This is a genomic window from Nitrospirillum viridazoti CBAmc (genome assembly GCF_000730165.1).
Lineage (GTDB): Bacteria > Pseudomonadota > Alphaproteobacteria > Azospirillales > Azospirillaceae > Nitrospirillum > Nitrospirillum viridazoti.
Genome location: NZ_CP022110.1, coordinates 1,221,182 through 1,448,618, shown reverse-complemented (window position 1 = coordinate 1,448,618; position 227,437 = coordinate 1,221,182). Strand labels below are relative to the sequence as shown.

Here is a 227,437-nt window from a genome sequence, read left to right as displayed (position 1 = left end):
GGCCGAAGGTGGTCTGTCCCTGATCACCGGCGAAGGGCCGGGCGTCGCCCAGCGAGCGGTCGTAGCGCACCTCCGGCCGCAGGGCGAGGCCGTCGGGAAGGGCGTCCCAACCCAGGGTGGCCGCCGGCTTCCACGTCACACCCGCGGTCAGCGCCATATAGGTCGCCCCCTGCCCCGCCGACAACACCGGCGCGCGCGTGGGCTGCCCGGCCTCCGCCAGCACATAGTCCTGGTTGCCCTGGAAGGCAGCGACGTAGAAGCCCTGGACGTCGCGGAACAGCTCAGTCCGCAGGGTCAGCGAAACCGCGTCGCTATACTTCCAGGTGGCGTACTGAGCGGCGCCGAACGCCTCCGCCTTCACCAGATCGTCGCGGACATAGTTCAGCTCGGTGATCAGGGTCAGGGCGTCGCTGGCCTTCACCGTCAGCACGGCGTCGTTGATCCAGCGCGCCTCGTCATTGGCGTTCTTAAGTCCCAGGGGAGCCTTGGTGCTGGCGTTCTCCGGCCCGACATGGGTCAGGGCCACCAGGGTGACGGTGCTGTCGGCGTTGGCGTAACCGAAGCCGAAGATGCCGGACCAGGCGTCGTTGTTGTCGCCATCGCGCCCCAGGCTGGTGTTCACGCCGCTGTCGACGCCGCCGTAGAGATCGATGCCGCCCGACAGGTGCAGGGTGGCCAAGGCACCGGTGTGCTTGAACGGCAGGCCGAAGTTGAAGATGTAGCTGTGGCTGTACAGCGGGTTGCTGGACGCCACGATGGTCTCCGCGCCCAGGGGCGAGGCGTACTGCCCCACCTTCAGGTCCAGGCTGCCGCCGGCAACGTCGGGCACGTGAAAAGCCACGTTGGCCTCCACGATGTCCAGCTGCGTGCGCTCGCCGATGGTGCGGTCCAGTTCACCCAGGAAGTGGGTGTAGCGGGCATCGGTGCCGTACATGCCCTGCAGCTTGAAGCCCCAGCCGAAGTCGTCGCCCGAACCGGCATCCTTGGCGATGGTGCCAACGGCCTGGTTCAGCACCAGCTGGTCCGTACGGTCGGTGAACAGGTGGCCATAGTTGGGGCCGCGGTCGGCGCCATGGTCCGCCGCCGTGATGCCGGCCTCCACCAGGCCGCTGACGGTGATGCCGGCGGGCGCCGCAGCGGGCGCGGCAGCGTCCTCATCCGCGCGGGCGGCGGCGGCGCCCAGCATCAGGGCGCAGGCGGCCGTGGCCGAGGCGATGCGCAGCGCGGTGCGGCGGCGGCGGCGGGGAATGGTGGACTGGATGGAATGCGACATGGGAAGGCATCTCTTGATCTTCTTCGCCGGCGGGGTGCCGGCTTGGACGCCAAGAGACGTCAAGGCCGCCTTAAAGTTCGATGTGAAAGCCGGGGGGCGAAAATCAAAAAGCCTTTATTCAACCTGCCGTCCCGGGGCCGCCCTCCCCGGGCTAACCGTTAGCGCCGCCTACCCCCATTGTTGAACAATGTGACCGCGTCATCCGTCACCCTTGGCAAACGCCTACCGCTTGTGAAAGCATAGCGCCGACTAACCCCGCCTCGGCATGAAGGCGGGCGCATAATGGGAGGAGACCAGCGCATGACCATGCTGTGGGAAAAGTCCTATCCGCCGGGCATCGAGTGGAACAGCGAACCGCCCCTGCCCACCTTGGTGGAGGATTTGGACCACGCCGTCGCCACCTGGCCCACCAATCCTTTCCTGATCTGCATGGGCCAGACCATGGACTTCGCCACCTTCGGCGCGCTGTGCGCCCGCGTGGCGGCCAACCTGGCCAAGCTGGGCGTGGGCCCGGGCGTGCATGTCGGCCTGCACCTGCCCAACACCCCTCATTTCGTGCTGGCCTTCTATGCCGTGCTGAAGGCCGGCGGCGTGGTCGTTCCGCTGAGCCCGCTGGATGCGGAGCGGGAGCTGACGCACAAGCAGACCAAGGCCGACATCCGCCTGGTCATCAGCTTCGCCGGCCTGGCGGACAAGCTGCCCCTGGCCGATGGGGTGCGCCTGGTGGTGGCCGGCCCCACCGACTTCGCCGGCCAGGGCGTGCCGGCGGAGGCCCTGCCCAGCGGCGCCCTGCCCTACACCGCCCTGCTGGCGCCGGCGGAACCGCCGGCCGCCGGCTGGCCCAAGCGCGCGCTGGACGACCTGGCCACGCTGCAGTTCTCCGGCGGCACCACCGGCCTGCCCAAGCCCGCCATGCTGACCCACCAGAACCTCAGCGCCTCGGCCGGGGCCTATGACGTGTTCAGCCGCTTCATGGGCCTGACGCCGGGCCAGGAACGCATGATGGTGGTGCTGCCCCTATTCCACATCTACGCGCTGGATACGCTGATGGTGCGGGCCATGCGCAACGGTTACTGCCTGATCCTGCATCCCCGTTGGGACACCGATGCCGTGCTGGACAGCATCCGCGACCACCGGCCCACCCTGTTCGCCGGCGTGCCCACCATGCACCGGGCCATCGCCTCCAGCCCCCGGGTGAAGGACATCGACTTCAGCAGCCTGAAGTTCGTGGGCAGCGGCGGCGCGCCCCTGCCCGTGGAACTGGCCCATGAGTTCGAGGCCGCCACCGGCAAGCCGGTGCTGGAAGGCTGGGGCATGAGCGAGACCAGCCCCGCCGGCACCATCACCCCGCCGCACCGGCGCAAGGTCGGCTCCGCCGGCATCCCCATGCCCGGCATCACCATCGAGATCCGCGACCTGACCGACCCGCACAAGGCCCTGGGCGCGAACGAGAAGGGGGAGATCTGCATCAGGGGCCGGAACGTCACCCAGGGCTATTACAAGCAGCCGGAGGAGACGCGCGACGCCTTCATCGACGGCCTGTTCCGCACCGGCGACATCGGCTACCTGGACGATGACGGCTTCATGTTCATCGTCGACCGGCGCAAGGACATGATCCTGTCCGGCGGCTACAACGTCTATCCCCGCGTGGTGGAGGAGGCGATCTACGAACACCCCGCCGTGGCGGAGGTGATCGTCATCGGCATCCCCGACAGCTATCGCGGCGAAAGCGCCAAGGCCTTCGTCACCCTGCGCCCGGGCGCCGCCGCCTTCAGCCTGGAGGATCTGCGCGCCTTCCTGGCCGACAAGCTGGGCCGACATGAGCTGCCGGCGGCGCTGGAGTTCCGCGACATGCTGCCCAAGACCGCCGTGGGCAAGCTGTGGAAGCAGCCCCTGGTGGCCGAGGAACGCGCGAAAGCCGCCCAGGGGCCTGAAAGGGTGGCGACGTCGGCGGCGGAATAAACGCCAGCCAGCACCTTGAAACGGAACGGCGCCCCGGCAAAACCGATGGCGCCATCGCCGTCTTCGCGGGTATCTCCTAGCGGGCATCCGTCCCCATATTCCCAAGGAAGCCCGCGTCCCATGAGCACCCCGGCCACGAACATTCCGGAAAGCCGCGCCGACTACCGCCACTTCCAGCCCATCACCACCCGCTGGGCCGACAATGACGCCTATGGCCACGTCAACAACGTGGTCTACTACAGCTATTTCGACACGGCGGTGAACCAGCACATGATCGAGAAGGGCGTGCTGGCGCCGGATCGGGGTACCGCCATCGCCCTGGTGGTGGAGACGCAGTGCCGGTATTTCGCACCCATCACCTTCCCCGACCGGGTGACGGTGGGCGTGCGGGTGGCGCACATGGGGCGCAGCAGCGTGCGCTATGAACTGGCGCTGTTCCGCAATGACGAGGACGTGCCGGCCGCCGCCGGGCACTACGTCCATGTCTATGTCGACAACGCCACCCGCCGCCCCACCCCCATCCCGGAGGATGTGGCGGCCGTGCTGCGCACCATGGTGGCGGCGCCGGCGGAAAAGGCTTAAGGCGCGGGGTTGGCCTGGGCGGCCAGGGTCCGGGCGCGGTGGCCGACCAGACCGGTGCTGAAGACAAAGCCCGCGCCGGCCAGGGCCAGCACCAAATCCACCACCAACGCCGCCGCCGGCAAATCCGTGCCATGGCGGGCGGCGTGGGCACCGGCCAGCAGCACCAGGGCGGCCCCCAGAAGCAGGCGCAAGGTCCGCGACGCCCGCTCACCCGTGGGCGCCGCCAAGCTCAACAGCGGCAGGATCGCCACCAGGCCCCAGAAGCTCCAGAGATAGACCGCCTCCCGCGCCAGATCGGGCGCCAGGGTGAAGGCGGCCGAGACGGTCGCCGCCAGGGGCACGCCCCAGGTCACGCCGGCCCAGGCCCGTTCCAGCCGGGGCAGCGGCCGGCCCCGATCGCGCCGCCGGGCCAGGAAGATGGAAAACCCCGTGGCGGTAACGATGCTGAGCGCCAGGCCCAGCACGCCATAGACCAGGCGCACCGGCAGGCCGCCGTAGGTGGCGCAATGCAAGGCCAGCGAGGCGCCATAGACGCGCATGCCCACGGGCCCGTCCAGGAAGCCCAACGGCGCCAGCAGCTTGCCCTCGCCATCGAAATAGTTGCGGTCGCCCTGGGTCAGACCGTCGTGGCGGGTCATGTCCAGCAGGATGCGCTGCCCCTTCGTGCCCGGCCGCTCGACATAATAGAAGCGGGAGATGCGTGCCGCCCCTGGCGTGGGGTCCGCCACCTGGGCCTGCAGCAGGGCGATGGGCGGCAAGGGCCGCGGGCCGGCGTCGGCCGCGACCTGGGCGCCGCTCAAGGGGGCGTAGGCGCGGGCGAGGTCCCCTTTGTAGCCCACCTGGGCCACGGTCAGGATCATCAGGCTGGCCAGCGCGAACAGCGCGCCGGTGACGGTGATGGCGATGTGGAAGGGCAGCCCCCAGACGCTGAGCCGGTTGTGCAGGTCGGCCAGGCCCAGGCGCCGCGCCCCGGTCAGCCGCAGGGCGAAGGCGTCGCGGAAGATGCGCGGATGGGCCAGGATGCCGGAGAAGAGCAGCGACAGCAGCGCGATGCCGACCGTGCCCACGGCCAGGCCCGCCCACACTCCCGGCAGGCTCAGTTCCATGTGGACCTCGCCGATAAAGTCGGTCCAGGCGTCGGACGGCGTGTCGGCCAGCGCGCCGTCGGCGCCGGCCCGCCAGGTGACCGCGCCCGCTGGCGTGTAGGCGCGCACCGCCAGATGGGGCCAGTCCGGCCGGGGCAGCAGGCCGTAAAGGCCGGTCACCTTCTCCGCCCCGCCCGCCTGGGCGGATGCCCGCGCCAAGCCGGCGGCCAGGGCCTGGTCCACCACCTCCGGCGCCAGGGCGGCGGTCTCCGGGGTGCCGGCCCATTCCCAGCGGCTGAGGTCATCGGCGAAGACGGCGACGGCCCCGCTGAGGCAGACGATGTAGATCAGCGCCCCCAGCCCCAGCCCCAGGGCGGAATGCCCGGCCAGGGAGGACTGGACGAAGCCGCCCCGGGCGCGGGACGTGGCGGCGGCGGGGTCGGCCTTGCGGCGGGCCAGGACGCGGGCGGCGATGCGCTTCAGCATGTCTTCCCCCTCCTTCAGACGCGGGACAGCCAGGCGGCCGCCACGGCGGCGCCGGCGGTCAGCGGCAGCAGCAGGCCCACCCGGGCCAGGCGCGCGTCCACCAGCGCCCAGGTCATGGCGATGCCCCAGCCGATAGGGCCGATGAAGCCGGCGGCCACCAGGCGGTCGGTTTCCATCCCGCCGGCGCGCACCGCCACCAGGGCGGCCACCGACATACCGGTGGCGGCGGCCAGCGGGCCGGCCAACAGGGTGCGGGCCGCCCCGCGCAGGAAGACGATCCAGGCCCGCCGGCCCGGTTCCACCGGCATGGCCACCGGCGCCTTGGGGGCGCGATGCGGCCGGCGGCGCCGGTCCCGGCCCAGGATCACCACGCCATAGCCCACCAGGGAGAAGGCCAGGAAGCCGATGACGACGGCCTTGTCTGCGTCGGCCACGGCCACCCAGCCGGCGAAGCCCGCGGCGATCAGCGCCCAGCCCGGCAGGGCATGCCAGCGCGGGGCCGTGGCCGAGGCCCATACCCGCCGCAGCAGGACGATGCCCAGCACCGTCAGGGCCAAGCCCCCCAAAAAGCCCATCGTCGCCGTCATGCCGTCGCCCAAATCCCAAGGATGTCGCGGGCATCCGGCCGATCGTCCCCCGTCCGGCGCCCTCTAGCGTCCGGCACTATAAATAAGAATAATTCGCAATTGCAACTTCGAACATCATTCCCAGATGGCGAGGGCGCTGCCCAGTGGCCCGGCCGGCCGGTTCCAAGCCAGCGGCGCCCCGGCCACCATCACCGGCGGCGCCAGGCGGCGGGCGGGGCCCCAGCCGGTCTGTTCGAGGGCGGGATTGAAGTCGGCGTCGGTCTCCGGCGCCAGGGGTGTCGCGTCCGTCCCCCCCGCCCCGCCGTCCAGCAGCAGGCGGGCGGTGCTGGCCAGGGCGGTGCGGCCCACCGTGCCCTGGCCGGTGCGCGCCCGGTGCGCCAGGCCGCGCAGCGCCATGGCCGCCAGGATGTAGCCGGTGGCGTGATCCAGCGCCTGCACCGGCAGGGGCGTGGGCTTGTCGCGGCCCCGCAGGCGCATGCCGGCCTCGGCGATGCCGGCGCTCATCTGCACCAGGCTGTCAAAGCCGCGCCGCCCGGCCCAGGGCCCGTCCCAGCCATAGGCGTCCAGGCAAACGTCCACCAGGCCGGGATTGAGCGCGCGGCGGCCGTCCGCATCCAGGCCCAGGCGGGCCAAGGCGTCCGGGCGATAGCCATGGACCAGGACGTCGGCCTGGGCCAGCAGGCGCTTCAAGGCCGCCACATCGTCGGCCCGCCGCAGGTCCAGGCGGGCGCAGCGCTTGCCCAGGGTCATGTCCGGTTCCAGGTTGGGTTCCGCCCAGCCGGGCGGATCGATGCGCAGCACCTGGGCGCCGCAGCCGGCCAGGAAGCGCGTGGCCGTGGGCCCGGCCAGGATGCGGGTCAGGTCCAGCACGCGGATGCCGGTTAGGGGCCGGGCCGCATCGGGCCGCCAGTCCCGAGCGCCCTGCCCCGCCGTTTCCAAGGTCAACAGGGGGGAGGCCGCCACGGCCCGGCCCTGGGGGTGTTCGGCCCAGGCCTCGGCGCTGCGCATCTCCGCGGCGCAGCCGCCGGCCGCCACCACCGCCGCCTCAAGGTCGCCCGCCGTCCAGCCCGCCACGGCCCGGGCCACCGCCGCCCGCTCCGCCGGCACGCCCAGAACGGACAAGGCGGCGGCGCGGTGGTGTGGGGCGTTGGTGTGCAGGCGGATCCAGCCGTCGGCGGCGCGGTAGTCGCCCGCCACCGCGTCCCAGGCGGGCGGCAGGTCCCAGCCCTGGGGCCGCAGGGCATAGCCGAACCAGGCGGAGGACAGGCGGCGGTCGGCCACCACCCCGTCCGCGCCCGCCAGCTCGGCCAGGGCCAGGCCGGCGGCGGCCACCGAAGCCACGGCCAGGTCGCTGACGGCGAAGACGGACGGCAGGCTGCCGGCGCCGGTGAAGCGCACCCGGTCCAACGCGTCGGGCGCGCCGCCCAGGGCCTGCCAGATGGTCTTGAGGAAATGATGGCCGGGGGTGCTCATGGTCGGTGTCTCCCTTTAGGAACGGCCCGACGATGAACCGGTGACAATAATCGTCAATGTTGATTAACTGAATCAATATTGATTGAGACGATCAACGAGGGGGCGCCCGATGGCCGACCTGCTAACCGCCGCCCAGGCCGCCACCCGGCTGGGCGTCTCCCGCCAGACGCTGTACGCCTATGTCAGCCGGGGGCTGCTGCGCGCCCAGCCGGACGGGGACACGCGCGAGAGCCGCTACCTGGCGGCGGAGGTCGACCGGCTGGCCCTGACCCGCATCCGCGGCCGCCGGCCCAAGGACATCGCCAAGGCCACGCTGGACTGGGGCCTGCCCGTGCTGGAGTCGGCCATCACCCTGATTCAGGACGGCTACCTCTATTACCGGGGCAGCGACGCGGTGGACCTCGCCGCCCGCGCCAGCGTGGAGGAGGTGGCGGGCCTGCTGTGGCGGGTGGCGCCGGAGGAGGCGTTCGGCGGCCCCCTGCCCCAGCCGGCGCAGGCCTTCGCCGTGGCCCAGGCCGCCTTCCACGGCCGCCGGGCGGAGGAGGCGCTGCTGCCCCTGCTGGCCCTGGCCAGCGAGGACGCCGACACCGCCGCCTGGCAGCGGGCGCCCGGCCGGCTGGCGCAGGGGGCGGCGGCGCTGGTGCGGCTGCTGACGGCCTGCCTGCTGGGCACGGCACCCGGCGCGGCCCCCATCCACAAGCAATGCGCCCAGGCGTGGAAGCTGGACAAGGACGGCGCCGACCTGGTGCGCATGGCCCTGGTGCTGTGCGCCGACCATGAGCTGAACGCCTCCAACTTCACCGCCCGCTGCGTCGCCTCCACCGATGCCAGCCTGCGGGCGGCCGTCATCGGCGGGCTGGCGGCCCTGGGCGGCCCGCGCCATGGCGGCCTGACCGCGCGGGTGGAGGCCCTGTGGGACGAGGTGGGCGCGGATGGCGAGACCGCCGCCCGCCTGCGCCAGCGCCTGGCGCGGGGGGAGGACATCCCCGGCTACGGCCACCCGCTGTACCCCGCCGGCGACCCGCGCGCCGCCGCCCTGCTGGGCCGCATCCTGCCCCTGCGCCCCACCTGGGCCGTGGTGCAGGCGCAGACCCAGCGCCTGGTGGGCCAGCCGCCGGTGATCGACACCGCCCTGGTGGCGCTGCGCCGCCATCTGGACCTGCCCAGGGGTGCCGCCTTCGGCCTGTTCGCCCTGGGCCGCTCGCTGGGCTGGATCGCCCACGCGCTGGAGCAGCGCGCCGACGCCCAGCTCATCCGCCCCCGCGCCCTGTACACGGGCCCCCAGCCCACCGCCTGAGCCGAAGCGATGCACCCCGTGCCGGGTCTCACACCGGCTGGGCCGTGACCTCCAGCATCTTCTTCACCAGGCCGATGCGGTCCACGTCGTGGCGCCGCGCCATCTCCCATTCCCCCACCATGATGGAGCTGTCGACGATGAAGCGGCAGCGCTCATACCGCCGTTCCATATAGCGGGCCAGCAGATCGCCCAGCGGCGCGTCCTGGGGCAGCAGCTCGGCCAGCACCACGGCGTCCTCGATGGCCATGCCCGCACCCTGGCCCAGGTGCGGCGTGGTGGCGTGCACGGCGTCGCCCAGCAGGACCACCCGGCCCCGGTACCAGGGTGCCGGCATCATCAGCACCTCCATGGGCTTGTAGACCACCTGGGCCGGGTCGGTGATCCGGTCGCGCAAGGCCCCGATCAGGCCGCCGAAGCCCTTCATCCGGTCGCGCATCAGGGTGTGCAACTGGTCGGCCGGCATGCGGGGGTTGCCCGGCTCCTCCGACGTCACGAACAGGTACATCAGGTCGTGGGACAGGGGGCAGAGGCCGGCGTTGCCGTCCGGGCCGGTGAAGGCCGCCAGATGGTCGATCTCCGGCGGCCTCGGGAAGTTGTGGCGCCAGACCGACTGGCCGGTGAAACGCGGCCGGTACTCCCCATCCTCCCCTGGCCCGAACAGCAGGCCCCGCACCCTGGAATAGAGCCCGTCCGCCCCGACCACCACGTCATAGCGGCCAGTGGTGCCGTCGCTGAAGGTCACGTCCACGCCGGCGTCGTCCTGGTCCAGCCGCTCCACCGTCGTGCCCAGGCGCACGGCCGTGCCCTTCTCCAGCGCGGCACCGCTCAGCACCGTGTGCAGGGCCAGGCGGCTGATGCCCAGGTTAGCGGGGTACTGCGGCCCCGCCAGGCGCTGGCCCGGTATCTTGGCCAGCAGGCGGCCGTCGGGGGCGTACATGCCCACCGCCTCGAACGGGAAGCCGGCGTCGAGATAGCGGTCCACCAGGCCCAGATCGGCCATGGCGCGCACGACGTTGCATTGCTGGATGATGCCGACGCCGTAGACCGTCCATTCCTTCTGCAGTTCCACCAGGTCCACCGCCAGGCCCCGGTCGCGCAGGGCCGACGCCAGGGACAGGCCGCCGATGCCGCCCCCCACGATCAGCACGCGGCTCACACGCTGCGCCATCATCCTCCCTCCCGTTCGCTTGGTATGGGCGTTTGTTGTGGCGGCAACGGTACGGCGGGCGGCAGCATCGGTTGAGGCGTATTTTCCGATGCGCGTCCATCGGCGTGGCCGATATCAGCACCCGCCTTCGACGGGGCCTTGCGCTCAGCGAACGGCTGGTCCATCTATCGGTTCTGTCGTACCAAAGTGCGGCGAGGTATCACCTCGAACAATAAAATAGGGAGGATGGGCGCCCATGCGCTTCCGCCGTTTCGACCTGAACCTGCTGGTGGCCCTGGACGTGCTGCTGGAGGAGCGCAACGTCTCGCGCGCCGCCCACCGCCTGCACCTCAGCCAATCGGCCATGAGCGGGGCGCTGGCCCGCCTGCGCGATTATTTCGATGACGAAATCATGGTGATGGTGGGCCGCGCCATGGTGCCCACGCCCCTGGCGCTGGCCCTGGTGGAGCCGGTGCGCGACATCCTGATCCGGGTGCAGACCACCATCGAGGCGCGCCCCACCTTCGACCCCGCCACGGCCCAGCGCGTGTTCCGCGTGGTGGCGTCGGACTATGTGACCGAGGTGGTGCTGGCCCGCGCCATCCGCCGCCTGCGGCGCGAGGCGCCGGGCCTGCGGCTGGAGATCAGCGCCGTGGCCGACGGCATTCACGACCGCCTGAACCGGGCCGACGTGGACCTGGTGATCTCCCCCGACGCCTACCTCACCAGCGACCAGCCCAAGGAAGTCCTGTTCGAGGAGACGCACAGCTGCGTCGTCTGGCGCGACAACCCGGCCGTGGGCGACAGCCTGACGTTCGAGCAGTACCTGGACATGGCCCACGTGGTGGTGATCATCGGCGACAAGCGCACGCCGGCCTTCGAGCAATGGTTCCTGGACCGCTACGGCTACGCCCGCAAGGTCGGCGCCGTGGCCCCCGACTTCTCCTCCGTTGCCTCCATCCTGGTGGAGACGGACATGATCAGCACCATGCACACGCGCCTGGCCCGCCTCTACGCCCAGCACCTGCCCCTGCGCGTCCTCCCCGCCCCCATCGAGTTCCCCGTGCTGACCGAGATGATGCAGTGGCACTACCAGTTCGACCGCGATCCGGGGCTGATTTGGTTGCGTGGGTATTTGCGGGAGTGCGCTGGGGAGTGAGGGCGGAGGCACGCCGCTAGAACTGGCGGCGGCGTTTTCAACTGAGTGACAGGCGCGCGCCGGGATGAGCCCTTTGGTGGAGGGAAAAGCGGTCCGACGCTCTACCATTCAGGCAGGGCTTGAAACCGCAGGCCCACTTTTCATTTCCCTGACGTGTACGCGGCGGTACCCGAAGGACGGTACCGGACGCCCACTGGACATTCTTGGAATAAGATCCCCAGGGAAACGACCATGATACTCCCGGCATTGCGAGAGAGGATTAGGGACTTCCTGACCCAATGGGAAGGCGAGATATTATGGATGTATCTCGACAGCGAAGGCTTGGTGACGGTGGGTTGCGGCACCATGCTGCCGACAGCACAAGCCGCCAGCGCCATTCCCTTCTATCACGACAGCAGCAGACAAGCGGCCACCAGCAGCGAGGTCGAAGCCACCTGGCGGGCCCTGGCGGCGGGACGCGACGCCCAAAAGACCGCCGCGCCAAAATCAAAACACATTGCCAAGTACTATAAGGATCAAAGTGACCTGCGCATTACGAGGCCGACCTTAAATAACCTTCTGGACGCGCATTTGGATGCGGATGAGATCCATCTGAAGCTGATCTACCCGAAGTTCGAGGAATTTCCGGACGATGCCAAGGTCGCGCTGTTCGACATGATCTATAACCTGGGCCTCGGCCATGGAAAAGCCCGCCACCATCGCGCCACGGGATTGATGGGCTATCCCACCATGAACCGCGCCATCAACAGCGGGGATTGGGCCGCGGCCGCCAAGGATTGCACCCGGCACGGCATACAGGCTCAGCGCAACCTGGAAACCGCGAAGCTCTTTAAAAACTGCGCCACTGCCCAGAACGGGAGGATGCCTTGAAGCTTGTGATTTTGCGCGCCTTGACGGTCCTGTCCCTGCTATCGACGGGGGCGACCACGGCGTGGGCCGATGACCGCTTCCTAGGGAAGTGGACCGATTCCGCCCCCAAGAACGATCCGATGGGTCCGCTTGACATCACCAGCGACAAGATCAGCGTGGGGAAGGTCACTTATGAGGTGACGCAGGCCGGGCCCTTCGGCGAGGGCGTCCTGTACACGGTCAACGGCCTGAACCGGAAAACCGACCCCAACGGCTGCGGCCCCACCAAGAAGCTCAGCCACATCATCGTGCGGCCCAAGCCCACCATCTCCAACGCCACCTACAGCGCCATCGTGGTGACCTTCTATGCGGCACCGGACGCGCCCAAGCCGGACACCCTCAATGAGATGGCGGTTTGCGGCGAGCATCCCTTCGGTCGGAAAGAATAGGCATCGACGTGCCGCCGAGGCGTGATGGTGGCGCAGTTCAACAAGGCAAGTACAATGCGCCGCCATCCCTTGCCATTATTCTTGCCGGCCCTGTTTTTGCTCGGTGCAACCTCGGCCTACGCCGACGGCCAGGTTCTGGGCAGGTGGACGGACAATTCCCCCCAACGCGCCCCAATCGGCGCCTTGGAGGTGACAAAGGACAAGATCACCCTGGGGAAGGTTACCTATGACGTGGCGCCAGCCGGGGCCTTCGGTACGGGCACCCTCTACGCGGTCAAAGGCCTCAACCAGAAAGCCGATCCCTATGGCTGCGGCCCTACCCGCAAGCTGACCTACATGATCATAGAACCTCTGCCGCCGGATCCCTCCGTCAACCAGGAAGCCCTGTTGGTGATCTTCTACTCCGGCCCCACCGCCCCCAAGCCGGAGACGATCAAGACTGACTTCGGCGTTTGCGGTCAGCATCCCTTTGGGCGGAGCAAGTAACACCTGCGTCGGGTGCGACAACGCGACAGTGAGCGACAGCCTGACGTTCGAGCAGTACCTGGACATGGCCCATGTGGTGGTGATCATCGGCGACAAGCGCACGCCGGCCTTCGAGCAATGGTTCCTGGACCGCTACGGCTACGCCCGCAAGGTCGGCGCCGTCGCCCCCGACTTCTCCTCCGCCGCCTCTCCATCCTGGTGGAGACGGACATGATCAGCACCATGCACACCAGGCTTGCCCGCCTCTACGCCCAGCACCTGCCCCTGCGCGTCCTCCCCGCCCCCATCGAGTTCCCGGTGCTGACCGAGATGATGCAGTGGCACTATCAGTTCGACCGCGATCCCGGGCTGATCTGGCTGCGGGGGTATCTAAGGGAGTGCGCGGGGGAGTGAGGGGACGGTGCCCGTTAAGCATATTCGTACAGGGATCACTTTGCCTAAAAGGCAATATTGGATAGTATAGCGCTCGGCAATCAGTCAGCTCAATGATAGGCAAAATGAGCAATCAAGAATCTCAAGATATTGAAGGAATTGAAACCGAAATTCCAAGCACTAGCTGGGGAGAATACCCACTAGATAGCGTATTTGTGCGGCGCGAGGAACGAACAGTAAATGAAGTTGTTCAGAGAATAAACAAAGGCCGATATCAATTAGATCCAGACTTTCAAAGAACATTTGTTTGGGACCCACTGAAGCAGTCTAAATTAATTGAATCATGCCTAATGCGCATACCATTGCCAGTATTTTATGTTGCAGAAGCAAAAGATGGAAGAATTATTGTAGTTGATGGGTTGCAGCGCCTAACTACACTTCAACGCTATCTAGGCGATAAATTTGTTCTAGACTTTGGATCGGCGGGAGACAACGGCGCACATCCACTGAATGGCAAGCGTTTCACTAAATTGCCTGTCACGCTTCAGGAAAGAATACAGGATACATCTTTAATTTTCTATATTCTTGACTCTAAAGCCCCAGAACGGGCTCGTCTTGACATTTTTGATCGAGTTAATAGCGGAGTGCCTCTCAGCCGGCAACAAATGCGTAATAGCCTTTATAATGGAAAAGCAACGCAATGGCTTCGGGAAGCCTCCGAAAGCGCGGAGTTCGCGAGAGCAACGGGACTTTCACTTGACCGCAAAACCATGCGCGACCGTGAAATTATTAATCGATTTTGTGCGTTTAGAATCTTGGGCTACGAGCAATACACACGAGCAGATATGGATGGCTTCCTAGGTCAGTGTCTTGAAAATATGAACAATAGCTCAGACCAAGAGCTGGCATCTCTCATGTCTGATTTTAAAAAGTCTATGAATCTAAATTATTCCATATTTGGAGATCATGCTTTCCGCAAATCTCTAGCGGAGAATGATGTCAATCAACGACGATCACCCATAAATGTATCGCTATTTGATGTCTGCTCTGTTTTTTTTGCTGATATTTCTGTGAAGGCTGATGGGCGAGCTAGAAAGAAAATTGGAAATATTATTCGCACATTGATTCATGAGGATGAATTTAATTTCTCTATTACGTACTCAACCAATAGCACCAAACAAGTAGCCGATAGATTTGAATTAGCCCTCGAGGCCTTAAAGGAGGAAATCTATGTTTAACAGGATATATATCAAAAACTTCAAATGCTTTGATGACATTGTTCTACCGTTGTCTCCGCTAACCCTGTTGACAGGCGTTAATGCTGGTGGAAAATCGACCACCTTACAGGCCCCGCTATTGCTAGCTCAGAAGCTTAGATGGGCACATGAAAGTAAGCGTGTGGCATTAAATGGACCATTAACTCAATTGGGAACAGTTTCAGAAATATTTCACGGAGATTCTCGAACACTAGATATTGGGGTAGGATTAGATGATTATAGTTTGATTTGGAAACTTGGTGCAGGTCATCGCAATTCGTCGACGGCTCTCGAAGTTCTAGACATTACTCCGCAAGCAAAAGACCATAACCAGGAAAGATTGAATCATTTTTCCAATAAGGAAAATAAAATATTTAAAAATTTATTGAATTCAATTAAGAATATTATATTTATCGGTGCTGCTCGCGGTGCTCTGAAAAGTACTTTCCCATCGCCAGAAGACGTAGATCCAATACATGCGGATGTTGGGCCCATGGGTGAATATGCTCCTTGGTGGTTAGCTCAATTTTTAGATGAAGACGTTGATTTGGAGCGCAGACATCCACAGGAAGAAGGTACAACTCTACGGCGGCAAGTTGGAGCATGGGCCGGTGAGTTATTTCCTGGTGCAGAAGTCAATGCAGGCTTCCTAGACCAAACTGGACTAGTAAGATTGGAAATGCGCCGTTCAACGACAGAGCCTTGGAAGAGACCCGCAAATATCGGATATGGCTTAAGTTATGCGTTGCCGATAATTATAGCCGGCTTGCTTGCAAAGCCTGGACAAGTTCTGATAGTTGATAGTCCGGAAGCTCATTTGCACCCCAGAGCCCAATCAAATATAGCGAAATTCTTCGCTACAATCGCTTCCTCTGGTGTGCACGTAATCCTGGAGACCCATAGCGACCATGTTTTAAATGGCACGAGAATTTCCGTCAAAGGCGGAGAGAGATTAAAATCTAATCAAGTATCTATTCATTTTTTTACCGGATCAAAAGATGACTTTCCCCAAATTATTTCAACAGAAATAGATGAAGAGGGCGGAGTAAGCAACTGGCCTTCTGGTTTTTTTGACCAGTCCGAAAAAGATCTAGCCACCCTTGCAGGATTAATTTAATTATGACTACGTCAGTGATAAATGATATGTCGATTGACAGACAGTATGCTGATACTTCCCTGTTTTTAGAACACCTAAAGCGTATTCTATCTATAAGAATAAAGGCAATTAAATTTAACCACCATATTTCCTGCTCAAGAAATTTGAGATATCGATTCGCTCATCAGGATAGGACAGTCGTTGATATTATATATCAGATAAAAGATCAGCCGCTTCGCAATCTTGCTTTAGCGTGGATAACTAAAGGTCCTTATTGGGTAAGCCCCGCTGAAGGTGAAGGTATCACGTACTTTCACCTCGAAGATGTAACTGAGCAGGGTCTTGGTGAAGCTGCACGGAGACGATGGCTTGGCGAAGACGCTCGTGCTTTTAGCTTTGAGGGGATACAGAAATTTGAAGTTCCTATTCTGGAAGTTGAATGTATTCGTGATCACGTAGGCACTACTGAAATAACTACAGTTCCCAATGATTGGTCTTTTGATTCGCTAGAAAAAGCCTTACCACAGCCCATAGTTCGCCCCGGCTGGCATCAAATGTTGGACCGAGCGAATTCGGAATTAAACTCTCTCTATATTAACTATCAGCAAGCCATCTCGGAGATGGCACGATATCCCTATGACCAGGGGGCAAGTGACAGAATATTTGGAATTCTAAGGAGGTTGAATGATCTATCCATCGCTTTACGCAACCATGGAGAAAATTCTCCAGCTGTCATAGAGTGGCTTCGAGTAAACGTTATGGCCAAAGGGGCTGATTTTTCTAGCGAAGATCCGGAAAATAAGAAAATATTCTTATTTAGAGATCCGGGCTCTGGTTCCGATATTTATTGTCCGTGGCATGGAAAGGTCCACAACCCACTTCAATATAGAATACATTTTCAGTGGCCCGTCCCTGAGAACCAAGAAAAAATTAAGGTCTTATACATTGGACAAAAGTTAACTAAATCCTAGGATGCCATCACTTCCCCCGATACATCCCTATCCAGCCTATCGATTTGATGAATGCATAATTGCGTTCTACCTTTGCCTGTAGCGGCACAGCAGGCGCCCGGGAACCGGCGCCCCGGCCCTTAGTCCCTTGGAAGAGCACGGGGTTTCCCCCGTGGGGGCTATGGGCCGGTCAACAAGGCCGCGCAGGGAGTGAACACATATGCACCGGATCGTGCGTCCGGCGACGGCTGCCGTCGCCCTTATGCTGACGCCTGGCGTGGGCCTCGCCCTCCTCTCCTCAACCGCCGTGGCGCAGACCGCGGCACCCGCTGCCAAGGGGGCCGGCGCCGGCGTCGCCGCAGCGGCGGACACCGGCCAGCTTGAGGACATCGTCGTCACCGCCGAGCGGCGGGAGCAGAGCCTGCAGAACGCGCCCATCGCCGTGTCGGCCCTGGGCGGGGCGGCGTTGAAGGACGCGGGCGTGGCCGACGTGTCGGACCTGACGCGCAGCGTGCCCTCGGTGGTGATCGCCCCGGCGGCGGGCGGGGTGCCGCAGATCTATGTGCGCGGCATCGGCACCTTCGCCTCCAATCAATATGCCGAGCAGTCGGTGGCGGTGAACCTGGACGGCATCTACATCTCCCGCCCCGCCGGGGCCAACGGCTTCTTCTACGACATCCAGCGGGTGGAGGTGCTGAAGGGCCCGCAGGGCACGCTGTACGGCCGCAACGCCTCGGGTGGGGCGCTGAACGTGCTGCCGGAGACGCCGAAGCTGGACGCGCTGTCGGCCGCCGCCACGCTGGACATCGGCAATTACGACCTGCGCAAGGGCGACGCCTACGTCAACGTGCCGCTGAGCGACAAGGCGGCCTTGCGCGCCTCCGGCATGGTGATCGACCGCAAGGGCTACCTGACCGACGGCTACAACGACGACCAGGGCCAGGCCGGGCGCCTGCAACTGCTGCTGGAGCCGACGGAGGATTGGCGGGTGCGCCTGTCGGGCGACTATTACCACCGGGGCGGCAAGGGCTCCGGTCAGGTGCAGTACCCCTACGCCGACGCCGACAATCCCTGGATCGGCCCGTCCGACCCGCGCGAGGTCGCGGCCTATTACGCCGGCCTGCCGGCGGCCTCCGCCCACAACCCGCTGATCAGCAACGCCAAGGGCGACGGCTTCATCGACGACCAGTTCTGGGGCACGCACGCCGAGATCAACCACGATTTCAGCTTCGCCACCCTGACCGTCATCCCCGCCTATCGCGAGGTGCATGAGGACTACCTGTCCTACATCCCCTCCGCCTTCCGGGTGGAGAGCGACGCCCAGCAGAAATCGGTGGAGGCGCGGCTGGCGTCCCGGGACGGCGGGCCGCTGACCTGGCTGGCCGGCGTCTATTACTTCACCGAGGATGTGGCGGCCAACCAGGACTATGACCACTGGGTCCAGGAAACGGTGATCGACAGCAAGCTGACGGATGAGACGGTGGCCGCCTTCGGCCAGCTGACCTACGCGCTGACCGACAGCCTGCGCCTGACGGCCGGCGGCCGCTTCACCCATGAGGAGAAGACGCAGGACACCCAGTTCGGCACCGCCACGTTCAGCCCGGCCAAGCCCACGCTGGCCACCCGCGCCGACGACCGCATCTGGAACGCCGCCACCTGGAAGGTGGGCGTGGATTACGACCTGGCGCCACAGTCGCTGCTGTACGCTAACATCGGCACCGGCTTCAAGGCGGGCGGCTTCTTCGCCAGCGCCGGGCCCGACACCTTCAACCCCGAGCACCTGACGGCCTATAGCATCGGTGTGAAGAACCGCTTCTGGGACAACCAGGTGCAGCTGAACGTCGAGGCCTTCGACTATGAATACCGCGACCAGCAGATCAGCTATCTGGCGCCCTCGCTGACCGGGGTGTCCAGCTTCCCCTACGCGCCGGTGTTCGTGACGCAGAATGTGGGCCGGTCGCGCATCCGCGGGTTCGAGGTGGAGGGGCGGTGGAAGGCCACGGCGCAGGACCTGCTGACCGCCAACGTGCAGTATATCGCCAGCCGCTACACCAGCTTCACCTACAGTTATTTCTCCAACTTCGGCGCCCCGCCCTCCGTCGGCTGTCCGTCCACGCTGGCCACCGGCACCAACCCGGCGCCCGTCCCGCCCTCCGCCATCTACTCGGTGAACTGCAGCGGCAAGCCCGGCACCAACGCCCCGCGCTGGACCGCCAACCTGGGCTATGAGCATGAGTTCCGCTTCGCCGACGGGTCCGGCCTGACGGCGGCGGCGGACATGTACCTCTCCGCCTCCTACTACACCGCCTACGATTATTTGGCGAAGCAGGTGCAGGGCGGTTACCACATGACCAACCTGCGCCTGACCTACAATGCGGCGGACGACCTGTGGTCCGTCACCGGCTATGTCAACAACGTGGAAAACCAGGCGGTGGTCAGCACCAGCTTCCAGCCCAACCAGGCCTTCGGCAATGGCCTGAACTACGCCAACATCCGCCCGCCGCGCACCTACGGCGTGCGCGCCACGGTGCGGTATTAAGGGCCGGTATTGAACGGCCTGCGCATTAATAAAACCGTGTTTCACAAATACTGATTGAGGGAACGGCGCCGTTTCCGCCCACCAGGCAAGGTCAGGGGGCGGGGCGGCGCCGTTCACCCGTGTGTTCCCACCGCATCAGTGACAAATTCTTATAAAATCGTATTATTATTTCGTTGCGCGGAACGCTTCTTTTCTGTCTCCTGCCCCCCGTCTGCATAGGCACGAACGGCGTCCGCCCAAGCGGCGCCCCGGACCCCCGACCGGGCCCGGCCAACAGCGCCATGCGTTGGGGACACAGATGAACCGACTGTTCCGGCCGGCGACGGCCATGGCCACCCTTTTCCTGGCCGCTTCCCCCTTTGCCGCCGCAGGGGCCACCGCCGAAAGCGCCACTGGCGACGCCGCCCCGGCGGACGTCACGCTGAAGGACATCGTGGTCACGGCGGAACAGCGGATGGAGACGCTGCAGTCCGCCCCCATCGCCGTGCAGGCCGTGACCGGCGACAGCCTGGCGGCCGGCAGCCTGACCAACACCGCCGACCTGGCCCGCGCCCTGCCCGCCCTGGTGGTGGCGCCGGCCGCCGGCGGCACGCCGCAGCTCTACGTGCGCGGCATCGGCAGCTATATCATCAGCAGCTATGCTGAGCCGGCGGTGGCCTTCAACCTGGACGGCGTCTACGTCGCCCGCCCGGCCGGCGCCAGCCTGGCGTTCTATGATCTGCAGCGGCTGGAGCTGCTGCCCGGGCCGCAGGGCACGCTGTACGGCCGCAACGCCTCGGCCGGCGTGCTGAACGTCGTGCCGGAGGTGCCGGTGCTGGGCCAGACCTCGGGCCACGCCTCGCTGGAATTCGGCAACTACAATCTGCGCAAGGGCGAGGGCGCCCTGAACGTGCCGCTCTCGACCAAGGCGGCGCTGCGCGTGGCGGCCCAGGTGGTGGACCGCAAGGGCTATCTCTCCGACGGCTATGACGACGACCAGAGCCAGGCCGGCCGCGTGCAGGTGCTGCTGGAGCCGGCGGACGACCTGCATGTGCGCCTGGCCGCCGACTACGCCCACCGGGGCGGCAAGGGCGACGCCCAGGTGCAGTACCCCTTCGTGAACGGCGACAACCCCTGGGTCGGCCCGTCCGACCCGGCGGCGGTGAAGGCCTATTACGCCGCCCTGCCGCCGGTGGCCCGCCTGAACCCGCTGATCCGCAACGCCCGGAACGACGGCTTCATCGACGACAGGTCCTGGGGCCTGAAGGCCGACATCGTGAAGGAGTTCAGCTTCGCCACCCTGACCCTCACCCCCGCCTATCGCGGCATGGATGAGGATTACCTGGCCTATGTGCCCAGCGCCTTCAGCCTGACCGGCCGCTCCCGCGCCACCTCCGTCGACGCGCGCCTCACCTCTAACGACCGGGGGCCGCTGAGCTGGGTGGGCGGCGTCAGCTATTTCAATGAGCAGCTCTACGCCAACCAGTATTACGACAACTACATTCAGCACGCCGTGGGCAAGGGCGACCTGAACACCGAGTCCGAGGCCGTGTACGGCCAGGTGACCTACGCCGTGGCGCCGGGCCTGCGCCTGACGGCCGGCGGGCGCCTGTCGCATGAGGAAAAGGTGCAGTCCCTCCTGTTCGGCAGCAACACCTTCTCCGCCGCCTTCCCCACCCTGCTGCCGCGCCAGGACAGGCACGACTGGAACGGCGCCAGCTGGAAGGTGGGGGCGGATTACGACGTGGCCCCCGGTTCCCTGCTGTATGCCAGCGTCGCCACCGGCTTCAAGGCGGGGGGCTTCTTCTCCTCCCCCGTCAACCAGCGCGACTATTATGGGCCGGAGCATCTGACCGCCTACACCGTGGGCCTGAAGAACAGCCTTCTGGGCGGCAAGGCCCAGGTGAACCTGGAGGCGTTCGATTACGAATACCGCGACCAGCAGATCACCTACACCGCCCCGGTGCAGACCGGCGTGCCGCTGGCGCCCTACGCCGCCCTGCTGGTGACGCAGAACGCCGGCCGGGCGCACATGCGCGGCCTGGCCGTGGACGGCAAGTGGCAGGTGACGGCGGACGATCTGCTGACCGCCAGCGGCCAGTACCTGGACACCGCCTACGACGATTTCCACTACCGCTACTACAGCGGCCTGGGGGCCTCGCCCGCCGTGGGCTGCGCCTACACCAACGCCTCGGCCACGGCGGTGCCCAAACCCGTCGGCGCCGCCAAGATCTGGGCGGTGGATTGCGCGGGCAAGCCGGCCATCAACGCCCCGCGCTGGACCGCCATCGTCGGCTATCAGCATGACTTCCGCCTGGACGGCGGCGGCACCGTCACGGCGGCGGCGGACGTGCACCTCTCCTCCTCCTACCAGACCGCGTACGACTACGCGCCGCAGCAGCTGCAGGGCGGCTACCACATGACCAACCTGCGCCTGACCTACACCCCGGACCATGCGTGGTGGAGCCTGACGGGCTACATCAACAACGTGGAGAACCAGGCGGTAGTGACCAGCGGCTACCAGCCCGCCCAGGCCCTGGGCGGCGGCTACAACACCGCCAGCATCCGCCCGCCCCGCCTGTATGGCGTGCGGGTGCGGGTGGCATACTAAGGGGCTATACTGCGCCCCGGGGTAACGCTGGGGGGCCCATGATCCTGGTTTTCGTGCACGGCTGGAGCGCCACCAGCACCGCGACCTACGGCGGCCTGCCGGACGCCCTGGCGGTACAGGCGGCGCTGACGGCGCCCGGCCTGAACCTGACGGTGGTGCAAATCCACCTGGGCAGCTACGTCAGCTTTCAGGATGCCGTCACCATGGCCGACGTGGTGCGGGCCTTCGACCGGGCGCTGCGCGACGCGCTGCTGCCGCCCGGCGCCCCGGCAGGGACGCCCCTGCCCGACTTCTCCTGCGTCACCCATTCCACGGGTGGCCCGGTGGTGCGGGAATGGGTGAGCCGGCTGTATGACGGCGGGGCGGGGGGCGGCGCGGGGCTGCGGCGGCCGCCGCTGCGCCACCTGGTCATGCTGGCGCCCGCCAACCACGGCTCCCCCCTCGCCACCCTGGGCAAGGAGCGGGTGGGCCGCATCAAGGCCTTCTTCAACGGCGTGGAACCGGGGGAGCGCATCCTGGACTGGCTGGCCCTGGGCAGCGCCGACCAGTGGCGCCTGAACGGCCGCTGGCTGGACTATGACCCCGTGGCCGTGGACCTCTACCCCTTCGTGCTGACCGGGCAGACCATCGACGCCCACTTCTACGACTTCCTCAATTCCTACCTGGCGGAGGAAGGGTCGGACGGCGTGGTGCGCGTGGCGGGGGCCAACCTGAACTGCCTGTTCCTGAGGCTGGTGGAAACGGCGGCGGCGGTGGTCAACCCGCACCCGCACTTCGACGCGCAGCCGGCCGCCGTGCTCACCCCCGACGGCGGACCCCGGACGCCGCAGCTGCCCCTGGCCTTCGGCGTCATTCCCGACGCCAGCCATTCCGGCGACAGCCTGGGCATCATGGGCAGCGTCACGCCCCAGAACGCCGCCGCCAAGCCGGTGGTGGCGGAAATCCTGCGCTGCCTGCAGGTCGACAGCCCGGCGGCCTATGGTGCCCGCCTGGCAGCACTCTCGGCCCTGACCGACGCCACCCAGCAGGCCGTGGCCCTGGCCAAACCGGACGAAGGGCAACGCCACAGCCAGCTGGTCTTCCGCATCCGCGACGACCAGGGCGACGCGGTGGACGATTTCGACCTCTACCTGCTGGGCGGCCCGGACTACACCCCGGACAACCTGCCCAAGGGCTTCTTCGTCGACCGGCAGCGCAACAGCGTCTCACCCAACTGCCTGGTCTACTATCTGGATTACGACGTCATGGCGCAGCTGCCCGGCGCCCATTTCGGCCTGCGCGTCCAGGCGCGGCCCGCCGCCGGCGACGGCTTCGTCGGCTATGCCCCGGTGGAGTTCCGCACCGATGGCGCCGGCCTGGCCATGGCCCTGCGGCCCAATCAGACGACCTACGTCGACGTGGTGTTGCGGCGCCATGTCGACCGGGCGGTCTTCCGCCTGGGCGCCGTGACGCCCGCCCCGCTGGACTTCAAGGACCGTAAGCCCAGCGGGACGGACGTCGACACGCCCTGACGGATCAGCCGGCCTTGTAGCGGTCGGCGGCGTGGTTGCGCGACAGGTTGGGGCCCAGGGCGTAGCGGGCCTTGTTCACCGCGTCGAAATCCGCCGGGTTGGGCAGCGAGGGGATGGTGACCAGCTCGCCCTGGTCCAGGCCGGCCAGGGCCGCCTCCACCATCTCGCCCACCTCCATGACCATGTTCTGGTCCAGGTCGTCGAAGGACTTGCCGACACGGTCGAAAATCTCCGTCCGCGTCAGGCCGGGCAGCACGGCCTGGAACTTCACGGCCTTGCCGGCCTTGGCGGTCTCGGCCTGCAGCGACTGGGTCAGCGCCAGGACGAAGGCCTTGGTGGCGGCGTAGGTGCCGCTGAACATCTCCGGGATCAGGGCGACGACGGAGGCGACGTTGACCACGGTACCGGCACCCTTGGCGGCGAAGGCGTCGGTGGCGGCGATGGCCAGGCGGTTCACCGCCGTGACGTTCACCGCGATCATGGTGTCCTGGTAGGCGATGTCGCTGCCCAGCGAGCCCTCCTTGGGGCCCAGGCCGGCGTTGTTCACCAGCAGGGTGATGGCGGCGTCGGCGCGCAGGCGGCGTTCCACCGTCTCCACATCGGCCTGGACGGACAGGTCGGCCGGCAGGACCTCAACCTTGACGCCGGTCTCGGCCCGCAGTCGGGCGGCGGCCTCCTCCAGCCGGCCCTGGTTGCGCGCCACCAGGATCAGGTCATAGCCGCGGCGGGCCAGACGGTCGGCATAGGTGGCACCGATGCCGGAAGAGGCGCCGGTGACGAGGGCGGTACCTTTGGTGCTCATGGGAGTTTCCTTTTGGAAGAAGTGGTGGAAGCGGGGCGCCGTCGGCGTCATTGATCACGAAGCTGGTATATGCCACTATCATCATGCAAGTCAATTGGGCTTGTGAACCTCAAGCCCCGCGCCGGGGGCATTGCAGGGCGGGCGCCGTCGCCGGGCTGGCTGGCCCATATGACGACGCGCGGGGACGGGTGCCCCTGTGATGGTGGGAATGGCCCTCGCCGCCAGGGGCGCCTATTCTGGCGCGCTGGTCTTGGAAACGCCGGTTTTGAAAGGATCACGGAATTGGATGAGCCCGCCCCCACAGCCGCCGTCCCCATAGCCGCCGCTCCCATAGCATCTGCCCCGACGGCGACGGCGTCGAATGAAGGCCCATCGGACCGCTGGGGCTGGGACTATTGCACCAACACCGCCGTGCGCCGTGCCGCCCGCCGCTTGGGCCAGCTCTATGGCGACGTGACGGCGCCGGCCGGCCTGATGCCCACCCAGCACACCCTGCTGACCCACCTGAAGCTGGCCGCCGCCGCGTCCGACCCCGCCGCCGGCACGCTGCAGAACCTGGCCGCCGCCATGGTCATGGACCTGTCGGCCCTGGGCCACACCCTGAAGCCGCTGATCCGCGACGGCTATGTCGAGTTGGTGCCCGACGCCAAGGACCGCCGCGTCAAGCGCGCCCGCCTGACGGCGGCGGGCGAGGCCAAGCAGGCCGAGGGGCTGGCGCTGTGGCATGTGGCGCAAAGCCGCTTCGACGCCCTGTTCGGCGCCGAGGAATCCGCCGCCCTGCGCCGCGCCCTGGCCATCGTGGCGTCAGAGGAGTTCGCGGCGGCGTTCAAGAAGAAGGAATAAGCGCGCTATCCCCGCAGCCAGTTTTCCACCCGCAATCCTTCGATACGGGCGAATTCACGCTCGTTGTCAGTCACGAGAATGTAGTCGAGGGCCAGACATTGGGCGGCAATAAGCATGTCATTGGCCCCGATAGGCTGCCCCATCCCCTCCAAGCGCGCCCGTAACTGTGCATAGAATTCATCAGCAGGTGCTTCGAACGGCAAGATATCGAGCATCTCAAGGGCACTTTCGACCCTGGCCGTCAGGGCTGGGAGCCCTTTCTTGGCAACGCCAAAACGCAACTCCGCCGCCACGATGATGCTGGTGCAAAGGGCCGCAGGCTCTACCAAACGAGCCTGTTCCGTCGCCATCCCATCCGGATGGCGGATCATATGGGAAATGATGTTGGTATCCAGCAGGTAGCGCACTATAGCGACACATCTTCGGCTGGCAGATCGTCAATAGCGGGAAAATCCTCGTCCAAAGGTTCCCAGCTATCCAGCAATGCCACGAAGGATTTGAGCTTGACCGGTTCAATGATCAACCGGTTCCCCTCCTTGCGCATAACCGCATCCTCTCCCGGTAATTCGAATTCCCGGGGGATGCGAACGGCTTGATTACGGCCATTCTTGAATAATTTGACGTGACGCTCCGGAAACATGACGCCCTCACGATCTGGCATATGCCATAGCATAGGTCATTCGCTCGCTAATTTCCAGGGCAGCCCTGCCCTCACCTGAAGTTCCGCCCATCCGGAAAGGTCGCGTCCGCGCGGCGGGCGGGGGCCGCACCGGTGGGTTCGTCCAGGCGGGACAGCAGGTCGGAGTAATCGATCAGGCGCTCGGCGCGCACGTGAGTGACGGGGGTGGCGCTGGGCCCCTGGTCCTGGGTGGGGGCGATGACCTTCTCCACCCGCCCCAGGCACAGCAGCAGGCGGCTGCCCAGGATGTGGCGGCGAAAGGCGGTGAAGGTCTCGGGCATCAGCACCAGGTTGGCGATGCCGCTCTCATCCTCCAGCGTGATGAAGATGACGCCCTTGCTGCTGCCCGGCCGCTGGCGCACCAGCACCAGGCCGGCCAGGGCCACGCGGCTGCCATCGGCCAGGGTCTCCAGCGTCTCCATGCGCATCAGGGGATAGCGGCGGACCATCCTCTCCTTGGGCTCCGCCGCGAACCGCTCCAGCCGGGCCACCACGTCGTCGCGCACCAGGCTCATGGGGTGGCGCTTCAGCGACAGGGACAGGCGGGTGTAGTCCTCAACCAAGTGCTCGCCCAGGGTCATGGCCGGCAGGGTGGCGATGGACGGGTCCTCCGCCCAGGGGTCGCCCGTCCCCTCCTCCTCCGCATTCAGCGCCAGGTCCAGCAGGGGCGGCAGCCGTTCGCCCAGGGCGCTGACCGCCCACAGCGCCTGGCGCCGGTCCAGGCCCATGGACTGGAAGGCGTCGGCCTCCGCCAGCAGTTCCAGGGTGCGCGGCGCCAAGCGGGCGCGGCGCCACAGATCATGCGGGCTGGCGTAGGGCTCATGCCCCCGCGCCTCCAGCAGGGGCTGCACCGCCGCCTCGCTCAGGCCCTTGGCCAGGCGCAGGCCCAGGCGCAGGGTCTGGAAACGCTGCCCCCGCCCCGGCGGCTCCAGCCGGCTGTCCCAATCGGAATGGTTCACGTCCGGCGGCAGCACCACCACGTCATGGTCCCGGGCATCGCGCACGATCTGCGCCGGGGCGTAGAAGCCCATGGGCAGGCTGTTCAGCAGGGCGCAGGCGAAGACGTCGGGGTAGTGGCACTTGATCCAGGCGGAGACGTAAACCAGCTTGGCGAAGCTGGCGGCATGGCTTTCCGGAAAGCCGTAGGTGGAGAAACCCTTGATCTGGTTGAAGCAGCGTTCGGCGAATTCCGCCGTATAGCCGTTCTTCAGCATCCCGCTGCGGAACTTTTCCTCGAACGTGTCGATGTCGCCCAGCTTGCGGAAGCTGGCCATGGCCCGACGCAGGGCGTCGGCTTCCGCCCCGGTGAAGCCGGCGCCGACGATGGCGATCTGCATGGCCTGTTCCTGGAACAGGGGCACGCCCAGCGTCTTCTTCAGCACCTTCTTCAGCGCCTCGGACGGATAGTCCACCGGCTCCAGCCCCTGGCGGCGGCGCAGGTAGGGATGGACCATGCCGCCCTGGATGGGCCCGGGACGGACGATTGCCACCTGCACCACCAGGTCATAGAACTCACGGGGGCGCAGGCGGGGCAGCATGGACATCTGCGCCCTGCTCTCCACCTGGAACACCCCCAGGGTATCGGCGGCGCACAGCATGTCGTAAGTCGCAACGTCGTCCTGCGGAACCGTGGCCAGCGTCAAGTCGCGGCCGTAATGATCCCGCAGCAGGGTGAACGCCCGGCGCAGGCAGCTGAGCATCCCTAAGCCCAGGACATCGACCTTCATCAGGCCGGCGGCGTCCAGATCGTCCTTGTCCCATTCGATGTTCTGCCTGTCCTCCATGGCCGCGTTCATGATGGGGCAGAAGGTGGCCAGCGGCTTGGGCGTGATGACGAAGCCGCCGACATGCTGCGACAGGTGGCGGGGAAATTTCGAGATCTGGCCCGTCAGGTCCAGCACCTGGCGCAGCAGCGGATCGTCGGGGTCCAGCCCGGCCTCCCGCGCCCGCTCCTCCTCCGGTGTGCCGGTGCCCCAGCCGGAGATCATGGCCGACAGCTGGCCCACCGTGTCCTGGCTCATGCCCATGGCCTTGCCCACGTCGCGCACCGCCCCGCGCGAGCGGTAGCAGATGACGGTGGCGGCGATGGCGGCGTGATCGCGGCCGTACTTCTCGTAGATGTGCTGGATCACCTCCTCCCGCCGCTCATGCTCGAAATCCACGTCGATGTCCGGCGGCTCGTTGCGCGCGCTGGAGATGAAGCGCTCGAACAGCAGCCCGCTTTCCACCGGGTCGATGGAGGTGATTTCCAGGCAATAGCAGACGGCGGAGTTGGCGGCCGATCCCCGCCCCTGGCAGAGGATGCCCTGCTCGTTGGCGAACCTCACGATCTCATAGACCGTCAGGAAGTAGGAGGCGTAGCCCAGTTCCCCGATCAGGGCCAATTCCTTGTCGATCTGCTTTTCGACATCTTCCGGCACGCCCGCCGGGTACCGTTTGCGGGCCCCCTCCGCCGTCAGCTGGGCCAGGCGTCCTTGTGGGGTCTCACCCCCTTTCACCTCCGACGGGTAGAGGTAATCGGCCCGCAACTCGCCGATGGAGAAGGTGCAGGCCTCCACGATGTCGCGGATGCGCCCCAGGGCGCGGGGATGGCGGTGGAACAGGCGCGCCATCTCCTCCGGCGGTTTCAGGTGGCGCTCGGCATTGGCGGCCAGGCGCCAGCCCGCCGTCTGGATGGTGCAATGCTCGCGGATGCAGGTCATCACGTCCTGCAGCGCCCGCCGGCCGGGGTGGTGGTAATGCACGTCGTTGGTGGCCAGCGGCGACAGGCCGTGCGCCTCCGCCAGCGCCGCCAGCCGGTCCAGCCGCCGGGTGTCGTCGCCCTGGTAGCGATGGGTCAGGCACAGGCTGAGGGTGCGGCCGAAACGGCGGCGGTAATCGGCCAGGTCGGCGGTGAAGTCCGCGTCAAGAGTGTCCGGCGGCACCACCGCCATCATCTGGCCGGCGGCATGGGCCTCGACATCCGCGCGGGCCAGGAAGCATTGCCCCTTGGGCGCCCGGCGCATGCCCACCGTCAGCAGGGTGGACAGGCGGCCATAGGCCGCGCGGTCGGTGGGCCAGCACAGCAGCGAGGGACCATCCGTCAAATCCAGCCGCGCCCCCACCACCAGGCGGAAATCCAGGTCGCGCGCCGCCGCATGCGCCTGCACCACCCCGGCCAGGCTGTTGCGGTCGGTCAAAGCCATGGCGCGATGCCCCAGCGCCTTGGCCGCCGTCACCAGTTCAGCGGCCTTGGAGGCGCCGCGCAGGAAGCTGAAATTGCTGGCGACTTGAAGCTCGGAGTAGCTTTGCATGTTCCCTCAGACGCCGGGCGGGAGTTTGTGTTTCGTATTCTCAAGCGCCGGCGGGCCATCCGGCCCTTGGCTATCCTCCCTTTTCAGTCCGCTAACGCTCCCCGAAAAGGTCCGGCGGCCGCAGTCGCGGCCTAGTCGCTCCGCTCCGGAAGAAATTCTTACACGAGCGGACGTCACCCGAAAAAGCCGTGCAGGAACCAGCGGGGCGGCGGGCCGCCGGCGTGGTAGAGTCCCAGGCGATAGAGCCAGAAGCGCCGGCCCTCGGCATCCTCCACCCGGTAATAGTCGCGGGGCTCGGGGTTCGGGTTGGGGCGGCGCTCCCCCCCTTCCCACCATTCCGGCAGCAGGCGCTCCGGCCCCTCGGCCCGGCCCACGCGATAGGTCTGGTCGCGCCAGCGGAACAGCAGGGGCGGGTCGTCGGGGATGGGGGCCACCACCTCCACCGCCTCCGGCCGGGGCAGCAGGCGGATGGGGCGCGGCCGGTCGGCCGGCCAAGCGACCGGTGCGGCCGCCGGCGGGGCCGCTGGCGGGCTGTTGTCCTGCGCCTCGGCCGGCACCGCCCGCACCGCCTGTTCCGGTATCCAGCTTTGCCGGGGCAGCAGGCGCAGCACCCGGCCATGACCCAGGCGGGCGCCCAGCCGGTCCACCAGTTCCGCGATGGGCGGATCGGCCACCAGGGAGTTGCCGGCACCGGCTGCCGCTCCCGTCTGCGCCGCCGGCAGTCCCGCCAGGTCGGCCAGCCCGTCGCCGCTCAGCACCGCCTGGCCGCCATCGAAGGGGGCGGCGTGGGTGACGGAAATGGCCATGATCTCAAAGCCCGCCCCCGGCTCCAGCTGGTCCATGCGCGGTTCCAGCAGGCGCCAGAGATGGGCGGGGTCGCGGTTGGGGCGGCTGGCGCCCACGCTCAGCACCTGGGGCGGGACGTCGTGGCCGGCGTCGATGCGCCAGGCCTCCAGCTCCAGCGAGCGCGCGCCCTCCCCCGCCGCCGTCAGGCTGGCCGCCACCCGGCCAAGCAGGTGGCGCACCGCCTGGGCCAGGCCTTCGGGCGTGGAGATGGGGTCGACCACCGTCAGGCGGGCGGTGTGGCGGGTGCGCGCGCGGCGGGGCGACAGCGGCTCTTCCACCCAGCCCAGGGCCTGGTCCAGGCGCAGGGCCACCAGGGCGCCGTAGCGCGCCGCCAGCGCCGCCCGATTCTTGGATCCCGCCCCCCCTGCTGTTCCTTGGGCCATGCGCATCAGTTCGCCCACCCGGCGCAGGCCCACGCGGCGCAGGCTGGCCACCAAGTCGGGGCCCAGGCGCAGGGCCGGCAGCGGCAGGTCAGCCAGGGCCTCGGCGGCCCCGCCCGGCGGCACCACCAGCTGGGCGCCGAAGCGGGCCTGCGCCCAGGCGGCGCCGATGCTGTCGGCGATGGCGGCCCGCGCCTCGAACCCCGCCTTGGCCAGCCGGCGCTCCAGGTCCAGCAGCAACTCATGCTCCCCACCCAGCAGATGGGCGCAGCCGGTGATGTCCATGAGTAGACCGGGCCCCCCACCAAGGCCTTTGGGGCCGAAACCCGGCGGATCGCTGGGGTCCACCGCCGTCCAGGGCGTGTAGCGCCGGGCCCAGTCGGCCAGCCGCTCCAAGGCCGCGACATCGCCCTCGGGATCGGCGTCCACCACCCGCACCTGGGGTTCCAGCGCGCGGGCGTCGGCCAGGCCCATGCCCGGCACCAGGCGCTTGGCCCGCGCCGCCGCGTTCACCGCCGCCACGGTCAGGCGCCCCCGGTCCGACAGGCGGGTCACCAGGGCGTCGTCCGCAGGCAGCGGCGGCGTCAGTCCCCGGGCGACACGGTCGGTGGCGAAGGTGGGCAGCCAGAGAGAAAGGATGCGGCGCATGGCTCAGCCCACCGCGCGCCCAGTCGAGGGGAATTGGGTGGAGGTGAAGGGCACAACCGCCGAGGCGGGCGGCGGCATCTCCGGCGCCGGCACGGCCACCTGGCCCGCCGCCTCCAGCCTCAACCCCTCGCGTTCATACAGGGTCCAAGCCCCCGGCCGGCCGCCCCGGCAGCGCAGCAGTTCCACCCGCCAGGCGGGGCCGGTGAAGGCCGAAGCGGCGCTGTCATCAGCGTAGATGGGCGCCGTGCCCACCTGCCAGCGGGTGACGGCGGCGGTGGCCTGGGTGTCGCCCCGCCCGCTGCCCCGCCCGCCGCCCCGCCCAGCCCCCTTCAAGCCCTTCATGGCGCCCCCCTTACCCGCGTTCAGGCGCAGCAGCAGTCCCGGCACGCCGCCCGTTTCCGCCGCCAGGTGCAGGCGGCGGCTGGCCGTCAGGTCCAGCCCGCCAGCCTCCCCCACCACGGCGCCCACGCGCGGGCAGCGCAACGCCTCCTCCATGGCCCACAGCAGGTCGACCTCGCAGGCGGCATGCACCACCACCAGCCGGCCCGGCCCCACGCCCTGGGCGTCCAGGCCGGGGGCGTACAGGTCGGGTGCCCGGGTCATCCACAGGATGGGGCCGCGCACCTGTTCCGCCAGGCGGACGGCCAGCAGGGCGGTGAAGGCCGTGGCGGCACCGGCATCGAGATCGCCCGCCGCCACCACCTCATGCAGGGCGGCGCGCGGCAGGCCGTGGGCGCCACCTTCCCCCGGGCCGGCCGCCGGCAGATGGGCATCCACCGCCGGCACGCCCAGGGGCACGACGCCCCGGCCGGTGCCCGGCGCCTCCACCGCGCGCACCTGTTCCCGCAGCACCGCCAGCAGGCGCTGACGGTCCAGGGCACCCTCAGACTGTCCCTCTTCAGGATAAGTCCCTCTTGGGCAAGCCCCACTTGGACAAGCCGTTGGCCGAACTGCGGAAATGGGGGGAGGAATGGCGGGCATGGGGATGCTGCCTTGGTCTCTCGCGTGCGGGGGATGATGTTCTTGTTATGTTCTAATCCGGAGTCGGCCGCCTGGTCAAGATGAGTCGACACCCCAAAACCGGACTATCCGGAATCGACAGCGCCGGTTGACGTGACGTCACCCCCGATATATGGATCATATACGTTTCGTATATTGGAGAGCCCCATGGGCATCGTGAAGATCGACGACGACCTGCATGAGGAGGTGCGCAAGGCCAGCACCGTGCTGTGCCGGTCCATCAACGCCCAGGCCGAATATTGGATGAAGATCGGCATGCTGGCGGAGGCCAACCCTACCCTGTCGCTGAACGACATCCTGCGCATCCAGCTGAAGATGGCCTCCGTCCATCTGGAACCGGAACCCCGCCCGTTGGAACCCACCTCCTGATGGTCAAGCGCCCCGACGAGATCGAAAAGCTGGGGGAGGCCGGGCGCCTGCTGGCCAGCGTCTTCCAGATGCTGGACGACATGCCCCTGGCCGGCCTCAGCACGCTGGCGGTCAACGACCGGGTCGAGGACTACATCGTCAACCAGTTGCACGCCCGCCCCGCCAGCAAGGGGCAGTATGGCTATGGCTACGTCCTGAACTGTTCCCGCAATGAGGTCGTCTGCCACGGCGTGCCCTCCGCCACCGACATCCTGGCGGACGGCGACATCGTCAACTTCGACATCACGCTGGAGAAGAACGGCTACATCGCCGATTCCAGCAAGACCTACCTGATCGGCGCGGTGGCGCCGGCCGCGCGGCGCCTGGTGCAGACGACGTATGAGGCGCTGTGGCACGGCATCCGCCAGGTGCGCCCCGGCGCCCATTTGGGCGACGTCGGCCATGTCATCGAGCGCCACGCCAAGCGCAACGGCTATGCCGTGGTGCGGGAGTATTGCGGCCACGGCATCGGCCGGGAGATGCACGAGGAACCGCAGGTCCTGCATTTCGGCAAGCCGGGCACGGGCCTGCGCCTGAAGGAGGGCATGGTCTTCACCATCGAGCCCATGCTGAACCAGGGCGGCGCCAAGGTGGAGACCAAGGACGACGGCTGGTCGGTGGTGACGGTGGACGGCAAGCTGTCCGCCCAGTTCGAGCACACCGTGGCCGTCACCGCCACCGGCGTGCGCGTCCTGACCCTGCGGGCGGAAGAGCGCAAGCAGCGGGCCGAGACCCGATGATCTTACCGGGCATTGGCGTCGTGACGGTCGAATTTGAAATCCGCTGGCAGCCGCCCCCGGAAGGAACGCAGACGCATTAACAAATCCTCCCGTCCGGGCTTATGGGTGACAGTGACTTCCCGCCTGTCCGCGACATGGATTTCGACCTCGTCGCCTTCCTGCAACCCAGGGCCTTGACCATCGCCACAGGCAACCGAACGGCCAGGCTGTTCCCCCACATTGCGACCCGCATCGCCCCCTCCCGGCTACAGATCGCCAGCGTGCAGCTGGCCGCTGACGCTGATCAAGCATCTTGAAAGTCATAAGGCTTTTACGCGGCGCAAATTGGATATTATATATTATTTATAAATCGCCGCACCCTGGGGACGCTTGCCATGCCTGATTTGACCCGCCGCCGCCTGCTGGCCACCGCCGCCACGCTGCCCACCCTTGGGACCGCGCTGGGCGTGGCGCCGGCCGGTGTCCCGTCGGCGATGGCGGCGCCAGCACAGGTCGCGGCGGCATCCCCTGCCCCCGTACCCGCCGACCTGACCCCGCGGGAGCGGTTGCGCATGAATGACGGCTGGCGCTTCCACCTGGGTCATGCCGCCGACCCGCTGCAGGATTTCGGCTTCGGCGCCGACCGCAGCACCTACGCCAAGTCCGGCGACCTCAGCGCCCCGGTGGCCAAGGCCGATTTCGATGACAAGGACTGGGCCGCCGTCACCCTGCCGCACGACTGGGCGGTGGACCTGCCCTTCGCCCAGGCGCGGCTGCCGGGCAAGGAGGCGGCGGAAGCCATGGCCTACCAGGGCTTCAAACCCCTGGGCCGGCAGTTTCCCGAGACCAGCGTCGGCTGGTACCGCCGCAGCTTCACCCTGCCCGCCAGCGACGCCGGGCGCCGCCTGTCGCTGGAGTTCGACGGTGTCGCTCGCAACTGCCTGGTGGTGCTGAACGGCTTCATCGTCGCCACCAACGAAAGCGGCTACGCCCCCTTCCGCGTGGACATCACCGATTTCGTCCTCCTGGGCGGCGCCAACACCCTGGTCATCCGCGTGGACGCCACCCTGGGCGAGGCCTGGTCGTATGAGGGCGCCGGCCTCTACCGTCACGTCTGGCTGGTGAAGACCGCGCCCGCCCATGTGCCGCAGTGGGGCACCTTCGTGCGCAGCACGGTGACGCCCAGCGGCGCCGACCTCACCATCACCACCGAGCTGGCCAACGAGGGCCCGGCGGCGGATCTCACGGTCCGCAGCACCGTGCTGGGCCCCGACGGCACGGCCGTCCTGCAATTGGAGGCCCCGCCGGTGACGCTGGGCGCCTGGGACACCGGCGCCGTGACACAGACCGCCACCCTGCCCTCACCCGCCCTGTGGTCGCTGGAGGCGCCCAACCTCCACACCCTGGTGACGGAGGTCAGCGTGGGCGGGGCGGTGGTCGACCGCTATCACACCCCCTTCGGCATCCGCACCCTGCGCTTCGATGCCAACCAGGGCTTTTTCCTGAACGGGCGACCGGTGAAGGTGAAGGGCACCTGCAACCACCAGGACCATGCCGGCGTGGGCTTCGCCGTGCCGGACCGGCTGCATACCTATCGCGTCGAGCGGCTGAAGGAGATGGGCGCCAACGCCTGGCGCACCACCCATCACCCGCCGGCCCCCGCCTTGCTGGATGCCTGCGACCGGCTGGGCATCCTGGTGATGGAGGAAACCCGCCAGATGTCCAGCAACCCGGAGGGCATGAGCCAGCTGGAACGCATGGTGAGGCGCGACCGCAACCGCCCCAGCGTCTTCCTGTGGAGCATCGGCAATGAGGAAATCCACCGCGGCACGGAACAGGGGGCCCGCATCGCCGCCAGCATGAAGCGCGCCGTATACCGCCTGGACGGCACCCGCCCAGTCACGGAGGCGTTCAACGGCAAGTTCGGCCAGGGCGCCAGCCCGGTGCTGGACGTCATGGGCTTCAACTACTACCTGGATGAGATCGACGCCTTCCACGCCCGCTTCCCCAACCAGCCCATGATCGGCACGGAAACGGCCAGCACCGTCTGCACGCGCGGCGTCTATGCCCATGACGACCAGCGCCACTACGTCCCCGCCTATGACACCGAGTATCCCAAGTGGGCCAGCACGGCGGAACAGTGGTGGACCTTCTATGACAGCCGCCCCTTCCTGTCCGGCGGCTTCGCCTGGACGGGCTTCGACTATCGCGGGGAGCCGACGCCCTTCATCGACTGGCCCAACACCGTATCCAACTTCGGCATCCTGGACCTGTGCGGCTTTCCCAAGGACAACTACCACTACTACCGCGCTTGGTGGCGGCCGGATCAGCCGCACCTGCACCTGTTCCCGCACTGGACCTGGCCGGGGCGGGAGGGCCAGGACATCGCTGTCTGGTGCCACAGCAACCTGGACGCGGTGGAGCTGTTCGTGAACGGCCGCAGCCTGGGGCGCAAGGACGTCACGCGCAACCGCCACCTGGAATGGACCGTGCCCTACCAGCCGGGCGCCATCGAGGCCCACGGCTACAAGGACGGCCGCCGCGTCCTGACCCAACGTCAGGAAACCGCCGGCCCGGCCCACGCCCTGACCCTGGCCGCCGACCGCGTCAAACTGCTGGCCGACGGCGACGACGTGGCGGTGCTGTCGGCCAGCGTGGTCGACGCCAAGGGCCGCCTGGTGCCCGACGCGGACAACACCGTCACCTTCACCCTTGAGGGCGGCGCCCGTCTGCTGGGCGTAGGCAACGGCGACCCCACCAGTCTGGAACCCGACCACGCACCCGATCGCAAGGCCTTCAAGGGCCTGTGCGGCGCCATCGTGCAGACGGACAAGAATAAAGGCCGCGTGCGCGTGACCGCCACAGCCCCCGGGCTTAAATCAGCGACGGTGGAACTGGCGCTGGAGCAAGCGATGGCCATCCCCGAGGCGTGACGGGAAGCCCCGCCATTTGAACCCCTTTAAGTAGAAAAATAAATCTAGATATCGCGGTATTGGCGGGAGCACCCGCCAATATTCAAAAAAATCAGATGCATTCCCTTCCCAGCGGCTCGATGAGCTGGTCAATGTGCTTTGACGCGCGCCTCCGCCGCCAGACGCACCACGAGCAGTCCATGATTAACAGGTTCACGGAACGCTTTCCTTTCATTACCTATCTTCAGGCTAGGTAGTTGCTGGGGAGATATTTCTTTACGGTCTATTAACGTTAAATAATCATCCTGGTTTAAATCTATAATAGAATTTGCCCAGGGTTATTCCGTCGTAGGCGACAGGACGATCCTGGCAATCGATACGGGATTGCCAGAGGCGCAGAAATGACCGACCACCGCATCCATGACACGGGCCTTGCCGTCGGTCAGTTCAGCCAAATGATTCATAATATCCAGGAATACGCCATCTTCATGATGGATCCTGAGGGCCGTGTCCGCAGCTGGAACCAGGGGGCGGTCAGCATCAAAGGGTACCAGGAACAGGAAATCCTGGGGCGAAGTTTCGAAATCTTCTTCACCGAGGAAGACCTGGCGCGCGGCGAGCCGGCGCACGAACTGGCGATGGCCACCGCCAACGGCACGCATGAGGGCGAGGGTTGGCGCCGACGCAAGGATGGCTCGACGTTCTGGTCCAGCATCGACGTCACCGCCTTCCGCGACGCAGACGGCGGGCTGAAGGGGTTCATCAAAATCTGCAAGGACCTGACGGAACGGCGGCGGACGGAAGCGCGCTTCCGCCAGGTCGTCGAATCTGCCCCCAATGCCATGGTCATGATCAATGCCCGAGGGCGGATCGAGATGGTCAACACCCAAGCCGAGCGGCTATTCGGCTACACCCGCGACGAGATGCTGGGCCAGTCGGTGGAAATGCTGGTGCCCGATCGCTTCCGTCACGGCCATCCGGAAAAGCGGGCCCTGTTCTTCAGCGATCCGCGATCACGTCCCATGGGGGCGGGACGCGACCTGTTCGGCCGCCGCAAGGACGGAAGCGAATTCCCGGTGGAGATCGGCCTCAACCCCATCGAAACCGATGGCGAGACCATGGTCCTCTCCGCCATCGTCGATATCTCCGACCGCAAACGCATGCAGGAACGCTTCCGCCAGGTCGTCGAATCCGCCCCCAATGCCATGGTCATGATCAATGCCCGAGGGCGAATCGAGATGGTCAACACCCAGGCCGAACGGCTGTTCGGCTACGCCCGCGATGAGCTGCTGGGCCAGTCGGTGGAAATGCTGGTGCCCGACCGCTTCCGTCACGACCATCCGGAAAAGCGGGCCTCGTTCTTCAGCGACCCGCGATCACGTCCCATGGGGGCGGGACGCGACCTCTTCGGCCGCCGCAAGGACGGAAGCGAATTCCCGGTGGAGATCGGCCTCAACCCCATCGAAACCGATGGCGAGACCATGGTCCTCTCCGCCATCGTCGACATCTCCGACCGCAAGCAGAAGGAGGCGCGCATCCAGGCGGCCTTGCAGGAAAAGGACCTGCTGCTGGGTGAGATCCACCATCGCGTCAAAAACAACCTGCAGATTGTGCACAGCTTCATCGACCTGCAGCTCTACAGGATCCAGGACCAGGCCATCCGGGACATGTTGAGTGACACGAAAAATCGCGTCCAGTCGATGTCATTGATTCATCAGATATTATATGAATCCAAGAACTTCTCGGAAGTTGACCTTGGCCTTTTTCTCAAGGGGCTGGCCCCCACGCTGGTGGCGGCCTACGGGCTGGACGCCGGGCGCGTCAGTCTGAAGATCGACGTGGGCGAACTGTTCCTGCCCATAAACGCGGCCATCCCCTGCGGGTTGCTGGTCAACGAACTGATCACCAACGCCCTGAAACACGGTTTCCCCGGCGACCGCCACGGCGAGGTGTCGGTCACCTTCGCCCGCCTGGGCGAGGACCAAGCCATGCTGCGAGTCAGCGACGACGGCGTGGGTATAGGCGGCGATCTGGACATTCAGCTGGCCACCACCATGGGCCTGTCGCTGGTCAACCTGCTGTCGCAACAGCTGATGGGAATCTTGCAGGTCCACCGCCGCGACCCGACCTGCTTCACCCTTGTCTTCCCCATGACTCCCGCCATCGAGAAGGTTCCGGCATGATGAAACCCAAGATCATGGTCGTGGAGGACGAGGCCGTGGTGGCGCTGAACCTGCGCCTCATCCTGTCCCGGCTGGGATATGATGTGCCGTGCGTCGCGGCCTCTTATGACCAGGCATTGCAAGGCGCGCGCGTGACGGCGCCCGACCTTGTGCTGATGGACATCAACATCTCCGGCCACAAGGACGGCATCGACACCGCCGCCGCCATCAACGCCCCGGTGATCTACCTGACCGCCTACGCGGAACAGGGCACCCTGGACAGGGCCAAGGCGACAGGTCCCTACGGCTATCTTCTGAAACCATTTTCCGAGCGCGAACTGCACGCCACCCTGCAAATGGCGTTGGAGCGCCGTCGCATCGAGAAGGAACTGCACCAGAGCCGGGAAAGCCTGGCGGCGGCCTACGCGGAAATCCAAACGGCCAAGGATCAGTTGGAAACGCACGCCACCGAGTTGTTTCATCAGAAGGAACGCCTGCTGGTGACCCTCAACGCCATAGGCGACGGCGTAATCACCACGGACGACCGCGGCTTGGTCAACTTCATCAACCCGGCGGCGACCGAGATGACGGGATGGAGCCAGGCCGACGCCTGCGGACAACCCAGCACAACGGTCATGGACCTGCGCGACGCCGAAACCGGCGCCCACCTCGCCTCCCCCCTGGAGGCGGCCCTGATGACAGGCAAAAGCGTGGGCCTGTCCGCCAACTGCGCGCTGATGGACCGAAGCGGCGGCAACCGGCTGGTGGAGGATTCGGTCGCGCTGATCCGCGATCGCGACGCCAAGGTCATCGGCGCCGTGATGGTTTTCCACGATGTCAGCGTGGCACGCCAACTGGCCGCGGAGATGACCTACCAAGCCACCCATGATTCCCTGACCGGCCTGTTCAACCGGCTGGAGTTCGAACGGCGTCTGGGCAAGGCCATCGCCGCTGCGGAAACGGACCCGCGGCCCAGCGTCCTGGCCTATCTCGACCTCGACCAATTCAAGATCATCAACGACATCTGCGGCCACGCCGCCGGCGACGAGACCCTGCGGCAGGTCGCCAAGCTGCTGCGCGGGCCGTTACGCTCCAGCGACTGCCTCGCCCGCCTGGGCGGGGATGAGTTCGGCGTGCTGCTGGAGGGCTGCCCCCTGGATGCGGCCACCCGCGTGGTCGAGGCGATGAAGAAGCAGATCAACGACTTCCATTTCGTCTGGGGCGACCGGGTCTTCCCTATCGGGGTCAGCGTCGGCCTAGTCAGCTTCGGCGGTGGAGACGAGCGGCTGACCCTGGAGTTGAACGAGATCCTGCGGCTGGCTGACTCCGCCTGCTACACCGCGAAGGAGGCTGGGCGCAACGGCATCCACACCTATGAGCCCGACGACGCCTTGCTGACCAAGATCCATGACGAAATGGATTGGTACGGGCGCATCCATCGCGCGCTCCAGGACGACAGCTTCGTCCTCTACGCCCAGCCCATCGTTGCGCTGGGCCAAACGGAACCCTTTGGGCGCCATGTGGAAATCCTGCTGCGCCTGCGCGACACGGGTGGGAAGATCGTTCCGCCCATGGCCTTCCTTCCCGCCGCCGAGCGCTATGGCCTGATGCGGAACATCGACCGGTGGGTGATCCGAACGGCGTTCGCGGCCATCGCCGAAAGCGGGCAGTTGGAAGGGTCGCTGTTCGCCATCAATCTTTCGGGCTGTTCCCTGAACGACGAAAGCATCCTGCGCTTCATCGACCATCAATTGGACTTCTGGCAGATCCGCCCCGAGGCCATCTGTTTCGAGATCACCGAGACGTCGGCCATCTCCAACATGCTGACCGCCAGCGCCTTCATCGCCATGCTGCGCGCCCGGGGATGCCGTTTCGCGCTCGACGACTTCGGCAGCGGCATGGCGTCGTTCGCCTACCTCAAGCATTTCCAGGTCGACTACCTGAAGATCGACGGCAGCTTCGTCAAGGACATGGTGAACAACCCCGTGGACGCCGCCATGGTCCAGGCCATCAACGGCATCGGGCATGTCATGGGCATCCAGACCATCGCCGAATATGTGGAGAATGACGACATTTCCCGGCTTCTGGCGGCCGTCGGCATCGACTATGGCCAGGGTTACGGTCTGGGCCGCCCCGTGCCGCTGGAAGCGCTGCTGACCAGTCCGCCGGTCGCCACGCTGGCGCATATGTGACCGCACGCCCGGGCGCAGAGCTGTCCGCGCCCGGGCGGTGGTACTGGTCAGAACGGCGCGTCGATGTCGACCACGTCGATCAGCTTGTGGTTCACGAACTCCTTGATGCCCAGGCCCAGCAATTCGCGGCCGTAGCCGGAACGGCGAATGCCGCCGAAGGGCAGGTCGGCCTTCACCATGGTCGGGTGGTTGACGAAGACCATGCCGGTGGAGATGCGGGCCGCCACCGCCGCCCCGCGCTGGGTGTCGCGGGTGAAGACGGAACCGCCCAGGCCGAAGGGGGAGTCGTTGGCGATGCGCACCGCGTCGTCCTCGTCCTTGGCGCGGAACAGCATGGAGACGGGGCCGAAAAATTCCCAGTACCGGGCGGGGTTGTCCTCCCCCACCTCCATCAGGATGGTGGGCTGGACGAAGGCGCCCTGGTTGGGAACCTTGGGGCCCACCTCGATCGCCTTGGCCCCATGGGCGACCGCTTCGCGGATTTTCTGCTTCACCTCATCGGCGGCGCCTTGCGACGACAGGGGCGCCAGGGTGGTCGCGGCGTCGAAGGGATCGCCGGCCTTCAGCCCGGCGACGCCGTTGATGTAGCGGTCCAGGAACTGGTCATAGACCTCATCCACGATGATCATGCGCTTGGAGGAGACGCAGACCTGGCCGCCGTTCCAATGCCGGCCGAACACCGCCCACTTGACGGTCTTGTCCATGTCGGCGTCCGCCAGCACGACGAAGGCGTCGGCCCCGCCCAGTTCCATGGTGGATTTCTTCAGCGCCTTGCCCGCCTGGGCCGCGATCACCGCGCCCGCCGCCTCCGACCCCGTCAGGGCTACGCCGTGAACGCGCGGGTCGTTCAGGATGCGCTCGATCTGGTCCCGGGTGGCGTACAGGTTCCGGAAAGCGCCGTCGGGCAGGCCCGCCTGGCGCATCAGCCCCTCGAACGCGGCGGCGCACTGCGGCACGTTGGAGGCGTGCTTCAGCAGCATCGTGTTCCCGGCGGACAGCTGCGGGGCAATGATGCGGGCGATCTGGTAATAGGGGAAGTTCCACGGCTCGATGGCCAGCAGCACGCCCAGCGGCTCGCACACCAGCACGGCCTCGCCCTCCGCCGGGTCGGCCACCGGCAGTTTCTCCGGCGCCAGCAGCGCCTCCGCCTTCTCGGCGTAATATTCGAAGATGCGGGCGGACAGTTCCACCTCCGCCTTCGCCTCGGTGAACAGCTTGCCCATCTCCAGCGTCAGCAGCCGGGCATAGGCGTCGGCCTCGGCACGCAGGATGTCGGCCGCCTTCTGCATGACGCCGGCGCGATGGGCGAAGGGCGTTTCCCGCCAGGCCAGAAAGGCGGCGTGGGCGTCCGTCAGGGCGCGGTCGATTTCCGCGTCGGTGGCGTCGGGAAAGGTCTTCAGCAATTCGCCGGTATAGGGATTGGTGGTCGCGTACGGCATGGCGTCGTCCTCCGTTGGGGCCGGCGCAGCAGCCCGGCCAGCACCATCGGAGCACCAGCGTCGGCTTGGGGGCCATGAGGTGCATCAAAAGGGTACGCCGGGGCATGGCCACCCCATCCCTAGCGGTCGCCACGCCCCACATCCGCGCGGGGTAGCCCCCCACCCCCACGCCTTGCATTCGACCAGCGGCGCGGCTAGCTTCCGCCCCACAAGACGACGGGTGTTGCGCCGGCTTAGGATCGGTGGGCATCCCGCCTTCCCCGGCCTCCAACGATCGGATTTGCGGCCCCCATGAAGTCCGCCGTCATCGTCTTTCCCGGTTCCAACTGTGAACGGGACATCGCCGTGGCCCTGGAACAGGTTTCCGGCCACAAGACCTTCCACGCCTGGCACCGCGACACCGACCTGCCCGAGGTCGACGTCATCGCCGTTCCCGGCGGCTTTTCCTACGGCGACTATCTGCGCTGCGGCGCCATGGCCGCCAACTCCCCCGTCATGCGGGTGGTGAAGGAACGGGCCGCCCAGGGTGTGAAGGTTATCGGCGTCTGCAACGGCTTCCAGATCCTGACGGAGGCGGGGCTGCTGCCCGGCGCGCTGATCCGCAACCAGTCGCTGAAGTACATCTGCAAGACGGTGGATCTGAAGGTGGAGAACACCGACAGCGCCTTCACCCGCCACTACACCCCGGGCCAGCACATCGGCATTCCGGTGGGCCATGGCGAGGGCAACTACGTGGCGGATGAGGAGACGCTGAAGCGCCTGGAAGGCGAGGGCCGCGTGGCCTTCCGCTACACCGATGCCGCCGGCGTGGTGAACGCGGCCGGCAACCCCAACGGCGCCACCAACAACATCGCCGGCATCTTCAACGAGACGCGCACCGTCCTGGGCATGATGCCCCACCCCGAACGCGCCTTTGACCCGCAGCACGGCAACACCGATGGCCGCGCCCTGTTTACCAGCCTGCTGGAGAGCCTGTCGTGAGCGTCACCCACACCCCTGACCGCGAACCGAAGGTTACCGCCGAGCTGGCGGCCGAGCACGGCCTGAAGCCCGACGAATACGCCAGCATGCTGGAAAGCGTAGGCCGCACGCCCACCCTGACGGAACTGGGCATCTATTCCGTCATGTGGTCGGAGCACTGCTCCTACAAATCTTCGCGCGTGTGGCTGAAGAAGCTGCCGACGACGGCGCCCTGGGTCATCTGCGGCCCCGGTGAGAACGCCGGCGTCATCGACATCGGCGACGGCCAGGCCGCCATCTTCAAGATGGAAAGCCACAACCACCCCAGCTTCATCGAGCCCTACCAGGGTGCGGCGACGGGCGTGGGCGGCATCCTGCGCGACGTCTTCACCATGGGCGCCCGCCCCGTGGCCAACCTGAACGCCCTGCGCTTCGGGGAGCCCGCCAACCCCAAGACCCGTCACCTGGTGGCGGGCGTGGTGGCCGGCATCGGCGGCTACGGCAACTGCGTCGGCGTGCCCACCGTGGGCGGCGAGACCAACTTCCACAAGGCGTACAACGGCAACTGCCTGGTCAACGCCATGACCGTGGGCGTGGCCCAGACGGACAAGATCTTCTATTCCAAGGCCGCCGGCGTGGGTAAGCCCGTCGTCTATGTGGGGTCGAAGACCGGCCGCGACGGCATCCACGGCGCCACCATGTCCTCCGCCGAGTTCACCGAGGACAGCGAGGCCAAGCGCCCGACGGTGCAGGTGGGCGACCCCTTCACCGAGAAGCTGCTGATCGAGGCCTGCCTGGAGCTGATGGCCACCGACGCCATCGTCGCCATCCAGGACATGGGCGCCGCCGGCCTCACCTCCTCCTCCGTCGAGATGGCGGGCAAGGGCGGCCTGGGCATCGACCTGGATCTCGACGCCGTTCCCCAGCGCGAAGCCGGCATGACCCCGTATGAGATCATGCTGTCGGAAAGCCAGGAACGCATGCTCATGATCCTGGAGCCGGGCCGCGAGGAAGAGGCCAAGCGCATCTTCGACAAGTGGGAACTGGACTTCGCCGTCATCGGCAAGCTGACGGACAACGGCCGCATGGTCATCCGCATGCACGGCCACACTTGGTGCGACGTGGAGCTGGCGCCCCTGTTCGACAAGGCGCCGCTGTACAACCGCCCGACGGAGCCGACCCCGCCGCAGGCCGAGATCGCCGCGGCGGACGCCCCGCTGAAGGCATCGGCCCGCGACACCCTGCTGGCCCTGATGGGCACGCCGGACCTCGCCTCCCGCCGCTGGATCTGGGAGCAGTACGACAGCCAGGTGGGTGCCGACACCATGATCGGGCCTGGTGGTGACGCGGCATTGGTGCGGGTGCACGGCACGCCCAAGGCGCTGGCCATGACCACCGACTGCACCCCGCGCTACTGCTACGCCGACCCGGTGCGCGGCGGCGCCCAGGCAGTGGCCGAGGCCTACCGCAACATCATCACCGTGGGCGCCCTGCCCCTGGCCATCACCGACAACATGAACTTCGGCAACCCGGAGAAGCCCCGCATCATGGGGCAGTTCGCCGGCTGCATCGAAGGCATGGCGGAGGCTTGCCGCGTCCTGGACTTCCCCGTCGTGTCGGGCAACGTCAGCCTGTACAATGAGACCAATGGCGAAGGCATCCTGCCCACCCCCGCCATCGGCGGCGTGGGCCTGCTGAAGGACAGCACCCTGGCCATCGGCAGCGGCGTCAAGGCCGAGGGTGACGTGGTCCTGCTGTTCGGTGAGACGAAAGGCCATGTCGGGCAGTCGCTGTACCTGCGCGAGGTGCACGGCCGTGAGGAAGGCGCCCCGCCGCCGGTCGACCTGGCGGCCGAGCGCCGCGCCGGCGACCTGGTGCGCGGCCTGATCGAGGCCCGCACGCTGACCGCCTGCCACGACCTGGCCGACGGCGGCCTGGCCGTGGGCCTGGCGGAAATGGCCCTGCGCGGCAAGAAGGGCATCGCCCTGACTGGCCTGGAGGCGGCAGACGCCGGCCTGCTGTTCGGTGAGGACCAGGGCCGCTATCTGGTCACCGTGGCCGCCGGCGATGTGGCCGCCGTCACCGACGCCGCCAAGGCCGCCGGTGTACCGGTCACCACCCTGGGCACGGTGGGCGGCGACGCCATCACCGGCCTGGGCGGCGGCGCCCTGGCGCTGGCCGACCTGCGCGAGGTGCACGAAGGCTGGCTGCCCGGCTACATGGCCGGTGACGCCTAAGCAGACGGGAGCGCTGGCATGACTTATTCATGCCAGCGTAGCCCGCGACTGCGGGCGCCGGAGCGAGCACCGCAGGGCACAGCGAGGACAAGCCAAGGCCGCGGATGCGGCCGCCCGGCGCCTGAGGGAACATAGAAAGGAAATAACTTATGGCCATGGACGCCTCTGAAATCGAGCGCCTGATCCGGGAAGGCATTCCGGGCGCCGAGGTGCGTATCGAGGATCTGCGGGGCGACGGCGACCATTACGCCGCCTACGTCACCGCGGCGGCCTTCAAGGGCAAGAGCCGGGTGGCGCAGCACCAGATGGTCTACGCGGCCCTGGGCGGCCGCATGGGCAATGAACTGCACGCCCTGGCCCTGACCACGGCGGCCACGCAAGACTGATCCGCGAACATCGCGGGGCGATGCGCCGGCTATTCCCTCTGGACAGACGCCCGGCGCGCGCTCATTTATGACGGGTACACGTTGTTGGGTGAACCAAGCCGCCGCCAGCGGTATCATGGTCGCCAGCGACACCGGCCCCGTTTGGCCGGCTTGGTTAGACCGCCGACCGTCTTCCCCGCGTGAGGAAGGCGGCCCCGGCACCAGAGGATCGATCGTACATGGACAAGACCGTCGAAGAGCGCATCCGCCGCGACATCACCGAAAACGACGTCGTGCTCTACATGAAGGGCACCCCCGTTTTCCCGCAGTGCGGCTTCTCCGCCGCCGTCGTGCAGGTGCTGAGCCACCTGGGCGTGAAGTTCAAGGGCATCGACATCCTGGTCGACCCGGCCCTGCGCCAGGGCATCAAGGAATTCACCAACTGGCCCACCATCCCGCAGCTGTATGTGAAGGGTGAGTTCGTGGGCGGTTGCGACATCATCCGCGACATGTATGAGTCGGGTGAGCTGGTGCAGCTGCTGGCCGAGAAGGGCGTCGCCGCCCAGGCCGCCGCCTGATCACCCAGGGCTGAGAATTGACGAAGGGCCGCCCCGGGATGCCGGGCGCGGCCCTTTCGCTTTGTGCTTTCAGCTCGCTGGGATGCCGCCTGACGCGGTCGCGGCGCACCGTCCCTTCACCGTCCCTTAATGAAACATCAGATAGATGATGATCAGGACGGGTAACGGCACCCCCAGCAGCCATAACAGCCCATATCGCATCGCCGCGATCTCCTTGTTTCTCGGTTCTCGATCTCTCAATTCTTGAGAGCGGCCCCACGAGACTGGGCCAACGCCGACAAGAACCCCGAGGAACCGGATTTTGTTCCAGGTGACGGTAATGGGAGTGTCGGAACAAAGACGGGCCGCGCCCCGTTTAAGTCGGGCTTGCCCCCGATCGCGGAGACACCGATGGCGAAGAACGCCTGGATGCGCAATGGCTTCGACAGTTGGCTGCTGGGCATGGAAGCCTTGCAGGTCATCACCCTGCGCACCATGAAGCTGGCGGCCGGCGGAGCCGCCGCGCAGACGGAGGCGCAGCGGATGGTGAGCGAGAAGATCGCCGCCGGCTTGGACCTGCAGATGCGGGCGCTGACCGGCGGCCTGGGCACCAGCGCCGACGGCGCCGCCGCCAAGGTGCTGGCCCATTACCGCCGCAAGGTGCGCGCCAACCGCCGACGCCTGAGCAAGGCCGCCAGCTGACCCCCCTGCCGTCCTACCGGGGCCATCCTACCCGTGGCGGCGCCCCCGCAGCCGGCTCCAGCCCTTGCCCGCCTCGCGCAGCACGCTGTACCAGCGCTCCCGCAGGCGCCACAACAGCGTGGGCTGGCTAGGCGCCTCCAGATATCCCAGGGACAACAGCGTGGGCTCGATCAGGCGAACCACCTGGCGCCGCTGCCGGCGGTGGCGATGATGCTTGCCGATGGCGCCCTTGCGCACGGAAGCGGACCGCCTCATCAGCGCGGCCTCGTCTGCCACCTGCCCCATGAAGGCCAGGATACGGTGGGAGGTGGGGATGAAGTCCTGGCACAAATCCTCGTACCGCACCTCCAGGTAACGTTCCTGCAGCATGGCGCCGTAGGTACGCCCCACCTCCACCGAATTCATCCAGTGCAGGGCGTTGTAGACGTGCGGCCGGCGGACGTAGGCGCGGTTGGTCATGGACAGGCCGCGCCAGCCCTGGATGTCGCCATTATTGAAATAAACCTTGCGCCAGAAGCGGGCCTGGGGCGGCACATGGTCGCTGAAGGCCACATCCAGCCCGTCGCGCAGCAGGTGGATGAAACGCGCCTCGGGGAAGACGGCGGCGATGATGGGAACGATGTAGGTCGTCTCGCACAGCTTCCAGCCCCAGGGCGAATGCCCGTCATAGCCCGCCAGATGCTCCATCATCGCGGTGACGAACAGGGCCTCAAGGTCGGTGGGCCACTCCCGGTCCCAAAGCGCGTGGTAATCGGGGTAGTAGTCCTCCACCAGCCGTTCGACCAGGGGCAGGATGGCCATGGCGTCGTTGGACTCGTTCAGTTTGCCGCCGATGAACACGCCCTGGTCGTCCAGCATCTGGGCCAGCAGCCGGCTGCCGGAATGCGACTTGTTATAGACGATCACCGGTGCCGGCAAATCGGCGAAGCGCCGCCGCAGCCGTTCTATCGTGCCGCCCTGGCTATGGACGGTCCGCGCGGGGCGGGACGCCGGGGTACCGGCGCGACTTTGACTGTCCCAATTCTTGGCATAGGCGTTCGACAAGACCAAATCCCCATTACAGTGATTGGGCGAACGGCAACCTTCTCCGGATCAATCCAGGCTGGGATGCGTCCACAAGTCACAGGTTCTCTCCGTGACTTTCCTGTTACGCAGGGAGATTAAAAATCCTGCTTCATTTATGCTCTAGAAACGGATTCTTCCGTCTAGTAGACCCGTTACCGAGACATCCATTAGATATACCTGATACATGACCATCGTAATAGGTCGCGCTCAATAAAATCATTCATATTTGCAAAAATTATTTAATTCGGCCTAGGCCTTAGCCTGAACTCCGCCACATTCTCCACCCAGGCGTGCAAACATCCCCTGCGCCAAGCGGGCATGTTTCATTTTTTTGGATAGGATATTGGCAGGCAGGGAACTTCCGCCCAGGCATCCCGCAGACGCAGGGCCGGGCTGCCGACAGGCACACGAGGTCCGCCAGCGGGCAGACGGAGCGCGGAGTTAACGGAACGCAGGATTACTTGCCGGGGGGCGGTTCCCACAGCTCGACCCGGTTGCCTTCCGGATCCATGACCCAGCCGAAGCGGCCGAATTCACTCTGCTCCACCCGCTCGTCCACGGCGGCGCCGAAGGCCCGCAGTTGCGCCAGCATGGCATCCAGGTTGTCCACCCGGAAATTGATCATGAAGGGCGCCGTAGACGGGGCGAAGTAAGTGCTGTCCTCAGGGAACAGGCTCCACGCGGTGGTGCCCGGCCGGTCGGGGCGCTGTCCCTCAGGCCAGCTGAATTTGGCGCCGGCGAAATACGGGCTGAGCGGGACACCCAGGGCGTCACGGTACCAGGCGCTCAACGCCTTCACATCCCGCGCCTTCATGAAGACGCCGCCAATGCCCGTGACCCGTTCCATGCCGCTCCCCCGCTGGCCCTGCCGGCCTCTGCTGGTGTGATGGCGCAGCATCGCATTGCCACAACCAAAAGAAAAGGCCACGCCCCGGATGGCCACGCGGCAAAGAGGCGCGGGCATGGCCGCGGATGGCAAGCGTCGGGGGCGTGTCCCGGGCCGACGCCGGGAGATGTCGTCTGATCTGTATCAAAGCCGCCGCACCTACCCCGGGTACACTGCGTTCGCCTGAACACCGTATCCGCCCCCGGGTGCCATGATGCCGCGCGACCCAGTTCCGACCGCCGGATTGTCCGCCACGGAAGCGGCACGGCGGCTGGTGGCCGAGGGCTACAACGAACTGCCCCGGCCGGACAGGCGCCCCTTCCTCCGTATCCTGCTGGGTATCCTGGCCGAACCCATGTTCGGCCTGTTGGTGGCCAGCGCCCTTATCTATCTGGTGCTGGGCGACCTGCGCGAAGGCCTGATGCTGCTGGCCTTCGCCACCGCGTCGGTGGGCATCGCCGCCGCCCAGGAAAGCCGGAGCGAGCGGGTGCTGGACACGCTGCGCACCCTGACCAGCCCCCGGGCCCAGGTGCTGCGCGATGGCGCGCGCGTCCGCATTCCGGGACGGGAGGTGGTGCCCGGCGACATCGTGTTCCTGGAGGAAGGCGACCGGGTGCCGGCCGACATCCACCTCCTGTCCACCCAGGATCTGGAGGTGGACGAATCCCTGCTGACCGGGGAATCCGCGCCGGTGCGCAAACGCCCCGGCGGCCCGGACGACGGTGCCGCCGCCCCAGGGGGCGACGACCTGCCCCTGGCCTTTTCCGGCACCCTGGTGGTGCGCGGCCGCGGTTGCGGCGCCACCATCGCCACGGGCCGTCACAGTGAAATCGGCAAGATCGGGCTGGCCCTTGGGGGAATCCATCCGGAGCCCACCCGGCTGAACCAGCAGACGCGCCGCCTGGTCCGCGGCGTGGCCGTGGCCGGACTGGCCGTCAGCGTCCTGGTCATGGTGCTTTACGGCCTGGCGCGGGGAAGCTGGCTGCAAGGCGCGCTCGCCGGATTGGCCGTGACCATGTCGATGATCCCGGAGGAGTTCCCCCTGGTGCTGACCGTGTTCATGGTCATGGGGGCGTGGCGCCTGTCGCGGGCGCGGGTCCTGACCCGCCGCGCCGCGGCGATCGAGGCACTGGGCGCCGCCACGGTGCTGTGCACGGACAAGACCGGAACCCTGACGCAGAACCGCATGGCCATTGCCGAGATACGGGACGCCGGCGACCTGACGCGACGCCTGACGCCCGGTGATACAGAGGCCGCCGCCATTCGCACGCTGGTGTGGCATGGCATCCTGGCCAGCGCCCCCACCCCGTTCGACCCCATGGAGCGCGCCTTCCACGACCTGGGTCAGCGCCTGGGCCTGCATCCGCCGGAGCCCTCCTGGGTCCTGGCGCGGGAACATGGACTGGAGCCGGGCCTGCCGGCGGTGACCCAGGTCTGGCAGCCGCCGCAGGGCGGAGCCATCGTGGCGGCCAAGGGCGCGCCGGAGGCGGTGGCGGCGCTATGCCGGCTGGACCGGCAGGCGCATGCGGCGATGCTGCGCGCCGTGGACGGCCTGGCCGGCGACGGCATGCGCGTGCTGGCCGTCGCCGGCGGCGAGGCGCAGGGCCCGCTGCCCGCCGACCGCCGCGACTATCCTTGCCACCTGCTGGGCCTGGTGGGCTTCAGCGACCCGCTGCGGGCGGAGGTGCCGGCGGCGGTGCGGGATTGCCTGTCGGCGGGCGTCCGCGTGGTGATGATCACGGGGGATTACCCCATCACCGCCCGCGCCATCGCCGTCCAGGCCGGCCTACCCGACGGCCCCCTGGTCACCGGGGCGGAACTGGATGGCCTGCCGCCCCAGGAACAGGCGGCCCGCGTCCGGGGGGCCGCCCTGTTCGCCCGCACCCGTCCCGCGCACAAGCTGGCGATCGTGAAGGCGCTGCAGGCGGACGGCCAAATCGTGGCCATGACCGGGGACGGCGTGAACGACGCGCCGTCGCTGAAGGCGGCGGACATCGGCATCGCCATGGGCGGCCGTGGCACGGACGTCGCGCGCGAGGCGGCGTCCCTGGTGCTGTTGGACGACGACTTCGGGTCCATCGTCCACACCATCCGGCTGGGACGGCGCATCTATGACAATCTGCGCAAGGCCATGGGGTACATCCTGGCGGTCCATGTGCCCATTGCCGGCCTGGCGCTGCTGCCGCTGGCGCTGGACCTGCCGCTGCTGCTGACCCCCGTGCACATCGCCTTCCTGGAAATGGTGATCGACCCCGTCTGCTCCATCGTCTTCGAAGCGGAACGGTCGGAGGCGGACATCATGCGCCGGCCACCCCGCCCGCCGGGCAGCACCCTGTTTTCCCGCGCGCTGGTGTTGTGGAGCCTGGCCCAAGGCTTCGTCGCCTTCGCCGTCGTGGCGGTGCTGTTCATGGCCGCGTTGAACGGCGGCATGCCGGCCGACCAGGCCCGCGCGCTGGCCTTCGTCGCCCTCATGCTGGTCAATTTCGGTCTGGTGCTGGTCAACCGCTCCTTCGCGGCCTCACCCCTGACGGCGCTGCTGCGGCCCAACACCGCGCTATGGACGGTGCTGGCGGTCATGGGCGCGGTCATGGCGGCCACCCTCGCCTGGCCGCCCGCGGTCGCCCTGTTCGCCTTCGGGCCCCTGCATGCCGACGACCTGGCCGTGGCCTTCGCCGCCGCCGTCGTCATGGTGCTGACCCTGGAGGTGGTGAAGCCCCTTTGGGCCGATCACCTCCGCCGTTGACCTGGGCCATCGACCTGGGGCCGTTGATTTGGAAGGAGTAAACAAATGGATCGCTCACCCTTGGCCGAGTACGGCGGCGCCATGAAGGGGTTCCACTGGCTGGTGGTGGCCCTGCTGGTGGTGCAATACGCGTTGGGCTGGACCATGCCGGAGCTGCGCCGCGGCATGCCGCCGGAAGGCTTGGTCAACCTGCACCTGTCGTTCGGCGTGGCCATCGGCGCGATCATGGCCCTGCGCCTGGCCTGGCGGGTGCTGACGCCCCAGCCGCCGGCCGATCCCAGCCTGCCGGCCTGGCAGCACAAGGCGGCGGCGGCCGTGCACGGCCTGCTGTACCTGCTGGTCTTCGCCCTGGTGCTGACCGGATGGGCCGACGCGTCGCGGCGCGGCTGGCCCGTGACCCTGTTCGGCATCCTGGACCTGCCGGCGCTGGTGGCCACGGGCTCCACCGTCGGCCGGGCCTTGGGCGAAGTGCATGAAACCCTGGTGACCGTGCTGCTGATCGTGGTGGGGGCGCACTTGGCCGCCGTAGCCGTCCACGTCTTCCTGTGGCGCGACCGGATCATGGATCGCATGACGCCCCGCCTCCGCCACCGGAGCTGAAGGCCCGGGCCGCGCCACCCGGGCCGCGCCAAAAGAAAGGTTCATCGCGGATTAGCGGGTAGAGGCGGACAACGGCGCGTTCTGACAGACTGGTAGTCGCCAAACATCACAGACTGCCAGGGGGTGCGCCGTTGCCCGATAGAGAAGCTACGTCATGTCTCGTTGGGTGGGAAGGCTACCGGATTGAGACAGTGGAACGCCGCGCGGGTGAGCAGCCGGCGGTTTGGATATATCTTGGCCGACCGTCCTGTTCGCCGATGATCTGCGACGGTTGTGGCCAGGCGAGCGAGCGTGTTCACGACATTGAGATGCGAGTTGTCCGGGACCTTCCGATCCTGGATGCGGCGACGTGGATATCGGTGCCGCGCCGGCGTGTTCTGTGCGGGCAGTGCGGCCCTCGGCTGGAACGACTGGATTGGCTGGAGCGCCATGCCCGGGTGACACGGCGTTTGGCGGAGAGCGTGGTCCGCCTCTGCCGTGCCCTTCCGGTGAAGCAGGTGGCCGCGTTCTTCGGGCTGGACTGGCACACGGTCAAGGAGATCGACAAACGTGCGTTGCAACGATCCCTCGATCCGGTAGACCTCAGCGGGATCAGCGTGTTGGCGATGGATGAGTTCGCCATCCAGCGCGGCCACCGCTATGCCACGGTGGTAATCGAGCCCCACACCCGGCGGGTGTTATGGGTTGGCCGCGAGCGTTCGCGCGAAGGCATCCGTCCCTTCTTCGACCTGTTGGGGGAGGAAGGCTGCCGCCGCATCAAGGCCGTGGGGACTATCAGGAATTTCGTGCTCGGCGGGGTCATAGTGAGGAAGAAGGAGACCCACCATGGCCCGACGCAAAGAGCCAGTTATCCCTGACGCGATCCTAGACCAGTTGCTTGCCGGGGCGGATGCCAAGACGGCGTTTGACCAGAACGGCCTCCTTGATCAGTTGAAGAAGGCGCTGACGGAACGCGCCTTGAAAGCGGAACTGGATCATCATCTTGCGGATGATGATGGCGGCAACCGGCGCAACGGCTATGGCCGAAAGACGGTGCTGACGGATGGTGGCTCGGTTGAGCTGGCCATACCCCGGGACCGGACAGCGACATTCGATCCGCAATTGATCGGCAAGTACCAACGGCGCTTTCCGGGCTTTGACGAGAAGATCATCTCGATGTACGCGCGGGGCATGTCGACGCGGGAGATCGTGGGGCACCTGCGGGAACTCTACGGCATTGAGGTGTCGGCGGACCTGATCTCGACGGTGACGGACGCGGTGATCGAGGAAGTAACGGCCTGGCAGAACCGGCCGCTGGAGGCGATCTACCCGCTGGTGTTCCTGGATGCTATCCGGGTGAAGATCCGGGATGAGAGCTTGGTGCGCAACAAGGCCATCCACGTTGCCATCGGCGTGCGGGCCGACGGCACCAAGGAGGTCCTGGGCCTTTGGATCGAGCAGAACGAAGGCGCCAAGTTCTGGCTACGCGTCCTGAATGAACTGAAGAACCGGGGCGTTGAAGACATTCTGCTGGCCGTGGTCGATGGCCTGAAGGGCTTCCCCGAGGCGATCGCCGCAGCCTATCCCGAGACCATCGTGCAGACCTGCATTGTGCATCTGCTCCGCCACAGCATGGAGTTCGCCTCCTGGAAAGATCGCAAGGCCGTCGCCGGTGCCCTGAAGACAATTTACGACGCCGTCGATGACAAGGCGGCCGAGGCCGCGTTGACCGCCTTCGAGGTCGGGCCCTGGGGCGAGAAACACGCGGCCATCGGCAAGGCCTGGCGCCGGGCGTGGCAAGAGGTCATTCCGTTCTTCGCGTTCCCGCGCGAGGTCCGGCGGATCCTTTACACTACCAATGCCATCGAGGCACTGAATTCCAAGCTGCGCCGGGCGGTCCGCGCCAGAGGGCACTTCCCCAATGACGAGGCGGCCCTGAAGCTCCTGTTCCTGGTCTTGAACCGCGCGGAGAAAGATTGGAAAATGCCGCCGCGTGAATGGACGGCGGCGAAGGCCCAGATGGCCGTCATGTTCGGCGAGCGGTTCTCGAAGGCGATGAGCGCCTGATCGTGAAACCGACCCCGCCGAGCACGAAATTCCTGATAGTCCCAGGCCGTGGCCATGGACATGAACGCCGCCTACGCCAATGAGGTGCGTGCGCGTTGTCCACAAGCCGAGATCGTCTACGATCTGTTCCACGTCGTCGCCAAATACGGCCATGACGTCATCGACCGCGTCCGGGTCGACGAAGCCAACCGGCTGCGCGACGACAAGAAAGCCCGCAAGGTGATCAAGACTGCCCGGTGGCTGCTGCTGCGCAACCGGGAAAACCTGAAACGCGTCCAGGACGGCGTGCATCTGGATGAACTGCTCGCTGCCAATCAGGCGCTCATGACCGTCTATGTCATGAAAGATGAACTCAAGCAGCTATGGCGCCAGCCTTCTACCCAGGCCGCCCGCACCGCTTGGCAGGCCTGGTTCGACAAGGCCATTGCCAGTGGCATCGACCCGCTGGTCCGCTTCGCCGGAAAATTGGCCGTCTACCTCCAAGGCATCGTCGCCAGCGCCGCATGGCCACTCAACACCAGCATCCTCGAAGGCATCAACAATCGCATCAAGGTCATCAAGCGCATGGCCTACGGCTATCGCGATGACGCCTACTTCTTCCTCAAAATCAGAGCCGCATTCCCCGGGGTTCCGCGATGAACCAAAAGAAAAGGCCGCGTCCCGAGGGGCGCGGCCTGATCTTGTCGGTTCCCGGAGGACCCTGGATTAGCGCGAGTAGTACTCGACCACCAGGTTCGGTTCCATGGTCACCGGGTACGGCACGTCGGCCAGGTTCGGGGCGCGGACGAAGGTGCCCTTCAGCGCGCCGGTGTCGACCTGCACGTACTCGGGAATGTCGCGCTCACCCGAGGCGACGGCCTCCAGGATGATGGCGAACTGCTTGGCCTTCTGACGGACCTCGATGACGTCGCCGTCCTTCACGCGGTAGGAGGCGATGTTCAGGCGCTTGCCGTTCACCAGGATGTGGCCGTGGTTGATGATCTGGCGCGACGCGAACGGCGTCGGCGCGAACTTCATGCGGTAGACCACGGCGTCCAGGCGACGCTCCAGCAGCTGGATCAGGTTCTCGCCAGTGTCGCCACGGCGACGGACGGCTTCCTGGTAGATGCGGCGGAACTGGCGCTCGCCGATGTTGGCGTAGTAGCCCTTCAGCTTCTGCTTGGCCATCAGCTGCAGGCCGAAGTCGGACGGCTTCTTGCGGCGCTGGCCGTGCTGGCCGGGGCCGTATTCGCGGCGGTTGACCGGGCTCTTGGCACGGCCCCACAGGTTGACGCCAAGGCGGCGGTCAATCTTGTACTTGGACTCTAAACGCTTGCTCATCTCTAAGCTCCAGAGTGCCGCTGTCGCGGCTTGTTGTCCCGGTAGTTCCACGGCGCCCCTTTCCGGCAACAATCCGGATTGGAACCCATGGACGGGGACAGGGGGAGAGATCCCCCGGACCCACCTTCCCGGGAAGGGAAGGCCGGCACTATAAGCAGCGCGGAACCGAAGTCAACGGAAACCGCAGACCTCAAACCGCACACGCCCGCAGACGGCCCATGCGGGGACGGTTCAGGGATCGTGCGGGAAGATACCAAGAGGCGCTTGCACCGGACCTTGGGTCCGGTTCTACGCTGGCCTTATGGAACAGAGAAAGCCCCCCGCCACCGCCGGCCTCGGCCCCGGCGACGTCGCCGCCAAACTGGGCGTCACGCCCAAGGCGTTGCGCGTCTATGAACGCGCCGGCCTGCTGACGCCCGAGCGGCGCGCCGGCGGCTGGCGCCGCTATACCCGTGAGGACTTGGCACGGCTGCACCAAATCCTGGCGCTGAAGGGCTTGGGCCTGTCGCTACGCCAGATCGGCGAGGTGCTGGCCGGCGACGGCGCCGACCTGATCCAGACCCTGGGCCTGCAAAGCCGCCATCTGGAGAACCAGATCGCGGCCCTGCGCCAGCGCTTGGACGCCGTGACGCACGCCCGCCAGCGCCTGGCCGCAGGCGAGCCCCTGTCGGTGGATGAACTGATCAACCTGGCCCGCCAGGCCACCGCCCCCCAGACGCTGACCACCGACGACGTGCGCCGCCTGCTGATCGAGTTGGTGGAGAGCCGGGGCCTGGAGCCGGAGATCGCCCGCCTGCGCCTGTCGATGGCGGAACGGCTGAAGGGCACGGGCGTGGATCTGCCCACCTTGCGCCACCGCATCTCCCAGGCGCTGACCACCGCCGAGCGCCTGCGCCAGGCCAAGCACACCGCCGCGTCGCCGGCTGTGCGGGATCTGGTGCGGGAGTGGCGGGAGATCGTTGCGCTGGTGGGGGAAGCCAACGGCGAGGCGCTGTCCGCCACCTTCGGGACCGACATGCGGCAACTGGCCCAGGACTTCCAGACCGCCTCCCCCCTGTCGGCCGCCTTCACCTTCCTGACCGAAGCGTTGGCCACCACGCCACCCACGACCTTGCCGGGAGAGAAAGCATGACCCGACGCAGCCGCCTGGCCTTATCCGCCCTGCAATACCTGCTCGCCTATCTGCTGGCCAGCGGCGCCGACATCTGGACGACGGTGTTGGCATTGCGCGCCTATGGCGTGCATGAGGGCAACAGCTTCCTGGCAGCGCCGGACGGCTTGGCCCTGGCGCGCTCCTGGATCGCCACCGGCCTGGGCGCCGTCTTCCTGACCGCGCTCTATATCTTCGGCATCGCCCACGCCCACAACGTGGAACCGCACTGGTTGCGCCGGCCGCGACGCTCCTTCCTGCGGCTGTACGTCAACCCGTGGCGATGGTTGGACCGCGCCCCCCTGCATGCCATCGCCTATGCTCAGGCCTTCGTGGTGCTGCGTATGGTCGCCGCCGCTAACAACTGGAGCCTGGCGGAGAACGGCCCCGGCCCCCTGGGCGACCTGGTGGGCTGGTGCATGCGGCAGCTGGGCACCATGCCCGGCTACATCCTGGCCATCGGCGGCGTCTATGTGCTGCTGACCCTGGCCGTGACCCCGCTGACCGTCGCCACCGTACGCCTGGCGGTGGAAGATCTGCCGCGCCCGTCACCACGCGGCGACGGGGCGCGCCTGGCCCAAGGATGACGGAAAAGCTTCCTATTCGGCCGCGCGGCGGGCCGCCTCTTCCACCACGACAGCGCGCACGGCATCCAGCACCGGGCCCGGCTCGGTCCTGACCAGCCAGTCGGGACTGACATCGGCGTAGCGCACCACGCCGTCGCGGCCCAGCACCACCACCGTCGGCATGGGTAGGTCCCAGGTGCCGGTGCCCGTGACCTCCCCCAGCGAGGTGCCCTTGGCCAGTTGGCTGACCTGGGAGGCGGCGTTGGCGGTGAAGACGATGCCCAGACGGCGTCCTAGGGCGTTGTCGCGGTCGCTGGCCACGGTGAAGGTCAGGCCGTGGCGGCGCTTGATCTCCACCAGGCGCTCCGGCACCTGCGGGCTGACGGCCACCAGCTGGGCGCCCAGGGCGCGCAGGCCCGGTTCCAGATGGCGCTGGTAATAGGGCAGCGCGATGTTGCAGGCGGGACAGGTGGCGAAGCGGAAGAAGATCAGCACCACCGGCCCCCGCGCCAGCAGGGCGCCCAGGTGCAGCGTGCCGCCCTCCACATCCTGCAGCACCTCACCCACCAGCCGGTCACCCGGCCGGACGAAGGCGGCGCGGTCGGCCCCCTCCACCAGTTCACGCCGCTGGTCGATGTTGATCTGCAGCTGGGCCGGATCCATGGTCGCCACCCGGTGGGCGTGCAGGTCGGCGAACAGCTGGGTCAGGGTGGGTTCGGCGGAATGGGTCATGGACGGGCTCCCAGGTTTGACGGTTGCCGCCACTGTGCCAGCGACAGACTCTTGAGAAATCCGAGTAATCCTTGAGCGTCTTATTGGCCGGGATGAAGAGACCTGATCAGCGGCCTTGGGTCCGTTGGCGCTGAACCTCTTTCAGCTCCATCTCTGCCAGGGCATTGCCGGGCAGCACCTTGAGACAGCGCCGGTAGGTCGCCTCCGCCTCGTCCAGCCGGCCAAGGGCGACATAGGTGCTGCCCAGGCCATAGAAGGCGTCGATGGTCTCCCTCGCCTTGGTCTCCGATGGCGACAGGTCGATCGACTCCACCGCAGCCTGGTAGGCTTCCAGCGCCTGCGGTGTCTTGTTCTGCGCTTTGTATGCGGCCCCTAGTTGCACCAGCACGGCCGCGTTGGCGGGTGAGAGGACGCGCGCCCGCTCCAGCCCGGCCTGCGCCGCCACCGGATCATCCAGTATCATCAGTTCCCGGGCCCGGTAGACATAAGCCAGGACCAGTCCCGCCTCCACCACCCGTGCCGGTTGATGCGCCCGCAGGGCGTCCTTCATGTAGCGGGCAGCCTCTTCCATGCTGCGGGCACAGTACACCCGCCCCGGCACAGCCCGGTAGCGCGCTTCGTAGATGTTGATGACCGGATTGAAGTGGGCGTTCACCGCCCGGCGCGGGTCCCCCGCCCGGACCGCCAGCAGTCCCTCGCGCAGGGCCTTGCCCAAGGCCGGATCAGGGGTCAGGTCGGCGGTGGGCAAGGAAGAGGTGACCAACGGTACTTTGACTGGCGGGGCGGCCGTCTCACCCGCCGGCGGCCCGGCGCAGGCGGCACAAGCCAGCAAGACCAGGATCGGCAAGGGGTGGCTGTTACCGCCCCGCATCTTCAATGAACATGCGCCTGCTTGGCTTTCTGCTGCGTCACATAGTCCAGCTCATGCTGGGCGTAGGCGTCCTGTGGATTCATCGCCAGGCACTGTTTGTAGATGGCCTCGGCCTCATCCAGCTTGCCGGTCTCGGAATAGACGAACGCGATGCCGTGCTGGGCCTTCATTTCATTCGTGGCCTTGGCTTGGGGCAGAGAAAAGGCGGCCGAATGCTCTTTGGCGGCCTGATAGGTTTCCAGCGCCAGGGGCCAGTTCTTTTCGGACTTGTACAGGTTGGCCAGTTCGATCAGGAACTGCGGGTTGTAAGGCGACAGGTCGCGGGCCCGCTCCAGGCTTGCCTTGGCTCCCGGCAAGTCCTGCAGGTCAAACTGGGCAAAGCCCTTCAGGAAATAGGCGACGGCCCAGGTGGGGGCCACGGCGATGGCCGACTGCTTCTGGCTGGCGGCCAGGACCATGTAGGCCAGCGTCTCCGCAGGGGTGCTGCCGCAATAGACCTTTTCCTTGCGATTCTTGTAGCGGGCCTCGTAGGTCGCAATGATCTGGTCGTAGGATGCGATGGCCTGGCGCGGCTGACCGGTGCGCAGCGCCTGCGTCCCTTCCTGCAGCAAACGGAGCATGGCCTGGTCCTCGGCGTTTTCCGCCTCCTTCTTGGGATCGGCCGGCGCCGCCTGGCCTTGGGTCTGGGGCTGGGCCGCCGGCTGATCCTGGGCCCACGCGTGACCGGTCGAAAAAACCAGACCCGACGTCAACAGAACGGCAAGCATCCCAGCGCGCATCATCCCCCCAATCCCCATCGCCGCGATCATCGCAGTATGGCAAGCATACTATCAGGACGATTATGGCGCGCCAGGGGCGCAACCTCGTGGTCGGGCTGAAAATCCTACTTCCCGGCCTCGTACACCTTCCGGCCGTCCACCCAGGTCGACAGTGGCTTGATGTCGGCGATCTGGCGCGGGGGCACGGTCAGGGGGTCAGCGCTGAGGATGACGAAGTCGGCGCGCAGGCCCGGCTTCAGGGCGCCCACCTCCCCCTCCATGAAGCCCGCATAGGCGGCATCGCGGGTGAAGCCGGCCAGCGCCTCCTCCCGCGTCAGCTTCTGGTCGGGCAGCCAGCCGCCCGGGGGTTGGCCGGCCAGGTCCTGGCGGGTGACGGCGGCATAGAGGCCCAGCATGGGGTTCACCTTCTCCACCGGGAAGTCTGAGCCCAGGGCCAGGCGGGCACCCGCCCGGCGCAGGCTCTGCCAGGCATAGGCGCCGGCCAGGCGGTCATGGCCCAGGCGCTTTTCCGCCCACGGCATGTCCGAGGTGGCGTGGGTGGGCTGCATGGAAGCGATGACGCCCAGCTGGGCGAAGCGGGGAATGTCGTCCAGGGTCAGGATCTGCGCATGCTCCACCCGCCAGCGGTGGTCGCTTTTGGCGTCCGCGCCCAGCACCTTGGCGTAGGTGTCCAGCACCATGCGGTTGCCGCCATCGCCGATGGCGTGGGTCGCCACCTGCAGGTGGCAGCCCTTGGCCTTGGCCACGATGCGGGGATAGTCGGCGGGGTTGGTGACGTAGATGCCGCTGTTGCCGGGATCGTCGCTGTAGGGGCGCAGCAGCTTGGCGCCCCGGCTGCCCAGCGCGCCGTCCATGTACAGCTTCACCGCCCGCATGCGCACCCGGCCGCTGGGGTCGGTGTAGCCGCCGTTTTGGGTGCACAACCAGGCCAGCGCCTCATGGTCGCCATCCGCCATGGTGTAGAGGCGCACCGGCACCTCCCCCTTGGCGGCCATGTCCTGCAGCACGCGGAAGGACTGCAGGTCGATGCCCGGCTCATGCGCGCCGGTCAGGCCCAGCGACACCATCTCGGCGAAGGCCAGCTTATAGTTCTGGCGGATCTGGTCATCGGTGCGCGGCGGCAGGGCCTCGGTCAGCAGGTCCATCGCGTTGTCGATCAGCACGCCCGTGGCCTTCTTGCCCTTGCGCACGATACGGCCGCCTTGCGGTTGCCAGCTGCCGTCCAGGCTCTTGGCCTTGGGTTGCGCCGCCATGACACGCAGGGCGGCGCTATTGATCCAGACGGCGTGGCCGTCGATACGCTCCAGCCGCACCGGCCGGTCGGGAAAGGCGGCGTCCAGGTCGGCGGCGGTGGGGAAAGCCTTGTCCGCCCAGCGGTTCTGGTCCCATCCCCAACCCTGCAGCCAGTCGCCGGGCGGCACCTTGGCCGCCTGCGCCTGGAGGCGGGTGAGGATTTCGGCCTTGCTGGTGCTGCCCGACAGGTCGGCGGTCAGCAGCGCTGCCCCCTCCTCCTGCACATGGCCGTGGGCGTCGATCAGACCGGGCACCACGGGGGCGCCGCCGGCATCCACCGTGGCGGCGCCGGGATAGCGCTGCGTCAGGTCCGCCGTCTCCCCCACCGCCAGCAGGATGCCGTTCTCATCCCAGGCCAGCGCGCTGGCCGTGGGGTGGACGGCATCCTCGGTATGGATGAGGGCGTTGACCAGCAGTGTGGGCGCGGCCCAAGCCTGAGCCTCCATCTGGCCCGCCAGCAGCGCCAACGCGGACACCGCCGTCGCGACCCGCCCCATTCGCATCATGATCCCCATCCCCTTGGTTTCATTGCCGCCAAGGGTACAGGGGATTTTCTTGCGGTCAAACGCTGGTCGCATTTCTGCCATCACATGGCGCATCAGCTTTACTTATCTTGGTCTTCGGAAGAAGATAGTGATTATAAAATATAGAAACAACATATATTATATATATTGACAACAATATAGATATCGCGTGATTAATTATAAAATTAATGACCGATACCACGAATTCATTATTTGGCACCGGAGGTGGTGTAAATTGTGTAATGTGCCATTTCCCGCGCAATGCGGCTAAAATTTCCACCGGGAACTTAAAAGCGAACCAACATATAAAAACTGGCACTGACAAAGCAGTTAAGCGGACAGCCACCGCAAGAGGCATTGGGATTAAATTTTTTCTAGCTCCTATATTCAGAGCAGCTCCAAAAATAAGTATGAAGAATCCCACAATCTCCCAGCTTAGCGCAAAAGAGCAAGTCTCTGCCATACTATAAATATCTGTATATATATCTTTTTGAACGTGCCCACCATCAGAATCTATGGAAAATGCGGTCGGAGTAATCGACATTAGAAAACTAATCGTCCCGACAATTACACCAATATGTAGACCTTTCTGGGAATTATCGATTACTTCCCATAATTTCGAAATCATTATTAACAAATTACGACCGAAACTCGCCCACGCCGGATCTGGAGGATTCAAACAAGGAATTGATTTATTATTTATCATGATGCTTTCATCTTTAAGTTGCCATGAATTAACTTAACACAACCAGGTTCTGATAACTAGTGGCTAATGAAGGATTCCACCGCCGCCAGGAAGGCCTTGGGCGTCTCGATCATGGGGGCGTGGCCGCTGTCGGGAATGGTGACCAGCTTGGCCCCCGGAATGCCGTCGGCATAGAACTGGCCATCCGCCGGGGGCAGCAGCTTGTCTTCCGCCCCCCAAACCACCAGGGTGGGGATGGTGATGTCCTTCAGCTTGCCATCCACCGTCTCGTTCAGCAGCGCCGGGTTGCTGTAGACGGCATGGATGGTCCAGGCGTCGCCCTTGGACAGGCTCCAGGCGAAGCCGCGCTTCAGGGCCGCCGGCCCGTTGGACCAGCGCGGGTCATGGAAGATGGCGCCCAGCATGGCCTTCTGCCCCGCCAGCGAGGCGGCGGGGGGCGGGGCGTCGGCGCCCGCAGGCTTCGGGCCGAAGGCCTTGGCCATGGTGTCGTGCCGGCCGGCGGCGTCGCACAGCACCAGCTTGAACGGCTTGGGCAGGGCGAAGGCGGGATCGGCGGCGATGCCGTCCAGGGCCTGGATGGTGTATTGCGCCGAAATCCAGCCGCCCAGGGATTCGCCCATCAGGGTGAAGTCCGTCACCTTCTTCTGGCGCAGGAATTCGCCCAGGAAATCCACCCAGGTCTGGATGGCATAGTCGATCATGGGCTTGTCCGAGGCGCCGAATCCCAGTTGGTCCAGCGCCAGCACGTGGTGGGTCTTGGCGAGGTCGGCCATGACCTTGCCCCAATCGCCCTGCGCGCTGCTGCCCAGGCCATGGACCAGCACCAGCGTCGGGCCCTGCCCCGCCTCGTAATATTTGATGGACGCGCCGAACAGCTGGATGGTCTGGGCCTCGCTCTTCGCCGCCCGTCCGGCGGCGGCGGGTTGCGCAGCCGCGTGCCCGTCCCCCGGCGCCACAAGGGGCGCCATCGCCAAGGCGGCCGCCAGCATCGCCGCCCGTATCATCATCCTTGACCGCATTGGGTTCCCCGCATCGTTGGCCACCCCATCGGGGCCGGTAGGACAACAGGGTGCCTTTCTCTCCCCCAAAACAGCAAGACCGGTCAGGACGGAGATGTCGGCATTGGTCATAGTGCCGGCATGACCCTGCCCCGCCCCGACCGCCTCGCCGACCTCTTGTCCTGGATCGAGGACAATTTGGACCAGCCGCTGACGCTGGACGCCATCGCCGACCGCATGGCGCTATCGCCCTATCATTTCTCCCGCCTGTTCACGGCCCGCATGGGACGCAGCGTCATGGCGTATGTCCGGGGGCGGCGGCTGGTCAAGGCGGCGCGGCGCCTGACCTCCGAGCCGGAGGCGCGCCTGATCGACCTGGCGTTCGATTGCGGCTTCGACTCCCAGGAAGCATTCACCCGCGCCTTCGGGCGCCTGTTCGGTGTCTCGCCCGGCCGGTTCCGGCAAGGCTACTCCGCCACCCCCTTTGAAGGACAATATCCCATGAGCCTGCCCGAAAGCGCCGATGTCGACGTCATCCGACTACCCGACCTGGTCTCCCTGGACGCCTTCACCGTCGCCGGCCCGTCGCGGCGCTTCGACGGCGCCACCAAGGCTACCATCCCCCAGCTCTGGCCGGCGCTGATCGGCGCCCTGCCCTTCGCCGGGCAGGAGCCCAGCTGGGCCACCTACGGCGTGGTGTGGGCGGCGGACCGCTCGGAAGGCAGCTTCGATTACATGGCCGGCGTCCGCGTCGCCCCGGACGCCACACCGCCGGCGGGGTTCACCACCCTGCGCATCCCCGCCGCGACATACGCCGTGTTCCGCATCACGCTGAACGGCGGCCCCCTGCACCCCCAGGTCAAGGCGGCCATGGACCGCATCTGGGGCGAGCTGATGCCGGCATCGGGCCTGAGGGTGGCGGACAGCCCGGACTTCGAGCTTTACGACAGCGAATTCGCCCCCACCCGCCCCGGCGCGGTCATCGATTTCCACGTGCCCGTGGTGGCGTGACGGAAACACGCGGATCGGCCCTACCGGCACGCGTTACAGGGAATTCCGCATCTTGGCGACGGGTTCCAGCAGATAGCCAGTGATGAAGATGGCCAGGAAGAACGGGCGGGCGTGGAACTTGTCCCGTTCCCCCATGCGGACGATGCCCTTGCGCCCGCCCTCGGCATCGGTGGAGAACCACCACAGGGTCAGGCCGCTGACCGCCAGCACCAGCAGGCCCACAACCAGCAGGTAGGCCGAGATCATCTTCAGCCAATTCAGCCCAGGTCATGTCCGGCACAATCCCCTACCCCCGCCAACCATCCCAATCGGCACAAAAGCTTGCCGCAAACCTCCTGGCAGAGGAGCCCCTGAGGAGGGCACCACCCGAAAGAACACGCAAAAAGAGATATTTAACTTCACAACTAACGCTCATTAATATATTTTGGACATATATGCAAATTTATGGGGCAGTCTCATATGATTCGGCTAAACGTCTTTGAGAGTTTTCCCGCCCATCAATATTTTGAAATCATTCGCGATCCCTATTTAAAGATCATCTATGCGCAATTCGCGGAAGATGCCCTGGTTGCCGATATTCTTTTTTACGATATTCAGCGCCCGCATGGCGGTTTCTATGTGGATGTTGGCGCCTTCCATCCACGCCGGCAATCCAATACGCAACTTCTGCGGCATATGAGCTGGCGAGGCATGAACATCGACGCGAACGTCGATGTGATCAACCTCTTCAATCAGGACCGGCCGGACGACATCAACATCTGCACCGGCGTCGGCCCCACCGAGGGCGAACTCGTCTATCACATGTTCGACAGCACCGGCATGAACACCCTGAGCCCGGAAACGGCGGAAGAGTGGACGCGTATGGGGCGCAAGAAGACCGGAACCCGGGTCGTACCGGTCAAGACCATCAATCAGATCCTGGATGAGAACCTGCCTAGCGGCCAAAGCATCGACTATATGAACATCGATCTGGAAGGGTTCGACCGCGCCGTCGTCGCCAGCCTGGACCTGGACCGCTACCGCCCCTCGGTCATCAGCATCGAGATTCACGATATCGACATCCTGAACCTGGGCAACGACCCCACCGTCGCCCGGCTGACGCAGTATGGCTACAAGCTGGCGGCGATCGCACGGGTCACCTACATCTTCGCGCTTAAGAAGCAGGCGGCCTAAACACGAAGGGCGGCCGTGGGGTCGCCCTTTATCCAGAGTCCGGCGACGCGGCCTTACTTGCGCTTTTCCTTCAGGCCCACCAGCGCCTTGATGACGCCATGCAGGGTGCGCACCTCCTGCTCTGTCATGTGGGCGCGCTGCAGCATGTTGCGGATGTTGCGCACCATGCTGGGGCGCTTTTCCTCGCTGGTGTAGAAGCCGGTGGCGTCCAGCTCCAGCTCCAGGTGCTCGAACAGGTTGACCAGTTCTTCCTTGGTCGCGGGGCGGGAGTTGCCGGTGTAGAGCTGCCGCTCCGGCCCCTCATAGCCGGCCTGGAACCATTCGTGCGCCACCAGCAGCACGCACTGCGCCAGGTTCAGGGAGGAGAAGCCCGGGTTCAGTGGGATGGTGATGATGGTGTCGGCCAGCGCGATGTCGTCATTGACCAGGCCCGTGCGCTCCGGCCCGAACAGGATGCCGACGCCGCGGCCCACCTGGGCGTGCGCCCGCATCTCCGTCGCCGCCTCGCGCGCCGTCAGCACGGTCTTGACCATGTAGCGGGGGCGCGCCGTGGTGGCGTAGACCTTCTGCAGGTCGGCGATGGCGTCCTTGGTGCTCTCGTACACGCGGGCCTGGTCCAGCACCAGGGTGGCGCCGGCCGATGCCGACACCGCCTTCTCGTTGGGCCAGCCGTCGCGCGGATTCACTAGGCGCAGGTCGGTCAGGCCATGGTTCAGCATGGCCCGCGCCACGGTGCCGATGTTCTCCCCCAACTGGGGCTCCACCAGGATGACGGCCGGGCCCGCGCCCTCCTCCGTCCCTTCAGCCTGGGATTTGGCGAGCATACGGCGGTCGGTTCCACTCATGGCACTTGGGTCCTGAAACTGCTGGCGTCCCTCAGGCGGTGGGGACGGTGGCCCCCGCGCGGTAGAGACAATAGGTGATGCTGTCAAACAGCGCGTTGAACGACGCGTCGATGACGTTGGCCGATACCCCGACGGTAACCCAAGGGGCGCCGTCCGGCATCCGCGTTTCGATCATGACGCGGGTCACCGCCTTGGTGCCGTCCTGGGGGGTCAGGATGCGGACCTTGTAGTCGACCAGCCGCATCCCGTCCAGATGCGGGTAGGCGGGGATCAGGGCCTTGCGCAACGCCGTGTCCAGGGCGTTCACCGGGCCGTTGCCCTCCGCCACCGTCATCAGGGCATCGGCCACACCCGGCACCTCCAGCTTGGCGGTCGCCTCCGACAGGGTGACCAGCTGCCCCTGGGCGTTCCAGCGCCGCTCATCCAGCACGCGGAAGGAGATCAGGCGGAAATAGTCCGGCAGGGTGCCCAGCGTGCGCCGCGCCAGCAGCTCGAAACTGGCCTCGGCGCCGTCATAGGCGTAGCCCTCGAACTCCCGCCGCTTCACCGCCTCCACCAAGGCACCCACGCGCGGGTCGCCGGGCTCGATGCTGATGCCCACCTCGCGCAGGCGGGCCAGGACGTTGGAGCGGCCGGCCTGGTCCGACACCACGACGTGGCGCCGGTTGCCCACCGCCTCCGGCGGCACATGCTCATAGCTGGTGGGGTCCTTCTCCACCGCCGAGACGTGCAGGCCGCCCTTATGCGCGAAGGCGCTTTCGCCGACATAGGCGGCGTGGCGATTGGGGGCGCGGTTCAGCCGGTCGTCCAGCAGGCGGCTGACATGGACCAGGCGGCGCATCCCCTCCCCGTCCACGCCGGTCTCATACCCCATCTTCAGGGACAGCGTGGGAATAAGGGAGATGAGGTTGGCGTTGCCGCAGCGCTCGCCCAGGCCGTTCAGGGTGCCCTGGATCATGCGGGCACCGGCGCGCACCGCCGCCAGGCTGTTGGCCACGGCGTTCTCGGTGTCGTTGTGGCAATGGATGCCCAGCCGGTCGCCCGGGATGATCCGGGCCACGGCCGCCACGATGGCCTCCACCTCATGCGGCAGGCTGCCACCATTGGTGTCGCACAGCACCACCCAGCGGGCCCCGCCCTCATACGCCGCGCGCACACAGGCCAGGGCGTAGTCCGGGTTTGCCTTGTAGCCGTCGAAGAAATGCTCCGCATCAAACAGCGGCTCGCGCCCCCGGGCCGCCGTCTCCGCCACGCTGTCGCGGATCAGGTCCAGGTTCTCGCCGCGCGGGATGTTCAGGGCCACATCGACATGGAAATCCCAAGTCTTGCCCACCAGGCAAACGCCGGCGCCCGGCACCCCGTCCGTGGCGTTGAACAGGGCGTTCAGTCCCGGGTCGTTGCCGGCGCTGCGCCCCGGGCGGCGGGTCATGCCGAAGGCCGTCAGCCGCGCCCGCTTGAAGCGGGGCGGGTCGGCGAAAAAGGCGTCATCCGTGGGGTTGGCCCCCGGCCAGCCGCCCTCGATATAGTCGATGCCCAACGCATCCAATTCCCGCGCGATAGCCGCCTTGTCGGCCGCGGTGAAGTCCACACCCTGGGTCTGCGCGCCGTCGCGCAGCGTGGTGTCGTACAGGTAGATGCGGGGGCGATCGCTCATAACCAGGCCAGATAACGTAATGGAGTTGCGACAATGGCCCATCGCACGCAACGAAGCAACCTTGGAAGCCCTCAAGGACGGACATGGCGGCCCTGCCGGACGCGGTGCGCCTTGATCCGGCGCCACCGGGAAATGGATCGCGGGACATTGGTAAAAACCGCCAGGCGCTTCCGAATGTGATTGGCTGTGGCATCCGGCGGCGCCTGCCCAGCAGAATTAACCAATCAAATTAATGAAAACCTCCACACAGATGTTGCCTTCTTTTGTTCAGCACCTATACTTTTTGCATAGGGAAGTTCTTGGATCATTCTAGTTAATATCGAAAATTTTATCGAATTTTACTCCCAAGCAACCACACCTCCGCCGGCCTTGCTCTTTATTTTCCCTGTTCCAGCATCCGTTCCCCTTCTCAAGGAAACCGCCCATGACGCTTTGGCTGAACCTGTCGCTGCGCGCCAAGGTCCTCCTCTCCTTCCTGGCCGTCCTGGCCTTCATGGCGGCCCTGGGCGGCACCTCGCTCTGGACGCAGGCCAGCCTGGGGCGGACGACGGACACCCTGGCCGGCCAGGCGCTGCCCAACGCCGTGCGGCTGGGGGAGCTGATGGAAAGCCTGAATCGCTATCGCCGCCTGGAACTGCGCCTGGCGCTGGCCGCCGCCGTGCACGACGCCGGCGATGTCAAAGGAGCGGAGGATGATTTTCCCAAGACCCGGGCGGCGGTGGAAACGGCCATCCGCGATTATGCCGCCAACGTCAACGCCGGCAGCCCGGACGGACACTTCCTGCGCACCTTCACCGAGGCCTGGCAGCGCTACACCGCCGCCACGGCCAAGCTGGTGGGCCTGATCGATGCGCATGACGATGCCGGCATGCAGAGCTTCGCCTCCGGCCCGCTGAAGGACGCCTTCCGCGCCGTCATCAGCCCCCTGACGGACACGCTGGACTGGAACGCCCGCCATGGGCAGGAACTGGCGCGGACGGCGAACGCCACCCGCGAGGCGGCGCGCACCGCCGTGCTGGGGGCGCTGGCCGCCAGCCTGGCTTTGGGGCTGGTGGTCATCCTGGCCATGTCGCGCACCGTGGCCCGGCCCCTGACCGCCATGGCGGACGCGCTGGGCCGACTGGCGCGCGGTGACCTGGAGGGGGCCGTGCTGGCCCAGCAGGAGCGGCGGGACGAGGTCGGCCTATTGGGCCGGGCGCTGTCCGTCTTCCGCGACAATGCCCTGGCCGTGCGGCGGCTGGAACAAGAACAGACGGCCCTGCGCACCCAGGCGGAGCGGGAGCGCAAGGCGGCCCAGGCCGCGGTGGCGGACGCCTTCGAGGCCCAGGTGGCCAGCCTGATCGATGCCCTGGCCGCCGCCGCCCGCGAGATGAAGGACACGGCGGAGTCCATGGCGGAGGCGGCAGGCGTCACCCGCGACCGCTCCAGCGCCGTCGCCGGCACCGCCCTGCAGACCTCGGCCAACGTGCAGATGGTCGCCACCGCGTCGGAGGAACTGGCCGCCACGGTGCAGGAGATCGCGCGTCAGGTCGAACGCTCCCGCCTGCAGGCCCAGGACGCCATCGCCGACTGTGCCGCCTCCACCGAGGTGGTGGGCCAGTTGCGGGACAGCACCAGCCGTATCACCGAGGTGGTTGAGATCATCGCCGGCATCGCCGCGCAGACCAACCTGCTGGCCCTGAACGCCACCATCGAGGCGGCGCGGGCGGGTGAGGCCGGCAAGGGCTTCGCCGTCGTGGCCGGCGAGGTCAAGGCGCTGGCCACGCAGACCGCCAAGGCGACGGAGGACGTGACCGCCCAGGTGCAGCGCATCCAGGGCTTGAGCGAGCGCACGGCCGCCGCCATCGCCGGCATGCAGCGCGCCATCACCGGCATGGCCGACATCGCCATGGCCATCGCGTCGGCCGTGGAGGAACAGACCGCCGCCACCCGTGAGGTGGCCCGCGGCATCAACGAGGCCGCCACCGGCACCGAGGACATGTCGCGCGACATCACCCAAGTCAGCGCCGCGGCCACCACCACCGGCAGCGCCGCCACCCAGATCAAGGGAACGTCCGGCAAGCTGGCGGAACACGCCGACGTGCTGACCGGCGCAGTGGAACGGTTTCTGGGGACGGTGCGGGCGGCGTGAGGGGACGGGAAGATGGGAGGGCGGCATGGACCCGCAGGACCGACGCCGCCCGCCGGCGCTTATTCGACCTGGCAGCCCTGCTGCTCGTAGGCGAAGTCGCCGCCCTGCAGGGAGATCTTCATTTTGCAGGCCGAGGCCTGCACCGGGCGGATGGGGCCCAGGCAAACGGCGCCACTGGGCGTGAACGCCTCCAGATACCAGATGTGGCCGACATAGGTGACGAAGTCTGCCGTCTGCTTGGGCTGCAGGGTGGTGTAATGGGTCAGGACCCCATCGAAGCCCGCCCACAGCACATTGATCTGGCTGTTGGTGGTGTTCTGCAGGCTCAAGCCGGACTTCACGCGCGTCTGGGGCGACGGCTCCTGTTGATTGTCGCATTGCTGCGCACTGGCATACGAGGCGGACAGCAAGGGGAAAGCGAGGGCGCAGAAGAAAGCGAATTTACGCATGATCGATCTCCTCAATACCTGATATTTCATTAGGCGTAAGCAAATAGCGGCCACAGAAACTTTGCTGCCGATCTTTAATCTTTTTAATTACTGAATCCGTTTGAAGCATTGAGCATGCCGAGAAGTCGAGCGAGGTCCCATATAGAACTCACAACGGGGAGTTACTCATATTTCATCGATTTATACATCAGTTCGGGCAACTACGCAAAAACAGCACGCAATACGCCCTCGGCAAACCAGAGGGAGGGCAGGATTCAGCCGCGCCATCCGAGGTATCGGAAATTTTCCATCCAAACAGGTTCTTTATAATTCTAATTTCCGCCTAACGTTCCTTCGTCACATAGGAAACAGCCATGCCGAATCCGTCATTTTTGGGAATGACTCCTTCCAGTCAAAATAAACCGCGCGCTAACGGCTCCACTGGATCGGCACATCGACTTTTTCCTGCACCATCCTCCTAGCCGAATGTTGGCATGATTGGCGACGGATGATGCCGATCCATGCCCTATGCTGGATGGCTTCTTGTCATACCGGGAGGGAGCGGCCGGCGCCATCTCGGCAGCAATGGGAAGAGAGGACAGGGCACCGCGGCGGCGCCCCAGCCTGATCGAAAGGGAATGGACCGCGCGGCGGCTGCAACAACCCCTTGGTCTTTGGTGGGGTGGCGTATGGCGCGCGCCGTATCCCTTCCTCCATAGCCTTGATCCGCCGCCCCTGCCCAGAAGGCCCCCCGCCCCGGCCGCGCGTTGACAGCCCTGGAGGCAGTCCCCACCTTTGGCCGGCCCCCTTCGCAGGAAGCCCCCCTCGCATGCCGGCGCACACAGCAATTCCCTTCGCCGATCCAGCCTTCATGAATCCCGCCTTCCCGGACTCCCGCGGGTTCCATCGGCAGGGGCGCGGCCTGATCGACCAGGGCCGTCCCGAGGACGCGCTGCCCGTCTTCCAGCATGCGGCCCTGTTGGCCCGGCAAGGCGACGGCCAAGGGGTCGTGGATGCGGACCGCCTGGGCCGCATCCTCTATGACGTGGGTTATTGCCTATACGACCTCGGCCGCATCGACGAGGCGCTGGCGGAGTTCCAGGACGCCGTGGCGGCGGCGGAACAGGGCGACGCCCAAGGGCTGGTGCACGGCGACAACCTGGCCGCCTGCCAGCACCTGGTGGGGACCTGCCTGGCCCGCCTGGGCCGGGATACGGAGGCGCTGGCCTGGTTCCAACAGGCGGCGGAGGCTGCCGACCGGGGCGATGCCCAGGGCCGGGTGGACCGCGAGGCCGTAGGCCACAGCCTGCACCAGGCCGCCGCCTGCCTGGCGCGCCAGGGCCAGCCCGACCAGGCCCTGCCCTGGCTGCAGCAAGCCGTGGCCGCCAAGGAGCAAGGCGACGGCACCGCGCGCGTGGACCACGCCAGCCTGGGCGCCAGCCTGCACCTGATGGCGGACTGCCTCTACGCCTTGGGCCTGATCGAGGACGCGCTGGTCTGGTTCCAGCGCAGCGTCCAGGCGCTGGAGCGTGGCGCCCCCGATACCCCCGTCAACCACGACGACGTCGGCCGCGCCCGCCTGCGCGTCAGCCACTGCCTGATGGACCTGAAGCGCCCGGCCGACGCCCTGCCCTGGGCATTGGCCGCCGTCACGGCGGTGGAGGACGGCGATGCCGCCGGGCGGGTGAACCTGGAGGGCCTGTGTCACGCCCTGCAGGCGGTGGGCGACACCCTGGCCAGCATGGGCCGCTTCGACGAGGCCATGGACTGGTACCGCCACGCCGCCGAAACCGCCGAACACGGCGACCCCGCCGGCCTGGCCGCCACCCTCACCGCCGGCGCCGCCTGCCTGCGCAAGCTGGGCCGGACGGAGGAGGCCGCGGCGTGGGAGCTGAGGGCCAGGACGCCGGTGGGCTAGGCTACGCCCGCTTCCAGGTCGTGCCCTGGGGCCCGTCCTCCAGCACCACGCCCTGGTCCAGCAGATCCTTGCGGATGCGGTCGGCCTCGGCAAAGTTCTTCGCCGCGCGGGCGTCCTTGCGCGCCTGGATGGCGGCCTGGATGGCGGCCTCGTCCAGGCCCTCCGCCCCCTTGGGCGTCCAGCGGAACCAGGCCTCGGGGTCCTGGGTCAGCAGGCCCATCAGGTTGGCTGCGGCCTTGAAGCTGGCGGCCACGGCCCGGCGGGCGCCTTCATCCGTCTCCTTGTGGAAGCGGTTGGCCAGCTCGTGCAGCAGGCTGAAGGCCAGCGGCGTGTTCAGGTCGTCCTCCAGCGCCGCCAGAACCTCATCAGGCACTTTGGCCGCCGGCACAGTACCGGCGGCCCGCAGCACGCCGTACCAGCGGTCCAGCGTGGCCCTGGCCTGGCGCAGGCCTTCCTTGGAGAAGTCCAGCGGCTGGCGATAATGGGCCTGCAGCAGGGCCAGGCGCAGGGCCTCGCCCGGCACCTCGTCCAGCAGCTCGGCCACGGTGAAGATGTTGCCCAGCGACTTCGACATCTTGTCGCCGGACATGGTCAGGAAGCCGGCGTGGACCCAATAGTTGGCCATGACCGGGGTGCCGTGGGCGCAGCGGCTTTGCGCGATCTCGTTCTCATGGTGGGGGAAGATCAGGTCCAGCCCGCCGCCGTGCACGTCGAACACCGGGCCCAGGTGGGCGGCGGTCATGGCGCTGCACTCGATATGCCAGCCGGGGCGGCCTCGGCCCCAGGGGCTATCCCAGCCCGGCTGATCCTCGGCCGACGGCTTCCACAGGATGAAGTCGGCCGGGCTTTTCTTGTAGGGCGCCACCTCCACCCGCGCACCGGCGATCATCTCATCCTGGCTGCGCCGCGACAGGCGGCCGTAGTCGGGCATGGACGGCACGTTGAACAGCACGTGGCCCTCGGCGGCATAGGCGTGGCCGCCGGCGATCAGCCGCTCGATCATGGCTATCATGGCGTCGATGTGCCCGGTGGCGCGCGGCTCCACGTCCGGGCGCAGCAGGTTCAGGGCGTCCATGTCGGCATGGAACTGCGCTGTCGTCGTCTCCGTCACCGTCTCGATGGACTGCCCCAACGCCTTGGCCCGGTCCATGATCTTGTCATCGACGTCGGTGATGTTCCGGGCGTAGGTCACGGTCGGGTACAGATGCTTCATCACCCGCGCCAGCAGATCGAAGGCGGTGAAGGTGCGGCCGTTGCCGATATGGGCGTAGCTGTAGACGGTGGGGCCGCAGCAATAGATCCGCACATGGCTGGCGTCGACGGGCACGAAGACTTCCTTCGCGCGGGTGAGCGTATTGTAGAGCTGAAGCGCCATGTGGGGTTAACCTGGGTTGGAAGAAAACGACGATACCGGTTTGATAACATGAACGATTTAGGCGGTCTGGCCGGACAGCCGCGCCAGTGTCCGCTCCCGCCCGATGAGGGGCAGCAGGGTCTTCAGTTCCGGCCCATGCTCCAAGCCTGTCAGCGCCAGGCGCAGGGGCATGAACAGGGCCTTGCCCTTGGCGCCGGTGGCGGCCTTCACCGCGTCCACCCACTGGCCCCAGGTGTCGGGACCCCAGGGGGCGGCGGGCAGCAGGCCGGCAGCGGCCTCCAGGAAGGCGGCGTCGGTCACCACCGGTGCCAGCGGCGCGTGGGTGATGTCCCACCAGCCCTTGGCCTCCGCAACATGGGTGATGTTGGGGCGCACGGCCAGCCAGAAGGCTTCATCCGCCCCCGCCATGCCCAGGGCCGGCAGGCGGTCCGCCACCGCCGCGTAGGGCATGTGGTGCAGGATCTGGGCGTTCAGGCGGTGCAGATCCTCCGCATCGAACTTGGGGGTGCCGCGCCCGACCTTGGCCAGGTCGAAATCGGCCACCAGTTCCTCCAGCGTGCCCCGGGCCTCCACCGCGTCCGACGTGCCGATCTTGGCCAGCAGCGACAGGATGGACAGGGGCTCCAGCCCCGACTCCTCGCGCAGGCTTTTCAGGCTCAGGCTGCCCAGGCGCTTGGACAGGCCAGCCCCGCTGGCGTCGGTGATCAGGGGGAAATGGCCGAAGGCGGGCACGGGGCCGCCCAGCGCTTCACAGAGCTGAATCTGCACGGCGGTGTTGGCCACATGGTCCTCACCCCGGATGACATGGGTGATCCCCAGCTCAATATCGTCCACCACCGAGGCGAAGGTGTACAGCGGCTGGCCATCCTCGCGGATCAGCACCGGGTCGCTGAGGTCCTGGCCCTGGAAGCGCTGGGTGCCCCGCACCAGGTCGTCCCAGACGACGGGTGTGTGCTCCAGCTTCAGCCGCCAATGCGGGCGGCGGCCCTCCGCCTCCAGCCGCGCGCGGTCGGCGTCGGTCAGGCGCAGGGCGGCGCGGTCGTACAGCGGCGGGCGGTGCTGGGCCAGCTGGGCCTTGCGCTTCAGGCCCAGCTCATCCGGCGTCTCATAGCAGGGGTAGAGGCGGCCGGCGGCCTTCAGGCGCTCCGCCGCGGCGGTATAACGGTCCAGCCGGTCGGACTGGCGGGCGTAGCGGTCCCATTCCAGGCCCAGCCAGCGCAGGTCCTCCTCGATGCCGGCGGCATATTCGGCCGTCGACCGCTCCCGGTCCGTGTCGTCCATGCGCAGCATGAAGCTGCCGCCCTGCTTGCGGGCGAACAGCCAGTTCATCACCGCCGCGCGGGCGTTGCCGATGTGCAGGCGGCCGGTAGGGCTGGGCGCGAAACGGACGGCGACAGGGCTCATGGGAAAAGCGGACCTTCAGGAAACGAACGGAAACCAGGGGCGGCAGCGATAGCATAGAAGCGGCGACAAACAAAAGGCGGAGCCGCCGGCCCCGCCCTGTCTTCTGTGAGCCTCTCAAACGGCGGGCGCCGGCCTCTTCGACGCTGCTGGGTCTATGCAGGCCTGTTCAGAACTTCTTGCGGTGGAAGGCGGCGGCCAGCGCCTTGACGGAGGCCGCCTGCTTCACCGTGCCCTCGCTCTTGGGCGGCGGGGCGCCATTCAGGATGGGCGGCTGGTTGGCCAGGCGGGTACCGCCCATGCGGGCGACAATGGCGTCCAACTGGGCCTGGGTCAGGCGCTGAGGGGCCGGGGCACGGCGGCTGGTGGCGCCACTGGGCGCCACGGCGGGCGCCATGGCGGGCACGGCCGGGCCGCCCCGGTATGCGCGCTCGATGGCGGCGCCGGTGATGCCCTTCAGGAAGGGCTTGCACAGGCCGCGCATGAGTTGCTCGTCCGCCAGCGCCCAGGCCATCAGGATGCGCTGCGCCTGGGCGCGGCTGCCCTGGGCCTGGGCCATGGCCTCCCGGATTTTCATGGTGACGTAGGTTTCGCTCATGGAACGGGCCCCCACCGGGCGGCGGTCCACGCCGGACCAGCCTTTCTAAATCGCCGCGCACTCACCATCTGGCGCCATCGACCAAAGCCGGCGGCATGCCCATATATGGCAGAGATAAGAAAAGTTTAGCGCAGGAGGCCTTGAACCGGAATGGAAAAGAAACTGTCCGCATCCGCGGGCCGCCGCCGCGCTGTAACCATCCTTGGTGTATAAACCATCGGATGAGGCTCGGCAGGCCGGCACCACCGCCGTATAGTCCCTCCACGCTCGCGACCTGGCCCCCACCACGACACCCCCATGCTGATCGAGATCGTCGCCGACTTCGTCTGTCCGTGGTGCTACATCGGCAAGCGCCGGCTGGAGCGCGCACTGGCCCAGCGCCCGACACAACAGCCGGAGGTGCGCTGGCTGCCCTTCCAGCTGGACCCCGACACGCCGCCCAGCGGCGTCGACCGCACCATCGACCAACTGGCCAAGTTCGGCAGCGTTGAGCGCATCCGCCAGGTGAACGCCCTGCTGGAACAGACGGCGGCGGCCGAGGGCCTGACCCTGAACCTGGACCGCATCCGCCGGACGCCCAACACGCTGGACGCCCATCGCCTGCTGCGCCACGCCGACGGCCAAGGGGGCGCCCACACCCAGAAGCTGGCCGCCGCGCTGCAGGCCGCCTTCTTCCGCGACGGCCGCGACATCGGCGACCGCGCCGTGCTGGCTGCCATCGCCGGGGAGGCGGGGCTGGACGCCGATGCCGCCGCCGCCTTTCTGCACAGCGATGCCGACCGCGACGCCCTGCGCCAGTCGCTGGCCACCGTGCGCCAGCTGGGCATCCAGGCGGTGCCCTGCTTCATCTTCAACCGCCTCTATTCCCTATCCGGCGCCCAGGAACCGGGCGCCTTCCTGCCCCTGCTGGACCTGGCGGGGGCGGAGGGCGTGGTGGCCAGCGCCGCGGGCTGAACCGGAACCATCGGCAACGTTATTGCAGACTGACCATGTAGAATCCACCCAACAAGGGCGAGACGCAGAGCAACGGCCCGGGCGTCCAATCCGGCATGGCGTCACATCGGGAGCGCACGGTTCGTGCCTTGGCCGGATCATAGATCAGGGTCTTGTCTCTTTCTGGGCCGCCCACTACGCCGAAGGTGCCCCAATGAAATTCCATATGCCGGGGCTGGCCTGGCGGGATATCCGCAACCACCCAGACGTAGTAGGGAACGCACAGGGCGAAGTGCAGGTAGTCGCCTGCGGTCATGGCCAACGCCATCAGCGGCCAGACCACCACCATCATGATCAGCCCGCGCAGCGCATCTTGGAACAGGAACAGACAGAAAAGCCGGCCCAATCCCCACAGCACAATCGGGCCACCGATGAGAAAGGAGAGGCAGACGGGCCCTGGCGTCGGCATCAGGGATACGATGGTGCTGCCGACCAGCACCGCCCCCACCGGCTGAAGCAGGAGCCGCCACCGTCCCGCAGGCCTGCACGCGGCATTATCCCCAATCTTCATTGTTTCCCCATACCCATACGCCTCACCAGCCCCACCTTTATCCAAGGAAGGGCAGCGCCGGGCCGGCAACTTTTCAGCAATTTTCATGCACACGGAGATGCCTGCCCTGTTGGGAACAGGCCTGCGCGCTGCTAGGTTTAATAGCCATGTCGACTACCGAACCCGAGATCGCCCATATCGCCACCCCGCTGCTGGACGTGGCCTACATCACCGGCGGGCCGGCCGACGGGCCGCCGGTGATGCTGCTGCACGGCTGGCCGGACGACGCCCACACCTGGGACCGGGTGGCGCCGGCCCTGTGGGAAGCGGGGTACAAAACGGTGGCGCCCTGGCTGCGCGGCTTCGGCCCCACGCGCTTCCTGTCCAGCCAGACCACCCGCTCCGGCCAGATCGCCGCCCTGGCTCACGACGCTCTGGACCTCGCCAACGCCCTGGACTGGCAGCGCTTCAGCATCATTGGTCACGACTGGGGCGCCCGCATCGCCTATTTCCTGGCCGCCGTGGCGCCCGACCGCCTCTGCCGCATCGCCGCCTTGTCGGTGGGGTGGGAGCCGGGCAGCCTGCCCACTCCACCCCTGCCCCAGGCCCAGCGCTACTGGTACCAGTGGTTCCTGACGACGGAGCGCGGGGCGGAAACCATCTGCCACGACGGCAAGGCGTTCGCCCGCTATCAATGGGACAGCTGGAGCCCCGCCGGGTGGTATGAGGAGGCGGAGTTCGAACGGACGGCGGCGGCCTTCGAGAATCCCGACTGGGCCGCCATCACCCTGCATTCCTACCGCGTGCGCTGGGACGAGGCCAAACCCGACCCGCGCTATACCGAGATGGAAAAGCGCCAGCGCGCCGCCCGCACCCTGGCCGTGCCCACCCTGATGATCCAGGGCGGGGACGACCGCTGCACCCTGCCCGCTACGACGGAGGTCAATGAGGGCCATTTCACCGGCCCCTACCGCCGCGTGGTGCTGCCCGGCGTGGGCCACTTCCCGACGCGCGAGGCGCATGATGAGGTCAGTCGCCTGCTGCTGGATTTCTTGGGGACGGAGATGGCAGGGGCCTGATCCTGATTGCCATGTCCAGCCTCCTCTTCAGAGGCCTCGCACACCCATAAAGTTGTCAGACAGACTCTAAGAAGAAAGCCCGGCCCCTTCGGGAGCCGGGCTCGCTCTGTTGTCGATATCGATGCGCCGAGGATGTTCAATCCGGGCTGCCACCGACGAAGGTGAACGATCCCAGAAACAGTTCGGCCGCATCGCCATCCAGCAACGTCCGATGGTTGCGGGCCGCCAGGACAACGGCTTTGGCATGGTTCGGATTGTCGTCCTGCACCTGCCAGAAGGTGCGGATCTCGACGACAGCTTCCGGGGGCAGCCGTCCGTTGAGGCCCGGCACGTCCAGCGTCACTTCCAGCCTTCCGTCATATTTGGGATTGATTACACCCTCGGCGATGATCACGGCGCTGGCGCTGGAGATGTGGACGGGACCGCTGTTGATTTCCACCCCCCCGTGCTGTTTCTCCTCGGTCCGGAGCTGGACGACGGAGCCAAGGGGCAGGTTGGAGACATGCGCTTCGAAACGAAAGCGCTCCGGCGTATCGTCCCGGTTCGTGAAATACAGGAAGTTCTTGGACTGGGTCGGCTGCGCGACATTGTGCCAGGCTGACGCCAGATCGTTAAGCAACCAGGTGGCGATGCTGAAATTGGCGTCGTCGGGCAGGGGGTTGGTATAATAGGCCGTCTGGGCCAGCACGGAGATGCAATTATGCTCGCCCGGATCGGCGGCGAAGTTAAACAGGAACGGGTCGAAGGTCACGCCGATCTGGCCGGAAGGCAGGACGGGACTGATCGAACTGGCCTTGATCGCGGATGTCGAGCTGCCTGTCTCCGTGCTCAGTGGGTTCCACTTGGACGGCGGAGTCACTGACCCTTTGTAGTTGTATGCGACGAAATTACCTTCAAGACCACCCGGGTAGAGGTTCTTGGCCCGCAGATAGAGATAGTTCAGGCCACGCACCGGTTGTTCCCATGGATTGGTGCCATAGGATTGGGCGGTCAGGAAGGTGCCGGGGTCGTCCACGCGCTGGCGGCGGGCGATCACGTCCGGGGAGCTGTAATAGTCATTGGTAACGGCCGGATATTTCCCGACGTCTTGCAGGTTCTTGCGGACCAACAGGCCGTGCCAGCTGGCGTAGGTGACATTCGCCGCATTGGTGATCTCGATGTCGGACCAACCGGCGGTAGAGGCACGCAGCCAAGCCTTGATGGAGCCTGCACCGGAAACGCTGTCGGCCCAGACAGCGGCCAGTATTGTGGAAAAATCATCAATCTTTACCTGGGGAAAGCGCTTATAGATCTTAGGGGACGCAACGAACGCAGTGTTGTTCTCATGAAAAAGAGTTTGGGCATATTGCAGTGTGGGCGCCGAAACAGCTTGGGCGAAAGCATTAACCTGCCGGTAGGCGATCATATTCATGGCGTGTCTCCTCGTTTCTGGACAAGGTATCTTGTCCAGCCGCTGGCGGTTGGTCTGCCGTCGGGCTTGGCCCGATCTTTTTAGGTGTGCCACGAGAGACTGGACCCACACGCAATAGGAGTCAATCATAATACGGTTTCTATGAAAGATAGTCGCACTACGCGAAAAACGCGTACTGGGTGCGCGAATGTCATTAACATAAACTTGATATGCGCGATGGTGATGCGGAGATGCAGGACCCCGCCGTTGAACCGAGGTTCAGTTCCGGTTCTGACCCTAATCCTGGACCACCCTGGGCAAGCGCGTGATCGGCTCCAGCGTGATGCGGCGGAAATAGGTTTCCGCTCCTTCGGACTGCAGCTGGATGCGGCCGTGGGTCAGAGGCATCCAGCCCGCGCCCTCCCGCATCCGCAGGTCGCGCACCACCATCACCGGCACGCCGTTCACCACGTGCACCGCCTGGTCGCCCACGACATAGAGGTCCAGCACGTTCCACTCCCCCACCGGCTTTTCGGCGTTGCTGCCGGCCTCCACGTTCCAGGCCGGCTGCTGCACGGTGACCGCCCGGCCGCCCATCATGTAGCGGCGCTGGGGATCGATCAGCGCACGGTCGCGCCCCACCTCGGTCATCGCCGTCACGTTGGGGCCCACGGGCACCACCATGCCGACGGAGCCCAGCATGATCTCGAACTCTGCCGCCGCCATCCAGGTGCCGTAGACGGCGCCCGGCGCGCCATGGCTATGGTACAGCAGGCCGTTGTTCCAGGGCAGGTCCAGGCGCGGGGCGTAGCGGGTCTTGCCCCACTTGTATTCCAGGCGCAGATGATAGTTGGCGTAGTCGCCCCGGTTGACGATGCCGCCCCAGGTCTGCCCGGTGATGAAGATCGCCGGTTCCCCCTCCTCCGTCACCACATGGAAAATCTTGGCGATGGCGGCCTTGTCGGCGCCGATGGAGCTCTGGCCGGGCTGGGCCAGGTAGGTGCGCGCCGGATCGGGATAGCCCAGCCAGGCGTCCCAATCATTCAGGTCGCGGCCGTTGAACAGGCTGACCGCCGGACCGGCTGGGGCCGGCACGTCCACCAGGCGCAGGCTTTGCGGCTGGAACGGCGGATCCCCCGCCAGCACGGCCTCCAGCGCCGGATTGTCCGCCGCCTTGTCCGCCGCCCGGGCCGGGGCCGCGCCGCCCATCCCCATCCCCATCCCTACCGCCAGAACCAGTGCCCACGCCGCCCGCATCGCCATGTCGCCTCCCAAAACCTTGGTGATTGTCTAAATGTTATCGATTTCATAGCAGCGATGCGGGCGAAACGTCAGGGAATTCATTCCGCCGACGCGAAGTGGCCCCACCCCTCCATGCGCGGATGGCCGTTGTCCCCATCACCGGACTCGGCAAGGCTGCGCCCCTCAACCAAGGGGGAGTGGCGGTATGGACGGGGGATGGTGCAGCCGGCGGGCGGTGCTGGGTGGCTTGGCGGGGACGGCGTTCATGGGCGTCACGCCCGCAACAGCCGGCGCGGGGGAGGTTTCCTCGGCCAGGCTGACCGCCCTGCTGGACAGCCGGCGCGATGATCCCCATCCCGACCTCAAGGGCGTGGTGGTGCTGCGGCATGGCCGGGGCATCGCCGAGGCCTATTACAACGGCGATGACGCCACCACCCTGCACGACATCCGCTCCGCCACCAAAAGCCTTACCAGCCTGCTGATGGGCATCGCCATCGATCGCGGCCGGGTGGCAGGCGTGGACGCCCCCATCGCGCGCTACCTGCCAAGCCCCCTACCCTCAGGATGGGAGGCCATCACCATTCGCGACCTGCTGACCATGCGCTCCGGCCTGGCGGCCGACGACACCGACCCCGCCTCGCCCGGCAATGAGGACACGCTGGATGAGGCGGGGGAGAAGACCGGCGACTGGGCCGGCGCCGCCCTGGCCGTGCCGGTGCGCGAGCCGCCGGGCCGCACCTATCAGTACTGTTCCCTCAATGCCTTCCTGGTTGGGCTGATTGTGGAGTGCGCCACGGGCCAAAGCCTTGACAGGCTGGCGCAGGAGGCCCTGTTCGGCCCGCTGGGCATCGCGGCCCACAGCTGGCGCCAGCTTCCCGGCCGCCACGGCACCGGCCAGGGCAACCTGTCGATCACCGCCCGCGACGCCGCCACCATCGGCCAGATGGTCCTGAATCAGGGGACCCATAACGGCCGACGTGTCATCAGCCAACGGTGGCTGAGCGACAGTCTGGCCCGCATCCACCCCATTGCCGCCAGCGACCCCTACGCCGATTTCTATGGCTATATGTGGTACGCCAAGGATGAGCCCCTGGGCGATGGCCGCATCGTGCCCGTCCACTTCGCCTCGGGCAACGGCGGCAACAAGATCTACGTGGTGCCATCGCTGGACTTGGTGGTAGCCGTTACCTCCAGCGCCTACGGCAAGGGCTATGGCCAGCGCCGGTCGCAGGATATTCTGCTGTCCATCCTGAAGGCCATGCCATGAGCAGGCCGCCAACGCGCCGGTAGGCATGGGGGAAACGTTCCCTAAATTTTCCGGTTCATAGGATCGATTAAATCAACCCCTGACTGCGCCAAATCAAGGACAGGGGCTGGGTGGCGGAATAAGCATGCGGAACTCTCCAACAAGGGGGTACCGCCATGCCTCGGTTACTTAGCTTCGTCTTCTTCGGCATCGCCCTTATCACTTGGTCCCCGGCGCGGATGGCCCACGCGCAGGCAACGGCGACCACCACGTTCCAGGTGACGGCAACCGTCCGGGCGACCTGCCAGGTCAGCGCCACAGCCCTCGCCTTCGGCACCTATACCGGGGCCTCGGTGGACGCCACGTCCATCATTTCCGTCACCTGCACCAACACGACGGCCTATAACATCGGGCTGGACGCCGGCAGTGCCCCGGGCGCCACGGTCACCACCCGGCAGATGACGGGCCCGTCCGGCGACATGTTGAACTATGGGCTCTACCGCGATACCGGCCATAGCCAGAACTGGGGCATCACCGTCGGCACCGACACGGTCACCGGCATTGGCTCCGGTTCCCTGCAAACGGTGACTGTCTACGGCCGGCTGCCCGCATCGCAGTTCGTCACGCCGGGGGCCTACTCCGACACCATCACCGCGACCGTCAGCTACTGACCACGGCAGGGCGCAGCATCGCCCGCCACTCCCTATCGGCTCCATCTCTCGAAACGCGTGGGGGCAAAATGAAGGATTCCCGGAACCCGTCTCGACGACGCCCGCATGGCGTGCCCCGTTCCGCCCCCCTCTGGCGATCGCTGTTGGGCGGGGTAGCCCTGGTTGCGGTGGCGGCACTTTCGCCGGCCGCCGGGGCCCAAAGCCTCACGGTGCTGCCGGTGACCATGCAGCTGGCCCCGGGCCAGACGGCGGTGGCCTTCACCGTCATCAACCAGAGCGACACCGAGGCCTCGTACCAGATCCGCGGCTTCCGCTGGAGCCAGGTGGACGGCAACGATCAGTTGACGCCGACCGAGGAATTGCTGGCCAGCCCACCCATCGGTACCATTCCCGCCGCCACCAGCCAAGTGGTCCGCATCGCCGTGCGCCACCCGCCACAGGGCCGGGAAGCCAGCTACCGCATTCTGCTGGACCAGATCCCGCCGCCGGCCGACCCCGGCACCGTCCGCATCGCCCTGCGCCTGTCCATCCCCATCTTTGCCGAACCCAGCACCCGGATCGCATCCCATGTGCGCTGGCAGGTGGAGAATAACGGCGGCGAGGCCTACCTGGTGGCCACCAATGACGGCAACCGGCATGAGACCGTCCGCAATATCGTCCTGACAGCGCCCGACGGTCGCGCCGTGAAGGCGGAAGACAATGTATCGCCCTACATCCTGCCGGGGTCCACGCGCCGCTGGCGCATGCCCGGGCTGGCCGCCCCCGCCGCCGGCAGCACACTGCGCCTGACGGCGCGGGCCGACAGCGGCGCGCTGGATCAGCCGGTCACGGTGGCCGCCGCGCGATGAGCCCGCCCCGATGGCTGCGGCGGGCCTGCGCCGCTGCGGCCATCGCCCTGCTGCCTCAGGCCGTGCTGACGCTGCCTATGGCGATGGCCGATGAACTCCGCCTGCTGGAGATCGTGATCAACGGCTACCCCACGGGCAAGATCGGGGAGTTCGTGATGCGTGACGGTGCCCTTTTCGCCCGTCTGGACCAGCTGCGGGACCTGGGGCTGCGACTACCGCCCGAGACGCCGGCGGATGCCCAAGGACTGGTGCCGTTGGCGGGGACGCCTGGGCTGGATATCCGCATGGAAGCCAGCACCCAGACCCTGTACGTGACGGCGACGGATGAGCGGCTGGTGCCGGCCCTGCTGCTCCCCGCACACCAGCCGCAGCCGCCGGCCGGCACCGTGCAAAGCGCCACCGGCGCCACCTTGAACTATGACCTGGCCGGCAGCACCAGCGGCGGCCCCAGCGGCAGCCAAAGTCTGGCCACGGGCCTGTTCGACCTGCGTGGCTTCTCCCCCTGGGGCGTGATTTCCACCGGCCTGCTGGCGCGCGCTGGCGGCACCACGGGCAGCAACGGCGCCTTCCAGGCGCTGCGTCTGGACAGCGCCTACGTCTATTCCGACCCCGACAGCCTGCGCCGCTATCGCCTGGGCGACTTCGTCGGCGGCGGCACCGCCTGGACCCGGCCCGTGCGCCTTGGCGGCGTGCAGATCAATTCCGACTTCTCAATGCGGCCGGACCTGACCACCTTCCCCGTCCCCTCCGTTCTGGGCTCCGCCGCCGTTCCCTCGACCGTCGATGTCATGGTCAACAGCACGCGCCTGTTCTCCAGCCAGGTGACGGCGGGGCCCTTCCAGGTGCCCACCCTGCCGATGATCACCGGCGCGGGCACGGTGGCCATGACCCTGACCGATGCCCTGGGCCACCAGGTGACCAGTCGCCTGCCCTTTTACGCCAGCAGCAACCTGCTGTCCGCCGGGCTGCAGGCCTATTCGGCGGAGGTGGGGGCGGTGCGCCGCGACTGGGGCCTGCAGAGCAACAATTATGGACGGCTCACGGGGTCGGCCACCTACCGCCGCGGCCTGTCAAACGCGGTCACGGTGGAAGGCCATGTCGAGGGGGCCGGCGGCCTGGCCATGGGCGGCATCGGCGCAGCCGTGAACGTGGCCGACTTCGGCGTGCTGACGCTCAGTGCCGCCGGCAGTGCCGGCAATGGTGCCCAATTCTCCGCCGGGTTCCAGCGCATGGGCGAGGACATCAGCTTCAATGCCTCCATCACCCGCGCCAACCGGGGCTACCGCGACATCGCGGCACTGACCGGCGATGGCGTGGCCCACCAGCAGATCAACGCAGGCCTGAGTTTCGCGCTGGGGCCCTACGGCTCACTGGCGCTCAGCTATACCGGACTGGACCGCGACGCCAGCGCCACGCCGTTGACCTTCTATGCCCGCGACACCTTGCTGTCGGGCACCACCGTGTCGGTGTCGCCGGCCACCCACGCCCATGTGCTGTCGGGCAGCTATTCGGCGCAACTGGGATCACTGACCCTCGCGGCTACCGGCTTCCATGATTTCGCCACCGGACGCAGCACCGGCCTTCTGCTGACGCTGACCCTGCCGCTGGGCAGCCGCAGTTCGGCCAGCGCCAGCCTGGGCGGCGGCTCCAGCGGGCTCTACGGTCAGTTGCAGGCCAATCAATCGGCCAACGAGACAGGGGATTACGGCTATCAGGCCTACGCCGCCGGCGGACAGCAAACCCACGCCTTCGCCGACCTGCAGTACCGCGCGCCCTGGGCCCTGCTGTCGGGCGGCGTGGACCACAGCGGCGAGGAGACCGCCGGTCGGGCCGAGATCCAGGGCGCCCTGTCGCTGCTGGACGGTGCCCTGTTCGCCTCCACCCCCATCAACGACAGCTTCGCCGTGGTGGATGCCGATGGCACCGCCGGCCTGCACGTCCTGGGGGAAAACCGTCCGGTGGGCGTGACCGACGGCGGCGGCCGCCTGCTGGTTCCGGATCTGCGCTCCTTCGATGCCAACCAGCTGGCCATCGATCCCACGGACCTGCCCATCGACATGGATGCCGCCACCACGGCCCAGACGGTGCGGCCGCAGGACCGGTCGGGCGTGGTGGTGCGCTTCCCCCTGCGCCGCGCCCACGGCGCGCTGCTGCGCCTGGTGGATGAGGACGGCCAGCCCCTGCCCATGGGCAGCGAGGCCATACTGGACGCCACCGGGGCGCGGACGCCGGTGGGATATGACGGCCTGGCCTACGTATTGGACCTGTCGGCGCGCAACCGCCTGACGGTGACCCTGCCCAACCGCCGGCGCTGCATGGCCGAATTCGACTATCAGGACCGGCCGGACGACATCCCCACCCTCGGTCCCCTGCTCTGCCGGAAGGAGGTGCCATGACCCGCCGTCCCTTGCCCCAGCGCCGCCGGACGCGCGGCTGGCGCACATGGCTGCCCACCGCCCTGCTGCTGGCGCTGGCCCTTCTGCTGATACCCCACAGGGCCCAGGCCCAGTGCACGGTATCGGTCACCACCCTGAATTATGGCACCTATATCCCCTTCCGTGCCTTCCCCACGAACAGCACGGGCGGCGTTACGGTGGACTGCACGGCGGCCCTGCCGGCCGGCTATACCGTCACGTTGAGCAGCGGCAACAGCGGCAGCTACAGCAGCCGCCGCATGCTGTACGGCGGTTATAACCTGAACTACCAGCTCTTCACCGACTCCCTGCGGTCCAACATATGGGGTGACGGCAGCGGTTCCACCCGTACCGTCGTCGGCGACTGCCTGTCGCCCTGCCATACCGTCCACCCCATCTACGGCAGCATGCCGGCCGGCCAGATCGTCCAGCCGGGGGCCTATTCCGACACGATCACCGTGACCGTCATATACTGAGGATGGCCACCCCCAGGCCGGGGGGCAGCGCGACCATAGCGGACGCGGCGGATGGGCGGCCGGACGGATGGCGGGGGCGGGAGCATATTTGGACACCGTCACGGTCGCCGTGATATTTTGACGGGGTGAACTTTCCGCCGGCTACTCCCGAGCGCGGCGGTCGTACAGGAAGGCGGAACCCCCATGCCTGAACCGATGCAGCCGACGCGACGCGCCCACCGAAAGCTCCTGCCCCTCCTCCTCATGGTGCCGCTGGCCCTGGTCGCCGTTTCGCCCTTCGCCAAGGCCACAGGCATCATGGCGGCGCCCATGGCCGTGACCGTGACTGTGGTCGCGGCGTGCAACATCACCCCCGCCTCGCTGCTGGCGCAGATGCGCACCGGCCCGAGCGCTAACGTCTGCCTGAGCGATCCCGCCACATCCACGGTCGGCGCCCCCCATCCCACCATCACACCCATCCAGGAGGCAGGGCAGGGCATCACCACGCTGGTTATCGAATTCTGAACCGCCGGCGTCCGCCGAGGTCAGCCCGGAACGGCTGTCGGTGAGGAGCAGTCAACGCATGAAATCCTGCCTGCAACCCGGCCTGCGCCACAGCGAAAGCCTGACCGTTGACGCCAGCATGCTGGTGCCCGCCCTGCCCGCGCCGCCTTCGGTGGCTTCCACGACATGCCGCCGGTCTTTGCCACCGCGCAGATGGTGGCCTTCATCGAATGGACCTGCGTGCAGGCGCTGGCGCCCTATCTGGAACCGGGGGAGCGCACCGTCGGCACCCATGTCGACGTCAGCCACGTGGCCGCCACGCCCGTGGGCATGACCGTCACCGCCACCGTGGAATTGATCGCCTTCGACGGCCGCGCCCTGCGCTTCAAGGTCGCCGCCGTTGATGCCACCGGCCTGATCGGCGAAGGCTTCCACAGCCGGGGCGTGATCGACTACGCCCGCTTCATGGCCCGGGTGGAGAAGAAGGCGGCGTGCTGAAGAACCCGACATGGATGCCGGCCGCCCCCACCGAAAGAAAAATTTTCGGGGCCCTGTCGGTTCCGGATGGCCCGGCCCGTCCTTCGGGTACTGCTTCCTGAATGGAGAGGACAATGCCCAAGCAAATCTTCATCAACCTGCCGGTGCGCGACCTGCCCAAGGCGATGGCGTTCTATACCGCCATCGGCGCGGTGAACAATCCGCAGTTCACCGACGAGACCGCCGCCTGCATGGTGTTTTCCGACACCATTTTCGTGATGCTGCTGACCCACGATAAGTGGCGGGTTTTCACCCAGAAGCCCATCACCGACACCCACGCCAGCGGGGCGTTGATGCTGGCGCTGTCCTGCGACGACCGCGCCGCCGTGGACACCATGGCCGAGACCGCAAGCCGGCACGGCGGCAAGGCCGACGTGAACCCCAAGCAGGACCTCGGCTTCATGTACAGCCGCAGCTTCGAAGACCCGGACGGCCATGTCTGGGAGCCGCTTTTCATGGACACTGCCCAACTCCCGCCCCAGTCCTAGCCCCCGCACGGGCGCCCCCGTCTCGACAAGACGGGCGCGCAGAAGGCGCCGGGACCGGATATTGGAAACCGCTTCTCCACGTCCGGTCCCCTATTCCCACGCCCATTAACAAGACCAACCAACCGGCGTACACTTCCCGCGAAAACAGGAGCGGCGCTTAACCGCCCTGCGCGGCCGGACCCTGGCCATTGGGCCTCGGTCGCGGCAAAACATCCCTGCCTTGGGCCCCGCTGATCTCTGGGCCCCTGCCTGAAACCGCAATGCGTTCAGGAGGATCGGGCATGACACAAGAGACCATACGCAATCCCGTGGAATGGACATGGGAACGGCTGGGTGAAGCGGCGGCGGGCGTGGCGTCCGTGGGCCGGGCCATCGGGCATATGGAGGACCTACGGGCGCGGGAGGCGCCCCTGGTGCGGCGCATCGGCGTGGCCGACCTGGGCGAGGCCATCGCCGCCGGCTTCCGCGACTTCGGCGCCTTCCGCACCGACGTCTTCGCGCTGTGCATCATCTACCCCATCCTGGGCTGTGTGCTGGCCCGGGCGGCGGTGAACCTGAACATGCTGCCGATGTTGTTTCCGCTGGCCTCCGGCTTCGTGCTGGTGGGTCCGGTGGCGTCCATCGGCCTCTTGGAGATGAGCCGGCAGCGGGAACGCGGCGCTCAGCCCAGCTGGCGGGAGGCGTTCGGCCCCCTGCGCTCGCCGGCCATCGCCGCCATCGCGGCCCTGGGCTTCCTGCTGACGGTCATCTACTTCGCGTGGCTTTACGCCGCCCAGGGCATTTATGACGCCACGCTGGGCCCGCAGCCGCCGGCCTCGGTGGCGCAATTCGCGGCCGACGTGGCGGGCAGCAGCGCCGGCTGGACCATGATCGCGATGGGCTGCGCCGTGGGCGCCTGTTTCGCGGCAGTGGTGCTGGCCATCGCCGCCATCAGCTTCCCCCTGCTGCTGGACCGCGACGTGCCGCTGCACACCGCCGTCGCCACCTCCATGCGGGCGGTGTGGCGCAACCCGGGCGTCATGACGCTGTGGGGCCTGATCGTGGCCGGCAGCCTGCTGGCGGGCACCCTGCCCGCCTTCGTCGGCCTGATCGTGGTGATGCCGGTGCTGGGCCACAGCACCTGGCATCTCTACCGCCGGCTGGTGGTCTGACTTCCGCCGGGCGCCTGCGCCCGTTAGGCCTGGGCCAGCGCCTGGGTGAGGTCGGCCAGGATGTCGTCGATGTGCTCGATGCCGATGGACAGGCGGACATAGCCGGGGGTGACGCCGGTGGCCGCCTGGTCCTCGGCCGAGAGCTGGGAATGGGTGGTGCTGGCCGGATGGATGGCCAGGCTGCGGGCGTCGCCGATGTTGGCGACGTGGTAGAACAGCTTGAGCGCGTCGATGAAGCGGCGGCCGGCGTCGGCACCACCCTTCAGTTCGAAGCCCACCAGCGCGCCATGGCCGCCCTTCAGCACGGCGTCTGCCCGGCGGCGCAGTTCCCCCGTCTGCCGGCTGGGGTGGATGACGTCCGACACCTTGGGATGGTCCGCCAGGAAGGCGGCGACGGCGCTGGCGTTGCGGTTATGCTCCCGCATGCGCAGCGGCAGGGTCTCCAGCCCCTGGATGGCCTGGAAGGCGTTGAAGGGGCTGAGCGGGGCGCCCACGTCGCGCAACAGGGTAACGCGGGCGCGCAGGATGTAGGCGATGGGGCCCAGCGGCTTCACCGCCTGCGTCCACACCGCCCCGTGATAGCTGGGGTCCGGCTGGTTCAGCAGGGGGAAGCGATCGGCATGCGCCTCCCAATCGAAATTGCCGCCGTCGATGAGGGCGCCGCCGATGCTGGTGCCATGGCCGCCGATGTATTTGGTGGTGGAATAGACGACAACGGCCGCCCCATGGTCCAGCGGGCGGGCGATGATGGGCGTGGCCGTGTTGTCCATGATCAGCGGCACGCCCAAGTCGCGGCCGATGGCCGCCACCTCGGCGATGGGGAAGACGCGCAGCTTGGGATTGGGCAGCGTCTCGGCGTAATAGGCGCGGGTGCGGTCGTCGGTGGCGCGGCGGAAGTTCTCCGGATCCGACGGATCGACGAAGCGCGCCTCGATGCCCAACTGCTTGAAGGTGTTGGCGAACAGGTTCCAGGTGCCGCCGTACAGGTCGGTGGAGGTGACGAAGTTGTCGCCGGCGCTGGCCACGTTCAGGATGGCGAAGGTGCTGGCCGCCTGGCCCGACGCCACCGCCAGGGCCGCCACCCCGCCCTCCAGCGCCGCCAAGCGCTGTTCCAGCACGTCGGTGGTGGGGTTCATGATGCGGGTGTAGATGTTGCCCAGTTCCTTGAGCGCGAACAGGTTGGCGGCGTGCTCCGTGTCGCGGAACTGATAGGATGTCGTCTGGTAGATGGGCACGGCCACGGCGCCCGTGGCGGGATCGGCGCGGTACCCGGCGTGCAGGGCCAGGGTCTCGGGGTGCTTGCTGTCTACGGCCATGGCGGCGTTCTCCCATCTCTTATTGGACTGGCGCCGATTGTGCCGCAAGCTCCAAAAATTGCACCCACAGAGTGCAGCTTATTAAATTATTTCATTTATTTACCTGAATGGTTGGGCAGATGTCCCGCCTCGCTCGATTCCGGGTTGCCTCACGGCGACATGGCGCTCAGCCGGGCAAGGCGGGCCCGCGCCTCCGCGACGCCGGGGTTGTCCGGCAGGCCATAGTCGCGCTGGAACAGATTATCGAGCGCGGCGTAACGGTCGAGCGCCTCCTGCCATCGCACTTCGGCCTCACCCCGGTCCCCGCGCCCCTCCGCATTGCAGGCCAGGGCACGCACGGCGTTGGCCATCTCCAGCGGGGCGGTGTCCGCCGCCTGGTACAAGACCATCATCTCGGCATAGACCGGTGCCGCCTCCGCATGCGCGCCCTGGTCGTCGAGGATGCCACCCAGGTGCCGCAAGGCACTCGCCAGGAGCAGGCCATTATCCGCGCGGCGCAACAGGGCGGCCGCCTCTTCCTGCGCGCTTCGGGCGTCGCCGTAACGCCCCAGGTCGCGCCAGGCCTGCGCCAAGCGCGTCAAAGCGTGGGCCAAATCTCCCGCCGCCCCGGCGGCGCGCAGCAAGGCCACGGCCTGGCCGGCCGCGTCCAGGCTCTCCGGCAGCCTTCCCACCCGGCGGGCGGCGGCGGCTTGGTTCAGCAGTTCCTGCGGATCCGGCGCCTCGGCCATCAAGGCCTCCCTTCAAAAAGCGCTGAACGGAGCCTAACCCGGCCAGGGGGCGACGGGAAGGTCGGACTGGGCGGTACGCCTGCCGGCATAGCCGTATCGCGATACCGGCCACGCCCTTTTCCGGCCACACACCGCCCCTACCCTTCCTTGCAGCCGTAAGACAGTTCAGCTGCCGGAGCGTGAAAATGCCCAAGGTTTCCCTGTTCACCAAGGTCCCCCTGCTCAAGAGTTCCCTGGCCAAGATCGGCCTGTTGGCCACGCTGCTGGCCACGGCGGGCGGCGCCCATGCCGAAGAGATGATCGAACCGGTGTTCGGCCTGATCTATGACCCGCAGACCGTGGTGTTCGAGCAAGCGCCCGACACTCTGCCCGGCCGCTGCCCCGGCCTCGCCCAGGCCGACCTGGGGGATCGCATCCGCGTCTTCGGTCGCACGGACGTGGACGGCACCCAATACTGGGCGCTGGGCGGCGAGGTGGTGGTGCGGCGCAAGGACAAGCCCATCGTGGTGCCCAAGGGCGCGGTCGTGGCGCTGACGGCCGACGGCTGCACCCTGCTGGGCCCCATCCGTGCCTTCTTCCAGTTTCCCAACGGCGTTCCGGCCGACGCCGTGTCCCGCCTGGCGGACGAGGTGGTGGAGCGCTACCAGTCCGCCTACGGCGGCGCGCCCGCCTTCACCGCCGTGCTGAAGAAGCAGGACGCCGTGCCCCAGGCGCCCATGAAGGGCCTGTTGCGCGCGGCATTGGAACGGCATGGAGCCTTATAGCCCTATCGCCGCAGCCCTACCGCCGGCTGCGCGGCGGGGCGGAGAAGCCCGGGCGGTTCAGCTTGCTGGCCGGCAGCGGCGGCTTGTGCCCCCAGGCGGAGACGGGCTTGCCCTGCGGCTTGGGCGGCGGGGGTGGCGGCGGTGGCGGGGGCGGGTCGGTCTTCACCATCTCACCCGCCGCCATCTTGGCCAGGTCGCTCATCAGCTTGCGCACGCCGTCCATGCGCGTCTCCGCGCTGTCCCAGGGGCGCAGCAGCACCAGCTTGTGGTCCGGCCGGATCTTGGCGGTGCCGGCCTGTTGCTGGATGAACCCCACCAGGGCGGCGGGGTTCTTGAACTCGTTGTTGCGGAAGCCGATGACGGCACCCTTGGGGCCCGCGTCCAGGGTCTGCACCCCGGCGTCGCGGCACAGGCGCTTGATCTCCACCAGGCGCAGCAGGTTCTCCACCTCCCCCGGCAGGGTGCCAAAGCGGTCCACCATCTCGGCGGCGAAGGCGTCGATCTCCGCCCGGTCCACCAGGTCGGCCACGCGGCGGTAGAGCGACAGGCGGATGCCGAGATCGGCGACGTAGTCTTCCGGGATCAGCACCGGCATGCCCAGCTGGATCTGCGGCGTCCACTGCTCCTCCGCCGCCTGCGCCTCCGTCAGGCCGCCGCGCGCGGCGGCCACCGCCTCCTCCAGCATCTGCTGGTAGAGTTCCACGCCCACCTCACGGATCTGGCCGGACTGCTCCTCACCCAGCAAGTTGCCGGCACCACGGATGTCCATGTCATGGCTGGCCAGCTGGAAGCCCGCCCCCAGGCTGTCCAGCGTCTCGATGACGTGCAGGCGCTGCTGCGCCGTCTGCGACAGCACCGTCTTGGGCTGATAGGTCAGGTAGGCGTAGCCCCGCACCTTGGACCGGCCCACGCGGCCGCGCACCTGGTACAGCTGCGCCAGGCCGAACATGTCGGCGCGGTGGACGATCAGGGTGTTGGCGCTGGGGATGTCCAGACCGCTTTCGATGATGTTGGTGGCCAGCAGCAGGTCGTACTTGCCCTCATCGAAGGCGGTCATCACCTCCTCCAACTGCGCCGCCGGCATCTGGCCGTGGGCGGTGATCATCTTCACCTCCGGCACCAGCTCGGCCAGCCGTTCCTGCAGCTTGGGCAGATCCTCGATGCGCGGGCAGACGTAGAAGCTCTGCCCGCCGCGATAATGCTCGCGCAGGATGGCCTCGCGGATCACCACCGGGTCATAGGGCAGCACGAAGGTGCGCACGGCCAGGCGGTCCACCGGCGGGGTGGCGATCAGCGACAGCTCCCGCACGCCGCTCAGCGCCAATTGCAGGGTGCGGGGAATGGGCGTGGCGGTCAGGGTCAGGACGTGCACGTCGGTGCGCAGTTCCTTCAGCCGTTCCTTCTGCTTCACGCCGAAATGTTGTTCCTCGTCCACGATGACCAGGCCCAGCCGCTTGAACTGGATGCTCTTGGCCAGCAGGGCGTGGGTGCCGACCACGATGTCGATGGTGCCATCGGCCAGGCCGGCCTTGGTCTGGGCGGATTCCTTCGCCGTCACCAGGCGCGACAAGTGCCCCAGGCGCACGGGCAGGCCGGCGAAGCGCTTCTCGAAGGTGCGGGTGTGCTGGCGGGCCAGCAGGGTGGTGGGCACCACCACCGCCACCTGCAAGCCGCTCATGGCCGCGACGAAGGCGGCGCGCAAGGCCACCTCGGTCTTCCCAAACCCGACGTCGCCGCACACCAGGCGGTCCATGGGTTGGCCGGAATTCAAATCCTCCAGCACGTCCTCGATGGCCTTCAGCTGGTCATCCGTCTCGGCATAGGGGAAGCGGGCGGCGAATTCGTCATAGACGCCGTCCGGCACCTCGATGGGCGGGGCCTTGCGCAGGGCGCGCTCCGCGGCGATGCGCAGCAGCGCGTCGGCCATGTCCTTCAGCCGCTTCTTGACGCGGGCCTTGCGCGACTGCCAGCCGACCCCCCCCAGCTTGTCCAGCTGCGCGCCCGATTCCTCGGACCCGAAGCGGGACAGCACCTCGATATTCTCGACCGGCACGTACAGCTTGTCGCCGCCGTCGTAGAGGATGCGCAGGCAGTCGTGCGGGGCCCCGGTGACGGTCAGCGTCTCCAGACCGTCGTACCGGCCGATGCCGTGATCGACGTGCACCACCAGGTCGCCGGGCGACAGACTGGCGGCCTCCGCGATGAAGTTGGCGGCGCGGCGCTTCTTCTGTGACGGGCGGGCCAGGCGGTCGCCCAGGATGTCCTGTTCGGTGATGACCGCCAGGTCGCCGGTGGTGAAGCCGGTGTCGATGCCCAGCACGATGACGGCGGTGGCCCGCGATTCCTGCGCCCCCACCTCCGCCCAGGTGTCGGCGGTCAGGGCCGGGTCGATGCCGTGTTCCTTCAGCATCTTGGCCAGGCGGTCGCGGGCACCCTGGCTGTAGCCCGCCACCACCACGCGGCGGCCGTCGGCGTGCATCTGGTCGATGTGCTGGCCCAGCGCGCGGAAGACGTTCACGTCCGGGTTGGCGCGGGCGTCGGCGAAGTCCCGCCCCCGGCGGCCGCCGGCGTCGGTCAGGTTGGGGTTGGACCCGCCCTTTTCGTCTTCACGGGCGACAGCGGCGAAGGTCGACAGCTGCGCCACGCAGCGCAGGGCCAGGTGCCGGTCCCAGGCGTCACCATCCAGGAACATGGCGGAGGTCGGCACCGGCTTGTAGACCGGCGTGCCCGACTTCTTCTCCACCTCCTGGAAGGTGCGGCGGGCCTCGTAGAAGTCCGCCACCTGGGACAGGCGGGCGTCGCGCGCCTCCTCCGCCTGGGCGTCCAGGCTGACCACGGCGGCGGGGACATAGTCGAACAGCGTGTCCAGGCCGGCGTGGAACAGGGGCAGCCAATGTTCCATGCCCGGCATCTTGCGCCCGGCGCTGATGCCCTCATACAGCGGGTCGCTGTCGGTGACGGCGCCGAACAGCTCCCGGTACCCGGTGCGGAAACGCTGGACGGAGGGGTCGTCCAGGAACACCTCCGACATGGGTTTGAGGTCCACGCCCGACCGCTTCTCCGTGGTCATCTGGGTCATGGGGTCGAAGGCGCGCACGCCTTCCAGCTCATCCCCGAACAGGTCCAGGCGCAAGGGTTCCGGCGTCGCCGGGGGGAACAGGTCGATGATGCCGCCGCGCACGGCGTACTCGCCCGGCTCACGCACCGTCTGGGCGCGGGTGTAACCGTTGTTGGCCAGGAAGCGCTGCAGCTCATCGACGTTGAGGCGGCCGCCCACCTTGGCGCCGAAGGTGGCGTTGCGGAAGGCCAGGCGCGGCGGCACCTTCTGCAGGGCGGCGTTCAGGGTGGTGAGGACGATGAAGGGGCCTTTCGGCCGCGCGCCCAGCAGGGTCGTCAGCGTCTCGATGCGCCGGGCCACGATGTCGCCGTTGGGCGAGACGCGGTCATAGGGCAGGCAGTCCCACGCCGGGAAAGGCAGCACCGCCACGTCGGGCGCGAAGAAGGCCAAAGCCTCCTGCACCCGGGCCATGCGCGTGTCGTCCAGCGCCACGTGCAGCAGGCCGGAGGCCCCGGCCCGGCGCGCCAGGTCGGCCAGCACGCGCGCGTCATGCCCCTCCGGCGCGCCGGCGACCAGCAGGCGGCGCGGCGTGTCGGGGTTCAGGCCGGAAAGCAGGGCGGACGGCAGGACAGTGTCGGGCATGGGGCAACAGCCAGGCGTAAGCGGTGACGAAAAAAAATCAGGCGACGCGGTGGGCCTGCAGCAGGGCCATCAGGTCCGCATCCAGGTCATCCGGGAAGGGTGCGCGGCCCAGCAGCCAGTCGAAGACGTCCGGGTCGTTCAGATCCAGCAAATGCTCATAGCGGTCCAGCTGTTCCACCGTGAAGGCCGGCACATGCTTTTCGGCGAAGGTACCCATCAGCAGGTCCATCTCCTTCATCCCGCGATGCCAGCTGCGGAAGATCAGGCGCTTGCGCCGCACGGCTAGGGCATTCTGCGAGGCGTCGTCCTCGGTGATATCAGTGGTGATGGACATGGAACAGGGACCTTGAAGATGGTTCTGAAAACGGGGCCTCACCACACCCGCACTAACCTGGCGGGAGCCTCGGCCAACGTTGCCGGCCATGGAGTACCCGCAGAATGGCAATCGTGTCACCCCGTAACCGATAGGCGACCAGATATGGCGTTTTTTGGATGACAAGCTCACGCGTGTTGGCACGACGGCCATTTCGCCCAGCCTGCGGGAAACGCGCTAGCAGATCCGACACGGATGCAATCACGGCCTCGACCTGCTGGGCCGCCGCCAATGGGCTATCCTGGGTGATATAAGCTTGAATGGACGTCAAATCCCTTAAGGCGGGAATGGTCCAAACGATACGCATGCTGGTTTAGTCGGACTTAGGCGCAGGCATGGGCAACTCATGGGATGTGCCCCATGAGCGGACCCATGCCACGACGTCCTCATGGGCCACGACCTCACCGGCATCGGCGGCGCGAATTCCTTCGTCTATCGCCGCGAGCTGCCATTCCTGGAGGGCGACGAAATCCTTGACCGCTTGTTCGACAACCCATGCGGCAGGGCGGTCAAGGGCGGCAGCGACCGCAATGACCTGATCGCTCAGCTCCGGTTCGAGATTGACGGCGACAGGCATCGTTTTCGTCATGACAGTTCCACCGCTTGGAAGGGACGGCATCATACACCACCAGGAACACATCGTAAACATACCCCTCGACACGAGGGTAGCCCGTCGACAAGCCGGCCCGCTAACATATAGGCATATGCCCACGGTTTTGCGTCCTGGAGCCTGCCCCGTTGCGTCCGCCCGTCCTCTATCCCCTGTTCGCGCCCATCACCAGCCTGCCGGGCCTGGGGCCCCGCCTGGGCAAGCTGGCGGAGCGGCTGACCGGTCCGCACGTGGCGGACATCCTGTGGCACCTGCCCACCGGCATCCTGGACCGCGCCAACGCCCCCAGCATTGCCGAGGCGCCGGAGGGCCGCATCGTCACCCTGACGGTGCGGGTGGACGGCCACATGCCGCCGGTGCAGCGCCACCGCCCCTACCGCGTGCGCTGCACCGACCATACCGGGGAGATGGAGCTGGTGTTCTTCCATGTGAAGGGCGACTGGCTGGAGAAGAAGCTGCCCCAGGGGGCCATGGTGGTGGTCAGCGGCAAGGTGGAGCGCTTCAACGGCCTGCTGCAGATGCCCCACCCCGACCATTTCGCCCCGGTGGAGGAAGGCGCCCCACCGCAGGAGGTGGAGGCGGTCTATCCCCTGACCGGCGGCCTGAACCCCAAGCCGCTGCGCACCGCCATCCAGGCCGCCCTCGCCCGCGCGCCGGATCTGGAGGAATGGCAGGATCCGGCCTGGCTGGAGCGCCAGGGCTGGCCCACCTGGAAGGCGGCGTTGGCCGGCGCGCACGACCCCAAGGGGGAAAAGGACGTCAACCCGCTGAGCCCCCTGCGCCAGCGCCTGGCCTATGACGAGCTGCTGGCCAACCAGCTGGCCCTGGCCCTGGTGCGCTGGCACCAGCGGCGGCTGGCCGGCCGCGCCACGGTGGGTGACGGCACCTTGCGCACCCGCATCCAGGCGGCATTGCCCTATCAGCTGACCGGCGCGCAGGCGCAGGCGCTGGTTGAGATCGACGCCGACATGGCGCAGCCGGAGCGCATGCTGCGCCTGCTGCAGGGCGACGTGGGCAGCGGCAAGACCATCGTGGCGCTGATGGCCATGGCGACGGCGGTGGAGGCCGGCGCCCAGGCCGCCCTGATGGCGCCCACGGAAATCCTGGCACGCCAGCACGCCGAAAGCCTGGCCGACCTGGCCGAAACCGCCGGCATCCGCCTGGCCCTGCTGACCGGCCGCGACAAGGGCAAGGCGCGCCAGCAGGTGCTGGATCGCCTGGCGTCGGGGGAGATCGACATCCTGATCGGCACCCACGCCCTGTTCCAGGAGGACGTGGCCTTTCGCGACCTGGCGCTGGCCATCATCGATGAACAGCACAAGTTCGGCGTGCACCAGCGCCTGGCCCTGGCGACCAAGGGCCGCGGCGTCGATACCCTGGTCATGACCGCCACCCCCATCCCGCGTACCTTGACCCTGACCGCCTATGGCGACATGGACGTCAGCCGCCTGATGGAAAAGCCGCCGGGGCGCAAGCCGGTGGTGACCCGCGCCGCTGCCGCGGACCGCATCGAGGAAGTGGTGGAGCGCGTGGCCGCCGCCATCAAGACCGGCCAGCGGGTCTATTGGGTCTGCCCCCTGGTGGACGAGTCGGAAACGGTGGACCTCGCCAACGCCACCCTGCGGCATGCCACGCTGATGGAACGGCTGGGCGGGTGCGTCGGCCTGGTGCACGGCAAGATGAAGGGTGCGGAGAAGGACGCCGTCATGGCCCGCTTCGCCGCCGGCGAGCTGTCCGTGCTGGTGGCCACCACCGTCATCGAGGTGGGGGTGAACGTGCCGGAGGCCACCATCATGGTGGTGGAGCATGCCGAGCGCTTCGGCCTGGCCCAGCTGCACCAGCTGCGCGGCCGCGTGGGGCGCGGCGAGCGCGCGTCCGCCTGCCTGCTGCTGTACACCGCCCCGCTGGGCGAGACCGCCCGCGCCCGCCTGGACGTCATGACGTCAACGGAGGATGGCTTCATCATCGCCGAGAAGGATCTGGAGTTGCGCGGCGCGGGCGAGGTGCTGGGCACCCGCCAGTCCGGCCTGCCGGAGTTCCGCATGGCCGACATCACCGTGCACGCAGACCTGCTGGCCACCGCCCGCGACGACGCCAGCCTGATGGTGGCCCGCGACCCCGACCTGGAAACCCCGCGCGGCCAGGCCCTGCGCGTGCTGCTCTACCTGTTCCAGCGGGATGAGGCGGTCAAGACGCTGCGGTCCGGTTGATCCCTCACGCGGTGCGCACTTCCTGCAGGAAGCTGTCCACCTGCGCCTTCAGCGCGTCACCGCTGCGGCTGAGGTCGCCGGCCGAGGACAGCATCCGGGTGGCGGCGGCGCCGGTCTGACGGGCGGCATCGCTGACGCCGGCGATGTTGGCCGTCACCTCCGCCGTGCCCTGGGCCGCCTGCGCCACATTCTCCGCGATTTCCCGGGTGGCTTCCCCCTGGGCGCCGACGGCGGCCGCGATGGACTGCGTCGTCGCGTTCATCGTGGTGATGGTCTCGGTGATGTCCTGGATGGCGCGGACGGAGATGCCGGTGGCTTGCTGGATGGCCGTGACCTGGGCCTGGATCTCCTCGGTCGCGGCCGCCGTCTGGTTGGCCAGGGCCTTGACCTCCGACGCCACGACGGCGAAGCCCTTGCCGGCCTCCCCCGCCCGTGCGGCCTCGATGGTGGCGTTCAGGGCCAGCAGGTTGGTCTGGCTGGCGATGCCATTGATCAGTTGCACCACCTCGCCGATCTTCTGCGCCGTCATGGCCAGGCCCTGCACCTGGGTGTTCGCGCCGTCGGCCCGGACCACGGCCTGCCCCATCATCTGGGTGGCCTGATCGGTCTGCTGCGCGATCTCCCGCACCGAGGCGGACAGTTCCTCGATCGCGGCGGCGACGGTGGTAACGTTATTCGTGGCCGTTCCCGCCGCCGTGGCCACCGCCGTCGACTGCCGCGCGGTCTCGCTGGCGGTCCCGGCCATGGACTGCGCCGTGCCGTGCAGGTCGGTCGCCTGGGCGCTGACGCTGGTGACGATGGCGCTGATGGATGCCTCGAACCGGGCGGCCAGGGCCATCATCGCGGCCCGGCGATCCTGCTCCGCCTGCTTGACGGCATGGACATCGACCAGCGAGCCGCAAGCGCGCCGGGGCACGCCCCGCTCATCCAGGATCACGCCCCCGGTGGCGCGGAACCAGCGGTAGCTGCCGTCCTTGACCTTCAGGCGATAGGTGACGTCATAGGTGGACCCGCTCTTCAGGGCGGCAGCAAAGGCGGCGAAGGTCGGCCCGGCATCCTCGGGGTGCAGGCGGTCGGACCAGGAGTGCACGACGTTGGGGAATTCCCGCTCGCTGGAGAAGCCGCACAAGCGGCGGAATTCCGGGGACCAGGTCCAGCGCGCCTTTTCATGCATGGCGTCGCCGTTGTACAGAATCGCATCCCACAGCCCGACGCCGGAATGGCCGGCCAGGATGTCTAGCCACTCGACCTTTTCGGCCAGCTTCTTCACAGCGCTACGCAAAACAAACATCACGTCTCCGTTCCGGAACAGGACCACGCCGCCCCATCGCCACTGCCAGGCAGATATCAAGACCAAAAGTCGCCGTGCGGCATTAATATTGGATTAACGAAGCAGGCGCCATTACCTATCCGGAAGGTTAGATGCCGCCACCATTACTGGTGGCGATTCCATTTATACACTCCCCATCCGCGGACTGAGCTGCCTTGAGGGGCCTCAGCCAGTCCGGATGGTGGACTCGCGGCTTATTTCCTCCGTCCAGTTGCGGGGCCGCGGGGCCGCCGTATCTCCCATCGGGTCGCCAACCTTGTTCCGGAGCCATCCCATGGATACCGCGTCCGCCTTCCCCGCCGGCCCGTCGGCCGGCAAGGTCAGCCTGCGCACCCTGACGGTCGTCAAGCACGCCCTGCTCGGCTTGGGTCTTGGCCTCGTTCCCGTGGTCTTCACCGTGATGTCGCACCAGCACCAGCCGATGGGCAGCCGCAGCGCCCTGGTCGGCTCCATCATCGGCGGGGCCTTGGGCGGCATGGCGATCATGATCTTATTCGGCGTCTATCGCGCCCGCTCCATCCCGCCGGACCAGCCCAGCCCCATCGGCCGGCTACGCCTGACCCTGGGCTTGGCGCCGCTGGCCCTTATCCTTCTGGGGTTGATGGTCCTGGCGATGATTTGACCACCTCAGCCCGCAAGCCCAGCCAATAGCCCAGCCCCAGCACACAAGCCCGGGCCCACCCCCGGATGGGGGTGGCCGGCACGATGCCATGGCGGCTGAGCCGTTGGACCGAACGCCCCTCGCGGCGCAGATGCTCCATGGCCTGGCGGACCAGGGGATGGAACAGGTCGACCGCGCCCACAGGGCCGCGGGTACCGTCCAGGTTCTCCCAAGCCTTTAAGGTGGCGTCCGTTTCATCATCATAGCCCCGCACGATCAGGACACGCGGCCCCCCGTCGGAAAAGCGCCAGATGGTGTAGGCATAATAATAATCGTAATATCCGTCCGGTCCGATGTCGGAACAGTCGACATGGTGTGAGGCTTCCACGTTCACCAGCGGGCGTCCTTCGCAGGAATGACCCGCATCGATATAGCGCGGCCGGCCGTTCCGGCACGTCCTGACGAAGCGGCGCCTGGCTTTATTCCAACCGTTGCCGGACGGCCCACCCCGCCAAAGTGGCGGATGTTGGGGGCCCGCCTTCCCCTTAGCATGATGGCGTCCGGGGCATGCCCCGGCAACGCCACATGAACCATCGCCGGTCGGTGGCCTTATTGTAGACTGACACAAGGGGAAGGACACACATGACCATGGCCAGCGCCGCACCCACATCCAATACCCCGCTGCCCACCCCGCCGGCGCCCGCCCGTCTGCTGTCCATCGCCACCGCCCTGCCCCCCTACCGCCTGACGCAGGAGCAGGCGCTGGCCGGTGCCCGCCAGGTCTTCGCCCACCGGCTGCGCGATTTCGACCGGCTGGCGCCCGTCTTCACCCATGCCGGCATCGAGGGCCGCGCCTCCTGCGTGCCGCTGGAATGGTATCTGGAGCCGCACGGCTGGGCGGAGCGCAACAGGCTGTACCTGGAGCACGCGGTCGACGTGCTGGCCCGCGCCACCACCCAGGCGCTGGACCAGGCGGGCCTGAAACCCACAGACGTGGACGCCATCGTCGCCGTCTCCTCCACCGGCATCGCCACGCCCAGCCTGGACGCGCTGATCATGCAGCGCCTGGGCATGAGGGCGGATGTGGAGCGCATGCCCCTGTTCGGCCTGGGCTGCGCCGGCGGCGTGCTGGGCCTGGCGCGGGCCGCCACCTGGGCCACCGCCCGGCCCGGCGCCAATGTCCTGCTGCTGGTGGTGGAGCTGTGCGCCCTCAGCTTCCGCCGGGGCGATTTGTCCAAGGCCAACGTCATCGCAACCGCCCTGTTCGGCGACGGCGGTGCCGCGGCCATCCTGCGCGCGGATCCCAAAGGCCGCGACGCGAACCATGAGGGGGCCCCCGCCTTCCTGGCGTCGGCGGAGCACCGCTGGCCCGACAGCCTGGGCATCATGGGCTGGCAGGTGGAGGACGACGGCATGGGCGTCATCTTCGCCCAGAGCATCCCCACCCTGGTGCGGGAGAAACTGCCCGAGGTGGTGGCCGGCTTCCTGGATCGCCAGCGCATGACGCTGTCCGATCTGGCCGGAACCATCTGCCATCCCGGCGGCACCAAGGTGCTGGACGCGCTGGAGGAGGTTTTGGCCCCGGCCACCGATGGGCTGGCGGACGCCCGCGACGTGCTGCGCCAGCATGGCAATATGTCGGCCGCGACCGTGCTGTTCGTGCTGGAGCGCCGCGTGCGCCAGGGCGCGCGGGGCCTGCACCTCCTGTCCGCCCTGGGGCCCGGCTTCATCGCCGCCCTGGGCCTGATGCGGTTCTAAGCCATGGACGGACTCGCTTTCGGCCCCCCGCAAATCGTGGTCCTGCTGCTGGCCGTGCAGCGCCTGGCGGAGCTGCGGGTGGCCAATCGCAACACCCGCCGCCTGCTGGCCCAGGGCGGCCAGGAGGTGGGGCGGGCGCACTACCCGCTGTTCATCGTGTTGCACAGCGCCTGGCTGGCCGCACTGTTCCTGTTCGTCCCGGCCGACGCGCCCATCGTCTGGCCCCTGGTGGCCCTGCTGATCCCCCTGCAACTGGCGCGCTATTGGGTCATCCGCACCCTGGGCCCTTATTGGACAACCCGCATCATCACACTGCCTCAAGCCCCGCTGATCCAGGGCGGCCCCTTCCGCTGGGTGCGGCATCCCAATTACTGCGTGGTGGTGGCGGAGATCGCGACCGTGCCCCTGGCCTTCGGCGCCTGGCACCTGGCCCTGATCTTCTCTATCGCCAATGCCCTGCTGCTGGCCCACCGCATCCGGGTGGAGGAGACGGCGCTGGCCCCCCGGCGGGGGGCGACGGCGCACCCCTGAGCGCCGGCCCGGCTCCGAGGCCTCCCCCTCTTTGGTTAACAGCCGCCACCAAAAGGCGTGGGGCCGTTTACGGCGGGCGCGCGGATCGTTATTGTCCGGCCAGCCCTTGAGCAAGGCCCCCGGATCTGTGTGGGGGCCGGGCGCGGATGCCGGACCGGCAGCCACGCCGCAAACGCCCCTATCCGGAGCCCACCCCGTGATCGAAGCCGCGTCCCTCGACAGCATCGAACTGCTGGCCCCCCTGACGGCCGACCAGCGCGCCAGCCTGGCCAAGCAATGCAGCTGGCGCCATTTCCACCCGCAGGAACAGGTGATCGACCGCGCGTCGGACAGCCGAGACGTCTGCTTCATCGTCGAGGGCCGGGTGCGGGTGGTAAACTACTCCCTCTCCGGCCGCGAGGTCACCTTCGACGATGTGGAGGCCGGCGGCTATCTGGGTGAACTGTCCGCTATCGACGGCGAGGCGCGATCGGCCAGCATCGTGGCGCTGAGCGAGGTCATGGTCGCCTTCATGTCGCCGCGCCTGTTCCAGCAGGTGGTGACCCAAAACCCCACCATCGCCTGGGGCGTCATGACCCGCCTGGCCAGCATCGTTCGTTCCGCCACCGGACGGATCATGGATTTGTCGACCCTGGGCGCCAACAACCGGGTGCACGCGGAGTTGCTGCGCCTGGCCAAGCCCAACCTGAAGGGCGACAACACCGCCGCCATCTCCCCCATCCCGATTCACAGCGACATCGCCGCCCGGGTCAGCACCACCCGCGAAACGGTCGCCCGCGTGCTGGGCGACCTGTCGCGCGACAAGTTGGTCATCCGCCAGGACAACTCCCTTCTCGTCCGCGACTTCGCCCGATTGGAGGAGATGGTGGAGGAAGTGCGCGGCGACTGAGCCTTTGGGGTTAACCATGAGGTCAGTTTTTTGAAGTGTGACACGCTTGCCACGGTTTTTTAACTTTTCATCAATCAGCGTCGGAGCTATATAGGAGGGGCTTGACCGTGACGGATTTGACACTCTCAAGCCTTCAACCTCCTTATGAGGCTCCCTTCATCTTCGCCGGCTGTCTTCGAGACAGCCGGCGTTTTTTTTGGTCCGCCGGCGGCCGCGGCCGCCGACCATCCCATCCCTTTGCGCCTCTTGCGCGGCACTAAGCCGCCCCGTGCATTCGTGGATGCGAAGCACTACAAAAACGGATACATTCATCCCTTGAATGCAATCCTGTGATTGGCATCGCGTCGCCCGGTCATGGCGACCCCAAAGGGGCGCCGGGGTGATCCGTGTCTCAGTACCTTTTCCCGGGCATCCAGTAGGGGGCGGGGGAAAAGGCGGACGTCATCGCCACCGGTCCGTGGCGACACCCAGAAGGGGTGTGGGTTTACGCCGAATACGAAGCGTCTCAAAGAGATGCGGTCGGAGGTGGGTATGGTTTCGCAGATCGGTCTTCTGACGCCGGCGCAGTTCGCCGCCATCACGACCACGAACATCCAGCGGCTGACGACGCAGGACGTCCAGGCGCTGACGACCGCCCAAATCAAGGCGATGACGACGCAGCAGGCGGCGGCCTTCCAGGTCAGCCAAATGGTGTTCAGCGCGACTCAGCTGCAGGCGTTCAGCGAAGCCGACATCACGGCGTTGGGTACGGACGATTTCAAGGCCCTGAAATCCACCCAGGTCGCCGGCCTCACCTCCAACCAGATACAGGCGCTGACCACGGATCAGCTGTCCGCCCTCACTACTGCCGACATCCAGGAATTCAGCAAGGCGCAGATCGGCGCCCTGACCACCGACCAGTTGGCGGCCCTGTCCACCGCCGACATCCGCGCCCTGACCGTCACGCAGCTGAGCGGCTTGACAACGGCCCAGCTGGCGGGCCTGGGCTCTGACAACCTGTCAGCCCTGAACAGCACGCAGACGACCAGCCTGACCGCCGCCCAGGTCAAGGCCCTGACAACCGACCAGCTAGCGTCGCTGACCACCGCCGACATCCGGGAATTCAGCGCCACCCAGATCGCGTCCCTGAGCACCGGCCAGACCGCCGGCCTGACGACGGACGCCGTGGCCGCCCTCACCACCACGCAGGTGGCGGGCCTGACCACGGCGCAGATCCGCTCGCTCACCTCGGACCAGCTGTCGGCCCTGTCCACGGCCGACGCCAAGGCCCTGTCGGTGACACAGCTGTCGGCGCTAGGCACCGGCCAAGTTCCCTTCCTGACCAGCAATGTGCTGTCGACGCTCAGTTCCATCCAGGTCGCCGCCTTCTCCACCGCCCAGGTCAAGGCGCTGACCACCGATCAGCTGAACAGCCTGACCACGGCCGATGTCCGGGAATTCACCAGCCTGCAGGTGGCGGCCCTCACCACCGCGCAGATCTCGGGCCTCAGCACCGGGAATTTGGCCGCCCTGACTACCATCCAGACGTCGGCGTTGAGCACCGCCCAGGTGGCGGCCCTGGGCACCGACCAGGTCGCGGGACTGACGACGGCGCAGGTGGCGAACCTCTCGGCCAACCAGGTCAAGGCGTTGTCGACCGACCAGCTGGACGCGTTGGGCACGGCCGCGGTGCGAACGCTGTCCAGCATCCAGCTGACCGCCCTGACCACGGCACAGATCGCCGGCCTCAGCACCGGCAACCTGTCAGCCCTGACCAGCGCCCAGGTGCAGAAGCTGTCGACCGCCCAGGTCCGCGCCCTGACGACGGACCAGCTGAACGGCCTGACCACCGCCGATGTGCGGGAATTCGCCGCCACCCAGGTGACGGCGCTCAGCACAGCGCAGATCGCCACGCTGGATACCGACAATGTGGCGGCGCTGACCACAGCGCAGCTGACGGGCCTGACCTCGACCCAGGTGGCGGCGCTGACCACCGACCAGGTCGCGGCCCTGAACACTGCCCAGCTGGCCAGCCTGACGGCCGTGCAGCTGAAGGGCCTGGGTTCGGACCAGTTCAGCGCCCTAGGCACGGCATCGGTGCAGAAGCTGACGCCGGCCCAGGTGGCGGCGCTGACCACGGCGCAGATCGCCGGTCTGTCCACCGACAACCTGTCGGCGCTGAACAGCGCGCAGGTGGCCGTGCTGGGCAGCCTGCAAATCCGCGCCCTGACCACCGACCAGCTGAACGCGCTGAGTTCCGCCGACATCCGCGAATTCACCGCGACGCAGGTGAGCCAGCTGTCCACCAATCAGGTGGCGGGCCTGGGCAGCGACGCGCTGGCGGCGCTCAGCACCAACCAGGTCGCCAACCTGACCACGGCCCAGCTGCGCACCCTCACGTCGGACCAGCTGTCCGCCCTGACCACGGCGGACTTGCGCGCCCTCACCTCTCTCCAGATTCCCGGCCTGACCACGGGGCAGATCGCCACGCTGGGCACCGACGCCCTGTCCGCGCTCAACAGTGCGCAGGTGCAGAAGCTGACCAACGCGCAGGTCCAGTCGCTGACGACCGACCAGCTGAACGCGCTGGGGGCCGCCGACCTCAGGGAATTCGCGCCGGGCCAGATCGCGGCCCTGACCACCGCCCAGGTCGCCGGCCTGCGGACCGACACTCTGGCGGCGCTAAGCACCGCCCAGGTCGCGGCCCTGACCACCGCCCAGGTGCGGGCGCTGACCACGGACCAGCTGGGCACGCTGTCGACCGCCGACGCCCGCGCCCTGACGGCCACCCAGCTGGCGGCCGTGTCCACCGCGCAACTGTCCGCCCTGGGCAGCGACGCCCTTTCGGCGCTGAGCGCCACCCAGGTGACGGGCCTGACCAGCACCCAGGTCAAGGCCCTCACCACCGACCAGCTCAACAGCCTGACCTCCGCCGATATCCGCGAGTTTTCAGCCGCCCAGGTGGCGAGCTTGACGACGGACCAGGTGTCCGGCCTGGGCACCGCCAACCTGTCGGCGCTCAGCAGCACCCAGGTGCCCAGCCTGACCAGCGCCCAGATCCGATCGCTCACCACCGACCAACTGAACGCGCTGACCACCGCCGATGTGCGGGAGCTCAGCGCCACCCAGGTGGGGGCGCTCACCACCGCGCAGCTGTCCGCGCTGGGCACCAGCCAGCTGACGGCGCTGACCTCCCTGCAGCTGACCGGCCTCACCACCGCCCAGGTGGGGGCCCTGACCACCGACCAGGTGGCAGCCCTGAGCACGGCGCAGCTGGTCACCCTGTCGGCCACTCAGGTCAAGGCGCTGACGACCGACCAGCTGTCGGCCCTGCCCACCGCCAACCTGCAGAAGCTGACGGCCACCCAGGTGTCGGCCCTGACCACCACGCAGGTGGCGGGCCTGGCCACCGGCACGCTGACGGCACTGACCACGGCCCAGGTGGTCAGCCTGACGGCGGCCCAGGTGGGCGCCTTGACCACCGACCAGCTGAACACCCTGTCGACGGCGGAAGCACGGGCCCTGACGTCCCTGCAACTGACCAGCCTCAGCACCGCCCAGGTGGCGGCGCTGGGCACCAGCTTCCTGACGGCCTTGAGCAGCACCCAGGTGGCCAGCCTGTCGGCCACCCAGGTCAAGGCCCTGACCACCGATCAGCTGGGCACCCTGCCCACGGCCGACGCCCGCGCCCTGACCGCCACCCAGGTGACGGCCCTGACCACCAACCAGGTGGCGGCGCTCAGCAGCGACGCCCTGTCGGCGCTGAACGCCACGCAGGTGGCCGGCCTGACCTCCGCCCAGATCCGGTCACTGACCACCGACCAGCTGAACAGCCTGTCCACGGCGGATATCCGCGAGCTGTCGGGGACCCAGGTCGGCTTCCTATCGACGGCGCAGATCGCCGCCCTGGGCACCGCCAACCTGGCGGCCTTCAGCAGCGCCCAGGTGCCCAGCCTGAGCAGCGCCCAGATCCAGGCCCTGACCAGCACCCAGCTGAACAGCCTGAGTACCGCCGACATCGGTGAGTTCAGCGCCACCCAGGTGGGGCAGCTGACCACGGCCCAGCTGTCCGCCCTGGGCACGTCCCAGCTGACCGCCCTGTCGGCCACCCAGATCGGCGGCCTGACGACCGCCCAGCTGAACACCCTGACCACCGACCAAGTGGCCACCCTGACGACCGCCCAGGTCTCCAGCCTGACCGCCACCCAGGTCAAGGCCCTGACCACCGACCAGCTGGACGCGCTCAGCACCGACACGGTGCGGACGCTGACGGGCACGCAGGTGGCCGCCCTGTCCACGGCCCAGCTGGCGGGCCTCAGCACCACCAACCTGTCGGCGCTGACCACCGCCCAGGTAGGCAGCCTGACGGCGACGCAGGTGGCCTCGCTGACCACGGACCAGCTGAACACCCTCTCCTCGGCCGACGCCCGCGCCCTGACCGCCACGCAGATCCAGGCCCTGACCACCGCCCAGGTGTCCCAGCTCAGCACCAGCTTCCTGGCGACACTCAGCACCACGCAGATCAGCAACCTGTCGGCCGCGCAGATCAAGGTGCTGACGTCCGACCAGCTGAACACCCTGCCCACCGCCGACGCCCGCGCCCTGACCGCCACCCAGGTCCAGGCCTTGACCACCGCCCAGGTCGCCAGCCTGGGCAGCGACGCCCTGTCGGCGCTCAGCGCCACACAGGTGGGCACCCTGAACAGCGCCCAGGTGCAGGCCCTGACCACCGGCCAGCTGAACAGCCTGACCACCGCCGACGTGCGTGAGTTCTCCGCGGCCCAGGTGGGCCAACTGACCACGGCGCAGCTGTCCGTCCTGGGCACCGACCAGTTGGCCGCCCTGTCAACCAGCCAGGTGCCCAGCCTGACCACGGCCCAGGTCAGCGCCCTGACCACCGGCCAGGTGGGGGTGTTGACGACGGCGCAGGTCACCAGCCTGTCGGCCGCCCAGGTCAAGGTGCTGTCCACCGACCAGATCAACGCGCTGAGCTCCGACACGGTGCGGACGCTGACGGGCACCCAGGTCGCCGCCCTGACCACGGACCAGATCAGTGGCCTCGGCATCTCCTTCCTGTCCACCCTGACCACCAGCCAAGTGGCCAGCCTGACCACCCTGCAGCTGCACGCCCTGGGCACCGACCAGCTGAACGCCCTGCCCACGGCGGACACGCGGGCCCTGACGGCGACGCAACTGAGCAGCCTGGGCACCGATCAGGTAAGCGGCCTGGGCACCGACTTCCTGCAGGCCCTGAGCAGCACCCAGGTGTCCAACCTGACCGCCGCCCAGGTCAAGGTGCTGTCCACCGACCAGCTGGACGCGCTGTCCACCGCCGACGCCCGCGCCCTGACCGCCACCCAGCTGACCGCCCTGTCCACCGACCAGATCGCCGGCTTCAGCACCGACAACCTGTCGGCCTTGAGCGCCACGCAGGTCAACAGCCTGACCAGCGCCCAGCTGCAGTCGCTGGGCACCGGTCAGCTGAACGCCCTGACCACATCGGACGTCACCGAGTTCACGGCGGCCCAGGTCGCCCTGCTGACCACCAGCCAGCTGTCGGCCCTGGACACCACCCACGTCGCGGCCCTGACCACCACCCAGACCGCGGCGCTGACCACGGCGCAGGTCGGCGCCCTGACCACCGCCCAAATCGGCGGTCTGACGACGGCCCAGGTGGCCGGCCTGTCGGCCACCCAGGTCAAGACGCTCAACACCGACCAGTTGAACGCCCTGTCGACCGGCGACGCCCGCGCGCTGTCCGCCACGCAGCTGGCCGCCCTGACGACGGCGCAGCTCTCCGGCCTCAGCACCACGGTGCTGACGGCGCTGAGCAACACGCAGCTGAGCAGCCTGTCGGCCACCCAGATCCAGACGCTCAGCACCGACCAGTTGAACGCGTTGAGCACGTCGCAAATCAGGGGCCTGTCGCCCACCCTCATCGCCGCGCTGACCACGGCGCAAATATCGGGTCTGGATACCGACAACCTGTCGGCATTGAGCGGCCCGCAGGCCACCGTGCTGACCACGGCGCAGATCCAGGCGCTGACCACCAGCCAGTTGATCGCGCTGTCCACCGCCGATATCCGCGAATTGTCCGCCAGCCAGCTGGGCGCGCTGACCACCAGCCAGATATCCGCCCTGACCACGGACGACGTGTCGACCCTGACGGCGACGCAGGTGGCGGGCTTGAGCACGGCGCAGGTCGGGGCCCTCACCACCGCCCAGGCGGCGGCGCTGACCACCACCCAGGTCTCCGGCCTGTCGCTGGCCCAGGTGAAGGCGCTGGGCACGGCGCAGCTGGACGCCCTGGCCACCGACCGCATCGTGAACCTGACGCCGGCGCAGGTGACGGCCTTGACCACGGCGCAGTTGGCGGGCCTCAGCACCGGCAACCTGTCGGCGCTCACCGGCACCCAGGTCGCTCTGCTGAACAGCACCCAGATCGACGCCCTGAGCACGACGCAGATCAGCGCCCTGACCACGGACGACATCCGGGAGTTCACGGTCAGCCAGGTGCCGATGTTTACCACCGACCAAATCCCGGGCTTCAGCACCGATCAGATCGTGGCGATGTCGTCAGACCAGGCCAACGCCTTCAGCGGCGACCAGCTGGGCGTGTTCACCTCGGACCAGACCAACGCGTGGCAGACGGCCCGCACGTCCTGAGCCTGAGGACCGAAAGGGGACGAAGGGCGGCTCTCAGGCGCCGGCCAGGCTCCACAGGGCGGTGCCGGCCACCAGGGGACGGTCGCCGTCGTGGATGCGGACCTCGGTCACCAGCTGGGACCAGTTGCGGCGGATCAGCCGCGCCTCACCCTGCACCAGGGTGCCGCGCGGACCGCTGCCCAGGTGGTTCAGGGTCAGGTTCAGCAGCACCGCCTCCCCCTCCGGCACGCCTTCGTCGCTGATGGCGCGCAGACAGACCAGCTCGGCGAAGGATGAGAGGACGGAGGTGTGGATCTGGCCCGTGCCGGCCAAATGACGTTCATCCGCCACGAAGGCGCGGACCCAGCCGCCATCCCCGCCGCCGCGAGCCGGCCGGCCCTCCCAGAAGGGGCCGATATGGGCGATGAAGCCGGGGGTCACGGGGCACAGGGCCCAGCCCTCCGTACCTGTCTCCACCGCGCCGCCGTCCGCCATCATGTGCCCCGCCCCTCCCCTGGTTCTCAGGCCCTGGTTCTCAGGTGAACGACATCAGCCGTTCACCCGCGTGAACTCGCGGAAGGTCACGGCGATCTTGTCCTCGACGATGGTGACCTCGCCCCGGCCGACGGTGCGGCCGGAAACGATGATGTCGGACAGGTCGTCGATCTTGCGGTCCAGTTCCACGATGGCGCCGCGGCCCAGCTTCAGCAGGTCGCGCACGCGGATGGTGGAGGTGCCCAGCACCACCGATACCTCCACCACCGTGTCATAGATGGCCGACAGTTCGGGGGCCGATGACATGGTGGCGCCGCCACCGCCGAACATGGCGTCGATATCGTCCTGGTTGCTCATGTCGCCGGATCCCGTATTCGCAAGTCCCGCCCGTGGGATGCCGGATGACATTACCATGGCCCGGCAGCCAAGGGAGCAGCGATTTGGACGGATGCCCCGGCGAGAGCATCCGAGCGGCCGGGGCCTATATCCAGCAGGCCGCGGCCAGTCCGGGGGTTTCCGCGTCGGCGTCCCGTCCCGCCTCACCCCACAGGTGCGCCTCCACCCGGTTGCGGCCGCCGGCCTTGGCGCGGTAGAGCGCCTGGTCGGCGGCATGGACCAGGGCGGCCCAATCCACGCCGGGCGCGAGAGTGGCACGGCCGACACTGACCGTGCATCGCAGCGGCGTTTGCGGGTCCACGACCAGGTCGGCCACCGCCTGGCGGACACGCTCCGCCACGGCGGCTACCGTAGCGGCGTCGGCGTCAGGCAGGGCGACCGCGAATTCCTCGCCCCCGACGCGACCCAGGATGTCCGTCGCACGGATGACGCCGGCGATGGTTTGCGCGACACGGGTGATCACCATGTCCCCCACGCCATGGCCCCACCGGTCGTTGATAGCCTTGAAATGGTCGATGTCGACCATCAGCACCGCCAGCATGCCGCCCCGCTGCTGGGCCCGCGCCACCAAACGCTCCCCCTTTTCCCAAAGGACGCGGCGGTTGGCGATGCCGGTCAAGGGGTCTTGCTCCGCCAGGCGGATCAGGCGCGCCTGCAACCGCTGCCCCACCATCCACAAATAGCCGAGGGTCAGCGTGAAGGTGACGCCGGCCCGCAGCATCAGCCCTATGGAGGTGGTGGAATCACGCACATCACCGATCACCACCTGGCCGTGCGGCAGCACCATCAGCGCTTCCCAACCCATGCGAGTCAGCAGCACCGCCGCCCAAGCCAGGTTGAATCCCGCCATCGTCCAGGCGGCGATCCTCAGGTCGCGCTCCGCATGGCGGAGCAGCAGCCAGGCGCAGCCCGTCGCCAGCAGGAGGCGGCAGCCACAACCCAGGATGACGTTGATGGGCAAGTTCAGACCGACCCCCAGGAAAAGGCCGATCTTGGCGCACGACAGCGCCGCAGCCGGAAGCAACAGCCAGAGGGTCCGCCGGGGCCGGTCCAGGAACGACAGGATGCCGACGTAAGCCAGCATCGTTCCCCAATCCAGCAAGAGGTTGCCGATCAAACTGAACGCCGGTATGGGCCGGTTGGCGTGAGGCGTCAGGACGATCAGCAAGCCAGCGGCATTGAACAGGTTCGAGGAAACCCAGAACCAGACCGCCCTGCCCGCCTTCAGTGTACGACCGACGGGAAACAAGCAGAAGGCGGCGATGACATGCAGCAGAATATTCACGTCGAGAAGTGTCAGGACATGCATTTCACTTCCACCGCCGCGCAATACCGATAACGGCCGGATATTCCCCATGGCATCGACCGGGGCGCCCGCGACAGGACAGCAGGAATAAATCCGTCAACTGAACACCGGAACCCAGCGATGATACTAGCACACAACTGTTACCGGAGTGGACGATGCCCACGCGCTACCTGGAAATGCAGGTCTGCAAAATCAGGGGAGCCCGGCGGAAGCGGCGCGGCGGCCGGCCACAAAGGCCGCCGCCTCCCGCCAGGGGTCCAGCGTGAAGAAGCGCCGCGCCTGGCCGGAGGGGGACGGCAGGACGAACAGGGCGATGCCCTCGAAATCCTGGGCCTGGCGGCCATACACTGGGCTCCCGACCAGGCCGTAATGCCCTGTCAGGAAGACGGACGCCGCCGTCTTGCTGGTGAAGGCCACAGCGCCGGGGCGATGACGTCGCATCTTCTCCACGAAGGCCGCCACGTCATAGGCGGCGGGGTCCAGATCGACGTCGTTGCCGAACTGGGTCTTGTTCAGGTCGGTCAGGCCCAGGCCCAGGCCCGGCAGGCCGGGATATTCCTGGGGCGTCAGGCGCGTGGGCGTGAACCCGGCGGCATGCAGGCTGGGCCAGAAGGCATTGCCGGGCTTGGCGTAATAGGCCTTGGCCGCCATGGACGCGCGGCTGGGCGCCGTACCGCAGAACACCAGGTGAAGGCCGGGAACAAGAACGTCGGGGATCAGCATGGCGCAAAGATAGGGATGCCCCCCACCCCGCGCCAGTGATCATGTCTTTTTTCCCTCAGACGCCGGGAGGCCCCGGTCGGGGCCTATAGCGTCGTGGATCGCCGCTGGCCTCACTCCGCCGGCTGCTGTGCCAGCTCGTCCGTATGCCCGCCGACGGTGCGGGCGATGGTGAAGAAATTGACCAGCACGCCGAAGGCGACGAACAGCAGGCCGTCGATGTAGCCCGCCAAGTCGGTGGACCCAGCGGCGAAAAATAGGCCCAGCACGGCCACGATGATGCCCATGCCATGAACGAAGATCGCCGGCAGGGTGTTGGACGCTTTCATGACTCACTCCATCAGACTAAACGGATCAGGTGTGCCGCTTGGGCAGCGGCGTTTCATCCTCGTACAGGATGCGGGTGGCGGAGCCGTCGAGGTCTTCGAACTGGCCGTCGCGCACCGCCCAGAGGAAGGCGCAGAGCCCCAGCCCGCCCAGCAGCAGGGCGGCGGGGATGAGGAAAAGCAGGCTGTTCATCGGTAACCTCCATCGCGGGGCTTTTTGCTTCCCAGGCGCAGGGCATTGGCCATGACCGCCAGGGATGATCCCGACATGGCGGCGGCGGCCACGAACGGCGTGGCGAAGCCGGCGATGGCCACCGGCACGGCGCACAGGTTGTACAGCAGGGTGAAGGCCAGGTTCTGGCGCACCAGGGCGCGGGCCCGCCGGGCCACGGCCAGCGTCTCCGCCACCGCCGCCAGGCCGTCGCCCTGGAACACCACGTCGGCTGCGGTCTGGGTCACGTCCACGGCGCTGGCGGGGCTGAGCGAGACATCGGCGGCGGCCAGGGCCGCGGCGTCGTTCAGCCCGTCGCCCACCATCAGCACCTTCCGCCCTTCCGCCCGCAGCGCCGCCAGGTGCGCGCACTTTTCGGCCGGCCGGGCGTCGGCGCGCACGATATCGATGCCGACCTCCGCCGCCAGGGCCTGGGCGGTGACGGCGCGGTCGCCGGACAGCAGCTCCACCCGGTAGCCGGCGGCCTTCAGCTCCGCCACCACGGCGGCGGCGTCGCGGCGGGGCCGGTCGGTGAACAGGAAGCGCCGGGGCGGCTGGCCACAGCGGCTGAACCACAGCTCCGGCCCCGCCCGCCCCTCGTCGGTATCCCCATTGGCAAAGTCTGGCACGCCGCAGAAGGCGCGCGATCCCAGGCGGACGAAGCCCTGCGGCCCCAGCCAGCGCAGGCCGCCGCCCGGCACCTCCACCACGCCCTCGGCCACGGGACCGGGACCGGCGGCGCGGGCCAGCGCCCGCGACAGGGGGTGGCGCGAGGCGCGGGCCAGGCGGGCGGCCAGTTCCAGTTCCTCCACCGCCAGGGTGGGATCGGCCACCAGGTCGGGCCGGCCCAGGGTCAGGGTTCCGGTCTTGTCGAACACCACGGTGTCGATGGGGGCCAGACGCTCCAGGGCGGTGGCGGACTTCAGCAGGATGCCCTGCCGCATCAGCCGGCCGCTGGCCGCCACCTGCACCGCCGGCACCGCCAGCGCCAGGGCGCAGGGGCAGGTGATGATCAGGACGGACACGGCGATCAGCAGCGCCTGGTACCAGACGGCATGGCCCAGGAAAACCCAGGCCAGGAAGGTGGCCAGCGCCGTCAGGTGCACCACGGGCGTGTAGGCCCGGGCAACACGGTCCGCCAGCAGGACATGGCGCGCCCGCCCCTGCTCCGCCGCCTCCAGCAGGCGCACCATCTCGGCCAGCAGCGTGCCCTCGCCACTGGCCGTGGCGGTCAGGCGCAAGGGGGCGGTGCGGTTGATCATGCCGGCGAAGACCTGGGTGCCGGGCGCCACCGCCAGGGGCAGCGTCTCGCCCGTCACCAGGCTGGCGTCCAGGTCGGACACGCCCTCGGCCACCGTGCCGTCCACGCCGATGCGCTCCCCCGCTGCCACCAGCACCGTGCCGCCCAGGGGCACACGGGCGGGGGGCAGGACCTGGGGCAGGCCGTCGGCACCCAGCACCGACACGGGCGCTTGGTTCAGCGCCAGCAGGTGAGCGGCGGCGGACCGGGCTCGGCCGCGGGCCCGGCTGTCCAGGTAGCGGCCCACCAGCAGGAAGAACAGCAGCATAACGGCGCCGTCGAAATAGGCGTGCTCCCCATGCTGGGCCGTCATCACCACGCTCATGCCCGTGGTCAGCAGCACGCCCACGGAAATGGGCACGTCCATGTTGGTGCGGCCGGCGCGCAGCGCCGCCAGCGCCGACTGGAAGAAGGGCTGGCCGGCAATGGCCACCGTGGGCAGGGCGATCAGCGCCGACACCCAATGCAGCAGCGTGCGGGTGGCGTCGCCCATGGCATCGGCGCCGGACCAGACCGACACGGACAGCAGCATGACGTTGGCGGCGGCGAAACCCGCCAGCGCCAGACGGCGCAGCAGCGCCCGTTCCTGCGCCGCCGCCGGGTCGGCCCCCGCGCCGGCGCCGCCGAAGGGCGCCACGCGATACCCCAGGCCCGTCACCAGCCGGGCGTACTCCACAGCCTGGGCGGGCGTGCCCGTCCAGCGCAGGGTCAGGCAGCGCGTGGTCAGGTTGGCTCGGGCGGATTGCACCTCGGGATGGTGCTTGGTCACCGCCGCCTCGATCAGCCACAGGCAGGCACCGCAGTGCAAGCCGTCGACGCTGAGGCGCAGCAGGCAGCTGCCGTCCGGGGCCACCGCCACCGCGTCGGGCAGGCCCAGCAGGGGATCGGCGCCATCCCCGTCATCCGCCACGGCGGGAGCGGCGGCCTCCGCCGGCCGGCGGTCGTAATAGGCATCCAGCCCCAGGTCATGGATCAGGGTGTAGGCGCCGGCACAGCCCTGGCAGCAGAAAGCGCCCCGCTCCGTCGCCGCCCCCAGCAGGGGCTGGCCGCAATGCCGGCAGTGCGTCGTCAGGCTGTCCAAGGGCATGGGTCGCGTCCTATCCGCCTTACTTCACGAACAGCCGGCGGGTCAGGTGGTACCAGTGGGGGCCCTTCTCCGCCTTCAGCTTCAGGTCCCACTGCCCATGCTTGGGCAGGGCGACCGTGGCCGTGTAGCGGCCGTTGCCGCTGGCGGTGAAGGTCAGCGGCACGTCGGGCATGATGTCGATGGGCCGGACCAGGCGGCCGGTCAGGGCCATCCCGTCCAGGACGGCGCCGTCGCGGTCGGTGATGCGCACGGTCAGCACACCCGTCCCCTTCGCGCTGTCGGCGGCCGGCTCGATATCCGCGTCGAACACCCAGCCCAGGGCGTCCTGCTGGGCCTGCGCCTCCAGCACCTTGTTGTACTCGATGCCCCGCTCATAGGGCTTGGCGGTGACGATGCCGGTCCAGCTGTGCATGGCGTAGTAGATCAGGATGCTATTCACCACGATCACCACGCCCATGCCGCCCACGAAGATCCAGGGGATGAGGGAGCGCTTGGGCTTGAGCGGCTGGCGGCGGGGCATGTCGATGACGGTCATGACGGTCATTCCTCGGATTCGGGGCCTCAGATCAGGGCTTGGCGCCGGGGCCCATGAAGACGCCCTCGTAGAAGGTGGGGCGGGCGGGGGCCGGCCCCTGCTCCGTCAGGCTGAACACCAGGGGGATGGAACCTTGGGCGCCGCCGTCGCGCGTCATCGACTGGCGCGGCAGGCTGACGAAGACGCGGAAGGTGGCGACGGCGTCGCCGTGCACCGGCAGCGTCACGCCGTCGCTGCCATGGGCCTCGCCCACATCCTGTACGACCAGGGTCGCGCCCGGCTGGCCGACCACGCCCAATTGGAAGGCGCTTTCGCCCCGCCGCTTGTTGATGACCTTGATGGTGTAGCCGTTGCGCAAGGAGCCGTCCGACAGGGTGACATACAGCGGCGCCCGGTCGCGCAGCACGCTGATGCCCATGGTGGCGCGCGTTTCCAGGGCGGTCAGCATCACCCCCGCCACGATCGCCAGCACCAGGGTGTAGATCACCACGCGCGGCCGCAGCAGGCGATAGCGATTGGCCTGCCCGCCCGCCTTTGTCTCCTGGTTGGCCAGGGTGTCGAAGCGGATCAGGTTGGGCGGACGGCCCACTTTGGTCATGATCTCGTTGCAGCTGTCGATGCACAGGCCACAGCCGATGCACTCAAGTTGCTGGCCGTCGCGGATGTCGATGCCGGTGGGGCAGACGGCGATGCACTGGCCGCAATCGATGCAGTCGCCCCGGCCTTCCCAGCTGGTGCCGGCCTTGTGCGGCCCGCGCCGCTCGCCGCGCCAGGCCTCATAGGTCACCACCAGGGAATGCACGTCCAGCATCGAGCTCTGGAAACGGGGCCATGGGCACATATAGGTGCAGACCTGCTCGCGTGCCCAACCGGCCAGGACATAGGTTGTGGTGGTGAAAAGGCCGACGAAGAAATATTCACGCATGGTGGCGTGACCGGTCAGCAGCGCCTTCAGCGCCGTGGGCGCATCGTCGAAGTACAACACCCAGGCCCCACCGGTGGCCAGGGAGATGGCCAGCCAGGCGGCGTGCTTGGCCGTCTTGCGCAGCAGCTTTTCCCGGTTCAAAGGCTGGTTATCCAGACGGATGCGGGCGCCGCGGTCACCCTCGATCCAGCGCTCCACCGCCATGAACAGGTCGGTCCACACTGTCTGTGGGCAGGTGTAGCCGCACCAGACACGCCCGGCCAGCGAGGTCACCAGGAACAGGCCCACGGCCCCCAACACCAGCAGGCCGGTGATGTAGTAGACCTCCTGCGGCCAAATCTCGATGCCAAAGAAATAGGCGCGCGGGGCGGCGAGGTCGATGAGGATCGCTTGGTTGGGCGCCCCGGGCCCGCGGTCCCACCGCACCCAGGGAACGGTGTAATAGACCGCCAGGCACAAGACCAAAATCGCCCATTTCAGCGTGCGGAAGGGCCCGGAAACCGCCTTGGGGTACACCTTGACCCGCTCGGCATACAGGCCGCCTTCCTGGCTGTCACGGCTGGCCTTGATCGACTGCGGGCGGCCGTCACGCGGCGGCGCCTTGCGTTGTTCGACCGGGCGTTCCAGTAAGCCGCCGTCCTGGGGATTGGTTTCCATGGGATCCATCCTAGTAACCATACGCGGGCCAGCCCCAATGGTTGGGCCACCAACGCGGATATGGACGGACCCTATGCCCGCGCCGCGTCCCTCGCCTTGCGATAGATCAACCGCCCGCCGGCCGTTGCCGCGCCGCGACGGCAGGTCACAGGCGTGAAAACAACCGCTTGCAAAGCGCCGCAACTGTGATCCGGGCAAAGAAAAACCCCCGCCGGATGGGGACGCGGCGGGGGTTCTCTCGTGCGGACCCTGGGCGGGGTCCCTTGGAAGCGGGTCGTCGGGGAATGGGGGGAAGGATGGTCCCACCCCCCGCCGGCCTTACTTCCCACCACCCAGGGTGTGCACGTAGGCGGCCAGCAGCTTGACAGTGGCGGGATCCAGACGCTCGCTCCACGCCGGCATGCTGCCGCGCCGGGCGTAGGTGATGGTCTGGACGACCGTGGCCTTGTCCCCGCCATAGAGCCAGATGGCGTCGTTCAGGCGGGGGGCGCCCACGTCGGGGTTGCCGTCGCCCTTGTCACCATGGCAGGCGGCGCAGTTGTCCGCGAACACCTGGGCGCCGCGGCCGGCGGCCGCCTTGTCCGTACCGGTGTTCGACAGGCTCAGCACGTATTCCGCCACGTCGTTGATCTGCTCCTTGGTCAGCAGGCCGTCCGCGCCAAAGCGGGGCATGTCCGACACGCGGGAGTCCGGGTTGGAATTGCGCACGCCGTAGGTGACGGTCTGCAGGATTTGCTCCGGCGTGCCACCCCACAGCCAATCGTCGTCGGCCAGGTTGGGGAAGCCTTTGCCCCCGGCGCCGCCGGCGCCGTGGCAAGCGGCGCAGTTCTCGGCGAAGGCGATGTGGCCGGCGGCCTGCACGTAGCCGCGCAGTTCCGGATCCTTCTCGACGTCGCCGATGGGCGTGGCCAGCAGCTTGGCCTTCAAGGGCGCCAGCGCCTGCTGGCGGGTGTCCAGCTCGGACTTCACCGTGTCGCGCCGGGTCCAGCCCAGCACGCCCTTGGTGTGGGAGTGCAGGCTGGGCCAGGCGGGATAGAGCACGGTGTAGACCAGGGCGAAGGCGATGCAGGCGTAGAAGGTGTACAGCCACCACTTGGGCAGCGGCGTGTTCAACTCCTTGATGCCGTCCCATTCATGGCCGGTGGTCTCCCGGCCCGTGTGGGCGTCTCTTTCCGTGCCCGCATGGGCATGGTTGTCAGTGTTGGTCGACATGGGGGACCTCAGCCTTTCATAGTCGGCATTGTCCGCCGTAGGGGCCGCCGCCGCTCGGGCAGCGGGTGGTCGGCGTCATCCAGCAGCGGGATACGGGCGCACTCGTCCAGGCGGCGCCGGCGCGAGGGCCAATAGGCCCAGATGCCGATACCGCTGAACAAGGCCACGAACCACAGCAGCCAAACCTGCGAGATCAGGGCGTGGAACTCTTCCATGGCATCCCCCTCACTGGTGCAGGTCTTCGGGCTGCAGCTTGCTGAACTCGACCAGCGTGCCCAGCATCTGCAGGTAGGCCACCAGGGCGTCCATCTCCGTCAGCTCGGGGCTTTCGGTGTTGAACTTGCCCACCACCGCCTTCGGGTACCGCTTCAGCAAGCCGCTGGTGTCGGCGTCCGGGTCGGCCTGGGCCTTCAGGTCGGCGGCGGCATTGGCGATCATGTCGTCCGTGTAGGGAACGCCCACGGTGCGCAGGGTCTTCAGGTGATCCTGGATGTTGGGCACCGACAGCGGACGGCTGGCCAGGAAGGCGTAGGTCGGCATGATCGATTCCGGCACCACGGCGCGCGGGTCCTTCAGGTGGGCGACGTGCCAGTCGTTGGAATACTTGCCGCCGACGCGGGCCAGATCCGGACCGATACGCTTGGACCCCCACTGGAAGGGATGGTCGTACATGCTTTCCGCCGCCAGGCTGTAGGGACCATAGCGCTCCACCTCATCGCGGAAGGTGCGGATCTGCTGGCTGTGGCAGACGTAGCAGCCCTCGCGGATGTAGATGTTGCGGCCCATCTGCTCCAGCGGGGTGTAGGGGCGCACCCCGCCCACCCGCTCAATCGTGGTTTCGATGGAGAACAGGGGCACGATCTGCACCAGGCCACCGATGGACACGGTGATCAGGGTCAGCAGCGCCAGGATGACGACGTTCTTTTCGACGATGGCGTGAGAGAATTTCATTTTCGGTCCCTCCGCTCACTCGGCCGCGACCAGGCCCGCGGGCCGGTCTTCCGCCAGCGGCTGGCCATGCTTCACGGTGCGGATCAGGTTGAAGGCCATGATGATGGCGCCGGTCAGGAACAGGACGCCGCCCATGCCGCGGATGATGTAGTAGGGGTGCATGGCGGCCACCGTCTCGACGAACGAGTACTGCAGGAAGCCCATGTCGTCGTAGGCGCGCCACATCAGGCCCTGCATGATGCCCGACACCCACATGGAGGTAATGTAGAGCACGATGCCCAGGGTGGCGGTCCAGAAGTGCCATTCCACCAGCGTCTGGCTCCACAGCCCCTTACGCCGCCACAGCACCGGCACCAGGTAGTACATGGCGCCGAAGGTGACGAAGGCGACCCAGCCCAGGGCACCGGAGTGCACATGGCCGATGGTCCAGTCGGTGTAGTGGCTGAGCGCGTTCACCGGCTTCACCGACATGACGGGGCCTTCGAAGGTGCTCATGCCGTAGAAGGCGACGGCGGTGACCGTGAAGCGCAGCGACGGGTTGGTGCGCAGTTTGTCCCAGGCGCCCGACAGGGTCATGATGCCGTTGATCATGCCGCCCCAGCTGGGCATCCACAGCATGATGGAGAACACCATGCCCAGGGTCTGCGTCCAGTCCGGCAGCGCCGTGTAGTGCAGGTGGTGCGGGCCGGCCCAGATGTAGAGGAAGATCAGGGCCCAGAAGTGGATGATGGACAGGCGGTAGGAGTAAACCGGCCGCTCCGCCGCCTTGGGGATGAAGTAGTACATCATGCCCAGGAAGCCGGCGGTCAGGAAGAAGCCCACCGCGTTGTGGCCGTACCACCACTGGATCATCGCGTCCTGCACGCCGGCGAAGGCGCCGTAGCTCTTCGTGCCGGTGAAGCTGACGGGCACCGCCAGGTTGTTGACGATGTGCAGCATGGCGATGGTGATGATGAACGCCAGGTAGAACCAGTTGGCCACGTAGATGTGCGGCTCACGCCGCTTGATCAGCGTGCCGGCGAACACGATCAGGTAGGCGACCCAGACGATGGTCAGCCACAGGTCGGTGTACCACTCGGGCTCGGCATATTCCTTGCCCTGGGTGATGCCCATCAGGTAGCCCGTGCCGGCCAGCACGATGAACAGCTGATAGCCCCAGAAGATGAACCAGGCCGGCAGCGCGCCGCCGAACAGGGGGGCGCGGCAGGTGCGCTGGACCACGAAGAAGGAGGTGCCCAGCAGCGCGTTGCCGCCGAAGGCGAAGATGGCCGCGGACGTGTGCAGCGGCCGCACGCGGCCGAAGCTGGTCCATTCCAAACCGAAATTCAGCGCGGGAAACGCCAACTGAAAGGCAATGAGGACGCCGACCGTGAAGGCGGCGATGCCCCAGAACATGGTCGCGATGGTGAACGCGCGGACCACATCCTCCACATAGGCTTCCCGGCTGGCGGGACGGGCCGCCGTGATGGGCACCCCCCCGGAAACCGCTACACTCATGACACCCCCCGAATATGGGCTCAAGCGGCAGGGACCCGGGTTGAACCCCCGGATCTCGTCTCTTAAGACAACGATTGCGGGCATCGGCGGGCCTGGCTTCCCAGGCGGTGTCCGTCGGGCGACGGGGCCGATGCTCCTCAGCGTCGGCACTGTGATGGTGGGCACACCCTGCCGCATTGACCTGCGTCAAGCCGCCATCCATCAACCTGGCGTATGGTTGGGTGAGTGACGGAAGGCCCGGCAAGAAGGCCTCCGGGACGCGGTTGGCATTGCAACCCCTGGGCGGAGCGGCACAAGGCCATGACGGCGATGACGGACGGGACCCTGATCCCGGTTTTCACCCACCCCTCACCCGCGGTGCGGCGGGTGCCGATGGACCGGCCCTGGCACTGGCTGCGGCTGGGGTGGGCCGACATGGCGGCGACGCCCCCCATCAGCCTGGGCTACGGCCTGATACTGGCGGCGGTGGGCTTCTTCGCCACGGCGGTGGCCATCCTGGACGGCTGGCTGGCCCTGCTGCTGCCGCTGACCGGCGGTTTCATGCTGCTGGCGCCCTTGCTGTCCGTCACCTTCTACGAGGCGTCGCGCCGGCGCGAGCGGGGCCTGCCGCCCGACGCCGCCGCCTGCCTGAACGCCTGGCGCGGCAACCTGTCCGGCATCGGCGCCTTCGGCGTGGTGCTGCTGCTGATGCACCTGTTCTGGGTGCGGCTGGCCACCCTGCTCTATGCCCTGATGCTGGGCGATGTGCATGTGCCGCCGGACGGCCTGCCCGCCGTGCTGCTGACTCCGGCGGCCCTGCCCTTCCTGATCGTCGGCACCCTGCTGGGCGCCGCCCTGGCGCTGGCCACCTTCACCATCAGCGTGGTGACCCTGCCCCTGTTGCTGGACCGCAACGTCGGCGTCCTCACCGCCGTCGCCACCAGCATCACGGCGGTGCGCGCCAGCCCCCGCGCCATGCTGCTGTGGGCCGCCCTGATCGCGGGGGCCGTGGCACTGGGCATGGTCACGCTGTTCATCGGCCTGGTGCCGCTGCTGCCCCTGATCGGGCACGCCAGCTGGCACGCCTACCGCGACGTGGTGCGCTTACCCGCCGCAATCACGTCAATCCCATCGGAGGCCTGAGAAAGAACCGCATGCCTCCATAGGATGCGACCGCATCCGCCGGACCTTTTCGGGGAGCGGCAACGGACTGAAAAGGGCGGATAGCCAAGGCGGCGGATGCCGCCGCCCGGCGATTGAGGGAAAACTTAACTGAACTGCAGCATGGACGGCGCCTTGTCGATGATCTCTTCCAGGATCATCTCGGCCGTCTCCAGCTCGCTGCGGATGGATTCGTTCAGGCGGCTGGCGTATTCGGGCTTGCGCAGTTTTTCACTGGCCTCATAAAGGCTGCGCAACTCCGTCACGAAGATCTCGCGGGCGCCCAGGGGCAGCACGGTTTTGGCCGACAGCACAAAGAAAAAGCGCATGCTGGCCCGCACCAGCAGGCTCAGCATCAGGGTGTCCAGCTGGGCGTAGCGCTCGCGCACATCATCCACCGGGCCGTCCATGCTGCGCAGGCGGCCTTCCACCAAGATGCACAGGGCGCGGAACTCCCCCACCTTGTTGCGGAAGGCGTTGTAGGCCTCGAAGCTGTCGCGGGCGGCGGCGGCTTCGGCCTGCTTGGCCAGCTGGGTGGATTCGCGCGCCTGACGCTCCAACGCGTCCAGCAGGCCCACCACTTCCTTGCGGGAATAGACACGTCTGACCACCGGTATGCCATCCTGTCGCTAGGGCACCGCACCCCTCCTGTATACCCAGGCTACCCGGCGGATCAAAGCGCCGCCGATGGACGGGCGGCATGCGCCGAAGGGGGCAGAAGGGGGCAGAAGGGGATGGATCCGCCTGGACAGCACTCATCACGGCGCCGGCGACAAGGTCCCCTCGGTGAACAGCGTGAAGGACGGCTGCGGCCCCGGCGGCGCGATCTCGAACCGGACAGCCAGGCGGCCGCCCGCCAGCCCCTCATATGTCAGGCGGAAGGTGGGGGCCGCCGGCGCCGGATCGCTGGTGAACTGGACGCGCCGGCCCGGCGCCAATTCCGTCACATGATAGTGGATGACGTGCCCAGCCGTGTCGAAGAAATCGGCGCGCAGGTGCCCGCCTTCCACATACATGGTCATGACCATGTCCAGGTCGCCGCCCTCGGCCATGTGGGTGCGGTCGCGGCGCACCAGCAGGCTGCCGTTCAGGTCGGGCCTGATTTCCGACGTGCCCCCCTGATTGGGCCGCGCACCAGGAGCGGAGTCGGCGACGCGTTCGCCCACCAGGAATGAGAGGGCCGCCAGCGACTCCGCCGCCTTCGCGGGGGGCATCAACGCCGCCACCATCAGCGCGGCCGCAGCCAGGCCGCGCTCAAACCGCCTCATCGTACGCCTCCTTCAGCCAGCCCAGCACTTCGGCATCCACGTCGGCCACGGCCTCCAGCCTCACCCGGTGGGTGAACATGGCGTTGAAACTGCCCGACGCCTCCAGCCGGCCTTGCGGCGGACGGGCCTTCAACACCAGGCCGAGGTCGAGGCGGGTGCGCGTCGACGGCTGGATCAGGGCGAACTGCTTGCGCCGGCGGATGCTGACATTGGCCTTCTTGGGCGCCACCTCGACGTCGGGCCCGACAGCCGTCACCGCCGCTACCAGCGCGTCATAAAGGGGGCGCAGCCCCGCCTTGCCCTCGAACAAGTGCGCCACGGGATCGTCGGCCGAGCGCGGTGTCGCGTCAGCCAAGGCACGCTTGGCGACATGGTTGGCATAGCCGTGGCCGAAGCCATGTTCCGCTTTCAGCCAAGTCACCATTTCCCCGTGCTTGGTCAGGCCCTGCGCCCGGATGCGCGCCACCCACACGGCCACCGGCTGCCCCGACGCCGCCTCGATGTTCCGTTCCATAGTCGCGATCGCGTCTTCCACCGACGCCATGGCTGCCCCCATTCCTGTTCCCTGCTTCGGCACCCGCACCGTCTTCCCGAGAGCCAGCGCCGTCATGCATTCTATGGTCAGCCTGTTGACAGCATGGTGGCAAGATGGCGCGTCGCGCGGAAAGGTTGTTGATCCTGCTGGACCTGCTGCGAGGCCGCCCGGTGGTGACGGCGGCCACCCTGGCGGAGGCCCTGGAGGTTTCCGCCCGCACGGTCTATCGCGACATCGAGGCGCTGCTGGCCGCCGGCGTCCCCATCCGGGGAGAGGCCGGTGTCGGCTTCAGTCTGGGCCAGGGCTATTTCCTGCCGCCCCTGACCCTGACCGAGGACGAAGCGGAGATCCTGGCCTTCGGCGCCCGGGTGCTGAGCATCTGGAGCGACGGCGCCCTGGCGGCGCAGGCGGAGATGGCGCTGACCAAGATCCGGGCCGTGCTGCCCAAGGCTGCCCGCGACAGCGCGGCGCGGGAGATCCTGTGGGCGCCCCCTTGGGTGACCCGCCACCCGCCGGCGGTGGACCTGCTGCAGTTGAAGCGGGCTGCCCAGCGGCGGCAGTACCTGCGCATCACCTATGAAACCCTGAACGGCACCCTGAGCGAGCGATCGGTCCGCCCCCTGTCGCTCAGCTTCTTCGGGCCTGTGTGGCTGCTGATCGCCTGGTGCGAATTGAAGGCGGACTTCCGCTGCTTCCGCTTGGACCGCCTGCGGGCTTCGGAGGTGCTGGACCAGACCTTCCGGGATGAGCCGGGCAAGCGCCTGGTCGACTTCCGCCGCGCCAAAGGCGAGGCGGTGGCGCGGGAGATGGCCGGCAGCAGGGTTTAGTCCAGCGCCGCCAGCCGCACCGGCCGCTCCTGGCGCGACACCGGCAGTTGCGACAGGGTCAGCGCGATGCGCCGCCGCAGGAAGGGGGTGCCGATGACCAGGGGCAGAATGTGCCGGCGCAGCAGCCGGCCCCACCAACCGTCGGCCAGCAGGCCCACGCGGGAAATCAGGTCGGTGCCCCGCAGTACGCCCCGCGCCACGGGCAGGCGGTCCTGGGCGTAGCGGTCCAGCACGCCCTCGTCCTTCCGCCCTCTCCCACCCCGGCGCAGCGCCTCCGTCAGGCGGGCGCCCAGGTTCAGGGCATCCTGGATGCCGGTGTTCATGCCCTGGCCGCCGGCCGGGCTGTGGATATGGGCGGCGTCGCCGGCCAGGAACACCCGGCCGTGGCGCAGCCGCCGCACCATGCGGTGGTGGATGGTGAAGCGGGTCAGCCAGGTGGCCTCCCCCAGCACCAAGGGCAGGCCGGACACGGCGCGGGCAAGCGTGCTGAAGGCGGCCAGGTCGATCTCCGCCTCCGGCACCGGCGGGTCGCCCTTGGGAATCACCACCAGGCGGCACAGCGTGGGATGGTCCGCATCCTTCAGGGGGAAGAAGGCCATGGCGCCCACCTCCGTACTGAAGAAGCGCACGGAGTCGTGGCCCAGATCCGCGTGGACCGGGCCCCAGTCCAGCGTCACGTCGGCCAGCAGGAAGGTGCCGGGATAGGAGCCACCGGCGAAACCGGCGCCCACCTGGTGGCGCACCACGCTGTGGGCGCCGTCGCAACCGGCGACATAGGCGGCGCGCACCAGCTCTATGCCGCCATCGGGCCGGCGCACCTCGCACTGCACGCCGTCGCCGTCCTGCCGCAGGCCGGCCAACTCATGGTTCCAGTCGACAGCCACGTTGAAGGCCGCCGCTTGCTCCGCCAGCAGGCGCTCCGTCTCTCCCTGCGGCAGCACCAGGACGAAGTTGTAGGGGCTGGGCAGGCCACCCAGATCCACCGGGATGGGCCGTTGGTCGCCCAGGTGGAAATGCACGGTGCGCACCGGCTGGCCCGTGGCCACCATGCGGGCCGGCAGGCCCACGCCGAATACATCCGACAGGGCCTCCAGCGTGCCGGCATGCACGCCCAGCGCCTTCGATTTCTGGGAGCGGCCCACCGCCTTGTCGATCACCCGAACGGGCACGCCAGTGCGGCCCAGCATGGCCGCCAGCGCCAGGCCCGTGGGACCGGCCCCCACCACCAGGACCGCCACATCCATATCGCTGCTCAAGTCCGCGTCCTCCCACCCGGTTCCCAGGAACTGGCCGCTTACTTCTTGTTAGTTCTCTGCCGATATGCTCCCGCTTCACGCGCGCCGCAATGCGCACCTTGGCAATAGGGCGCCTTCATTAAGTTCACAAAGGCGCCCGGGATTAAGGTGGACGGCCAACGGCGCCTGAGGGTAAGCATGATGCCGGTTTGTTCTGCTGCCGAACCGGCGCTAAAAGCATTGAGAGGGCGTTCAGTCAATGGAACAGGCGATCGTCACCGTCCAGAACCTCGCCGGCTTGGCGCAAAGCGCCCAGGCGGGCCTGCCGCTGGGCAAGGACGCCCTGCTGTTCGGCGAGGATGGCACGGTTCGCCTCAACCGCGACCGTTCGCCCTCACGCCATCATTTCTGTCTGGACGGCCTGCTGTTCCACGTCTCGATCACGCCGCAGGATGAAAGCACCCTGTTCCAGATTTGGGCCGAGGTCGGCTTCCTGCCCTATACCATCGAGGCGCCGGAGAAGCGCGCCAAGCTGCAGTCCATCCTGCGTGCCACGGCCAGCCTGCGCACCGCCCGCTTCATCGTCGACGAACAACAGAAGGTGCTGGTGCTGAGCCAGCAGGATGTGCCGGGCCATGTCAGCCTGACCGACCTGATGTACGAGACGGTGCAGTTCATTCAGGAGGCGCGGCCCTACCTGCGCATCTTCGGCAGCTATTTGTAGCACCGGCTTGTGACACCGGCGCCCAGCGCCCGAGCAAAAACGCCTCGGAGATCGGTCCCCGGGGCGTTTTCTTTTGCGGCACGCTCAGTGATGCCCGCCGGCACCCGCCTGCCCGCCGTTCGCCTGGCCGCCCCCCGCTTGGCCGTTGGTCGGCAGGATGAAGATCTGGCCGGGGTAGATCAGGTTGGGGTCGCGGATCTGGTCCTGGTTGGCGTCGAAGATGGTGGTGTACTGGATGCCCTCGCCATAGAGGTGGCGGGCCAGGGTCCACAGGTTGTTGCCAGCCACCACCACCACGGCGCGGCTGTCGCTGTCGGCGATGGGCTGGCGTTCGAAGGTCACCTCGGCGCGGGCCGCCACCTTGCCGTCGGCCCCCACCTGATCGACGCGCAGGGTGTAGCGGCCGGGGTCGACCAGGCGTTCCGGGGTGATGGACCAGCGGCCCTGCAGGTCGGCCGTGGCGTGGCCCACCAGCGTGTTGTCCAGGTACAGCTGCACCTCCGCCTTGGCCGGCGCGTCGCCGCCCACGGTGACGGCGCCGGCGCGGTTGTAGTCGATGGTGTCAATGGCGACGGTCAGCGACTTGTCGGTCTTGACCGGGCTTTGCAGCACGCGGCTGCCGCCCCGGCGCGGGGTGACGACGGCCAGGGCGCCGCCGGTCTCGTTCTGCTTGCGGCCGGCGATGTCGCGCTTGGCGTCCGGCACCACCAGGGTCACCGTCTCATCCGCCGTGACCTCGGCGCCTTCCGCCGTCTTCATCTTCAGGGACAGGGTGCGGGAGCCTGGGGTCAGCGCCTGGGTGGGGGTCAGCACCCACTCGCCGCGCTTGTCGGCGGTGACGGTACCCAATTCCTTGTCGCCGTCGGAGATGGTGACGGCAGCGCCCGGCATGGCACGGCCGGCGATGACCGCCGTGCCGTCGGGGCTGACGCGTACCACATCGAAGGTGGGAACCGCGCTGGGGCCGGACGGGGCCTCGGCCACGGCCGGGGCGGCGGTTTGCGTCGTGCCGGCGGTGCGGTCGGCCTGCATGTGGGACAAGCCCCAGACCAGCAGCGCCAGCGCGCCCACGCCGACGACGGCGGCAATGACCTTGTTCTGCGTCACAGTCGGTTCCTTTGTCATTGTCCCGGCGGCTGACCCCCGGCCGCCGGTTCATGAGCCCCCCAGTTGACCCTGGGTGCCGTCCCGGAATAGCCCGGTGGCACCCGCGCGATCAAGCCTGGAAGATCGCCGCGTCAGGCGAAAACGACCAAACCCGCCACCAAACCCGCCGCCACCGCGGCCAATAGGCCCGCCCGCCACAGCGGAACCCAGCCGTGGCCCACGTCGCTCTCCCCCGCCCCATCGCCGGGCAGGAAGGTAAGGCGTTTCCACCCCGTGACCATGGGGCGCACCAGGTTCTCGCGCTTGACCAGCAGATAGAACAGCACCGCCGCCACGTGGACGGCGACCACAATCTGGATCAGGCTGAAGTTGGCGTGGTGCAGCCGCCGCGCCAGCTTGGTGGCCGACGCGCCGACGCGGTGGGCCAGCGGCCCCTCCTCCATCCCGTCGTCATCCACGGCGAACAGGCCGGTGCCCACCTGGGCCAGCAGCACCAGCAACAGGACTACCACGGCCCAGCCGCCCAGCGCGTTGTGCCCGCGCTGCGGTGGCAGCGGGCCGGGGCTGGCCACGTGCCGCACGTGGCTCAGCACCGCCGCCGGCCCCTTCAGGAAGCGGGCGAAGCGCGCCTGGTCGCTGCCCATCACCCCCCAGAGCAGGCGGAACAGCAGCAGGGCCAGGGCGGCGTAGCCCAGCTTGAAATGCAGGGCCAAATCGTCGTGGGTGGCCGTCCACCACAGCCCGGCCAAATCGGCGACCAACAGCCAGTGGAACAGCCGGATGGGCAGGTCCCAGATGGGGATGCGCTCCCCCAGGCCCCCACCCTGATCCTCGGGCGCCACGCCCGGCTTACTTCTTCTGCCGGTAGGTCTCGTGGCATTGCTTGCAGGTGCCGCCCACGGCCTGCACCACCTGGCCGATGGCGGCCTTATCGGCGGTGGCCGGCAGGGCCAGGATCTTGTCCAGCGCCTGGGCCAGGTCGGTGAAGCCCTGGCGGAACTTGGCGTTCTCCTGCCAGATCACGGGCAGGGCCTCGCTTTCGCCCACGCCCACGGCCGTACCCTCGGTGAACTGGTCGGGCAGGCCCTTGGTCACGGCCTGCATGGCGGCGGCGGCGGCGGCCACGTCCTGGGCGGTGCCCTTGTCGTCCTTCAGGTAGCCCATGAAGACCTTCATGCCGCCGCCCAGCTTCTTCATGTCCTGCTGGCGGGCCTTGACGATTTCCGCCGGGTCCAGCGCGGCGTGGGCGACGCTGCCGCCCAGAAGGGCGGCGGCCAGGGCCAGGCCGGCGGCGACACGCACGGCGGAACCGGCGCGAAAGGCTTGCGGGACATCACGAAAAGCACGCGGCATTCTTCTCTCCTGCCCTGATTGTAACCACTTATCTCTATGGCCTTGCCCGCCACCCGTCCGGGTCGCCTAATGCCATCCGCCGCCTTGCACGGCCTGCCGGATGGCTTGCAGTCGGCTCGCAAGGATGGTGTAACGGGCCGTCACCCGTCCGGCAAGCCCCGCTGGCGGTCATCGGGACGGCGGCCCCCGGGCGGGGATCAGGTGGGTAAAGCCCATCCCGCCCGTTCCATAAGGATGAGAGGAATGTCCAAGGTGCGTAGCGTCTGTGTCTATTGCGGGTCCTCGGGCCAGGTGTCGGAGGAATACAAGAAGGCCGCCCACGACCTGGGCACTCTGATCGGCAGCGCCGGCCTGCGGCTGGTCTATGGCGGCGGCCGCGTGGGCCTGATGGGCATCACCGCCGACGCCGCCCTGGCGGCCGGCGGCGAGGTGGTGGGCATCATCCCCGACCACATCCAGGTGCGCGAGGTCGACCACGGCGGCCTGACCGAGCTGCACGTCGTGGACAGCATGCACACGCGCAAGCGCATGATGGTGGAGAAGTCCGACGCCTTCATCGTCATGCCCGGCGGCCTGGGCACCCTGGACGAGGCGTTCGAGATCATCACCTGGCGCCAGCTGGGCCTGCACGACAAGCCGGTGGTCATCGCCAACATCGACGGCTACTGGGATCCGCTGCGCGACCTGCTGACTCACATCCGCGCCACCGGTTTCGGCCGGGGCGAGATCGAGAGCTATTTCACCTTCGTCGACAGCGTCCACGCCATATTGCCGGCCCTGCGCCGCGCGCCGGACGCCCTGCAGAAGATCGCGGTGGAACGGCTGTAGCCGGTTTCAAGGGCGGCCGGCCCCGGTTCCATCGGGGGGACACCGTTGCGGGGACCGCACGCCGGTTCCCCGCCCCGCTTGCTTGATCGCCGGGCCCGAATGGGCTCTTATACCGGCCGTCCGATATACTGGCCGCCAATCGCGGTCGTTTCTTACCCGGGAAACGGTTCTGGCATATCGAGGCGCGCTCAAACGCGGCGCCGGTTGTCATAAAAATTACCTATACGCAGAAGGCATTGAGAATGCAGAAGATCAAGGTTGCCAATCCCGTCGTCGAGCTTGATGGCGATGAGATGACCCGCATCATTTGGCAGTTCATCAAAGACAAGCTGATCCTGCCCTACCTCGACATCGACCTGAAGTACTTCGACCTCGGCATCGAGCATCGCGACGCCACCAACGACCAGGTGACCGTGGACGCGGCCGAGGCCATCAAGAAGTACGGCGTGGGCGTGAAGTGCGCGACCATCACCCCGGACGAGGCCCGCGTGGTCGAGTTCAGCCTGAAGAAGATGTGGAAGTCGCCCAACGGCACCATCCGCAACATCCTGGGCGGCACCGTCTTCCGTGAGCCCATCATCTGCAAGAACGTGCCGCGCCTGGTGCCGGGCTGGACCAAGCCCATCGTCATCGGCCGCCACGCCTTCGGCGACCAGTACCGCGCCACCGACTTCAAGGTGCCCGGCGCCGGCAAGCTGACCATGACCTTCACGCCCGACGACGGCGGCGAGGCCATCACCTACGACGTGTTCAAGTTCCCCGAGGCCGGCGTGGCCATGGGCATGTACAACCTGGACGAATCGATCGCCGGCTTCGCCCGCGCCTGCTTCAACTACGGCCTGCAGCGCGGCTATCCGGTGTACCTGTCCACGAAGAACACGATCCTCAAGGCCTATGACGGCCGCTTCAAGGACATCTTCCAGGAAATCTTCGACGCCGAGTTCGCCGAGCGCTTCAAGGCCAAGGGCATCGTCTACGAGCACCGCCTGATCGACGACATGGTCGCCTCCGCCCTGAAGTGGGACGGCGCCTTCGTCTGGGCCTGCAAGAACTACGACGGCGACGTGCAGTCCGACACCGTGGCCCAGGGTTTCGGCTCTCTGGGCCTGATGACCTCGGTACTGCTGACCCCCGATGGCAAGACCGTGGAGGCCGAGGCCGCCCACGGCACGGTGACCCGCCACTATCGTGAGCACCAGAAGGGCCGCCCCACCTCCACCAACCCCATCGCCTCGATCTTCGCGTGGACGCAGGGCCTGGCCTATCGCGGCCAGTTCGACGGCACGCCGGAGGTCACCAACTTCGCCAAGACGCTGGAGAAGGTGTGCGTGGAGACGGTCGAGTCCGGCTTCATGACCAAGGACCTGGCCATCCTGATCGGCCCTGACCAGCCGTGGCTGACTACCCAGGACTTCCTGGCCAAGCTGGACGAGAACCTGCGCAAGGCCATGGGCTTCGCCGCCTGAGGCTTGCCAACGGTTGCGATGTGACAGAGACGCCGGGCGGCACCCACCGCCCGGCGTTTTCTTTTGGCTGGCGCGTATTCGGATCTCGCGATGTTCCACCAGCGCCAAAAGCAAAACCCCCGCCGTCGCCGGCGGGGGTTCGCTTAATTCCGTGCGAGGACCAGTGCCTCAGGCCATGACCAACTTGCGTTCGTCATCCCGCTTCTTGGCGGGCTGGTAAGCCATCTGCGCGTGCTCACGGCAGTAGGGCATGCCAGGCAGCGAGGGGCAGCCGCAGAAATGGAAATCGGCGTGCTTGGGATCGCCCACCGGCCATTTGCACATGCGCTCGTTCAGCGACAGGATGGTGGCGCCGCGCGTGGGCTTCTTCTTGATGGGCGACGGCCGGCCCGAGAGGCCCAGCCGGTGCGCCTTGCCGATCACCGCGTTGCGGGTCACATTGCCCAGCAGGTCGGCGATCTCGCTGGCGCTCATGCCCTGGCCCCACAGCTGGCGCAGGCGCTCGATACGCTCGTCAGTCCAACTCATCGACGCTTTTTCTTCTTCCATCGAAGCCCTCGCTCCTTAGCCCCCGAGATCGGCGGGCGCGCAAAAACATGCCGTCACCGCCGAGCGTCCCGCTCCAGCAGTCGATACCGGGAAATTTCCCATCAACAAGATTTGGTATCGAGATGCGTGTGACACTACCAAACTTGCCAAAGCCTGAACAGGTGATTCCGACTCGTTTTTGGGCCGTGGATACAGAATCCACACCCAAGATCCGCAGGCAGCCTAGGGAAACCCACCGCCCCTCTCCTTAGTGGGTATATCCCAGGCACAGCCACTATTCCTAGCGGGGCCACTCTCGTTCATCCCCTATTAAAGGGGAGTTAAGAGGGAACGGGCGCCCCCTAAAATGGCGACGGGCATGGGATCACTCCCATGCCCGTGCCGTTTCACGCAACCTTACTGGCCGGCGGCGGCGGAGAAGCCGTTGGCGCCGTCGAAGGTGTAGAGGTTGGAGCTCTGGACGAAGTCCAGGCCCTCCTTGGCGACGCGGGCCAGCAGCTCGGCCACCTGGCCGTGCTTCAGCTCATCGGCGCCGTCGGCCATGACACGGCAGCGCCAATGGTCGGTGCAGAAGGTTTCCGGCGCGCCGTCCGGCCACACCTTCTGGCCGCGGTTGGACACCATCACCAGCTTCAGGCCGGCGGGGATCAAAGGCTGGAACAGCGCGGCCATATCGTCGCCGGTGCCGCCCTTGCGCTCCAGGAACACGTCCACGCCCACCAGCTTCTTGGTCTGGGCCGGGGCGCCCTTCAGGGCGATGCCGCTGAAGCTGCTGGCGACGCCGGCGGGATAGCTGGCGGGCACCAGGGTGGCCGGGCGCTCGCCCAGGCGATCGACCAGGTTGGCGGCGAAATCGCGGGTGCCGATGCGGGCCTTGCTGACGCCGCGCTTGAAGATGTCGACGGTGTGGATGCCGTCCTCGATCATCTTAAGCCAGGCGTTATGGATGCGCTCGGCCGCTTCCGACTGGCCGATGTGGACCAGCATCATGACCGAGGCCAGCAGCAGGCCCGACGGGTTGGCGATGCCCTTGCCGGCGATGGTGGGGGCGGAGCCGTGGATGGCCTCGAACATGGCGCACTGGTCACCGATGTTGGAGGAGCCGGCCAGGCCGACCGAGCCGGTGATCTGCGCGGCGATGTCGGAGATGATGTCGCCGTACAGGTTCAGGGTGACGATGACGTCGAAGTGCTCCGGCGTGTCCGCCAGGCGGGCGGCGCCGATGTCGACGATCATGCTCTCCGCCTCGATGTCCGGGTACTCGGCGGCGATCTCGTCGAAGACCCGATGGAACAGCCCATCGGAGATCTTCATGATGTTGTCCTTCACGAAGGCCGTCACCTTGCGGCGATGGTTGGCCCGCGCGTATTCGAAGGCGTAGCGGATGATCTTCTCCGACCCGGGGCGGGAGATCAGTTTCACGGCCTGGGTCACGTCCTGCGTCTGGCGGTATTCGATGCCGGCGTACAGGTCTTCCTCGTTCTCGCGCACGATGACCACGTCCATGGACGGGTGCTTGGTGGCGACGAAGGGGGAGTAGGAGACGCAGGGGCGGATGTTGGCGTACAGGCCCAGGGCGCCGCGGATGGTCACGTTCAGCGACTTGTAGCCGCCGCCCTGCGGGGTGGTGATGGGGGCCTTCAGGAACACCTTGGTGCGGCGCAGGCTGTCCCAGGCGCTGGGCTCCATGCCGTTCATGATGCCCCGGCGATAGACGCTCTCGCCGATCTGGATTTCCTCATACTCAAGGTTGGCGCCGCTGGCGGCCAACACCTCAAGGGTGGCGTCCATGATCTCGGGGCCGATACCGTCGCCGCGCGCGATGGTGATCTTGGTCGGAGAATTCATCTTCTCTTTCATCCTTGGCACTAGCACCTTTCCCCAACCATCGGGGGACATGGCGCGGTTTTGGGGGCGCGGTTTGGGGCACGGTCTGGGAAGGCCGCCCGCGTCCGGCTCAAAATTTTTGAGCCCGCGCGGACACTATGCCGGGATGCCCGGCGCGGCAACTGTGCTTTGGGCGTCCCTGCCCCCCTGCACTTGCGTGGGTGGGCGCCAAGAAACGTTAATAAATCAATGGCTAAGTTCCCGCATGCCCGCCTCCAGCCCCTGCAGGGTCAAGGGATACATGCGGCCTTCCATCAAATTTTTAATCAGGCCGATGCTGGCGGTGTAAGGCCAATAGCCTTCGCTGACCGGGTTCAGCCAGATGGCGCGGCGGTAGACGTCCAGCAGACGCCGCAGCCACACCTGCCCCGCCTCCTGGTTCCAATGCTCCACCGCCCCGCCGGCGTGGGTGATCTCATAGGGGCTCATGCTGGCGTCGCCCACGAAGATCAGCTTGTAGTCCGCCGGGTAGGTGTGCAGCACGTCGAAGGTCGACATCTGTTCCGTGCGGCGGCGGCGGTTGTCCTTCCACACGCCCTCATAGACGCAATTGTGGAAGTAGAAATACTCCAGGTGCTTGAACTCGCCCTTGGCGGCGGAGAACAGCTCCTCGCACAGGCGGATGTGGTCGTCCATGGAACCGCCCACATCCAGGAACAGCAGCACCTTGACCGCGTTGTGCCGTTCGGGGCGCAGCTTCAGGTCCAGGTGGCCGGCGTTGGCCGCCGTGGCGCGTATGGTGTCGGGTAGGTCCAGCACCTCGGCCGCACCCGTGCGGGCGAACTTGCGCAGGCGGCGCAGCGCCACCTTGATGTTGCGGGTGCCCAGCTCCACCGTGTCGTCCAGGTTGCGGAACTCGCGCCGGTCCCAGACCTTCACCGCGCGACGGTGGCGGCTACCCTCTTGCCCGATGCGCACGCCCTCCGGATTGTAGCCATAGGCGCCGAAGGGCGAGGTGCCGGCCGTGCCGATCCATTTGGACCCACCCTGGTGGCGGCCATGCTGTTCCTTTAGGCGCTGGGCCAATGTCTCCATCAGCTTTTCCCAGCCGCCCAGGGCCTGGATTTGCGCCTTCTCCTCCTCCGTCAGGTGCCGCTCGGCCAGCTTGCGCAGCCATTCCTCGGGCAGGTCGCGCGCGGCGACATCGCTGCCCTCTCCGCCCGCCGCCCCTTCCAGTCCCTTGAAGACTTGGCCGAAGACGACGTCGAAGCGGTCAAGGTTGCGCTCATCCTTCACCAGGATGGTGCGGGACAGGTGGTAGAAGTCCTCCACGCTGTAGCCTGCGACATGCGCGGACATGGCCTCCATCAGGGCCAGATACTCCCGCAGGGTCACGGGAATGCGGGCCTGGCGCAGCTGGAAGAAGAAGGTGCTGAACATGGGGGCCAGTCTACGCGACGCCGGGCCTGGGGGCCAGGGGCGCCGGGCGGCCTAATTCCACCCGGATTTCTATGTAGGATTGGCCGCACCCATACCGTATAGGTAGCATCCCTTCCCCGGCCTCGCGCTCCGGTCCCAGTTCGCGGCCAAAAAGTCCCCTGCCCAAAGTTCCCCTGTCCAAGGTTATCCAGCATGATATCGAAATGGCACAGGACAGGCGGGGCGGGGGCCGTTGGATGGTAGCGGTCACGCGCCGGCAGGGCCGGGGGCCGGACGGCGCCGCGGGCCTTCTTCTCTGTCTGGTCCTGGTCCTTTGCCTGGCTTGCCCGGCACGGGCCGGCCACCTGACCATCGACATGATGGTGGGCAGCCGGGACAAGCACACCGCCTGGGCCGCCCTGCTGGACCACTTCGCCGCCGCCAACCCGGACATCCAGATCACCCATCGCGAAGTGCCCATGGACCTCTATTGGCAGCGGGCCGGCGCCAAGGCCGGCGGGCCCGACGCGCCGGATGTCGCGTTCTGGGATTCGGGCAAGGCGCTGCGTGACGGCTATGCCCAGCGGGTGGTGGCGCCCCTGCCCCCGGATCTGGCCCGGCTGGTGCGCGACCGGTTCAGCCCGCCGGCGGTCGACGCCGTCACCGTGGGCGCCAAGGTCGTGGCCGTGCCCCTGTCGACCTACCCCTGGGGCTTCTTTTACCGCAAATCCCTGTTCCGGCGCCTGAACCTGGCGCCGCCCCGCACCTGGGAGGATCTGCTGGCCGTGGCAGCGCGCCTGAAGGCCGCGGGGGTCACCCCCTTCGCCTATGGCGCGCAGGAAAACTGGCCGCTGTTCGCCTGGTTCGACTACCTGGACCTGCGCCTGAACGGACTGGACTTCCATCGCCGCCTGCTGGCGGGCCACATCCCCTTCACCGACCCGGCCGCGCGCGCGGTGATGGCGCGGTGGCAGCTGCTGCTGAACCGGGGTTACTTCCACGCGCCCCAGCCCGGGGACAGTTGGCGTGAGACCCTGCCCTACTTCTATCACCAGCAGGTCGGCATGCTGTTGCTGGGCGGGTTCGCTGCCATGCACTTCTCCCCCCTGGTGCGCGACGATGTGGGCTTCTTTCCCTTCCCCACGCTGACCTCCGGCATGCCCCGCTACGAGGACGTGCCGCAGGACGTGCTGGTGGTGGCGCCCCGGGCGGCCGCGCGGCCCGAGGTTCAGCGCTTCGTGCGCTTCCTAGCGGAGACGGCGGAACTGGACCGCTTCAACACCGATCTCGCCATGGTGTCACCGCTGCGCGATGGGCAGGGGGAGACGGGGTCCGCATCGGCGGGCGCCGGCACCTTCTTCGAGAACGCGGGGCGCCAGGTGCTGGAGGAGGCGGCCGGGTTCGCCGCCTACTTCGACCGCGACGCCACAACGCCGCTGGCCGCGGCGGCCGGCGGCGTCTTCCGCCGCTTCATGGCCCCGCCACACGACATCGACGCGGCCCTGGCAGAGCTGGAACACGCGAGGACGGAGGAGACCGGGGTGGTGCTGTTGGGCGGGCACTGAGATCGCCAAGGGCGCGGTCCCCTCAAGGCCGCGCCGCCGGCATCCAGACTCCAAACCTGTCGTCAGCGCACGAGCACCTGGGCCGCCTCCTTGGTCTTGTCCACGGCGGCGGCGACCTGGCTGATGGCAGCGGAAATGGCCGTGACGTTGGTCGTCACCGTGGAGACGGCGCTGGAGGCGCTGTGCATGTTGGTGGACATGCTGCGGGTGACGGCGCTCTGCTCCTCCACGGCGGCGGCCGTCCCGGACACATGCTCACGCACGATGGAAACGGCGTCGCGAATGGCGTTCAGGGCTCCGGCCACCTCGGCGGAGGTGGACTGTATCCCCTCGATTTCACCCGAAATCTGCTCGGTGGCCTTGGCCGACTGGTTGGCCAGGTTCTTGACCTCGCTTGCCACGACGGCGAAGCCCTTGCCCGCCTCACCGGCGCGGGCCGCCTCGATGGTGGCGTTCAGGGCCAGCAGGTTGATCTGGCCGGCGATGTTGTTGATCAGCCCGACGATACCGTTCATGGCCTGGGCCGCCGCCGCCAGCCGGTCGGTGCTTTCGCCCACCTGGATGGTGCGGTCGAAGGCACTGTCGGTGGCGGTGCGGGCGCGCGACATGCTCTGCGAAATCTCGGCGATGGAGGCCGCCAACTCCTCGGCGCTGGCCGCCACCATCTGCACGCTGTTGGCCGTGGTGCCCGCCGCGGCCCCGGCCGACGAGGTCTCATGCGTCGACTTTTCCAGCGCGCGTTCAATCTCGCCGAAGTTCTGGTCGATCAGGACCTTCAGGTTGTTCAGGAGGTTGACCTGGGCCGTCACGTCCACGGCGAATTTCACGACCTTGGTCACCTGGCCCTTTTCATCGAAGATCGGGTTGTAGGCACCCTCGATCCAGACGGCCTTGCCGGACTTGGAGACGCGCTTGAACTGCGCGGCCTTGAACTCGCCGCGTTTCAGCGCTTCCCAGAACTGGCGGTACTCCGCCGTGGCGCCGTAGTCGCGGTCTACGAACATCTGATGGTGCTTGCCCACGACCTCGTCCAGTCGATAGCCCATGACCGTCAGGAAATTGTCGTTGGCCTTGGTGATGATGCCGTCGGTGGTGAATTCGATGACCGCCTGCGACCGCCGGATGGCGGCGATCTGCCCGGCGTAATCCAGGTTCTCCAGCCGCTCCTTGGCGTCCGCCCATTCGACCACGAAGCCGATGCGCCGGCCGCCGTCGTTCAGCGGCGTGACCAGCAGGTCGAACTGGTGGCTGGCCACCTTGATGGTGGCGGCGTGGGGCTTGGCCAACTTGGCCAGCATGCCCCGCTGGTGCGCCGGGTTCTTATGGAAGATGTCGATGTTGCTGCCGACCAGGCGGTCCACGTTGAGACGCGGCAATTCCTTGCGCAGGTCCTGCTCCACGTCCCGCAGCAAGGCGACCACGGATGGATTCACGTAGACGATATTGAGATCAACGTCCGCCACCATCACCTTGGCGCGCAGCGCGCTGAGCGCCGAAATCTGGCGGTTGATGGCATCATTGTTTTTAGAAAATCCGAACATCTCTATCCCCGCTTTCCTGTTATGCCGCCGTGTTCCCGCCCAAGAAGTCCGGCATCGTGGTAGTTCATGGCACCCGGGGCGGGCCGCGTTCATTCAGGAACGCCGCCCACCCCAGGCCCTGGTTCAAGTCATTCCCCGCCTTACGCGGCGCGGATCTCCCGCAGGAAGGTGTCGACCTGCTGTTTCAGCAGTTCGCCGTTCTTGCTGAGATCGTTGGCCGCCGTGTGCACCTCCCCGGCGGCGCCGCCGGTCTCTTGCGCCGCATCGCTGACGCGCGAGATGGTCTGGCTGACATCGTTGGTTCCCTGGGCCGCCTGCTGGACGTTGCGCGTGATCTCATTGGTGGTGGCGGCCTGTTCCTCCACTGCCGAGGCGATGGTGGTGGCGGCCTGGTCCACCTGGTTGATGATCTCGACGATACCTTGGATGGACTTGGCCGAGGTTTCGGTCGCCGCCTGCATGCCGGCGATCTGCGCCCGGATTTCCTCCGTGGCCTGGGCCGTCTGGGTGGCCAGGGACTTGACCTCGGACGCGACGATGGCGAAGCCCTTGCCGGCATCGCCCGCCCGGGCCGCCTCGATGGTGGCGTTCAGGGCCAGAAGATTGGTGCGGCTGGCGATGTCGTTGATCAGGGTCACGACTTCGCCGATGCGCTGGGCCGACTGCATCAGGCCCTGCACCTCCTCATTGGTCCGCCCCGCCTGGCCGACGGCGCTGGAGATCATCTGGCTGGACCGCGAGACCTGCAGGGTGATTTCCTGGATGGAGGCGGACAGTTCTTCCGTCGCCGCCGCCACCGTTTGCACATTCTGCGTCGCCTGCATGGAGGCGGCGGCAACGGTGCCCGCCTCACGCGCCACATGGCCGGATGAGGAATTCAAGGTCTGCGCCGTGGCCAGCAATTCCGTGGCCTGGGCCGTCACGCCGTTGACGATGCCACCCACCCGGCTTTCGAAGGCGCCGGCCAAGTCCAGCATCGCCTGCCGGCGTTCCTTCTCCGCGCGCTGCTTCAGCGCCTCCTGCTCCGTCCGCAGCCGGTCCGCCTCCTGCATGTTGTCCTTGAAGACAGCGACGGCCCGGGCCATGCCGCCGACCTCATCCTCGCGGTCCCGGGCCGGCACCTCCACCCGCGTGTCGCCATCCGCCAAGCGCTGCATCACGGCGGTCATGCCGACGATGGGTGCAGCCACCAACCGGGTCAGTCCCCAAGCCATGACGACGGCGAGAAGGATGGACAGGCCGCTGCTGACCAGCGCGACGGTCATGGCCGTCGTGAGCGCGTCGGCCTGGACCGTCGCCCGCTGTCCCAGCAGGTCGCGCTCCACCTTGTCGATCTCCGCCACCTTGGCGCGGATGGGGTCCATGTGCACCTTGCCGATGCCGCTGGCCGCCAGCTTGCGCGCCTGCTCGATGGTTTCCGGCTTGGCCATCAGCCCGATTTCCTGGTTGGCCACCTCCTGTAGCCAGGACTGCTCCAACCGGCGCAGGTCATCCAGGCGCGCCTGCTGCACGGGGTTGTCCGCGGTCAGGGACTTGACCTCCGCAAACGCTGCCTCGAACGCCACCTGGCCCTTCTGGTACGGCTCCAGGAACTTGGCGTCGGCGCCGATCAGATAGCCGCGCAGGCCCGATTCCCGATCGACCATGGCCGCCATGGCATGGCCAAGCCGTTCCAGCACCTTGTAGGTATGGTCGGTCCACTGCGTCGTGTCGCGAATGGTGGACAGCGCCCGGTAGTTGATGCCCGAAGCGATCAAGGTGATGGCGACGATGATCGTGAAAGCGGCCGCCAGCTTGCGCCCGACTTTCATGCTGGAAAGGAAGTTCATCATCTCTAGCCTGAGGAGTTAATATCTTAGGCCGGATGATCACCTAAGCCGCATTAACAAAGTGCTAACAGCCCGCTTCAATCCAAGTACATCCAGCATATACCAAAGCATAGCATGGGGTATCCGCACCGGCAACTCAGGAAAATTATTGAAATCATGAGCACAATATTCTGATCATATACTTGATAGCATACAATAGTAATTATACAACCGATTGCATCTCCTGAGTATTCAGCGGCCTGCGTTCGCAGTAAAAATTGCATATTGGATAAATTAGCCAGCGGGCATGCTACCGCATCGAAACGGGCACGACCCGCTCAAGCTCCCGCGCCGCGCTGGGGCCGGCTCGCCACCCAGCGCACAGCCCTATGCTTTGCTTTCAGGGGCTCTGCGTGTCCGCCTCGGGACGCAGCAGACGGGCCATGCGCGCGGGTGATGGTTCCGTGGGGTCGCGATAGGCGCGGTGCAGGGCTGCGACCGGGCGGTAAGCGCTTGCGGCCAGGCTCTGGCCGATGACGATCAGCCGGGCGACGGCGGCGGTCCGCATCCGATCCCCCCGCACCGCCAGGTCAGCCGGCAGCCCCGCCAGCAGGGCACCGGCATAGTGGGTGTAAAGCCCCAGATCGCGCGCCCCGGCCAGGCCATCGAAGGCCTGCGGCCTCCAGGCGGTATCGCGCGTGGGCCCAGCCGCGACCGGCGTTTCAGGGGCAGGCACCGACTTGCGCGTCCACAGCGCCTGGTACCCCGCCGCGCAGGCGGCCGTGGGCACCGGCGCGGGGTGCGCCGGCATCAGGCCCAGCATGCGGGCGAAGGGGGGAAGCCGGTCCACCACCGGGGCGGCGTTCACGGCGTCGGCGCACACCATCTCCAGTCCCAGACCGGCGCCGGCCTGGGCGACCCGCGGCACCGCCGCCAGCCCGCCCAACACCAAGGCCACCATCCACCGCCGCACGATACCGGCACCCATGACCGCAACCCTTCGCCCGCTGTTGAGACATCAACAGTGTTAGCGCAAACAGGCGGGATGCGCTGTGACGAATGTTGCAGCGCACACAAGCTTCGGCGCGGCATCTGGAAGCGCGCCATGTCAGTCACCTGATTTTTCTCGCCTCCGTCCCTTCAACCCACAGGCCGTGCTGGGAGGTCTGCTGCGAACGCAATGGCGGGCCGGTCAGTGGGCGGCTTTGTCCGGCGGCATCCGGGTATAGAAGCCGGAAAACCGGACGTTCATGCCACCACATCCACTGTTATCGGAAAGGATGATGTGGTCCCCATAGGTGATCAAACGGACACTGCAGTCATAAGTGTCCCGGTCCTTCACCCCATAGTCCACGGTATTGCCGACGGGCACGCCGGTGTCGTCCAATTCTCCGGTGTGGGGGACATCGTCGCCCTCCCAGACGGCTTGCCCCGTGATCCTCAGCGTATCCCCTTCCCAGCGGAGGGTGATCTCGGCATCGGCATCGCTCGTCCGCCAAGTTCCTTCCCAGAACTTCCTCGGCACCGGCATCGTTTGAGGTGGCACTACCTCCACCTGCTCCATCGGAAGCCACCCAATGATGAGCTGAAATTTGCGCGGCACGTAGAAGCCAGCGCACACGAAGCCCGGCTTCTGGTTGAAGAGAACGACGTGGTCGCCTGGAATGACGTAGGACTGACCTGGTAAACGGCAGGCCGGCGATGGGCCCGGACAGTGCCCTCCAGCGCCCACGTCATTTTGGAAAAATGCCTTGTCATGGCCAATGATTCGTCCGTTCGCCATAGCTGGCGCCGGTTGCTCCCTATCCGTTCCCTGCACCCCGAAACAGTAGTCCTTGTCTTCCCCGGCATAGGCCGGAACAATGGCGGCCAAGACGACCCACAGGCCAAGCGTCATGGCCAGCAGGAAAGCAAGCCGAGGAGCCGACGGCCACACTGCCGCCGTGACGCGGCTCAATCCCGTTCCCGCCGCGCCAGGAAGGCCAGGCGCTCGAACAGATGCACGTCCTGCTCATTCTTCAACAGGGCGCCGTGCAGCGGCGGGATGGCCTTCTTGGGGTCGCGCTGGCGCAGCACCGCCGGGTCGATATCCTCGATCATCAGCAGCTTGATCCAGTCCAGCAGTTCGGAGGTGGAGGGCTTTTTCTTCAGGCCCGGCACCTCGCGCACCTCATAGAACAGGGTCAGGGCGTCGCGCAGCAGGTCTTGCTTCAGATTGGGGAAGTGCACATCGACGATGCGGGCCATGGTTTCCGCATCGGGGAAGCGGATGTAATGGAAGAAACAACGGCGCAGGAAAGCGTCCGGCAGTTCCTTCTCGTTGTTGGAGGTGATGATGACCACCGGCCGCTGCCGCGCCGTGATGGTCTGCCCCGTCTCGTAGACGAAGAATTCCATGCGGTCGAGTTCCTGCAGCAGGTCGTTGGGGAACTCGATGTCCGCCTTGTCGATCTCATCGATCAGCAGCACGGGGGCCATTTCGGCCTCGAACGCCTCCCACAGCTTGCCCTTGCGGATGTAGTTGGCGATGTCGTTGACGCGGGCGTCGCCCAACTGGCCGTCGCGCAGGCGGCTGACGGCGTCGTACTCGTACAGGCCCTGCTGCGCCTTGGTGGTGGACTTCACATGCCATTGCAGCAGCGGCCGGCCCAGGGCGTTCGCCACCTCCTGCGCCAGCACGGTCTTGCCCGTGCCCGGCTCCCCCTTCACCAGCAGGGGGCGCTGCAAGGTGACGGCGGCGTTGACGGCGACCCGCAGGTCATCGGTCGCGACGTAGTTTTCCGTCCCCTGAAATTTCATATTCGTGTTCCCTCAGGCGCCGGGCGGGCGCATCCGCGCCCTTGGCTTATCCTCGATTTCCAGTCCACTGCGTTCCCCGGAAATCTCCGGCGGACGCGGTCGCGTCCTAGGGTAAAGAGCGCGAGAGGATAGAGCCAGGAACAAGATCGGCGTGAGGTCACCCCCACGCCGATGACTTGTTTCGAACCTAGCCGGCGATGGCGGCCTCGACCGCCGCCACGGCGGCGTCGGCCTTGTCGGGCTCGCTGCCGCCGGCCTGGGCCATGTCGGGGCGGCCGCCGCCGCCCTTGCCGCCCACGGCCGCTGCCGCGACCTTCACCAGGTCCACGGCGTTGAAGCGGCCCGTAAGGTCGGCGGTCACGCCGGCCACCAGGGTGACTTTACCTTCGCCCTTGGCCACCAGCAGGACGATGCCGCTACCGATCTGGCCCTTGATCTCGTCGGCCAGGGGCTTCAGGTCCTTGGCATCGATGCCGTCCAGCACGCGGGCCGACAGTTTCACGCCGTTGATCACCTTCTCCGGCGTGGCGGCGGCACCGCCGCCCCCGCCCAGGGCCAGCTGGCGCTTCAGGTCAGCCACTTCCTTTTCCAGGCGGCGGCGTTCCTCCACCAGGGTGGCGACGCGGGCCGGCACCTCGGCCGCGGAAACCTTCAGGGCGCCGGCGGCGGCCAGCAGGCGGCCCTCCTGCCCTTCCAGGTATTCGAACGCACCCCGGCCGGTCAGCGCCTCGATACGGCGCACGCCGGCGGAGACCGCACCCTCCGACACGATCTTGAACAGGCCGATGTCACCGGTACGGCGCACATGGGTGCCGCCGCACAGCTCAACGGAGTACTGGCGGTTCAGGCCTTCGTCCTGCCCGCCCATGCTGACGACGCGGACCTCGTCGCCGTACTTCTCGCCGAACAGCGCCATGGCGCCCTGCTCGATGGCCTCGGCCGGGGTCATCAGGCGGGTGACGACCTCGCTGTTGCCCAGGATGCGGGCGTTCACCGCCGCCTCAACCACGCGCACGTCGTCATCCGACAGCGGCGTCGGCTGGCTGATGTCGAAGCGCAGGCGCTCCGCCGACACCAGCGAGCCCTTCTGCGTGACATGCTCGCCCAGGCGCTGGCGCAGGGCCTCGTGCAGCAGGTGGGTGGCGGAGTGGTTGGCGCGGATGTCGCCGCGACGGCGGCCGTTCACGCGCAGTTCCACCAACTGTCCGGGCGAAAGCGTGCCGTGGGTGACGGTGCCGATGTGGGCGAAGACGGCGCCCAGCTTCTTCTGCGTGTCGCTGACGGCCACCTCGACGCCACCGGCGCCGAAGATCACGCCGCTGTCGCCCACCTGGCCGCCGGACTCGCCATAGAACGGCGTCTGGTTCACCAGCACGATGACATCCTGGCCGGCGGTCGCCTTGCTCAGCTTGTTGCCTTGGCGATCCAGCACGGCCGTGACCTTGCCCTCGGCGTTCTCGGTGTCGTAGCCCAGGAACTCGGTGGCGCCCAGCTCATCCTTCAGCTCGAACCACACGCGCTCGGTCGCCGCCTCGCCGCTGCCGGCCCAGGCCTTGCGCGCCTCGGCCCGCTGGCGCTCCATGGCAGCGGTGAAGCCATCGACCTCGACGGTGCGGTTGCGGCCGCGCAGCACGTCCTGCGTCAGATCCAGGGGGAAGCCGTAGGTGTCGTACAGCTTGAACGCCACCTCGCCGGCCAAGGGCTGACCGGCACCCAGCTTTTCCTCTTCCTCGTCCAGCAGCTTCAGGCCGCGGTCCAGCGTCTGCTTGAACCGGGTTTCCTCCAGCCGCAGGGTCTCGGTGATCAGGGCCTGGGCGCGCTGCAGCTCGGTGTAGTGGCCGCCCATCTCGCGCACCAGCGCCGGCACCAGCTTGTGCATCACCGGGTCACGGGCGCCGATCATGTGGGCGTGGCGCATGGCGCGGCGCATGATGCGGCGCAGGACATAGCCGCGCCCCTCGTTCGCCGGCAGCACGCCGTCGGCGATCAGGAAGGAGGAGGCGCGCAAATGGTCGGCGATCACGCGGTGCGACACGGCGTGCGCGCCCGACGGGTCGCTGTTGGTGGCATCGGCCGACGCCTCGATCAGCGCCCGCATCAGGTCGGTGTCGTAATTGTCGTGCACGCCCTGCAGCACCGCCGCCAGACGCTCCAGCCCCATGCCGGTGTCGATGGAGGGCCGGGGCAAGGACACCCGCTCCTCCTTCGTCACCTGCTCATACTGCATGAACACCAGGTTCCAGATTTCGATGAAGCGATCACCGTCCTGGTCCGGGCTGCCGGGGGGGCCGCCGGGGATGCCCTCGCCATGGTCGTAGAAAATCTCGGAGCACGGGCCGCAAGGGCCGGTGTCACCCATGGCCCAGAAATTGTCGGCCGTGGGGATGCGGATGATGCGGTCGTCCGACAGGCCGGCCACCTTCTTCCACAGGCCATGCGCCTCGTCATCGGTGTGGTAGACCGTGACCAGCAGCTTGTCCTTCGGCAGGGCGAAGGTCTTGGTGATCAGGTTCCAGGCCAGCTCGATCGCGTCGGCCTTGAAATAGTCGCCGAAGGAGAAGTTGCCCAGCATCTCGAAGAAGGTGTGGTGCCGGGCGGTGTAGCCCACATTCTCCAGGTCGTTATGCTTGCCGCCAGCGCGCACGCACTTCTGCGAGGTGGTGGCGCGGGTGTAGGGGCGCACCTCGTTGCCGGTGAAGACGTTCTTGAACTGCACCATGCCGGCGTTGGTGAACATCAACGTCGGGTCGTTGCGCGGCACCAGCGGGCTGGACTCCACCTCCGTGTGGCCGTTCTTCACGAAGTAGTCCAGGAAAGCGGAGCGGATCTCGTTGGCGGTCTTCATCGGGCAACAGCCTTAAGCATGCGAAGGAACATCCCCTGGCGCGAAACACCAGGACAGGGTTTGTAGCGTGCGGATGCGGGGGCTGTCCATGGGATGGGGGCGATGAAATGCCCTGGGCGCGCGGCTTTTCACCGCTTTCCATTCCAGATGAGCCCCGGCGCCCCTGTCGATTGAACGATCGACGGGCGGACTGACTGATCCTGACCGATCGATTGGCGCGACGGCCCCGTCAGACCAACAGCAGGGTGTTGTTGGGCGTGGCGATGACCGTGGGCGCCGTGGGCACGGTGGGGGTGGTGCCGGCGGCCAAGTCCTGGTCGGCGGCGTCCACCTGCTTGGCGGCGTCGGCGATGTCCTGGCCGCTGTGGTCGGGGTCCTGGGGATCGCCGGGCTTGCGCTCCAGGATGTGCTTGGCCTGGGCGTAGACGCTGCGCGCCTGGTCCATCAGGGTGCGGACGTTGCCCATGAAATCCATGCGTTCCTTGCGGGCCGCCGTGTCCTTCTCGCTGTCGGGCACCTGAATGATGCCGGCCTTGTCGGTCTTGCCCTCATTGGCCGCAGCCTGGGCGTCGCCCGTCTGCAAGGTGGCGTCGGCGCCGGCTGCGGTGGCGGCTTGCGCCGATGCGGCCTGGGTGGAAGTGGTCGGGGCCTGGCCGGTGCCGGCGGCGGTGGCCTGGATTTGGGCGGCGTCGCTGCCCACGCCGGCGATGTCGGTAGCGGCGCCACCGGTGCCGGCCCCGCTGGTGCCCGCGGCACCGGAGGCGACGGAAGAATCGCCGCCGCTGGCGCCGACCGTGGCGCCGTTCTTCACGGCGCCGGCATACTCCTGCGCGGCAGAGCCCAGGGACTTGGCCACGTCCGCCGCCTCGCGCGCGATGCGGGCGGCTGCCTGCTTGTCGCCCATGGCGGCGGCCAGCTGGGCGCGCATGCGCAGGGCCTTCAGTTGGCGCTTGGCGTTGTCGACCTTGTCCTGGGCGGCCTTCTTGTCGTTGTCGGCGGACTTCTGCTTGATCTGCTTATCCAACTGCGTGGCGTCGGCCTGCAGCTTGGTCAGCTTCTTCAGGGTCTTTTCATCGACGAAGGCGCCGATGGCGCCAGCGGTGTCGCCCTTTTGCAGGGCGGCGGCGACCTTTTCAGCGGTGGTCTTGGGGGCGTTGGCGGTGGACGCGCCACCGAACAGCGACGTCTGCTGCGTCACCGAGGAAGCCAGGCTTTGCGCCTGGGAATAGCCGTACGCGCCTGTGGTCGAAACCATCATCCGCCCCCCATTTTGGGTCCATGATCTTCGCATTCATGCGATCGGTGCGGATGATACGCTTTTGATCTCAGTTCTGCAATTAAGTGGCGTTACGCCTTTGGGGGTGGCGGGTCGGGATGGCGGGGATAAGATGCGCGCGGCCTGCGAGGGAGCCCGCCATGACCGTGCACGAAACCGCCTCCCGTGAAGTCGCCCCCCAGGAGGTCGCACCGGCCCCTGACACCTGGGCCCTGCTGCCCGGCGCCCAGTTCGCCGATGCCTTCCGCCTGACGCTGCCGCCCACCGGGACACCTGCCGATGTCCGCCCCCTGGACGCCCTGACCGCGGCACAGCGCATGATGGGCACCTCCCCCACCTGGGTGCGGCGGCTGATGGCCCTGCGCAACGCCATCGTAGCGCCCCTGGGCCTGAAGGCCCCCCGGCCACCGGCGGCAGAGGCCTCGCGCGCCGGCCATATCGGCATCTTCCCCATCCTCAGCTGCGGGCCGGACCGGGTGGTGCTGGGCATGGCGGACAAGCACCTGGATTTCCGCGCCGTGGTCGACGTGCGCCAGGAAACGGGTGGCTGCCAGGTCACCGCCACCACGGTGGTGCGCACCCACAACTGGCTGGGCCGCGCCTACCTTACCCTGATCATGCCCTTTCACCGCCAGGTGGTGCGCACCATGCTGAGCCAAGTGGTATCCCCATAAAAGGTCAGGGGGCAGTACCGTCCAGCACCAAGCCGTCCATCTCGCGGGCGATGAAGTGCGTCATGCGCCGCCAGGCCTCGTCATTGTCGCCGCGAAAGGACAGGAAGCGGTCCAGCAGCAGCCTGTTGGTCTGGAGGTCCAGGACCTGAACCTTGGTGCTGAGCAGCAGGGTGCTGGTCTTGTGCACATCCCCCAGCACCAGCACCCGGGCGCCGGCCCGGCGGGCAGCCTCCGCCAAGGCGGCGGGATCGGCGGCACGGCAGTCCACCCCGTTGCCCGCCCCGCCGCAGGCCAGAGGCAGCACCCGATAGCGGCCGCCGCTTCCCAGGTCGGCCCTCAGGCCCCGGGTCAGTTCCGCCAGCCGCGCCGCGTGCGCCGCCTGCTGGTCCCCCGCCTCACCCGAGGTGTCGACGAAGCCGAAGTCGGGGATGGCGATGGCCGTGGGCGCCGCCGCCCGGCCGATGGGGACCAGCGCCAATACGGCCAGCAGGACGATGAGTCCGACGCTTCCGAGAGGCCTTGCCATTCCATCCTCCGCCCTTTGGCCCCGTCCTTTGGCTGGGGTCAGGATAAGCCCGTGATCCTGGCGAATCGACAGCCCCTACCTCCCCCAGGCCTAAAGAATGAGAACAGGTATGAAAAAGGCGGACCGTCACCGGCCCGCCTTGCTCATTCTCATTGCTCAGACGCGGTCAGGGCATCCGCCCTTTGGCCACGACGAAGGCATCACTCGGGGCTGTCGGCGTCGCCGTCGGCCTCGGGGGAGCCCACCATCATGGCGCCGGCCACCAGGCCGGCGTTGGCGCGGACCTTTTCCTCGATGGCCTTGGCGATGGCCGGGTTGGTGCGCAGGAACTGCTTGGCGTTCTCGCGGCCCTGGCCCACGCGCTGACCGTCGTAGGAGAACCAGGCGCCCGACTTCTCGACCACGCCGGCCTGAATGCCCAGGTCGATCAGCTCGCCCACCTTGGACACACCCTCGCCGTACATGATGTCGAACTCGACCACGCGGAACGGCGGGGCCAGCTTGTTCTTCACCACCTTCACGCGGGTCTGGTTGCCGACGACGTTGTCGCGGTCCTTGATGGCGCCGATGCGGCGGATGTCCAGGCGGACGGAGGCGTAGAACTTCAGCGCGTTACCGCCGGTCGTCGTCTCCGGGTTGCCGAACATCACGCCGATCTTCAGGCGGATCTGGTTGATGAAGATGACCAGGCAGTTGGACTTGGAGATGGACGAGGTCAGCTTGCGCAGCGCCTGGCTCATCAGGCGGGCCTGCAGGCCGACGTGGCTGTCGCCCATCTCGCCTTCCAGTTCGGCGCGCGGCACCAGGGCCGCCACCGAGTCCACCACCAGCACGTCGATGGCGCCGGAACGCACCAGCGTGTCGGTGATCTCCAGGGCCTGTTCACCGGCGTCGGGCTGGGAGACCAGCAGGTCGTCCACATTCACACCCAGCTTGCGGGCGTAGGACGGGTCCAGCGCGTGCTCGGCATCGACGAAAGCGCAGGTGCCGCCGCTCTTCTGCGCCTCGGCGATGGCGTGCAGCGCCAGCGTGGTCTTGCCCGAGCTTTCCGGCCCGTAGATCTCGATGATGCGACCGCGCGGCAGGCCGCCGATGCCCAGCGCGATGTCCAGGCCCAGGGAGCCGGTGGAGATGGCATCCACCTCCATCGACGCCTCCTTGGCGCCGAGCTTCATGATAGAGCCCTTGCCGAACGCGCGTTCGATCTGGCCGAGAGCGGCGTCGAGGGCCTTTTGCTTATCCATGGGTGTTTCTACCAGACGAAGTGGTGCCGACATCTTGCTGTCCCCCTCTTGTCGCATACGGCCAACGGGCGTTCAACGGCTGCGGTAAAGGGGAATGTACCCTCTACGTTCTCATTCGCCAAGCTCGAAAGTTTGCCATTTGTTCTTTTTTGTTCTTGTTATGATGCCCTCAGGCGCCGGGTGCCGGCATCCGCCGGCTGGGCTTCCTCGCTTTCCAGTCCACTGCGTTCCCCGGAAAGCTGCGGCGGCCGCGGTCGCGGCCTAGTGGGCGTGTTCTGGATTCGCCTGCAGTCAACCGGGCCTTCACGCCCCCGTGCGCGGGGCGCCTTCCATCACTTCTTTCACCTTGGCCGCCAGCTGTTTCAGGCTGAAGGGCTTGGGCAGGAAGTCGACCACGGCGCCGTCCTTCAGCGAATGGCGGAAGCGGTCCTCGGCATAGCCGGAGATGAAGATGACCTTCACGTCGGGGCGGAAGCGGCGCACCTGTTCGATCATGGTGGGGCCGTCCATCTGGGGCATGACCACGTCGGTGACGATGAGGTCCACGTCGCCGCCCCGTTCCCCCTGCAGCAGGTCCAACGCCTCCTCGCCGCTGCGGGCCTCCAGCACGGTGTAGCCCTTGTTGCGCAGGGCGCGGGCGCCGAAGACGCGCACGGCATCCTCATCCTCCACCAGCAGCACGGTGCCCATGCCGGTGAGGTCGGCGGCAGCCTTGTCCTTGGACTCCTCCGCCGGGGCCGCCTGGGCCAGCGCCTTCTCGTCCAGGCGCGGCAGGTGGATGGAGAATTTGGCCCCCTCCCCCGGCTTGCTCTCCACGAAGACGAAGCCGCCGGTCTGGCGCACGATGCCATAGACGGTGGACAGGCCCAGCCCCGTGCCCGACCCCACCTCCTTGGTGGAGAAGAAGGGCTCGAAGATGCGCTGCAGGTTCTCCGGCGGGATGCCGATACCGGTATCGATCACCTCCACCACCACCCAGTCGCCGGGCGGCATCTCCTCCGTCTCATGGCGGATGGGCTCGGTCGTGTGCAGGTTGCCGGTGACGATGGTCAGCCGCCCGCCCTTGGGCATGGCGTCGCGGGCGTTCACCACCAGGTTGATGATGACCTGTTCCAGCTGGCCCTGGTCCACCCGCACCAGGCCGGTGTCGCGGCCGTGCAGCATGCGCAGCTCGATGTTCTCGCCGATCAGGCGCCGCAGCAGGTTGGACAGTTCCGCCAGCACGTCGGTGATGCTCAGCACCCGGGGCTGCAGCGTCTGCTGGCGGGAGAAGGCCAGCAGCTGGCGCACCAGGTTGGCGGCGCGGTTGGCGTTCTGCTTGATCTGCATGATGTCGCTGAACGACTGGTCGCCCGGCTTGTGCCGCAGCAGCAGCAGGTCGCAGAAGCCGATCATGGCCGTCAGCAGGTTGTTGAAGTCGTGCGCCACGCCGCCGGCCAGTTGCCCGATGGCCTGCATCTTCTGCGACTGGACGAACTGCGCCTCCAGGTTCTTCTGGGCGGTCATGTCCACCAGATGCAGGATCAGGCCGCGGTCGCCGTCGCCCTCGCCATCGAAGCGGCGGGAATAGACGTGCACCACGGCACCGGAGGTCCCACGCAGCCGCGCCTCCACCGGCGTGCCCATGCCCCCGCCCATCCCCCCGCCGGCACCCGCCGACGGCCGGCCCTCCAGCACCTCACCCAGGCGGGCCAGCAGGTTGGCGCGGTGTTCCGGCTGGAACAGGCTGGCGATGGGCTCGCCCTGCACGTCACCCAGCCGCAGGTCAGCCATGGTGAGGAAGGTGGGGTTGCACTCCGCCAGGCGGAATTCCCCATCCACGAAGGCGAAGCCGGTGGGCGCGAACTGGAAGAAGCGCTGGAAGCGCTGTTCCGCCCGGCGCAGCTCCTCCTCCCGCGCGGTTTCGCGGGTGAGGTCGCCCAGGAAGATCAGGCTGCCGCCGGACGACGACGCCACGTGCAGCACGCTGGCGCGCAAGGGGGCGGCGCGGGCCGCCGCCAGCTCCACCTCCGCCATGCCGGCCAGGCGCCCGGGAAACAGCTCTCCCAATGGCGGCGTGGCCAGCAGGTCGCGCAGGTGGCGGCTGCCATCCTCCAGCAGGTCGCGGGTATGGCCCAGCCAATCGGCCAGCGTGAGGTTCACGCGCAGCAAGGTGCCGGCGCCGTCGACCAGCATGACGCCCAGGGGCGCCAGATCCCACAGCTCGCGCCAGGGATGGCTGCCCGGCACGGGGATGGCGCCACCGCTGCGCACCCGCCATTCCGACAAGCTGGCCTGGCCCGCGGCGACCAGGGGCCGCGCCACCACCAAGCGCGGCGCCGGCCTGCCCACCCCGCCGGAGGGATGCCCCCCGCCAGCCTGGCCCGACGTGTCATCGACGAAGACGACGAAGGCCTCGCCCCCCTCGCCCCGGCGCACCGCCTCCTCCAGCTCGCGCAGGCGTTGGCTGTCGGCCCCCTCCCGGCAATGGTGGGCCAGGATATCGACCACCCGCCTGCCATCGACGGCATTGGCCAGCGCGGCGAAGGCGCCGTTGGCGGCCAGCAGGCGCCCATCCGCCCCCGCCACGGCCAGGGCGTCGGGCACCGCCTCCACCACCGCGCGCAGCACGGCGGTGCGCGCCGCCACCTGTCGTAGCCACAGGACGCCCAGCAAAGCCATCAGCAGAAAGGCGCCGGCGGCGGCGATGGCCGCCAAGCTGGCGGTGCGGTCCGGCAATCCCCACCAGGACAGGGACGCGGCCAGGAACAGCGCCGCCGCGAGCAGCGGCACCCCGGTCACCAGCGCCAAGCCCGCCCGCGCCACCCCGCCAGCCAGGTTTTCCGGCGGCGTCGCGGACGGGGCGGAGGACGGGCGGGAGGGGAAAACGGCCACCGGCAGGCACCTCGGGATCGGGGGCCCCGATCCTATCAGCACCGGCCGCGCGGGACGAGATGCCAAGAACGAAATAAAACGGAGGCGCCGGCACCCTTCCGGCAGAGCGCTTTAGGTCAGCGCTTGGGAAATGTCTTCTTCTTCAACTTGAAGACATAGGAAATGACCTGGGCCACGGCCTTGTAATGCTCCGCCGGGATTTCGTCGTCCACCTCGGCGGTGGCGTACAGGGCGCGGGCCAGCGGCGGGTTGGGCACCAGGGGGATGCCGTGCTCCTCCGCCAGCTCGCGGATGCGGGCGGCGATGAAGTCCACGCCCTTGGCCACCACCATGGGCGCGGTCATGCTCAGCGGGTCGTACTTCAGCGCGATGGCGTAGTGGGTGGGGTTGGTCACCACCACGTCGGCCTTGGGCACATTCTCCATCATGCGGCTGCGGGCACGCTGGATGCGCAGGGCGCGGATCTTGCCCTTGATCAGCGGGTCGCCTTCCGTCTGCTTATGCTCGTCCTTCACTTCCTGCTTGGTCATGCGCATGTCGCGCATGAACTTCCAGCGCTGATACCACCAGTCGGCGCCGGCCAGCAGGCCCAGGGCAATGAGCACGCGGAAGATCAGGCCCACCGCCTGGCTCTTGGTCTCATTCACCAGGCCCATTAGCGGCAGGCCGATGAAATGGTCCACCGCGTGGCCCAGGGGGATGAGGCCCGGCAGCACGATGACCGACACCACCGTCAGCTTGATGACGGACTTGGCGAACTCGATCAGGTTGCTGACCTTGAACTTGTTCGGCAGGTTGGTGACGGGGTTGAAGCGGTTGAGGTCGAAGCTCAACACCCGTTCGGCGCTGAAGACGAAACCCACCTGCAGGACGGAGCCGAGGAAGGCCGCGACCACCAGCAGGGCGAAGGGCACGGACATGGCGACGGCCACCTGGCCCAGCAACTCGGTCATCAGGTGGCCCAGCCCCCCCCTGTCCACCGGCATGGTCTCCGGCCGTTCTATGAAGGGGACCAGCACGCCGTGGATGCGCCCGAACGTCCAGGGCAGCACGGCCACCACCAGCACCAGGATGGCGCCCAGCATGAAGAGGTGCGGCACCTCCTGCGACTTGGGGATGTTGCCCTTGTCCCGGGCCTCGGACAGCCGTTTGCCTGAGGGATCTTCCGTTTTGGAATCTGGATCCTGGTCTTCCGACATGGCTCCCTTCCCCTTACGACGACAGGAAGGGCATCATCTGCCCCTGGAAGGCGCGCAACCAATAGACCATCAGGCCCGACAGGCTGCCCCCCAGCAGCACCAGGCCCAGGGCGATCTGCAGCGGCTGGGTCACGAAGAACACCTGGATGGACGGCACCAGCCGCGCCACCAGGCCCATGCCCAGGAAGAACAGCAGGCCGATGACGACGAAGGGCGCCGACATCTGCAGGCCGATCATGAAGCTTTCCGAGAAGATGCGCGTCAGATGCTCGGTGAAGTCGCCCAGCGGCATGGCCCCGCCGGGCGGGAACAGGCCATAGCTGCGCACGGCGGCCAGGATCAGCATGTGGTGCATGTCGGTGGCGAACAGCAGCAGGATGCCCAGGATGCCCAGGATGGAGTTCACCACCGTCGTCTGCTGCGACATGGCGGGGTTGAAGGCCTGGGCGGAACTGAGGCCGACATGGTTGGCGATCAGACTGCCCGCCGTTTCCAGCGCCCCCATCATGGTGCGGGCGATGGTGCCGATGAAGATACCGATCAAAGCCTCACCGATGATCAGCACGGCCATGTCGGCGGGCTGCGCCGGCTCCGGCGGCAGGGTGCCGCCCACGGCCGGCGTCACCGCCAGCGCGACCATGACGCCGAACAACAGGCGGATGCGGGTGGAGACGAAGGTTTCGCCCACGGTGGGCATGATCAGGAAGGCTGCGCCCAGCCGCACGAACACCATGAGATAGGCGTAGAACTGGCTGACGAGGAAGGTCTGCAACATCACTCGCTGCCCGTTCCGACCCCGACGATCTTGTCCATGATGCCTTCGGTGAAGGTCACCATGTGGTGCATCATGAAGGGGGCCAGGAACACCAGGGCCACGAACATGGCGATGATCTTGGGCACGAAGGTCAGCGTCTGTTCCTGGATCTGGGTCAGCGCCTGGAACAGCGAGACGGCCAGGCCCACCACCATGGACACGGCCATGATGGGCCCGCTGACGATAATGACCGTCAGCAGCGACTGGCGCACGATCTCGATGATTTCCTGTTCGTTCATGCGCGGGTCCACAGACGCGAAAGGGGCGGCGGACGCCCCGTCGGGGCCAGCTTGCCCCAGAACCATCCGTCCCACAAATGTGAAACAGGGCCAGCCCGGAGGGTGCCCCTCCGGAACCGGCGTCACATCGGCATGCGCATGATTTCCTGGTAGGCGGAGATGACCTTGTCGCGCACGGCTGTCACGGCCTGCAGCGTCACCTCGGCGTTGCTGACGGCGTTCACCACGTCGGTCAGGTCGGCCTTGCCCACCACACCGGCGGCGGTCATGCGCTCGCCCTGGTGCATGGTGTCGATGGCGTCCACCGCCGCCTGCTTCATCAGCTCGCCAAAGCTGGGGCCGCTGGCGGGGGCTGCCATGCCGGGGCCGGAGCCCTGGCGGGCGGTGTTGGCGTAGGCCGCGATCGCGTTCGGAATGGGAATGGCCATCTTGGTAACTCAGCTCCGGTTCGCGGCTCAGTTGCGCAGCAGGTCGATGGTCTTGGTCAGCATGGTCCGCGTGGCGTCGATGACGCCCAGGTTGGCCTCATACGACCGCTGGGCCTCGCGCATGTCCATCGATTCCACCAGGCCGTTGACATTGGGCATCAGCACATAGCCCTCGCTGTCGGCGCTGGGATGGCCGGGGTCGAACTTGCGCTGGAAGTCGCTGCGGTCGACGTCGACCTTCTTCACGTTGACGGTGTTGATGCCCAGCGCCTTGTCCAGGCTGTTGGCGAACAGCACCACCTTGCGGCGGTAGGGCAGGTCACCCGGGCTGGCGGCCGTGCTGTCGGTGTTGGCCAGGTTCTCGGCGATGACGCGCAGGCGGGTGCCCTGCGCCTTCATGCCGGCGGTGGACAAGTTCAGCGCGTTCATCAAATCCATCGGAACCCTCGCCCGCAACCCATTAAGAAGATACAGAACCAACCATCAAGAAGACGTTAACCAGAATCGGTCAGCCGGAGCCCTTGCCCAAGGCCATCTTCAGCATGCCGATCTGCTTGCGGTAGAGGTTGGTCAGCGCCTGGAAGTCGATGGCGTTCTGACCGATCTTGGTCATCTGATCCTCCAGCACCACGGCGTTACCGGTAGGCGAAGTTTCATAGGCCGTGCGTTCCTTGGCGGAGCGGAAGCCGCCCGCCCCCGTGCTGCTGGCCGACAGGTGGGCCGGATCGGTCGACACCAGGTCCAGATGGCCCGCCTCGCGCAGTTGGTGCTTGAAATCGAAAGGCACCAGGTCCTGCGCCTGGTAGTTCGGCGTGTCGGAATTGGAGACGTTCTGTGCCAGGACCTCCTGGCGCTGGTTATCCCAGGCCATCTTGTCCGACATCAGCTTGAAGATACCCAGCCTGTTCAGGTCCATGATCCGTACTCACCTACCCATAAGGGTCAAACCGGGGGTCGCCGTCCCCAAAAGCACCAAACGCCAGGCCCAGGCACCTCTATCGCCATAGATGGGTCATATGCAATCTGCAAGCCATTGCCTAGAGAATCGCTCTAAACCAAATGGGATTCCAGCATTTTTTGCCGGCTCCCCTGCCCCGGGTCCGGACACCGCTCCGGCACCCCCTGCATTTTCCAACGGCAGCGCCCCAATCGGCGGCACCCCCATCGCCGGCACCCTCGGGCGGCTGTCCATTTGCGTCCGGCGCCGGGGAGTTATACCCTGGCCCCGTCCCTGCATGTTCCGCCCCATGCGCCGCCCAGGGTCCCATATGGCCGGCCGGCGCCGGTTTTCAATTCAACGAAGGACTCATCCGCCTTTGGCCCCCCCGACCTCCGGCCCGACGCCCCCAGACCCCAGGGGTGACTCCGTGGGCGACCAAAGGGGTGAAAGCGACAAGCCCCGCCGCCAGGTGGCCGTGGCCTTGCAGCACATGGCCGAGGGCCTGCCCCGCATCGTCGCCACCGGCCAAGGTGCCGTGGCCGAGCAGATCCTGGAACTGGCCTTCGCCAACGGCGTGAAGGTTCGGCAGGATGCAGACTTGGCGGAAATCCTGTCGGTCATCGACATCGACAGCGAAATTCCCATCGAGGCGCTGGCGGCGGTGGCGGAAATCCTGGCCCACGTCTACCGTGCCAACGGCCGCCTCAGCAGCGGCGTCCCGCTGGATGCAACCTCCGCCGGGGCCGTCCAGCGCCCCAACCCTTATGGCCAGGCCCCCGGTCCGGGACCCGCCACCACGTCCGGAACACCGCCGCTCAGATGACCCCGCCCCTTTCCCCTCAAGCGGATGCCTTGGCCACGGCCATGGACGACCTGCTGGCCATCCTGAACCGCACCGCCGACCTTGTTGCAGCCGGCGACGCGGTGGAGTTCGCCGGCCTGGAGGATGAAGCCACTGCATTATGCAATGCAGTTGTCCAATTACCGCCGCAGGAAGCCCGATCCTTCCTGCCACGGCTGGAGGGCGTGCTGGCGGCCCTGGAGAGGCTGGAAGCGGTGGTGAGGAAGGCCAATGAGCTGACGCAGGGCAAGGCCACAGTGGGCCGGGCGGCCGCCGCCTACCGCCGGGCCGAAGACCCGGATGTCGGCTGACCTCATGGCCACCTCCGCTGCCTATTACATCTACGCCGCCCTGATGCTGGGCCTGGTGCTTGGCTTCATCCTGGTCACCGGCTGGCTGGTGCGCCGCTTCGGCGGCGGCGCCCTCATGCGCCTGCCCGGCCGGGCCCAGCGCCGCCTGGGCGTGGTGGAGGCCATGGCCCTGGACCCGCGCCGCCGCCTGGTGCTGATCCGGCGCGATGGGGTGGAGCATCTGCTGCTGCTGGGCGGCACCCAGGACCTGCACCTGGAGGGCCCCATCCCGCCGGCGGGCGCCGCCGCCCCCACCTTCGAGACCGTTCTGAACGAGGCCGCCGCCCCGACGGCGCACGCCCCGGGGCCTGTACCATGAGCACCACCCCCAGTCGCCCCTCCCGCCTGTTCCGCTGGGGCGTGCCCGTCCTGGCCGTCCTGCTGACGGTGGCAGCCTCGCTGCTGGCCGGCGCCGCCTACGCGCAAAGCCTGAACCTGGACCTGGGCTCGCAGGGGGGCAGTTCCACCAGCCGCATCATCCAACTGGTGGTGCTGATCAGCGTGCTGTCGGTGGCGCCCAGCATCCTGGTGATGATGACCAGCTTCGTGCGCATCATCATCGTGCTGGGCTTCCTGCGCTCCGCTTTGGGCACGCAGCAGGTGCCGCCCAACCAGGTGATGCTGAGCCTGGCCCTGTTCCTCACCTTCTTCATCATGGCGCCCACCTTCCAGGCGTCCTACGACGCGGGCATCAAGCCCATGATCGACGAACAGGTGGATGAACTGACAGGCCTGAAGTACGCCGTCGTGCCCTTCCAGGACTTCATGCTGAAGCACACGCGGGAACGCGACCTGCAACTGTTCACCGACATCGCGAAGATCGACAAGGTGACGACGGCCAAAGATCTGCCCATCCAGGTGGTCATCCCGGCCTTCATGCTGTCCGAGCTCAAGCGCTCGTTCGAGATCGGCTTCCTGGTATTCGTGCCCTTCCTGGTCATCGACATGGTGGTGTCGTCGGTGCTGCAGTCCATGGGCATGATGATGCTGCCGCCGGCCATGATCTCCCTGCCGTTCAAGATCATCTTCTTCGTGCTGGTGGACGGCTGGTACCTGATCGTGGGCAGCCTGGTGAAAAGCTTCGGGTAACGCGGTTATCGGTGCTGACGCAACGAAGTCTAGGGCGCTTTGCCGCTGTTCAGCAGGCTCTTCCCATCTAAATTCGTAGAAGGCGTTAGGATCAACGCCTTGCCCCACACGCCACACGACCTGAGTGAGGAAAATGAAGAAGGTTCTGACCAGCGGTCTGCTGTCCCTGTTCGCCGTCACCGCCGTCACCGGGTTGGGGGCCGGCCAGGCCGCCGCCCAGGCCGGCCCGCAGTGCCCCAAGACTCTGCCGGTGACCGAGACGGTCAAGGACGTGCCGGCCGGCTTCAAGGCCTATCAGGACGGCACCCCGCCCAAGGCGCCGGACGGAAGCGCCCTACCCCTGCCGCTGGCCGCCATCCTGTTCTGGAACGGCGAACCCGGCGGCCAGCCGCCCCTGCCCCCGGCCACCCAGTCGCGCACGGCGCTGACCTGGCAGTTCACGCCGGCCCAGGCCCAGAACCTGTGGATGGCCTGCGCCTATGATGCCACCGCCATCATGATCGCGTCCAAGATGCCGGCCAGCGTCCACACCTGCACCGTGACCCTGTCACCCGACGGCAACATGGCCGCCGGCCTGAACTGTCAGTAAGGGCCATCGCTCGATACACCCGGCCCTGGTGACGCCACCAGGGCCGGGACATACCCGTCAATCCGGCGGCCTCGAAAGGCTTAAACCCAACCACGCGGAGCCGTACTTAAGAAAAATGGCAAAAACCTGAGGCAGCGCTAATTCAGAAGCGAAATTGCACGCGCTGATTTAGGAAGGCGATTCATGCCATATGTCTACGATAACGTGCTGTCCATCTTGACCCAGCCACCGAAACCAAACGTGGGAACGGGACAGTGTGTCGCCCTGATCGAAGCCTACACGTCCGTTCCGAAACCAGCGTCCGTCTTCTGGAAGGAAGGGGCCGCCGTCCGGGGAAATACGTCGCTGAAAACAGGAACGGCCATCGCCACATTCGTGAATGGCAAATACCCCAGCCATAGCCATGGCAACCATGCCGCCTTCTACGTAAGCCAAGATTCAACGGGCATCTGGGTCGTGGATCAGTATTCCCACAGCGGCGGGATCTTCAAACGCCATCTTTCCTTCAAAGGAAAGAATGAAGACGGCACCTATAAGAACCCAAGCAACAACGGCGACGCCTTCTCGGTGATCGAGTGAGAAAAATGAAAACCCTTATCGTTCTCGGCACCCTCGCGTTTTCCGTTGGCAGGGCTCTGGCCGCAGAGACTGCGCCCCAATGCCCCAAGACATTCGCTGTGACCGAGGCACCCGCCTCAGTGCCGGCGGGCTTTACCGCCTACTCTGACGGCAATCCGCCGACAACGGTAAGCGCGACACCGATCGCTCACCCCCTGGCCACTGTCCGCTTCTCCGATGGGCCACCGACCGAACAGGCGATCCTGGCCCCAGACGCATCGACCAAGACCGGCGCCAGCTGGAAATTTGAGCCGGCACCGGGCAAGGATATCTGGATGTCATGCGCCTATGTCGCGACGGACGTCATCATCGCAACCAAACTGCCCGCCACCATCAAAAGTTGCCGCCTCACCTTCGATAAGGGTGGCAACCTGATGGAAAGCATGAGCTGCCACTGAGCTCGCGCTCAGCGCCGCTGACTGGCTGGCGCGGGCGGGGCCGCAGCGCCGTTGGAGGGCGCGTTGGACGCCGTCGGTGGCGACGCCGCCGGTGGCGCGGACGAAGTGGCCGGGGGTGCCGCGGCGCTGGGCGCCCCCTCGCCGGCGGGCGCGGCGGCGGCCGGTGTTTCACCCGGCACGGCCGCCCCCTGGGTCTGGCGGGTGCGGTAGCTGTCCAGGAAGCTCTTGAACAGGTCGATTTCCTTGACCTGGTTCTGGATGGTGGCGGCGTCCAGCAGGCCGTTGGCCTCGGTCGGGCGGGTCATCACCTGGAACATGTTGGAATCCGGCCCCTTGTCCATGGACGGGCCGAAGTCGGCGCGCAGCTTTTGCAGGCCCGGCAGGTCCTGGGCCAGCGACAGGGCAACGGCCCGGTTCACCACCAGGCGCGAAATGGTGGGGTCGATGGGCTGGCCGGCGGCCGGCGGCGGGCCGATGACGTCGGCCAGGGCCTGGGCCGCCAGCGGCCATTGCTTGGCATGCCAGGCGATATCGATGCGCATCAGGTTGGCGGGGCGGGAATTGTCCTGCTTCAGCAGGGCCACGGCCTCCGGCCCCTTGTCGGTGCGCGACAGGGCGCGGGCCCGCAGCAACCGGCGTTCCGCGGCCATGGTCTCGGAAATGCCCGGCACCTCCGACTGGTCCAGGGCCGCCAGCGCCTTGTCCGGCTGGTTGTTCAGCAGGCGGATGGCCGCCTCGCGCGTGCCCACCTGGGCCTTCTGCTCCCCTTGCAGGCGGTACTGCACCTGGCGGTCCAGCAGTTCGGCCGCACGGTCCAGCAGGTCCACGTCCACCAATCGTTCCGCCAGCACGCGGATGACGGTGTCGCCGTCGGGCCCCGGGGGCGTCAGTTCCTTGTACTGCTCATACAGCGACAGCGCTTCCAAGGGCGGCATCTTGTCGGCACCGTTGCGCACGAACAGGCCGGTGAAGGTGTCCGTCATCTGCTTGGTGATCAGCGGCGCCTCGGGGCTGTTGGGGAACAGGGTGATGGCGCGCTTCATGGTGTCGAAGGCCTGGGGGAAGTTGCCGGCCTTGATATGCAGGTCGGCCAGGCGGCGCAGGATGTGCAGTTCCAGGTCGTCGCCCGTCCAGGCGAAGCGCATCTTCTCCATCTGCTCCGCCGCCTTGGCGGGGGTCAGCTTGCCGGCGGCCAGTTCCTCGTCCACCAGGGCCATGCGGGCCTTGGTGCGGTACAGGCGATCCGTCCCCTCCGTCGCCGCGCGGTAGGACTCGATGGCCTTCTCGTGATCCCCGGCCAGGCGCGCCGCCTCGCCGCGCAGATAGTTGATGGCGGTCTCGGCCGGCCCCTTGTTGGCGCCGCGCTTCACCAGCCGGTCCAGCAGGGTGTTGGCCGTGTCCACGTCGCCCTTGGCCAGCGCCGCCTCCGTGGCGGCCAGGCTGAAGCGGGTGTTGAACGGCTCCGGATATGTCCGCAGCAGTTCCCGGCGGCTCTGGAACAGGCGATAGGCGGTGTCGTCGTCGCCGGTGGTGTGGGCGGCGTAGGCGCGCCACAGAGCCACGTCCGGCTCGTTCTGCAGGGCGGGGGCCGTCAGGTCGTCCAGGCCGCCCTTGGCATCGCCCGTCAGGATGCGGGCGGTGCCGCGCACGGCGGCGAATTCCGCCCGCTTCTCCAAATCCGGCTGGTCCTTGCGCGCCATCTCCAGCAGGCCCAGCGCCTCCTGCCCGAAGCCGTTGCCGGCGTAGAAGCGAGCCAGATCCAGGCGCAGCTTGGGCCGATCGTCCGGTGGGGCCTTGACGATCTCGTTCATCACGTGCTCGCGCCCGGCCACAAACCCGTTGGGGTCCACCTTGGCCCAGCGCTGGAAGTCGAAGAAGCGGTCGGGCTCCACCACCGGCGGCGGCGGGGCCGCGGTGGCGATGTCGGTGGAGGGGGAGAGGCGCAGACCGCCCGGCACCGTCAGTTCAACACCCTCCTTGGCCGGCTGCACCAGCAAGCGTTCATCGATGGGGCGGACCACCACCCCCTGGGCCGTGGGCAGGAACTGCGCCTCGGCATAACGCAGCGTCACCGGCATCAACTGCGGCGCCGGACTCATGGGGATGACCTTCAGCGTATCGCCCACCACCGGGTCGGAGAAGGTGAAGACCTTCACCGGCTTGGGCGTCTTCACCACCAGGCGCGGGCCCAAGGCGAAGTCGGGGTCGGTCACCACCGGCACGCCCGCCGGCGCGCCGTCCGCCGGCGCGGTCGGGGCGTGGTCGAAGGTGATGCGATAGCCGGTGGCGCCCTCGCCCGTCACCTTGGGCTCCAGCACGGCCGGCGCCGGCAGGCGGAAGCCGGTGCCGCCGGTGAAGGCCACCGGCTCCACCTGCCCCAGTACGGCCGGCTGGTTGGCGGGTTGCGTGGGTGCGGTCGTGGGCGGCACCGCGCGGTCGAACAGCACGTAGAGCCAGCCGGCGCGGGCGAACACCGCGACCGCCGAGGGCTGGCCGGGGTCGAACACCAGAGTGGGCGGTGGTGCCGGCGGGGCGTCGACGCCGGGCGAGGCGGCCACCTCGGAAGCCGGCGCCGCCTCGGGCGCCGAGGCGCCAGGCGGATGCGCCGCCACGGCGGGCGCGGGCTTGGCCTCGGGTGTCCTCGCTTCCGGTGCTTTGGCGGACGGGGCCACCTGCGCCGCGGCCTTGGCGGCAGCCTCTTTCGCGGCGGCATCCTTGGCAGCCTGCTGCTGCTGGATCAGGTACAGCGGCTGGCCTTCCTTGACCGCGCGCGGATCGGCCGGTGGTGCTGCCACCGAGGGCGGGGCGCCACTGGCGGCCGAGCCAGCCGGCGGCCCGCTGGTCGGGCCATTTGGCGGCAGGGCGGCAGCTTGGGTGGGCGCGGGAGCGGGTGCTACCACCGGCATCCTGGCGGCGGGGGTCGCCTTCTCCGCCGGGGGCGCCGAGGTGGTGGTGCTGGCTGGGGCCGGCGGGGCGCCGGGCTTGCCGTCGCCCACGTCGATGACGACCTTGTCGCCGGAGCGGGACTGTTCGACCGTCGCGTTGGCGGGGATGGTCAGGGCGATGGTCAGGCCGGGACCGCCCGCCACCGCCTCCACCCCCGAAATGCGGGGGGAGCCGGCCTTGCGGGCGGCACCCAGATCGGCCTTGGCCGGCTTGTCGAAATGGATCAGCAGCTTGGCGCCGTCGCGCTCCAGCGTCGACTTGACCGGTCCCGCCCAGTCGAACACCAGGCGGCTGCGGCCGGGATGTTCACCGGCGCGCACCGCCACCGTGGGCAGGGCGGCGCCTGCCTCCGCCGGTTGCGCGGCGGCGGGCTGTGAGGCGGGCTGGGGAGGCACCTGCGCCGGGCCGGCGGCGGGCGACGCCTCCTTGGTCTCCTGGCGAGCGGCCAGGGCGGGGGTCGCCGCCAGCGCCAGAGCGACGCCCATCAGCAGGGAGCGGAAAAGCGGGGCGTAAGCGGTCATGACGGGGGCTTGCCGTCCCGGGCGGCGTATTCACGGATGACGATGTCGATGCGGCGGTCGGCACTGGCCCGCTCGGCGTCGGTCGCGGCGCCCAGGGCGGCCGGACCGGCGCCGTCGGCCTGGCCACGCACGGTGATGGGCTCGGCATAGCCCGCGCGGGCCAGCGCCAGGGCGATGGTGCGGCCGCGCGCCAGCGACAGTTCCCATTTGGATGGATAGGCGGCGTTGGCGATGGTGCCGGGCGCGACGGGGCTAGGGCCAATCGGGCCGGGATCGGTATGGCCCACGACCTCCACCGCGTTGGCGACGTTGCTGACCACCCCGCCCAGCGCGAACAGGATGGCTGACCCGGCGGAGGACAGGGTGGTGCCCCCGGGGGCGAACAGCGCCTCCTCCGGCAGGGCGGCCACCAGACGGTCGCCCGCGTGGATGACGCGGACGGCCGCCAAGGCCGGGTCGCTGGAGAGCTGGCGTTCCATTACCCTGCCCAGATAGCCCAGGTCGGTGGCCTTGCCCCGGTCCAGGTTGCCGTTGCCGTGCTGCTCGGCAGGGGAGCCGCCGAAGATGGCCTGCAACACCTGGTCCCGCCGCGCGTCGGGGGCCGTCATGCCGTACAGCATCACGAAGAACGACAGCATCAGGCAGACGAAATCGGTGAAGGAGATCAGCCAGATGCGCTTGGGTGCCTGGACCTTGGGCGCCAGGGACGGCAGGAAGCCCGGGATGGGCGGCGGCAGGGCGTCCGGCTCGGTCATGGCCGCGTCTCCGCCGCCGGCGTCACCGGAACCGCCGGCAGGCCGGCACGCGGCAGCCGGGCGCGGAACAGGAAGCGCACCGTGTCCGCCCTGCCCTTCTCCACCCCCACGGTCATGGCGCGCAGGGGCACGCCGGCCGCGGCCAGGGTGCGGGCCATGGCGCCGGCCTGGAACACGGGCAGGCTGGCACCGGGGTTGCCTCCGTCGCCCACCAGGAACTCCAGGTCGATCTCCAGCCCCGTCTCCTCATCCGGGCGTACGGCCTCGACCATCTGGTGCCACACGCCCTCGCGGCCGGGCAGGATGGTGACGATGGTGCCGCCCCCCTCCGCCGCCGTCGTGGCGAACAGGCTGGATGTCGGCATGGTCGCGGCCAGGGTGCCGCCCTTGCCGCCCTGGTCGATGACGGCGTCGGGCATCACGGCCACCAGGCGGCGGCCCACGGCCCCCAGGCGCTCATCCGCGCGGGCCAGCGCGGCCTGCGCCGCCGGCCCCTGGGTGAGGGTGACGCCGAACGCGTCCTGCACGGCCTGCACGACGGCGTCGAACTTGCGGTTCTCGAAGGTGGACAGCGAGGTCAGCAGGATGAAGAACGCCAGCAGCAGAAAGAATACCGATAGGTAGAGGACGAAGACCCCGCCCTCTTCCTGGGCGATCTTCCGTCCCCCCGACATCAGCCCCGCCATGGGCCGGTTCCTGGACGCCCCAACCGTCATACCCGTCGCCTTTGGGCCCATCGCCTCTGGAGACTCAGTCGAAGCTCGCCAGCAGGCGGTCGATCTCATCCTGGTCGATGGCCCGGCCGGGCAACTGGGGCCCATGCAGCAGGAAGTCATCATCGGACGCGCCGCCGGCGGGCGTGTCGGCGGCGGGCGGGCCGTCGGGGTGACGGCGCTGCACGTCTTCGCCGAAGGCGACCAGCATGGCCTCCACCTTGGCCTCGATATGCTTCAGCGCCTTCACCACCTTGGTGATGCGCTGGCCGGTGATGTCCTGGAAGTTGCAAGCCTCATAGATGCCGGTGGTGATGTCCATCATCTTGGACGACACCTCCGGCGTCACATCGCCGGCCATGCCCATCAGCTGGTCGCAGGCGTCCATGATGCGGTTGGTGGCATCCTCCGTGGCGCCCACCACGGCGTCCAGCTCATCCGTGGCGCGGGGAATGTGCTCGGCATGGATGTCACTGGGCTGCAGCGCCGCGATTTCCTTCTTGGCGTTGTGGATGAAACGGGCCAGGCCCTCCAGCTCGCCATAAAGCTTGATGTCGTGCTGGCTCACGTCGCCGCCCATGGAGGCGACGACGGTGGAGACGATCTGGGCGACCTCTTCCCGCGACAGCGGCTGGCGGGCCAGGGAGCGGGCGGCATCCAGCCGGTCCTGAAGGATCGGGTCGGCGGCGGGGCGGATCATGGCGGCTCTCGTCTCGTCAAATGGGGCCGGTTATCGGGCCTGGTGGCAGCTGGGTTGGGGTTGAGTGCGGTTGGCGGGCGCGCTCATTGCGGCACGCTGGGCAGTCGTTTGCGATCAGCCAGCATGGTGGTCACCTGCTCCGCCCGCTTGGGCGTCATGGCGGCCAGCACCGGGGCCGCCTTGGCTTCCTTCATGCGGCTGATCACGTTCAGCAGCACCTTGTCATCCATGGCCTCGAAGATGCGGGCGGCCTCGGCCGGCTTCATCGTCTCGTAAATCTTCACCAGGCTGTCCAACTGCTGCGCCTGGTCGGCGTTGACCTGGTTGACCAGGCCGTCCAGCTGCTTTTTCAGCGCCTGCATCTCCGCCAGCTTCTGGTCCAGCCGCTGGGTTGCCACCTGCAGCATGGCCTCGCGCTGGTCCAGGTCGCGCTCGCGGCTGTCCAGGGCCTCGCGCCGTTCCGCCAGGCGCTGCAGCAGCTCCACATCCTTGGGCGTGAACGTCTGGCCGTCGGTGGGGCTGCCGGAAGGCTCGGGCTTGCCGCCCTCCGCCTTGGCCTCGCCTTTTGCGGCGCCCTCGGCAGGCTTGGCGGCCGGGGCTTCCGCCGGCTTCGCCGGGGCGGCGGCGGGCGTCTGGCCAGCGGGCGTTTGCGAGGCGGGCTTCTCCGGCGCTGGGCTCTGCGCCTTGGCGGCTGGCACGTCGGGCGGCGCGGCGCCCACGGTCAGCGTCCACCACATGTCCCCCGCCCGCGCCCCCAGCAGCAGCACGGCGGCGAAGATCGTGACCGGCAGCAGGCGCACGCGCAGGCGGCGCCACAGCGGAACCTTGGGGGCCTCGTCCTTCCTGGCCACGCGGCCACCCTTGCCCGCAGGCGCGCGCGTCCCCGCGGGGCGCGTCCCCGCCGGCGCCGGACGCTGGGTCCGGGGCGCTTGGGGGGCGACGGCCTTGGGGACGGCCCCGGTGAGGGTTGCTCCTGAGGCAGCCGTGGGCCGGCCTTGCCGGGGAGCCGAAGGTTCAGCCGTCATTGACGCATGTTCTCCAAGGCCTGGAGCAATTCACGCTCCGCGCGCGAGCGGGCCTCGGGCAGGGTGCCTCCCGCCTGGCTGCCGGCGGCCTCGCCCCCGGCGGCGGCGGCACCCGGTGCTGGCAGGCGCGCGGGCGCCGGGCGCGGCGCGGGGCGGTTGTCATCCAGGCCGGCATCGTTGTCATAGCGGTCGCCCGGCCGCTCGGGCCGAGGGGCGCGTTCGGGCATGCGCCCACCACTCAATGGGTCGCCGGCGGCCCGTTCCCCGGCCAGACGTTCGGCCATTTGCCGCTCGGCGATCTGGCGTTCCGCCGCCATGCGTTCGGCCAGCTGGCGTTCGGCGATGGAGCGTTCAGCGGGCCGTTCCGGACCGCCACGCTCCCCCCCAGCCGTGCCGGCAGCGGGCGCGGGTCGGGGCGGATGCCATCTGGGCGAATGCCGGCGGCGCGCGGCGCCTCGGACCGGTGGCCGTTCACGCCGCCCACCATGCCCCCACTGGCCATGCCCCCGCTGGCGACGCTGCCGCGCAGGGCTTCCGCCCGGGGCAGGTCGCGGGGTTCGGGCCGGCTGTCGCGCGCCGGCTCCGGTGGCGCGGCGTTGGCGCGGGCCCGTCCGGCGGCGCCCTCAAGGCGCGCAGCCAGGGCGTCGGCCGCCTGGGTCATCTGCTCCAGCTCTTCTCGCATCTTGTCGGCGCGGCCGATCAGGTATTGCAGCGCCTCGCCTGACTCGGCGGCGGCCTTGCGCATGCCCTTCACCCCGGCATCGGCCTGGGCCGTGGCCTCGCTGAACTCCCGCACCAGGGCCTCCATCTCGCCCCGGCTGTCGCGCAGCTGGGCGATCTGGCGGTTCAGGCGCAGGGCGTAAACGATGGTGGCGACCAACAGGCCGCCGACCACCACATCCAAGGCCAGGGAAAGCAGGATGGTCAGGCTCATGTCGGCGCGGTCTCCGGCTTGGGCGCCTCACGGTCGATGCGGACCGCGATGTTGCCGCCCTTGCGCCCCATGCGGCCCAGGAACATGGGCACGTCGCCGCACCGCAGCTCGATGGTGTCATCCGGCGCCACGTTCAGCAGCACGCGCGACCCCACCTTCCAGTTCAGCACGTCGTAGAGCGACAGCGTGATCTCATCCAGCACCGCCGACAGGTGCACGTCGGTCATCCACAGCTCGCTGGCCAAGTGGGTTTCCCAGATGCTGTCGCGACCGAACTTTTCACCCATGAACATCTGCAGCAGCAGTTCGCGCACGGGTTCCAGGGTGGCGTAGGGGATCAGCAGTTCCAGGCGGCCGCCGCGATCCTCCATGTCGATGCGCAGCTTCACCAGCACGGCGGCGTTGGCCTGGCGGGCGATGGTGGCGAAACGCGGGTTGGTTTCCAGCCGGTCGAAACGGAAGGTGACGGGCGACAGGGGGTCGAAGGCGGCCGACAGGTCGGACAGCACCACGTGCACCATGCGCTCCACCAGGTTGCGCTCGATGGTGGTGTAGGGGCGGCCCTCGATGCGCATGGCCGCCGTGCCGCGCCGGCCGCCCAACAGCACGTCGACAATGGAGTAGATCAGCGCCGAATCGATGACCATCAGGCCATAGTTGTCCCATTCCTCCGCCTTGCAGACGGCCAGCATGGCGGGCAGCGGAATGGAATTGAGATAGTCGCCGAAACGGACCGAGGAGATCTGGTCCAGGCTGACTTCCACGTTGTCGGAAGTGAAGTTGCGCAGGGAGGTCGACATCATGCGGACCAGGCGGTCGAACACCACCTCCAGCATGGGAAGGCGTTCGTAGTTGACCAGCGCCGAGTTGACCAGCGCCATGATGCCGGAATTGTCGCCGTCGCCGGCGCCATCCTTGTCGAAGCCCAGCAGGCTGTCGATTTCATCCTGGTTCAGGACGCGGGTGGCCCCGCCGCCCATGTCGCCAAAGCCACTGTCGCCGGCGCCCTCGTCCGCCAAGGCCGCCCATTCGGCGGCCATGCGTTCCTCTTCACTCAGCTCCTGCGGATCCGGCATCGGTCAGCGCTCCAGCGTCCAAAACGCGCATGCGGGGCCCCGGCCCCCCAAGAACCACCCATCAGGAAACCAGGCGGGGCGCCGAATGTTCAGAAACATGCACGTACCAGGCCATATTACGATCAGCGGGCGGCAACATCCATGCCAGGAAGCCGGCGCCCCAACCACTCAAACCCCAATCACCCAAACGGTGACACGGCCGTTTAAGGCCCCGTCTCATCTCACTGTGATTGTACCAGAATTTCCTCAAACAGCACGTCCCTCACCCGCACCGGGGCGGCCGACGCGTTTACCCGCTGCAGCAACTCCTCGCGCAGGCGGTAGATGCCGGCGGATCCCTTCAGATCGTCCAGCCGCAGCTCCCGCAGATAGGTCTGGAAGGTGTCGACGATGCGCGGCGTGGCCAGGGTCAGCTTGGGCCGGTCCTCTTCCTTATAGATCTCCAGTTGGATCTTCAGCTTCAGGAAGGCCGGACGGCGCTCATTGGTCTGCAGGTTGATCAGCAATTCGCCCAGCGGGAAGAACACCGGGGGCGCCTTGGGATCGAACGCCTCCTCCGCGGCGGCGGGCTTTTCCTCCGCCTCCTCCGCCTTCTTCTTGCCCAGCAGGCCGTCCAGCAGGCCGCTGAAGATCAGGCCGCCGGCAATGAGTGCTATGAGCAGCAGCGGCACCACCACGAACATGACGATCTTCTTGCCGCTGAATTTCTTTCGCGGCAGTTCCTGTTCGCCCCCACCATCCGTTTCGATGGCCGTCATGCTACCCCGCAACGCTCGTGCACCGGGCCCCGTTCGAACACCGTCCGGGTAGGGCCCACCGTCCCGCCCCAGTACGGGGCAGGTTCATATAATCATGAAGGCGTTAACCCTTCCTTTCAACAAAATCGGGGGAAGGCGCCCCGCCTCGCTCCCCCCTCAGCTGCGGGGACGGCCGAAAAACAGGGTGTAGCCGTCGGGATCCCTCAGCTCAAAGCCACGCAGGCCATCGTCCGTGTCTTGCAAGGGCACGGAAAAGACGACGCCGCGCGCCTGGAATTCAATGGCCAGGGCATCCGGTTCGTCGGTGTTGACGTACGAGTCCCACCGCGCGTCCGCGGCGCGGGCGGGATTGGGCAGCGGCGCCACCCCCACCGACTTCAGGAACAGCATGGCGCCGTCGCGCGCGACGATGGCGAAAAAGGGCGCCTCCTCCGGTGCCAGATGCGTGACCGTGAAGCCCAGCGCGTCGCGGTAAAAGGCGGCTGACGCCTCCACGCCGCGCACGATGAAGAACGGCGCCATCCCGTTCAGGACGGCCCGCCCGGTCATGACGGCAGGGCCAGCACGCGCTGGGCGGCGGCCACCCCCGTCTCATAGGCCCCCGGCAGCCAGCCGGGCCAGGTGAGCGAACAGGCCTCACCGGCGAAGCACAGCCGGTCGCCCACGGGTTCCGACAGGATGCGGCGCGCCTCAGCATGGCCCGGCTTGGCCGCGGTCATGGCGCCCAGGGAATAAGGGTCGGCGCCCCAGCGGCTGACGTGCCAGGCGGTGGCCTGCCGGCGGGTGAGCGATCCGAAGACGTCGGCCACCGCGTCGCGCACCAGATCCACCGCTTCCTGGTCCTTGGCCGCCTCCAGCTGTCGGGCCAGGTCGCCGCCCACCGTGGCGATGGCCAATTCCCGGCCGAAGGGCCGCAGGCACAAATCCAGCACACGGCCGTCGCCGCGCACCTGGTCCAGGGCGGTGAAGGGGTCGCAGTCCAGGCTGTCGGGCTTGTAGCCCAGGGCGATGCGGTTGACCAAGCCGGTGGTCAGCCCGTCGAAGGCGGTGCGCACCCCCTCCGGCAAGGGCGGGTCGAAGGTGACGCCGCCGGAGGCCAGCACCGAAATGGGCACGGTGATGATGGCGGCATCGGCGCTGACCACGCCTTTGGGCGTGGTGACCCGCACGCCGCTGCCCGACCAATCGATGCGGCTGACGGGGCTGGACAGGGTGATCTTGACGTCGCGTGCCATATCCTTGGCCAGGCTGGCGACGGCGGTGCCGATGCCCCGCGGAAACCACAGCGCCGCTTCCGCGTCCGGTCGGCGTGCCGCGTCGAGGCTGGACAGGTCCTTGAGCTCGACGCCGAAGTCCAGGGGCCCCACCAGGGCGGTGGCCAATTGGCCCAGGTTCCCCAGGTCAGGCACCAGTTCGGCGGCCGAGCGGTCGATCTGGGCGCGGCCGGCCTCCTTCACCGCCCGCTCCAGCCGGTCGATGGCGTCGGCGGCCGCCGCGTCGGTGTCGGCGTCGGCCTCCTTGGTGTCGAAGAACAGCAGGTCGTCGGCGCCGTCGTCCGGCACGGTTTCCATGCCCCGCTCATCCAGCAGGCGGCGCAGGGGGTTGTCGGCTGTGGCCTCCAGCGAGCCGCAGCCGATATCGTAGGGGAAACCGAAGGGCTTGGACTCCGTCCAGGCCCTGCCGCCCGCGCGGCCGCGGGCCTCCAGCACGGTGACCTCCGCCCCGGCCTGGCGCAGGACGCTGGCGGCGGCCAGCCCGGCCAGCCCGGCCCCGATGACCACCACCGTGCGGCCGGGACGGATGGGTGCTGGACGGCTGGCTACCGCTCCCGCCAAGCCGGGCAGGCCGCCCGTCAGCAAGGGCGCCAGCGCCAGGCCGCCAACCAGGCCGCGCCGCGACAGCCCGGCACCCGCCAAGAAACCCGATGATCGGGAAGAACCCGACATGTCACGCCTTCCGACTTACCATCTTCGGCAGGGATGATACCGCCCAGGACGCGGCCCTGTCATCGCGCCATCCGGCGGATGCGCCATTTCGTCCTTTTAGGATAAGGGCTTCGTCCTCAAGCGCAGGGCGCCACCATCACCCGAGGGCGGAGGTGGTGACGGCGCGGTTCTGCTCACGTGTCTTCTGGAAGCGGATCTTGGGATAATCTTCCTGCGCGCGGTTCAACTGCCAGCCGTTGCGCGCCAGGAAGACCAGGGCCCCGTCGTGATCCTCCGCCAGGGCGGAGCGGTTGCTGTCCAGGAAGGACTTCAGCACCACCGGGTCATCGCATTCGATCCAGCGGGCCGAATCATACCCACATGATTCGAACTTGGCCTTGATATCGTATTCGGCATCGATGCGGGCGGCCAGCACCTCGAACTGCAGCGGGCCGACCACGCCCACCACCCAGTCGGCACCGATCAGCGGCTTGAACACCTGGCTGGCGCCCTCCTCCGCGAAGTGTTCCAGCGCCTTGCGCAAGTGCTTCATCTTCATGGGGTCGTCCAGCTTCACGCGCTGCAGCAGTTCCGGCGCGAAGCTGGGCACGCCGGTGTAGCGCAGATCCTCGCCCTCGGTCAGCGTGTCGCCGATGCGCAGCGTGCCGTGGTTGGGAATGCCGATGATGTCGCCGGGATAGGCGTCCTCCGCCAGTTCCCGGTCGCGGGCCAGAAACAGCACGGCGTTGTTCACCGCCAGCAGCTTGCCCGAGCGCATGTGCTTCAGCTTCACACCCCGGCGGAAATGGCCGGAGCACAGGCGGAAGAAGGCGATGCGGTCACGGTGGTTAGGGTCCATGTTGGCCTGGACCTTGAACACGAAGCCGGTGACCTTGGGCTCCTCCGGCTGCACCGTGCGGCTGTCGGCCTGCTGCGGCCGAGGCGACGGCGCGTAGGCGGCCAGGCCCAGCAGCAGCTCGCGCACACCGAAGTTATTGATGGCGCTGCCGAAGAACACCGGGGTCTGGTGGCCTTCGCGATAGGTTTCCAGGTCGAAGGGCGGGCATAGCTCCCGCACCATGGCCACGTCCTCGCGCAGCTTGGCCACCTGGTCGGCGGGCAGCAGCTCATCCAGCTTGGGATCGTCCAGGCCGTCGCACTGGATGCCCTCGCTGGCGATGTCGCCCTGGCGGCGGTCCAGCAGGACCAGCCGGTCGCGGATCAGGTCATAGCAGCCGCGGAAGTCCGGGCCGGAACCGATGGGCCAGGAACCGGGCGTCACCTCCAGCTGCAGGTCGCGCTCCACCTCGTCCATCAGGTCGAAGGGGTCGCGGGCCTCGCGGTCCATCTTGTTGACGAAGGTGATGATGGGCACGTTGCGCAGGCGGCAGACCTCGAACAGCTTGCGGGTCTGCGCCTCAATGCCCTTGGCGGCGTCGATGACCATGACCGCGCTGTCGACGGCCGTCAGCGTGCGATAGGTGTCTTCGGAAAAGTCTTCGTGGCCCGGCGTGTCCACCAGGTTGAAGGTGCGGTCGGCATAGTCGAAGTTCATCACCGACGCGGTGACGGAGATGCCGCGTTCCCGCTCCACCTTCATCCAGTCCGACCGGGCGCGCCGCTGCTCGCCGCGCGCCTTCACCGCACCCGCCATCTGGATGGCGCCGCCGAACAGCAGCAGCTTTTCCGTCAGCGTGGTCTTGCCGGCGTCGGGGTGCGCGATGATGGCGAACGTCCGACGGTTATGGACTTCCTGGGGGAGCGCGCTCATGGGACCAAACGTAAGGCTGAAGTCTTAAAAGGCGAAAACGGGGCCGTCCGGTGCTGGACGGCCCCGTCATCAAACGCGGGACTTAATTGGCGGAAGAACGCGGGCGGCGCAAGCCCCCCGTCCCGCCCTCACCCTGCACCCGGGCCGGGCGCGGGCCGTTGCCGTGCTTGCGGGCCCCATCGCGGGCCGGCTTGGCGCCATCCAGCGGGTGGTACCCGCCGCCGTTGCCGCCGCCGTGGCCGGCGCCATGGGCGCGGGCCGGGCGGTCCTGGCGGTGCTGGCCTTCGGGACGGGGATGACCGTCCCGGGGGCCACCGAACTTCTTGAAGCCGCCTTCCGGACGGTCGCCGCGCTCACCGCGCGGGCCTTCGCCCCGCGGACCGTCGGCGCGGAAACCACCTTCCGGCTTCCGGTCTCCACCGAAGCCACCCTGCTTGAAGCCACCCTGCTTGAAACCGCCGCCATGGCCGCCGAACGACTTGCGCGGACGGCCGCCGGGGGCGCCGCCGGGACCACCGGCCGGGCGCTTGGGCATCTCACGCGGCTCCAGGCCCGGGATGACGTGTTCGATGGCGCGGGTCTGGGTGTAGCCCTCGATGCCGCGCACCAGGCCCCACTCATGGCGGGTGTACAGGCTGAAGGCGTTGCCGGTGTTGCCGGCGCGGCCGGTGCGGCCGATGCGGTGCACATAGTCCTCGGCCTGGCGCGGCAGATCGAAGTTGATGACATGGGTCACGTCCGGCACGTCGATGCCGCGGGCCGCCACGTCGGTGGCCACCAGCAGACGGACGCGGCCGTTGCGCAGGGCCTGGACGGTGCGGTTACGCTCCTGCTGGCGCATGTCGCCGTGCAGCGGGGCGGCGGCGTAGCCCATCTCCGACAGGCTGTCGGCCAGACGGTCCGCGTCGCGCTTGGTGGCAGCGAAGACGATGCCCTTGTTCATGGACGGGTCGGCCACCAGATGGGCCAGCAGCTTTTCCTTATGCTCCAGGCCATCGGCCCGCAGGAAGCGCTGCTCGATGGCGCTGACGTTGACGCTGCCGCCGGCGACGTCCACGCGCTCCGGGTTCTTCAGCAGGTTGCCGGCCAGGCGCACCATGGCCTTGTCCACCGTGGCGGTGAACAGCAGGGTCTGGCGGTTTTCCGGGCAGGCGTTGGCGATCATTTCCACGGGCTCCAGGAAGCCCATGTCCAGCATGCGGTCGGCCTCGTCCAGCACCAGCATCTCGACGGTGGAGAGATCCAGGCGGCCACGCTCCAGATGGTCGATCAGGCGGCCGGGAGTGGCGACCACCAGGTCGACCCGGCGGCGCAGCATCTCCAGCTGCTGGCGGTAGGGCATGCCGCCCAGGATGGCCAGGGTGTGGATGCGGCTGTACTTGGAATAGCCGCGGACGGCGTCCATCACCTGGGTCGCCAGCTCACGCGTGGGGGTCAGCACCAGCAGGCGGGGCCCGAAGGTCTGCAGGCCCTCGGCGCTCAGCGGCCGGGGCGTGGTGGCCATGCGGTGCAGCGCCGGCAGCACGAAGGCCGCGGTCTTGCCGGTGCCGGTGTTGGCGGACGCGATCAGGTCGCGGCCAGCCAGGGCGACGGGGATGGCCCGTTCCTGGATGGGGGTGGGGTACTGGTAGCCGACTTCTTCCAGCGCCTTGGTCAGGGCGGAGGCCAGGCCAAGGTCGGCAAAGGTGGTGCGGCCGTCGTCGACCGCGTCGACCTCGGCGGTTTCCAGGATTTCAGTCTCGATCACATCATTCTCAGCGGAAACGGGCAAATCCAAGGGACTTTCCTTCACATAGCAAAACAGCGCCGCGCCCCTCCCGCCCGGGAAAGGCACGCGAACAAACAAGCCGGCACCGCGCCCGCCGAACAAACGGCAGGCGGCACCAGCCAACGAAAGAGCGGCGCAACGTCGGAACGTGTGGAAAGCCGGACCACTCCGGCAGACACAACCCCGAAAGAAGCGGGGCTATGGAAGCGGCGCTGGCGTCGCCCCCTGGAAAGCGGAGACGACCTTAACCATGCGCCAGGGGCCCCTCGGCCACTCAGGCGAGGCGGACCATACGGGGGCGGTTGGCAAAAGCCAAGGATTCCGTGACATGCCGCAACGCAACGCAGCGTGGCGTCCCACGCACAGGGCCGCCCCTTATAAATCAGGCCCCTGCCGCAGCAAACGCGCCGCCACCTTTTTCACCGCCGCCTTCGCGGTATCGGTCGCGGTGGCGTTGGTCAGGATAGTGACACCCTGGCGGTGCTCGGGATCCAGGTAGGCGACGGTGAAGATGCCCTCCGCCCCGCCCCAATGCTCCCACCGGTCCGTGCCGTCCAGCGGCCCCAGCATCCAGCCCAGGCCCTGGCCGCTCAACCACGCGGGCAGCTTGGGCGCCGGTTGGCGCGTCAGCATCTGGCCCATCATGCCGCCGGGCAGGACGCGCACGCCTTCTGCCGCACCATCGTTGGCGCAGGCGGCAATGTAGCGGGTGAAATCGGCGACGGAGGATTGCAGCATGCCGGCCGACCAGTCGGGGAAGCCCATGGTGGCAACGGGCCTGCCGTCCTCATACGGTGTGGCGGCCAGGGCGGGCGGCACCTCGCCCAAGGTCCAATAGCTGTGGTGCAGGCCCAAGGGCGCCGTCAGGAACTGGCGTATGGCCATGCGGGCGTCGAAGCCGCCGACGCGGCCGGCGACATAGCCCAGCAGCGCGAAGCCGACATTGGAATAGTCCCAGGCCTCCCCCGGGGCGGCGGCGTAGCAGCCGTTCGCATCATAATAAGTGCCGCCCGGCACCAGATAGCCCACCAGCATGTCGCGCAGCGCCAGCGGCGTGTCGCCGCCCCGGTGCCGGAAATCCACCGCGTAATACTTCTCGTCCGAAATGCCGGAGGTGTGGGTCAGCAGGTGGCGCAGCGTGATGACGGCATCGGGGTGGTGCGGGTTCACGACGGGAAAGTCGAGATGGGCCGCCACCGGGTCATCGAGGGTCAGGCGCCCCTGCCCCGCCAGGCGCAGGATGGCCGCCGCCGTGATGGTCTTGGTGATGGAGGCGATGGCGAACACCGTGTCCGGCGTCACCGGCCGGCGGCGGGCCTCGTCGGCATAGCCGTAGCCGCGCACAAATCGTACCCGCCCCTCCCGGGCGTAGCCCACCGCGGCCCCAGGAATGCCGGCCTGAGCCAAGGTGATGCGGATGTCGTGGTCCAGGTGGGCAGGGGTTTGGGCCCCTGCCCCGCGTGCCATCAGGGCCCAGGCCCCAGCGGCGATCACATGACGGCGCGTCAGTTCCATATCTTCCCCTACCCTGATTCTGGACATCCCGGTCCCGCACCCCTATAATCAGTAGGTACCTACATATCTGTCAAGGGACCTGTCGCCGTGCCGCCATCCGATGAGATCACACCGCCGGAGGATTATTCCCGCCGCCTGGGCGGGGCGGCGCTGGGCGCCCGCTTGCGCCGCCTGTCGGAAACGATAGACGGCGACGCCACCCGTACCTACGACACCCTGGGCGTCACGTTCGAGCAGCGCTGGTTCGGCGTGCTGAACCAGCTGGTGCTGAATGGTCCCCTGACGGTGGGGGAGTTGGCCAGCCGCCTGCGCATCACCCACGTCTCCGTCAGTCAGACGCGCGCGTCACTGGAGAAGGCGGGCCTGGCGCAGACCACCGCCGATCCTGACGATGCGCGCCGCCGGCGCCTGGCCCTGACCCCGGCGGGGGTGGCGCTGGTGGAACGGCTGCGCCCCCTGTGGCGGGCGCTGGAGACGGCGGCGCTGGAACTGGATGCCGAGGCGCAGGCCGTGACCGCGGCCCTTGACCGGCTGGAGGACGCGCTGGCCCGCCGCAGCCTCTACCAAAGGGTTTTGGACCACCTGAGGGATGATCACCCGGGTGACGAGACGGCATGACGGGACGGCATAAGGTATAGACGGGCCGCTACACCCTTGCGCCGGCCGGGCCCTGTCGTCCATGGTCCGCCGCCATGAAACGCCGCGCCTCCACTCCCCGACGGCCCGCCCAGCCCGCGCTGCTGCTGGGGCCCTTGCTGCTGGCCCGGGGCGGCCAGGGCGACCGCTGGCGCATCAGCACCGTGATCGTCACGGACGGTGAGGATGAACCGCCAGACTTGACGGTCGGCGGCGTGGGCCTGCCCGTGCCGCCCCGCTGGCTGGGCACGCTGCCCGAGGGCAAGGGCGCCGCCTGGCGTTACGACTTCGCCGTGCCCCGGGGCGCGCAGGACGGGCGGGCGGACTATGGCTTCCTGGACTTCGGTTCCCCCTGGTCCTTCGCCGTGCCCGGCATGGCGGTGCCGCCGCGCGTGGCGCTGGCCGATGTTGGCGGCGACGCCCCATTTGGCCCTCCCCACTCTGGCCCATCCCCCTGGTCCGCCCTGTTGTCCCGCCACCGGGTGCAGCCCTTCCACCTGTTCGTGCTCAGTGGCCTGGTGCCGCGCGGCCTGGCGACGGACGGCACGCTGGCCGGCCCCGCCCAGGCGGAACGCCGCGCCCTGATGGCCAGCGTGCCCCACCTGGCGGCCTGGACCGGCCCGGGGACGCACCATGGCAAGGCGGCCGGGCCCCGCGCCCTGCACCGCCTGCTGGCCCAGGGGCTGGGGACGGAGGACAAGGCGGAGAACGCCTGGGCCGGTACCGACGATCTGGTGCAGGGCCTGACGCTGAACCGCCTGGGCGTGCTGGCGCTGGATGCCGCCGCCGACCCGGACATGCTGGCGGAGCGGCTGGACCGGTTGCGCGGCTGCCGCGCAGCCTTGGTGCTGACGCGCGGCCCCCGCGCCCCCATCACCGGCTGGCGCGCCCACCTGGCCCGCTTGCGTCCCGGCAGCAGCGCCAGGGACACCCTGACGCCGGCGCTGGACCGCTTCCGCGATGTCGCCGCCATGGAGATCGTGCATCTGCGTCCCGGCGCGCCGCCAACGGCGGAGGAAGCTTGCCGCCTGCTGCCCGCCCTGGCGACGGATGCCCGCTGGCTGGAGGCGCGGCTGGGTGCCCGAGGCCTGGAACTGACGACGCAGGAGGCGCGGCCGGCCGTCTTGCCGGCGGGCCTCACCGACGCCGCCCCCGACACCGGTCCCGACACCGGCGGCGGCCGGTAGAAATCGCGGGCCACGCCTGCGCCCATGCCGGTTGACCCCGGTGGCGCGCAGGGTCCAGCTTGGCGGCGCGATAATCCACATCCACCAAACCCACCGCGTCAGGCGTCCCAAGGCTTTCCGCCGCCGGGGACCGCCTCACATGACGGAGTTCGCCATGGTCGGCGCCCTTGCCATGCTGGTGGTCTGCCAGCTCATCGGGGAAATCGTGGTGCATGGCCTGCACCTGCCCGTCCCGGGACCCGTGCTGGGCCTGCTGCTGCTGGTTGCCTGGTTCGCCTGGCGCGGCGGCCCGACCCAGACCATGGGCACCACCGCCGACGTTATCCTCAGCAACCTGTCACTGCTGTTCGTGCCGGCGGCCGTAGGCATCGTGCAGCATGGCCAGCGCTTCCTGACCCAGGGGCCGGCCATCGTGATCGCCCTGTTCGCCAGCTCCATCCTGACAATCGCCGTCACGGCCTACGCCTTCCTGTGGGCGGACAGGCGCTTTGGTGGCGCGGGGGCGGCACCGGCGGACCCCGCCGTCCGCCATGACCCTTTCGACACCGATACGAATAGCGGCACCGGGGGTGCCCCATGATGAGCAAGAAGGGCCTGGGCGACATCTGGGTCTACCTGTCGGCCAGCCCGCTGCTGTGGCTGGCGGCGACGCTGGTGGCCTATCTGATTGGCGTGCAGATCTACACCCGCACCAACCGCAACCCCTTCGCCAACCCGGTGGCGCTGGCGGCCCTGTTCCTGGTCATCCTGCTGGTGGTCACGGACACGCCCTACACTACCTATTTCAATGGCGCGCAGTTCATCCATTTCCTGCTGGGCCCCGCGACGGTGGCCCTGGCCGTGCCGCTGTGGCGCCACCGTGCCGACGTGCGCCGGGGCGCCCTGCCGCTGACCATCGCCATGGTGGCCGGCTCCATCACCGCCGCCGCCTCGGCCGTCTTCGTCGCCCACGTGCTGGGGGCGGACAGGGAAACGGTGCTGTCGCTGGCGCCCAAGTCGGTCACCACGCCCATCGCCATGGGCATTTCAGAGAGCATCGGCGGCATCCCCTCGCTGACGGCCGCCATGGTCATGGTGACCGGCATCATTGGCGCGGTGTTCGGCCCGCTGCTGTTGCGCTGGCTGAAGATACGCGATGACCGGGCCAAGGGCCTGTCCATGGGCATGGCGGCCCACGGCGTGGGCACCGCCATCTCCTACACCATGAGCCCGCTGGCCGGCAGTTTCGCCGGCATCGCCATGGCCCTGAACGGCCTGATCACCGCCCTCGCGGTACCGCTGCTGCTGGCCTTGCTGCTCTGAGCCTCAGGCGCCCCCTCGGACGCTCTTGCGCAGGATGAACAGCAGGCCGTCCACCGGCCGCCCCTTCTCCCAGCGCGGCGCCACCGGCGCCAGGTGCTCCACATCCAAGCCCGCCCCCCTGGCGGCCGCCAGCACATGCTCCTGCGCGTGGGCATAGCGGCGGCTTTCCCGCAGGGCGTAGGGCCCCTCACCCGACCAGCGCTCCACCGTGGCGGCGAACAGGCCGCCGGGCTTGAGCGCCCCGGCCGCCGCCTGGAATACCGGCGCCAGGTCGCCGAGGTAGACCAGCACGTCGGCCGCCAGCACCAGGTCCCAGGCGTCCGGCGCCTCCGCCAGGGCGCCCATCAGGTCGGCGTCCCACAGCCGGTCGTACAGGCCGCGGGCGCGGGCGTGCTCCACCATGCGCGGCGACAGGTCGACACCGGCCAGGAACCGGGCCAGCGGCTTGACTTCCACACCCCCCAGGCCCGTGCCGCACCCGATGTCCAGGACGTCCAGCCCCGCTCCCACGTTCACCGTGTCCAGCGCCTGGCGCAGCAACTGTGGCGCCTGATAGCGCAGTTTCTGCGTCAGGTCGGTGTCGAAACGGTCGGCGTAGCGGTCGAACAGCGCCTTCACATAGGTGGGCGTCAGGCCGGCATCCCCGGTGGCCGTGGCGGCTTCCAGCGCCGCCAGCAGACGGGCGGCGCCACCGGCATCCTCGGGATCGGCCTCCAGCGCCTGGTGCCAGCAGCGCGCCGCCTTTTCCCCCTCCGCCAAGGCGGCCCAGGCCCGGCCCTGCAGCACCAGAGCGGCGGCGCGGGCGGGGTCGGCCGGATGGGCGTGGGCTAGCAGCGGCTCCAGCATCTCCGCCGCCGCCAGCGGGTCGCCGGCATCCACCAGCACCTGCCCCACCTCGGCGGCCCCGTCCAAATCGTGGGGCGCCAGGAAACGGGCCTCGCGCGCATGGGCCAGCGCGGCCTCCTTCGCCCCACGCGCCAACAGCAGTCGGGCGGCGAGGCGGTGACCGGCGGCATCATCGGCCCGGCGGGCCAGCGCGGCCGACACCAGGGCCCAGGCGGCGTCATGGTCACCGGCATCGGCCAGGCAGCCCGCCTGGTCCAATGCCCACGAGGTGCGCTCCGGCTCCGCGGCGGCAGCGGCGGCGAACTGGGTGCCGGCGTCCTGAAAGCGCCCCTGGCGACGCAGCAGTGCGCCCAGGGCACCGCGCGCCTCGGCCGCATTGGGCAGCAGGGCTACGGCCGCCATCAGTGCCGCCTCCGCCGCCGCCTCGTCCACCGCGTCCAGGGCTTCATAGGCCTGGACCATCCGCTGTTCATAATCGGGAAAGCTGTCGGCGGTCATAGTCGGACTCGGGTTCCAGGGAACGGGGTGTGAAAGCCCCTTATGGCCCCTCCATTCCTGGGGGGCAACCTATGGCGTGACGCTATTTGTAGAGGGTCCCGCAGTTCACACGGGGGCAACATGACGCACGCTAAGGGCTTGGAATCCTGAGCCGCATGGGGCATGGTGGCCCCGCTGACAGGGGCGCAGCGTGGCGCGGTTGCCACACTCCGGTCATATTTTTTATTGACCTGCTGCGTTTTGTCTGCAATTGCTATGCGGCCGTTGCATGGATATAGGCCTTACGGACAGACGGCAACGGCAGTTCGACCCATTCGGTTAGGGAGCGGTCACCGCACTGAGTATCGGTGATCTGATGGAATACCCCGCCCGCGAGCGGGGATGTGCTTTGGGGAACCAGCACAGACGCCAGATGGATGTCGCGACGCGAGGTCGTCGACGCCAGTGACGATAGATGGAGGACTCTCATGCAGATCGCGCGCCGCCGGAGCGACGCCCTTCTAGGCCGGGAGTCCGAATCCGAGTCCGCAGGCGCCCTCCGCTCCACCACCCGCCTCTTCAAGACCGCCATCGCCGGACTGTTCTTCAGCCTGGGCTTGGTTGCCGCCGTGCCCGCCGCCCACGCCGCCTGCCTGGATCACATCCTGCAGGCTGAAAAGGAAGCCGGTGTGCCGTCCGGCCTGCTCCTGGCCGTTGCCCTGGTGGAAAGCGGCCAGTCCATTTCGTCGGAGGCCTACGCCGTCAACGTGAAGGGCACCGCCCATTTCGTGTCGACGCCGACCGCCGCCGCCAAGTATCTGCGCGACCCCAAGGGCAACCTGCGCCAGGACGTGACCGCCGGCTGCATGCAGCTGTCGCTGTCCGACCACAAGGCGGCCTTCCACCCGGTGGAAAAGATCGTCGATCCCAAGGAGAACGTGCAGTACGCGGCCCGTATGCTGGCCCGTCTGCGCGCCACCGCCGGCAGCTGGGCCGCTGCGGTCGCCCGCTACAACGGCAGCAGCGGCAAGACCGCCCATGCCTACGCGTGCAAGGTCCGCAGCAACCTGGTCAGCCTGAACTCCGTCAACGCCTCGCTGATCGATGGCAACGGCTGCAGCGACGAGGAAAGCACGGCCGTGACCCCACGCACCCGCCGGGTCTACCAGAGCGCCACGACCGAGCCGGTGGGCTGATCCCTCTCCCGTTTGATCCCCCCCCCCATTTTGCCTCACCGCTGAACAGGCCGCCTCCAACCGGGCGGCCTTTCGCTTTCCTGGGTCGCGGCCACGGCGATTGCCGGTGCCGGCCCTTGCTGGCATGCTCCAGCCCCATGAACTACCGCCATGCTTTTCACGCCGGCAACGCGGCCGACGTCATGAAGCACGCCATTCTGGCGCTGCTGATGACCCGCCTGACTGCCAAGCCCGCCCCCTTCGCCGTGCTGGATACCCATGCCGGCATCGGACGCTATGACCTGACCGGGGACGAGGCCACGCGCACCGGTGAGGCCGCCCTGGGCATCCAGCGGCTGCTCCAGGCCGCCGAGATGGGAACCTTGGGCGCCACCCCGGCCGAAGCGCTGGACCCGTACCTGGATGCCGTGCGCGCTGCGGCCGGCCAGCCCACCGGCCCTGTCAGCAGCTATCCGGGTTCCCCTTGCCTGGCGCGCACCTTCCTGCGGGAGAACGACCGGCTGATCCTGGCTGAACTGCATCCGGAAGACGCGCAGACCTTGAAGGGTGTGTTCCGGGGCGACCGCCAGGTGGCGGTGCACCACATGGACGGCTGGACGGCGTTGAAAGCCCACCTGCCGCCCAAGGAAAAACGCGGCCTGGTGCTGATCGACCCGCCCTTCGAAGCGGCGGACGATTTCGACCGCCTGGTGGCCGGCCTGGCCTTGGCGCACAGCCGCTGGCCCACCGGCATCTACGCCCTGTGGTATCCCATCAAGGACCGCGCCGTAAGCTGGCGCCTGCACCAGCGGCTGGAAGACAGCGGCATACCGAAAATCCTGATCGCCGAATTGACCTGGAACGACGACGCCCGTATGGACCGCCTGAACGGCTCCGGCATGATTTTGGTTAATCCGCCTTGGCAATTGGATGAAACTTTGCGGCAAATGCTGCCGGCCCTGCACGAGGCCCTTGGCTTCACCAAAGGTATCGCCCATGTTGAATGGGTCGCCGGCGAACATATTGCCTAAGGGCATAACCTTTCGGTTAGGTTCGCTGTGAGTGACATCAGTGGATACGGCGGGGAAAGAGGATCCAGCGGATGGCGCAGAACGGTCAGCGGCCTTTCATGGCGGAGATTCAACGGCAGCGGCGGGCACAGGACCAACCCGGCACCGTTGACGCCTTGTCGCTGTCGGCCACCACGCTGAGCCCGGCCGCCTTGGCCCCGCTGACCCCGGCGCAGGAAATCCGCCTGGACACGTCGGAAGTGATGGAGGCCATCCAGCATCTAGGCCAGAAGCTGGACCGTTTCCTGAACACCGACCACACCCAGATCGAGGCGATCCATGTGGAGATCGCCGACATCGCCGGCCGCATCAAGGCGACCAAGTTGGAAATGGCGGCCCTGCGCCATCCGTTGGCCAAGGACGACACGTTCATGGAGGCCAGCCAGCAGCTGACCGCCGTTGTCGCCTCCACCGAAGCCGCCACCAACAGCATCATCCAGGCGGCTGAAGAGATCGACGACATCGCCAACGAGGTCCGCTCACAGCTGCCGGAAGGCTACCAGAACTCTCGCCTCAAGGACCTGAATGAGGTCACGCTGCGCATTTTCGAGGCCTGCAACTTCCAGGACCTCACGGGCCAGCGAATCACCAAGGTCGTCCAGGCCCTGAGCTTCATCGAAGAGCGGGTCGAGGCCATGATGTCGGTCTGGAACACCAAGGAGTTCGAGACCATGCCCCTACCCCCCTCCATCCACAAGCATGACGAGGGCCTGGAACTGCACGGGCCCGTCAAGGACGGCGGCCAGACCATCTCGCAGGCGGACATCGACGCGCTGTTTGATTGAGCGGCCCCTCGGACACCCTGCTCCGGTACCGGCTTGAGCCGACGCTCATGCCGGTCGGTGCTCATTTCCCGCATTCACGGCATAGACAAACGGTGAAGCACCAGCCCTGAAACGGCAACAGGGGCCCGAAGGCCCCTGCACCGTGCACAGGCCCCCTGGGGGCCGGAACATGTCGCCGATTTAATTGGTCAGGGTGCCGGCCATGAAGGCCATGCTGCCGAAGCCACTGCGCGCGGCGGCAACGGCCACCTGCGTGCGGTTCTTGGCGCCCAGCTTCTGCATCACCGCGCGGACATGAACCTTGACCGTGCCTTCCAGCACGCCGAGTTCGCGGGCGATTTCCTTGTTGGAGCAGCCGGCCAGGATCAGGCGGAAAATATCCTGCTGGCGTTCCGTCAGACGGTCCGCCAAAGCGGCCTCACGGTTGGCCGGGACCTGGCCCATGGCCGGGCCCGAAGCACCGCGTACGCCCGCCAAGGCGGCGGTGAGCGCCTGGCGCGGCATGGCCACGTAATTCTCACCCGACAGGATCAGGGTCAGCGTACGCTCCAGCACCTCGGTCGGGCCCGTCTTCAGCACATAAGCGCGGGCGCCGGCGCGGATGGAGGCGATGACCTCGTCCCCTTCCTGCACGGCGGACACCGCCACCACGGGCACAGAGCCCAGGGCGGAGGTCAGCTGCGCGATGGCCTCGACCCGGCTGCCGGACAGGCTGTCCAGGTCGAGCAGGACAAGATCAATCCCCGGCGCCGACATGGCCTGCGTCAGCGCTTCCTCCACGGTGCCGGCCTCAAGCGCCGACGCACCCGGAAACTGGGTGGTCAGCATCAGGGCGGCGCCGCGGCGCACCAGGGCCTGGCCATCCACGACGAGAAAAGTGCGGTGGCGGGGCGAAGCGCCCACACCGGCAATTCCGTTTTCCAAACCATCCTCGGCTAGACTGCTGACAGTCCCGGGAAAACGCGCGGTCATGCTCATCATCTGAAACCCCACGTTCGAGTCCGGCCACTTCCGGCCCAGGCCATCTAAAACGCTTCATCCGCATCGGGCCCCGCGTGGCAGGTCCCTGATGATCGCCCATCGGTTCCGGCACCTTTGGCCGCCGGACCGACACTTTCGATGAACGCGTGACCCTGACTGGTTAGCGACACCTTCACCATTATGACCATTCGATCACGGCCAAAATGGGGCAGGCTAACCTTTTTTCCCCAGGAACCCCATTTCCGCCGTGGTACCCCCTAGGCGGCTTCCGATTTTCCCGGGTGGCCAAACGATCCACCTCACGATGTGACAGACTGTGACCCGTTTTCAGACATGCCGCAACAGAAACATGGCGTTCGGGGCCACTTTCCCATAGGATTGTCGCAATAGAACTGGCGATCTATTACCTGGCCATGGGGCAAATAGGGCGTTAACAGGTTAGCGTCGACATTTCACGAGTATCCACGACAATGTTAGTAAAATTTTTAATAAACAGTCTCCGGTGGGGGAGACCGCAATCACAATGGGGGAATAGGCAATGACAGGCCGCAGCGTTCTTCTGATCGACCAGGATCAGTTGTTCGGGGCGGCACTGGGTACATTGCTGGGGGAAGATAGCTTTCAGCTGTTACCGCCCGTCCCTTCGGTTGAGGAAGCAATGAAGGTGCTGCGAGACATCGCGGCGCCCGATTTGATCATGGTCGACCCTTGGGGCATAGACCCGCCGCGCGTGGCCAGCGAGCTGCGGCGCCTGCGCGCGTCCGCCCCCCAGACCCGCATCGCGGTGCTGACCTCCGACACCAGCGATTCGGTGCTGAAGGCCAGCCTGTTCGCCGGCATGGACGGCCACCTGTCCAAATCATCCGGCGTCGCCACCCTGCGCGACGCGCTGGAACTGATCCTGGCCGGCGATGCCGTGTTTCCGCCGCGCGCCGCCGCCCTGGTGGCCCAGGCGCAGCAGCCCCAGGGGCCCACGCCGGCCGATCTGGTGGCGGCCACCGCCGACCTGTCGCGGCGCGAGATTCAAATCCTGGGCTGCCTGCTGGCGGGCCAGTCCAACAAATCCATCGCCCGCCGGCTGGAAATCACCGAGTCCACGGTGAAGATGCATTTCAAAAACGTCATGCGCAAAATCGGCGCGCAGAATCGCACCCAAGCCGCCGTCTGGGCCATCCAGCGCGGCATCGGTCCGCTTAGTTAATTAGTCCCTTAGCCTGCGGCGGTCGCGGGCGCGCCCACAGCGGCATGAACATGCCGCTGATATGGCCCCAAGCCGCCCGGGAAACCTTCGGCATAAAAGAAAAGGGGCGCCGCCCAGGCTGGGCGGCGCCCCTTTCTTATTTCCACCGTCCGGACCAGACCCTCCGGCGGGAGCCAAAGGTCGGATGCTCGGCAAGGCGTCGTCCTCATTTGGCCGGAAAGCCGGACCTGGGTTCGCCCAGGTCCGGCTACCGGTCCCCTGATTGGATCAGGGGAAAATGATGACGGCGCGACGGTTGGACGGCTCACGCACGCCGTCCGCGGTCGGGACCAGCGGATCGGACTCGCCCTTGCCGTCGGTGGCGATGGAGGCACCGACGCCCTTGGACGTCAGGTAAGCCTTCACGGCCTCGGCGCGGCGCATGGAGAGCTTCAGGTTGTAAGCGTCCGTACCGGAACGGTCGGTATAGCCCGTCACGTTGATCTTCGTGATGTGGCCGGTACCAGCGTCCTTGGCAGCGTTGTCCAGAACGGTCTTGGCGTCAGCCGACAGGTCCGTCTTGTCCCAGTCGAAGAACACCGTGAAGTTCCGCGAAATGGACGGAGCCGGCGGCGGGGGCGGCGGGGGCGGCGGCGGCGGGGGAGCCGGCGGAGCCACGGCCGGGGTCGGCTTGGGCGCCGGAGCCGGCGGGGCACCGAAGGTGTAGCGCAGACCAACCAGGACCGAGTGGTTCTGGTAGCCGGCCTTGAACTTCGGAGCGTTCGACGGCTCGTAGGTGGTGTCCGGCGTGCCCATGAAGCGGTAGCCGACCGTGAAGTCCAGGTTGTCGCTCAGCGCGTAGGCGACGCCGGCGGCCAGCTGGTAGGTGAAGGCGGTGGTGGAGGTCTCCACCGACAGGCCCGGCGTGTACAGGTCGCCCACGCCGTCGAACTTGTAGCGGCCGAAACCGATACCGGCGCCGACATAGGGACGCAGCGGGCTGTCGACGTTGAACTCGTAGTAGGTGACGGCCATGAAGGTCAGGGCGGTCAGGTCGCCAGCGCCACCGGCGCGGCCCGGGCCGCCGCCGGTGATGTCGCCGACGGTGCTGCCACCGTAACCGATTTCCGCACCGACGCGGACGCCGTTGCCGAACTTGTAGCCACCCTCGACCAGGCCGGTGGGCGAGGTCGTGAAGTCGGCCTTGTCGGTGTAGACCGGGCCCTTCAGGTCGGTCTTGTCAGCCCAGTTCACACCGGCCTGGGCACCGAGGTAGTAGCCCTCGTTGGTCTGGGCCAGCGCGGTGGCCGGCAGACCGAGCGCGAACACCGCGCACAGTAATGAATGACGGAGTTTCATTCGTCGTTTCTCCTCCTTCTGACCGAGGGGTACGTCTCCCCAAAGGAACCCTCGGTTGAATTAAGACTACCCTTCGCGCCAGGACGTGGCGCCTTTGATTGTCCCGCCAGACGGCAGGGTTAGACAACGTCCTGAGTTAATTCAATCCTTCAACACCGAACGGGGAGCAACCCAGCCTTGTGAGCTACGCCGTTCGGCCCGTCAGGACAAGCCGTTAATCGGATGGAAATGAGGTGAAACTGAGGCAGGGATTTTCAAGGGGCGCGGTTTGCATAAGTAGCGGGGCCCCCATCCGCCATTCGCATATTGCACGGTTCTAGGGCTTTAGTTAGCCCCAATGTCACTCACGACCGTAAAATGCCGATTCTGCCGCAGCGCGGGCCGCCGCCGCGTCGGCGAAGACTTGCCCGTCGAGGGCTTGGGCGCGCATGTGAACCGCGTGGAACGCCATGCCCTCGGGATGCACGGTCACCAGCCCCACCGCTTCCTCGTCGATTTCAATGACATATGCCATCGGATCAGGCAGCGCCGAGGCCGTTTGGCGGGCCGGGCGCGCGACGTTGGCCGCTTGGTTACGCATGGGCGAAAATTCAATAGGCTCACCACCGGCGGGCATAATATCCAGAGCCTCGTGGAGAGCTATTCTATTGGGCATAACCCATTCTCCTTTCATCAGGCGCACCTCACGGGAAGGGCGCCGACTTGCGGAGCGGATTAAACAATCCCCAGCATTACGATTTCCACCACGCTTATGGGCATAGCGTTACTTTGTCACCAGCCCTTTGTCATCCCCCGCCTGGGCTGGACCTTAGGCCCATACCCGGACATTCGGGCATGGGCCTTATGACCTGTGGCGCTGACGTTAGTGGGACGCGCCACTGGCGGCACCGCCGGTGTCCTTCATGGCGGCGGCGGTGGGAGTCGCGACCGCGGGGGTGGGGCCGGTGATACGGTCACCAGCCGTGGCGGCGGTCATGACCGGCGGCGGCAGGTCGCAGCGCGGCAGCTCCGACACGCGGACGACGGCATCGTTGGTGACGGTCTTCACCACGTCGGCGTCGCTCATCAGTTCAGCCTGGGCCAGCATGTCGGCATGCTGGGCGCAGTAGATGTCCGTGGAAACAGCCGCGATGTGCTGCGACATCTCGTTGGCCAAGTGGGTGCGCAAGGTGTCCAGCGCGCGGTTGGGGTTGCCCTTGGCCGTCTTGCGGTAGCGGGCGATCAGCGAGTCTTCCCAAGCGATGATCTGCGTCCTGTGCGCCAGCGTGAACTTCTTGTAGCGCACATAGAGGCCTTCGTAGTTCCCGCCCAGCTGCTGGCAGGTCAGGCCGATCACCATCAGGCGGGTGTGGTAGCGGATGGCCTGTTCGGCATCAAACTCCGCCGGGGAATAGCAGGGGCCGGAGACCTTGGCCGCCTTGGGGGGTGTCTTGGCGGCCTTTTCCGGTGCGGCCTTCTTGGATGCCGCGGCCTTCTTGGCCGGGGTCGTCTTGTCGGCGGCGAAAGCCGGCGCGCTTACGGCGGCGGCCAGCGCAAGGGACAGGAGGGGGGCGGCGAGCAAACGGGCACGCGTCATGGCGCGGGTATCCATATCAGTATAGGAACGATCGGCATCGTGGTGGCGGCGCGGCACATCCCCATGAAGACATCCCCCACGCCGGTCAAGGCCAGGGAGAACGCCCGCGATCAGGCCCCCGCATCCACCACATCTTGTACTTTTAGCCCCGCATGCCCACCATGAGCAAGAGTCGGGCGCGACCTAGCCCATAAGGGCGGGGTCCTGGCATCACCGTTCCATGAAAATGAGGAAACGCCATGGCCCGGATTGGCATCGACCTGGGTGGAACGAAGATCGAAGGGCTGGCCCTGAGTGACCAGGGAGAGGCGTTGGCCCGCCGCCGCATTTCCGCCCCCCGTGACGATTACGGCGCCACCCTGGCCGCGGTGGCCGGGCTTGTCGCCTGGCTGGATGCCGAGATCGGGGCACCGGCCCCCGCCAGCGTGGGCGTGGGCATACCCGGCGTTCTGTCCCCCCTCACCGGCCTGGTGAAGAACGCCAATTCCACCTGGCTGAACGGCCATGCGCTGGACCGTGACCTTACGGCAGCCATAGGCCGGCCTGTGCGGCTGCAAAACGACGCCAACTGCCTGGCCCTGTCGGAAGCCGCCGATGGGGCTGGTGCCGGCTGCCGCACCGTCTTCGCCGCCATCCTGGGTACCGGCTGTGGCGGGGGCGTGGTGGTGGACGGACGCATCATCACAGGCCGGCACGCCGCCGCGGGCGAATGGGGCCACAGTCCCCTGCCCTGGCCGCAGCTGTCGGAAGCGCCTGGTGAGGAGCCCGGAGTGGGGACTCGGATGGAGGACGAACGGCCGGGCCCTGCCTGCTACTGCGGCCGTCGGGGCTGCCTGGAAACCTGGATCTCCGGGCCCGGGCTGGCCGACGACTACACCCGCGCCACCGGCCGCGTCCTGACGGCGGTGGAGGTGGCCGCCCTGGCCGCGAGCGGCGACGGCCCGGCGCAAGCGGCCCTGGACCGCCATGTCGACCGGCTGGCGCGCGGGCTGGCCGGTGTGGTCAATTTGTTGGATCCGGACGTCATCATCCTGGGCGGCGGCCTGTCCAACATGCCCCATCTTTATGAGCGCCTGCCGCGGCGGCTGGCGGCTTGGTGTTTCTCCCCCGATGTCGCCACACCCATCCGCCCGGCGCGGCACGGTGACTCCAGCGGCGTTCGCGGCGCCGCCTGGCTCTGGCCCATCCAGCGCTGACCTTAACGGTGAGTGACCCGACCTGGGGCATCTTGGGGGCCCGTCCTGGAGAGGGTGGTCAAGCCTGGCGGCGGGCCCAGATCAGGGTGCCGGCCGCCGTCGCGAACAGCAGAAGGGCGACGATGGCCGCCCACAGCGCGGGCGAGGCCAAGATGAGTACCGCACCGGCGATCACCTGTGCCGCCGCCGCCATGTGCCAGCGGGCCCGGGGCGTGATGCGAACGGACACCGGCGGGGGCGCGGCCGGCACCTTGCGCGCTGAGCCTGCCGTGCGGCGGGTACTCTTGGGACGGCTGCCGCTTTGACGGGAGGATGCAGCTGAACGGGAGGGTGCGGATCGCTTGGCCATGGCCTATGGGCATAGCAGCGCCACCCCCGGACGGCAAGGTAAGCCGGAATAGGGATCCTGAGTCGCGGGGAGGATGGGCTTCAAGGAAGACGGTGGCGGCAATGCATAGGCCCCCGGCACCAGAATGCCCAGGGACTCTGGCCTTCCGGGGGAGCCGCCCTCCATTCCGCCTAGGCCGAGGGCCTGCCGACACGGCCGTCAGCACGGCCATCCGGGCGGCTGCGGGCGAGTCGGCGAATGAGGTTTTTAAAAAAGAGCGATGACGATGGAATCAGCGCTTGCAGTCCAAGGATTTTCTTTTAAATAAAGGTCAGGACTTGGGTGTCACCGGCCAGCCCTGGCGGACATTCGCAACGGCGACCCGGCACTTCAGTTCAATTGGATTTTCATAAACCTTGCGTCGTCGCCCTTCGGGCGTAGATCCGTGTGGCGCCGCGTCGGTATCCTGGTCTTTGCTTAAAAAGACGTCGGAATACTTAGGGGTTTTGAATATCGCTTTTAAAAGGTGTGGTCCGTCGTTGTAAAAACGGCGACGACATCAGGAGTGCCGCCACGGCGGGCTTTGGCCCGTGTCGACGGCGCGCCTTGCACACACCCGTCCGTGACCGCCGGGTCAGCCCCCATCGTTCGGCTGCCGGCCTTTTGAATGATGTGTGACAGACATGACCCAAGAGCCCCTGTGGCAGCCTAGCGATATCCAGAACCAGGAAGGCGTGGAGAAGGAAGCCGACGGCGACGCCCCCAAGCGGCGTGGCCGCATTCCGCAATCGGCTTGGCCGTCCATTCTGGAACGGTATCGCGCCGGCGCCACGCTGTCGGCCATCGCCCGCGAGTTCGACTGCACGCCCAGCGCCATTTCCTACATCGTGCGCAAGGCCGAGACGGCGCAGCCTGGTGAAGGTGGCGACGCCCCCGCGCCAGCCGTGGAGGCGGCCCCCGCGCCCAAGCCGGCCCGCGCGCCCAAAGCGGAGACGCCCGCCGCCCCTGCCCCTGCTCTGCCGCTGGAGCAGCCGGTGGTGACGGAGGCGCCGGCAGCCCCCCAGGCGGCCCCCGCCATCGTGGAAGCCGCCCCCGTGGCAGCCGCTCCCGTCGCCGAGCAGCCGCAGCGCGCTCCGCGCGCCACAGGTGAGCGCGGCCCCCGTGGCGAACGCCCCGTTCGTTCCCATGAGGGCCGTTCCCATGAGGGCCGTTCGCAAGAGGGCCGCTCCCAGGAAGGTCGTTCCCATGAGGGTCGCGAGGGCCGTCCGGAGCGTGAGCCGCGGGCCGACCGCGCCGAAGGGGAGCAGCCCCGGGGCGACCGGTTCGGTGATCGTCCGCAGCGGGGCGAGCGCCGCACCCTGACCGGCGCCGCCGTGGCCAATGCCGCCCAGGAACGCAGCCAGCCGCCGGCCGTCAGCCAGGGCCAGCGCCCCTATGGCGACCGCCAGGGCAACCGCGCCCCGGTCGACACCGACAGCATGGACCAGTTGCTGGACCGCCCCTACAACAGCGACCGTCCGGTGGGTTCGGAATATCCCTACCGCCAGCAGCAGCGCAACGCCGCCCGCCTGGAAGCGGCCGAGACGCCGACGGAACCGGCCGACCAGCGCATGATCGCGGCCGCGCAACGCAGCGCCGAGGCCTATACCGCCTGGAAGGCCAATCCCGAAGGCGGCATGCAGGGCCTGACCGACGCGCTGCACGAGCTGCGCAAGGTGATCGCCCGCATGGAGATCGAGATGTCGGCCAGCCGCAAGGAAGAGCATGCGGCCCGGCCCATCCCCATCCCCTACCACCGGGCTCAGCGCCGCTGAATTGCTGGGGCTTATGCCCCGGCTTTCAGCACTCGCTTGCACTGAATGCGAAAACACCCCGCCCGGGTCTCCTCGGGCGGGGTGTTTGCATTTGGACCGCCGCAAGGAGCAGCAGCCCGAAAGGGGTTGCAGCGTCAGCCGCCCATGGTGGCGCCCAGGATCAGCACGGCGCCGTAAAGGGTGGCGAACAGGCTGGCCAGCGCCAGGAAGTCCCGCACCAGGCGCCCGCCATTCGCACCGGCCCGGCCCAAGGCGCGGCGGCTCAGCAGCGTGGATTTCGGGGCAAAGCCGACACCGTGCATCGTGTCGTGGACCGCAATGTACGCCATTTACCCCTCCACCGTTTGTCTATCCGGAGCCGGCATACTCTCACGTCCGGCTGTTCATGGGCTTAGTGTTGCCAGAACGTTCCAGGAACTACAAGCGGAAATGTTCTCATCATGTTCCTTTTTTGGACTCGCCGTAAGAACATTCAATCCCTGGGGGCTGGATTATGTCCAAGCCCCCAGGAATGGGTTCAGCGCCCAACGCGGGCGAACGCCTCTTCATACCGCTCGGGTTTGAAACCGGCCATCAGCCCACCGTCCAGGTCCAGAATCGGGCGCTTGATCATGGACGGCTGGGCCGCCATCAGGGACACCGCCTTGGCGGCGTCGAGGTCTTGGCGGTCGGCGTCGGGCAGCGCCCGGAAGGTGGTGCCGGCACGGTTCAGCACCGTTTCCCAGCCCAGCGCGGCGCACCACGCCTGTAGCCGGTCCGGATCGATGCCCATGGCCTTGTAGTCATGGAAAGCGTAGTCGATGCCGCGCCGGGCCAGCCAGTCGCGGGCCTTCTTCATGGTGTCGCAGTTCTTGATGCCATAGAGGGTGACGGCCACGGCCCAGGTTTCCTTTATTGATGCAGTAATGCCAAATTCTTTTAGCTTAATACAGGCGTTCCCAAGGTGAACCAGGCGCGGCTGATGCGGCCACCCGTCACCTCATAGATGCCGATGACCTCCACCGTGCCGGGTCCTTCCGGAAACGTGCGGGTCACCACCTCATGGTCCACCACGGTGGCGCCCACCGCCACGCGGTGCAGCAGCCGGCCGTGCAGGTTCGGTTCCTGGAACCGGACGATGTGGCGTGCCCGTATCGCCTCCACACCGCTGGCCAGCAGGGTGTCGGGATGCTGGTAAATGCGCGCGTCCTCGGCCCAATAGGCCATGAAGGTGTCGATATCCTTGGCGTTGTAGGCGCGCAACTGGCCCTCCACCACCTGCTCGGGCGTCAGGGGCGAAGATGGAACGATCGGGGGCATGGCGGCACTCCTCAAGGCAAAGGACGGATGCCCCTTATCGGATATGATGCCGCCCGGTCGTCCCTCGTATTTGGCATGCCCGCCTATTCCCCGCCGCCTCTGGGCGCGCGCCAACCTGCTGGAGGAGCCCGCACGGAAGGAATTGCGCGAGATGCTGGGGCGGTACGGGCCTGGTCATGCTGGCTGTGCCGCCGGCAGCCTGCTGCTGCAGGGGAAACGCTAGCCGGCGCGCCGGCGAGAGGTGGCGCGGGGCTTAAGGGCGTCCAGCGCGTCGGCGTTGCGGCGGCCCCAGTCGTACAGCATCTCCACCGGTTCCACGAAGCGGCGGCCCAGCGCTGTCAAACCGTAGTCCACGCTGGGCGGCAGGGTGTCGTGCACCCGCCGCTCCAGCAGCCCGCTTTCCTCCATCTCGCGCAGGGTCTGCGTCAACATCTTCTTGGAAATGCCGGGCAGGCTGCGGTGCAGCACGCCGGCGCGGGCACGACCGTCGTGCAGGGCGTACAGCGTGTGCAGGACCATGCTCGTCCATTTGGTGGCGAAGATTTCGATCACGCGGCGGGGCGCGCAATCTTCCCGCCAGTCATCCTCTGAAGTCCCACTCATCATCTCTGGATACCTTCTGGTGCCTATGTCCCCATTTGGTGCCGTCTGGACGCCCTGGGCGCATCGGCCTAGCCTGCCTTCCGTTAACAGGAAACGCGCCAACAGGAAACGGAGCTTGGGATATGACACAGTCGGCATTGGTGGTCGGCGTCACCGGCATCGTGGGTAGGGCGCTGGCGTCCCTGCTGGTAAAGGAAGGGTGGCAGGTGGCCGGCCTGTCACGCCATGCGACAACCCAGCTCGGCGTGACGCCGGTGACGGCGGACCTGCGGGATGTAGACGGCCTGGCCCGGACACTCGCCCCCGTCCGCCCTTCCCACGTCTTCCTCTGCACCTGGAGCCGACAGGCGACGGAAGCGGAGAATATCCGCGTCAACGGCACCATGGTGCGCGCCGTGCTGGACGCCGTGCGTCCCGCCGGGACGGTGCGGCACGTAGGCCTGGTGACGGGGCTGAAGCACTACCTGGGGCCGTTCGAGGCCTACGGCAAGGGCACCCTGCCCCAGACGCCCTTCCGGGAAGATCAGGGCCGGCTGGACGTGGACAACTTCTATTACGCCCAGGAGGATGCGGTGTTCGCTGCCGCCGCGCGCGACGGCTTCCGCTGGAGCGTGCATCGCCCGCACACCATCATCGGCCAGGCGGTGGGGAACGCCATGAATATGGGCACCACCCTGGCGGCCTATGCCACCCTGTGTCGCGAGACGGGACGGCCCTTCCACTTCCCCGGGTCGCCCGTGCAGTGGCACGGCCTGACCGATATGACGGATGCCCGCCTTCTGGCCCGCCACCTGCTGTGGGCGGCCACCACGCCGGGAGCCTTCGACCAAGCCTTCAACGTTGTCAACGGCGACATTTTCCGCTGGAAATGGATGTGGGCCCGCATTGCCCAATGGTTTGGGCTGGAACCCGCGCCCTTTACGGCGGAGGACGCGGGCGGCATCCTACCCCTGGAACGGCAGATGGCGGACGACGCGCCCCTGTGGGCCGCGCTGGCCCGGCGCCTCGGCTTGGTGGAGCCCGACCTCGCCCGCCTGGCAAGTCCCTGGCACACGGACGCCGACCTGGGCCGTCCCATCGAGGTGGTGACCGACATGTCCAAAAGCCGCCGCCTGGGCTTCACCGCCTATCAGGCCACGGACGACGCCTTTTTCGATCTGTTCGGCGAGCTGCGGGCCCACCGGCTGATCCCCTGATCAGGGCCCTTGTGACGCGCCCGCCGCGGCCGCGCCGCCTCCCATAGTCACCCGGCCCACCACGCGCGTGCCATCCTCGCCCGGCTTCAGCTCGATCTGCATCACCCGCACCTCCTCCGCCGCCCGCTGGTAGTTGCGGTAGAGATGGGCGCGCACGGTGATGGGCCCGTTCGGGTTCAGGCGGTCGGTGCGATAGATGTTGGCGCTGATGGTGTATTCGCCATTCGGCGCCCGGCGCAGCAGATACTCCTCCGGCCCATAGCCCTGGGTCATGTCATGCGACAGCCGTCCACCGATGGCGGTGCGGGGATGGCTGTAGATGGCGCGCTCGCCCGAGGGCTCATCCACCCACAAGTCCATGTCCGTGGCGTCCACGTTCCATTCCAGGACCACGCGCAGATCCACGTCCAGCTTGTCCCGCAGGCGCGGGTCCAGCGGGATGTCGCGCACGCCCAGCTTTTCCAGGCGCGGCAGGATGCGGTTGGCCTCCATCAGGGCCACCATCTCGATGCCGGTGTAGGCCGGCGACCAGGTGCGGGTGATGACCTCGTTCAGCAGCCGCATGGCCCGTTCGTAATCCGCCCGCACCGACGCCGCCGGGGCGCCACGCTTGGCCGCCCGTTCCGCGCGCTCGATAAGCGCCAGGGCCAGGCTGCGCCGGGGCTGCGGCCGGTCGCCATCCAGGTACAGCACCTTCTCATACAGCCAGATGGCGCGGTCCTCTTGCCCGAAGCGCATCAGGTCGTCGGCCACGATGATCAGGGTGCCGGTGTCGGCACTGGGCAGTTCCAGGGCGCTCAGCGCCATGGACGCCGCCTCGGCCGCCTTGCCGTTGCGGAACAGCAGCTCCGCCACGTCCAGGTAAAATGCCGGCAGGCTGCCGTAACGGGCGGCCTGGGCAGTGACCGCCGCCCGGAACTCCTCGGCATCGGCCAGATGCTCCTTGATCTCGCGAATATACGGACGGTTGGGGTCCCACGGCGCGACCTCGATGACGCCGGCGCTGTCGCCACCGGATTGGCCATTCGCGCGGCTGCCGGTAACGACCACCTGGTCCGCCGCGCGGCCGGCAATGGGTGCCCTGGGCGCGGGCCCAGCCGACGAGGAGGACGCCACCACCGGCGGCGGCGGGGTTTCGATGTTGACCTCCACCGGCGGTGCGAAAGCCGGTGGTCGCACCGCCTGTGGTGGTGGGGCAGGTGGCGCCACGATGGGGGCCGGCGGCGGCGCCACAATCGGAGGCTTGGCCGTGGTTATCGAGTTCGCCACGGGCGGCGGCGGAGTGTCTCGGCGGGATGGCGCCGGCGCCGGCGGAGGGGCGGGCGGCGGCGCGGGCTTGCGGCCGGCCCACCAGTCCTTCTGCTCCTGCCAGGCGGTGACCACCTGCCCTAGCCGGTTGGCGGCGGCGATGTCCTTGATCTGCTGGGCGCGGGCCTGTGCCGCGGCGAACTGGTTCTGCAGATCCTTGCCCAGGCTGTCGGGCGGGGCGATGTCGGCGTCGACATAGTCCTGCAGCCGCTCCAGCACCAGGAAGACGGCACCGCCGCCGGCGACGCCGTAGCGCCGGGCGAAGCCCACGGCCGCCTTCTGGTCCGGCCGGTCGGACGCCGTCATCTCCGCCACGCGGTCGGCGGCCCACAGCGCGCCCAGGGCGTCATCCGCCGCCGTTGGCAAATCGTCCAGGTCGAAGGACAGGCCGCGCCCATCGGCCAGCGTCACCTTGACGGCGCCCAGCGACGGCGGGGCACGGCCGACGACGCGCACCCAATCGGGTGCCGCCGGCAGCACCGTGAAGTCCAGCGCCGTGCCGTCCGCCGCCTTCACGTCGATGGCGCGGCTGGCCGGGCTGCTCAGGCGGGCCAGCACGGCGTCCGCCCCCCGCGCCCGCAAATCGAGATGCTCCCCGCCCGACTTGCGGGCCAGCGCCGCCAGGAAGCCATGGTCGGCATCGGCACCGCTGGACAGGGTGAATAGTGGGCAGTTCACCCGCTCCGCCTGATAGGTATCCAGGGTCACCCGCCCATCGGAGAAGAACAGACAGGCGTCGGCCGGCGCGGGCGCGGCCTTCAGCACCCCTTGCAGGGAGGTGGCGCCGCCGTAGCTCACGGCCCGCAGGGCGCCCACCGCCTCGTCCGCCGCCGTGGCGCTGCCAAAGGACAGCACGCGCGGCGTGTCGTCGGCGAACAGCACCACATCCACCACCTTGGGGCCCACCGCCGCCAGATAGCGCTGCAACAGCTCCAGTTCCGCCGGCGCCGCCTCCTGCCGCGACAGCGACCGATCCCAATAGACGCGTACACGCCCGGTGGGCTTGGCGCCGCCGGTGCCGCCGGGCACGGCTGCGTTCACCTCGAAGAAGGTGTCGCCGGCGTGATGGCGGGTCAGCACCACCGGGGCCGCTGGCGGCATGCCCCCTATGGTCAGGGCACCGCCTAGGGTGACGCCGCTGGCGTTGGCCCGCGCCTCCACCCCACCCGTGCCGGGGACCCAGCGCAGGTCCAGCCCGTCCGGCCCCGCCAGGGCCGGCGCGGCTGCGGCATCGACATCGATGACCAGCAGGTTGACCTTGGCCACCGGGTCCAAGGTCACCAGCGGCAGGGTATAGGGCTGGTCCGTGCCGATGGGGGTGGCGAACTCAACCCGCACGGTGCGGCCCCGGTTGGGGAAGATGGGAAAGACATGGGTGCGGAAGGCGTTGTCGCGCGTCACCTCCGCCAAGCCGGGATCGACGCCGCGCCGTACCTGCTTCTGATAGGCCAGCGTGGCGGCGCGCTTGGCCACCAGCACGCCGTCGGCCATCTGGCCGTTCACGTCCAGCGCATAACCGGTGACGACGGAGCCCGCCGGCAGGTCCAGGGTGAAATCGCCCTCCACGGCCGCCGTGGTGGGGTTGGCGAAAGTGGCCGACAGCGTGGTGTGCGCCACCCCGCCGATGATCTTCACCGTGATGTCCAGGTTGCCGATGGTCAGCGCATGGGTGGGCTGGGCGCCCCCGGGCGCCATATAATTGCGGGCGACCAATTCGGGACTATAGGACCGGGCCGGCGCTGGTGTTGCCCCACCTGTGCGCGCCCAGAACAGCAGGCCCAGGAAGACCGCCAGCGTCAGCAGCACCCAGACCGCACGACCCATGCCCCAGCGCCCGATCAGCCTGTCGCGCATTTCATCCCCCATTTATGCAATACTGTAACGGTCCCGCGCCCCACCGCGCAAGGCCGCCACCCCGGGGCTTGGCACCCGGAATCGTGGAACAGGATTGCCAGGATCATGCGCGCCGGAATGTGGCGGACATAAGGCCCCTTCGCCCCTTCGTTGAAAAAGGCTAAGCCCTCTACCCTACCCCGCCCGCAGTGCCAGGCGGCACAGCGCCCGCAGGTCCGTCACGGCCCCGATGCCGGCCACCTGGTCGGCCAGGCGCTGCGCGTACCCGTCCGGTAGCGTGCCCGCCAGATGCAGGAACTTGGCGCGCAGGCGGTCGTCATCGGCGCCGATCAAGCTGGTGTCGCAGCGCGCCTCGCGGCGCGATCCGTCGGCCAGCGTGACATCCACCGCCGTCAGGTCGGCCGGCCAGTCCCGGGGCCCGAACACTACCGTCACCCGGTCCCGCAGGGCGACCAGGTCCGGCCGGGCCGTCACGGCATCGGTGAACAGCCCGGGCCTGCTGGTGTCCGCCCCCAACAGGGCCAGGGCCGCGACGAAACGCAGGCTGAACTTCGCCTCCGTCCCCGTCATGGGGGCGGCGAGGTTGCACATGCGGTCGGCGCCGGCATCCACGGTCAGGCACACCTGCCGCACATCCGTTGGCTCCAGACCCTGGGCGCGCAGCGCCGCGATCGCCTCGATGGCGCCATGGGTGCCGAAGCAGGAGGCGTGGTACTTGAAGGAATTGCGGTCCAGCTCATGGCCGTCCCAGGTGATGGGGCCGGTGGGGATGGCGGATTGGGTGGCGGCGTAGCCCTGAGGCGCCTCCAGGATGTCGGTGCGGCTGGAAATGCCTGCCTCAGCCCACAAAGCGGCGCACAGCCCGGCCTCGGCTGCCCGGCCGGCGTGGATGGGCTTGGCCATGGTGCCGAATTGCGCCTTCAGCCCCGCCGCTTGCGACGCCGCCAGCCCGTAGGCGCGGGCAGTCGCCTCCTCATCCAGGCCCAGCAGGTGCGCGCAGGCGGCGGCGGCTCCCAGGGCGCCCAGGGTGCCGGTCATATGGAACCCACGATCGTAGGGACCCGCCCCCAGCCAGCGCCCGATCATGCCCGCCGCCTCATATCCGGCGACAAAGGCCGCCATCACCGCCCTACCCCCCAGCCCACGCTCCTCCGCCAGCGCCAGCAGCGGCGGCAGGATGACGGTGGTGGGGTGGACATGCATGGCCAGCGAGACGTCGTCATAATCCAGCGCATGCCCCGCCACGGCGTTGAGGAAGGCCGCCTGGCGGACGCTCACCTCCTCGCCCCCGCCGATGGCGGTGGCGGCAGGCCGCCCGCCTTCCGCGAGGGCGATGGCCCGCAACGTGCGGGAGACAGGTTCGTTCGCCCCCGCGATCGCCAGGCCGAACCAGTCCAGGATGCAGCGGCAGACCATCGCCGCCGTCGCGGTCGACACCGACGCGGCGGCGGCCCGGCTGAGGCGGATGACCTGGAGGGTGGCGCCGGTCATAAGGCCGAAGGTTCCCAATCCAGCCCCGCCGCCAGGGTGTCGAACAGCGCCGGCCACTGGACGCGCCAGGCGGACCGCTGCCCGGCATCGGCCCAGCTGCCGGCGATGCCGGCGGTCATCATGTTCCGCAGGTCGGGAATGCCGAAGCCCAGGTGGCTGTACATCAGCTCCCACGCCCCGGCCGGGCTCACCCGGTGCAGGGTCGGGTCGTCGGTGTTGGGGTGGATGGCCAGGCCGGCGGCGGCCATGCGGCGGATGGGATGCTCGGCCGCCCACCGCTCCCGCGGCAGGGTGCGCAGGTAGTAGGAGTTGGTCGGCACCACCGTGAAGACCATGCGGCGGTCGGCGTACCGGCGCATCAGGTCGGGATTGTCGATGATGCTGTAGCCGTGGTCGACCCGGTCCACGCCCAGGCGGTCGACCACGGTTTCCACGTTGTGCCAGGGCGTGCCGAACTCCCCCGCGTGGGCGGTCAGGCGCAAGCCCTGGCGGCGGGCCAAGGCATAGGCCTCGGCGAACAGCTCAGGCGGCCGGTCCGTCTCGCGATAATCGATGCCGATGCCGGGTACCAGCGGATGGCGGGCAGCCGCCATCAGTTCCACCATCTCCAGCGCCGCGGCCGGATCGGCCTCACGGTCGATGGATGGGATCAGCAGGCCGCTGATGCCGTGGTCGGCCGCCGCCTCGGCGATACCGGCGACCAAGGCCGCCTGCACCTCACCATAGACCAGGCCGGTGTCGCGCAGGGTGGCGGTGGGGTTCCAGAAGAACTCGGCATGGCGCACGTTCTCCGCCGCCGCATCCTCAAGATATTCATAGGCGATGCGGCGGAAGTCGTCCGGCTCCAGCAGCAGGTGGCGTTCCAGGGCGCGCAGCACGTGCAGCACGCCCACCGGCTTAGCCCCGCGCCGGTAGAACGCCTCGATCTCCGCCCCGTTCATGGGCGCGCCGTGCTTGGCGGCCAGGTCAGCGAAGGTTTGGGGCCGCACCGCCCCCAACAGGTGGCAATGCAGCTCCACCTTGGGCATGGCGCGGAAGAAGGCACGCTGCGCCTCGGTGACCGTGCGGCCGGTCTGCGCCGGCGGCACGGTGGCAAGCGTGTCGGTGATGGGAATGGTCATGAAAGGCCCATGATAAGCGCCGCGGCGGCTTAATGCCGGGTCGCAGCGACATAGAAGTAATAGCCGAGCGGAACGGACAGGATCAGCAGCCCGACGGGCACGCGGGCCACCCGCCCGGCAAGGATCTGCACCAGGACGTAAGCCAGGATGCCGGCGGCGATGCCGGTGCCGAAATTGTTGGCAACCAGGGTGACCAGCACCATGACCAGGGCCGGCAGCAGGTCGGCGATCTCATCGGCCACCAGGTGGCGGATGGTGCCGAACATGGACAGGCCGGTCAGGATCAGGGCCGGCGCCGTCGCCTGCCGGGGCACCGCCATCACCAGGGGGGTCACCAGCAGGGTGGCGAGGAAGCACAGCGCCGCCCAGGCCGAGGTCAGGCCGGTGCGCCCGCCCGCCTCCACCCCGGCGGCGGACTCGACCAAGGCCGTGCCCGACGGGATGCCGATCAGCGGCCCCAGCGTCGCCATCACGGAATCCACCAGGAAGGGCCGCTCGATGCCCGGCAGGTTGCCGTGCTCATCGGTCAGCGACGCCTTGGCGCCCACGGCCAGCGTGGTGCCCAGGGTGGAGAAGAACTCCCCCGCGAAGAAGGCGAACAGGTAGGGCAAGGCCGCCAGGGAAAAGGCGCTGCCGATATCGATATGGAACGAAATCGGCTGGAAGGACCGGGGCAAGGCCACGAGGGAGGACGGCAGCACCGTCAGCCCCAGCGGGATGCCCGCCAGCGTCGCCGCCACGATGCCCGCCAGCATGGCGCCCGGCAGCCGGCGCGCCTGCAGGGCCACGGCGACACCCAGGCCGATCAGGGCCACGATGGGCCCGGGCTGGCTGAAATCCCCCAGCGAGAGCGCCACGCTCTTGGTGTTCAGCGCCACCATGCCGGCGTCGCGGCAGCCCAGCAGGGCGATAAACAGGCCCAGCGACGCCCCCAAGCCCAGCTTGATGGGGGCCGGCACCAGCCGCATCACCAGGGTGCGCGCACCCGTCAGGGTCATCACCAGGAACAGGACACCCGACAGCAGGGCGATGCCCAGGCCCGCCGGCCAGGGAATGTGCTCGGTCTGCGCCAGGGTGATGCCCAGAATGGCCGACCCGCCCAGGCCCGGCCCGACGATGAAGGGCAGGTTGCCGTAAAACCCCATGAACAGGCTGCCCACCGCCATGACGACGATGGCGGCGGTGGTGGCGGCCCCGCGATCCATGCCGCCGCTGGCCAGCAGCGACGGGATCACCACGATCAGGTAGGCCGCCGCCATGAAGGCGGTGAGGCCGGCGACGCCCTCGCGCCCCACGCTGGTGCCGCGCTCCGCCAGGTGGAAGCGGCGGTCGAGCAGCACCCTCATCGCCGGGGTCCTCATTGCCGAGCCTGGGCCGTGAACGTGGACAGGAAACGTGCGGTGTCCACCTTCTGCACGATGTGCACCGTCTGCTCGCCCTGGTGCGGGGCGAATTCGTCCTTCCAGATCTGCGCGGTGCCATAGGCCGGCCCCGGCAGCAGGTCGATGTCCATACGGGCCACCAACTCCTCCGTGACCAGGGAGCGGTCGATGGCGACGGCGGCGGTCAGCTCATCCCACAGCGGCTGGCCGACCTTGGCGTAGTCATGGAAATAGCGGGCCAGCGGCGTGCCGGCGGATGCCACCTGCCCCACCAACTCCGGCGTCACCTTCACACTGCCGGTGACGTTGCCCATGACGGTGATCTTCTTCCACGGCGCGGTCAGCACGATGTGCGCCGCCTCGGGATCGAACAGGAAGTTGAAGTCGGTGGCGTAGTCGGTGTTGCCGGTGACCCGGGCCACGGCCAGGTCCAGCCCACCGCCCTCGACCACGATCTCCTTGGCCAGGGCCGGCAGGTCGGGCGCCAGGCGCAGCGCCAGGGCGATGTTGGTCAGCGGCCCGGCGGTGATGACGGTGACCTCGCCCGGGTGGGCCCGCACCAGGCTGATCAGCAGGTGCGCCGCGTCTTCCGGCACCGCCGCGACCTGGGGTTCGCCCTCGCGCATGGCCGGCACCAGCGCCGGGTCGTCGGGATGATAGCTCCGGCCCGGGCGCGGCGCGTTCCACGCCCCCTTCCAGGGGATGGCGCCGTAGCGCTGTTCCCAGGCCCGCATCTCGCCCTGGGTGCGCAGCAGGGGCATCTCCGCCCCCTTGGCCACCGGAACGTCCGGCCGGCCGGCGATCTCCAGGAAACGCAGCAGGTGCCGCGTCTCCTCTTGCAGCCAGGCGTCGCCAGTGACGACGCCCACCCCCAGCAGCTCGACCTTGGGGTCCCGCAGCAGCGGGATCATGGCCTGGATGTTGCTCTGGCCAGGCCCCAGGAAATCATTGTCGAAATAGACCAGGGTCTTGTCGGACGCGGCGGCGGGAACCGCCGCGCCCCCAGAGGCCGCGCCCAGGAAGAGGACCAGCGCGGCGGCGCGCGCGGCATGAACGAGCTTCATCACCGTTCCCCCTTGGCCCATCAGAACCGCGCGCTGACGTTCGTGAAGACATAGCGCCCCAGGGCATCGTAGATGCCGCTGTAGAAAGCGCCATTGGAAACCTGGCCGCCGGTGCTGGCGGTCACGGGCGGGTCCTTATCGAACACGTTATTGACGCCCACCCGCAGGCTGATGTCGTCGGTCAGGGCCAGCGACACGCCCAGGTCCAGGTAGCTGACGCTGGGCAGCGTGGCGTCATAGGGCTGGTAGGCGCCCGCCAGGTAGACGGCGCTGCTGGACTTGTCGTTGCGGGTGCCGCCGATGTAGCGCCAGGTCGCCATCAGGTCCACGCCGTCCGGCAGGATCCAGTCGACCACCATGCGGTGGCGCCATTTGGGGATGGGCATGCCGCAGGTGACGCCGAAGTAGCCCTCGCACCGGTAGGACGGCGTGTTGGGCAGCACCTGGATTTCATACTTGTCGGTGAAGGTGCCAGAGAAGTTCAGCCCCACCCGGCCCAGGCCGTTCACCCCGATCAGGTCGGCCACGTCGTACTTGGCCGAGAGCGAGAAATCGACGCCCGAGGTGTCGAGGTAGCCGGCGTTGATGTAGGTGGTGACGACATAGCCGCTGGTAACCAGCGAGCCGGTGGTGGGGTTGCGGACCACCAGGTTGCAGAAGGTACCGGTGGCGATGCACTGGCTGAGTTCGATCGTGGCCGGTACGGTCGAGATCAGCTTTTTCACATCGATATCGAAATAATCGGCGGTAAGCGTCACGCCCGGCAGGAAGGACGGGGTGATCTGGGTCCCGAACGACACCGTGTTGGACTCTTCCGGCTTCAGGCCCGGGTTGCCGCCGATCATGGCGCCGGACTTCTGCCCCGCCGCGGGGGCGATGTTGCCATACTGCGTGACCGTCACGCCGGAGGCCTGGCAGGCCGCCAGGCTGGCGGTGGGATGGGCGCCTTCGCAGGGATCGGTCAGGTTGGCGGTGGTGATCTGCTGCGGCCCGTACAGTTCCACCAGGTTGGGGGCGCGCACCGCGCGCTGGAAGCTGCCACGGAAACGGATGTCGGTGTCCGGCGCCCACTCGCCACCGGCCTTGTAGGCGGTGGTGTCGCCGGCGGTGCTGTAGTCGGAATAGCGGGCGCCGGCGTTCAGGGACAGGCTGTGGAAGAAAGGCCGGTCCTGGACCAGCGGCGCGGTCACCTCGGCGAACAGCTCCTTCACGTCGAAGGCGCCGGAGATGGGGAACTCACCGCCCGAATTTCCCGCCACGTCCTTGGAGGAATAGTGGCTGTCCGGCGTCAGGCCAATCGACTCCCGGCGGTATTCCGTGCCGAAGGCCATGCCGAGGGGGCTGTGGGCCAGGGGGCTGGTGAGGGCCGACAGCTGGCCGGTGACGGCGCCGCTGGCCACCACTTCCTGAGTGAAGCCGGTGCGGTAGAAATCCTGCTGCACATAGCCCAACGCCGCCGGCGTGATGCCGCCGATGGCGAAGATGTTGATGGGCACGCAGCCGGCAGCGCCGGTCTTGCACACGATCTGGCCGCTGGAATTGGTCACGGCCTGCAGCGCGTTGGCGAAGTTGGACAGCGAAATGTCGCCGGTCAGCCGCGAGTCATAATTGGTGCGACCGTACTGGGCGTAGACGTCGTACTGCCAGTCGTCACTGATGTCGCCCTTGGCCCCCAGCACGCCGCGATAGGCGGTGTGGGTGGTGTAGTCGTGGCGCGAGCCGGCCTGCACGTCGCGTTCCGACACCACCACGTTGGCGGTCTGGGCGGCGGTCAGCCCCGCCGTAGTGCAGAAGACGCTGACCTCCTGCGCCGACAGGTAGGGATTGTTGCAGTTGACCTTCTCCGCCACGCTGAACACGGCGGTGGGCGACAGGCGGATGTCCGCCTCGTCCCGCATGAACATGAACTCGCCATAGACCTGGTGGCCGGGCGCGTATTCATAGTGGCCGAACAGGTCCAGGTTATAGCGCTGGTCCGGCGACTGCAGATCGTAGGTGGGACCGTTGTTGAAGCCGTCCGACGTCTTGTAGGTGCGCAGGGTGTTGCCGGTGGTGCCGTCCAGCGTGTAGGTGCCGCGCGCCGCCCCCGTGGTCGGGTTCAGCGGCTGGAACTGGGCCGGGTATGTGGCGCTGGAAAGCGAGCAGGAATAGCCGCTGGCGCCGGCCGACAGGCCGCAGATGGAGAAGTCGCGGTCCGACGTCCCCACCCCTTCGGCATGGCGGTAGCTGAAGAAGCCCGTGATGTTGCCGCGCCCGCCGGCGAAATTCTTGCCCGCGGTGATGGAGATGTCGTTCTGCGGGCCGTCGAAGGTGGCACCACCAGGATAGGCCTGCTTGGCCGCCGCCGAAACGGCGCGGATAGGGTTGTTATTGGTATGGCTGTAGAAGCCGTTGGTGGTGTCGACCTGGACGCCGTCGAAGTCCTTCTTGAGGACGAAGTTGACGACGCCGGCCAGGGCGTCCGAGCCGTAGACGGCGGAGGCGCCGCCGGTGACCACGTCGATGCGCTCGATCAGCGCCGCCGGAACGTTGTTGATATCCGGCGCCTGCGCCGCCGTGCGGTCCGGGTCGCCCTGCATCAGGCGGCGGCCGTCGATCAGCACCAGGGTGCGCTGGTTGCCCAGGTTGCGCAGGTTGATGGTGGCGGTGCCGCTGGCGCCCACCGTGCCGCCGCGATTGCCGGCGCCCTGGTCGGCGTAGGCCTGCGGCAGGGTGTTGATCAGGTCCTCGACCCGGGTCACGCCGCGCTGCTGCAACTCCTCGCCATTGATCGTACTGATGGGGCTGACGCTGGTGGCGTCGGGGCTGCGGATGCGCGAGCCGGTGACGATGATCTCGGTCAGCGCCGTGTCGCTGGACGCGGTTTGCGCCGCTGCCTGGCCGACGGCCAGCGGCCCGGCGGTGATGGCGACGATGGTCGCGGTGAAACGCCCGGCGCGCGCACGCGCCTTCCTGCTGATTGACATGGAGCCCCCGTCTGATTTTTTCGCGCCCGACACTTGCCCGGTCGGCGGCTCCTCCCCCGAGGTGGCGCGCGGCTTGCTGCCCGTCGCCCGTCCAGTTCGCGCAGCCCCCGGTGGCTGCCCGCCACCCTACTTGCCCTGCTTGGGCCCGCCCGCATCTGGACTATGCCTGTAGTATGACGCGGCCAGGTTCAGAGGGGAAAGTTTTTACATTTATGTTTTTATAAGTTTGCCTTATTACAAAACCGCCATGTCCCGGACCATCGACGCGCCCCCCGCCTGGAAGAATCCCGTCTCGCTACGCCAGCTCCGCTTCTTCGTGGAACTGGCGCGCACGGGGAACTTCTGCCGCGCGGCGGAGGAGATGTCGGTGTCCCAGCCGGCGATCAGCGCCGGCATCCGCCAGATCGAGGCGCATCTGGGCGTACGCCTGTTCGACCGGACGACGCACAAGGTGACGCTGACCGATGCCGGCATCTCGCTGCTGCCGCACGCCCAACGCCTGCTGACGACGGCGGCCAACGCCTTCAGCGACATGCATGAGGTCGCGGGGCGGGAAATCGCCACGGTGCGCATCGGCGCCATCCCCACGGCGATGGAGGCGGTGGCCGCCTCGCTGGCGGAGTTGGCGGGCGACATGCCGGGCGTCGTTCCCCACCTGCATGACGGGCGCGCCGACCAGCTGATCCGCGGCCTGCGCGGCGGCACCTATGACCTGGTGGTGACGGTGCAGGCCCTGCCCGACGACGATCTGGAAGGCGTGCCGCTGTTCGAGGATGAGATGCTGCTGGTGGCCCGCGCCGACCATCCCCTGGCCGCTCACGACCGCCTGCCGTGGCGCGCCCTGGCCGGCCAGGAGATCGTGCATTTCGCCGGCGGCAGCATCGGCGAGCTGACGTCGGCCGCTCTGCAGCAGAACGATCTGGCGCCATCCACCCGCTACCGCGTGGACCAGGTCAACTCCCTCTACGGCTTGGTGCTGAGCGGCCTGGCCATCGGGGTCATGCCCTGGCTGTACACCCTGGGCTTCCCCGAGGACCGCCTGCGGCGCATCCGCCTGGACGGCCCCACCGTGCGCCGCCAGTTGCGCCTGCTGCACCGCCCGCAACTGCGGGAGGAGCATCCGCGCGGCGTGGAATTCGCGCAGAGGCTGACCGCCAAGCTGCGCGACAAACTGTCGGCCAACCGCCTGCCCTGAGCCGGGCCCGCCTTCGCGTCAGTCGCTCTCGGCGATGGAATCCACCCGGTCCGGATAGAAGGCGAGATGGTCCTTGATCGCCCCGACGGCGGCGTGCGGCGCCTCATAGGTCCAGATCGCGTTCACCGCCCGCGCGCCGCCGGCGGGGATGCTGAAGTAGGAGGCATCGCCCTTGTAGGGGCAGTGGGTAGTGTGGTCGGTGCGCTCCAGCGCCGCCATGTCCACGTCCTTGCGCGGGATGTACTGGACGGCGGGATAACGCGCCTCCCGCAGGCTGAGTGCCTCACGCGTGTCGGCGATCACCTTGCCACCCAGCGTCACGACCACCCGCCTGGGGTTGCGCTCAATGGTGATGGGATGATCGGGGCCTGGAATCTTGATCGTCTTCTCGGTCATGGCGCTGCCTCCTGCGATCGCTGCCAGGGATATGGGGTCGAGGGGCCCAGGCGTCGAGAGCCGCTTGACAGCCCCTACCATCGCGACCAATCATCAGATGTCAGACCAATTTAGGGGCGGCGTCGGGACAACGCTGAAGCCCCGAGCGACATCGAGGTGCCGTGGTTCCGCCCGCCGCCCCCCTTCCCGCCAGCACGGCCCTGCAGCCGCTGCCCAGCGCCGACCGCATCGCGGCGGTCAGCGCCGCCCTGGCGGCCTTCATCGCCGAGGGCGCCTTGCAGCCGGGCGACCGTCTGCCGACGGAGCGGGAGCTGATGGCCCGCCTGGCCGTGGGCCGGTCCACGGTGCGGGAGGTCATCCGCCAATTCCAGGCGCGGGGCCTGGTGGAGACGCGCAAGGGCAGCGGCACCTATCTGCTGCGGGCCATCACGCCCGGCGCCATTCATGTCTCGCTGACAATAGATGCCGGGCTGCTGCGCGACCGGCTGTTGCAGACCCTGGAGATCCGCCGGGGGCTGGAGGTCGCGGCCAGCGAGGCCGCCGCCCGCCGCGCCACCCCGGCCGACCTAGTTGTCCTGGAGGAAAAGCTGGTGGCCATGGAACGCGTGCACCTGGACCAGGGCACCGCCGGGCCGGAGGATTTGCAGTTCCACCTGGCGATCTACGACGCCACCCATAACCCGCTGTTCCGCCAGTTGCTGGAGCAGTTCCGCGAGACGTTCGAGCATTTCTTCGAAAAGCCGTTCGACCGCCCCGACTTCGCCCGCCGATCCTTCGCCCTACACCGCGAGCTGTTCGACGCCATCCGCGCCGGCGATCCGGAAGCCGCACGGCTGAAAACCCTGGGCATCCTCGCCATCGTCGAAGAAGACATCCAGGCCATGTCCCCCACAACCGGTTCCCCGCAATGACCGACCGTACCGAAGACCCCGTGGCCCTCGCCCAGCGCCTGGTGGCGCATGACGAGATGACCCACGCCTATGAGGCGGTGGTGCCCGGCATCATCCAGACCTCGCTGTTCACCTTCCCCAATTTCCAGGAGATGGCGGACACCTATGCCGGCAAGCGCGCGCGCAACGTCTATTCCCGTACCACCAACCCCACGGTGACGGAGTTCGAGCGCAAGATGGCGGCGCTGGAGGGGACGGAGGACGCCATCGGCTTCCCCAGTGGCATGGCCGCCATCTCCGGCGCTGTGCTGGCGCTGGTGCAGCCGGGCGACCGCATCGTCTGCGTCCGTCATGTCTATCCGGACGCCTACCGCCTGTTCGAGACGCTGCTGAAGAAATGGGGCGTCACCACCACCTACGTCGATGGCGCCGACCTGGCCGCCGTGGACGCCGCCTTGCCCGGCGCCCGCCTGCTGTACCTGGAAAGCCCCAACAGCTGGATGATGGAGGCGCATGACGTGGCCGCCCTGGCCGCCCTGGCCAGGAAGCACGGCGCCATCAGCCTGATCGACAATTCCTGGGCGACACCCGTCTTCCAGCGGCCGGCGACGCTGGGTGTGGATCTCGTCTTGCACTCCGCCTCCAAATACATCGGCGGGCACAGCGACACGGTGGCGGGCGTGGTGGCCGGGCGGCTGGAGCTGACCGGCCTCATCCGCCGTACCATCTGCCCCTATATCGGCGCCAAGCTGGGGCCGTTCGAAGCCTGGCTGCTGCTGCGCGGTTTGCGCACCCTGCCCATCCGCATGAAAGCGCATGAGGCGTCGGCCCTGACCCTGGCGCGGCGGCTGGCCGAGCATCCCAACGTCACCAAGGTGCACCATCCGGCGCTGATGGGCGCCCTGCCGCCGGGCCTGACCGGCACCTCGGGCCTGTTCTCCTTCACCGTGGACGACGGCATCGACATCCCCGCCCTGTGCGACGCGCTGGCGTTCTTCCATTTGGGCGTCAGCTGGGGCGGACATGAAAGCCTGGTGGTGCCGGCGCTGGTCACCCACGTCCAGGCCGCCGGCCCCAACTCCGCCCTTGATTTCGGCGTGCCCGCCACGATGATCCGTCTGCATGTCGGGTTGGAGGGGACGGAGGCGCTGTGGGCCGACCTGGACCAAGCCTTGACGGCAGCCAAACGCTGATGATGCTGAAGCGGCTGCTCCTCACCCTGGCTCTCGCGCTGTCCGCGCTGCCGGCCCGCGCCGATGAACTGCGGCTGGTGGAGGTGTTGAGCAGCCCGGAGCGGACGGAGACGCTGAAGCGGCTGGTCGCGGGGTTCGAGGCCCGCCACCCCGGCACCCATGTGGAGATCACCTCCCTGGCATGGGGATCGGCGTTTGAGAAGCTGGCCACCATGGTGGCGGCGGGCGACATCCCCGACGTGGTGGAGATGCCGGACCGCTGGCTGTCCCTCTACGCCGGCAACGGCCAGCTGGAGAGCCTGGAGCCTTATCTCGCGCGCTGGCCGGAGACCCAGGGCCTGAACGAGCGGGCCCTGACCGTGGCGCGCTCGGTGGCCGACACCGCCTACATGCTGCCCTACGGCTTTTATCTGCGGGCGCTCTACTACAACAAGGCGGTGTTCCGGCAGGCGGACATCGCCGAACCGCCGAAGACGCTGGAAGAGTTGCGGACCGACGCCGCCAGGATCGCCCAGTTGCCGGGCAAGTCCGGCTATTGCCTGCGCGGCGGGCCGGGCGGCCTGAACGGCTGGGTCATGTTCGGGGCCAGCATCGCTGGCGGCAACGCCTTCTTCCATGAGGATGGCACCAGCACCCTGAACGATCCCGGCTGGGTGGCCGGCACCAGCTGGCTGATCGACCTGTACCAGAAGGGCCTGGCGCCTAAGGACAGCGTCAACTGGGGCTTCAACGAGGTGGTGGCCGGCTTCTACACCGGCACCTGCGCCATGGTCGACCAGGACCCCGACGCCCTGATCGCGCTGAAGGCCCGCATGAAGGCGGAGGACTTCGGCGTGGCGCCCTGGCCCAAGGGCCCCAACGGCAAGGCCTATCCCACCCTGGGCTTCGCCGGCTGGTCCATCTTCAAGCGGTCCGAGCGCAAGGATCTGGCCTGGGATCTGGTGGTGGCCCTGAACGACCCGGCCGGCAACCTGGCCTGGAACCAGCAGACGGGCGCCCTGCCCGTCTACACCGCCGCCGCGCACGACCCGCTATATGCCGGCGCCATCTACCAGGGCTGGTTCGCCGAACTGGCGGACCCGGACGTGGTGCCCACCCTCATGCCCACCTACCTGCCGGGCTTCGCCTATTTCGCCGACAGCCTGGTGGTGCGCAGCAGCCAGCAGGCCCTGCTGGGCCAGATCAGCCCCGCCACCATGAACAAGCAATGGGCCGCCTACCTGACCAAGGCCCGGCGCAAGCAGGCCTCTTCAAGTCAGTTGGGGGGCGTGAAGCCATGAGCCGCGCCCTGGCCCTGAGGCTGGAACCCTATCTCTACGCGGCACCGTCGCTGCTACTGATCGCCGCCATCATGCTGGTGCCGCTGGTCACCGGCCTATCCTACGCCTTCCATGACCTGATCCTGCTGGACCCCCTGAGCGGCGACTTCGTCGGCCTGGATCATTTCCGGGAGATGCTGGACGATGACGGCTTCTGGACGGCGCTGCGCAACACGGTGGTGTGGACGGCGGTATCGGTGGCCCTGCAGTTCGGCTTTGGCCTCATCCTGGCGCTGCTGCTGGACCGGCCGTTCCCCGGGCGCGGCCTGGTGCAGGCCCTGGTCTTCCTGCCCTGGGCGGTGCCGGGCTTCCTGTCCGGCCTCACCTGGGCCTGGCTGTTCAACCCGGTGATCGGCCCGCTGCCCCATTGGCTGCACGGGCTGGGCCTGCTGGCCACGCCGGAGAACATCCTGTCCGACCCGCACCTGGCGTTGTGGGGGCCCATCGCCGCCAACGTCTGGTGGGGCATCCCCTTCTTCGCCATCACGCTGCTGGCGGCCCTGCAGTCCATTCCCAAGGACATCTATGAGGCGGCGGCCATGGACGGCGCCGGGCCGCTGCTGCGCTTCCGCCGCGTCACCCTGCCCCTGCTGGCGCCCACCATCGCCATAACCGTCATGTTGCGCACCGTGTGGGTGGCCAATTTCGCCGAATTGATCGTGGTCATGACCAAGGGCGGGCCGGCCGACGCCACACAGATCCTGTCCAGCTATATCTTCACCCTGGCCTTCCAGCGCCTGGACTTCGGCTACGCCTCCGCCGTGGCCGCCGTGCTGCTGGTGTTGCTGCTGGCCTATGCCGCCGCCGTCATGGTGCTGCGCCACGCAATGACGGAGCGGGCATGAACAAGACCGCCACCCACATTATTGGGGCCCGCCTGCTGCATGCCCTGGCGCTGGCGGCGTTCGTCGCCTTCGCCCTGTTTCCCCTGTTCTGGCTGCTGAAGGTGTCGCTGACGCCCGACGATCTGATGTATGGCGAGGGCGTGCGGCTGTGGCCCTCCCGCGTGACGCTGGACCATTACGGATCCGTCCTGCGCCACAGCCAGTTCCCGCTGTTCTTCCGCAACAGCCTGATCGTTTCCGCCGCGACCGGCCTGCTGGCCACCGCCGCCGCATCGGCCGCCGGCTACGCCTTCTCGCGCTTCCGCTTCCGGGGCAAGGCCTGGGTGATGGGGGTGATGCTGGTCAGCCAGATGTTCCCCCTGGTCATCATCGTGGCGCCCATCTTCCGCTTGCTGTCCCCGTTGGGCCTGACCAACAGCCTGAGCGGCCTGGTGGTGGTCTATACCGCCTTCAACACCCCCTTCGCCGCCTTCCTCATGCAATCCTTCTTCGAGGCCATCCCGAAGGATTTGGAGGAGGCGGCGATGATGGACGGCGCCACCCGTTTCCAGGCCCTGCGGCGGGTCATCCTGCCCCTGACCCTGCCGGGTCTGGCGGCCACCGGCGGCTTCGTCTTCACCGCGGCGTGGAGCGAGCTGCTGTTCAGCCTGATGCTGAACTCCTCCGCCGCCGTCAGCACCTTCCCCGCTGGGCTGCTGGGCTTCGTCTCCAAATTCTCGGTCGATTTCGGGCAGATGATGGCGGCCGGCGTGCTGGCCCTGCTGCCGGTCGGCGCCTTCTTCCTGCTGATCCAACGCTATCTGGTGCAGGGCCTCACGGCCGGCGCCGTGAAAGGCTGACCCAACCCCATGGCCACCATCACGCTTTCCAACCTCAGCAAGGATTACGGCGGCGGCCCGGTGCTGCGCGGCATTGACCTGGAGATCCGCGAGGGGGAGTTCGTAGCCCTGATGGGGCCGTCGGGCTGCGGCAAGTCCACCCTGCTGCGCCTGATCGCCGGGCTGGAGGAGCCCAGTGGCGGCGAGATTCGCATCGACGGCCGGCGGGTGAACGAGGTGGCGCCCAAGGACCGGGACCTGGCCATGGTGTTCCAGTCCTACGCCCTCTACCCGCACATGACGGTGCGGGAAAACATGAGCTTCGCCCTGAAGCAACGCCGCCTGCCGCAGGCTGAAATCACTCGGGCGGTGGAGGGTGCTGCCGCCAAGCTGGGCTTGACCAATCTGCTGGAGCGCAAGCCCAAAGCCCTGTCGGGCGGCCAGCGCCAGCGCGTGGCCATGGGCCGCGCCATCGTACGCAACCCCAAGGCCTTCCTGTTCGATGAGCCCCTATCCAACCTGGACGCCCGCCTGCGCGAGCAGATGCGCTATGAGATCCGCAAGCTGCACCGCGAGCTGGGCGCCACCAGCGTCTATGTCACCCACGACCAGGTGGAGGCCATGACCATGGCCGACCGCATCGTGGCCCTGAACGACGGCGCCATCCAGCAGGTGGGCGCTCCGCAAGAGCTGTACGACCAGCCCGCCAATCTGTTCGTGGCGGGCTTCCTGGGCTCTCCGCCCATGAACTTCGTGGACGCGACGCTGGCGCCCGATGGCGCCCTGGTGGCGGAGGGCCAGACGCTGGCCCGCGTCTCCCCGCCCGCCGGCCTGGCGGCCGGGACCACCCTCACCCTGGGCCTGCGACCGGAGCGCCTGGCCCTGACCGATCCAACCAAGGGCTCGGCTGTTCGCGTTGACGTGGTAGAGACCACGGGCACCGGCCGGGTGGTGCACCTGGCCCTTGGCCCGCAACGCCTGAAGCTGTTCACCATGGACCCGCGCCCACTGGCGCCAGGTGACGTTGTGGGCCTGGTCGTGCCGCCGGGCGCGCCGCTGCTGTTCGATCCGGTGAGCGGCGCCCGCCTGTCTTAGTGATACGGCCCGCTTTCGACACTCATGGCCAGGAGTCGGCTCAGTGCCGTCAGATCGCGGCCGGTCTCCGCCGACCACGTGTTGAACGCCTGCTGCACCTTGGCCATGTCGCCCTTGCCGCCCGGCGCCTTGGTCAGCACGCCTTCGCGGATCAGGGCCGTCACCACGTCCTGGGTGAGAATGAAGGCGGGCTTGCCCAGGGTGCGCAGGAAGCGCATGCCGGTCTCGCCGCCCAGGCGGCTGGCGCGTTTCTTCAGCACCTCCAGCAAACCCACAAAGTCGGCGTCGGGCCAGCCGGCGAAGAAGCGGGCCGCACTGCCGTGTTCAGCCGCCAGGTCCAGCAGGAACTGGGCGTTCACCTGCACCGCCCGCACCTTGGCGGCGTTGCGGATGATGCGCGTGTCCTTCAACAGCGCGTCGAACCACTCTTCCGACATGGCAGCGCAGCGGTGGACGTCGAAGCCTTCGAACGCCTCTTCGAAGCCGGGCCATTTGGCGTTGATGACCTTCCAGGAGAAGCCGCCCTGGAACAGGTGGCGCGTCATCTCCGCCAGGATGCGGGCGTCGGGGATGGCGGCGATGGCATCAGCAGTGCGCGACCGGTGCTCGGCCAGCTTGGCCTCCAGCGCCTCGGGCCCACCATGGCGAGCCGCCGCCAGCGCCACGACCGCATCGAAATCCGACATGCGCATCTCCCCAAATGAAAAGCCGGCCGGGAGCGTGTCCCGGCCGGCGATCACTTTACCTCAGGTTCAATCTCACTTGGCGTCGTACATCGCCATCACGTCCTTGCGGAAGGCGGCGCCGCTGTCGGGGCGGGCGTAGAACATGTGGCCGCCGGGGTACATGCGCAGCTTCACCCGCTCCGCGACGCCGTAGGTCGGCATCTGGTCGATCAGCATGCGCGAGCCGAAGTAGGGGCAGGACAGGTCGTTCCAGCCGTGGACGATGGTCACCGCCATCTTGGGGTCGTTGGCGATGGCCTTGCGCAGGTCGGTGACGGGGTTGTCGGTGTCGTCCCGGTCCCACAGCTTGTTGACCTCATACGACAGGGCGTTGTAGCGCGCCTCCACCTTCCAGCCGACCTGGTTGGTGACGAAGTCCGCCATAGCCGACGTGGTGGGGGCGATCAGGCCGTCCAGCAGCGGGTCGTTGTACCGGGCCTCGGCGCTGGAGGGGAACGGGTCGAAGGCGGTGACGTTGCTGTCGTAGACCGAGCCCACCTTGCCGTCGGCGCGGTGGATTTCACGCAGGTAGGTGCCGATGTCCACCCGGCCGTTCATGCGGCGCACCAGCTTGGGGTCCAGGCCGGTCAGCTCCGCCACCTTGGCGGACAGGCGGTCGGTGGCGGCCTTGTCGCGCGGGCCGGCCATCAGGTCCTGCATGAACTCGGTGCGGTCATACTTCTCGACCGGGCCCATGGTGGTCTCGTTCAGGGGCTTGCCCTGGCGCTCGAAATTGCCGGCGGCCATGGCCGTCAGGTTGATCATCCACGGCAGGGGCGACAGGGCGTCGGCCTCACCGATGGCCGGCGGGTCCAGGTAGGGCGACACCAGGGTCATGCCCGACACGCCCACGCCGATGCGGCTCTGCAGGTAATAGGCCAGGCGCGGCAGGCGATAGCCGCCGTAGCTCTCGCCCACCAGGTACTTCTTGCTGGTCAGGCGGTTGTTGGTCAGCAGCCAGTCATAGATGATGCGGCTGAGGTAATGGATGTCGGAATCGGCCGTGTAGAAGGCCTTCTTCGTCTGTTCCTCATCCACCTTGGTGCGGGAGAAGCCGGTGCCGATGGGGTCGATGAAGACCAGGTCGGTGAAGTCCAGCCAGCTGTTGGCGTTGTCCTTCAGGATGGCCGGGTCGGACGGGCTGTCGCCGGCCTTGCCGAAGGCCACCTGCTTCGGCCCAATGGCGCCCAGGTTCAGATAGACGGAGGAGGCGCCAGGGCCGCCGTTGAAGGCGAAGGTCACCGGGCGCGCGGCGGCGCCGGAACCGGCGACGGTGTAGGCGGTGTACACCACCTCGCCAATGGTCTTGCCCTTCTCATCCTTCACCGGCAGGGAGCCGACGGTGGCCGTGTACTCGACGCGCTTGCCGGCGATGGTGGCCGTCTGCTTGACCGACTTCGGGGCCGGGAACGGCGCCAGCTCGCCATCATCTTTCGGCGCTTCCTTGCCCGGCTTGTCGGCGGGCTTGTCAGCGGCATAGGTGGGCGCGCCCATGGCCATCAACAGGGCGAAGCACGAGACGAAAGTGGTGATGCGCATGAAGGATGGTCCCCCTGATCGGTCGGCATCTTTGTGCCTGATGGCGACTTTTAGACCATGGTCGCCACCGCCCCGCAAGCCCGTGGCACCCCCTGCGGCATCGGGGTGCCATTTGGGCCGGACCTTGGGTTGATGAATGGCCCCATGACGGCCCTGAGCGCAACCGGTGGGGCCCCGACCCGCCGGCATGCAGGATATCGTATCCGAAAATAGCTCGTGTGAGTCGCGGCCGCCCGGTCTCAGAAGCCACGCGGATAGGGCACGGTGCGCAGCCAGTCGCGGATGGTCGCCAGTTCATCGGCGGTGGCATGGCGCCGCGCCGTGGCGGGGCTCAGCACCGGCATGCGGGCCGGCGTCTTGCCATCGGCACTGGGCGACAGCATGCGCACCAGCGCGCACTTCTGGGTGATGTCGGCGTCGCTCATGGTGGCATAGGGCAGATCGGGGATCAGCGGCGTGTCGCTGCTGGCCTGCCCGCCGCCATAGGGGTTGGCGATGGAGGTCAGCAGTTCCCGCTCCGTCTCCCAGCTGTAGCGGCCCTGGGCGTCGTGGCGGCCGTAAATCTCATAGCGCGCCTGGACGTCGTCCTGCGAGGCGGTGATGGTGAACAGGATAGTCTGCACATCGGTGAAGGTCGGTGGATTGGCCATGGGGACTTTCCTTGGGGCAAGGACCGGACGGCGGGGCATGCGGGCCACGACGCCGTCCGGCGGACGGAGTGAACGGGGTCAGCCGGCCGCCAGCGTCAGCATGCGCCGCGCCGTCTTCAGCGCCGCCTGCTCCGCCGGCGAGGCCGCCGACAGGGTGTCCAGCAGGTGGGCCAGGCGGGCGCGCTGGTCCGGCGGCAGGTCGCGGCCATGGTCCTGGACATAGGCGCCGACGGCGGCGATGGCCTGGGCCTTCAGTTCCGCCGGGGCCGTCCGGTCCCGGTCCAGGCCACCCACCACGCCCTCGAAGGCCGCCTCGTTCATATGGCGCAGGCTGTTGACGGCCGCCGCACGGGACTCCACCGTGGCCTTGGCGTCCGCCGCCAGGCCCTTGACCAGGCTGATGGTGGCCGCGTCGCCGTTGTGGGACAGCACGGTGGCGGCCAGCGCCTTGGTCTTCCACCAATCGACGCCCACGCTGGTGGGCGTGGTGGCACTCGCCTTCAGAAGGCGGCGCATGGTGTCCAGCGTCACGGCCCTGTTGAACGGGGTGGCGCAGCTGGCGATGGCCCGGCCATGCACATGGCGGCTGTTGGCCGCCGGCACCGCCTCGAACAGGTTGGTGGAGGCGACGAAGGCCGCGGCATCCTGCGGGAAGATGCGCACCGCGTCGGTCGGCTTCGCCAGGAAGCGCTGCAGCTCCACCGTCAGGCCGCCCACGACGCAGGGGTCGTTTTCAGGCACGCCGTTGCGGGCGGCGGTGTACAGGCCCTTGTCCAACACAGACATCGTCTTGGGCACGGGCATCGGCTGTGGCGCTGCCTCCGCCGGCATGTCTACCGGGCGGTTGGCGAACATCTCCATGGCCCGCACCCGTTCCACCGCGTGGGCCAGCGTGGGATGCTTGGCGTCGCCCTCTACCTTGTAGGCCGTCTCCACCGCCGTGGCGGTATCGACGCGGGCCAGAATGTCCAGGGCGGCCGCGCGCACCTCCGGATCCTCGGCGGTCGCCAGGGCCACGCCCTGGAGGGCGCTCTTGGCACCGGTGTCGGACGCCGCCGCCAGATCCACCTGTGCCGCCTGCTCCACCCGGTCGGCCGCCGGGCGATCCTTGGCCAGGAAGGCGGCCAGGGCCGTGGCGGTGGAGGGCGCGTCGCCCTGGAAGGGCAGGCTCTGCTGCCTGGGCGACCACGGCAGGTTGTCATAGCCGACGCCGGCGTCGGTGTCGGGCGTGACATAGCCGGCATAGTCGATCAGCTCACCCGGCGTGGGCCTGGCCGGCGCCTGCGGCCACAGGCCCGGCACGCCGGAGGGTGCGAAGGGGCCGCCCACGGTCTGCGGCGGCCGGCGGGCGCTGAAGGTTTCCACCGGCTTGGGCTGGATCTCCTCATTCCACGGCCACATGGTATCGCGCAGGTGATGGCCCAGCGGGTTGGTCTTGTTGCTGGGCTTGCCGTCGGCATAGGCGTCGTTGGGCCAGTACTGCGCGGGATCGGCGCCGTCGGAGCGGAAGCGGTCGTAATGCTGCTGCCAAGCCGCCCACAGCCAGTCGAAATAGGTGTGGAAGGGCCAGAACATCGGATCGCTGGGCGAGATCATGCAGTTGGACATCCACACGCCGGACCAGCCGTGGCCGATGTTGTGGGGATTGGCCTCCACCGAGCCGGCCATGAAGGAATAGTTGGACTTCAGCCCCGCCTTGGATGTGTCCAGCAGCATGCCCGGCGTGTTGAACAGCTTGATGTTGTTGCGATCCTGCCGCCAGCGCATCAGCGGCCCGCGGCCCGGCATGTTCCAGCCGTACAGCGGGTTGCCGGCGTCGAAACGGATCAGTTCCGTCGCCATGAAGTCCGGGTCGCCGGCCACCGTGTTGGCGCCGGTGAAGTCGGCATGGAACACCGTCGCCCCATCCTTGCCCGGCGAATAGTACATGGGCCAGTAGGGCAACGTGACCGAAGGGTCCACCTTCTGCAGCGCCCGCTCCAGCTCCAGCAGGAAGGCGCGGTGCCAGGCGACGAAGGCTGCGGCCTTGTGTTCCTGGTCCGGATAGCCGATGTCCGCCGGTTCCGCGAAGCCACGGGCGCCGATGTCGTGCATGTCCACCAGGAAGGTGTAGGTGTCGCGCCAGCGGGGATCCGGCGACTTCTGGAAGCGCAGCGCCGCCAACGCCCAGAGGAAGCGGCTGCGCTCCTCGGCGCTCAGCGTCTCCTCATTGCGGCGCACGCGCACCATGACCTGGGCGCCGCCGACCACCGGCCCAGTGGCGCTGCCCTGGTGGGCAACGATGGCCGTGTCCTTGTCGTCGCGGCTGAAGTGCGGGAAGTCGCCGGCCACGACGATGGGCTGGGGCGTGCCGTCGGCCTTCAGCGTCAGGGTGATCTGGTCCTTGGCGCCGCCACCCTCCACCGCCTTCCTGTAGTCGTCCGCCGTCAGGGCGAAATTGACATGGCCCTTGCCCTCGGCCGGGGCGGCGCCGTTGGTCAGCACCACGGTGACGGTGGCCCCCGGCGGCAGGGCGGAGCCGGGACGGACCCGCACCAGCGTCGGGCTGGGCGCCCAGGTGACATAGTCGAAGTGCGTACCCGTCTGGGCATCGCCATGGACCAGGATTTCCACCTGCGCGCCGGCGGCGGCGGCCGGGGCTTGGGCGGCCGCCCCCGCCGCCAGCCCCACGCCCAGCGCCACGGCGGCGCATAGGCCGCCCCACCAGGCCCTTGCCGTCACCGGCCGCCGCATTCCATCCCCCATCCGTTCATCCCCCGCAAGGCGCCTTGGCGACTTGCTCGCCATGAACGCATTAATTAAAAGATCAACAACCTGGAGTATGAGCGTATCGGGGTAAGGGCGCCAAGGGCCTATTCGTATGCGGGTGGTGATTAAATTGTTTTACAACTTAAGTTGCCACCCATCACGCCGCCGCCCGTCCCCGCAGGAACTGCGCCGTGACCTCGGCCACCCGCCGGCCCAGATGGCGGGCGGTGGCCAAGTCCGAGGGTGGTGGTGCCAGGTCGGGCCCCTGGTCGGCGTTGGACTGGGCGGCGGCGCCCAGGAAAAAGCCCAGGCGGTTCAGGTCTTCCGCCGAGCCGGTGGAGGTGTTGTTGCCCGGCGGCAGGCCCAGGTTGACCCAGTGCATGCCGTGCTGGGCAGCGAACAGGGCCATCTGCATCAGTGTCGACAGCTTGTCCCCCGATTGCCCGCCGGAATTGGTGAAGCCCGCCGCGATCTTGTCCCGCCAGACGAAACCTTTGGTCATGACCAAGCGGGACGTGGCGTCCTGGAAGGCTTTGAAGGCGGCGGAGGCCGAGGCCATGTAGGTGGGCGCACCAAAGATCAGCGCGTCGGCCACCAGCAGGTCGTTCCAGCGGCCATCCACCTCTTCCACCCCCAGCAGCAGGACCTCGGTCCCCGCCACTTGGCCGGCGCCCTCCGCCACCGCCGCCGCCTGGCGGGCGGTGTGGCCATAGCCGCTGTGGTACACCACGGCGATGCGTGCGTGCGTCATGTCGTTCTCCGTCGCTTTAAGGATGGTCAGGGGCTGGTCGCCAAGTGGCGCAGCTTGTCGGGGTTGCGCGTCACGTAGACGGCGCGGATGCGGCCGTCCCGGATGTCCAGCGCCGTGGTCTGCAGGGTGCCGCCTTGTTCCACCGTGACGAATCCGGGCAGGCCGCTGATGAGGGCGTAGCGCAGCAGGCGCGACGGCGTGCGCGTGAACAGCCGGGCCAGCCCCGCCAGCAGCTTCATGGCCGCGTCGATGCCCAGCACGGGCTCCAGCGTTGCCCGCACCCGGCCGCCACCGTCGGCATAGGCCGCCACATCCTCCGCCAGCAGGGTGCGCAGCCGCGCCAGGTCCCCCTCGCGCGACGCGGTAAAGAAGGCGGCTGCCAGACGCATTCCCTCCTCCCGCGCCACTGGAAAACGGGGCCGGGCGGCCTGGATATGGACCCGGGCACGGCTGGCCAGTTGGCGGCAGGTGGCGACCTCCCGCCCGATGGCCGGGGCCACCTCGGCGAAAGGCAGGCCAAAGACGTCGTGCAGCAGGAAGGCCGCGCGTTCCGGCGGCGACAGCCGCTCCAAGGCCAGCATCAGCGGCAGGGTCAGGGCGTCGGCGGCATCCTCGCCCAAATCGTCCGGCGCCTGCACCACCGGATCGGGCAGCCAGGGGCCGATATAGGACTCACGGGAGTGTCGGGCGGACTTCAGTTGGTCCAGGCACAGCCGGGTCACCACCCGCAGCAGGAAGCCGGCCGCGTCCCGCACGCCCGCCCGGTCGGTCATCACCCAGCGCAGGAAAGCCTCCTGCGCCACATCCTCCGCATCCGCGACCGAGCCCAGCATGCGATAGGCCAGGCGGGTCAGGCGCGGGCGCAGCGGTTCGAAGGTGGCGGCGGCGTCCTCAAGGACATCCGGTGGCATGTCGTTGGCAGGCATGGCCCTGATTCCCGGCGAGGCCAGCATCATGATCGTCTTTCCCATCGCGGTCATTCCTGACGACAGGACGAGCGGATGGACCGAAACGTGACAGCCGGCGCCGTAAAACATATGTTTTTATTGAAACATGTGTTTATAACGTCGAAAGACGTCCCAGCGGATACCCCATGACCGACCTCAGCGACCAGGAACGCGCGGTATTAGCCGCCATCGAGGCCAACCCCTTCGTCAGCCAGCAGGACATGGCCGACGCCCTGGGCCTGGCCCGCTCCACCGTCGCCGCCCACGTGGTCAGTCTGACGCGGAAGGGCCGGCTGCTGGGCCGGGGCTATATCCTGCCGGCCGGGCGCCGCGTGGTCTGCCTGGGCGGGGCGGTGCTGGACCGCAAGTACCAGGCGCTGGCCCCCCTGGTCCCGGCCACCTCCAACCCGGTGACCGGCGTGCGCAGCCCCGGCGGCGTCGCCCGCAATGTGGCGGAGAACCTGGCCCGCCTGGCGGTGCCCACCGCCCTGGTCTCCCTGGTGGGGGAGGATGAGGCCGGCCGCGAAATCCTGAACCATCTGCGCGCCCTCGGCGTCGACGTCAGCCAGGCGGCGGCGACGGCGGAAGCGCCCACTGCAGAATACGCCGCCATCCTGGGCCCGGACGGCGACCTGGCGGTGGCAGCCGCCGACATGCGCATCTTCGACCTGTTCACCCCCGCCTTGCTGGATCGCGCCTGGCCACACTTGGCGGCGGCCAGCTGGGTCTTCGCCGACTGCAACTTGCCGGCGGAAACCGTGGCGGCCCTGGTCACGCGGCGGCGGGGCGCCGGCTTCCACCTGGCCGTCGACGCCGTCTCCATCCCCAAGCTGGCGCGCCTGCCCCGGGACCTGACCGGCATCGACCTGCTGTTCATGAATCTGGATGAGGCCAACGCCCTGCTAGGCACCCGCCATGCGGGGCTGGAGGGCGCCCAGGCGGCCGCCCACGGATTGCGCGCCCACGGTGCGGCCGGCGCCGTCGTCACCCTGGGCGCCCAGGGCACAGCCGTCGCCGGCGACGACACAACCGCCACCTTCGCGGCCGTACCCGCCCAGGCCCTCGACACCACCGGCGCCGGCGACGCCATGATCGCCGGCACCCTGCACCGCCTGGTGGCCGGCGATAGCCTGCTGGCCGCCGCCAGGATGGGCGCCCTGGTGGGGGCCCTGACCACCGAAAGCAAAGCCAGCGTCCATCCCGGCCTGTCGCCGCAATTGCTGGCCGCCAACCTGCACCGCCTGACGATTTGAGGTTCCCGATGTCCCTCCTGAAGCCCGTCCTCAACCCCGAGGTCGCCGACGCGCTGGCCGCCGGCCGCCCGGTGGTGGCGCTGGAATCCACCATCATTACCCACGGCATGCCCTACCCTGCCAACCTGGAAACGGCGCTGGCGGTGGAGGATGTGGTGCGGGCCAACGGCGCCGTGCCCGCCACCATCGCCGTGGTGCGGGGCGTGGCTCGCGCCGGCCTGACGGCGGCGGAGCTTGAGGATTTGGCCCAGGCCAAGGGTGTCGTGAAGGCGTCCAGCCGGGATCTCGCCGCCGTCATGGTGCGGCGAGGCAGCGCCGGCACCACCGTGTCCGCCACCATGCGCCTCGCCGACCTGGCCGGCATCCCCCTGTTCGCCACCGGCGGCGTGGGCGGCGTGCACCGGGGGGCGGAGGCCACCTTCGACATCTCCGCCGACCTGACGGAGCTGGGCCGCACGCCCACCACCGTGGTCTGCGCCGGGGTGAAGTCCATCCTGGACATCCCCAAGACGCTGGAGTTCCTGGAGACCCAGCGCGTGCCCGTCATCGCCTATGGCAGCGATGACTTCCCCGCCTTCTTCACCCGCAGCAGCGGCCACAAGGCCGACCATCGCCTGGACAGCGCTGAGGAGATCGCCGCCGCCATGCGCCTGCACCGCGATCTGGGCTGCGGCACCGGCATCCTGATCGCCAACCCCATCCCCGAGGCCGACGCCCTGGACCCGGCCTTCATCGACGGCACCATCACGGACGCGGTGGCGGAGGCCGAAGCCCGGGGCATCAGCCGCAAGGACCTGACGCCCTTCCTGCTGGCCCGCATCAACGAATTGTCGGGCGGCCGCAGCCTGACGGCCAACATCGCCCTGGTGAAGAACAACGCCGCCCTGGCCGCCCGCATCGCCGTGGCCTACGCCGCCAGCTGACAGCGGGCCAACTTGACAGCGGGGGTGGCCCCGGCGGACCTTCATGGCGACTGGTCCGATCAGCCTGAAGGAAAGCCATGCGCCGTCGCCTGTTGCCGCAGCGAATGCGGGCGGCGCTCCAGCGCCGGGCGGACTGGCTGCCGGCCGCGCGGCGCGTGGTGCTCTACGGCCTGGCGCTGGCCGCGGGCACGGCGGTCCTGCAGTGGCTGGATTACCAGCGCCTGGCCCGCGCCCATTCCGACGACATCTATATCCTCCTGATCGCGGCGGCCTTCCTGGCCCTGGGCGTGATGGTGGGCATGCGGCTCATGCGCCCCGCCCCGCCGCTGCCGGCCGAGGGCAACGTCCAGGCCCAGGCCGGCCTGGGCATCAGCGCGCGCGAGATGGCCGTATTGCGTGAGCTGGCGGCCGGGCGCTCCAACAAGGAGATCGCGCTGGTGCTGGACATCTCGCCCAACACGGTGAAGACGCACCTGGCCCGCCTGTTCGAGAAGCTGGGCGCCCAACGCCGCACCGACGCCGTCAACCGCGCCCGCGAGTTGGGTCTAGTGCCCTGAATAAAGGGTGATTCCGGCCAAATCACCCGTTCGGGCGATTGCCCGCAGCCGGGTTTGCGGGCCAGTGAGGGGCACGGATCACACGGAACCAAAGGGGCGTTCGCATGCTGCGCAAAATCCTCACCTACGGCCTGGCCGCGGGCCTCATCTCCGGCCTGGCTATGGGGGTCCTGACCACGGTCCCACACGGGCACCTGCCCATGGCCGTGGAGATGGCCCTGGGCTACGCCACCATGCTGGTGGCGCTCAGCACCATCTTCCTGGCGGTGAAGCGCCACCGCGACACCGCCCTGGGCGGCGTCATCCGTTTCTGGCCCGCCCTGTTCCTGGGCCTGGGTATCAGCGTCGTCGGCGGGGTGATCTACGCCCTGGCGTGGGAGGTGACGCAGGCCCTGAACCACATGGACTATGTCAACGACTACGCCCAGGCCATGATCAGCCAGGAAAAGGCCAAGGGCGCCTCGGACGAGGCCCTGGCCGCCCTGACGGCGGAAATGGACAAGATGAGGGCGAAGTACGCCAACCCCTTCTACCGCCTGTCCTTGACCTTCAATGAGATCTTCCCCGTGGGCGTGCTGGTGTCGCTGGCTTCCGCCGGCCTGCTGCGCAACAGCCGCTTCTGGCCCGCCCGGCGCACGCCGGTCTTGGCCTGATCAGAAGGCGCAGACATCCGGGTGCAGCAGCGGCCCGGCCTTCAGCCAGACGCGGGCGCCCTGCCCGCCGGTATGGACCATCAGGTCCTGGCCGGCGGGCAGGCGCAGCCAGGACTGGGGGTGGAACGTCTCTTCCCTTTCGATAAAGCCGCCGGCCAGGACCAGCAGTTCCAGGCCCTGCGGATTGGCCACACGCACCTCGGCGTCCGGCCGCCAGTCCTCCAGCCGCACGTCCTCATGCCCGTCGGCGAACAGGCGCAGGGCCCGTTCAACGCCGGGGCGGACCGGCAGCGCCTCCCCCTCGCCAGGGAGCAGGACGACGCGGGCCTGGTCATCGGCCCGGAACTGCCACAGCTTCACGAAGATGACGCAGCCGGGGACGGAACCGGGGGCATGGGCCGTGCCGGGCGGGTTGCGGACATAGGTGCCGGCGGGGAAATCGCCCGTTTCATCCTGGAACATGCCGTCCAGCACCAGGAACTCCTCCCCGCCCGGATGGCCATGGGTGGGGAAGCGGCTGCCGGCGGCATAGCGGACGATGGAGGTGGCGCGCGCCTTCTCATCCCCGATGCGCGACAGCATGCGGCGGTCCACGCCCGGCGACGGGCTGGGCACCCAATCCATGCCACCGGCATGCACCGCCGTACGCACGGTCAGATCGTCGTTCAGCCGCATCATCGCCCCTCTTCCTTCATCTCAGGGGCGCCTCAACCCACGGGCCCAATCACGGGCCGTCCACCTCCGGCGCCACGTCGCCCACGGCCGCCGCCAGCGGCCGGGCGTCCTGCACCAGATGGACTAGCACCCGGCCCGGTTCCTCGCCATACATCATATGGGCGGAGTTCTCGAACCAGACGAAGCGCTTGGACGGGGCTGACAGCTTGCGGAACCAGGCCTGCACCGGTTCCGACGGCGTGGTGTAGTCATGCCGGCCGGCGAAGATGATGACGGGGCAGTCCAGCTTCGTCAGTCCGGTGAAGTTGGCCCCAGCCAGGTCGGGCAGCAGCTTGGGCAGGGAAAAGCCGCTGCCCTGGTCGATGGCCTTGAAGTCGGCATCGGAATAGTCCGGCGAAATCTTTTCGGCGTTTTCCCAATAGTCGTAATTGTCGCGGCCAAAGGTCAGGCCGCCGAACTTCACGGACCACTTGCGCTCCGTCCCCAGCTTGTCGATGGGCAGGCTGCCGTCCTTTTCCGGGTAGGGAGCGATGCTCTGCAGCTCGCGCACCGCCTGGGCGTCACCCCGCCGCTTCGCCTGATCCAGCACCCAGGCGTAGTTGACCTTCTCCGCCGCCACCGTGTCGATGATCTGGCCGGCGCCGATATAGGCGTACAGCCAGTCGGGCCGCCGGGCGGCCAGGTTCAGGCCGATGATGGTGCCCCAGGAGTGGCCGATGGCGAAAACCTTCTGCTTGCCATAGGTGGCGCGCAGATAGCCCACCAGTTCCTCCGCGTCGCGCACGATGCGGTCGGCGCTCAAGGTGGGCGCGATCTTGGCCGGGTCGTTCAGCAGATAGGTCTTGCCCGACCCGCGCTGGTCCCACTCCACCACGGTGAAATAGTCGGTCCACGGCGCCTCGAACAGATAGCGGGTGGGCAGCTCGGGCGCCGCCGGGCCACCGTGGATCACCAGCAGGATGGGGTTGCGCCTGTCCTTGCCGCGCACGGTGACCCATTGCTGGATGCCGCCGATCTCCACCGCCTTGGCCTCGTCGATGC

207 protein-coding genes and 1 pseudogene (2 of these 208 cut by a window edge) are annotated in these 227,437 nt (G+C 67.7%); 91 read left to right on the top strand and 117 right to left on the bottom strand.

Annotated features, from left to right (window positions below; all coding sequences use genetic code 11):
• Positions 1 to 1,273 carry the 5' portion of an outer membrane beta-barrel protein gene (locus Y958_RS06730; RefSeq protein WP_088871392.1) on the bottom strand. It extends 29 nt beyond the left edge of the window, so 1,273 of the gene's 1,302 nt are visible here — the first part of the coding sequence; the start codon lies at positions 1,271 to 1,273; the stop codon falls past the left edge of the window.
• Positions 1,274 to 1,573: 300 nt separating this feature from the next.
• On the opposite strand from Y958_RS06730, the gene Y958_RS06725 reads away from it, so the two are divergent.
• Positions 1,574 to 3,235 carry a long-chain-fatty-acid--CoA ligase gene (locus tag Y958_RS06725; protein WP_211098558.1) on the top strand — a complete coding sequence of 554 codons (1,662 nt, stop codon included), beginning with the start codon at positions 1,574 to 1,576 and terminating at the stop codon, positions 3,233 to 3,235.
• Between the two features lie 120 nt (positions 3,236 to 3,355).
• Entirely contained in the window at positions 3,356 to 3,817 is a 462-nt protein-coding gene (locus tag Y958_RS06720; protein WP_088871390.1) for an acyl-CoA thioesterase, read from the top strand.
• Here the strand turns inward: Y958_RS06720 and Y958_RS06715 are convergent.
• From Y958_RS06715 to Y958_RS06710, 3 genes are all read right to left on the bottom strand, one after another.
• Positions 3,814 to 5,388: a PepSY-associated TM helix domain-containing protein gene (locus tag Y958_RS06715; RefSeq protein WP_186291294.1), complete on the bottom strand. Its 1,575-nt coding sequence runs from the start codon at positions 5,386 to 5,388 to the stop codon at positions 3,814 to 3,816. The genes Y958_RS06720 and Y958_RS06715 overlap by 4 nt on opposite strands.
• Positions 5,389 to 5,402: 14 nt before the next feature.
• Positions 5,403 to 5,975, bottom strand: a complete 573-nt coding sequence (locus Y958_RS31875) for a hypothetical protein (protein WP_186291293.1) — start codon at positions 5,973 to 5,975, stop codon at positions 5,403 to 5,405.
• 114 nt (positions 5,976 to 6,089) lie between these two features.
• Positions 6,090 to 7,448, bottom strand: coding sequence for a CoA transferase (locus tag Y958_RS06710; protein ID WP_088871388.1), 1,359 nt, complete (start codon positions 7,446 to 7,448; stop codon positions 6,090 to 6,092).
• Between the two features lie 109 nt (positions 7,449 to 7,557).
• On the opposite strand from Y958_RS06710, the gene Y958_RS06705 reads away from it, so the two are divergent.
• On the top strand, positions 7,558 to 8,745 hold the full coding sequence (locus Y958_RS06705) for a citrate synthase family protein (RefSeq protein WP_088871387.1): 1,188 nt from the start codon (positions 7,558 to 7,560) through the stop codon (positions 8,743 to 8,745).
• A gap of 28 nt (positions 8,746 to 8,773) precedes the next feature.
• Here the strand turns inward: Y958_RS06705 and Y958_RS06700 are convergent, their stop codons facing one another.
• Positions 8,774 to 9,916 carry an FAD-dependent oxidoreductase gene (locus Y958_RS06700; RefSeq protein WP_244909404.1) on the bottom strand — a complete coding sequence of 381 codons (1,143 nt, stop codon included), beginning with the start codon at positions 9,914 to 9,916 and terminating at the stop codon, positions 8,774 to 8,776.
• A 232-nt stretch (positions 9,917 to 10,148) separates the two neighbouring features.
• Here Y958_RS06700 and Y958_RS06695 point away from each other — a divergent pair, with 232 nt between their 5' ends.
• The 12 genes from Y958_RS06695 to Y958_RS06645 all read left to right on the top strand — a co-directional run bounded on the left by Y958_RS06695 (position 10,149) and on the right by Y958_RS06645 (position 23,149).
• On the top strand, positions 10,149 to 11,051 hold the full coding sequence (locus Y958_RS06695) for a LysR family transcriptional regulator (protein WP_088871386.1): 903 nt from the start codon (positions 10,149 to 10,151) through the stop codon (positions 11,049 to 11,051).
• Positions 11,052 to 11,351: 300 nt separating this feature from the next.
• Positions 11,352 to 11,921, top strand: a complete 570-nt coding sequence (locus tag Y958_RS06690) for a lysozyme family protein (protein ID WP_088871385.1) — start codon at positions 11,352 to 11,354, stop codon at positions 11,919 to 11,921.
• On the top strand, positions 11,918 to 12,349 hold the full coding sequence (locus Y958_RS06685; protein WP_145727819.1) for a hypothetical protein: 432 nt from the start codon (positions 11,918 to 11,920) through the stop codon (positions 12,347 to 12,349). Before Y958_RS06690 ends, Y958_RS06685 begins: the two co-directional genes overlap by 4 nt.
• Positions 12,350 to 12,373: 24 nt before the next feature.
• Positions 12,374 to 12,835, top strand: coding sequence for a hypothetical protein (locus Y958_RS06680; RefSeq protein WP_145727818.1), 462 nt, complete (start codon positions 12,374 to 12,376; stop codon positions 12,833 to 12,835).
• A gap of 28 nt (positions 12,836 to 12,863) precedes the next feature.
• On the top strand, positions 12,864 to 13,049 hold the full coding sequence (locus Y958_RS06675) for a type 2 periplasmic-binding domain-containing protein (RefSeq protein ID WP_088871382.1): 186 nt from the start codon (positions 12,864 to 12,866) through the stop codon (positions 13,047 to 13,049).
• A complete protein-coding gene (locus Y958_RS06670) occupies positions 13,046 to 13,228 on the top strand; it encodes a type 2 periplasmic-binding domain-containing protein (protein ID WP_088871381.1) in 183 nt (60 codons plus the stop codon). Before Y958_RS06675 ends, Y958_RS06670 begins: the two co-directional genes overlap by 4 nt.
• A 104-nt stretch (positions 13,229 to 13,332) precedes the next feature.
• Positions 13,333 to 14,445, top strand: a complete 1,113-nt coding sequence (locus Y958_RS06665) for a DUF262 domain-containing protein (RefSeq protein WP_088871380.1) — start codon at positions 13,333 to 13,335, stop codon at positions 14,443 to 14,445.
• Positions 14,438 to 15,580, top strand: a complete 1,143-nt coding sequence (locus tag Y958_RS06660) for an AAA family ATPase (protein WP_088871379.1) — start codon at positions 14,438 to 14,440, stop codon at positions 15,578 to 15,580. The genes Y958_RS06665 and Y958_RS06660 overlap by 8 nt, the downstream gene beginning before the upstream one ends.
• Before the next feature lie 2 nt (positions 15,581 to 15,582).
• Positions 15,583 to 16,530, top strand: coding sequence for a hypothetical protein (locus Y958_RS31255; protein WP_145727817.1), 948 nt, complete (start codon positions 15,583 to 15,585; stop codon positions 16,528 to 16,530).
• A 199-nt stretch (positions 16,531 to 16,729) separates the two neighbouring features.
• A complete protein-coding gene (locus tag Y958_RS06655; protein WP_088871378.1) occupies positions 16,730 to 19,048 on the top strand; it encodes a TonB-dependent receptor in 2,319 nt (772 codons plus the stop codon).
• Positions 19,049 to 19,346: 298 nt separating this feature from the next.
• On the top strand, positions 19,347 to 21,638 hold the full coding sequence (locus Y958_RS06650) for a TonB-dependent receptor (protein ID WP_244909403.1): 2,292 nt from the start codon (positions 19,347 to 19,349) through the stop codon (positions 21,636 to 21,638).
• A 38-nt stretch (positions 21,639 to 21,676) separates the two neighbouring features.
• Complete coding sequence (locus Y958_RS06645; RefSeq protein WP_088871377.1) at positions 21,677 to 23,149, top strand: esterase/lipase family protein; 1,473 nt, start codon at positions 21,677 to 21,679, stop codon at positions 23,147 to 23,149.
• A gap of 4 nt (positions 23,150 to 23,153) precedes the next feature.
• On the opposite strand, the gene Y958_RS06640 is transcribed toward Y958_RS06645, so the two are convergent.
• The gene (locus Y958_RS06640; RefSeq protein WP_088871376.1) at positions 23,154 to 23,951 is read right to left on the bottom strand and encodes an SDR family NAD(P)-dependent oxidoreductase; all 798 of its coding nucleotides are present in this window, start codon (positions 23,949 to 23,951) and stop codon (positions 23,154 to 23,156) included.
• 282 nt (positions 23,952 to 24,233) lie between these two features.
• Here Y958_RS06640 and Y958_RS06635 point away from each other — a divergent pair, with 282 nt between their 5' ends.
• Positions 24,234 to 24,794 (top strand): MarR family winged helix-turn-helix transcriptional regulator, encoded by a 561-nt coding sequence (locus Y958_RS06635; RefSeq protein WP_211098557.1) that lies wholly within the window; start codon positions 24,234 to 24,236, stop codon positions 24,792 to 24,794.
• Positions 24,795 to 24,799: 5 nt separating this feature from the next.
• Here the strand turns inward: Y958_RS06635 and Y958_RS06630 are convergent, their stop codons facing one another.
• The 5 genes from Y958_RS06630 to Y958_RS06610 all read right to left on the bottom strand — a co-directional run bounded on the left by Y958_RS06630 (position 24,800) and on the right by Y958_RS06610 (position 31,492).
• Positions 24,800 to 25,201, bottom strand: coding sequence for a type II toxin-antitoxin system VapC family toxin (locus tag Y958_RS06630; protein ID WP_088871374.1), 402 nt, complete (start codon positions 25,199 to 25,201; stop codon positions 24,800 to 24,802).
• Entirely contained in the window at positions 25,201 to 25,455 is a 255-nt protein-coding gene (locus Y958_RS06625; protein WP_244909402.1) for an antitoxin, read from the bottom strand. The genes Y958_RS06630 and Y958_RS06625 overlap by 1 nt, the downstream gene beginning before the upstream one ends.
• A 50-nt stretch (positions 25,456 to 25,505) precedes the next feature.
• Positions 25,506 to 28,766: an error-prone DNA polymerase gene (locus tag Y958_RS06620; protein ID WP_088871373.1), complete on the bottom strand. Its 3,261-nt coding sequence runs from the start codon at positions 28,764 to 28,766 to the stop codon at positions 25,506 to 25,508.
• Between the two features lie 173 nt (positions 28,767 to 28,939).
• A complete protein-coding gene (locus Y958_RS32750; protein WP_186291292.1) occupies positions 28,940 to 30,640 on the bottom strand; it encodes a Y-family DNA polymerase in 1,701 nt (566 codons plus the stop codon).
• A gap of 3 nt (positions 30,641 to 30,643) precedes the next feature.
• On the bottom strand, positions 30,644 to 31,492 hold the full coding sequence (locus tag Y958_RS06610; protein ID WP_088871372.1) for an ImuA family protein: 849 nt from the start codon (positions 31,490 to 31,492) through the stop codon (positions 30,644 to 30,646).
• 315 nt (positions 31,493 to 31,807) lie between these two features.
• Between Y958_RS06610 and Y958_RS06605 the strand changes: the two genes are divergently transcribed.
• From Y958_RS06605 to Y958_RS06580, 5 genes are all read left to right on the top strand, one after another.
• Positions 31,808 to 32,029 carry a ParD-like family protein gene (locus tag Y958_RS06605; RefSeq protein WP_088871371.1) on the top strand — a complete coding sequence of 74 codons (222 nt, stop codon included), beginning with the start codon at positions 31,808 to 31,810 and terminating at the stop codon, positions 32,027 to 32,029.
• Entirely contained in the window at positions 32,029 to 32,808 is a 780-nt protein-coding gene (map, locus tag Y958_RS06600) for a type I methionyl aminopeptidase (protein ID WP_088871370.1), read from the top strand. The genes Y958_RS06605 and map overlap by 1 nt, the downstream gene beginning before the upstream one ends.
• Positions 32,809 to 33,182: 374 nt before the next feature.
• The gene (gene galA / locus Y958_RS06590) at positions 33,183 to 35,720 is read left to right on the top strand and encodes a beta-galactosidase GalA (protein WP_186291291.1); all 2,538 of its coding nucleotides are present in this window, start codon (positions 33,183 to 33,185) and stop codon (positions 35,718 to 35,720) included.
• Between the two features lie 380 nt (positions 35,721 to 36,100).
• The gene (locus Y958_RS06585; protein WP_211098555.1) at positions 36,101 to 37,882 is read left to right on the top strand and encodes a PAS domain S-box protein; all 1,782 of its coding nucleotides are present in this window, start codon (positions 36,101 to 36,103) and stop codon (positions 37,880 to 37,882) included.
• On the top strand, positions 37,879 to 40,053 hold the full coding sequence (locus Y958_RS06580) for an EAL domain-containing protein (RefSeq protein ID WP_088871369.1): 2,175 nt from the start codon (positions 37,879 to 37,881) through the stop codon (positions 40,051 to 40,053). Before Y958_RS06585 ends, Y958_RS06580 begins: the two co-directional genes overlap by 4 nt.
• Before the next feature lie 47 nt (positions 40,054 to 40,100).
• On the opposite strand, the gene Y958_RS06575 is transcribed toward Y958_RS06580, so the two are convergent.
• Positions 40,101 to 41,492: an NAD-dependent succinate-semialdehyde dehydrogenase gene (locus Y958_RS06575; RefSeq protein ID WP_088871368.1), complete on the bottom strand. Its 1,392-nt coding sequence runs from the start codon at positions 41,490 to 41,492 to the stop codon at positions 40,101 to 40,103.
• 291 nt (positions 41,493 to 41,783) lie between these two features.
• Here Y958_RS06575 and purQ point away from each other — a divergent pair, with 291 nt between their 5' ends.
• From purQ to Y958_RS06550, 5 genes are all read left to right on the top strand, one after another.
• Complete coding sequence (gene purQ, locus Y958_RS06570; RefSeq protein ID WP_088871367.1) at positions 41,784 to 42,473, top strand: phosphoribosylformylglycinamidine synthase subunit PurQ; 690 nt, start codon at positions 41,784 to 41,786, stop codon at positions 42,471 to 42,473.
• An 86-nt stretch (positions 42,474 to 42,559) separates the two neighbouring features.
• Positions 42,560 to 44,689, top strand: a complete 2,130-nt coding sequence (gene purL, locus Y958_RS06565; RefSeq protein ID WP_411861187.1) for a phosphoribosylformylglycinamidine synthase subunit PurL — start codon at positions 42,560 to 42,562, stop codon at positions 44,687 to 44,689.
• Positions 44,690 to 44,838: 149 nt separating this feature from the next.
• Positions 44,839 to 45,075 (top strand): BolA family protein, encoded by a 237-nt coding sequence (locus tag Y958_RS06560; RefSeq protein WP_040846404.1) that lies wholly within the window; start codon positions 44,839 to 44,841, stop codon positions 45,073 to 45,075.
• Positions 45,076 to 45,293: 218 nt separating this feature from the next.
• The gene (gene grxD / locus Y958_RS06555; protein WP_004272927.1) at positions 45,294 to 45,632 is read left to right on the top strand and encodes a Grx4 family monothiol glutaredoxin; all 339 of its coding nucleotides are present in this window, start codon (positions 45,294 to 45,296) and stop codon (positions 45,630 to 45,632) included.
• A gap of 390 nt (positions 45,633 to 46,022) precedes the next feature.
• Positions 46,023 to 46,313, top strand: coding sequence for a hypothetical protein (locus Y958_RS06550; protein ID WP_088871365.1), 291 nt, complete (start codon positions 46,023 to 46,025; stop codon positions 46,311 to 46,313).
• Positions 46,314 to 46,340: 27 nt separating this feature from the next.
• On the opposite strand, the gene Y958_RS06545 is transcribed toward Y958_RS06550, so the two are convergent.
• Together Y958_RS06545 and Y958_RS06540 are read right to left on the bottom strand one after the other, a co-directional pair.
• Positions 46,341 to 47,357 (bottom strand): sulfotransferase family protein, encoded by a 1,017-nt coding sequence (locus Y958_RS06545; RefSeq protein ID WP_088871364.1) that lies wholly within the window; start codon positions 47,355 to 47,357, stop codon positions 46,341 to 46,343.
• 478 nt (positions 47,358 to 47,835) lie between these two features.
• The gene (locus Y958_RS06540; RefSeq protein ID WP_004272924.1) at positions 47,836 to 48,225 is read right to left on the bottom strand and encodes a VOC family protein; all 390 of its coding nucleotides are present in this window, start codon (positions 48,223 to 48,225) and stop codon (positions 47,836 to 47,838) included.
• A 283-nt stretch (positions 48,226 to 48,508) separates the two neighbouring features.
• On the opposite strand from Y958_RS06540, the gene Y958_RS06535 reads away from it, so the two are divergent.
• The 5 genes and pseudogenes from Y958_RS06535 to Y958_RS06515 all read left to right on the top strand — a co-directional run.
• Positions 48,509 to 51,007: a cation-translocating P-type ATPase gene (locus tag Y958_RS06535; RefSeq protein WP_244909401.1), complete on the top strand. Its 2,499-nt coding sequence runs from the start codon at positions 48,509 to 48,511 to the stop codon at positions 51,005 to 51,007.
• Positions 51,008 to 51,052: 45 nt separating this feature from the next.
• Entirely contained in the window at positions 51,053 to 51,607 is a 555-nt protein-coding gene (locus Y958_RS06530; RefSeq protein ID WP_211098554.1) for a cytochrome b, read from the top strand.
• Positions 51,608 to 51,798: 191 nt separating this feature from the next.
• The gene (locus Y958_RS06525; RefSeq protein WP_145960791.1) at positions 51,799 to 52,464 is read left to right on the top strand and encodes a helix-turn-helix domain-containing protein; all 666 of its coding nucleotides are present in this window, start codon (positions 51,799 to 51,801) and stop codon (positions 52,462 to 52,464) included.
• Positions 52,433 to 53,653 carry an IS256 family transposase gene (locus Y958_RS06520; RefSeq protein ID WP_088871361.1) on the top strand — a complete coding sequence of 407 codons (1,221 nt, stop codon included), beginning with the start codon at positions 52,433 to 52,435 and terminating at the stop codon, positions 53,651 to 53,653. The genes Y958_RS06525 and Y958_RS06520 overlap by 32 nt, the downstream gene beginning before the upstream one ends.
• Before the next feature lie 42 nt (positions 53,654 to 53,695).
• Positions 53,696 to 54,292, top strand: a pseudogene (locus Y958_RS06515) (ISL3 family transposase); the annotation flags it as partial.
• 66 nt (positions 54,293 to 54,358) lie between these two features.
• Here Y958_RS06515 and rpsD read toward each other — a convergent pair.
• Positions 54,359 to 54,973, bottom strand: a complete 615-nt coding sequence (gene rpsD, locus Y958_RS06510; RefSeq protein ID WP_040845943.1) for a 30S ribosomal protein S4 — start codon at positions 54,971 to 54,973, stop codon at positions 54,359 to 54,361.
• Between the two features lie 301 nt (positions 54,974 to 55,274).
• Here rpsD and Y958_RS06505 point away from each other — a divergent pair, with 301 nt between their 5' ends.
• Both Y958_RS06505 and Y958_RS06500 read left to right on the top strand, forming a co-directional pair.
• A complete protein-coding gene (locus Y958_RS06505) occupies positions 55,275 to 56,105 on the top strand; it encodes a MerR family transcriptional regulator (protein ID WP_088871359.1) in 831 nt (276 codons plus the stop codon).
• The gene (locus Y958_RS06500; RefSeq protein ID WP_088871358.1) at positions 56,102 to 56,710 is read left to right on the top strand and encodes a hypothetical protein; all 609 of its coding nucleotides are present in this window, start codon (positions 56,102 to 56,104) and stop codon (positions 56,708 to 56,710) included. Before Y958_RS06505 ends, Y958_RS06500 begins: the two co-directional genes overlap by 4 nt.
• A gap of 12 nt (positions 56,711 to 56,722) precedes the next feature.
• On the opposite strand, the gene Y958_RS06495 is transcribed toward Y958_RS06500, so the two are convergent.
• The 6 genes from Y958_RS06495 to Y958_RS06475 all read right to left on the bottom strand — a co-directional run bounded on the left by Y958_RS06495 (position 56,723) and on the right by Y958_RS06475 (position 62,601).
• The gene (locus Y958_RS06495; RefSeq protein WP_088871357.1) at positions 56,723 to 57,421 is read right to left on the bottom strand and encodes a peroxiredoxin-like family protein; all 699 of its coding nucleotides are present in this window, start codon (positions 57,419 to 57,421) and stop codon (positions 56,723 to 56,725) included.
• Positions 57,422 to 57,527: 106 nt separating this feature from the next.
• On the bottom strand, positions 57,528 to 58,268 hold the full coding sequence (locus Y958_RS06490; RefSeq protein WP_186291290.1) for a tetratricopeptide repeat protein: 741 nt from the start codon (positions 58,266 to 58,268) through the stop codon (positions 57,528 to 57,530).
• A gap of 26 nt (positions 58,269 to 58,294) precedes the next feature.
• Positions 58,295 to 59,059 (bottom strand): tetratricopeptide repeat protein, encoded by a 765-nt coding sequence (locus tag Y958_RS06485; protein ID WP_186291289.1) that lies wholly within the window; start codon positions 59,057 to 59,059, stop codon positions 58,295 to 58,297.
• A 116-nt stretch (positions 59,060 to 59,175) separates the two neighbouring features.
• Complete coding sequence (locus Y958_RS06480; RefSeq protein ID WP_244909400.1) at positions 59,176 to 60,870, bottom strand: amidohydrolase; 1,695 nt, start codon at positions 60,868 to 60,870, stop codon at positions 59,176 to 59,178.
• Positions 60,871 to 60,925: 55 nt separating this feature from the next.
• Positions 60,926 to 61,594, bottom strand: a complete 669-nt coding sequence (locus Y958_RS31250; RefSeq protein ID WP_145727814.1) for a hypothetical protein — start codon at positions 61,592 to 61,594, stop codon at positions 60,926 to 60,928.
• Positions 61,595 to 61,650: 56 nt separating this feature from the next.
• Entirely contained in the window at positions 61,651 to 62,601 is a 951-nt protein-coding gene (locus tag Y958_RS06475; protein ID WP_244909399.1) for an alpha/beta fold hydrolase, read from the bottom strand.
• 132 nt (positions 62,602 to 62,733) lie between these two features.
• Between Y958_RS06475 and Y958_RS06470 the strand changes: the two genes are divergently transcribed.
• On the top strand, positions 62,734 to 63,603 hold the full coding sequence (locus Y958_RS06470) for an AraC family transcriptional regulator (RefSeq protein WP_088871352.1): 870 nt from the start codon (positions 62,734 to 62,736) through the stop codon (positions 63,601 to 63,603).
• A 33-nt stretch (positions 63,604 to 63,636) separates the two neighbouring features.
• Here Y958_RS06470 and Y958_RS06465 read toward each other — a convergent pair whose 3' ends face one another.
• Entirely contained in the window at positions 63,637 to 63,849 is a 213-nt protein-coding gene (locus tag Y958_RS06465; protein ID WP_088871351.1) for a hypothetical protein, read from the bottom strand.
• Between the two features lie 213 nt (positions 63,850 to 64,062).
• Between Y958_RS06465 and Y958_RS06460 the strand changes: the two genes are divergently transcribed.
• Positions 64,063 to 64,776, top strand: a complete 714-nt coding sequence (locus tag Y958_RS06460) for an FkbM family methyltransferase (protein WP_186291288.1) — start codon at positions 64,063 to 64,065, stop codon at positions 64,774 to 64,776.
• Positions 64,777 to 64,829: 53 nt separating this feature from the next.
• On the opposite strand, the gene Y958_RS06455 is transcribed toward Y958_RS06460, so the two are convergent.
• Both Y958_RS06455 and cimA read right to left on the bottom strand, forming a co-directional pair.
• Positions 64,830 to 65,621, bottom strand: a complete 792-nt coding sequence (locus Y958_RS06455; protein ID WP_088871349.1) for an RNA methyltransferase — start codon at positions 65,619 to 65,621, stop codon at positions 64,830 to 64,832.
• A 31-nt stretch (positions 65,622 to 65,652) separates the two neighbouring features.
• Positions 65,653 to 67,275 (bottom strand): citramalate synthase, encoded by a 1,623-nt coding sequence (gene cimA, locus Y958_RS06450; protein ID WP_088871348.1) that lies wholly within the window; start codon positions 67,273 to 67,275, stop codon positions 65,653 to 65,655.
• Positions 67,276 to 67,699: 424 nt separating this feature from the next.
• Here cimA and Y958_RS06445 point away from each other — a divergent pair, with 424 nt between their 5' ends.
• Positions 67,700 to 69,406, top strand: coding sequence for a methyl-accepting chemotaxis protein (locus Y958_RS06445; protein ID WP_088871347.1), 1,707 nt, complete (start codon positions 67,700 to 67,702; stop codon positions 69,404 to 69,406).
• Positions 69,407 to 69,465: 59 nt separating this feature from the next.
• On the opposite strand, the gene Y958_RS06440 is transcribed toward Y958_RS06445, so the two are convergent.
• Positions 69,466 to 69,855 (bottom strand): VHL beta domain-containing protein, encoded by a 390-nt coding sequence (locus tag Y958_RS06440; RefSeq protein ID WP_186291287.1) that lies wholly within the window; start codon positions 69,853 to 69,855, stop codon positions 69,466 to 69,468.
• An 808-nt stretch (positions 69,856 to 70,663) separates the two neighbouring features.
• Between Y958_RS06440 and Y958_RS06435 the strand changes: the two genes are divergently transcribed.
• Positions 70,664 to 71,752 (top strand): tetratricopeptide repeat protein, encoded by a 1,089-nt coding sequence (locus tag Y958_RS06435; RefSeq protein ID WP_088871345.1) that lies wholly within the window; start codon positions 70,664 to 70,666, stop codon positions 71,750 to 71,752.
• A 1-nt stretch (position 71,753) separates the two neighbouring features.
• Here Y958_RS06435 and cysS read toward each other — a convergent pair whose 3' ends face one another.
• The 3 genes from cysS to Y958_RS06420 form a co-directional block, all read right to left on the bottom strand.
• Positions 71,754 to 73,127 (bottom strand): cysteine--tRNA ligase, encoded by a 1,374-nt coding sequence (cysS, locus tag Y958_RS06430; RefSeq protein WP_088871344.1) that lies wholly within the window; start codon positions 73,125 to 73,127, stop codon positions 71,754 to 71,756.
• A gap of 57 nt (positions 73,128 to 73,184) precedes the next feature.
• Positions 73,185 to 74,531, bottom strand: a complete 1,347-nt coding sequence (gene gltX, locus Y958_RS06425; protein ID WP_088871343.1) for a glutamate--tRNA ligase — start codon at positions 74,529 to 74,531, stop codon at positions 73,185 to 73,187.
• A gap of 166 nt (positions 74,532 to 74,697) precedes the next feature.
• Positions 74,698 to 75,126, bottom strand: a complete 429-nt coding sequence (locus Y958_RS06420; RefSeq protein WP_145727813.1) for a hypothetical protein — start codon at positions 75,124 to 75,126, stop codon at positions 74,698 to 74,700.
• A gap of 297 nt (positions 75,127 to 75,423) precedes the next feature.
• Here Y958_RS06420 and Y958_RS06415 point away from each other — a divergent pair, with 297 nt between their 5' ends.
• Positions 75,424 to 76,080 (top strand): DsbA family oxidoreductase, encoded by a 657-nt coding sequence (locus Y958_RS06415; RefSeq protein ID WP_088871341.1) that lies wholly within the window; start codon positions 75,424 to 75,426, stop codon positions 76,078 to 76,080.
• A gap of 19 nt (positions 76,081 to 76,099) precedes the next feature.
• On the opposite strand, the gene Y958_RS06410 is transcribed toward Y958_RS06415, so the two are convergent.
• A complete protein-coding gene (locus tag Y958_RS06410) occupies positions 76,100 to 76,717 on the bottom strand; it encodes a hypothetical protein (protein ID WP_145727812.1) in 618 nt (205 codons plus the stop codon).
• Between the two features lie 59 nt (positions 76,718 to 76,776).
• On the opposite strand from Y958_RS06410, the gene Y958_RS06405 reads away from it, so the two are divergent.
• A complete protein-coding gene (locus Y958_RS06405) occupies positions 76,777 to 77,688 on the top strand; it encodes an alpha/beta fold hydrolase (protein WP_088871339.1) in 912 nt (303 codons plus the stop codon).
• A 136-nt stretch (positions 77,689 to 77,824) separates the two neighbouring features.
• Here Y958_RS06405 and Y958_RS06400 read toward each other — a convergent pair whose 3' ends face one another.
• Both Y958_RS06400 and Y958_RS06395 read right to left on the bottom strand, forming a co-directional pair.
• Positions 77,825 to 79,099, bottom strand: coding sequence for a hypothetical protein (locus Y958_RS06400; protein ID WP_088871338.1), 1,275 nt, complete (start codon positions 79,097 to 79,099; stop codon positions 77,825 to 77,827).
• Positions 79,100 to 79,375: 276 nt separating this feature from the next.
• Positions 79,376 to 80,287 (bottom strand): 3-keto-disaccharide hydrolase, encoded by a 912-nt coding sequence (locus Y958_RS06395; RefSeq protein ID WP_244909398.1) that lies wholly within the window; start codon positions 80,285 to 80,287, stop codon positions 79,376 to 79,378.
• Between the two features lie 238 nt (positions 80,288 to 80,525).
• On the opposite strand from Y958_RS06395, the gene Y958_RS06390 reads away from it, so the two are divergent.
• The 9 genes from Y958_RS06390 to Y958_RS06350 all read left to right on the top strand — a co-directional run bounded on the left by Y958_RS06390 (position 80,526) and on the right by Y958_RS06350 (position 88,634).
• Positions 80,526 to 81,587: a serine hydrolase domain-containing protein gene (locus Y958_RS06390; protein WP_088871336.1), complete on the top strand. Its 1,062-nt coding sequence runs from the start codon at positions 80,526 to 80,528 to the stop codon at positions 81,585 to 81,587.
• Between the two features lie 155 nt (positions 81,588 to 81,742).
• Positions 81,743 to 82,237: a Csu type fimbrial protein gene (locus tag Y958_RS06385; RefSeq protein WP_040850017.1), complete on the top strand. Its 495-nt coding sequence runs from the start codon at positions 81,743 to 81,745 to the stop codon at positions 82,235 to 82,237.
• Between the two features lie 143 nt (positions 82,238 to 82,380).
• Entirely contained in the window at positions 82,381 to 83,085 is a 705-nt protein-coding gene (locus Y958_RS06380) for a fimbrial biogenesis chaperone (protein ID WP_186291286.1), read from the top strand.
• Entirely contained in the window at positions 83,082 to 85,481 is a 2,400-nt protein-coding gene (locus Y958_RS06375) for a fimbria/pilus outer membrane usher protein (protein ID WP_244909397.1), read from the top strand. Before Y958_RS06380 ends, Y958_RS06375 begins: the two co-directional genes overlap by 4 nt.
• Positions 85,478 to 85,975 carry a Csu type fimbrial protein gene (locus Y958_RS06370; RefSeq protein ID WP_088871334.1) on the top strand — a complete coding sequence of 166 codons (498 nt, stop codon included), beginning with the start codon at positions 85,478 to 85,480 and terminating at the stop codon, positions 85,973 to 85,975. The genes Y958_RS06375 and Y958_RS06370 overlap by 4 nt, the downstream gene beginning before the upstream one ends.
• A gap of 183 nt (positions 85,976 to 86,158) precedes the next feature.
• Positions 86,159 to 86,479: a hypothetical protein gene (locus Y958_RS06365; protein ID WP_145615568.1), complete on the top strand. Its 321-nt coding sequence runs from the start codon at positions 86,159 to 86,161 to the stop codon at positions 86,477 to 86,479.
• 165 nt (positions 86,480 to 86,644) lie between these two features.
• Positions 86,645 to 86,956, top strand: a complete 312-nt coding sequence (locus Y958_RS06360) for a thioesterase family protein (protein ID WP_211098553.1) — start codon at positions 86,645 to 86,647, stop codon at positions 86,954 to 86,956.
• A gap of 113 nt (positions 86,957 to 87,069) precedes the next feature.
• The gene (locus Y958_RS06355; protein WP_088871332.1) at positions 87,070 to 87,483 is read left to right on the top strand and encodes a VOC family protein; all 414 of its coding nucleotides are present in this window, start codon (positions 87,070 to 87,072) and stop codon (positions 87,481 to 87,483) included.
• Between the two features lie 281 nt (positions 87,484 to 87,764).
• A complete protein-coding gene (locus tag Y958_RS06350) occupies positions 87,765 to 88,634 on the top strand; it encodes a DUF2189 domain-containing protein (protein WP_088871331.1) in 870 nt (289 codons plus the stop codon).
• A gap of 23 nt (positions 88,635 to 88,657) precedes the next feature.
• Here the strand turns inward: Y958_RS06350 and Y958_RS06345 are convergent, their stop codons facing one another.
• Both Y958_RS06345 and Y958_RS06340 read right to left on the bottom strand, forming a co-directional pair.
• On the bottom strand, positions 88,658 to 89,950 hold the full coding sequence (locus tag Y958_RS06345) for an O-acetylhomoserine aminocarboxypropyltransferase/cysteine synthase family protein (protein WP_088871330.1): 1,293 nt from the start codon (positions 89,948 to 89,950) through the stop codon (positions 88,658 to 88,660).
• A 149-nt stretch (positions 89,951 to 90,099) separates the two neighbouring features.
• Positions 90,100 to 90,678: a tetratricopeptide repeat protein gene (locus Y958_RS06340; protein ID WP_088871329.1), complete on the bottom strand. Its 579-nt coding sequence runs from the start codon at positions 90,676 to 90,678 to the stop codon at positions 90,100 to 90,102.
• 185 nt (positions 90,679 to 90,863) lie between these two features.
• Between Y958_RS06340 and Y958_RS06335 the strand changes: the two genes are divergently transcribed.
• The gene (locus Y958_RS06335) at positions 90,864 to 91,442 is read left to right on the top strand and encodes a hypothetical protein (protein WP_088871328.1); all 579 of its coding nucleotides are present in this window, start codon (positions 90,864 to 90,866) and stop codon (positions 91,440 to 91,442) included.
• A gap of 16 nt (positions 91,443 to 91,458) precedes the next feature.
• Here Y958_RS06335 and mfd read toward each other — a convergent pair whose 3' ends face one another.
• From mfd to Y958_RS06315, 4 genes are read right to left on the bottom strand one after another with little or no spacing between them, the layout of a single operon-like run.
• Positions 91,459 to 95,142, bottom strand: a complete 3,684-nt coding sequence (gene mfd, locus Y958_RS06330) for a transcription-repair coupling factor (protein WP_244909396.1) — start codon at positions 95,140 to 95,142, stop codon at positions 91,459 to 91,461.
• A gap of 37 nt (positions 95,143 to 95,179) precedes the next feature.
• Positions 95,180 to 95,476 carry a succinate dehydrogenase assembly factor 2 gene (locus Y958_RS06325; RefSeq protein WP_088871327.1) on the bottom strand — a complete coding sequence of 99 codons (297 nt, stop codon included), beginning with the start codon at positions 95,474 to 95,476 and terminating at the stop codon, positions 95,180 to 95,182.
• Positions 95,477 to 95,528: 52 nt separating this feature from the next.
• Positions 95,529 to 95,822 carry a type II toxin-antitoxin system RelE/ParE family toxin gene (locus tag Y958_RS32985; protein ID WP_088871326.1) on the bottom strand — a complete coding sequence of 98 codons (294 nt, stop codon included), beginning with the start codon at positions 95,820 to 95,822 and terminating at the stop codon, positions 95,529 to 95,531.
• 6 nt (positions 95,823 to 95,828) lie between these two features.
• On the bottom strand, positions 95,829 to 96,104 hold the full coding sequence (locus Y958_RS06315; protein ID WP_088871325.1) for a CopG family ribbon-helix-helix protein: 276 nt from the start codon (positions 96,102 to 96,104) through the stop codon (positions 95,829 to 95,831).
• Positions 96,105 to 96,253: 149 nt separating this feature from the next.
• On the opposite strand from Y958_RS06315, the gene recG reads away from it, so the two are divergent.
• On the top strand, positions 96,254 to 98,335 hold the full coding sequence (gene recG, locus Y958_RS06310; RefSeq protein ID WP_088871324.1) for an ATP-dependent DNA helicase RecG: 2,082 nt from the start codon (positions 96,254 to 96,256) through the stop codon (positions 98,333 to 98,335).
• A gap of 4 nt (positions 98,336 to 98,339) precedes the next feature.
• Here recG and Y958_RS06305 read toward each other — a convergent pair whose 3' ends face one another.
• Positions 98,340 to 99,626, bottom strand: coding sequence for a methyl-accepting chemotaxis protein (locus Y958_RS06305; RefSeq protein ID WP_088871323.1), 1,287 nt, complete (start codon positions 99,624 to 99,626; stop codon positions 98,340 to 98,342).
• Positions 99,627 to 99,939: 313 nt separating this feature from the next.
• Here Y958_RS06305 and Y958_RS06300 point away from each other — a divergent pair, with 313 nt between their 5' ends.
• Positions 99,940 to 100,287 (top strand): hypothetical protein, encoded by a 348-nt coding sequence (locus tag Y958_RS06300; protein ID WP_088871322.1) that lies wholly within the window; start codon positions 99,940 to 99,942, stop codon positions 100,285 to 100,287.
• Here the strand turns inward: Y958_RS06300 and Y958_RS06295 are convergent.
• The gene (locus Y958_RS06295) at positions 100,250 to 100,660 is read right to left on the bottom strand and encodes a hypothetical protein (protein WP_088871321.1); all 411 of its coding nucleotides are present in this window, start codon (positions 100,658 to 100,660) and stop codon (positions 100,250 to 100,252) included. The two genes, Y958_RS06300 and Y958_RS06295, sit on opposite strands and share 38 nt — an antisense overlap.
• 248 nt (positions 100,661 to 100,908) lie before the next feature.
• On the opposite strand from Y958_RS06295, the gene Y958_RS06290 reads away from it, so the two are divergent.
• The 4 genes from Y958_RS06290 to Y958_RS32290 all read left to right on the top strand — a co-directional run bounded on the left by Y958_RS06290 (position 100,909) and on the right by Y958_RS32290 (position 110,089).
• Positions 100,909 to 102,024 (top strand): type III polyketide synthase, encoded by a 1,116-nt coding sequence (locus tag Y958_RS06290; RefSeq protein ID WP_244909395.1) that lies wholly within the window; start codon positions 100,909 to 100,911, stop codon positions 102,022 to 102,024.
• Between the two features lie 3 nt (positions 102,025 to 102,027).
• Positions 102,028 to 102,555 carry an isoprenylcysteine carboxyl methyltransferase family protein gene (locus tag Y958_RS06285; RefSeq protein WP_088871320.1) on the top strand — a complete coding sequence of 176 codons (528 nt, stop codon included), beginning with the start codon at positions 102,028 to 102,030 and terminating at the stop codon, positions 102,553 to 102,555.
• Between the two features lie 196 nt (positions 102,556 to 102,751).
• Entirely contained in the window at positions 102,752 to 103,444 is a 693-nt protein-coding gene (locus Y958_RS06280) for a Crp/Fnr family transcriptional regulator (protein WP_040848848.1), read from the top strand.
• A 531-nt stretch (positions 103,445 to 103,975) separates the two neighbouring features.
• A complete protein-coding gene (locus Y958_RS32290; RefSeq protein WP_145727811.1) occupies positions 103,976 to 110,089 on the top strand; it encodes a beta strand repeat-containing protein in 6,114 nt (2,037 codons plus the stop codon).
• 33 nt (positions 110,090 to 110,122) lie between these two features.
• Here the strand turns inward: Y958_RS32290 and Y958_RS06270 are convergent, their stop codons facing one another.
• From Y958_RS06270 to ccoN, 13 genes are all read right to left on the bottom strand, one after another.
• On the bottom strand, positions 110,123 to 110,566 hold the full coding sequence (locus tag Y958_RS06270) for a PaaI family thioesterase (RefSeq protein ID WP_040850062.1): 444 nt from the start codon (positions 110,564 to 110,566) through the stop codon (positions 110,123 to 110,125).
• 51 nt (positions 110,567 to 110,617) lie between these two features.
• Positions 110,618 to 110,920 (bottom strand): flagellar motor switch protein FliN, encoded by a 303-nt coding sequence (fliN, locus tag Y958_RS31865; RefSeq protein WP_186291285.1) that lies wholly within the window; start codon positions 110,918 to 110,920, stop codon positions 110,618 to 110,620.
• A gap of 124 nt (positions 110,921 to 111,044) precedes the next feature.
• Positions 111,045 to 112,268: a GGDEF domain-containing protein gene (locus Y958_RS06260; protein ID WP_186291284.1), complete on the bottom strand. Its 1,224-nt coding sequence runs from the start codon at positions 112,266 to 112,268 to the stop codon at positions 111,045 to 111,047.
• 189 nt (positions 112,269 to 112,457) lie between these two features.
• Entirely contained in the window at positions 112,458 to 112,988 is a 531-nt protein-coding gene (locus tag Y958_RS06255) for a mismatch-specific DNA-glycosylase (protein ID WP_088871315.1), read from the bottom strand.
• A 110-nt stretch (positions 112,989 to 113,098) separates the two neighbouring features.
• Positions 113,099 to 113,314 (bottom strand): hypothetical protein, encoded by a 216-nt coding sequence (locus Y958_RS06250; RefSeq protein WP_040850056.1) that lies wholly within the window; start codon positions 113,312 to 113,314, stop codon positions 113,099 to 113,101.
• A 25-nt stretch (positions 113,315 to 113,339) separates the two neighbouring features.
• Complete coding sequence (ccoS, locus tag Y958_RS06245; RefSeq protein ID WP_004274417.1) at positions 113,340 to 113,504, bottom strand: cbb3-type cytochrome oxidase assembly protein CcoS; 165 nt, start codon at positions 113,502 to 113,504, stop codon at positions 113,340 to 113,342.
• Complete coding sequence (locus Y958_RS06240) at positions 113,501 to 115,909, bottom strand: heavy metal translocating P-type ATPase metal-binding domain-containing protein (RefSeq protein ID WP_088871314.1); 2,409 nt, start codon at positions 115,907 to 115,909, stop codon at positions 113,501 to 113,503. Before Y958_RS06240 ends, ccoS begins: the two co-directional genes overlap by 4 nt.
• Before the next feature lie 19 nt (positions 115,910 to 115,928).
• Positions 115,929 to 116,444 carry a FixH family protein gene (locus Y958_RS06235; RefSeq protein ID WP_244411132.1) on the bottom strand — a complete coding sequence of 172 codons (516 nt, stop codon included), beginning with the start codon at positions 116,442 to 116,444 and terminating at the stop codon, positions 115,929 to 115,931.
• A gap of 31 nt (positions 116,445 to 116,475) precedes the next feature.
• A complete protein-coding gene (gene ccoG, locus Y958_RS06230) occupies positions 116,476 to 118,026 on the bottom strand; it encodes a cytochrome c oxidase accessory protein CcoG (RefSeq protein WP_088872519.1) in 1,551 nt (516 codons plus the stop codon).
• A 318-nt stretch (positions 118,027 to 118,344) separates the two neighbouring features.
• Complete coding sequence (ccoP, locus tag Y958_RS06225; RefSeq protein WP_088871313.1) at positions 118,345 to 119,238, bottom strand: cytochrome-c oxidase, cbb3-type subunit III; 894 nt, start codon at positions 119,236 to 119,238, stop codon at positions 118,345 to 118,347.
• Between the two features lie 8 nt (positions 119,239 to 119,246).
• Positions 119,247 to 119,453, bottom strand: coding sequence for a cbb3-type cytochrome oxidase subunit 3 (locus Y958_RS06220; protein WP_088871312.1), 207 nt, complete (start codon positions 119,451 to 119,453; stop codon positions 119,247 to 119,249).
• 10 nt (positions 119,454 to 119,463) lie between these two features.
• Positions 119,464 to 120,189: a cytochrome-c oxidase, cbb3-type subunit II gene (ccoO, locus tag Y958_RS06215; protein WP_004274100.1), complete on the bottom strand. Its 726-nt coding sequence runs from the start codon at positions 120,187 to 120,189 to the stop codon at positions 119,464 to 119,466.
• 15 nt (positions 120,190 to 120,204) lie between these two features.
• Positions 120,205 to 121,686, bottom strand: coding sequence for a cytochrome-c oxidase, cbb3-type subunit I (gene ccoN / locus Y958_RS06210; RefSeq protein ID WP_040849390.1), 1,482 nt, complete (start codon positions 121,684 to 121,686; stop codon positions 120,205 to 120,207).
• 300 nt (positions 121,687 to 121,986) lie between these two features.
• Here ccoN and Y958_RS06205 point away from each other — a divergent pair, with 300 nt between their 5' ends.
• Complete coding sequence (locus tag Y958_RS06205) at positions 121,987 to 122,808, top strand: DUF2189 domain-containing protein (protein WP_244909394.1); 822 nt, start codon at positions 121,987 to 121,989, stop codon at positions 122,806 to 122,808.
• 125 nt (positions 122,809 to 122,933) lie between these two features.
• Here the strand turns inward: Y958_RS06205 and Y958_RS06200 are convergent, their stop codons facing one another.
• The 3 genes from Y958_RS06200 to Y958_RS06190 form a co-directional block, all read right to left on the bottom strand.
• Positions 122,934 to 123,437 carry a hypothetical protein gene (locus Y958_RS06200; RefSeq protein WP_040849387.1) on the bottom strand — a complete coding sequence of 168 codons (504 nt, stop codon included), beginning with the start codon at positions 123,435 to 123,437 and terminating at the stop codon, positions 122,934 to 122,936.
• A gap of 147 nt (positions 123,438 to 123,584) precedes the next feature.
• Positions 123,585 to 124,094 carry a hypothetical protein gene (locus tag Y958_RS06195; RefSeq protein WP_088871310.1) on the bottom strand — a complete coding sequence of 170 codons (510 nt, stop codon included), beginning with the start codon at positions 124,092 to 124,094 and terminating at the stop codon, positions 123,585 to 123,587.
• Positions 124,081 to 124,650, bottom strand: coding sequence for a DUF5655 domain-containing protein (locus Y958_RS06190; RefSeq protein ID WP_211098552.1), 570 nt, complete (start codon positions 124,648 to 124,650; stop codon positions 124,081 to 124,083). Before Y958_RS06190 ends, Y958_RS06195 begins: the two co-directional genes overlap by 14 nt.
• Positions 124,651 to 124,742: 92 nt before the next feature.
• Between Y958_RS06190 and Y958_RS06185 the strand changes: the two genes are divergently transcribed.
• Positions 124,743 to 125,456: a helix-turn-helix transcriptional regulator gene (locus tag Y958_RS06185; protein ID WP_088871308.1), complete on the top strand. Its 714-nt coding sequence runs from the start codon at positions 124,743 to 124,745 to the stop codon at positions 125,454 to 125,456.
• Here the strand turns inward: Y958_RS06185 and Y958_RS06180 are convergent.
• Positions 125,453 to 126,712, bottom strand: coding sequence for an FAD-dependent monooxygenase (locus Y958_RS06180; RefSeq protein ID WP_145727808.1), 1,260 nt, complete (start codon positions 126,710 to 126,712; stop codon positions 125,453 to 125,455). The genes Y958_RS06185 and Y958_RS06180 overlap by 4 nt on opposite strands.
• 238 nt (positions 126,713 to 126,950) lie before the next feature.
• On the opposite strand from Y958_RS06180, the gene Y958_RS06175 reads away from it, so the two are divergent.
• Positions 126,951 to 127,415, top strand: a complete 465-nt coding sequence (locus Y958_RS06175; RefSeq protein ID WP_088871306.1) for a hypothetical protein — start codon at positions 126,951 to 126,953, stop codon at positions 127,413 to 127,415.
• A gap of 84 nt (positions 127,416 to 127,499) precedes the next feature.
• Here the strand turns inward: Y958_RS06175 and Y958_RS06170 are convergent, their stop codons facing one another.
• From Y958_RS06170 to Y958_RS06160, 3 genes are all read right to left on the bottom strand, one after another.
• Entirely contained in the window at positions 127,500 to 128,522 is a 1,023-nt protein-coding gene (locus Y958_RS06170; RefSeq protein WP_088871305.1) for a LysM peptidoglycan-binding domain-containing protein, read from the bottom strand.
• A gap of 131 nt (positions 128,523 to 128,653) precedes the next feature.
• Positions 128,654 to 129,364, bottom strand: a complete 711-nt coding sequence (locus Y958_RS06165; RefSeq protein WP_211098551.1) for a cytochrome b/b6 domain-containing protein — start codon at positions 129,362 to 129,364, stop codon at positions 128,654 to 128,656.
• A 7-nt stretch (positions 129,365 to 129,371) separates the two neighbouring features.
• Entirely contained in the window at positions 129,372 to 129,875 is a 504-nt protein-coding gene (locus Y958_RS06160; RefSeq protein ID WP_088871304.1) for a c-type cytochrome, read from the bottom strand.
• 243 nt (positions 129,876 to 130,118) lie between these two features.
• Here Y958_RS06160 and Y958_RS06155 point away from each other — a divergent pair, with 243 nt between their 5' ends.
• Complete coding sequence (locus Y958_RS06155) at positions 130,119 to 130,703, top strand: LOG family protein (RefSeq protein WP_088871303.1); 585 nt, start codon at positions 130,119 to 130,121, stop codon at positions 130,701 to 130,703.
• 242 nt (positions 130,704 to 130,945) lie between these two features.
• Positions 130,946 to 132,169 carry an NADP-dependent isocitrate dehydrogenase gene (locus tag Y958_RS06150; RefSeq protein ID WP_088871302.1) on the top strand — a complete coding sequence of 408 codons (1,224 nt, stop codon included), beginning with the start codon at positions 130,946 to 130,948 and terminating at the stop codon, positions 132,167 to 132,169.
• 168 nt (positions 132,170 to 132,337) lie between these two features.
• On the opposite strand, the gene Y958_RS06145 is transcribed toward Y958_RS06150, so the two are convergent.
• The 3 genes from Y958_RS06145 to Y958_RS06135 form a co-directional block, all read right to left on the bottom strand.
• On the bottom strand, positions 132,338 to 132,697 hold the full coding sequence (locus Y958_RS06145) for a GcrA family cell cycle regulator (protein ID WP_004272076.1): 360 nt from the start codon (positions 132,695 to 132,697) through the stop codon (positions 132,338 to 132,340).
• 417 nt (positions 132,698 to 133,114) lie between these two features.
• A complete protein-coding gene (locus Y958_RS06140; RefSeq protein WP_004272075.1) occupies positions 133,115 to 134,566 on the bottom strand; it encodes an NADP-dependent isocitrate dehydrogenase in 1,452 nt (483 codons plus the stop codon).
• A gap of 225 nt (positions 134,567 to 134,791) precedes the next feature.
• Positions 134,792 to 135,985 carry a vWA domain-containing protein gene (locus Y958_RS06135; RefSeq protein WP_088871301.1) on the bottom strand — a complete coding sequence of 398 codons (1,194 nt, stop codon included), beginning with the start codon at positions 135,983 to 135,985 and terminating at the stop codon, positions 134,792 to 134,794.
• 236 nt (positions 135,986 to 136,221) lie between these two features.
• Between Y958_RS06135 and Y958_RS06130 the strand changes: the two genes are divergently transcribed.
• On the top strand, positions 136,222 to 137,529 hold the full coding sequence (locus tag Y958_RS06130) for an ABC transporter substrate-binding protein (protein WP_186291283.1): 1,308 nt from the start codon (positions 136,222 to 136,224) through the stop codon (positions 137,527 to 137,529).
• Between the two features lie 62 nt (positions 137,530 to 137,591).
• Here the strand turns inward: Y958_RS06130 and Y958_RS06125 are convergent, their stop codons facing one another.
• From Y958_RS06125 to Y958_RS06095, 7 genes are all read right to left on the bottom strand, one after another.
• Positions 137,592 to 139,070: a methyl-accepting chemotaxis protein gene (locus tag Y958_RS06125; RefSeq protein WP_088871299.1), complete on the bottom strand. Its 1,479-nt coding sequence runs from the start codon at positions 139,068 to 139,070 to the stop codon at positions 137,592 to 137,594.
• Positions 139,071 to 139,210: 140 nt separating this feature from the next.
• Positions 139,211 to 140,902, bottom strand: a complete 1,692-nt coding sequence (locus tag Y958_RS06120) for a methyl-accepting chemotaxis protein (protein WP_088871298.1) — start codon at positions 140,900 to 140,902, stop codon at positions 139,211 to 139,213.
• Positions 140,903 to 141,278: 376 nt separating this feature from the next.
• Positions 141,279 to 141,866, bottom strand: coding sequence for a hypothetical protein (locus tag Y958_RS06115; RefSeq protein ID WP_088871297.1), 588 nt, complete (start codon positions 141,864 to 141,866; stop codon positions 141,279 to 141,281).
• Positions 141,867 to 142,070: 204 nt separating this feature from the next.
• Positions 142,071 to 142,835 (bottom strand): hypothetical protein, encoded by a 765-nt coding sequence (locus Y958_RS06110; protein WP_088871296.1) that lies wholly within the window; start codon positions 142,833 to 142,835, stop codon positions 142,071 to 142,073.
• Positions 142,832 to 143,677 carry an AAA family ATPase gene (locus Y958_RS06105; RefSeq protein WP_088871295.1) on the bottom strand — a complete coding sequence of 282 codons (846 nt, stop codon included), beginning with the start codon at positions 143,675 to 143,677 and terminating at the stop codon, positions 142,832 to 142,834. The genes Y958_RS06110 and Y958_RS06105 overlap by 4 nt, the downstream gene beginning before the upstream one ends.
• Positions 143,678 to 143,864: 187 nt before the next feature.
• Positions 143,865 to 146,522 (bottom strand): alanine--tRNA ligase, encoded by a 2,658-nt coding sequence (gene alaS / locus Y958_RS06100; RefSeq protein WP_088871294.1) that lies wholly within the window; start codon positions 146,520 to 146,522, stop codon positions 143,865 to 143,867.
• A 229-nt stretch (positions 146,523 to 146,751) separates the two neighbouring features.
• The gene (locus Y958_RS06095; protein ID WP_088871293.1) at positions 146,752 to 147,780 is read right to left on the bottom strand and encodes a hypothetical protein; all 1,029 of its coding nucleotides are present in this window, start codon (positions 147,778 to 147,780) and stop codon (positions 146,752 to 146,754) included.
• Between the two features lie 158 nt (positions 147,781 to 147,938).
• Between Y958_RS06095 and Y958_RS06090 the strand changes: the two genes are divergently transcribed.
• The gene (locus Y958_RS06090) at positions 147,939 to 148,472 is read left to right on the top strand and encodes a DUF2867 domain-containing protein (protein WP_088871292.1); all 534 of its coding nucleotides are present in this window, start codon (positions 147,939 to 147,941) and stop codon (positions 148,470 to 148,472) included.
• A gap of 4 nt (positions 148,473 to 148,476) precedes the next feature.
• Here Y958_RS06090 and Y958_RS06085 read toward each other — a convergent pair whose 3' ends face one another.
• From Y958_RS06085 to flgB, 9 genes are all read right to left on the bottom strand, one after another.
• Positions 148,477 to 148,998, bottom strand: a complete 522-nt coding sequence (locus Y958_RS06085) for a DUF2380 domain-containing protein (RefSeq protein WP_211098550.1) — start codon at positions 148,996 to 148,998, stop codon at positions 148,477 to 148,479.
• Positions 148,999 to 149,198: 200 nt separating this feature from the next.
• Positions 149,199 to 150,275 (bottom strand): recombinase RecA, encoded by a 1,077-nt coding sequence (gene recA, locus Y958_RS06080; protein WP_088871290.1) that lies wholly within the window; start codon positions 150,273 to 150,275, stop codon positions 149,199 to 149,201.
• Positions 150,276 to 150,545: 270 nt separating this feature from the next.
• A complete protein-coding gene (locus tag Y958_RS31245; RefSeq protein ID WP_145727807.1) occupies positions 150,546 to 153,116 on the bottom strand; it encodes a hybrid sensor histidine kinase/response regulator in 2,571 nt (856 codons plus the stop codon).
• 116 nt (positions 153,117 to 153,232) lie between these two features.
• Complete coding sequence (flhB, locus tag Y958_RS06070; RefSeq protein WP_088871289.1) at positions 153,233 to 154,315, bottom strand: flagellar biosynthesis protein FlhB; 1,083 nt, start codon at positions 154,313 to 154,315, stop codon at positions 153,233 to 153,235.
• A gap of 13 nt (positions 154,316 to 154,328) precedes the next feature.
• Positions 154,329 to 155,090, bottom strand: a complete 762-nt coding sequence (gene fliR, locus Y958_RS06065; RefSeq protein ID WP_004272108.1) for a flagellar biosynthetic protein FliR — start codon at positions 155,088 to 155,090, stop codon at positions 154,329 to 154,331.
• Positions 155,090 to 155,368, bottom strand: coding sequence for a flagellar biosynthesis protein FliQ (gene fliQ, locus Y958_RS06060; RefSeq protein WP_004272109.1), 279 nt, complete (start codon positions 155,366 to 155,368; stop codon positions 155,090 to 155,092). Before fliQ ends, fliR begins: the two co-directional genes overlap by 1 nt.
• A 122-nt stretch (positions 155,369 to 155,490) precedes the next feature.
• The gene (gene fliE, locus Y958_RS06055) at positions 155,491 to 155,796 is read right to left on the bottom strand and encodes a flagellar hook-basal body complex protein FliE (protein ID WP_004272110.1); all 306 of its coding nucleotides are present in this window, start codon (positions 155,794 to 155,796) and stop codon (positions 155,491 to 155,493) included.
• A gap of 27 nt (positions 155,797 to 155,823) precedes the next feature.
• Positions 155,824 to 156,234, bottom strand: coding sequence for a flagellar basal body rod protein FlgC (gene flgC / locus Y958_RS06050; protein WP_004272111.1), 411 nt, complete (start codon positions 156,232 to 156,234; stop codon positions 155,824 to 155,826).
• Positions 156,235 to 156,304: 70 nt separating this feature from the next.
• Positions 156,305 to 156,712: a flagellar basal body rod protein FlgB gene (flgB, locus tag Y958_RS06045; RefSeq protein ID WP_004272112.1), complete on the bottom strand. Its 408-nt coding sequence runs from the start codon at positions 156,710 to 156,712 to the stop codon at positions 156,305 to 156,307.
• 451 nt (positions 156,713 to 157,163) lie between these two features.
• Here flgB and Y958_RS06040 point away from each other — a divergent pair, with 451 nt between their 5' ends.
• The 7 genes from Y958_RS06040 to Y958_RS31240 all read left to right on the top strand — a co-directional run bounded on the left by Y958_RS06040 (position 157,164) and on the right by Y958_RS31240 (position 160,621).
• Positions 157,164 to 157,559, top strand: a complete 396-nt coding sequence (locus tag Y958_RS06040; protein ID WP_338039294.1) for an EscU/YscU/HrcU family type III secretion system export apparatus switch protein — start codon at positions 157,164 to 157,166, stop codon at positions 157,557 to 157,559.
• Positions 157,556 to 157,888: a hypothetical protein gene (locus Y958_RS06035; RefSeq protein ID WP_145727806.1), complete on the top strand. Its 333-nt coding sequence runs from the start codon at positions 157,556 to 157,558 to the stop codon at positions 157,886 to 157,888. The genes Y958_RS06040 and Y958_RS06035 overlap by 4 nt, the downstream gene beginning before the upstream one ends.
• The gene (locus tag Y958_RS06030) at positions 157,878 to 158,246 is read left to right on the top strand and encodes a FliO/MopB family protein (RefSeq protein ID WP_244909393.1); all 369 of its coding nucleotides are present in this window, start codon (positions 157,878 to 157,880) and stop codon (positions 158,244 to 158,246) included. The genes Y958_RS06035 and Y958_RS06030 overlap by 11 nt, the downstream gene beginning before the upstream one ends.
• A complete protein-coding gene (gene fliP / locus Y958_RS06025; protein WP_088871287.1) occupies positions 158,243 to 159,016 on the top strand; it encodes a flagellar type III secretion system pore protein FliP in 774 nt (257 codons plus the stop codon). Before Y958_RS06030 ends, fliP begins: the two co-directional genes overlap by 4 nt.
• Before the next feature lie 133 nt (positions 159,017 to 159,149).
• On the top strand, positions 159,150 to 159,605 hold the full coding sequence (locus Y958_RS06020; RefSeq protein ID WP_088871286.1) for an STY0301 family protein: 456 nt from the start codon (positions 159,150 to 159,152) through the stop codon (positions 159,603 to 159,605).
• A 183-nt stretch (positions 159,606 to 159,788) separates the two neighbouring features.
• Entirely contained in the window at positions 159,789 to 160,184 is a 396-nt protein-coding gene (locus Y958_RS06015; RefSeq protein ID WP_244909392.1) for a BPSL0067 family protein, read from the top strand.
• Positions 160,185 to 160,189: 5 nt separating this feature from the next.
• A complete protein-coding gene (locus Y958_RS31240; protein ID WP_145727805.1) occupies positions 160,190 to 160,621 on the top strand; it encodes an STY0301 family protein in 432 nt (143 codons plus the stop codon).
• An 8-nt stretch (positions 160,622 to 160,629) separates the two neighbouring features.
• On the opposite strand, the gene Y958_RS32745 is transcribed toward Y958_RS31240, so the two are convergent.
• The 14 genes from Y958_RS32745 to Y958_RS05945 all read right to left on the bottom strand — a co-directional run bounded on the left by Y958_RS32745 (position 160,630) and on the right by Y958_RS05945 (position 177,028).
• Positions 160,630 to 164,088 (bottom strand): tetratricopeptide repeat protein, encoded by a 3,459-nt coding sequence (locus Y958_RS32745; RefSeq protein ID WP_088871285.1) that lies wholly within the window; start codon positions 164,086 to 164,088, stop codon positions 160,630 to 160,632.
• On the bottom strand, positions 164,085 to 164,843 hold the full coding sequence (locus Y958_RS06005) for an OmpA/MotB family protein (RefSeq protein WP_088871284.1): 759 nt from the start codon (positions 164,841 to 164,843) through the stop codon (positions 164,085 to 164,087). The genes Y958_RS32745 and Y958_RS06005 overlap by 4 nt, the downstream gene beginning before the upstream one ends.
• Positions 164,840 to 165,529: a flagellar motor protein MotB gene (locus Y958_RS06000; protein ID WP_088871283.1), complete on the bottom strand. Its 690-nt coding sequence runs from the start codon at positions 165,527 to 165,529 to the stop codon at positions 164,840 to 164,842. Before Y958_RS06000 ends, Y958_RS06005 begins: the two co-directional genes overlap by 4 nt.
• Positions 165,530 to 165,593: 64 nt before the next feature.
• Positions 165,594 to 166,256: a protein phosphatase CheZ gene (locus tag Y958_RS05995; protein WP_088871282.1), complete on the bottom strand. Its 663-nt coding sequence runs from the start codon at positions 166,254 to 166,256 to the stop codon at positions 165,594 to 165,596.
• 83 nt (positions 166,257 to 166,339) lie between these two features.
• Positions 166,340 to 167,107 carry a MotE family protein gene (locus tag Y958_RS05990; protein WP_088871281.1) on the bottom strand — a complete coding sequence of 256 codons (768 nt, stop codon included), beginning with the start codon at positions 167,105 to 167,107 and terminating at the stop codon, positions 166,340 to 166,342.
• A gap of 170 nt (positions 167,108 to 167,277) precedes the next feature.
• A complete protein-coding gene (locus Y958_RS05985) occupies positions 167,278 to 167,508 on the bottom strand; it encodes a hypothetical protein (protein WP_088871280.1) in 231 nt (76 codons plus the stop codon).
• Positions 167,509 to 167,519: 11 nt separating this feature from the next.
• Positions 167,520 to 168,215 (bottom strand): DUF6468 domain-containing protein, encoded by a 696-nt coding sequence (locus Y958_RS05980; RefSeq protein WP_088871279.1) that lies wholly within the window; start codon positions 168,213 to 168,215, stop codon positions 167,520 to 167,522.
• Positions 168,212 to 169,291, bottom strand: coding sequence for a flagellar motor switch protein FliM (fliM, locus tag Y958_RS05975; RefSeq protein ID WP_004271642.1), 1,080 nt, complete (start codon positions 169,289 to 169,291; stop codon positions 168,212 to 168,214). The genes Y958_RS05980 and fliM overlap by 4 nt, the downstream gene beginning before the upstream one ends.
• 221 nt (positions 169,292 to 169,512) lie before the next feature.
• Complete coding sequence (locus Y958_RS05970) at positions 169,513 to 170,049, bottom strand: flagellar basal body-associated FliL family protein (RefSeq protein WP_088871278.1); 537 nt, start codon at positions 170,047 to 170,049, stop codon at positions 169,513 to 169,515.
• A gap of 156 nt (positions 170,050 to 170,205) precedes the next feature.
• On the bottom strand, positions 170,206 to 170,598 hold the full coding sequence (locus Y958_RS05965) for a VOC family protein (RefSeq protein WP_088871277.1): 393 nt from the start codon (positions 170,596 to 170,598) through the stop codon (positions 170,206 to 170,208).
• Positions 170,595 to 171,995, bottom strand: coding sequence for a flavin monoamine oxidase family protein (locus tag Y958_RS05960; RefSeq protein ID WP_088871276.1), 1,401 nt, complete (start codon positions 171,993 to 171,995; stop codon positions 170,595 to 170,597). The genes Y958_RS05965 and Y958_RS05960 overlap by 4 nt, the downstream gene beginning before the upstream one ends.
• 136 nt (positions 171,996 to 172,131) lie before the next feature.
• Positions 172,132 to 173,745 (bottom strand): peptide chain release factor 3, encoded by a 1,614-nt coding sequence (locus Y958_RS05955; protein WP_088871275.1) that lies wholly within the window; start codon positions 173,743 to 173,745, stop codon positions 172,132 to 172,134.
• Between the two features lie 82 nt (positions 173,746 to 173,827).
• Positions 173,828 to 175,522, bottom strand: a complete 1,695-nt coding sequence (locus Y958_RS05950; RefSeq protein WP_244909391.1) for a DEAD/DEAH box helicase — start codon at positions 175,520 to 175,522, stop codon at positions 173,828 to 173,830.
• Between the two features lie 366 nt (positions 175,523 to 175,888).
• Positions 175,889 to 177,028 carry a serine hydrolase domain-containing protein gene (locus Y958_RS05945; protein ID WP_211098548.1) on the bottom strand — a complete coding sequence of 380 codons (1,140 nt, stop codon included), beginning with the start codon at positions 177,026 to 177,028 and terminating at the stop codon, positions 175,889 to 175,891.
• 87 nt (positions 177,029 to 177,115) lie between these two features.
• Here Y958_RS05945 and Y958_RS32740 point away from each other — a divergent pair, with 87 nt between their 5' ends.
• The 4 genes from Y958_RS32740 (at position 177,116) to Y958_RS05925 (ending at position 180,153) form a co-directional block, all read left to right on the top strand.
• Entirely contained in the window at positions 177,116 to 177,646 is a 531-nt protein-coding gene (locus Y958_RS32740; protein WP_211098547.1) for a MarR family winged helix-turn-helix transcriptional regulator, read from the top strand.
• Between the two features lie 74 nt (positions 177,647 to 177,720).
• Positions 177,721 to 178,851, top strand: a complete 1,131-nt coding sequence (locus Y958_RS05935; protein WP_088871273.1) for a hypothetical protein — start codon at positions 177,721 to 177,723, stop codon at positions 178,849 to 178,851.
• 139 nt (positions 178,852 to 178,990) lie between these two features.
• Complete coding sequence (locus Y958_RS05930) at positions 178,991 to 179,431, top strand: CidA/LrgA family protein (protein ID WP_211098546.1); 441 nt, start codon at positions 178,991 to 178,993, stop codon at positions 179,429 to 179,431.
• Positions 179,428 to 180,153: an LrgB family protein gene (locus Y958_RS05925; RefSeq protein WP_088871272.1), complete on the top strand. Its 726-nt coding sequence runs from the start codon at positions 179,428 to 179,430 to the stop codon at positions 180,151 to 180,153. The genes Y958_RS05930 and Y958_RS05925 overlap by 4 nt, the downstream gene beginning before the upstream one ends.
• Before the next feature lie 3 nt (positions 180,154 to 180,156).
• Here the strand turns inward: Y958_RS05925 and Y958_RS05920 are convergent, their stop codons facing one another.
• A complete protein-coding gene (locus Y958_RS05920) occupies positions 180,157 to 181,497 on the bottom strand; it encodes a methyltransferase (protein ID WP_088871271.1) in 1,341 nt (446 codons plus the stop codon).
• Between the two features lie 467 nt (positions 181,498 to 181,964).
• Between Y958_RS05920 and Y958_RS05915 the strand changes: the two genes are divergently transcribed.
• From Y958_RS05915 to Y958_RS05905, 3 genes are all read left to right on the top strand, one after another.
• Complete coding sequence (locus Y958_RS05915) at positions 181,965 to 182,672, top strand: transglycosylase SLT domain-containing protein (RefSeq protein ID WP_186291282.1); 708 nt, start codon at positions 181,965 to 181,967, stop codon at positions 182,670 to 182,672.
• A 137-nt stretch (positions 182,673 to 182,809) separates the two neighbouring features.
• Positions 182,810 to 183,682 (top strand): 23S rRNA (adenine(2030)-N(6))-methyltransferase RlmJ, encoded by an 873-nt coding sequence (locus Y958_RS05910; protein WP_088871269.1) that lies wholly within the window; start codon positions 182,810 to 182,812, stop codon positions 183,680 to 183,682.
• Between the two features lie 71 nt (positions 183,683 to 183,753).
• Positions 183,754 to 184,506 carry a protein phosphatase CheZ gene (locus Y958_RS05905; protein ID WP_244909390.1) on the top strand — a complete coding sequence of 251 codons (753 nt, stop codon included), beginning with the start codon at positions 183,754 to 183,756 and terminating at the stop codon, positions 184,504 to 184,506.
• Positions 184,507 to 184,686: 180 nt separating this feature from the next.
• Here the strand turns inward: Y958_RS05905 and Y958_RS05900 are convergent, their stop codons facing one another.
• On the bottom strand, positions 184,687 to 185,409 hold the full coding sequence (locus tag Y958_RS05900; RefSeq protein WP_244909389.1) for a response regulator transcription factor: 723 nt from the start codon (positions 185,407 to 185,409) through the stop codon (positions 184,687 to 184,689).
• Positions 185,410 to 186,025: 616 nt separating this feature from the next.
• Between Y958_RS05900 and Y958_RS05895 the strand changes: the two genes are divergently transcribed.
• The gene (locus tag Y958_RS05895) at positions 186,026 to 186,688 is read left to right on the top strand and encodes a LuxR C-terminal-related transcriptional regulator (RefSeq protein ID WP_004272649.1); all 663 of its coding nucleotides are present in this window, start codon (positions 186,026 to 186,028) and stop codon (positions 186,686 to 186,688) included.
• Between the two features lie 267 nt (positions 186,689 to 186,955).
• Here the strand turns inward: Y958_RS05895 and Y958_RS05890 are convergent, their stop codons facing one another.
• The 3 genes from Y958_RS05890 to Y958_RS31860 all read right to left on the bottom strand — a co-directional run bounded on the left by Y958_RS05890 (position 186,956) and on the right by Y958_RS31860 (position 189,602).
• Positions 186,956 to 188,026, bottom strand: coding sequence for an OmpA family protein (locus Y958_RS05890; RefSeq protein ID WP_088871268.1), 1,071 nt, complete (start codon positions 188,024 to 188,026; stop codon positions 186,956 to 186,958).
• Between the two features lie 340 nt (positions 188,027 to 188,366).
• The gene (locus tag Y958_RS05885; RefSeq protein WP_088871267.1) at positions 188,367 to 188,681 is read right to left on the bottom strand and encodes a hypothetical protein; all 315 of its coding nucleotides are present in this window, start codon (positions 188,679 to 188,681) and stop codon (positions 188,367 to 188,369) included.
• 207 nt (positions 188,682 to 188,888) lie between these two features.
• Complete coding sequence (locus Y958_RS31860; RefSeq protein WP_088871266.1) at positions 188,889 to 189,602, bottom strand: hypothetical protein; 714 nt, start codon at positions 189,600 to 189,602, stop codon at positions 188,889 to 188,891.
• Between the two features lie 239 nt (positions 189,603 to 189,841).
• Between Y958_RS31860 and Y958_RS05875 the strand changes: the two genes are divergently transcribed.
• Positions 189,842 to 190,798 carry an ROK family protein gene (locus Y958_RS05875; RefSeq protein WP_088871265.1) on the top strand — a complete coding sequence of 319 codons (957 nt, stop codon included), beginning with the start codon at positions 189,842 to 189,844 and terminating at the stop codon, positions 190,796 to 190,798.
• 58 nt (positions 190,799 to 190,856) lie between these two features.
• On the opposite strand, the gene Y958_RS05870 is transcribed toward Y958_RS05875, so the two are convergent.
• On the bottom strand, positions 190,857 to 191,048 hold the full coding sequence (locus tag Y958_RS05870; RefSeq protein WP_088871264.1) for a hypothetical protein: 192 nt from the start codon (positions 191,046 to 191,048) through the stop codon (positions 190,857 to 190,859).
• A gap of 761 nt (positions 191,049 to 191,809) precedes the next feature.
• Between Y958_RS05870 and Y958_RS05865 the strand changes: the two genes are divergently transcribed.
• Complete coding sequence (locus Y958_RS05865) at positions 191,810 to 192,940, top strand: hypothetical protein (RefSeq protein ID WP_088871263.1); 1,131 nt, start codon at positions 191,810 to 191,812, stop codon at positions 192,938 to 192,940.
• 134 nt (positions 192,941 to 193,074) lie between these two features.
• On the opposite strand, the gene Y958_RS31230 is transcribed toward Y958_RS05865, so the two are convergent.
• From Y958_RS31230 to Y958_RS05845, 4 genes are all read right to left on the bottom strand, one after another.
• Positions 193,075 to 193,269, bottom strand: a complete 195-nt coding sequence (locus tag Y958_RS31230) for a hypothetical protein (protein ID WP_145615496.1) — start codon at positions 193,267 to 193,269, stop codon at positions 193,075 to 193,077.
• A gap of 188 nt (positions 193,270 to 193,457) precedes the next feature.
• Entirely contained in the window at positions 193,458 to 193,817 is a 360-nt protein-coding gene (locus tag Y958_RS05860) for an ArsC family reductase (RefSeq protein ID WP_050898553.1), read from the bottom strand.
• Positions 193,818 to 193,858: 41 nt separating this feature from the next.
• The gene (locus Y958_RS05855) at positions 193,859 to 194,239 is read right to left on the bottom strand and encodes a nuclear transport factor 2 family protein (RefSeq protein ID WP_088871262.1); all 381 of its coding nucleotides are present in this window, start codon (positions 194,237 to 194,239) and stop codon (positions 193,859 to 193,861) included.
• Between the two features lie 219 nt (positions 194,240 to 194,458).
• A complete protein-coding gene (locus Y958_RS05845) occupies positions 194,459 to 194,845 on the bottom strand; it encodes a winged helix-turn-helix transcriptional regulator (RefSeq protein ID WP_088871260.1) in 387 nt (128 codons plus the stop codon).
• Between the two features lie 119 nt (positions 194,846 to 194,964).
• Between Y958_RS05845 and Y958_RS05840 the strand changes: the two genes are divergently transcribed.
• Positions 194,965 to 196,038: an SDR family oxidoreductase gene (locus Y958_RS05840; protein WP_088871259.1), complete on the top strand. Its 1,074-nt coding sequence runs from the start codon at positions 194,965 to 194,967 to the stop codon at positions 196,036 to 196,038.
• Here the strand turns inward: Y958_RS05840 and Y958_RS05835 are convergent, their stop codons facing one another.
• The 6 genes from Y958_RS05835 to Y958_RS05810 form a co-directional block, all read right to left on the bottom strand.
• On the bottom strand, positions 196,039 to 199,200 hold the full coding sequence (locus Y958_RS05835) for a VIT domain-containing protein (protein WP_186291281.1): 3,162 nt from the start codon (positions 199,198 to 199,200) through the stop codon (positions 196,039 to 196,041).
• A 174-nt stretch (positions 199,201 to 199,374) separates the two neighbouring features.
• On the bottom strand, positions 199,375 to 200,691 hold the full coding sequence (locus tag Y958_RS05830) for an MmgE/PrpD family protein (protein WP_088871257.1): 1,317 nt from the start codon (positions 200,689 to 200,691) through the stop codon (positions 199,375 to 199,377).
• Positions 200,688 to 201,812 carry an adenosine deaminase family protein gene (locus tag Y958_RS05825; protein ID WP_088871256.1) on the bottom strand — a complete coding sequence of 375 codons (1,125 nt, stop codon included), beginning with the start codon at positions 201,810 to 201,812 and terminating at the stop codon, positions 200,688 to 200,690. Before Y958_RS05825 ends, Y958_RS05830 begins: the two co-directional genes overlap by 4 nt.
• Positions 201,813 to 201,841: 29 nt before the next feature.
• Complete coding sequence (locus tag Y958_RS05820; protein ID WP_211098545.1) at positions 201,842 to 203,158, bottom strand: NCS2 family permease; 1,317 nt, start codon at positions 203,156 to 203,158, stop codon at positions 201,842 to 201,844.
• A gap of 11 nt (positions 203,159 to 203,169) precedes the next feature.
• Positions 203,170 to 204,258 (bottom strand): nucleoside hydrolase, encoded by a 1,089-nt coding sequence (locus Y958_RS05815; protein ID WP_244909388.1) that lies wholly within the window; start codon positions 204,256 to 204,258, stop codon positions 203,170 to 203,172.
• 20 nt (positions 204,259 to 204,278) lie between these two features.
• Entirely contained in the window at positions 204,279 to 207,224 is a 2,946-nt protein-coding gene (locus Y958_RS05810; protein ID WP_088871253.1) for a TonB-dependent receptor domain-containing protein, read from the bottom strand.
• 247 nt (positions 207,225 to 207,471) lie between these two features.
• Here Y958_RS05810 and Y958_RS05805 point away from each other — a divergent pair, with 247 nt between their 5' ends.
• Positions 207,472 to 208,419: a LysR family transcriptional regulator gene (locus tag Y958_RS05805; RefSeq protein ID WP_145615487.1), complete on the top strand. Its 948-nt coding sequence runs from the start codon at positions 207,472 to 207,474 to the stop codon at positions 208,417 to 208,419.
• 18 nt (positions 208,420 to 208,437) lie between these two features.
• Here Y958_RS05805 and Y958_RS05800 read toward each other — a convergent pair whose 3' ends face one another.
• Entirely contained in the window at positions 208,438 to 208,815 is a 378-nt protein-coding gene (locus Y958_RS05800; RefSeq protein WP_088871251.1) for a DUF427 domain-containing protein, read from the bottom strand.
• 161 nt (positions 208,816 to 208,976) lie between these two features.
• Here Y958_RS05800 and Y958_RS05795 point away from each other — a divergent pair, with 161 nt between their 5' ends.
• Genes Y958_RS05795 through Y958_RS05770 form a run of 6 tightly spaced genes read left to right on the top strand, consistent with a single transcriptional unit; the run spans position 208,977 to position 214,975 of the window.
• Positions 208,977 to 209,726, top strand: coding sequence for a FadR/GntR family transcriptional regulator (locus Y958_RS05795; RefSeq protein WP_211098544.1), 750 nt, complete (start codon positions 208,977 to 208,979; stop codon positions 209,724 to 209,726).
• Positions 209,723 to 210,898, top strand: coding sequence for an aminotransferase class I/II-fold pyridoxal phosphate-dependent enzyme (locus Y958_RS05790; protein WP_088871250.1), 1,176 nt, complete (start codon positions 209,723 to 209,725; stop codon positions 210,896 to 210,898). Before Y958_RS05795 ends, Y958_RS05790 begins: the two co-directional genes overlap by 4 nt.
• Complete coding sequence (locus Y958_RS05785; protein ID WP_088871249.1) at positions 210,898 to 212,178, top strand: ABC transporter substrate-binding protein; 1,281 nt, start codon at positions 210,898 to 210,900, stop codon at positions 212,176 to 212,178. The genes Y958_RS05790 and Y958_RS05785 overlap by 1 nt, the downstream gene beginning before the upstream one ends.
• Entirely contained in the window at positions 212,175 to 213,062 is an 888-nt protein-coding gene (locus Y958_RS05780) for a carbohydrate ABC transporter permease (protein ID WP_186291280.1), read from the top strand. The genes Y958_RS05785 and Y958_RS05780 overlap by 4 nt, the downstream gene beginning before the upstream one ends.
• The gene (locus Y958_RS05775) at positions 213,059 to 213,901 is read left to right on the top strand and encodes a carbohydrate ABC transporter permease (RefSeq protein ID WP_088871248.1); all 843 of its coding nucleotides are present in this window, start codon (positions 213,059 to 213,061) and stop codon (positions 213,899 to 213,901) included. Before Y958_RS05780 ends, Y958_RS05775 begins: the two co-directional genes overlap by 4 nt.
• Positions 213,902 to 213,910: 9 nt before the next feature.
• Positions 213,911 to 214,975, top strand: coding sequence for an ABC transporter ATP-binding protein (locus tag Y958_RS05770; protein WP_088871247.1), 1,065 nt, complete (start codon positions 213,911 to 213,913; stop codon positions 214,973 to 214,975).
• On the opposite strand, the gene Y958_RS05765 is transcribed toward Y958_RS05770, so the two are convergent.
• From Y958_RS05765 to Y958_RS05740, 6 genes are all read right to left on the bottom strand, one after another.
• Positions 214,972 to 215,661: a DNA-3-methyladenine glycosylase I gene (locus Y958_RS05765; RefSeq protein ID WP_088872507.1), complete on the bottom strand. Its 690-nt coding sequence runs from the start codon at positions 215,659 to 215,661 to the stop codon at positions 214,972 to 214,974. The genes Y958_RS05770 and Y958_RS05765 overlap by 4 nt on opposite strands.
• Positions 215,662 to 215,733: 72 nt before the next feature.
• A complete protein-coding gene (locus Y958_RS05760; RefSeq protein ID WP_088871246.1) occupies positions 215,734 to 217,239 on the bottom strand; it encodes a S10 family peptidase in 1,506 nt (501 codons plus the stop codon).
• A gap of 239 nt (positions 217,240 to 217,478) precedes the next feature.
• Complete coding sequence (locus Y958_RS05755; protein ID WP_040848717.1) at positions 217,479 to 217,889, bottom strand: hypothetical protein; 411 nt, start codon at positions 217,887 to 217,889, stop codon at positions 217,479 to 217,481.
• Positions 217,890 to 217,967: 78 nt separating this feature from the next.
• Complete coding sequence (locus tag Y958_RS05750; RefSeq protein ID WP_186291279.1) at positions 217,968 to 220,634, bottom strand: tyrosinase family protein; 2,667 nt, start codon at positions 220,632 to 220,634, stop codon at positions 217,968 to 217,970.
• Positions 220,635 to 220,794: 160 nt separating this feature from the next.
• The gene (locus Y958_RS05745; protein WP_088871244.1) at positions 220,795 to 221,388 is read right to left on the bottom strand and encodes a flavodoxin family protein; all 594 of its coding nucleotides are present in this window, start codon (positions 221,386 to 221,388) and stop codon (positions 220,795 to 220,797) included.
• A gap of 26 nt (positions 221,389 to 221,414) precedes the next feature.
• Complete coding sequence (locus Y958_RS05740) at positions 221,415 to 222,359, bottom strand: sigma-70 family RNA polymerase sigma factor (protein WP_244909387.1); 945 nt, start codon at positions 222,357 to 222,359, stop codon at positions 221,415 to 221,417.
• 122 nt (positions 222,360 to 222,481) lie between these two features.
• Here Y958_RS05740 and Y958_RS05735 point away from each other — a divergent pair, with 122 nt between their 5' ends.
• The 4 genes from Y958_RS05735 (at position 222,482) to Y958_RS05720 (ending at position 225,721) form a co-directional block, all read left to right on the top strand.
• A complete protein-coding gene (locus Y958_RS05735) occupies positions 222,482 to 223,588 on the top strand; it encodes a carbohydrate kinase (RefSeq protein WP_088871243.1) in 1,107 nt (368 codons plus the stop codon).
• An 8-nt stretch (positions 223,589 to 223,596) separates the two neighbouring features.
• Positions 223,597 to 224,511, top strand: coding sequence for a pseudouridine-5'-phosphate glycosidase (locus tag Y958_RS05730; RefSeq protein ID WP_088871242.1), 915 nt, complete (start codon positions 223,597 to 223,599; stop codon positions 224,509 to 224,511).
• Between the two features lie 77 nt (positions 224,512 to 224,588).
• Positions 224,589 to 225,068, top strand: a complete 480-nt coding sequence (locus tag Y958_RS32735) for a helix-turn-helix transcriptional regulator (RefSeq protein ID WP_211098543.1) — start codon at positions 224,589 to 224,591, stop codon at positions 225,066 to 225,068.
• 104 nt (positions 225,069 to 225,172) lie between these two features.
• Complete coding sequence (locus Y958_RS05720; protein ID WP_088871240.1) at positions 225,173 to 225,721, top strand: DUF4199 domain-containing protein; 549 nt, start codon at positions 225,173 to 225,175, stop codon at positions 225,719 to 225,721.
• On the opposite strand, the gene Y958_RS05715 is transcribed toward Y958_RS05720, so the two are convergent.
• Together Y958_RS05715 and Y958_RS05710 are read right to left on the bottom strand one after the other, a co-directional pair.
• Positions 225,722 to 226,399, bottom strand: coding sequence for a cupin domain-containing protein (locus Y958_RS05715; protein ID WP_244909386.1), 678 nt, complete (start codon positions 226,397 to 226,399; stop codon positions 225,722 to 225,724). It lies immediately after the preceding gene.
• Positions 226,400 to 226,445: 46 nt separating this feature from the next.
• Positions 226,446 to 227,437, bottom strand: the 3' portion of a protein-coding gene (locus tag Y958_RS05710; protein WP_088871239.1) for an alpha/beta fold hydrolase. The gene runs 133 nt beyond the window's last position; only the last 992 of its 1,125 coding nucleotides appear in the window; its start codon lies off the right edge, out of view; its stop codon occupies positions 226,446 to 226,448.

Coding starts and splice junctions, on each gene's coding strand:
- Y958_RS05775 (WP_088871248.1), top strand. CDS start 213,059: ATGAACAAGACCGCCACCCACATTATTGGGGCCCGCCTGCTGCATGCC.
- flhB (WP_088871289.1), bottom strand. CDS start 154,315: ATGTCGGAAGACCAGGATCCAGATTCCAAAACGGAAGATCCCTCAGGC.
- Y958_RS06350 (WP_088871331.1), top strand. CDS start 87,765: ATGACACAAGAGACCATACGCAATCCCGTGGAATGGACATGGGAACGG.
- Y958_RS05770 (WP_088871247.1), top strand. CDS start 213,911: ATGGCCACCATCACGCTTTCCAACCTCAGCAAGGATTACGGCGGCGGC.
- Y958_RS05955 (WP_088871275.1), bottom strand. CDS start 173,745: ATGAGCGCGCTCCCCCAGGAAGTCCATAACCGTCGGACGTTCGCCATC.
- Y958_RS31230 (WP_145615496.1), bottom strand. CDS start 193,269: ATGGCGTACATTGCGGTCCACGACACGATGCACGGTGTCGGCTTTGCC.
- Y958_RS05730 (WP_088871242.1), top strand. CDS start 223,597: ATGTCCCTCCTGAAGCCCGTCCTCAACCCCGAGGTCGCCGACGCGCTG.
- Y958_RS05845 (WP_088871260.1), bottom strand. CDS start 194,845: ATGATGAGTGGGACTTCAGAGGATGACTGGCGGGAAGATTGCGCGCCC.
- Y958_RS06030 (WP_244909393.1), top strand. CDS start 157,878: ATGTCGGCTGACCTCATGGCCACCTCCGCTGCCTATTACATCTACGCC.
- cimA (WP_088871348.1), bottom strand. CDS start 67,275: ATGAGCGATCGCCCCCGCATCTACCTGTACGACACCACGCTGCGCGAC.
- Y958_RS06580 (WP_088871369.1), top strand. CDS start 37,879: ATGATGAAACCCAAGATCATGGTCGTGGAGGACGAGGCCGTGGTGGCG.
- Y958_RS06665 (WP_088871380.1), top strand. CDS start 13,333: ATGAGCAATCAAGAATCTCAAGATATTGAAGGAATTGAAACCGAAATT.
- Y958_RS06195 (WP_088871310.1), bottom strand. CDS start 124,094: ATGAGGCGGTTTGAGCGCGGCCTGGCTGCGGCCGCGCTGATGGTGGCG.
- Y958_RS32750 (WP_186291292.1), bottom strand. CDS start 30,640: ATGCGCCGCATCCTTTCTCTCTGGCTGCCCACCTTCGCCACCGACCGT.
- galA (WP_186291291.1), top strand. CDS start 33,183: ATGCCTGATTTGACCCGCCGCCGCCTGCTGGCCACCGCCGCCACGCTG.
- Y958_RS05910 (WP_088871269.1), top strand. CDS start 182,810: ATGAACTACCGCCATGCTTTTCACGCCGGCAACGCGGCCGACGTCATG.
- flgB (WP_004272112.1), bottom strand. CDS start 156,712: ATGGACCTGAACAGGCTGGGTATCTTCAAGCTGATGTCGGACAAGATG.
- Y958_RS05905 (WP_244909390.1), top strand. CDS start 183,754: ATGGCGCAGAACGGTCAGCGGCCTTTCATGGCGGAGATTCAACGGCAG.
- Y958_RS31255 (WP_145727817.1), top strand. CDS start 15,583: ATGACTACGTCAGTGATAAATGATATGTCGATTGACAGACAGTATGCT.
- Y958_RS32735 (WP_211098543.1), top strand. CDS start 224,589: ATGCGCCGTCGCCTGTTGCCGCAGCGAATGCGGGCGGCGCTCCAGCGC.
- Y958_RS06190 (WP_211098552.1), bottom strand. CDS start 124,650: ATGGGGGCAGCCATGGCGTCGGTGGAAGACGCGATCGCGACTATGGAA.
- ccoO (WP_004274100.1), bottom strand. CDS start 120,189: ATGAAATTCTCTCACGCCATCGTCGAAAAGAACGTCGTCATCCTGGCG.
- Y958_RS06645 (WP_088871377.1), top strand. CDS start 21,677: ATGATCCTGGTTTTCGTGCACGGCTGGAGCGCCACCAGCACCGCGACC.
- ccoS (WP_004274417.1), bottom strand. CDS start 113,504: ATGAACAGCCTGCTTTTCCTCATCCCCGCCGCCCTGCTGCTGGGCGGG.
- grxD (WP_004272927.1), top strand. CDS start 45,294: ATGGACAAGACCGTCGAAGAGCGCATCCGCCGCGACATCACCGAAAAC.
- Y958_RS06175 (WP_088871306.1), top strand. CDS start 126,951: ATGGAACAGGCGATCGTCACCGTCCAGAACCTCGCCGGCTTGGCGCAA.
- Y958_RS31250 (WP_145727814.1), bottom strand. CDS start 61,594: ATGATAAATAATAAATCAATTCCTTGTTTGAATCCTCCAGATCCGGCG.
- Y958_RS05985 (WP_088871280.1), bottom strand. CDS start 167,508: ATGCCCGAACGCGCCCCTCGGCCCGAGCGGCCGGGCGACCGCTATGAC.
- Y958_RS06130 (WP_186291283.1), top strand. CDS start 136,222: ATGGTAGCGGTCACGCGCCGGCAGGGCCGGGGGCCGGACGGCGCCGCG.
- Y958_RS06725 (WP_211098558.1), top strand. CDS start 1,574: ATGACCATGCTGTGGGAAAAGTCCTATCCGCCGGGCATCGAGTGGAAC.
- Y958_RS32290 (WP_145727811.1), top strand. CDS start 103,976: ATGGTTTCGCAGATCGGTCTTCTGACGCCGGCGCAGTTCGCCGCCATC.
- Y958_RS06625 (WP_244909402.1), bottom strand. CDS start 25,455: ATGCCAGATCGTGAGGGCGTCATGTTTCCGGAGCGTCACGTCAAATTA.
- Y958_RS05920 (WP_088871271.1), bottom strand. CDS start 181,497: ATGACCGCCGACAGCTTTCCCGATTATGAACAGCGGATGGTCCAGGCC.
- Y958_RS06575 (WP_088871368.1), bottom strand. CDS start 41,492: ATGCCGTACGCGACCACCAATCCCTATACCGGCGAATTGCTGAAGACC.
- Y958_RS06660 (WP_088871379.1), top strand. CDS start 14,438: ATGTTTAACAGGATATATATCAAAAACTTCAAATGCTTTGATGACATT.
- Y958_RS05815 (WP_244909388.1), bottom strand. CDS start 204,258: ATGAAGCTCGTTCATGCCGCGCGCGCCGCCGCGCTGGTCCTCTTCCTG.
- Y958_RS06395 (WP_244909398.1), bottom strand. CDS start 80,287: ATGGGCGGCGCGGCCCCGGCCCGGGCGGCGGACAAGGCGGCGGACAAT.
- Y958_RS06015 (WP_244909392.1), top strand. CDS start 159,789: ATGCCATATGTCTACGATAACGTGCTGTCCATCTTGACCCAGCCACCG.
- Y958_RS06135 (WP_088871301.1), bottom strand. CDS start 135,985: ATGTTCAGCACCTTCTTCTTCCAGCTGCGCCAGGCCCGCATTCCCGTG.
- Y958_RS06120 (WP_088871298.1), bottom strand. CDS start 140,902: ATGATGAACTTCCTTTCCAGCATGAAAGTCGGGCGCAAGCTGGCGGCC.
- Y958_RS05760 (WP_088871246.1), bottom strand. CDS start 217,239: ATGCGCATCACCACTTTCGTCTCGTGCTTCGCCCTGTTGATGGCCATG.
- Y958_RS05865 (WP_088871263.1), top strand. CDS start 191,810: ATGACCCAAGAGCCCCTGTGGCAGCCTAGCGATATCCAGAACCAGGAA.
- Y958_RS06655 (WP_088871378.1), top strand. CDS start 16,730: ATGCACCGGATCGTGCGTCCGGCGACGGCTGCCGTCGCCCTTATGCTG.
- ccoN (WP_040849390.1), bottom strand. CDS start 121,686: ATGAGTGTAGCGGTTTCCGGGGGGGTGCCCATCACGGCGGCCCGTCCC.
- Y958_RS05835 (WP_186291281.1), bottom strand. CDS start 199,200: ATGCGCGACAGGCTGATCGGGCGCTGGGGCATGGGTCGTGCGGTCTGG.
- Y958_RS06035 (WP_145727806.1), top strand. CDS start 157,556: ATGACCCCGCCCCTTTCCCCTCAAGCGGATGCCTTGGCCACGGCCATG.
- Y958_RS05895 (WP_004272649.1), top strand. CDS start 186,026: ATGACAGGCCGCAGCGTTCTTCTGATCGACCAGGATCAGTTGTTCGGG.
- Y958_RS06340 (WP_088871329.1), bottom strand. CDS start 90,678: ATGGCCGAGGCGCCGGATCCGCAGGAACTGCTGAACCAAGCCGCCGCC.
- Y958_RS05800 (WP_088871251.1), bottom strand. CDS start 208,815: ATGACCGAGAAGACGATCAAGATTCCAGGCCCCGATCATCCCATCACC.
- Y958_RS06385 (WP_040850017.1), top strand. CDS start 81,743: ATGCCTCGGTTACTTAGCTTCGTCTTCTTCGGCATCGCCCTTATCACT.
- Y958_RS32745 (WP_088871285.1), bottom strand. CDS start 164,088: ATGACCGCTTACGCCCCGCTTTTCCGCTCCCTGCTGATGGGCGTCGCT.
- Y958_RS05995 (WP_088871282.1), bottom strand. CDS start 166,256: ATGATCCGCCCCGCCGCCGACCCGATCCTTCAGGACCGGCTGGATGCC.
- cysS (WP_088871344.1), bottom strand. CDS start 73,127: ATGGCGCTTCAGCTCTACAATACGCTCACCCGCGCGAAGGAAGTCTTC.
- Y958_RS06470 (WP_088871352.1), top strand. CDS start 62,734: ATGACCCTGCCCCGCCCCGACCGCCTCGCCGACCTCTTGTCCTGGATC.
- Y958_RS05960 (WP_088871276.1), bottom strand. CDS start 171,995: ATGTCGGGTTCTTCCCGATCATCGGGTTTCTTGGCGGGTGCCGGGCTG.
- recA (WP_088871290.1), bottom strand. CDS start 150,275: ATGTCGGCACCACTTCGTCTGGTAGAAACACCCATGGATAAGCAAAAG.
- Y958_RS06255 (WP_088871315.1), bottom strand. CDS start 112,988: ATGCTGATCCCCGACGTTCTTGTTCCCGGCCTTCACCTGGTGTTCTGC.
- Y958_RS06720 (WP_088871390.1), top strand. CDS start 3,356: ATGAGCACCCCGGCCACGAACATTCCGGAAAGCCGCGCCGACTACCGC.
- Y958_RS05965 (WP_088871277.1), bottom strand. CDS start 170,598: ATGACCGGGCGGGCCGTCCTGAACGGGATGGCGCCGTTCTTCATCGTG.
- Y958_RS05885 (WP_088871267.1), bottom strand. CDS start 188,681: ATGCCCAATAGAATAGCTCTCCACGAGGCTCTGGATATTATGCCCGCC.
- Y958_RS06085 (WP_211098550.1), bottom strand. CDS start 148,998: ATGGCAAGGCCTCTCGGAAGCGTCGGACTCATCGTCCTGCTGGCCGTA.
- Y958_RS06695 (WP_088871386.1), top strand. CDS start 10,149: ATGCGCTTCCGCCGTTTCGACCTGAACCTGCTGGTGGCCCTGGACGTG.
- purQ (WP_088871367.1), top strand. CDS start 41,784: ATGAAGTCCGCCGTCATCGTCTTTCCCGGTTCCAACTGTGAACGGGAC.
- Y958_RS06640 (WP_088871376.1), bottom strand. CDS start 23,951: ATGAGCACCAAAGGTACCGCCCTCGTCACCGGCGCCTCTTCCGGCATC.
- Y958_RS06445 (WP_088871347.1), top strand. CDS start 67,700: ATGACGCTTTGGCTGAACCTGTCGCTGCGCGCCAAGGTCCTCCTCTCC.
- fliR (WP_004272108.1), bottom strand. CDS start 155,090: ATGTTGCAGACCTTCCTCGTCAGCCAGTTCTACGCCTATCTCATGGTG.
- Y958_RS05785 (WP_088871249.1), top strand. CDS start 210,898: ATGATGCTGAAGCGGCTGCTCCTCACCCTGGCTCTCGCGCTGTCCGCG.
- map (WP_088871370.1), top strand. CDS start 32,029: ATGGTCAAGCGCCCCGACGAGATCGAAAAGCTGGGGGAGGCCGGGCGC.
- Y958_RS06710 (WP_088871388.1), bottom strand. CDS start 7,448: ATGAGCACCCCCGGCCATCATTTCCTCAAGACCATCTGGCAGGCCCTG.
- Y958_RS06690 (WP_088871385.1), top strand. CDS start 11,352: ATGTATCTCGACAGCGAAGGCTTGGTGACGGTGGGTTGCGGCACCATG.
- fliN (WP_186291285.1), bottom strand. CDS start 110,920: ATGAGCAACCAGGACGATATCGACGCCATGTTCGGCGGTGGCGGCGCC.
- Y958_RS06405 (WP_088871339.1), top strand. CDS start 76,777: ATGTCGACTACCGAACCCGAGATCGCCCATATCGCCACCCCGCTGCTG.
- Y958_RS06005 (WP_088871284.1), bottom strand. CDS start 164,843: ATGACCGAGCCGGACGCCCTGCCGCCGCCCATCCCGGGCTTCCTGCCG.
- Y958_RS31875 (WP_186291293.1), bottom strand. CDS start 5,975: ATGACGGCGACGATGGGCTTTTTGGGGGGCTTGGCCCTGACGGTGCTG.
- Y958_RS05935 (WP_088871273.1), top strand. CDS start 177,721: ATGAAACGCCGCGCCTCCACTCCCCGACGGCCCGCCCAGCCCGCGCTG.
- Y958_RS06460 (WP_186291288.1), top strand. CDS start 64,063: ATGATTCGGCTAAACGTCTTTGAGAGTTTTCCCGCCCATCAATATTTT.
- Y958_RS06115 (WP_088871297.1), bottom strand. CDS start 141,866: ATGGGTGCCGGTATCGTGCGGCGGTGGATGGTGGCCTTGGTGTTGGGC.
- Y958_RS05970 (WP_088871278.1), bottom strand. CDS start 170,049: ATGACGGCCATCGAAACGGATGGTGGGGGCGAACAGGAACTGCCGCGA.
- Y958_RS06650 (WP_244909403.1), top strand. CDS start 19,347: ATGAACCGACTGTTCCGGCCGGCGACGGCCATGGCCACCCTTTTCCTG.
- Y958_RS05925 (WP_088871272.1), top strand. CDS start 179,428: ATGATGAGCAAGAAGGGCCTGGGCGACATCTGGGTCTACCTGTCGGCC.
- Y958_RS06270 (WP_040850062.1), bottom strand. CDS start 110,566: ATGATGGCGGACGGCGGCGCGGTGGAGACAGGTACGGAGGGCTGGGCC.
- Y958_RS05820 (WP_211098545.1), bottom strand. CDS start 203,158: ATGAGGGTGCTGCTCGACCGCCGCTTCCACCTGGCGGAGCGCGGCACC.
- Y958_RS06140 (WP_004272075.1), bottom strand. CDS start 134,566: ATGAATTCTCCGACCAAGATCACCATCGCGCGCGGCGACGGTATCGGC.
- Y958_RS05825 (WP_088871256.1), bottom strand. CDS start 201,812: ATGACCATTCCCATCACCGACACGCTTGCCACCGTGCCGCCGGCGCAG.
- fliQ (WP_004272109.1), bottom strand. CDS start 155,368: ATGAACGAACAGGAAATCATCGAGATCGTGCGCCAGTCGCTGCTGACG.
- Y958_RS06390 (WP_088871336.1), top strand. CDS start 80,526: ATGGACGGGGGATGGTGCAGCCGGCGGGCGGTGCTGGGTGGCTTGGCG.
- Y958_RS05855 (WP_088871262.1), bottom strand. CDS start 194,239: ATGCCCCCGATCGTTCCATCTTCGCCCCTGACGCCCGAGCAGGTGGTG.
- Y958_RS06585 (WP_211098555.1), top strand. CDS start 36,101: ATGACCGACCACCGCATCCATGACACGGGCCTTGCCGTCGGTCAGTTC.
- gltX (WP_088871343.1), bottom strand. CDS start 74,531: ATGAGCCCTGTCGCCGTCCGTTTCGCGCCCAGCCCTACCGGCCGCCTG.
- Y958_RS06400 (WP_088871338.1), bottom strand. CDS start 79,099: ATGAATATGATCGCCTACCGGCAGGTTAATGCTTTCGCCCAAGCTGTT.
- Y958_RS06715 (WP_186291294.1), bottom strand. CDS start 5,388: ATGCTGAAGCGCATCGCCGCCCGCGTCCTGGCCCGCCGCAAGGCCGAC.
- Y958_RS06160 (WP_088871304.1), bottom strand. CDS start 129,875: ATGCCGCGTGCTTTTCGTGATGTCCCGCAAGCCTTTCGCGCCGGTTCC.
- ccoG (WP_088872519.1), bottom strand. CDS start 118,026: ATGGAAACCAATCCCCAGGACGGCGGCTTACTGGAACGCCCGGTCGAA.
- Y958_RS06235 (WP_244411132.1), bottom strand. CDS start 116,444: ATGACCGTCATCGACATGCCCCGCCGCCAGCCGCTCAAGCCCAAGCGC.
- Y958_RS05930 (WP_211098546.1), top strand. CDS start 178,991: ATGACGGAGTTCGCCATGGTCGGCGCCCTTGCCATGCTGGTGGTCTGC.
- Y958_RS06205 (WP_244909394.1), top strand. CDS start 121,987: ATGACGGCGATGACGGACGGGACCCTGATCCCGGTTTTCACCCACCCC.
- Y958_RS05755 (WP_040848717.1), bottom strand. CDS start 217,889: ATGGCCAATCCACCGACCTTCACCGATGTGCAGACTATCCTGTTCACC.
- mfd (WP_244909396.1), bottom strand. CDS start 95,142: ATGCCCGACACTGTCCTGCCGTCCGCCCTGCTTTCCGGCCTGAACCCC.
- Y958_RS06250 (WP_040850056.1), bottom strand. CDS start 113,314: ATGAAAGCGTCCAACACCCTGCCGGCGATCTTCGTTCATGGCATGGGC.
- Y958_RS05840 (WP_088871259.1), top strand. CDS start 194,965: ATGACACAGTCGGCATTGGTGGTCGGCGTCACCGGCATCGTGGGTAGG.
- Y958_RS06530 (WP_211098554.1), top strand. CDS start 51,053: ATGGATCGCTCACCCTTGGCCGAGTACGGCGGCGCCATGAAGGGGTTC.
- Y958_RS06125 (WP_088871299.1), bottom strand. CDS start 139,070: ATGTTCGGATTTTCTAAAAACAATGATGCCATCAACCGCCAGATTTCG.
- Y958_RS05810 (WP_088871253.1), bottom strand. CDS start 207,224: ATGTCAATCAGCAGGAAGGCGCGTGCGCGCGCCGGGCGTTTCACCGCG.
- Y958_RS06620 (WP_088871373.1), bottom strand. CDS start 28,766: ATGCAAAGCTACTCCGAGCTTCAAGTCGCCAGCAATTTCAGCTTCCTG.
- Y958_RS06300 (WP_088871322.1), top strand. CDS start 99,940: ATGGATACCGCGTCCGCCTTCCCCGCCGGCCCGTCGGCCGGCAAGGTC.
- Y958_RS05765 (WP_088872507.1), bottom strand. CDS start 215,661: ATGTCGGATTTCGATGCGGTCGTGGCGCTGGCGGCGGCTCGCCATGGT.
- rpsD (WP_040845943.1), bottom strand. CDS start 54,973: ATGAGCAAGCGTTTAGAGTCCAAGTACAAGATTGACCGCCGCCTTGGC.
- fliE (WP_004272110.1), bottom strand. CDS start 155,796: ATGGCCATTCCCATTCCGAACGCGATCGCGGCCTACGCCAACACCGCC.
- Y958_RS05750 (WP_186291279.1), bottom strand. CDS start 220,634: ATGGGGGATGGAATGCGGCGGCCGGTGACGGCAAGGGCCTGGTGGGGC.
- Y958_RS06560 (WP_040846404.1), top strand. CDS start 44,839: ATGGCCATGGACGCCTCTGAAATCGAGCGCCTGATCCGGGAAGGCATT.
- Y958_RS05740 (WP_244909387.1), bottom strand. CDS start 222,359: ATGGGAAAGACGATCATGATGCTGGCCTCGCCGGGAATCAGGGCCATG.
- Y958_RS05715 (WP_244909386.1), bottom strand. CDS start 226,399: ATGATGCGGCTGAACGACGATCTGACCGTGCGTACGGCGGTGCATGCC.
- Y958_RS06505 (WP_088871359.1), top strand. CDS start 55,275: ATGGAACAGAGAAAGCCCCCCGCCACCGCCGGCCTCGGCCCCGGCGAC.
- Y958_RS06670 (WP_088871381.1), top strand. CDS start 13,046: ATGATCAGCACCATGCACACCAGGCTTGCCCGCCTCTACGCCCAGCAC.
- Y958_RS31240 (WP_145727805.1), top strand. CDS start 160,190: ATGAAAACCCTTATCGTTCTCGGCACCCTCGCGTTTTCCGTTGGCAGG.
- Y958_RS31860 (WP_088871266.1), bottom strand. CDS start 189,602: ATGACGCGTGCCCGTTTGCTCGCCGCCCCCCTCCTGTCCCTTGCGCTG.
- Y958_RS06365 (WP_145615568.1), top strand. CDS start 86,159: ATGCCTGAACCGATGCAGCCGACGCGACGCGCCCACCGAAAGCTCCTG.
- Y958_RS06290 (WP_244909395.1), top strand. CDS start 100,909: ATGACCATGGCCAGCGCCGCACCCACATCCAATACCCCGCTGCCCACC.
- Y958_RS06150 (WP_088871302.1), top strand. CDS start 130,946: ATGCAGAAGATCAAGGTTGCCAATCCCGTCGTCGAGCTTGATGGCGAT.
- Y958_RS06305 (WP_088871323.1), bottom strand. CDS start 99,626: ATGTTTGTTTTGCGTAGCGCTGTGAAGAAGCTGGCCGAAAAGGTCGAG.
- Y958_RS06240 (WP_088871314.1), bottom strand. CDS start 115,909: ATGCCCTTGGACAGCCTGACGACGCACTGCCGGCATTGCGGCCAGCCC.
- Y958_RS06345 (WP_088871330.1), bottom strand. CDS start 89,950: ATGGCCGTAGACAGCAAGCACCCCGAGACCCTGGCCCTGCACGCCGGG.
- Y958_RS05890 (WP_088871268.1), bottom strand. CDS start 188,026: ATGAAACTCCGTCATTCATTACTGTGCGCGGTGTTCGCGCTCGGTCTG.
- Y958_RS06495 (WP_088871357.1), bottom strand. CDS start 57,421: ATGACCCATTCCGCCGAACCCACCCTGACCCAGCTGTTCGCCGACCTG.
- Y958_RS05875 (WP_088871265.1), top strand. CDS start 189,842: ATGGCCCGGATTGGCATCGACCTGGGTGGAACGAAGATCGAAGGGCTG.
- Y958_RS06440 (WP_186291287.1), bottom strand. CDS start 69,855: ATGCGTAAATTCGCTTTCTTCTGCGCCCTCGCTTTCCCCTTGCTGTCC.
- Y958_RS06355 (WP_088871332.1), top strand. CDS start 87,070: ATGCCCAAGCAAATCTTCATCAACCTGCCGGTGCGCGACCTGCCCAAG.
- Y958_RS06105 (WP_088871295.1), bottom strand. CDS start 143,677: ATGAAATTTCAGGGGACGGAAAACTACGTCGCGACCGATGACCTGCGG.
- Y958_RS05790 (WP_088871250.1), top strand. CDS start 209,723: ATGACCGACCGTACCGAAGACCCCGTGGCCCTCGCCCAGCGCCTGGTG.
- Y958_RS06455 (WP_088871349.1), bottom strand. CDS start 65,621: ATGAGTGGAACCGACCGCCGTATGCTCGCCAAATCCCAGGCTGAAGGG.
- Y958_RS06415 (WP_088871341.1), top strand. CDS start 75,424: ATGCTGATCGAGATCGTCGCCGACTTCGTCTGTCCGTGGTGCTACATC.
- alaS (WP_088871294.1), bottom strand. CDS start 146,522: ATGAAGACCGCCAACGAGATCCGCTCCGCTTTCCTGGACTACTTCGTG.
- Y958_RS06540 (WP_004272924.1), bottom strand. CDS start 48,225: ATGGAACGGGTCACGGGCATTGGCGGCGTCTTCATGAAGGCGCGGGAT.
- Y958_RS06360 (WP_211098553.1), top strand. CDS start 86,645: ATGCCGCCGGTCTTTGCCACCGCGCAGATGGTGGCCTTCATCGAATGG.
- Y958_RS06095 (WP_088871293.1), bottom strand. CDS start 147,780: ATGATGGTTTCGACCACAGGCGCGTACGGCTATTCCCAGGCGCAAAGC.
- Y958_RS06410 (WP_145727812.1), bottom strand. CDS start 76,717: ATGAAAATTGCTGAAAAGTTGCCGGCCCGGCGCTGCCCTTCCTTGGAT.
- Y958_RS06500 (WP_088871358.1), top strand. CDS start 56,102: ATGACCCGACGCAGCCGCCTGGCCTTATCCGCCCTGCAATACCTGCTC.
- fliP (WP_088871287.1), top strand. CDS start 158,243: ATGAGCACCACCCCCAGTCGCCCCTCCCGCCTGTTCCGCTGGGGCGTG.
- Y958_RS06370 (WP_088871334.1), top strand. CDS start 85,478: ATGACCCGCCGTCCCTTGCCCCAGCGCCGCCGGACGCGCGGCTGGCGC.
- Y958_RS06420 (WP_145727813.1), bottom strand. CDS start 75,126: ATGAGCGAAACCTACGTCACCATGAAAATCCGGGAGGCCATGGCCCAG.
- Y958_RS05980 (WP_088871279.1), bottom strand. CDS start 168,215: ATGAGCCTGACCATCCTGCTTTCCCTGGCCTTGGATGTGGTGGTCGGC.
- Y958_RS05805 (WP_145615487.1), top strand. CDS start 207,472: ATGTCCCGGACCATCGACGCGCCCCCCGCCTGGAAGAATCCCGTCTCG.
- Y958_RS06090 (WP_088871292.1), top strand. CDS start 147,939: ATGACCGTGCACGAAACCGCCTCCCGTGAAGTCGCCCCCCAGGAGGTC.
- flgC (WP_004272111.1), bottom strand. CDS start 156,234: ATGGATTTGATGAACGCGCTGAACTTGTCCACCGCCGGCATGAAGGCG.
- Y958_RS06375 (WP_244909397.1), top strand. CDS start 83,082: ATGAGCCCGCCCCGATGGCTGCGGCGGGCCTGCGCCGCTGCGGCCATC.
- purL (WP_411861187.1), top strand. CDS start 42,560: ATGCTGGAAAGCGTAGGCCGCACGCCCACCCTGACGGAACTGGGCATC.
- Y958_RS06475 (WP_244909399.1), bottom strand. CDS start 62,601: ATGATGATACGGGCGGCGATGCTGGCGGCCGCCTTGGCGATGGCGCCC.
- ccoP (WP_088871313.1), bottom strand. CDS start 119,238: ATGTCGACCAACACTGACAACCATGCCCATGCGGGCACGGAAAGAGAC.
- Y958_RS05735 (WP_088871243.1), top strand. CDS start 222,482: ATGACCGACCTCAGCGACCAGGAACGCGCGGTATTAGCCGCCATCGAG.
- Y958_RS06260 (WP_186291284.1), bottom strand. CDS start 112,268: ATGCATGTCCTGACACTTCTCGACGTGAATATTCTGCTGCATGTCATC.
- Y958_RS06520 (WP_088871361.1), top strand. CDS start 52,433: ATGGCCCGACGCAAAGAGCCAGTTATCCCTGACGCGATCCTAGACCAG.
- Y958_RS05945 (WP_211098548.1), bottom strand. CDS start 177,028: ATGGAACTGACGCGCCGTCATGTGATCGCCGCTGGGGCCTGGGCCCTG.
- fliM (WP_004271642.1), bottom strand. CDS start 169,291: ATGCCGGATCCGCAGGAGCTGAGTGAAGAGGAACGCATGGCCGCCGAA.
- Y958_RS05915 (WP_186291282.1), top strand. CDS start 181,965: ATGCAGATCGCGCGCCGCCGGAGCGACGCCCTTCTAGGCCGGGAGTCC.
- Y958_RS06435 (WP_088871345.1), top strand. CDS start 70,664: ATGCCGGCGCACACAGCAATTCCCTTCGCCGATCCAGCCTTCATGAAT.
- Y958_RS06550 (WP_088871365.1), top strand. CDS start 46,023: ATGGCGAAGAACGCCTGGATGCGCAATGGCTTCGACAGTTGGCTGCTG.
- Y958_RS06315 (WP_088871325.1), bottom strand. CDS start 96,104: ATGACGAAAACGATGCCTGTCGCCGTCAATCTCGAACCGGAGCTGAGC.
- Y958_RS05720 (WP_088871240.1), top strand. CDS start 225,173: ATGCTGCGCAAAATCCTCACCTACGGCCTGGCCGCGGGCCTCATCTCC.
- Y958_RS06485 (WP_186291289.1), bottom strand. CDS start 59,059: ATGCTTGCCGTTCTGTTGACGTCGGGTCTGGTTTTTTCGACCGGTCAC.
- Y958_RS05830 (WP_088871257.1), bottom strand. CDS start 200,691: ATGACCGGCGCCACCCTCCAGGTCATCCGCCTCAGCCGGGCCGCCGCC.
- Y958_RS06155 (WP_088871303.1), top strand. CDS start 130,119: ATGTCCAAGGTGCGTAGCGTCTGTGTCTATTGCGGGTCCTCGGGCCAG.
- Y958_RS06325 (WP_088871327.1), bottom strand. CDS start 95,476: ATGTCCATCACCACTGATATCACCGAGGACGACGCCTCGCAGAATGCC.
- Y958_RS06145 (WP_004272076.1), bottom strand. CDS start 132,697: ATGAGTTGGACTGACGAGCGTATCGAGCGCCTGCGCCAGCTGTGGGGC.
- Y958_RS06680 (WP_145727818.1), top strand. CDS start 12,374: ATGGTGGCGCAGTTCAACAAGGCAAGTACAATGCGCCGCCATCCCTTG.
- Y958_RS06335 (WP_088871328.1), top strand. CDS start 90,864: ATGCCCAAGGTTTCCCTGTTCACCAAGGTCCCCCTGCTCAAGAGTTCC.
- Y958_RS06285 (WP_088871320.1), top strand. CDS start 102,028: ATGGACGGACTCGCTTTCGGCCCCCCGCAAATCGTGGTCCTGCTGCTG.
- Y958_RS06705 (WP_088871387.1), top strand. CDS start 7,558: ATGGCCGACCTGCTAACCGCCGCCCAGGCCGCCACCCGGCTGGGCGTC.
- Y958_RS06480 (WP_244909400.1), bottom strand. CDS start 60,870: ATGATGCGAATGGGGCGGGTCGCGACGGCGGTGTCCGCGTTGGCGCTG.
- Y958_RS05780 (WP_186291280.1), top strand. CDS start 212,175: ATGAGCCGCGCCCTGGCCCTGAGGCTGGAACCCTATCTCTACGCGGCA.
- Y958_RS06465 (WP_088871351.1), bottom strand. CDS start 63,849: ATGATCTCGGCCTACCTGCTGGTTGTGGGCCTGCTGGTGCTGGCGGTC.
- Y958_RS32985 (WP_088871326.1), bottom strand. CDS start 95,822: ATGCGTATCGTTTGGACCATTCCCGCCTTAAGGGATTTGACGTCCATT.
- Y958_RS06000 (WP_088871283.1), bottom strand. CDS start 165,529: ATGGCGGGGCTGATGTCGGGGGGACGGAAGATCGCCCAGGAAGAGGGC.
- Y958_RS06220 (WP_088871312.1), bottom strand. CDS start 119,453: ATGGAAGAGTTCCACGCCCTGATCTCGCAGGTTTGGCTGCTGTGGTTC.
- Y958_RS06700 (WP_244909404.1), bottom strand. CDS start 9,916: ATGATGGCGCAGCGTGTGAGCCGCGTGCTGATCGTGGGGGGCGGCATC.
- Y958_RS06605 (WP_088871371.1), top strand. CDS start 31,808: ATGGGCATCGTGAAGATCGACGACGACCTGCATGAGGAGGTGCGCAAG.
- Y958_RS05745 (WP_088871244.1), bottom strand. CDS start 221,388: ATGACGCACGCACGCATCGCCGTGGTGTACCACAGCGGCTATGGCCAC.
- Y958_RS06020 (WP_088871286.1), top strand. CDS start 159,150: ATGAAGAAGGTTCTGACCAGCGGTCTGCTGTCCCTGTTCGCCGTCACC.
- Y958_RS06185 (WP_088871308.1), top strand. CDS start 124,743: ATGGCGCGTCGCGCGGAAAGGTTGTTGATCCTGCTGGACCTGCTGCGA.